The sequence below is a fragment of the Pseudomonas sp. B15(2017) genome (assembly GCF_002113215.1).
Lineage (GTDB): Bacteria > Pseudomonadota > Gammaproteobacteria > Pseudomonadales > Pseudomonadaceae > Aquipseudomonas.
Genome location: NZ_NEJZ01000002.1, coordinates 57672 through 288357 on the forward strand (window position 1 = coordinate 57672; position 230686 = coordinate 288357).

A 230686-nucleotide genomic window follows, 5' to 3' on the forward strand; every position below is an offset into this window, starting at 1 on the left:
CCTCGATGTGTTGCGCGAGTTGTATCCGCAGACCTTGCTGGACGAATCGGTGAAACTGGCCCGGCGCTGCACGTTCGATTTGAGCCAATTGCGTTATCAGTATCCGAAAGAGCTGGTGCCCGATGGACACTCGGGTCGTTCCTGGCTGCGACAGTTGACTAAACAGGGCATCGCCTGGCGCTGGGAAAACGGCGCGCCCTTCAAGGTGCTGAGGCAGATCAACAAGGAACTGAAGCTGATCGCCGAACTCGGCTACGAAAGCTACTTCCTCACCGTGCACGACGTGGTGCGCTTCGCCCGCAAGCAGAAAATCCTTTGCCAGGGCCGGGGTTCGGCGGCCAACTCGGCGGTGTGTTTTGCCTTGGGCATCACCGAGATCGATCCGGATCGCACCACGCTGCTGTTCGAGCGTTTCATGTCGAGAGAGCGCAACGAGCCGCCGGACATCGACGTGGATTTCGAGCACGAACGCCGGGAAGAAGTCCTGCAATACGTGTTTCGTCGTTATGGTCGCCGTCGTGCGGCGCTGACGGCGGTGGTCAGCACTTACCACGCCAGCGGCGCGATCCGCGATGTGGCCAAGGCGCTGGGCTTGCCGCCGGACCAGATCAATGCGCTGGCCGACTGCTGCGGCCACTGGAGCGATGAAACGCCGCCCGTGGAACGCTTGCGCGAAGGCGGTTTCGACCCCGAAAGTCCGCTGCTGCACCGGGTGCTGAGCCTGACCGGGCAACTGATCGGCTTCCCCCGACACCTGTCGCAGCACCCCGGTGGTTTCGTGATTTCCGAGCAACCGCTGGACACGCTGGTGCCGGTGGAAAACGCCGCCATGGCCGACCGCACGATCATTCAGTGGGACAAGGACGACCTCGATGCGGTCGGGCTGCTCAAGGTGGATATCCTCGCCCTTGGCATGCTCAGTGCGATTCGTCGCTGTTTCGATCTGCTGCGCCGTCATCGTCATAAGGATCTGAGCCTGGCGACCATCCCGGCTGACGACCGCCCGACCTACGACATGATCAGCCGCGCCGACACCATCGGCGTGTTCCAGATCGAGTCCCGGGCGCAGATGTCGATGCTGCCGCGTCTGCGCCCGCAGAACTTCTACGATCTGGTGATCGAAGTGGCCATTGTCCGGCCGGGGCCGATCCAGGGCGGGATGGTCCATCCGTATCTGCGTCGCCGGAACAAGGAAGAAGAGGAGACCTATCCGTCACCGGAGCTGGAAGTGGTGCTCAAACGCACCCTCGGCGTGCCGCTGTTTCAGGAACAGGTGATGCAGATCGCGATTGTCGCCGCCGATTACAGCCCCGGCGAGGCCGACCAGTTGCGCCGCTCCATGGCGGCGTGGAAACGCCACGGCGGGCTGGAACCGCACAAGGAACGGCTGGCCGCCGGCATGAAGAAAAACGGCTACAGCCCGGAATTCGCCGCGCAGATCTTCGAACAGATCAAGGGCTTCGGCAGTTACGGCTTTCCCGAGTCCCACGCCGCCAGTTTTGCCTTGCTGACCTATGCCAGCTGCTGGCTCAAGTGCCACGAACCGGCGGCGTTCGCCTGTGCGCTGATCAACAGCTGGCCGATGGGTTTCTACAGCCCGGATCAGATTCTTCAGGACGCGCGCCGGCATCATTTGCAGATCCGCCCGGTGGACGTGCGCGCCAGTGACTGGGATTGCAGCCTGGAGCCGATTGCCGGCGAGCAACCGGCGATTCGCATGGGTTTGCGCATGATCAAGGGCTTTCGCGAAGAGGATGCGCGGAACATTGAAAGCGCTCGGGCGAGGGGCGCGTTTGCCGATGTCGCCGATCTGGGCGAGCGCGCCGGGCTCGACAGTCGCGCTCAGGCGCTGCTGGCGGATGCCGGCGCGCTGCGCGGCCTGGCCGGTCATCGCCATCGGGCACGATGGGAAGTGGCCGGGGTGCAGAAACAGCTTGGACTGTTTGCCGGGTTGCCGAGTCAGGAGGAGCCGGATGTGCTGCTGCCGACGCCGAGTGTCAGCGAAGACCTGTTCACCGATTACGCCACCCTCGGCACCACGCTGGGGCCGCACCCGTTGACGTTGTTGCGCGACGAGTTGCGGGCGCGGCGCTGCCGCAGCTCCCGGGAGTTGCTGGAGGTCGAGCATGGCCGGCCGGTCAGCGTGGCGGGGCTGGTGACCGGTCGCCAGAGGCCGGGCACCGCCAGTGGCGTGACGTTCGTGACCCTGGAGGACGAGTTCGGCAACGTCAACGTGGTGGTCTGGCGCGATCTGGCCGAGCGCCAGCGTCAGGTGCTGGTGGGCTCGCAATTGCTCAAGGTCGATGGCCGCTGGGAACGGGAAGGCGAGGTGCGGCATCTGATCGCCGGACGCTTGAGCGATCTCAGTCCGTTGCTCAACGGGATTCGGGTGCAAAGCCGCGATTTCCACTGACGGCAACTGGTTGATTAGTGATCGTTCCCACGCTCCGCGTGGGAATGCCGCCATGGACGCTCCGCGTCCACTGTGACGCAGAGCGTCACGGTATGCATTCCCACGCGGACGGTTCGACGCCTCGACGTGGGAACGATCGGTCGCTGACGGCAGCTGATCGCTTCAAAAGCCAATTTGCTGACGTCAAAAAAACCTGTCCTCACTGATGGCACTTTGGCATAATGCCGCCCCTTTCCCGATCCCCCACGACTTCGCCGTGCCGGGACACATCGATTTTCAGAAGGAATGCACAGTGAGAATGATCTCCCGGATGTTGGTCTCGGGCATTGCGATTGCCGTTCTCGGCACCCTGGCCGGCTCGCTCGCCGGTTGCGCCACCGAAAGCTCCCGCGCACTGCCGGTGGCCAAGGTGGAAAGCGCCGCTCAGGCCTGGTCCGGCGTGCGGATCCCGATGGCCGTGGGCAAGTTCGACAACCGTTCGAGCTACATGCGCGGAATCTTCTCCGACGGCGTCGACCGTCTCGGCGGCCAGGCCAAGACCATCCTGATCACCCACTTGCAGCAGACCAACCGTTTCTCCGTGCTCGACCGCGACAACATGGGCGAAATCCAGCAGGAGGCGGCGATCAAGGGCCAGGCCCAGCGTCTGAAAGGCGCCGATTACGTCGTGACCGGTGACGTCACCGAGTTCGGCCGCAAAGAGACCGGCGATCATCAACTGTTCGGCATTCTCGGCCGTGGCAAGACCCAGGTTGCCTACGCCAAGGTCAACCTGAACATCGTCAACATCAGCACCTCCGAAGTGGTGTATTCGACCCAGGGCGCCGGCGAATACGCCTTGTCCAACCGCGAAATCATCGGCTTCGGCGGCACCGCTGCCTACGACTCCACCCTCAACGGCAAAGTCCTCGATCTGGCCATGCGCGAGGCGATCAATCGCCTGGTCGATGGCATGAACGCCGGCGCCTGGAAACCGGGCAACTGATAGACGCCCATCGCAAGGAGCAACACACCATGAATCTGTCCCTGTCCCGGTCGCTGATGGCCCTGGCTGCCGGCGCGCTGCTGGCTGGTTGCAGCAGCCCGCAAACCCTGTACCAGTGGGAAGGCTACCAGCCACAAGTCTACGAATACTTCAAAAGCGAAACGCCGAAAGAGGCCCAGGCCGAAGCGCTGGAAGCCGATCTGCAAAAGATCCGCGCCAGTGGCAAGCCGGTACCGCCGGGTTACCACGCACACCTTGGTCTGCTGTACCTGAGCATGGGCAAGGACGATCAGATGGTGCAGCAATTGCGCACCGAGAAGACCCTGTTCCCCGAGTCCGGCACGTACATGGACTTTCTGCTTAAAAACGCCAAGACCGGAGATGCGCAATGATCTCGCGTGCCTTGAAAGGGCTGGCCGCAGGCCTGGCGCTGACCGTTCTGGGTGGCTGCGTTGCACCTAAAACCGTGGACTACTCGGCGTACAAGCAAGCGCGGCCGAAATCCATTCTGGTGCTGCCGCCGCTGAACACCTCGCCGGACGTCAAGGCGTCCTACAGCCTGTTGTCGCAAGTGACTTTTCCGCTGGCCGAGGCCGGTTACTACGTGCTGCCGATCACGTTGGTTGACGAGACGTTCCGCCAGAACGGCCTGACTACGCCGGATGACATCCATGCGGCACCGGCCAACAAGCTGCAGGAAATCTTCGGTGCCGACGCGGCGCTGTACATCACCGTCAGCGAGTACGGCACGCGTTACATGGTGATCAGCAGCGAAACTGCCGTCACCGCGAGCGCCAAGCTGGTGGACCTGAAAACCGGCGTCACCCTGTGGACCGGTGCGGCCCGGGCGTCGAGCGAAGAGGGCGGCAACAACAGCGGTGGCGGCCTGATCGGCGCGCTGATCACCGCGGCGGTGAAGCAGATCATCAACAGTTCCACCGATGCCGGCTACCCGATTGCCGGTGTGGCCAGCAATCGACTGCTGTCGGCCGGACATCCGGCGGGCCTGCTGTACGGGCCACGGTCGCCGAAGTACGGCACTGACTGATCGACCTGTTTCGCACTGATCGTTCCCACGCTCTGCGTGGGAATGCCGCCATGGACGCTCCGCGTCCACTGTGACGCAGAGCGTCACGGTATGCATTCCCACGCGGACGGTTCGACGCCTCGACGTGGGAACGATCAGCACCTCGGTGGGCCGCTGTTTTATTTGGCAGGCCAAAACCGCTCGCCACCTCCCGGTGCCTCCGTCCACGCTTGCAACGAGCGGGTCGGCAAATCGAAGTAATCCCGGGTCCGCGCATAACCATGGCCGCCCATGCGTCCGATCGCATCCAGCCCCAATTGATCGATGTACAGGGTTTTCGGGTCGATCAACTCGTCGCGCACATGCGCCATCAACACCTCGCCAAAAATGATCTCCCGCGACTGGCCGATGTTCAGCGCCATCATCCGCCGACATTCCAGCGCCACCGGTGCTTCGCCGATTCGCGGGCATTTGACCGAGGTGCCGGGAATTGCCGTCAGGCCCGCTGCGGTCAACTCATCGAAGCCCGGCGCGAACGGCACGGCACAGACGTTCATGGCTTCCACCAATGCGTCGCTGACGATGTTGACGGTGAATTCCTGATTCATCTGGATATTGCGCGTGGTGTCCTTGGGGCTCTGGTCGCCATAGTTCTCCACGCCGAGCGCGAGTATGGGCGGATCCGCCGACAGCGCATTGAAGAAGCTGAACGGCGCCGCATTGACCCGGCCTTCGCCGTCGATGGTGGTGACCAGTGCGATCGGGCGCGGCACCACGCTGCCGATCAGAATCTTGTACTTTTCCCGTGGGCTCAGTTGGCTGAAATCGAAGCTGTGCATGGCAGTGTTCTCTAAAGAAGTGGATCGATGGCGCTCAACGGCGCTTCGGCGCTGTAGTCGTCGGCGAACGGAATGGCCGGCTGGAACAGGGTTTTCCAGTCCGGTCGGCCAAAGGCCCGGTCGCTGTGGCTGCGCATCAGTTTTTCGTATTGGCGCTGGGCCTGACGTTGCAGCGTGGGGTAGTCGACGCCGTTGACCTGACCGTCGTGCATCACGCAGCGACCGTCGATGAAACTGGCGATGCAGTCGTCGCCGCGTCCGGCCAGCAGCAGGTTTTTCAGTGGATCGAATAACGGGCCCAGGTGCAGTCCGCGCAGGTTGAACACGGTGATATCCGCCTTGGCGCCGGGTGCCAGGCGACCGAGGTCATCACGGCCCAAGGCCTTGGCACCGCCGAGGGTGGCGGCGTTGTACAGATCGAGGCTGCTGGTCAGCGTGGGCCCGCCCTCCATCAACCGGGCGATGTTCAGTCCGTGGCGCATGTTTGCCAGCAAATCCGCTGGCCAGGTGTCGGTGCCAAGGGCGAAGTTGATGCCCTTGGCGCGATAACGGCCGAACGAGTTCAGTGCCTCGCCGTCACGGGCGAACACCAGCGGGCAGTGCACCAGACTCGCGCCGCCGTCGATGACCCGTTGCAGATCGTCATCGCCCGAGGTGTAGATGCCGTGGGGTAACAGACTGCGCGGAGTGAGCAGGTCGAGTTGCTGCAACCAGCCTAGCGGCGTGGTGCCGCGCAACTGTTCGACCATCGCCACTTCGCCAGGCGCCTGACAACAATGCAGACGCATCGGTGCATTCAGCTCGCGGCTCAATGCAGACGTACGTTGCAGCAGTGCCGGGGTGCAGGTCTGGATGCGATCCGGCAGCAACGTACCGCGAATCAACCCCGCATGCGCACCATCGAAATCCTTGAAGAACCGTTCGGCCGCGTCCAGCCCGGCCAGCCCCCGAGCCTCATCCCAGTGGTGGGCGAGGCTGCCGTCGGCACGCCAGTAACTCATGCCGCTCATGTAGCAGGGGCCGAGGTACGTGCGCAGCCCCAGTTCGCCCGCCACGTCGGCGACAGCGGCGAACTCGTCGTAGGTCTCCGCCCATTCGCGGTAGTACATCGAGGTGATTGGCATCGCCGTGGTGATGCCGTTGCGGATCAACTGGGTAAAGGCGTAGCGGTATTTGAAGACTTCTTCTTCCGGGTTGAACGACTCACGCGGGCCGCTCGCCAGGTACTCCGCCGACCACATGCGGCCCATCGCGCGTTCGTCGCCGTTGTCCAGGGTCAGTACCGTGGAATCGAGATCGCCGAGGGCATCCAGATCAATGAAACCGGGCCCGATCAGCGCATTGCCGTAATCGATCCACTGATCCAACGGCTCTTGATAACCGCGCCCGACAAATTCGATGCGCGAGCCGGCAAATACCACTTCGCCGTCACGCCACAGCACATGCTGCGTGCCGTCGAAACCGACCACGCAAGCGGCCTTGAGGCCGATCCGTTTCACAGACGGCTGCCCAGCAAGCGACCGCCGCTGGCGATCAGTTCGCCGCCGCGATACACCTGACGCACCGGCCGCGCGACGACAGCCTCGCCAAGTGTTTCGACCGGCATCAGCAGAAAGTCCGCAGGCTTGCCGATGGCGAAGCCGTAACCCTCGATCCCCAATGCGCGCGCCCCGTTCACCGTTGCCGCGTCGAATGCCGCCGCCAGTTCATCGTCCTTGCCCAGGTCGAAACGGAACGCCAGCAGCATCGCTCGTTCGAGCATGTCGCCATTGCCCATCGGCGACCAAGCATCGCGGATGCCGTCGGAGCCGAGGCACACGTTGACCCCGGTTTCACGCAGTGCCAGAAACGGTGGCACTGCGCAGTCCGCCGGTGCCGAACTCATCAGCGAAATGCCAAGGGCAGCAAGGCGTTCGGCGACGGGTCTGACCTGGCTCCACGGCAGCATGCCGAGGCAATAGGCGTGGCTGATCATCACCCGCTTTTGCAGGTTGAAGCGCTCGGTGTAATCGGCGATCCGGGCGATCTGCCACAGGCCCAGTTCGCCTTTGTCGTGCAGGTGAATGTCGACGCCACGCTGAAAGTCGCGGGCCAGGTTGAACACGAAGTCCAGTTGTGCAATCGGGTCGTTGTCGATGCCGCAGGGGTCGAGTCCGCCGACGTTTTCCACGCCCAGGGCCATGGCTTCGCGCATCAGTTCGGCGGTGCCGGGGCGGCTGATCAGGCCGGTTTGCGGGAAGACCACCAGTTGCAGGTCGATCAGGTCGTTGTAGGTTTCGCGCAGTTGTTGCATGGCCTCGACGTGACGCAGGCCGAATTCCGGGTCGATGTCTACGTGGCAACGCATCGTCAGCGAACCCCGGGCGATGCAGTTTTCCAACAGCGCACCGGCCCGTTCGGCAATCGGCGCTTTCACTTCGCGCAACACGCGGCGTTCGTTGCTGATGTAATCCTTGAGCGTCGGGCCCGCGCTGTTCGGGCGCCAGGGCTGGCCGTACAGGGTCTTGTCGAGGTGGACGTGGCTTTCCACCAGCGGGGCGGTCAGGAGCTGGTTCTGGCCGTCGATATCGGTGGCGGCCAGTGGAGCATTGGAGGCCGGGCGGCGTTGGGTGAACTTGCCGTTTTCGATCAGCAGGTCTTCGGCGGGGGCGCCGTAGGGGCGGATGTTTCTGAGCCAGCGGGGACGGGACATTGCATACCTCTGTTTCTATGTTGTCTGGGCGGGCCTCATCGCTGGCAAGCCAGCTCCCACATTGGAACTGTGAGCGCCACCGATCCTTGTGGGAGCGAGCTTGCTCGCGATGGCCGCAACTGGGTCTTGAGTCAGGCGATCAGCCTTTGAGCTTCGACCAGATCCGATCCTGCAGCTCCCGCGCCTTGTTGCTGCATTCCTTCTCCGGCCGCAGCCGCGAGGCGTATTCCTCGGGCATGTTGATCGCGTCCATGACCTTCCATTTCGCATCCAGCAACTGATCGCTCTGAATCCCGTTGGCATAGGCAATCGCGTTGGACACGGCCGCCGCGTTCTCGGGCTTCATCATCCAGTCGATAAAGATCTTCGCGTTGCCCGGATGCGGCGCGCTTTTAGGTACGGCGAAGTTGTCCTGGAACATCGCCAGGCCTTCTTTCGGGTACACGTATTTGATCGTGCTCTTTTGCAAGGTGGCGCGGGCGGTCGAGCCGTTCCAGTTCTGCATCATGATCACTTCGCCCGAGGCCATGCGGTCGACGGTGTTGTCGGAGCTGTACATCTTCAAAAACGGTTTCTGCTTTTGCAGCAGTTCAAGGATGCGCTTGGCGTCCTGCGGGTTTTCCGTGCATTCGTCGACGTTCAGGTAATGGCTGGCGGCATTGATCACGCTGCTGGAGGTGTCGAGGGCGGCGAGTTGGCCTTGCAGTTCCTTGCGCGGTTCGAAGAACTCTTTCCACGAGTCGTCGAGCTTGCCGCCCGGCACCCGGGCGCTGTCATAGGAAAAACCGGTGGTGCCCCACAGATACGGCGCCGAATATTTGCGGCCCGGATCGAAGCTCGGATCGCGGAACGGCCCTTTGACGTACTGGAAGTTGTTCAGGGTCGGAGCGTCGATTTCCAGCAGCAGATCCTGTTTGATCAGCGTCTGCATGATCGACTGCGACGGCACGATCACGTCATACGCCGCGCCGCCGGCCTGCAACTTGGCGAGCAGGGTTTCGTTGCTGTCGTAGCCGTCCATGGTGACTTTGATCCCGGTCTCCTTTTCGAACTTGGCCAGCAGGTCCACCGGGTAGTAATCGGTCCAGTTGTAGAAGAACAACTCCTTGGGCTCGGCGGCGTGGGCGCTGAACGCGGTGAAACAACTCAGGGCCAGACCGGATACTGCCAGACGCATGTTTTTCAATTTCATGAGAGCGCTCCAGGTTTATTGTTGTTTGCCACGTTGGCCAAGCCAGAAGGCCAGCACCACGAGCACGATGGAAATCACCAGCATCAGGGTCGAGATCGCGTTGATCTCCGGCGTTACGCCGGCCTTGATCGCCGAGAAGATGTACACCGGCAACGTGGTCGAACCGGGCCCGGCGACGAAGAAGGTCATGATGAAATCGTCGAGGCTGACCACGAATGCCAGCACCGAACCGGACAACACCGCCGGCCACAGCAGCGGCAGGGTCACGCGGCGGAACACCTGCCACGGATTGGCGTACAGGTCGTTGGCGGCTTCCAGCAGGCTCTTGTCCAGATCGTTGAGCCGTGCGCGGATCGGCAGGTAGGCGAACGGAATGCAGAAGCCGATGTGCGCGACGATCACGGTCATCAGCCCGAGCTTGATCCCCAGTGCCATGAACAGCAGCAGGGTGGCCACGGCAGTGACGATCTCCGGCAGGATCAGCGGCAGGTTGATCCCGCCCTCGACCATTTTCTGCCCGTAGAACGGCCGATAAGTCGCCAGCGCCGCCAGCAGTGCAATCGCCGTCGCGCACACCGTGGCGATGGTCGCGACGATGATCGAATTCAGCGCCGCGGTCTGGATCGACGGGTTGGCCAGGATCCGCCCGTACCAGGCGAACGAGAACTCGGTCCACACCGTTGCCGAGCGGTTGGCGTTGAAGCTGTAGACGATCAACACCAGGATCGGCACGTACAGATAGGCGAGGATCAGCAGGCTGATTTCCCGGGTCGCCGGGAGTTTTTTCAGGTGCAGAGAGATCATGCTTTCGCTCCCCGGTTCAGGGTTTTCGCCGCGCTGCGGCTGTAGAGGGCGTAGAGCACCAGGGACAACAGCAGAATCCCCAGCAACAGGAACGACAGCGAACTGCCCAGCGGCCAGTTGCGCGCGGTGCCGAATTGCTGCTGGATCAGGTTGCCGATCATCAGGGTCTTGCCCCCGCCGAGAATCGCCGGGGTGATGAAGGCGCCGAGGCTCGGCACGAACACCAGCAACGCGCCGGCAATCACGCCGGGCATCGACAGCGGCAGGATGATCCGGCGCAGTGCGTGCCAGCGGTTGGCGCCCAGGTCATAAGCGGCTTCCACCAGACGCCAGTCGAGTTTTTCCAGGGTCGAGTAGATCGGCAGGATCATGAACGGCAGGAAGCTGTAGACCAGACCGACGCTGACCGCGAAGTCGTTGTAGAGCAGGGTGATGCCGCCGGCACTCGGGAACAGCGCGTTAAGGCTCTGGGCGACCCAGCCCTGTTCGCGCAGGATGATCAGCCACGCGTAGTTGCGGATCAGCAGGTTGGTCCAGAACGGAATGGTGATGAGCAACACCATCAGGTTGCGTCGGCGCGGGGTCAGGCTCGACATCCACAACGCCACCGGAAACCCGAGCAGAAAGCACAACACGGTGGTGCCGCCGGCCTGGAACACCGAGCGCAACAGTGCCTGGGCGTAGACCCAGTTCAGTTCCAGCTCGCCGTCGAAACCTTCCTGGAAAAACAGCTGCACGTAACTCTGCAACTGCCATTGCGCCTGCCAGTCGACGCCGCCGTAGGTGTTGCGCGGCAGCAGGCTGATGTAACCCATGATCCCCAGCGGAATGGCGATCAGGGCGAGCAGGGTCAACACCACCGGGCTGAGCAACAGCGCGCGGTTGAGGGAGGGGGAAGTGCTGCTGACGCTCATCTCAGGCCTCCATCAACAGGCAGGCCTGGGGTGGCAGATGCACCGCCACGGGCTCACCGACTGTGCGACAGGCGCTCAAACCTTCGTTGTTTTCCCGCAGCATGACTTTGATGTCGTTGTTCAAACGGCACTGGTACAGCGTCGCGGTGCCGACATACAGCACGGCTTCGATCACCCCGCGCAAATGATGCGGCTGGTCCGCCGCGACCAGTTGCGAGCGCTCGGGCCGAAACGCCAGTTGTACGCTGCTGCCATTGACGCCTTGCGGCGGGCAGGGAATTTCCACCGGCATGCCGCTGGGCACGAAGAGGTTCTGGTTGTGCTCGCCACGCTTGAGCTGGCCGGGGAGGAAATTGATGTCGCCGATGAACTGGGCGACGAAGCGGTGCTGCGGGCGCTCGTAGATGTCGGTCGGGGTGCCGATCTGCAGGATCTTGCCGGCGGACATCACCGCGATCCGGTCGGACAGGGTCAGGGCTTCTTCCTGATCGTGGGTGACGAAGATGAAGGTGATGCCGGCTTCCTGCTGCACGCGCTTGAGTTCGACCTGCATCTCCTTTCGCAGCTTCAGATCCAGCGCCGACAGCGGCTCGTCGAGCAACAGCACTTTGGGCTTCGGCGCCAGGGCCCGGGCCAGAGCCACGCGCTGCTGCTGGCCGCCGGACAGTTCCGCCGGTTTGCGCCCGGCCAGGTGCTCCATCTGCACCAGCGCGAGCATTTCGTCGACCCGTCCTGGAATGGTCTTGCGATCAAGACCCTGCATCTCGAGGCCGAAGGCGATATTCTGCGCGACACTCATGTGCGGAAACAGCGCGTAACTCTGGAATACCGTGTTGACCCGACGCTTGAACGGCGGCAGGTGATTGACCGTTTCGCCCGCCAGACGGATCTCGCCGTCGCTGACGTGTTCGAAACCGGCGATGGTGCGCAGCAGGGTGGTCTTGCCGCAGCCCGAGGGGCCGAGGAGGGTGAAGAACTCGTTGTCGGCGATGTTCACCGACACGTTGTCGAGGGCTGGCGCCAGGCCAGGATCATCAGAATACCGCTTGGATACGTTACGCACTTCAATGGCTATTGGCTGACCCATAATGGTGCAATCCTCTAATTATTGTATGCAATATCTGAATGCAATTTAGAAATACCCGGATTAATCTGCTGGCGCAACCCCCCATTTCCCCGACTGAGTCGTTCGTCGGGCAGCGTTGCCAGCATTGAAGGAGTTTTCAAATGACCGAGAAAAAAACGGAAACCACGGTCGACCGCGTCTACCAAGGGGTTTACGAGGCGATCAGCAAGCGTTCGCTGCGTCCGGGGATGAAGCTGGGCGAGGCGTCGCTGGCGGAGTTGTTCAATGTCAGCCGCACGTCGGTTCGAGCCGCGCTCAAGCAACTGGAGGCCGACGGATTGGTCACCACCGAGCCCAATAAAGGTGCGTCGGTGTCGCTGCCCAGCGATGAAGAGATCCGTTCGCTGTTTGAAACCCGGCGCTTGATCGAGATCGGCATCGTCACTGAACTGTGCCGGCGCAAGGACACTGCCGCGATGCAGGACCTGCGCGATCACTTGCTGCTGGAAGACGAGGCTCACGCAGCCGGCGACCACGAGCGGCTGATTCACCTGCTCGGCGAGTTCCACATCAAGCTGGCCCGCAGCCTGAACAACCCGGTGTTGCTCGACTGGTTCCAGAAGCTGATTTCCCGCGCCTCGCTGTATGCCGCCGCGCTGGACGACGACAGCCACGAGGCCTGTCGCGACGACGAACATCTGCGGCTGATCGAGTACATCGAGGCCGGCAATCAGAACGCCGCCATTGAGCTGACCTGTATGCACCTGGACGGCATCCAGAAGGCCATCCTCGATGTCGCTGCAAAGATGAAGACCGGCTACCATCCGCTCAAACACCTGATCGAAGTCTGAACGTCGAGCAGGGGTGAAATCGGCTATACCTCTAATGAAACCATCGCTGCCCAGCGCGCTCGAAATAGACGGGCGCGACGCTTGACCGCGCAGCGATTGAACCGGACCCACCACAAGGCGTTAAAGCAGCCGATGCAGTTTTTATCCGATAGCCATGGGTGTGACGGCTGGCAAGGCGAGATGGCCGGGCGAATCCGTGAGTTCGACTGGAGCGGCACGGATCTTGGCCCGCTCGAAACCTGGCCGGCCAGCCTGTGCAGCACGGTCCAGTTGATGCTGGCCTCGCCGCTGCCGATGGTCATGCTCTGGGGCCATGCCGGTTACATGATCTACAACGATGCCTATTCCCGATTCGCCGGCGGACGGCATCCGTACCTGCTTGGATCACCGGTGGAACTGGGTTGGCCGGAGGTCGCCGATTTCAATCGGCATGTGGTCGACACCTGCCTGGCGGGCGGCACCCTGGAGTACCGCAACAAGGTACTGGTGTTGTTGCGCGATGGCGTGCCCGAGGACGTCTGGCTCGACCTTTATTACAGCCCGGTGGCCAACGATGCCGGCGTGCCTTCGGGTGTCATGGCGATGGTGGTGGAAACCACTGAACTGGTGTTGTCCGAGCGTCTGCGCCAGGCCGCTGAAGATGCCTATCGTGCCGATAACGAGCGGGTGCGACTGGCCCTCAATGCCGGCGCATTGATCGGCTCCTTTGTCTGGGACGTAAAAAACAATGTGCTGTCGGCCGACGAGCGTTTTGCCCGGACATTTTCCTTCCCGCCGGATCAAGACCTCACCAACCTGCCGCAGCACATTGCTGAAGCGCACATTCATCCCGATGACCGTCCCTGGGTGCAGGAGTGCATCGAAAATTCGGTACGCACCGGCGAACCCTACAACGCCGAGTACCGCGTAATACGCGCCGATGGCAGCTTTCTATGGGTGTTGGCCAGTGGCTGCTGCGAGTTCGACGAACAAGGCCGGCCGTTCCGTTTTCCCGGCGTGCTGATCGATATTCACGAACGCAAGATCGCCGAAGAATCCCTGCTCAAGTTCACCCGCAATCTCGAGCAGCGTGTGGCAAATGAAGTCGAAGCGCGCCTCGCCGCCGAAGAGCGACTGCGACAGTCACAGAAACTCGAAGCCATCGGCGGCCTCACCGGCGGCGTGGCCCATGACTTCAACAATCTGCTGCAAGTGATTGCCGGCAACCTGCACCTGCTGGCTCGCCACGAACCGAACAACGCCAACGTGCAGCGTCGGGTCAGCGCCTCGCTGGCGGCAGTCGAGCGCGGTGCCAAGCTGTCCTCGCAACTGCTCGCGTTCGCCCGTCGTCAGCCACTGTCGCCGGCGGTGTGCAATCCCCGGCAGATCTTTGAAGGCGTCGGTGAGTTGCTGCAACGGGCGTTGGGCGAAATCATTCAGATCGACGTGCAGTTGCCGGACGAACCGTGGCACATCAACGTCGATCGCAATCAACTGGAAAACGCCATTCTCAATCTGGCGATCAATGCCCGCGACGCCATGAAGGGCGAGGGCACAATTGTGCTCGGCGCCGCCAACCTCTCGCTGGATCAGGCGTTCTGTTCGGGCAAGGGCATCGTGCCGGGGGATTTCGTCCGGGTCTCGGTCAGTGACAGCGGCGTCGGCATTGCGCCGCACATGCTCGAGCAGGTGTTCGAACCGTTTTTCACCACCAAGGCCGACGGCCAGGGCACCGGTCTCGGCTTGAGCATGGTGTTCGGTTTCGTCAAACAGAGCGGCGGCCATGTCGAGATCGACAGCCAGGTGGGCCAGGGTACGCGAGTGCAGTTGTACTTTCCGCGCAGCGTGCGACCGGTAGATCATGCGGCGCCCAGCGTGGAGAAACGCCTCACGGGTGGCAACGAGACGATCCTGGTGGTCGAGGACAACGAAGCGGTACGCAACTCCGCCGTCGAGCTGTTGCGTGAAGAAGGCTACCGCGTGCTTATCGCCGGCAATGGCGATGCGGCCATGCAGATGCTGATGGAAGGCGCTCGGGTCGACCTGATCTTCACCGACGTGGTCATGCCCGGCCTGATCAAGAGCTCCGATCTGGCGGCGTGGGCCAAGGTGCAGATGCCACCGGTGGCGGTGCTGTTCACCTCGGGCCACACCCGCGACATTATTTCGCGCAATCACCAGCTCAGCCCCGATACCCATCTGCTCGGCAAGCCTTACGGCCCCGAAGCGCTGTTGCAGATGATCCGAACCGTGCTCAGTGCCTGAGCTTCGAATCCCTTGATCAAGGCTGGCCAATGACCTCCAAGCGCAGCTCCAATTCCGCCGCCGGCATGGTTCGCGTGCGCGGCGCCCGTGAACACAACCTGAAGAACGTTGATGTCGATATTCCCCGTGATGCGTTGGTGGTGTTTACCGGCGTGTCGGGTTCGGGCAAGTCGTCGCTGGCGTTTTCGACGCTGTATGCCGAAGCACAGCGGCGCTATTTCGAATCGGTGGCGCCCTATGCGCGCAGGCTGATCGATCAGGTCGGCGTGCCGGACGTCGATTCCATCGAAGGCCTGCCGCCGGCCGTGGCCCTGCAGCAACAACGCGGCACGCCGAGTACGCGCTCGTCAGTGGGCAGCGTGACCACGCTGTCGAGCCTGATCCGCATGCTTTACTCGCGCGCCGGCAGCTACCCGCCGGATCAGCCGATGTTGTATGCCGAGGATTTTTCACCGAACACGCCACAAGGCGCGTGCCCCGAGTGCCATGGACTGGGGCGGGTTTACGAGGTGACCGAGGCGCTGATGGTGCCCGATCCGGAACTGACCATTCGCCAGCGCGCCGTGGCCGCCTGGCCGCTGGCCTGGCAGGGACAGAACCTGCGCGACATCCTGGTGACCATGGGCATCGACGTCGATATTCCATGGCGCAAACTGCCGAAAAAGCAGCGCGACTGGATCCTTTTCACCGAGGAAACACCGACGGTTCCGGTGTACGCCGGGCTGACACCGGAAGAAACCCGCGTCGCCCTCCAGCGCAAGATGGAGCCCAGTTATCAAGGCACCTTCACCGGCGCACGGCGCTACATCCTGCACACCTTCACTCATTCCCAAAGCGCGTTGATGAAGAAGCGCGTGTCGCAATTCATGCTCGGCAGCCTGTGCCCGTTGTGCGATGGCAAGCGCCTCAAGCGAGAGGCGCTGTCGGTGACGTTTGCCGGGTATGACATCGGCGAGTTGTCGCGGATGCCACTGTTGCAAGTCGCCGAAGTCTTGAAGCCGGTGGCGGATGCGAGCTGGCTGGAGCACGCCGATGAAACCGGTGAAACCCTGACTCACCGCCAGACCCGCGAAGCCCGCCAGCAGCGCGTGGCCCATGGCGCCAGCGGCCACGCCAACGCGCCGGACGTGCGCCATACGCCGAACCTGTCGCTGGAGAAGCGCCTGGCCGCGCAGCGCATTGCCGAGGACTTGCTGGACCGGGTCAGCACCCTGACCGATCTCGGCCTCGGTTATCTGGCCCTGGAGCGCAGCACGCCGACCCTGTCGTCCGGCGAGTTGCAACGTCTGCGGCTGGCTACCCAACTGGGTTCGCAATTGTTCGGTGTGATCTACGTGCTCGACGAACCGTCCGCCGGCCTGCACCCGGCTGACGGCGAGGCGCTGTTCGAGGCTTTGCAGCGTCTGAAGGCCGACGGCAACAGTGTGTTTGTGGTCGAACACGATCTGGACACCATGCGCCGGGCCGACTGGCTGATCGATGTCGGCCCGGCAGCGGGCGAAAAGGGCGGGCAGATTCTCTACAGCGGCCCGCCACCGGGGCTGGCGGCGGTCGAACACTCGCAGACCCGCGCCTACCTGTTTGCCGAACAGCAACGGCCGACCCGCACCGCGCGCAAACCGTCGGGCTGGCTGAAGCTCGACGGCGTCACCCGCAACAACCTGAATAACCTCAGCGCCGAATTTCCGCTGGGCTGTTTCACCTCGGTCACCGGTGTCTCCGGTTCCGGCAAGTCGAGCCTGGTCAGTCAAGCGCTGCTGGAACTGGTCGGCGCGCAACTCGGGCGCAGTGTCAGTGACGCCGAGCCGGAAGAACTCAATCTGGAAGATGAGACCCCGACTGCCAGCACCGGCCAGGTCAGCGCCGGGATGGAGTCGATCAGGCGTCTGGTGCAGGTCGATCAGAAACCCATCGGTCGTACTCCGCGTTCGAATCTGGCGACCTACACCGGGTTGTTCGACAACGTACGCAAGTTGTTCGCCGCGACCGATGAGGCGAAAGCGGCGGGATACGACGCCGGGCAGTTTTCCTTCAACGTCGCCAAGGGGCGCTGCCCGACCTGTGAAGGCGAGGGGTTTGTCAGTGTCGAATTGCTGTTCATGCCCAGCGTTTATGCGCCGTGCCCGACTTGTCATGGCGCGCGTTACAACCCCGAGACCCTGGCCATCCTCTGGCAGGGATTGAGCATCGCGCAGGTATTGCAGCTGACGGTGGACGAGGCGGTGACGGTGTTTGCCGAGCAACCGGCAATCCGCCGTTCGCTGGAGGTGCTGCGCGATATCGGCCTCGGTTACTTGCGCCTCGGGCAACCGGCGACCGAGCTGTCCGGCGGCGAAGCCCAGCGGATCAAACTGGCCACGGAGCTGCAGCGCAATCAGCGCGGCGCGACGTTGTACGTGCTGGATGAACCCACCACCGGTTTGCACCCTCGGGATGTCGACCGCTTGCTCGAGCAGCTGGATACGCTGGTGACGGCGGGGCATACGGTGATCGTGGTCGAGCATGAAATGCGCGTGGTGGCGCAGAGCGACTGGGTGATCGACATCGGACCGGGAGCGGGGGATCAGGGCGGCAAGATCGTCGTGGCCGGGACGCCGCAGAAAGTGGCGGCGAGCAAGAAGAGCCGGACTGCGCCGTTTCTTGCCCGGGCCTTGAGCCGATAACGGCGTCGCCTGGGCCGGCCTCATCGCGGGCAAGCCCGCTCCCACAGAGTCTGATGTGTTCACGAATGTGTGTACGGCAATAAGACTGTGGAAGCGGGCTTGCCCGCGATGGCGGCGTATCAGGCGCCGTCGAGCGTGCGGCGCACCTTGTCCAGCAATTCACTGATGTGGAACGGTTTGACCAACATCTCCATGCCAGCCCCGAGGAACACCTGGCGGTTGATCGCCGTTTCCGCGTAACCGGTCATGAACAGGATCGGCAACCCTTCGCGCCAGCCCCGGGCAACGTCCGCCAGTTCGCGGCCGCTCATGCGCGGCAGGCCGACGTCGGTCAGCAGCAGATTGATCGATGGATCGTTCTGCAAGCACTCCAGCGCGGTTTCGATATCGCCGGCCTGGGTGCAGCGGTAACCGGCGTCCTCCAGTACCTCGGTGACGAACAGTCGCACGCCCGGCATGTCTTCGACGATCAGCACGTGTTCGCCGCTGCCTCTGGCATCAATCGTCGGGATGGGCACATCGACGGCGGTCGGGTCGTTGCTGGCTGGCAACATGATCGTCACTTCTGTGCCGCGCCGCGCCACACTGCGGATGTGCGCATCGCCGCCTGACTGGCGGGCGAAACCGTAGATCGTCGACAGTCCCAGCCCGGTGCCCTGGCCCAGCGGTTTGGTGGTGAAAAACGGCTCGAATACCTTGTCGATCAAACTGTGCTCGATACCGGTGCCGTCATCGCGCACCGACAGCGCTACGTAGGAACCGTCGGTGAGGTTCGGATCACCGTGGGAGTACGCCGCGTAGGTGCTGACCCAGATATTGCCGCCCTGAGGCAACGCGTCCCGGGCATTGATCACCAGGTTGAGCACCGCGCTTTCCAGCTGGATCGGGTCAACCAGTGCAATCGCCGGTTTGGTGGTCAGCTCCAGCTTGAGGGCGATGCGTTCACCGATGGTGCGCACCAGTAATTCTTCGAGCGAACGAACGTGCTCGTTGATGTCCACCGGCCGAGTGTCGAGCGGCTGTTGCCGGGCGAAGGCCAGCAAACGATGGGTGAGCGAGGCCGCACTCATGGCCGAGTTCAGGGCCGCTTCGGCGTAGAACCGGACCTTGTCCGGACGGGCATCGGCGACGCGTTTCTGGATCAGCTCAAGACTGGTGATGATCCCGGTCAGCAGGTTATTGAAGTCATGGGCGATGCCGCCGGTGAGTTTGCCCAGCGCATCCATCTTCTGCACTTGCAGCAGTTGCGATTCGGCGCGTACCCGGTCGGCGACTTCCTTGGCCAGTTGCGTGGTAGTGTCGTCCAACTGAGCCAGGTGCGAGCGTTCGCGATGACGGTGCTCGGTGACGTCTTCGACGAACACCAGGCTCAGCTTCGGGGTGCGATAGGGTGAAATCTGCCACTCGGTCTCGCGGATCTCGCCCTGCACGCGCATATTCAGCGTGCCTTTCCAGCGCTCGCCGTCCACCAGACGCAGGCGCAACTCGCGAAGGATCGCACCTTGATCGTCAGCGAAACACTCGTTGAGTGCCTCGGAGTCGAGGTTGTCCTGGATCAGTTGGGAGAAGGCGTGATTGCACTCGTGGACCTTGAGCTCGGCATCGAGTACCGCAATCGGAGCCGAGACATTGACGAAAATCTCGCGAAAACGCGCCTCGCTTTCACGCAACGCACTCTCCGTGTCGCGTACTCGCAGCAGGGTGCGCAACGTTGCCAGCAGCACATCGGGATCGACCGGGTGAATCAGATAGGCATCGGCTCCGGCGTCGAGGCCGGTGATGATGTCGCCGGTCTGGATCGACGCGGCCGACACATGGATCACCGGGAGCAGGGCAGTGCGAGAGTCGGAGCGCAGTTCACGGACGATGTCGAAACCGCTCATGTCCGGCAGGTTGACGTCGAGAATCAGCGCATCGAGCGGTTCACTGGCGATCAACGCCAGACCTTCGCCGCCGGTGCCGGCTTCGAGCACTTCGTAACCGTGGCGCTCCAGGCGCCGGCGCAAGGCATAGCGAGTGGCGACGTTGTCATCGACGATCAACAGACGGATGTCATGTTTCATCGACGTTCTCCTGGGCGATCGCCAACGGAATGATCACGAAAAAGCTTGAGCCCACGCCCGGTGTACTCTCGACACCGACCTCACCACCGAGCAATTCGGCGAAGCGCTTGCACAGGGACAAGCCGAGCCCGGTGCCGCGCAGGCGCTTTTGCAGCGGTGAGTCGACCTGTGAAAAATCTTCGAACAAGGTGCCGTGCAATTCAGGGGCGATACCGATGCCGGTGTCGCTGACCGCGAATCGCACTTTGTCCTGGCCTTCGAGGCGCGCCGAGATCCGGACTTCGCCACGGGTGGTGAACTTCAGCGAGTTGGAAATGAAGTTGCGCAGGATTTGCGCCAGCTTCTTGTCATCCGTGAAGAGTCGCGGCAGTCCGACGGGTTCTTCGAAAATCAGGTCCACCGCCGTGGCGTCGACAATCGGCCGGAACATTCCCCGCAGGGCGGCGAACAGATCGAACATGTCGAACCACGCCGGAGAAATGTTGATGCGTCCGGCCTCGATCTTGGCCAAATCGAGCAGGTCATCGACCATGTCGCTGAGTTCCCGGGCGGCGCTGCTGACAAACGCCACCTGCTTGTGTTGCTCCGGGCTGAGTGGGCCGTCGAGTTCGTCGGCCAACAGGCTGTTGATGCTCAGAATCGAACCCAGCGGGGTGCGGAACTCGTGGCTCATGTACGACAGGAAGCGGCTTTTCAGGTCGGAGGCCTGACGCAGTTGTTCGGCCTGGGTATCGAGTTCGGCGTACAGGGCGAGCACGCCCTGATTGGTTTCGTCGAGTTCGTCACGCAGTGCCGCCGTTTCGCTCTGCAACCGGGCGATCAACGCGGCCTGTTCGGCGCTGTTCAAGGTCGGCGACTCAGCCATGGGCGGCCTCCAGGGCAATGACCAGCACCGTTACATCGTCGCGCCCGCGACAGAAGTCGCGGTGCAGGACGGTGGCTATCACGGCAGGATGACGATGCACCAGGCCGGGATAGTCTTGTAGATTCCAACGGGACTGCAAGCCATCGCTGTACATGATCAATAGATGTCCGTTCACGTGAGCATAGTCAAAGGGCTGGGCTTTTCGGTACTGGCCGCCGACGATTCCGGGGTGCGAGGCCAGTCCGCGGGACTTGTCGGCCGTCACCAGGCTGGCACCGATGTTGCCGACACCGGCATAGGTCAGGCTGGCGCGCTGGCCATGGAACTGCGCAAACGCCACCGCGCCGCCACGGGTGCCGATCATTTCCCGGTGCAGGTCCTCCATCAGCGGCACCGGGGAGCCGAAGGGGTTCAGGGCGAAGGCTTTTTCTCCGGCGCGGCCGGCGCGCTCGGCGTCTTCGCCATGGCCCAGGCCGTCGATGATCAGGGCGCTGATATCCGGCCCGTTGAACGCCAGATGCCACACATCTCCACATGCCGGGTCGTTGTGCAGTGAATGCTGACTGACGCCGAAGCGCAGATCCGGCTGCCGATCACTGCGTGGATACAGCCGTGCCAGCAATACGGCGCCCCGAGCGTCGGCATACACATCAAACACTTCGGTCTGGCGCGACACCGCGCCGAGGCCGATCCCCTGAGTGCCGCCCGTGGAAAAACCATCGGCCATGCACGCATCGAGATCGAAGCCACCGGCGCGGTCGACCGCGAGCATTTCGAGGCCGAAACCATCGACGCGCTTCAACACGCGCAGGTGCAATTCACCGTGTGTCGCATGCTTGAGCACGTTGCTCGCCAGTTCAGTGGCCACCAGCGCAACACGTCCGGCATCGCGCTCATCAAAACCATGCTGCTCGGCGAGTTGCTGCGCCGTGCGCCGGGCATGGCCGATCTGGCTGCTGTCTTCAAGGAGCAGCACTCGGGTCAGACTCCCGCTGAAATTCATGTCCATCGGGTGATTGTTATCCGGGTGCCTTTACCGGGCGCGGTGTCCAGTTCGAATTCGTCGACCAGTCGCTTGGCTCCGGTCAACCCCAGGCCGAGGCCGCTGCCGGACGTCCAGCCGTCGGTCATCGCCAGTTTGATGTCGGCAATGCCCGGGCCTTCATCGCGAAAAGTCAGACGCAGGCCGACCTTGTGGTTGTCGTCGAGGATCTGCCAGTCCATGTCGCCGCCACCGCCGTAGACCATGGTGTTGCGCGCCAGCTCGCTGACCGCGGTCACCAGTTTGGTCAGGTCGATCAGGCGCATGCCGCATTCGGTGGCCAGTTTGCGTGCCTGTTGCCGGGCCAGCACCACGTCCTGCTCGATGTGAATCGGTTGGGTACCGCTGCTGCGAACGGTCATTGCTGGCGTACTCGTTCCTGCAACAGTTTCATTCCGCGCTCGACGTTCAGCGCGGTGCTGACGCCTGGCAGGTTCAGGCCGAGCTCGACCAGGGTGATCGCCACCGCCGGTTGCATGCCGACCAGCATGGTTTCGGCGTCCATGATTTTCGACAGGCCGGAAATGGTGCCGATCATCCGGCCGATGAACGAATCGACCATGTCCAGCGCCGAGATATCGATCAGCACCCCACGGGCCGAGGTTTTGCTGATGCGCTCGGACAAGTCGTCCTGCAGGGTGAGGGCGAGTTGGTCATGCATGTCGACCTGGATGGTCACCAGCAGGAAGTCGCCCATCTGAAGAATCGGGATACGTTCCATTGATCAAACCGTCTTGGTGAGGGTGGTACCCAGACGGGTCAGCGCCAGTTTCAAGGCATCGGCCAGATTGGCTTTGGTCACCACGCCTTGCAGGTCGAGGCCCAGGTGGACGATGGTCTGGGCGATCTGCGGACGCACGCCGCTGATGATGCAATCGGCGCCCATCAGGCGGATCGCAGTGACGGTTTTCAGCAGGTGCTGGGCCACAAGGGTGTCGACGGTCGGCACGCCAGTGATGTCGATGATGGCGATTTCCGAACCGGTGTCGACGATGCGTTGCAGCAGCGACTCCATCACGACCTGGGTGCGTTGCGAGTCGAGGGTGCCGATCATCGGCAGCGCGAGCACGCCTTCCCACAGCTTGACCACCGGGGTGGACAGCTCCAGCAGTTCTTCCTGTTGACGCTTGATTACCGCTTCACGGGATTTCTGGAAGGTGCGGATGGTGTGCAGGCCGAAGGCGTCGAGCAGTTCGGAGATTTCCCAGAGCTGTTCGGCGAGCAGCGCCGGCTGTTCACGGTAATGGCTTTGCAGCAAAGCGAATAGCGGACCTTTGAGGGCGAAGATGAAACTGGCGGTCTGTTGTGAATCCTGACCGAGCAGGGCACGACTGTGAGACAGCTTTTCGAGGAACTGGCGGGTAGCCTCCCAGCCCGGTGCGGCGATGTTGGTGGCGTTGTCGTTTTCCAGTCCGCTGACCACCAGTTGCAGGAACTCGCTGGTCTGCTGCTGCACGTCGAGTTCCTTGAGATTGCGGGTGGCGCCGCTGTCTTGCAGCCCTTTGATCCATTCGCCCAGCAGTTGTGCCTGTTTGTTTTTCATCGCATCAAGTGTGCTGTTCTGCAGTGCTGCCATGTAGATGTTGCTCCATTGCGAATTGGGGGCCGGTTCTTCGATAAATGACCGGCGCGAAGTGAATGACCTTGGCCATTCGAAATAGTTGTTCGTACCCGCGAGGATATTTTAGATCTGCCGCATGGAACGCACCGGTAACTCTAGTCGGCGTGACGGCGAATGCTGGCATTTTGCGCGCAACAAGACCTCAACGCAAAGAGGCCGCGTCCAATGGAGGCGGCCTCTTTGCATTTATGGCGGTTACTTGCTGGGGTGTTTGGCCTGCAGCTCTTTGGCGGCCGCCAGGTGTTTCTCCAGACCCGGCAACATTTTCTGCGCAAAGGCCTTGAGTTCAGTGGCGCCTTTGACCTTGTCGTCAGTCACGGTGTTGGCTTGTTTCTTGAAAAGCTCGATGGTTTCTTCGTGGGCCTTGACCTGATTGTTGGCGTACGCCGCATCGAAGGATTCATCGCGCATGTCCAGGATCTTTTCCTTGGCCTGCTTGACCAGCGTCGTAGTGTCTGGCACTTCAATGTCGTTGGCCTTGGCAATCGTCGCCAGCTCATCGTTGGCCTTGCCATGGTCGGTGATCATCATGTTGGCGAAGGCCTTGATGTCGGCCGACTGGCTTTTTTCCAGCGCCAGGCGGCTGGTTTCGATTTCAGCGATGCCACCGGCCGCGGCGTTATCGACGAAGTCGTTATCGGTGGCGGCGAAGGCCGAGCCCATGCCGGTGCTCAAAGCCACGGCCAGAAAAAGATGACGCAGTTTGAATCCGTCCATTGGTATTACTCCACGCAGGTTTTTGTGAGCGTTATTCAATGGAGGGAAATCGCCGACAAAAGGTTTTATCGCATTTGCGAAAGGGCGACGAACGGGCACCGCTGGTCTGACAGGAGGTCGACAGAACCGGTCAACCGAGGCCATTCTGATACCTGGCCAGCGCAATCGAACGCGTTGGCTGCCGATCAATTGACGGAGGTGTTCCATGCCGGTGACCCATGATTTGTTACAGGACTTGAAACTGACAAAGGAAGAGATCCAGCAACGACGCACCGCGGATCCACATCTGGATGCACTGATCAACAAGTATTTCCTGGCGGACGCCGAAGTCGTCAAGGCCGAGACGGCGACCTCGGATGCACCCAGCGACGACACCCTGAAGAAACTCAAAGAGAAGCGCTTGCAGGTCAAAGACAGGATCGTCGAGCAATTACAGGTTCGATCCTGACCGTCAGTCGCGCCACCGGCCCTCGGTGGTGAAACGACTGGAACAACAGCCCCGACGGGCACCTCGAATGTTAAGAGTCTTCACATAGCGACTCTCAGCGAGGTGCCTTATGAAAGATCCAAAATTTCCTAGTGAAGAGCAGGGCGCATTCGACCCGGTTCCCACGCATCCCGAGCCCAATAGTCCGGCGCACACCGTCCGTAATCCTGAAGAGGAACGCAAGAGCGAGGAAATGCCGGAGGATGAAGATCCGGACAAGTTCGATCGATCCAGTAACTGACCGGCTGCCATCGCCTCACTTCAAGGCTGCCTCGAGAGGCAATCGCGCCATGTGCGTGGCATTCAGCGAGCCGAAATACAACCACTCGCCATACTCGCGCACCGTGGTGATCGGCGAGTAATTGCCGGCGCTGGCGTCCTGCAGATTGGCGATCACCTTGCCGTTCAGATCCAGCCCCAGGACAAACCCGCGTTTTTCCACCGGCTTGGGCAGCACAGTCATCGCCCGCACGATCATCTTGCGCACTAACGGGTGTTCAGCCGTGCGATCCAGCAGCGGATTGCGCGGCGTGTACAGCGCCACCCAGAAACGATCGCGGCCATTGAATGCGAGGTTGTCCGGCAGCCCCGGCAGGTTGTCGATGAACAGGTCGTGGGTGCCGGCCTTGGGCCCGGTCAGCCAATAGCGGCTGATGCGGTAGGCGCCGGTTTCGTTGACCAGCACATAGGCGTCATCCGGGCCGAGGGTCACGCCATTGGCGAACTCCAGTCTGTCGAGCAGCACGACAGTCTTGCCGGTCTGGAAGTCGTAACGCAGCAGGCGTCCGTCGCCGCCATGCTCGATGATCGCTTCGCCATCGTGGCCGTAGCCCCAACGACTCGAAGCATCACTGAAATAGGCGTAATGCCCGGACTTGTCGATGGCCACGTCATCGGTAAACCCGAACGGCAGGCCATTGGCTTCGGTGGTCAGCGCCACGAGCTGGCCCTGCGCGTCGAGCGACAGCAAACCCTTGACCCCGTCAGCGATCACCAGCAAACCGTTGGGATGCCGCGCCAGCCCCAGCGGCCGTCCGCCGGTATCCGCCAGCACCTTGCGCTGCTGGCCGTCGAGGCTGGTGCGCAGCAGGCGACCGTCGTGCAGGCCGGTAATCAGAAAGTTGTTTTCCAGCAACAGCGCTTCCGGGCCTTCGATGTCGCTCGGGCCGACTTGCGCTGCGCCCTTGAGCCGCTGGTTGTCAGCGTATTGGCCTTCGGTCAGCGAGGGGGCCGGTTGCGGCGTCCAGGCCACGGGCTCGACCTTGGTCGGCAGCAACAGCAGAAAGGCCAGAACCGCGACAAACAGCAGCAACACCAGATAACGCCATCTCACACGTGGGCTCCCGCAAGAGACAGGTGTCGGGTCGCCATATCACGCAGGGCGAGCATCGAAGCCGCCGATTCGCGATCGATGCGACGCTTGAGCAGCAGGTGGTTGGCAATGCGCAGGCCGATGCCTTCGAACTGATAATCCAGGGTGCGCACGAACCGCGTGGCATCGTTGTGCGCCGAGCATTCATAGGTCAGCAGCAACGACAGCCCCTGATCACCCTGGGCCCGGGCACACCAGCGCCGACCGGGCAGGTACTCGGTGACTTCCCAGCGTAAATGCCCCTCGCGCCCGCCGGCATGGATGTCCTCGTCGAATCGCGCACCGGCATGCAGCGCACCGCTGGGGCCGTCGATCTTCAGCGAAGACGGGTGCCACTCCGGCCAGCGACTGACGGTGGCGGCGTAGGCGAGGACGGCGATCGGGTCGCCGGCGATGTCGACTGTGTGCTGCATGCGGGTCATGGGCATTCTCGAATCGGTCAGAGGGGCGATTTCCGGCTCCCAGTAGAGGGTGCCGAACAAGTAATCCATCAGCGGAAAAACGATATTGAAATTGCGTTCCTGCATGCGTTCGCGACGGTGATGCAGTTCGTGCAGGCGGCGCATCTGGCGGATCCACGGCAGGCGGGTCAACGGGTTCTGCGGCGGCAGATGCTCGCAGGCGTGAAACACTTCATAGGTCAGGTACCCGAGCACCATGCAGCCGCCGAACAGACCGGCGATGTTGCTGTTGACCTGCGCGAACAGCCACCACAGGGGCAGGGTGATCGCCAGCGTGTGCAGCACGATCAGCCAGGCTGGGAACAGAATCACCCGCCAGTCGCGGGCGCCGTCGTAGGTCATGTGGCCGGGGGTGAAGAAGCTGTGATGATCGCCGGTATGCCGGGCGTAGAACATCCGCGCAAAGCTCTTTTTGTGATGGCCGAGGTGGCGGTGCACCATGTACACGCCGAAATTGAAGAACAGCAGGGTCAGCGGCACGGTCAGCCATTCCAGCGGCTGCACCTGGTGCACGCTGCTCCAGAACGCGCCGATGGCCAGCACGCCGAACAGCAGCACGAACGCGCCGTGCAGCCACGGGTTGTAGCGGGGATGGATCGCCGCACGGTAGCGGCTGCGAAATGCCTCGGTGGTCTGCCTCACTGCGGTCACCTGCGGATATTTTTGTTATCCCGGCAGATTAGCCGATCCCGCCGTTTGTGCAGGGGCAACCTTCAGGTCACAAGTGCCATGCTCCGGTACATAGCGACCGTCAGCTCAACGGGTTCCAGCGCTGCGACCAGTCGTCATCGGCCCTGATTACTTCGCGCAGCAGATCGAATGCCTGTTGCAGGATCGCCGAGTCGCGGTCGCGGGAGTAGACGAGGTAGGTCGGATAGCCGAATTCCGGGGCCTTGGTCACTGGCTCCAGTGCACCGCTTTCCAGATAAGTGCGCACCACCCGGGTGCGGAAATAGCCGCTGCCGCCGTTCTCCAGAATGTACTGCAGGGCCAGCGGGCCGAGGTTGAAGCTCAGGGCGGCCTTGGCCTTTTCCGGCAGCGCCGCGTCGTGCTGGCGGCGGAAGTCCGGGCCCCAATCGATGTAAACGTAGGGAGCAGGGCGGCCGGGCGTGGTCACCAGAATCAGTTTCTCTTCCAGCACCTGCTCGACCTGCAGCCCCGGCCAGTATTCCGGTTGATAGACCAGTGCCGCATCGAGCACCCCGAGTTCGAGCTGACGCAGCAGGTTTTCGCCGTCGCGAATATCCATGCGCAAGGCGTGGCCGGGGATTTTCTCCCGCAGTTCTGCGGCCCAACTGAGCATCAGCGGGTTGCACAGACTGACCTCGCCACCGATGTGCAATACGTTGTGATAACCCTCGGGCAAGGGCAGGTCGCGGCGCGCCGCTTCCCAGGTCTGCACCAGTTGATTGGCATAGACCACGAAGGCCTCGCCGTTGGCGGTCAGCCGCGCACCGGCGCGGTTGCGCACGAACAGCGTGCTGCCCAGCTGGCTTTCGAGTTTCTGGACCCGGGCGGTGATTGCCGTTTGGGTGACGAACAGCTTTTCAGCCGCCGCGGCGAGGCTGCCGTGGCGGACGATTTCCAGAAAGGTGCGGGCGAGGTCGATGTCCATGGGCGGGCCGGTGGTTGAGGTGCGCGCATTGTAAGGCAAAAGCGCCCTCAACCTGACCCTCCCGAAACGCCGGACCGGCCCGAGGGAGAGGGCCAGGGTGAGGGAAAAAGCAGACGCCGCGGACTAACCGGCCAACTCAGCCTCCCGCACTCGAGCCCAATCCTCCACCAACCGCGCCGGCGTGCAGCAGGTCTTGCGCTTATACACAAAATTCCGGCACTTCTCGGCGAACTGATTGCGGTTGTACAGCATGTCTTCCTGCATCTCTTGCAGCTCCGCTTCGCGACACTGACGAATCAACACGTGATCGACCCGCAACTTGCGTTCCCGCACCGCTGCATAAGTCGGATCACTCAGCACACTGTTGGCCCGTTGCAGCAACCACAAACCAAACTCGTCCGGGCAGCGCGGGCCGATTTCCTGAACCATGCCCAGTTGCAGCGCCTGCGCAGCGCTGACAGGCAGACAGGCCTGGGTCAGTTGTTCGGCCATCGCCGGGCCGACGGCGCGGGGCAGGCTGTAAGTCCAGTATTCCGAGCCATACAGTCCCATGCTCTTGTAATGCGGATTGAGCACGATGTCGGCGCGGGCAAACACGATGTCAGCCGCCAGTGCCAGCATCACACCACCGGCGCCAGCATTGCCGGTGACCCCGCTGACCACCAGTTGCCGCGCGTTGAGCAATTCTTCGCAGACATCATCGATGGCCTGGATATTGGCCCAGGCTTCGGCGCCCGGATCCTCGGCGGCCTGAATCACATTCAAATGCACGCCGTTGGAAAAACTGCCGCGTCCGCCCTTGATCAACAACACCTGAGTGTCGCGGGATTTGGCCCAGCGCAGTGCCTCGACCATGCGCCGGCATTGCTCGGTGCTCATGGCGCCGTTGTAGAACTCCAGCGTCAGTTCGCCGACCTGCCCGGACTCGCGATAACGGATGGGTTGATAGGCTTCGTCGCTGAACGGCGCGTTGGCGACCGACCAGTCCAGCACCGGCACGTTCGCCAGTTTTCCGGCCAACACGTGCCGCGCCGGACGCTTGAAGGTTTCTTCACCCGGTTGCGGTTTGCGTCGCAGCGAGCCGATCCACAGGCTGTGATCACCAGCCGCCACCAATACCGCGTCGTCGTGCACGGCGAGAATCTCGCCGGGAATGCCAGTGCGCTGATCGAGATGCGCGTCGTAGACGTAATACTGACCGCCGGCGAGACTGGCGAGCACGCCAGGCTGGCCGTCCGCCGCGTCAATGCAGCGTTTGATGTAACGCGAACAGTCGTGCCAGCTGAAGGTGCGGTCGTCCTGTTTCATGTTCGGTTGCAGGCAGCCGCGAACCTTGGGATCGGTGTAATCCAGGGGCACCGGGACGAAGCCGTCGATGAATTTCTCCACCACTTCGCGGATGCAACGGATCGCCGCGTCGCTGACCCGGCCGTTGTACAGCTCGGATTTGCGCAGGCCCGCCGGCAGGTTGAATTCGCAGGTGGCCCAGACCGGGCCGGCGTCCATTTCCTCTACTGCTTGCAAAGCGGTCACGCCCCAGGATGGCAACTCGCGCATGATCGCCCAGTCCAGTGCGCTGGCACCGCGATCGCCGACGATGCCGGGGTGAATGATGACCACCGGACGCTGGGTGTTGCTCCACAGCGCGTGAGGGACACGGTCTTTGAGGAACGGGCAGATCACCAGATCAGCGCCGCTGTTTTCGATCTGCTCGCACACGGCGGTTTCGTCGGTGAACAGCACCACGCTGGGTGAATGCCCGGCCTGACGCAGTTCCAGCCAGGCACGCTGAGTCAGGCCGTTGAACGCCGATGACAGAAGAATGATGTTGAGTGATCGCATGATTGCTCTTCCTTGAAAAGGTCAGCCGCAGGCTCCCGGTGAGCCGTCCGTGGCTAATCGATGGAGGCGCAAGGTTAGAGACTGGCGTGGCGGGCGCCACTGATCGAGATCAACGTTGTGTCAGCCAATGTTGCAGTGGCGACGATCTGCCTTGTCCTAAATGGTTTGCTGATACTTGTTTTCTGTTACTTCAAATGCCTCAGGTGCTGTTGCACAGTCGCACCCTGATCACCGCCGGAAGATCCCGGCGTTGTTCATCAGCCATGACTTGGCGGTGCTGCGGGCACTGAGTTGGCGGCGTCGTTTGCCGGTTTGAGTGCCTGAAACGACAAATCCCGCCACAGGGGCGGGATTTGTTTGCAGACGGGCTGCGGTCTTAAGCCGGGAACAGCTCGGACAGTTTCATCGACAGCATCATGTCGCCTTCAACGCGCAGCTTGCCGCCCATGAAAGCCTGCATGCCGTCGGTTTCGCCGCTGACGATACCTTTGAGGGTTTCGCTGTCCAGCACCAGCGTGCAGTTGGCGTTCGGGTTTTCGCCTTCCTGGATGTCGCAGGTGCCATCTTTGACGATCAGGGCGTATTGCTTGTCTTCGTCAGTGATGTTGAAACCGAAGACCAGATCCAGACCGGCAGCGGCGGCTGGGTTGAACTTGGCTTGCATTGCTTTTACGGCATCAGCTACGGAGGTCATGGTTCGATCCTTTTTGGTTGATTGCAGCAGGGTCACAGTAATCCGGACTCAGCGAAACGTGATGAGTTCCGGTGCCTTCAGCAGTTGCAGGTGTGCATGACTGTTGAAGGAAGCCAGAGCCACCTCGCGACCGCGGAACTTCAGCTGGTTGAGCGAGGTGTTGACGATTTGCCAATTCAGTTCAAAGGCCTGTCGTGCAGGCATTTGAGTGATGAGATGGAGCAGGGCGGTGATCGTGCCACCGGAGGTGAACACGGCAATTTTCTGGGTGTTGTCGGCCTGTTCGAGAATCCGCTGCAGCCCGGCCTGTACCCGCTCTACGAACGCCAGCCAGCTTTCCAGGCCCGGTGTGTCGTAGGTGCCGGCGAGCCAGCGTTCGATGATCAGGGCGAAGATGCGCTGGAACTCGCCACGGTTTTGCGCGGCGTTGCGCAGGATCTCCAGGGCTTCAGGCTCTTCGGGCAGCATGGCCGGGAGCAGGGCGCGGATCACGGCGTCGGCGTCGAATTCGTTGAAAGCCGAATCGATTTCCAGAACCGGAACCGGCAAACCGACGGCGGCGAACTGTTCCAGCGCGCTGTTGGCCGTGTGTTGCTGGCGGCGCAGATCGCCTGACAGGCAGCGGTCGAAGCTGATTCCGAGTTCGGCGAGGTGACGGCCGAGGATTTCTGCCTGGCGTACACCGGTCGGCGACAGGACGTCATAGTCGTCTGCACCGAAGGAGGCCTGGCCATGTCGAATCAAGTAGATGCTGCCCACGTCCGCGTCATCCCGGTACGTTGAAGGTTGTGGCGAGGTTATGGGGATGGCGGTGAGCTGTCAATGAAAAAACATACGCTTGTTTGAAATGCCCGTTCCAGCCTTGTTGCCAGAGGTTTCACGGCTGGCCGACGGGCCGGTGCATGGGTATGCTGGAGCCCATTCCCGCGCAGGTTTCACGACCGCGCATCGTTTGAAGGAGTCACTGTGGAGTTTTTGACTGAATACGCCAGTTTCCTGGCCAAGACCGTGACGCTGGTCATCGCCATTCTGGTGGTGCTGGCGAGTTTTGCTGCATTGCGCAGCAAGGGTCGGCGTAAATCCGCGGGCCAGTTGCAGGTCAGCAAGCTCAACGATTTCTATAAAGGCCTTCGTGAGCGGCTGGAGCAGACCCTGCTCGACAAGGATCAGCTCAAGGCCTTGCGCAAGGGCCAGGCCAAAACCGAGAAGAAACAGAAGAAGAAACCCGACGCCAAGCCTCGGGTGTTCGTGCTGGATTTCGACGGCGACATCAAGGCCTCGGCCACCGAAAGTCTGCGTCACGAAATCACCGCGCTGCTGACGCTGGCTACACCGAAGGACGAAGTGGTCCTGCGTCTGGAAAGCGGCGGCGGCATGGTCCACAGCTACGGTCTGGCGTCGTCGCAACTGGCGCGCATCCGTGAAGCCGGCGTGCCGTTGACCGTGTGCATCGACAAGGTCGCGGCCAGCGGTGGTTACATGATGGCCTGCATCGGCGAGAAGATCATCAGCGCGCCGTTCGCGATTCTCGGCTCCATCGGTGTGGTGGCGCAGTTGCCCAACGTCAATCGCCTGCTGAAAAAGCATGACATCGATTTCGAAGTGCTGACCGCCGGGGAATACAAACGCACCCTGACCGTGTTCGGCGAAAACACCGAGAAGGGCCGGGAGAAATTCCAGGAAGACCTGGACATCACCCACCAGCTGTTCAAGAACTTCGTCGCCCGTTATCGCCCGCAACTGGCCATTGACGAGGTCGCCACCGGTGAAGTCTGGCTCGGTATCGCGGCGCTGGACAAGCAACTGGTGGACGAACTCAAGACCAGCGACGAATACCTGGCCGAGCGTGCCAAACAGTCCGAGGTCTATCACCTGCACTATGCCGAGCGTAAAAGCCTGCAGGAACGTATCGGCATGGCGGCCAGCGGTTCGGTGGATCGCGTGTTGCTGAGCTGGTGGAGCCGTCTGACTCAGCAACGCTTCTGGTAAAGACTTCACACGCTCGTGAGCTGTCAGGCTCGCGGGCGTGCTGCATTTTCAGCGGAAGAAAGTGCGGTACATAGTTATTTTATAGTTGCCTATTGTTGTTGTTTTGCCGGTTGATTCATCAATTAATTGCGCTGTATTGAAAGAAGCTGAAACTTTACTCTGAGCGCTCTTCTCAGAAATAAAGTTGCTAAACATGGATGTTAAAAAAAGTAATTCGAATACACCTGTCATGACGCCCGCTCAACAGGGCGTTTTTTTTGACCTGTATAAAAAGCAGATCCCGAACTGGTTGCTTGAGTCTTCGGAAACTGCTCGAAACGATCTCTATGAAAGTTTCAAGAAAAGTTTCAAATCCCGTCACGCCGCGCGGGAAAAATTGCGCGCACTGAAATCCCCTCAGAGTTTTTGCACGCCACTGCTGGCCAAGGCCATGGCCGAGAAACTGGGCGAACCCTTTGAGGTCGAAGGGGCGATATTTCAGCATGTCCGCTCTGCGTCGAGCCTCTTGGGGCTGCATAGAAAACTGGTGCTGCCCATCAATCGCGATTTGTTGACCGCGGCTTGCGAGAATTTCGAATTGTCGGAAACCCTGGCCAGCACGTATCACGAGAGTTCCTTGCTGTACATCCCGGAGCGGATAACCGGACGGAACAATAAGGTATTGTCGATACAGCCTCACGAATTTGCCAGGCTTTGCCGGTATCTGGATCTGGGCAAGCAATACCAGAAACATATTGAGGGGTTCTTCGGCAGCGACAGTCAAATCGCAAGTTTGCAGGAGTCCGCTATTGCATATTCCAGGGATCAGTTTGATGTCGAACGGCACATCGCTTATATGCGCGGGCATATCAGTTCCGATGTTCACCAGATGCTTGGATCGGTGAGGAACTCGAATCCTGCAATCAAGCTGGGCAAGAACACCCTGGGTTATCAAAGCCTTGAAATTCTCGGAGTACAGCTCAAAGGCCCGATGTTCATCGGTCCGGTCAGCGAACATGCGGATGACGATTACCGTTGTGTCATCTATATGCCTGGCGATCCCGATCATCCTCTCAAGGAGTACCCCAGTTTCCAGAAGTTCGAGCTCGAGTTGAGCGGGCGTTTACGCAACTCGCAGTTTCGCAGTTTTTTCATGCGCTTCATCCCGATGAAGGATCGCTCGGTTTTCCTCACGGGACTCGACGTACGTCTGTTGAAAGCCCGACCGAACCAGTTCCCCGTTTCCACGACCTTTCTTCCGCTGAATGGGATCGATCTCCAGGGGGACGCAAGAGATAACCTGTTTCTCGCGATGTTCCAGCACCGCGCGGAGCAGGTTCGGGCCGATACTCGCCTGCTGGTAGTGCCGACGGATGATGAAGATGAGAAAACCCGCCTTGCCAGGCAGGACTCCTATAAAGCCATCGGGCTGAATACGCTGTTGTTCTTTGCGTCCTTCGTGCCGGTTCTCGGTGAGGTCATTTGTGCCGTCGCCGGGATCCAGTTGCTCGGTCAGATCTACGAAGGCATCGACAGTTGGGCCCACGGTGACCAGGAACATGCCACCGATTGTCTGTTCGATACGCTTGAAAACCTGATCCTCATGGCGGGTTTTGCCGCAGGCGGTCTTGCTGTCGGCAAAGCCTACAAAGTCGTGCGTTCGTCGAGTTTCATCCAGGGACTTCGGCGCGTTCAGGTTGGCCCAATGTCTTATCGCCTGTGGAATCCGGACATGAAGGCTTACCGTCAGCGCGAGTCATTGCCGCGCAGTTTTGCTGCGGATGCGCAAGGGCTGGTATGGCGTGCAGACAACCGCTATTTGCCGCTGGGTCCCGACGCGTATGCGGTGCGTCCGGTGACCGGCACCAGTTTGTGGGAGGTCCATGACCCGCAGTTGCCCGGGCGTTATTCACCGTTGCTTGAGACCAATGGAGCTGGCGCCTGGCGTCATGACTCCGAGCTGCCCCATGATTGGAGTTCGTTGACCCTGTTCCGTCGTCTGGGTTTTCGCGAGGACAGGATTTCGGACATCCGTGCCCTGCAAGTCATTGCGGCCAGCGGAGTCAGCCAGGCGGCCATGCGCAAGTTATTTGTCCAACGCAGCAAGCCAATGGCGATGCTCACAGACTCGGTCAGACGGTTTCGTGCAGATTCCGACGTCAGTGAGTTCATGGCGCAAATTGACACGCCCGCGTCTGCTTCATTGGCGGATGCCGATCTGCAACTTTATTCGCTGACAGCGGCAGGTCGCTGGCCACGGGATATGGGCATCCTTGTGAAGGACATTACTGGAAACGAAGTGGCCCGCTATGGCGCAGACAAGACTGAACGCCAGGTGAGCATCAGTGAGGATGCACTGCGCAACGGTCAGTTTTATACGCCTCTTCTGGCGGCACTCAACGACAGTGAGCGCACACACTTGCTGGGTTCGGCCACTGTGGAGTCGAAAAACCAGATAGCGTTATTGGGTAAACATATTGCCGGACTGGCGCCGCGGATGCGCATGGCGATGTTGGAGCGGTTGTTCCGGCGAACCGATGTCTGCGAGCTTTCCGCAGGCGAGACGATCATCAAGGCGTTTCCAGGGCTTTCAGCCAGTGTTGCCGACGAACTGGTGCAACATGCCGATGCGCGTGAGTGGGCGCAGCTTGAATCCGACACCGTACCGTTGCGTCTGGCCGAGGAAGCCAGGCGCTATCAGCAGGTACAGCGACTGAACCGCGCGTACGAGGGGTTATACCTGGACGCCGCCAGCGGGCGCGATGCAGACATGCTGGTACTCGATACCCTGAGCCACTTGCCGGGCTGGCCTGATGATGTATTTGTCGAAATTCTGGATTGGGGAGTGTACGCCGATCAGCGGGCCGTCATTGGCCCGAGCGATGCCCCACACAAAGTGCTTGTCGAAGCCTATGCCGAGCGCTATCAGGTCCAGGATCCGCGTAACAATAGCGTGTCCAGTCATCCGGCACGCACCCGGGCGAATTTTTTCCAGGCGCTGTGGGAAAGCCTTCCAACCCACAGTCGCAAGGCCATCGGCGTTGACGCGCAAGTTGACGGCACGGGCTTGCGACAGAAAATCACTGCATTGGCGCTGCAGCGGCGCGAAGCCTTCGCCAGGGTGCTGGAAATTGCACCGGTGCGATCGAGTTATCGTTCACCCATGGGGCTGGCAGATCCCCGGATCGAACAGGTCACTGTCGAGCAATCGGCACCTTCAAGCCATTCTTCTCCTGGCATTTCCCCCGCGCCCGCGCTCGTGCGTCGGGCGCAGGAGTTGTACCCGAGCCAATCAACCGCACAGATCAAACGTTTCGTGACCTCACTGGGCACCGATGAAGTACTGGCCATCAGATCGCTTGAGCGGTTGCACGAGCAATTCCGAACGATGGTGGAAACCCTGGAGCGCTGGACTCATCGCAATACGTACTATCAGGATGAAGAAGGGCCCAGGCTCAAGGTGCCAGTCCACAGCAAAGCCCGGGCAATGCAAGCCATTTTGCGCGCGTGGCGCAAGGAAACCCGCGACGCGTCGCATCCGGGGCATCCGACCTACAGTCTGACGCTCGATCCGGTGCCGTTAGGGGAAATGCCGACCCTTATCGGTGACTTTGCCCACATCACCGCGCTGGAAATGAGCGGCGTGGGCGCCAGTGCAGGTTTGAACAGGTTTCTGCACAACTTTCCCGGATTGCGGGTGCTGAATCTTTCGGGGAACGGACTGACACGCATCCCTCTCGCGATCGGGGACATGCCGGGGCTGACGGGGCTGGACTTGAGCAACAACCGCATCCGGCTTACCGGGCAGACGATTGTGGAGCTGGCCAGCAAGCAGCACCTGCGTACGCTGGATATGGGTTTCAACCCGCTCCTGGGGCGCACTCCGGATATCAGGGCGCTGCGCAATCTGCGCCACCTGAACCTGCGCAACACCGGCATTAGCGAATGGCCCGCTACCGATGCGCTTGCGCATCTGGAAACACTCGATCTGCGCAATAACCAGATCGTCGATATCCCGCCATCAGTGTTCAACTCTCGCGCTGTACTGAACCGGGGTACCGCCATCGACGGCAATCCGCTGTCGACAGAGAGTTTGCAAGCCATCGCGGCGTACCAGCAGTCACAAGGTATCAGTCTGGGCGTTAGCACCACCGAGTACGCCCGCGCCGCGCGGTTGGCCGGAGGTCGGGAAGGGACCGCGTGGGTAAATGGCTTGCCGACGGTGGAGGTTGAGCGGGCGAAGCAAGTACTGTTGTCACTGTCGGCTGATCCGGACTCTCGGGATTTTTTTGAAGTGCTCATGCAACTGCGTGAAACCTCCGATTTTGCCCGAACCCGCGAACAGCTGGGCCAGCGTGTGTGGAATGTGCTGGAGGCTGCCTGCGAGGACGACTCGTTGCGTCGTGCGCTGTTTCGCATGGCCCGCGCAGGCTGGCTCAGTGCGCCCAACGTTGCTGGACTGTTCAGCGATCTGGAAGTCAGAGTTCTGTGTTATCGGGCAGCGGCAGCGGCCCGCACCGGCACGCAGACTCTGGAAGGCGATCTGGTTCGCCTGTTGCGCGGGCTGTTTCGTCTGCAGCAGGTGGAAAAACAGGCGTTGATCGATAGTGCGCGGCGTTCCCGCGCAGGCACCTTCACCCAGCGTCAGGCGCTGGACATCAGCCTTGTTTACCGGGTACGACTGGCGCAGCGCCTGGCGTTGCCTGCACAACCCACGGAGCTGAATATGCCACTGGATGTCGAGGTGACCGATGCGCAGATCGATCACGCGTATCTGGAGGTCGTCAGGGCCGAGCAGACGACGCAACTCTCTGAGTGGGTCAACAGCCAGGAATTCTGGACCGAGTATTTGCTAGCGACGCGTCAGGATGCATTTACCGGTGTGTTCGATCGCAGCGCTCAAGCGTTTGCGCGACTGGAAGCGCAAGTCGGACTGTCTCGTGAAGCCGCCACTCAACAAATGACGACGATTTTAGACAACTTCAGAAATGAAAGCCTGGAGCTGCGTAAACAGTTGACTATTGCGGCGCTGGCGAGGCATCCGGGTCTGAGCTTGCCGGTCACGCCGGAATCGAACGAATTGGTAAAAACGCAGGAATAAGCAGCAATACCCGAGCCCGCGATTGCAGGCTCGGGTACACGGTCAACGGCGACGGAACAGCGGCAGCGGTTCGTCAGTGGCGGCCTGATAGGTCACCGAGAAGTCCTTGAGGCTTTCAAGGGCGTCGTACGGGTCTTTGTCCGCACGCAGGGCGAAGGCATCGAAACCGCAACGGCGCATATAGAACAGCTGATCGCGCAGCACGTCGCCGATGGCCCGCAGCTCGCCTTTGAAACCGTAACGGTCACGCAGCAGGCGGGCGTTGGAGTAGTTGCGACCGTCGGTGAAGGCCGGGAAGTTCAGGGCAATCACCTGGAACTCGTTCACGTCGTCACCGATTTCCTCGGCTTCTTCGTCGGCATCCAGCCACACACCCAGACCGCCGTCGCGGGCCTTGAGCATGCGGGCGTGCTCACGCCACAGCTGCAGCGGGACGATCAGGTCGTCGCAGTTGCTGATTTCGTCGATGTTGAAATCCTTGGGCAGCAGGTGCCAGGTCTCGTCGACGACCTCGTTGTTCTTAATGATTCGCTGCATAGACGCGTTCCTTGAAGAGGTCGATGCCAATACGCTGGTAGGTGTCGATGAAACGCTCGTCTTCGGTGCGTTGTTCCACGTACACGTCGATCAGTTTGGAGATCACGTCCGGCATGTCTTCCTGAGCGAAAGACGGGCCGAGGATCTTGCCCAGGCTGGCGTCACGGCTGGCGCTGCCGCCGAGCGAGACCTGGTAGAACTCTTCACCTTTCTTGTCCACGCCCAGAATGCCGATGTGGCCGACATGGTGGTGACCGCAGGCGTTCATGCAACCGGAGATGTTCAGGTCCAGTTCACCGATGTCGAACAGGTAGTCCAGGTCGTCGAAACGGCGCTGGATCGATTCGGCAATCGGGATCGACTTGGCGTTGGCCAGAGAGCAGAAATCGCCGCCAGGGCAGCAGATGATGTCGGTCAGCAAGCCGATGTTCGGCGTGGCGAAGCCGCTTTCACGCAGCTCGCCCCACAGGGTGAACAGCTGGCTCTGCTCGACATCGGCCAGAATGATGTTCTGCTCGTGGGAGGTGCGCAATTGGCCAAAGCTGTAACGGTCGGCCAGGTCGGCGACGGCGTCGAGCTGCTTGTCGGTGATGTCGCCCGGTGCAACGCCGGTCGGCTTCAGGGACAGGGTCACGGCCACGTAGCCCGGCTTCTTGTGCGCCAGGGTGTTGCGGGCGCGCCAGCGGGCGAAGCCCGGATGCTCCTTGTCGAGGGCGGCCAGTTCGGCGTCCTGACTGCTCAGCGCCTTGTAGTCCGGGTCGACGAAGTGTTTGGCGACGCGATGAACTTCGGCTTCGGTCAGAGTGGTCTGGCCGCCGCGCAGGTGTTCCATTTCGGCATCGACTTTCTGGGCGAAGACTTCCGGAGTCAGCGCCTTGACGAGGATCTTGATCCGCGCCTTGTATTTGTTGTCACGACGGCCGTAGCGGTTGTAGACCCGCAGGATCGCGTCGAGATAGCTCAACAGGTCCTGCCATGGCAGGAACTCGTTGATGAACGCGCCTACGACCGGAGTACGACCCAGACCGCCGCCCACCAGCACGCGGAAACCGAGTTCGCCAGCCGCGTTGTGCACTGGCTCAAGGCCGATGTCGTGGACTTCGATGGCCGCACGGTCGGAGGTCGAACCGTTGACGGCGATCTTGAATTTGCGCGGCAGGTAGGCGAATTCCGGATGGAAGGTCGTCCATTGACGAACGATTTCGCACCACGGACGCGGGTCGATCAATTCGTCGGCCGCAACACCGGCGAACTGGTCGGTGGTGACGTTGCGCAGGCAGTTGCCGCTGGTCTGGATCGCGTGCATCTGCACGGTGGCCAGCTCGGCGAGGATGTCCGGGATGTCTTCGACCGCCGGCCAGTTGAACTGCACGTTCTGGCGCGTACTGATGTGGGCGTAGCCCTTGTCATAGTCGCGGGCGATTTTGGCCATCATGCGCATCTGACGCGAAGTCAGCTGGCCGTAAGGCACCGCCACGCGCAACATCGGCGCGAAACGCTGGATATACAGGCCATTTTGCAGGCGCAGGGGGCGGAATTCTTCTTCGCTCAGCTCACCTGCCAGATAGCGTCGGGTCTGATCACGGAACTGCTTGACGCGGTCCTCGATGATCCGCTGATCGTACTCGTCGTATACGTACATATAAGTCCTGTTCTCAGGCTTGGGCCACTCGGAAAACGCTGCGTTTTCGCTTGCTGGAGTCCGATGGTTCCTCTGCAATTCTGCGCGCACGGCCGCGCACTCCTTGACGGAGCCGGGGCAATATACCCGTTTGCAGTTATGCGCAAAAGTGATGTTTGAGTATATGGAAAGAACCAAATCGCCTAACGAGAATTACTGTCAACTAACCCACATTTGTCGTGCGGTCAATCATCGTCTTAACTGTGGTCGAGTCTTTCTGCAATCACCGACAAAACCGACAAGAGGCGATGCAATGAGCAACCCAACCAAGGCAAGGAAAAGCGATAGCAGCGTCGATGCATGGGCCATTCTGTTCCTGATCATTCTGGTCGTTGGAACAGCGGTGTTCTGGGTCAGCCATCAGTAAAACGACTCGTCCGGGCCCCGCTTGCGACGATTGTCGGACAAAAGGCGGGATCAAGCGCCAAAGGCCAGGCGATCAATGGCTATAATGCGCGGCCATTTTTCCCTGGGCCCGGATGTTTCATGTTCAAGTTTCTCCACATCAGCCTGCTCCTGTTCGGCGCGGTTTTCGCTACCTGCGCGCGTGCGGAGTCGGTGCTGTTCCTGAATCCGGGCTCGACCCAGGAAACGTTCTGGCTCAGCTACTCGCAGTTCATGCAGGCCGCTGCCCGGAATCTGGGTGTGGACTTGCGCATTCTCTACGCCCAGCGCAATCCCGAACTGACCCTGGCCCAGGCGCGCCTGGCCCTGCAAGGGCCAGATCGCCCGGACTATCTGGTGTTCGTCAACGAACAGTACGTGGCGCCGCAGATCCTGCGCATGGCCAATGGCAGCGGCGTGAAGCTCTTTATTGTCAACTCGGCGCTCACGCCCAGCCAGAAGGCGCTGATGGCAGATCGTGCTGATCATATCGGCAGCCTGGTGCCCAACGATGAAGAGGGCGGCTATCTGATGATGAAGGAGCTGATTCGCTTGCATCCACCCGTGGCGCCCGGTGAAAGCATTGATCTGCTGGCCTTTTCCGGTCTGAAAATCACGCCTTCGGCGCAACTGCGCGAAAAGGGCATGCAGCGGGCGCTGGCCGAGCACCCTCAGGTGCGTTTGCGACAACTGGTCTACGGTGGCTGGACGCAGCAACGGGCCTACGAGCAGGCCAGACAGTTGCTGGTCCGCTATCCCGACGTTTCGTTAGTGTGGGCGGCCAACGATGAAATGGCCTTCGGTGCGATGCGCGCCGTTTCCGAGGCCGGCAAAGTACCGGGCAAGGACGTATTGTTCAGCGCGGTCAATACCTCGGCCAAAGCTTTGCAGGCGTTAGTGGATGGGCGCTTGAGCGCTTTGCTCGGCGGCCATTTCACTCTGGGCGGCTGGGCGCTTGTCGAGTTGCACGATCACGCGCAAGGCGTCGATCTGAATCAATATGGCGGTCGTGACCGGCAGATTCCTTTGTTGCAACTGATCGACAGGGATCATGCCCGCCGAATTCTTGCCATGGGCGCCTCGCCAGACTATGGCGTGCACTTTCGCAAACTGTCGGCGAAGGGTCGTCCGGTTTCGTATCGCTATCCGTTCAACCTGCAGACCCTGATGCACTGACGCAGATCAGACGCCCGCCAGATGCACCACCAGTTGCACGATGCCGAACAGCGTCAGGGCGAACACCGCCGTGAACGCGATGCCCAGGAAGATGAAGTGGCTGGGCTTTCCATGGGTGAAGTCCCTTGCCCGGTTCTTGCCGCTCTGCACCCCGAACGCCGCTGCCATGACGCTGTGCAGCATCTGCCAGAAGGTCGGTGGCTTGTTGTCGACTGGATCGTCCATACATCCCTCGTCTTAAAGTGTGCCTATTGAGCATAGTCAATCGGCTGGCTGCGCGAGAAACCATTGGAAACCCCTCGCTGGCGCCGACATAACTATCTACCACGGCTGGCCGCCTTCGAAATGGTGTGCTGATGCTTCACTTTCACAGGAGAAGCGTTATGTCATCGATCCCGGCTACCGGAATGAAGCCAGCCGCCTCACAGAGCATCCACGGTGCCTTTCTCGAACAGGCCATTCCCGATTGGTTGACGGACGCCACCGCGCAGCGCCGCGCAGAACTCAAAAGCGCCCGTGCGACGCTGCCGCCTGGCTATCGGCAAGCCACCCGGGCGCAGCGTCGAGCCCTGAATGACGGATTTACCGCCAGCTTTGTCGCCCAGTCCCGGCTGGACAGACAACTGTCATCCCTGCAGGACATCGACACGTTTGCCGAGCCTCTGCTGATTGAAGCGTTACGAGACGAGTTCGGCATCGAAATGGATGTCAAAACGATCTATCTGCGTCTGAACAAAGCTGTCGAGGCCGGTATTTTCTCGATTGAAGTGGGGGTTTATGAAGTCTCCACGCTTTCGTTACTGCAGGCGGCCCTGCATAACTTCGAAGACTCGGAATGCGAACCGGGGGCCTTTCACCGTTCTTCCGGTTTTCTGGTCGAACGGAGGAAACCCGGAGAGTTGCTGCCCCTGACAACGCCGATGACCGTCACTCGATTCACGGCTTTATGCCGTTCGCTGGATATCGGTGCGAAGTATCAGGCCTATCTCAAGGACTTTTTTGATTCCAAAGATGCGCAGGCCGCAACGGCACTGCGTGAGACATTCATCGGCGCTGCCAAAGCCGATCTGCACGCTGCTGCGCAGTACGCGTTGTCCTGTGGGGACATCGAACCCGAGGATTACACGATGATCCTGTCGGTCATCGATGGAGACCTTCATCCGCGTCTGGGCCGCAAGAACGTCTGGTTTCACGATCTGAGCCTGATGAAGCATCGAATGACAGGCTGCGTCTGTTTTTCGATCAGTGAAGACGAGCGTTATACCGATGATCTACTGCTCTACATTCCCCATGACCCTTATCACCCGTTGAAGCGTTATACCCGCAGACAAATGGAGGCGATGTTCAAACGAAGATTCACTGAACGCGACGGCTTGTCGTCTGAAGATACGGTGCCGACGGCCTATCAGCGGTTTTTCAGTCGTTTCGTGGCGTATGCCGATCGTGGGGACTATTTCAGCCGTTTCTTGCACGACTCATCGTCCACGGCTCATTTTTCCGCTGATGCCATCGCACTCCTCAATCCTTTCGGGGGCCTCTGGCGCATTCATAACAGGCCTCCCGCCGTGGAGACAAAGTCCCCCGAGGATGACCCTTTTCTGGCCCCCACCGTGATTCCACGGGAGGGCGATAATCCCACCTCTGAAAATGTCGATCTGTGGAACTATCTCTTTGAACGGCACCGTGAGCGGACCATTGCCGATGCCCGCAGTCACGCTGTGCCCACGGCAGATGTCGACGAAAAGGTACGCAGCAGGAAACTCGCGACATTACTGAACATCGGCATGCTGGTGTTGACCACCGCAGCGGGTTTTGTACCGGTGCTGGGTGAGATCATGACGGCGGTGATGGTTGGCCAGTTGCTGGAGGAATCCATTGAAGGCGTCATCGAGTGGAGCGAAGGCGATCGCAGGGCCGCCAAGGCGCACCTGATCGATGTTGCGGAGAACCTGGCTCTGTTCGGTTTGCTCGCTGGCGCCGGTAAAGTCCAGTCCCGCCTCAAGCCGGCCACGGCTGCGCCGGTCATAGAAAAACTGCGGCCAGTCACATTGGCTGACGGTCAAACACGGTTGTGGAACCCGGATCTGACGGTCTATGAAAGCCCTGTTGAACAGCTTCCCCAGGGCGGGCCTAATGCTCAGGGCCAATTCATTGCACAGGAACGAGCCTGGATCCGGTTGCAGGGCCGGGTCTACGAAAAGAACTGGGACAGGGCATCCCTGCGCTGGCGTATCAGGCATCCCCGTGATCCTGATGCCTATCAGCCGATACTGAGCCACAACGGTGCCGGCGCCTGGCGATCCACGCTGGAGCGCCCGTTGTCCTGGGATCGCTTGACACTTTTGCGCCGGATCGGTCACAGCACCGAAATGCTGACCGACGAACAATTGCTGGCCATCGCCGACATTGGCGCAGTCAGTGACGACAGCTTGCGCAGAATGCACGTGGACAACCTGCCGCCACCGCCTGAACTGGCCGATGCGTTGCAACTGTTCGACGCGCAACGTCAAACCGCCACACCGGATGCACGGCTCCTCAAACTGCAACGGGTATGTCCGGGGCTCGGTGAAAACGCTGGCCGGGAAGTTCTTGCCCATGCAGACGCGGAATCACTGGCGGCTTTGCAAACGTCGACTTCAGTGCCGCGCCGCCTGCTGGAGGAGGCACGCTGGTACGCCGGACAGGGAAGGGCGGCCCGAACCTATGCCGGCCTGCATCAAGAGCATCCCTCCATCGACAGCTGCCGGCTGGCCTTGCGATTACTCGAAAAGTTGCCGGGCTGGCCGGACGATGTGCGGCTTGAACTTCGTGATTCACACATTCACGGGCCGTTGCTGGAGGCGATTGGCGGCGAGTCGGTCACGAACCGGGTGTACGTGGTCAAGCAAGGGCCGCTGTTTCAGGCATTCAGTGACCATGGATGGACGCAGAACGGCCAGCTCGATACCTTTTTTCCCTCGCTCATGCGCGCCTTGCCACAGGAAGCCAGTCAAGGTCTGGGGCTGTCTGGAAGTGAAAGCAGCGCTCGCTTGCAACGGGCAATCATCGACCATGCAACGGCGCATCCTGAGCAGGTTCGTACGGCCGTGGCCCCCTCAAGTCCGAGCAACCGTACGTACCAACCTCCGATACGCCTCAAGAATCGTCGATTTGGGTATCTCGCCAGTGGCGAGGGCGCGCTGGGGCGCCCGGGGATCAACACTTCACTCGCGGTGCAAGTGCTGGAACTCTATCCGAATCTGGATTTCAGACAGGCCAACGGAGTTGTGCTGCGAGCGATGCGAGAGGGGCAAAGTGATGTTCAGATCATGCAGTGGCTCAACGAGCGTGCTCAGGAATGGGAACGCCTTGAATCGACCCTCGATCACTGGGCGGCCCCCGGCCCCGGCCTTGAAGAACGTTTGAGAGCCGCGCATGACTTGAAACGCTGCTGGCGTGAAGCCCCCTTGGCTGCGAGCAATCGCGGCTACGACCAATTTGTCTGGGTCTGCGATGATCCGCTGCCGTCGCTGTCGGCGAGCTTTCCCCACGTCAAATTCCTGCTTGTGCAATCGCGTCGGTCGGAAACAGGTCAGATCCGCAATTTCCTCCGCGCTTTTCCCGAGGTTCGATATCTCGACCTCAGTGACTGTGCGCTGACAACCAACCCGATCCCGACGGATATCCGCGCCAGACTGGTCGAACTCGACCTGTCCGGCAATCCGATTTACAGGTTGGATATGTCGAGCATGCCGAACTTGAAGGCGCTGAGCCTTGAAGGCACGCAGTTGCAGCAGTGGCCACGGGGCGCCGAGGACCTTCAGGCGTTGCGCTGGCTGGATTTGCGAAACACCCGCGTTACCTCGCTGCCACCGCAGGCTCTGGCCCGTGATGACCTGCTGATCAACATGCTTCTGACGGGTGCTCCCCTTGGGCCAGACACACAAATTCAGCTGCAGGCGGCCCGGTCCCGGGTCGAGTCGACGCTGGGGCTGCCGGAGGGAGCGCTGGCGAGATTTGCCGCTGAACCCCTGCCCGACAGGAGCGCGCAACCCATGGAGACCGGATCCCTTGTGGCATCGCGGTTGTTGCAGTTGCCACCGGCGCCGCCTGCCGAAGAAAGTCTTTCTTCCTTCATCAGCCGCTTGCAGCGGGTGATTCCCGGTCTGTCGGAGGAGGACGCGATTGACGTGGTCGAATACCTGCGCTTCGGGGCTACTGACGCGCAAGTCAATGCTCGTATCAATGACTGGAACCAACGGTTCGAAGCGCTGACGCGCGAGCTCAATGGCTGGATCTTCGTGCGACGCAGTGTCGACATGCGTTTCAGGCAGCCGCGGATTTCCTCGAAAGGCCGGGCGCAGGCGGCGCACAGAATCATGGAGTGCTGGCAAATGGGCCTGTTTGGCGAGGCCGGCGTAACCGACTATGTGCTGGATCTGGAGGGTATTCCCGGAGTGGGGGCGTTGCCCGACCTGCCGGAAGCCTTTCCTCATGTAAAGGGTCTGAGCCTCAGGGGGCTGGAGCTGAGCGAGCAGGGGCTGCAAGGGTTTCTCACGTCATTCAATCAAGTGGAAACCCTGGATCTGGCCGCCAACGCGCTGCGAGACCTGCCGCAAGCCATTGGCGATATGGAGCGACTGGAGCAACTGGATTTGTCCGCCAATCGGTTGCATGACGCTCATGCAGCCGAGCAATTATTAGGTTCGCTGAACCATCTCAAGCGCTTGCGCCTGAACCTCAACCATTTCAGAGCCTTCAGTGCAGCGTCTCTTGAGGGGTTGGAACTGCTGGAGTTGAACCACAACCGGATCCGCTACTTCAACGAAGCGATCCCGCCCTGGCTCGAAGCGCTGCATTTGAGCGGTAACGACCTGAGGGAATGGCCGGCACAAGTTTTACAGGCCGAACACTTGCGCACACTGAGATTGTTGGGCAATTCGATCAGGGATGTTCCAGAGCAGCTCTTTGACGGCAATCATGACGAGCTGCTGCTCGACACCCGTTTATCCGGAAACTATCGCTCACTGTCGACTGCCAGTCTGCAACGGATCCGTGACTATTTTGATCGTACGGGCTACCAGTCGGCACTGGGCATTACCCGGGAGACGCTTGAACAGTGGATGGCAGACACGGACTGGGAGGAACCCGGTGGTTCCTCCTCTTCCGGAGGGGCTGATCAGCACTGATTGTTCAGTTGTCGTAACCCAGGTTCGGCGCCAGCCAGCGCTCGGTCAGGCTCAGTTCCTGGCCCTTGCGCGAGGTGTAGCTCTGGACCTGATCCTTGTCGATCTTGCCCACGGCGAAGTACTGCGCCTGCGGATGCGCAAAGTACCAGCCGCTGACCGCTGCCGCCGGGAACATCGCGTAGTGCTCGGTGAGGAACACGCCGCTGCGGCCGGCGCGCATTTCCTGCGCCTCGGGGTCGAGCAGGGCGAACAGCGTGGCTTTTTCGGTGTGATCCGGGCACGCCGGGTAGCCCGGTGCAGGACGAATGCCTGAGTACTGTTCTTTGATCAGCGCCTCGTTGTCGAGGGCTTCATCCTTGGCGTAACCCCAATGCTCCTTACGCACCTGCTGGTGCAGCCATTCGGCGCAGGCCTCGGCCAGACGGTCGGCAAGTGCCTTGACCATGATCGAGTTGTAATCGTCGCCAGCGTCCTGATATGCCTTGGCCACTTCTTCGGCGCCGATCCCGGCGGTGGTGATGAAACCACCGACATAGTCGGTCACCTCGCTGTCCTTCGGCGCGACGAAGTCGGCCAGCGAGAAGTTCGGCTTGCCGTCGGTCTTGATGATCTGCTGACGCAGGTGATGCAGGCGGGCCATGGGCTTGCCGTCATCGCCGTACAGCTCGATATCGTCGTCATGCACCTGATTGGCCGGCCAGAAGCCGAATACCGCACGAGCGCTGATCAGCTTTTCGTCGATCAGCTTGGTGAGCATCTCGCGGGCGTCCTTGTACAGCGAGGTCGCCGCTTCGCCGACCACTTCGTCTTCGAGGATGCGCGGGAATTTGCCGGCCAGGTCCCAGGAGATGAAGAACGGCGTCCAGTCGATGTATTCGACCAGTACGTTGAGGTCGATGTTGTCCAGCACGCGGGTGCCGGTGAAGGTCGGTTTGACCGGGGTGTACGTGGCCCAGTCGAACTGCGGCTTCTTGGCGATCGCGGCCGCGTAGCTCAGGCGCTCGGTGCGGGCACTGCGGTTGGCGGTGCGCTCGCGGACGTCGATGTACTCTTCGCGGGTCTTCTCGACGAAACCGGCTTTCAGTTCCTTGGACAGCAACTGCGTCGCCACGCCCACGGCGCGGGAGGCGTCGGTCACGTAGACCACCGCGTCATTGCTGTACTTGGGCTCGATCTTCACCGCCGTGTGCGCCTTGGAAGTGGTCGCGCCGCCGATCATCAGCGGCAGGTGGAAGTCCTGACGCTGCATCTCGCGGGCCACGTGAACCATTTCGTCCAGCGACGGGGTGATCAGGCCGGACAGGCCGATGATGTCGCATTTTTCTTCGCGGGCTACCTGCAGGATCTTCTCGGCCGGCACCATCACGCCGAGGTCGACAATGTCATAGCCGTTGCAACCCAGCACCACGCCGACGATGTTCTTGCCGATGTCGTGCACGTCGCCTTTTACCGTGGCCATCAGGATCTTGCCCTTGGCTTCCGGCTTGTCGCCTTTTTCCAGCTCGATGAACGGGATCAAGTGGGCCACGGCCTGTTTCATCACGCGGGCGGACTTCACCACCTGCGGCAGGAACATTTTGCCGGCGCCGAACAGGTCGCCGACGATGTTCATGCCCGCCATCAACGGGCCCTCGATCACTTCGATCGGGCGGGCGAAGGACTGGCGGGACTCTTCGGTGTCTTCAACGATGTGGGTGGTGATGCCTTTGACCAGCGCATGCTCCAGACGCTTGTTGACGTCCCAGCCGCGCCATTCTTCGGTTTCGGCTTCCTTGACGCTGCCGTCGCCCTTGTACTTGTCGGCGATGGCGAGGAGGGCATCGGTGCCTTCAGGCGTGCGGTTGAGGATCACGTCTTCGACGGCGTCGCGCAGTTCCTGCGGGATCTGATCGTAGATCTCCAGCTGACCGGCGTTGACGATGCCCATGGTCAGGCCGGCGCGGATCGCGTACAGCAGGAACACCGAGTGAATCGCCTCGCGCACCGGGTTGTTGCCGCGGAACGAGAACGACACGTTGGACACGCCGCCGGAGCTCAGGGCATACGGAAGTTCGTCACGGATGTAGGCACAGGCGTTGATGAAATCCACAGCGTAGTTGTTGTGTTCTTCGATGCCGGTGGCCACGGCGAAGATGTTCGGGTCGAAGATGATGTCTTCCGGCGGGAAGCCGACTTCGTTGACCAGAATGTCGTAGGAACGTTTGCAGATTTCTTTCTTGCGCGCTTCGGTGTCGGCCTGGCCGGCTTCGTCGAACGCCATCACGACAACTGCCGCGCCGTAGCGTTTGCACAGCTTGGCGTGGTGGATGAACTGCTCGACGCCTTCTTTCATGCTGATCGAGTTGACGATGCCCTTGCCTTGAATGCATTTGAGGCCGGCTTCGATCACGTCCCATTTCGAGGAGTCGATCATGATCGGTACGCGGGAGATGTCCGGTTCGCCGGCAATCAGATTGAGGAAGGTCACCATGGCCTTCTTCGAATCGAGCATCCCTTCGTCCATGTTGATGTCGATCACCTGGGCGCCGGCCTCGACCTGCTGCAGGGCGACTTCCAGGGCTTCGGTGTAGTTGTCCTCACGGATCAGACGGGCGAATTTCGCGGAACCGGTGATGTTGGTCCGCTCGCCGACGTTGACGAACAGCGAGCTGCGATCGATCGTGAACGGTTCCAGACCCGACAGGCGGCATGCCTTGGGAATGTCCGGAATCTGCCGTGGCGCGTAGCCGGCGACGGCTTTGGCGATGGCTTCGATGTGGCCCGGTGTGGTGCCGCAGCAACCGCCGACGATGTTGAGGAAACCGCTTTGGGCGAATTCTTCGATGACCTTGGCAGTGTCCGCCGGCAGCTCGTCGTACTCGCCGAATTCGTTCGGCAGGCCGGCGTTCGGGTGGGCGGATACGTGGGTGCTGGCCTTGTCCGACAGCTCTTCCAGGTACGGACGCAGCTCGCGGGCGCCGAGGGCGCAGTTCAGGCCCACCGAAATCGGTTTGGCGTGGGCCACGGAGTTCCAGAACGCTTCGGTGGTCTGGCCCGACAGGGTACGGCCGGAGGCATCGGTGATGGTCCCGGAAATCATGATCGGCAACTCGAAGCCCAGTTCTTCGAACACGCCTTGCACGGCGAAGATCGCAGCCTTGGCGTTCAGGGTGTCGAAGATGGTTTCGATCAGGATCAGGTCGGCGCCGCCCTCGATCAGACCTTTGGTGGCTTCGGTGTAGTTCTCCACCAACTCATCGAAGGTGACGTTGCGATAGCCCGGGTTGTTGACGTCCGGTGACAGTGAGCAGGTGCGACTGGTAGGACCGAGCACGCCGGCGACGAAACGCGGCTTGTCTGGCGTCTCGAGGGTTTTCGCATCGGCGACCTTGCGCGCCAGCCGGGCGCCTTCTACGTTGAGTTCGTAGACCAGTTCTTCCATGCCGTAGTCGGCCATGGAAATCCGGGTGGCGTTGAAGGTGTTGGTTTCGAGGATGTCGGCGCCGGCATCCAGGTAGGCTTTTTCGATGCCACCGATCACGTCCGGGCGGGTCAGTACCAACAGGTCGTTGTTGCCCTTGACGTCACTCGGCCAGTCGGCGAAGCGTTTGCCGCGATAATCCTGTTCTTCGAGCTTGTAGCTCTGGATCATCGTGCCCATGCCGCCGTCGAGAATCAGGATGCGCTCTTTGAGAGCTTGCTTGAGAGCTTGAAGGCGAACGCTGCGATCGGACATTGGGACTACTCGGAAAAAGACCATGACGAAGGGCCGGGATCATAACAAACCTGTGCGGTTTTAGAGCATGTGGCGCTTTTGCATGAATATCGCTCATGTTGGTACGGTCGTCATAACGGTAGAATCGCGGCGTTTTTCTTCTGGATCAGGATCAGGGACATGTCGTACCGCGTCATCAGCATTGCATTGCTGTTTTTAAGCTTTGGCGCGGCGGCGCAAAGTCCTGCCGTTTCTCCCGCTATTTCTTACACTCGCGATATCCAGCCGATCTTCACCGAGAAGTGCGTGGCCTGCCATGCGTGCTACGACTCCGCCTGCCAGCTCAATCTGGGCAGCGGCGAGGGCGCTGCCCGTGGTGCGAGCAAGATGCCGGTCTATGATGGCGAACGCACCCAGGCGGCACCGACCACGCGGCTGTTCTATGACGCCTTTGGCAAACGTGCCTGGCAGCAGAAAGATTTCTATTCCGTACTCGATGCTCAAGGCAGTCAGGCCGCGCTGATGGCGCGCATGCTGGAGCTGGGGCACAAAACGCCGCTGACGCCCAACGCCAGACTGCCGGAAGACATCGTGCTGGGGCTCAATCGCGAGAACCTGTGCGCGATGCCCGCCGAGTTCGACGGTTATGCCAGCGCCCATCCGAAAGAGGGCATGCCGCTGGCGGTGACCGGCCTGACCGATCAGCAATATCAGACGTTGCAACGTTGGTTGGCGTCCGGTGCGCCGATCGATGAGCAAGGCCTGGCGCCGAGCGCCAAAGAGGCGTTGCAGATCGTTCAGTGGGAAAACCTGCTCAACCAGCCCGGCGCGCGGGAAAGCCTGGTCGGGCGCTGGCTGTTCGAGCACTGGTTCCTGGCGCATATCTATTTCAAGGACGGCGAGCCGGGGCATTACTTCCAGTGGGTGCGTTCGCGCACACCGACGGGGAAGCCAATCGATCTGATTGCCACGCGTCGCCCGAACGACGATCCGGGGACCCAGGTTTATTACCGTCTGTGGCCGGTGCAGGGCGTGATCGTGCACAAGACCCACATCACTTATCCGCTGAGCGCGGCGAAGATGGCGCGGGTCAAAAGCCTGTTCTACAACGGCCACTGGCAGGTCAATGCCTTGCCGGGCTACGGACCGCAGAGCCGGGCCAACCCGTTCGCGACCTTTGAGGCGATTCCGGCGCAGGCGCGCTATCAGTTCATGCTCGATAACGCCGAATACTTCGTGCGTACATTCATTCGCGGGCCGGTATGCCGCGGGCAGATCGCAACCGACGTGATCCGCGACAACTTCTGGGCGCTGTTCCAGGCGCCGGAACACGACCTGTACATCACCGACCCGAACTATCGCGGCCAGGCCACGCCGTTGCTGGCCATGCCGGGGCAGAACGACGATGTCGGCAGCGTGCTGAGCCTGTGGCACAACTACCGCAACAAGCGAAACAAATACGAAGCCCTGCGCCGTGACAGCTACGCCGACCTGCCGGCACCGAGCTGGTCGACCCTGTGGGCCGGCAACGACAACGCCTTGCTCAGCATCTTCCGTCACTTCGACAGCGCCTCGGTGACCAAGGGCCTGATCGGCGAAGTGCCGCAGACGATGTGGCTGTTCGACTATCCGCTGCTGGAGCGCACCTATTACCAGTTGGCGGTGAATTTCGATGTGTTCGGCAACGTCTCCCATCAGGCGCAAACCCGCTTGTATTTCGACCTGATCCGCAACGGCGCCGAGCAGAACTTCCTGCGTCTGATGCCTGCCGATTCTCGCGAGGGCTACCTCGACGATTGGTACCAGAGCAGCGGCCAGTTCAAGATGTGGCTCGATTACGAAGCCATCGATGACGACAAGCCGACCGCGCTGAAGCTCGACGAGAAAGACCCGAAACACGATTTCGCCATGCAATTGCTGGCGCGCTATGGCGACCTCAACGCGCATCCGGATCCGATCAACCGCTGCGCAGACGCCTATTGCTCGCGTCCGAACATCGACCCGGCCCTGCAAAACGCCGAACAGGCGCTGAGCCGCCTGACTTCACGCCCGGCGGCTGGCTTGAAAGTGATCGATCAATTGCCGGAAGCGACCATGCTTCGGGTTGAAACCCGCAGCGGCAAACGCGAGGTCTACAGCCTTATGCGCAACCGCGCCCACAGCAACGTGGCGTTCCTGCTCGGTGAATCGCTGCGCTATCAACCGGGGCTGGACACGCTGACGATCTATCCGGGTGTGCTCAGCAGCTACCCGAACTTCATGTTCAACATCCCGGCTGATCAGGTGCCGGCATTTGTCGACGCCATGGAAAGTGCAAAGGATGCGGCGCAGTTCGAGAAAATCGTCGAACGCTGGGGCATCCGCCGCAGCCATCCGCAGTTCTGGTTCTATTTCCACGACTTGAGCCAGTACATCCACGAGACCGAGCCGGTGGAAGAGGGCGTGCTGGATATGAACCGGTACGAGAATCTTTGATCGTTTGAACGATGGCGGTTGTCCCAATCCTGTGATGTACGGAATCGGGAGCGCCATCGATGTTGATTTCAGTGCAGGCCCTGCGCGGGCTGGCCGCGTGGGCAGTGGTCTGCCATCACTTCATGCAGATTTTCTTCGACTTCAAGGCGCGCGGGCCGATAGGGCAGCTGTTCATCGACAAGGGCGCGGTGGGCGTCGATATCTTTTTCGTGATCAGCGGGCTGGTGATTTTCCTGTCCACCGAAGGCAAGGCGTTGCCGCCGACGCGGTTTCTGCTGTATCGACTGTTTCGGATTGTGCCGGCGTATTGGCTCTACACCGTCCTGATGGCGTTGCTGGTGGTGTTCGCCCGGCCATTGCTGCCGGATCAGACAGTGGACTGGAGCCATTTGCTGTTGTCGCTGCTGTTTATCCCGACCGAAAACCCCGGTGGCTACGGGATCTACCCGACCCTGAACGTCGGCTGGACCCTGAATTACGAAATGCTGTTCTACGTGTTGTTCGCCTGGGCGCTGTTGTTCCGGCTGCAAGTGCGCTTGCTGGTGGTCGCGGCGCTGCTGTTTGCGGTGTGCCAGGCCTGGACCGGGTTTGGCTGGGTCAGCGAGTTTTATCGCTCGGACATCGTTTATGAGTTCCTGCTGGGGATCGGCGTCGGCATGCTTTACCGCCGCGGCTGGATCGGGCCGGCGCTCTGGCTGCCGTTACTGGGGATCGGCGCGGCGTTGCTGGCGATCTATCACCTGCCACCGGAACCCCGATTGCTCAACTGGGGCGTGCCCAGTGCTGTGCTGGTCATGGCCAGCATTGCGCTGGAGCGACATGTCGAGCGCAACAGGTTGCTCAAATTGCTGGGCGACTGTTCGTACTCGGTGTACCTGATGCACGTGCTGGTGCTGTCGGCCGGCGGGTATCTGGCCCGGCGCTATGGGATCAACCCGTATTTGATGTTTGGCGCCTGCGCACTGGCCATTGCTATCGGTTCGTGGCTGAGCTACGAATGGGTGGAAAAGCGCAGTTATCAGTGGCTTAAAGCTCGGATCGACGGCGAACGTGGCGCTTAGCCGATTTGCGAACTATTCCTACGTAAATACTAGGACTTTGTGCCGCGCGCCGATTGGCGTAAACTCCGCCTCAAGCCTGCGAGGAGTCTCCATGACCGCTATTACCATTACCGACGCCGCCCATGATTACCTGGCCGATCTGCTCTCCAAGCAGAACACTCCGGGCATCGGCATCCGCGTTTTCATCACCCAGCCTGGCACCCAATACGCCGAAACGTGTATTGCCTACTGCAAGCCGGGCGAAGAAAAACCTGAAGACACGGCGCTGGGGCTGAAAAGCTTCACTGCTTACATTGACTCGTTCAGCGAAGCGTTTCTCGATGATGCCGTCGTCGACTACGCCACCGACCGCATGGGCGGCCAGCTGACCATCAAGGCGCCAAACGCCAAAGTCCCGATGGTCAACGCCGACAGCCCGATCAACGAGCGCATCAACTACTACCTGCAAACCGAAATCAACCCGGGGCTGGCGAGCCACGGCGGTCAGGTCAGCCTGATCGATGTGGTTGAAGACGGCATTGCCGTATTGCAGTTCGGCGGCGGTTGCCAAGGCTGCGGCCAGGCGGACGTGACCCTGAAGGAAGGCATCGAGCGCACCTTGCTCGAGCGCATTCCGGAGCTCAAGGGCGTTCGCGACGTGACCGACCACACGCAGAAAGAAAACGCCTACTACTAAGGCGTTCGCTGCGGCATGAAAAACGGCGCCCCGTGAGCGCCGTTTTTTTTGCGTGAAATTTGATCGTTCCCACGCTCTGCGTTGGAATGCAGCCCGGGACGCTCCGCGTCGCATTCATGGTCGATAAAGGTGCGCATGCCCCGCGCGATACAGCGATGACTCACCAAAGTGATCGCTACCCAAAACCCGCCCAACCAGAATCAACGCCGTACGCCGAAACCCCTTCGCCGCCACCTTCGCGACAATGTCCTCCAGCGTCCCCACCACCCAATCCTGATCCGGCCACGTCGCCCGGTGAATCACCGCGATCGGGCAGTCCGCGCCGTAATGCGGGAGCAACTCAGCCAGAATCTTCTCCAGATGATTGACCCCCAGATGAATCGCCATGGTCGCCCCGTGCTGCGCCAGATTGCCGAGTTCTTCACCGGCGGGCATCGCTGTCTTGTCCGCGTAACGGGTCAGAATCACGCTTTGTGAGATGTCCGGCAGGGTCAGTTCAGCGCCCAGCAGCGCGGCGCACGCAGCCGTGGCAGTCACGCCGGGAATGATCTCGAAAGGAATATCCAGCTCGCGCAAATAACGGATCTGCTCGCCAATGGCGCCATACAGACTCGGATCGCCCGAATGTACCCGCGCGACGTCCTGGCCCCTGGCGTGGGCGGTCTTGATCAGGTCGATGATCTGTTCCAGGTGCAGCTCGGCGCTGTTGATCACGGTTTCAGCGCAATGCCCGTCCAGCACCGCCGTCGGTACCAGCGAACCTGCGTAGATGATCACCGGGCAACCGCGGATCAGCCGCTGGCCTTTGACGGTGATCAATTCCGGGTCGCCGGGGCCGGCGCCGATGAAATAAACGGTCATCGCTGGATCCTGTAGAAAAGGGCAGTGCAGTGCTTCACAAGCCCTTCAGATGAAGAATGCTCATGATCGAAAGCAGGAATTATCGGGAATTTACGCAGCGCCGGCCAATGCCAGAGTTGCCTGCGCGTACTTTTGCCGGGAAATCAGCAGTTTTGCCGGGCCACTGATCAACTGTTCGGCGAGTGCCAGGGCGGCACTTTCCGCCACGCCGTAGCAACCGGTGCGTTCGAAGGCGATTTGTGAATGATGACTCAAGCGTTGCTGATAACAGGCCAGCTCTTCGCTGCTGAAATACAGCAACGGCAGCGCCAGTTGTGCGGCGAGTTCCTGCAGGCCGGGTTCATCGCGCTTGAGGTCGATGCTGGCCAGCGCCCTGACCTTCTCAAGATCAATTCGATGCGCCTGTAGCGCCTGATCAAGCAATGCGCGCAGCGTGCTGGCCGGGCAGCCGCGCTGGCAGCCCAGGCCGACCACGAAGGTCGGCGCTGCGCTGTCATCGGTCATGCGTGGTACTGGCCTTCGCTTTTGCGGCGGAACAACCAGGCGCTGATCAGGCCCAGGGCCAGCCAGAACGCGACGTTGGTCAACTGCGAAGCGATTTTGAACTGCGCTTCCAGAGCTTCCGGCGCGAGCATCGAATGCACTTGCGGTTGTGGCGCGCCGATCACATGCGGCACGGCAAGGATCGCTACGCCGAGGATCTTCATCAGCCAGTTGCGGCTGAACGCGATCAAGGCCAGACCGACAGCGGTGGAGGCGGCAGTGCCGATCCACCACATCTGACGCGAGGCCAGGTCGGCAGCGGCGGTGCCCGGCAGCTCCGGCGGCAGACCCATGGTCGGGGCGAGCACGAAGGTCGCGTAACCGGCCAGGCCCCAGAGCAGACCTTGGGAAGTTTTGGTCGGCGCCCGCAGGGTGTACAAACCCGCCAGCATCAGGGCAAAGCCCACGGCAACCACCAGATTGCCGCCGGTTGTGGACAGCACGCGCTGCCAGCCGTCTTCCGGCTCCCAGGCTTCGGCATCGTGGGTGTGGGCGGCGGTGCCGGCGGCGTGTTCGTGAACCTCGACCACCGGTTCGGCTTTCTCGAAGGTTTCGGCCTGCAGAATCAGTGGCGAAACCCAGAAGCTTTGCAGCAACGTCAGGAGCAGGGCGGCCAGAAGGCCGGTGAAACCTGCGGTCTGCGCAATACGCTTGATCATGTTGTCAGGTCTCAGTGGCACGGGAACGCGGCGCTGTGACGGGTATCGTGGGCGGCGTTGTGTACCGCTTCGATGTGCGAGAAACCGGCGAAATACACGAGGCACGCACCCAGGATCGACGCGCAGACGGCGGCGGTCAGGCGTTGGCTCAGGGTAGTGGTGCTGGAGATCTTGTCCGAATTGCTGCCGGTGCTGCTGATGATCGACATGGCGCTTCCCTCTGGAGTGTCAGCGGGTGAACCGAGCGCATGAAAATCCCTGCGAGTCAGGCACGCAGAGGTTCGAACAGCGCCCGCCCACCGCGGGTTTGTTATGTTCAGTAACGCAGGATGCGCACTGTGTGTTGCGGGCCGGTCTCCGGGCTCACGAGGGGCTGGCGTCAGGCCGACCTGCAAGCGTCACCTTCCCATGCCATCGGCACAGTGGATCTGACGCTTCGCTCGCTTACCGTTGCGGGGGCAGCACCGGACTGACATGGCTTTAGAGTAAAGCACATGATTCACCGGTTTCCCGTTTCACCCTGTGAAGGGCACCCGTAACAAGTTGTGTAGGAGACCATGGGCGGGGGATTCGCGTCAATCGACGGCGCTAAAGCGTCGCGAGTGCCACGTACACCGCCAAGGCGATCAGAAACGCGTAATAGGACTTGATTGGCGTCAGGCTCAGCAGCCAGGCCAGCGTTACCGGCACAATCCACTGCATTGCAGCGGCGTGCTGCTTGGTCAGTGGAAGGAGTGACCCCGCCAGCAGGCTGACCAGCATCGCCACCGACGTGTACTTGCCGAGGCGACCGATGAAGCTGCGGGCACCGCCGGACAGCCGCTCGACATCGACCGCCAACGGCAGCAGCCGGCAAATCGCGGACACCAGCGCGCAGATCAGCACATACAACCAGAAAGTACTAGGTTCGGTCATAGACATAACTCGTCAGGACTGTGACTGCCAGGACCAGCAGCAGGCTCACTTCGCCCAGCCAAAGCAAGCTGGCGGCGGTGGCCAGGCCGGCGATCCACTGCGCGTGGAAGCTGTGACGCTCGCGGGCCATCTTGCCAAGCGAGGCGCTGATGAAGACGGCGATCACCACGCTGACGTGATCCATCACGGCGTTGTCGGCCAGGCTCGCAAAGCAATAGCCGGCGATGGTGCCGAGCAGGGCGGCGGCATACAGCAAAAAGCACACGGTGTTGGCGTACGCTCGACTGATCGGCTGCTGTTCCTTGCGGATCGACATAAGCGTGAATGCAGCATTGGCCATCACCGCCAGCGCCGGAACGAACGCCTTGATCGGCCCTTCAAGGCTGGATTTCAGGCTCAGCGTGAAAACCAGAAAGCGCAGGTTGATGCTCAGCGCAGAGACCAGCACACCAAAGGCGTTCAGCAGATGCGCGGGTGTTTCCAGCAGCGTCAGTTGCAATGGCGAGGCCATCACCGTGCCGCTGAACACCACCATGGCCGGCAAGTCCAGGCCATGGCGGCGCCCGAGCATGCCGATCAGGGTGAAAGTCAGCAACAGCGAGAACACGAACGGCAGCGCATCGCGAATGCCGGTCGCAATCTCGTTGTGCGACACCGTTTTTGCCAGCGCGGTATCAACCGGCATGGGTGCTTTGCCGCGTGCCGGCGAGCAGTTCCTCGACCCCTTTCTTGTAGGCCAGGGCCTTCTCCAGGTAGTACTCGGTGGAGAAGCGCGGAATGAACTCTTCCACCACCGCGACCCCGCGATAGCCGTTGACCGCGAAACGATTGAGCACATCGCTCAGGCGCAGGTTGCCTTCGCCGATCGGCAGATGCTGGTGGTGCGTATCGTTGAGATCGGCAATGTGCAGGTGCCGAGTGATCGGCGCCAGACCGGCGATGGCTTCGAACAGGCTTTCGCCATACGGCAGCAGCGAACACAGGTGCGTCACGTCGATGGTCACGAAGCATCCGGTTTCCTGGTGGAAGCGCAGGTGTTCCTCGACCGTGAATACCGGAAATTTCGGTCGCTGTCCGCCCATGTTTTCCAGGCACAGGGCAATGCCATCGGTGTTGCAGCGTGTGCTGACCTGATTGATCGCGTCGATCAGGTTGTCCAGCAACACGCCGTTTTCCAGCTGATCCTTATAGCCGGGGTGGAAGGTGACGCTGGTGGCACCCGCCTCACGGGAAAAATCCACGGCGGCGCTCAGGCAGTCGACCGCCTGGGCGCGTTCGGCCAGATCCGGGGAGCACAGGTTGTACTGGCGTCCCCACCAGCCGGCATGCACGGTCAGGGTGATGCCATTGTGCTCAGTGAAACGGCGGATCTGCCGGGCCAGATTGACACGTTCCTCGGCGCTGAGTGACCAGAAGACCTGTTCGGCGTCTTCGCCGATTTCGAACTCCACGGCCTTGAAATGTCGGGCCAGATCGGTGATTGAGCCGAAGATATCCGCCGGGTTGTCGTAGACATTGGTGGAGAAGGAGATCAGCGGAAAATCCTGGCTGATCGGGCCATCGATACGGTACAGCGTTTCATTCGTGGTCATTGCGCCTGTCCTTGGGTAGTGAACCGTGGGTGGGAAATCGCAGCGTTGAAGGCTGCCTGGTCGTCCGCGTCGCTACAGCCCAGCAGCACGTAGCCGTGACGGTCTGCAGAACGGCGGATGGGCCGGCCGAACTTGTCATGGTTGAGGATCGCGCGCAGCGCAAACGGCTGTTGCAGCAGACGCCCCTGCAGCGGTTTCGGGTCGGTGGTGTGGTCCGCTTCAATGTAGCGAATCGCCATTTTCACGTAGGGTTTCTCGATTTCCGGCAGTGCAGAGCCCGTCATTGCGGCGATGGTGCTGGCCGCCAGATGCACGCCGGTGGTTTTCCAGACCATTTCCCATATCTGGTCGCCGCCGAAGCGAGTCTGGGTCTCGATGAAGTGCAGGCGTGAACCGTCGAGCTTGATCTCGGTGTGAGCCGGGCCCCAGCGGTTGCCCATGCGTTCGAGCAGCCACAGCACGGCTTCTTCGATTTGCACGCGGCTGTCATCATCGAGCCCGGCGGGAAAGTCGTGGCCGGTTTCGACATACCCCGGCGCACCGCTGGTGTGTTTGCGGGTGATGCCGAGAATCTGGTGCCGGCCATCCAGACTCAAGGATTCGACACTGTATTCCTCGCCGGTGGCGAAGGCCTCGATCAGATTGCGGCCCTCAAGCGGCAGTTGCGCGACATCCTCTGGCCGGTCGATGGCGTAGACGCCTTGGCTGCCGGAGCCGTTGACGGGTTTGACAATGGCCGGGCCGTGACGGAGCACGAAGGCACGAACCTCCTCGCGACTGTTGACGGCGGCGGCCGGCAATTCGTAGCGGCTGCCTTGCAACAATTGACGAAACAGCAGCTTGTCGCGGCTGACTTCGACACTGCCCAGGCTGTTGTGGGCGATGCCCAGTTGTTCGCCCAGCCGGGATGCCGGCAACAGGCCCAGTTCCGAAAATGACACCACGGCATCGAACGGGTGCTGACGGTGCAGTCGCTCGATGGTTTCGCTGTAAGCGTCCAGTTCTGCGATGTCCGGCGTCAGTACCGGTGTTGCGTGCTTGCGCTGATAGTCAGACAGGTCACCAGGCTGTTGGACGAGGGTAAAGCGAAACTGCCTTTGTGTATCCCAGTCCATTCCCGAATCGCGGCCGCCGATGAGCAGAATGTGACGGATGCTCGTCGCGCCGGGGACTTCGCCGTAGACATCGATGTCGGCGACGGCCAGCAAGGATTCGCGCAGGCTGGCGGTATCGGGTTGCTTGAACTCGATGTACAGGTAGTTCTGGAAACCGTTGCTGACCGGTCCGATGGCATCGCCCGGGTTGACATAGGCATACCGGCGCTGGAATCCCGCAAGGCGTTCGATGCGCTCGGCGTGGTGCAGCCCGTCATAGAACCGGTCGGTGCGGGCGAACGGTGTGGCAATGCCGAACGCAACGGGGGGGCGGCCGGAAAGAGGCTGCATTTCAGCGGACAGTGTCCGGTGGTAGCAGACGTCCAGGTGCAAGCCCCAGGCTTGGCGAATCACGTGAATCCGGCTGCCGCCGGGGCGCGCGCCGACTTCGAGAATCTTCGGTCCGCTGGCGGTGAGAATGAACTCGACATGGGCAAACGTGCCTCTGAGTCCCAGTGCGTTGACGGCGTCATGGGCCAGTCGGTGGCAGCGTTCTTTCAGGCCGGCATCGGGTTCCAGCAGCGATGGCGTGTAGCGGGCGAAATGGTGGAAGTCACCACGCCCGATATCGACACCGGCAATCACGTCGACAATCGGAAAACTGTGGATCGAACCATCCGCAGCGATTGCGCAGTCGATGGAGTGGTTGGAGCCCTGGAGGAACTCCTCCAACAGCAACTGCTCGGTTTCGCGGCTTTTACCGGCCACATAACGCTGCAGCGCCGGCCATTCGTGGCGAGCATAGTCGAGCAGATCGTGGTGAGTGTGGATGCAACGAACGAACAGGCTGCTGTAGAGGTTCGCGGGTTTCAGAATAAACGGGTAGGGCAGTTCATCGGAGTGTGCCAGCAGGTCGTCGATTCGTACTTCGCGGGACGGCACGTGCAGGTCAGGGTTGTCCGACTGCTGGAAGTGTTGGCGCTGCAACGCCTTGTCCAGCGTGTTTTCCACGTTGCGATGCAAGTGAGCCAGTGCTGGCAGCGCCGCGCACAGGCGGGCTGTGACAGCAACATAGCCTTCGCGGAAATTCAGCACGCTGGTGAACCCGTGTTCATCGAGCAGACGTTGCGTCAATCCGATCAGATCCGCCGTCAGCCCTCTGGAAAAATCGTACTGTGCCACTGGCGAAATTCTTGTCGCGTCAGCGATCTTGCTGGTTTTACGGCTGTCGGCGATCAACAGCGGAGTAATGCCCTCGGCAATCAGGCCTTCGTACTCACCTTCGCGGATGTTGCCTATGATCAGGCAGGCGCTTGCTTTCATCGGCAAACCTCCGGGTCGAAGCTGTAATGGATTCGGTTCAGGCGCTGGCAAATGTGCGACAGACGGATCCGATCCACGCCGTTCGCACCGCCGCTCAAGACATTGCGGATTATGTGGGCCAAGGCATCCAGGTCCTCGCTGCTGATCCCCAGGCGAGTGATTTCCTGAAGGCCGAAGCGCAGGCAATCGCGTCCATGGACTTGTTTGTTGTTGACCCGGATGCCCAGTTCATTGAGTTCCTGCGCCGCTTGCCGCGCCAGGGGGCCTTCAAGCAAGAGCAAGTGCGTGTCGGTGGGGTGTAGCGTCCAGCCCGGCAAGCCTTTCAGGGCATCATGTAGTTGGCGGGTGTTGGCGCACATGCGCTGGGCATAGGCCTGTCCGTAGTGCCGGGTTTCCACCAGGGTGATGAATAATTGCAGCAGGCCGGGCAGGTTGGGGGAAGAGACCAGACCGCTGCTGAGCGTCTGTTCGATTCGCCAGGCCAGGTCGGCGCTTCGGCAGACGATCAGTGCCCGGTGCGGGCCTGCCAGGGATTTGTGGGTATTGCCTTGAAGAATATCCGCGCCTTCGTCAAGCGGGTTGGGAAAGGCCTGTCCGGCGATCAGGCCCAGGGTGTGCGACGCATCGTAAATAATCAGTGTCCGCTCCAACCCGCGGCGGTTCAGCAACGTACGCAATGGCTCGATTGCGATTGCCCGAGTGGTCAGGCCGTGATCGAACAGCACGGCTGCCGGCGCTGTACCGAGTGCCTGAAGTGTCTGATCGACAGCTTCGAGATCGATCTGTCCGTCCGCCGTCAGCGTGAAAAATGCGCTGCGCCTGCCGATTTTCTGCACCAGTGGCCCGGTCGCAAAATGCCCGCCGCTTTCCGGCGCAAGCGACAGAATGGCATCGCCCGGCTCGGTCAGCGCGCTCAGCACGCTCAACGTACAGTGCACGCCGGACAGCACCCGGTACTCGACGAATGGAGCGTTGAACATCGCCTGCACAGCCTGGGTCGCCAGCGTCTTCAAGGCTTCGACTTCCGGGAAGTGCTCAACGTGCATGCCATTGAATTGGGCGGCATAGCGTTGACCGTCGATGGCTTGCGCGTTGAATAAATAACGCTCGTAAAAACGGTTCTGTCCGAGCGTGCGCGCCGTCTCGGACAATATGTTTTCGTTGGCGGTCAACGACAACGTTGAAACTCGTCGAGCACAGGCTTGTTGGAATTGCTCAATAATAAAGTCATGTGCGCCGGGTGGGCTGGCTGAAAGTGCATGCGTCAAAGAGTTCATTAGTAGTCCGCCAGGTCGAAATCGATTATCAACATGTCGCGGCTGCCGCGATTCGAATTAATGCTTGATGTTTGCAGTGGGGAAACTTCGTGCAGAAGTATTCGGTCATTCAATACGGCTGTTTCCATGTAATCCGTCAAAGTTGCCTTGAATACACAGTCGCCACTTTCATTGAATATCCGACTTTCACCGCCGATGACGTCCTGGCGTTGAATCAGATGTTGAAAGACAAAATCGTGTCCATCGCGATGGCGGCCCTCGGGTGTGGCGAGGCCGGCATTACGCCGGTCGCAAAGGATGCGGAACTGGTGACAGGTCACCAGCCAGTCGCGCGGGCCAACTGCCAGATCCATCAGCGCCAGGTCAGCAGCGAGCACGGTTTGCAGGACCGGAGACTCGATAAACGTTGACTCGCTGCGGCTGTAGGTGCGCTGGACGCCGCCCAGCAGCGGGTTGTGAGCCTGGGCTTGAAAGAAATGGCAGTCTTGCAGCGGTGTCCACTGGCGCTCACGTTGGCGATATTCGAACTTGCAGATGCGCCGTTGGCGTATGCCGTTCTCCACGCTCAGGTAGGTATCGGGGTGCAAATGCTCCCAGGTCGCGTTGAACGCCTGAGACACATCGTGCCCCAACAACCCGACCTGGATCGCCGGATATTGATAACTGTGCGCGTAGTGGCAATTACGCAGTAGTTGGGACAGTTCCTGCAATACGGTGCCATCAGATTGCCGCAATGCATTGTCGGCGCTCATATTGCAGGCGCGTAAGCAGGATGGGCAGGAATAAAAATCGTTGAATACTGATAGTAATCAGGCATGCAAGAATTCCTTTCTTGTAGAGTGCAGCGTCCTTTTGAATCTTCATGTTTCATATCTTGTTTTAATTTATCAATTCGGTTTTTGTAAAGATATGTAATTTGAGAGTTCGAGCGCTCTATTTCAAGGTCGAGCGTCGTGATGGGATAGTTGGTGGCTAGATGATATGTAAGAGATAACCTACAACTAACTTTTTAACTGAGAACTGTTTTCGATCAATATATTAAAGAACGATGTCCATATAACGAAATTGCCGCAGACGTTGACCCGCCTTGCGCGCATGCGTAGCCTTGCGCTTTCGAGGTTCTTCGGCCCACGCCGAAGCTAAGAAGGGAACGCGGTCCAAGCCGCGGCTGCCCCCGCAACTGTGAACGGTGCTGTTCGCTGCCACGCCACTGCCAACTCAATCCAGAGCCAGCGGGAAGGCGCAGCGAATACCGGGCCAAGGCCCGAACACCGTCAGCCAGGAGACCTGCCTCGTCACAGATTCTCACTTTCAACCGGGCGGGGTGATCCGGTGGCGAACTCTCCAGGCACGCACCCGCGCTGCCGGTCTCGTCCCGTATGCCCGCCACCTTGCCAAAGGGCATCCGATGAAAACACTGGCCAAACTTCCCGTCACCATCGTCACTGGCTTCCTCGGCTCGGGCAAAACCACCTTGCTGCGACACATGCTCGACAACGCCCAGGGCCGTCGCATCGCGGTGATCGTCAACGAGTTTGGCGAGTTGGGCATCGACGGTGAAATCCTCAAGCAATGCACCATCGGCTGCACCGAAGAAGAAGCCACCGGCCGCGTCTACGAACTGGCCAACGGCTGCCTGTGCTGCACGGTTCAGGAAGAGTTCTTCCCGGTGATGCGTGAACTGGTGGCCCGTCGCGGCGATCTCGACCACATCCTGATCGAAACATCGGGTCTGGCCCTGCCAAAGCCGCTGGTACAAGCCTTCCAGTGGCCGGAAATCCGCAGCGCCTGCACCGTGGACGCGGTGATCACCGTGGTCGACAGCCCGGCCGTGGCCGCCGGGACCTTCGCCGCATTTCCGGATCAGGTCGACGCCCAGCGCAAACTCGATCCGAACCTGGATCACGAATCCCCGCTGCACGAACTGTTCGCCGATCAACTGGCCAGCGCCGACCTCGTCATCCTCAACAAGGCCGACCAGACCAGCCCTGAAGACCTCGCGCGCGTACGTCTGGAAGTCGCCGAAGAACTGCCGCCAGCAGTAAAAATCATTGAAGCCAGCAATGGCCGTCTGCCGCTGGACGTGCTGATCGGTCTGGGCGCCGGTTCCGAAGAACACATCGACAGCCGCCACAGCCACCACGATCACCACCACGGTGAAGGCGATGACGATCACGATGACCACGATCACGACGCCTTCGACTCGATCTCCATCGAACTGCCGCAAGCCGACGAAAGCCTGCTGCTCGATGCGCTGACGCAACTGGTGGTCCAGCACGGCATCCTGCGGGTCAAAGGTTTCGCGGCCATCCCGAACAAGCCGATGCGTCTGCTGATCCAGGGCGTGGGCACGCGTTTTGACAAGCACTTCGACCGCCAGTGGAGCGCCGATGAAGCGCGTATCACCCGTCTGGTATTGATCGGTCAGGAACTGGACGCTGCCCAGCTCGAAGCGCAACTGCGCGCCGCGCTCAGCGTTTAAACCATGCACCTGCTCAGGACTCAGCCCGGCGGTTTCGTGTCGGATGACAACATTGCCGACCTTGGACAAACCCCCGCCGAGCTGGTGATCCTGTGCAGCGGCGATTCCAGCCTCGCGCTGCTCGCCGAAGCGGCGCAGCAACTGCCCGAGGATTACCCGAGCGTACGCCTGGCCAACCCGATGCAGGTGCAGAACCATGCGTCGGTTGACCTGTACGTCGATGAAGTGCTGCGCCACGCCAAGGTGATTCTGATCTCGCTGCACGGCGGCATCGCTTATTGGCGTTATGGCGTCGAGCGGCTGGTGGAATTGTCCGAGCGTGGCGTGCAGGTGATTCTGGTGCCGGGCGATGACCGGCCCGATCCGGAACTCAGCGACCTGAGCACCGTCGGTGCCGAAGATCGTGACCGACTCTGGCAATTCTTGCGTCAGGGCGGCATGGGCAATGCGCTGGACTTCTTCCGCTGTCTGGCCAACCGCTGGCTGGCGCGGGATTACGTGTGGGGCGAGCCGCAGACGCTGCCGCGCACGGGGATTTACCACCCGAACAAAAACACTGCCGCACTGAGTGACTGGCAAGCCGATTGGCGGCCCGGTCATCCGGTAGCGGCGGTGCTGTTTTATCGCTCGCATTTGCAAGCGGCGAACACGGCGTTTATCGACGTGTTCTGCCAACGGCTCCAGGCGGCCGGACTCAATCCGCTGCCGATCGCCGTGGCCAGTCTGAAAGAACCCGGCTGCCTCTCGGTGGTCGAGGACTGGCTGGATGAGGTTGACGCTTCGGTGATCCTGAACACCACCGGTTTCGCTCAGTCCAGTCCCGAAGCGCCGCATCTGCGGCCATTCCGTCGAAACATTCCGGTGATCCAGGCGATCTGCGCCCAGGACAATGAACCCGGTTGGCGCGAGAGCGAGCAGGGCCTTGGACCGCGGGACCTGGCGATGCACATTGCCTTGCCGGAGCTCGACGGCCGGATCATCAGTCGGCCGATCAGCTTCAAGGACCTGGCGTGGCGCAGCGAGCGCAGTCAGTCCGATGTGGTGTGTTATCGGGCGCAGCCCGAGCGCATGGATTTTGTGGCCGAACTGGCGCGCCGCTGGGTTGAACTGGCGCGGGTGCCGAACGCTGAAAAACGCATCGCCCTGATCCTCGCCAACTACCCGACCCGGGACGGGCGCATCGGCAACGGCGTCGGCCTCGACACGCCGGCCGCCGCGCTGAATATCCTGCGCGCGTTGCAGGTCGAGGGTTATCCGCTGCCGGCTGAACTGCCGGAAAGCGGCACTGAACTGATCCGGCAATTGCTCGGCGGCGTCAGTAATGACCTTGACACCCTCGATCAGCGTCCATGCCAGCAAAGCCTGGCGATGAACGATTATCTGGCGATGTTCAATGCGCTGCCTGAAGCCAATCGCGCGGCGGTGCTGGAGCGTTGGGGTTCGCCGCAGAACGATCCGATGTGCCGCGACGGGCGGATGATGATCGCCGGCCTGCGTTTTGGCCTGACCTTCGTCGGCATTCAGCCGGCGCGGGGGTATCAGGTCGATCCGAGCGCGGTGTATCACGACCCGGATCTGGTGCCGCCGCACGCGTACCTCGCGTTCTATTTCTGGCTGCGCCAGACCTACGGCGCCCACGGCGTGATTCACGTCGGCAAGCACGGCAATCTCGAATGGCTGCCCGGCAAAGGCGTCGGCCTGTCGGAGAACTGCTGGCCGGACGCGCTGCTCGGGCCGCTGCCGAACATCTATCCGTTTATCGTCAACGATCCGGGCGAAGGCGCCCAGGCCAAACGTCGCACCCAGGCGGTGATCATCGACCATTTGATGCCGCCGCTGACCCGCGCTGAAACCTACGGTCCGTTGCGCAATCTGGAGCTGTTGGCCGACGAGTATTACGAAGCCCAACTGCTTGACCCGCGCCGCGCCCGTGAGTTGCAGCGCGACATTCTGCAACTGGTGCGCGACACGCAGATTGACCGCGAACTGCAACTCGACGAAGCCCTCGACAGCGATACCGATGCGGCGATCTGGCTGCCGCGTCTGGATACGTATCTGTGTGACTTGAAGGAATCGCAGATCCGCGATGGGCTGCACATTTTTGGCGAGTCGCCGACCGGACGTTTGCGTATCGATACCTTGCTCGCGCTGCTGCGGATTCCGCGTGGCGATGGCAAAGGGGCGCAATCGAGTCTGTTGCGGGCGTTGGCCAAGGCGTTTCAGTTGGGGTTTGATCCGCTGGATTGCGCACTTGCCGAACCCTGGACTGGCCCGCGTCCGATGGAGCTGCAATCGCTGAGCGATGAAGTCTGGCGCACGGCGGGGGATACCCGCGAACGCCTTGAGCTGTTCGCAACGGAGTTGATCACGCACGCTGTGAGCGATTCCTGTGGGAGCGAGCTTGCTCGCGAAGGCGTCTTGTCTGCCAACACTTCTGGGACTGACACACCGCAATCGCGAGCAAGCTCGCTCCCACAGGGTCCTCACTGGTCTGAAGTCGGCGTAATCATCGACCATCTTCGTGAAGTCGTTGCCCCGCGCCTCGATGCCTGCGGCCCGGCCGAAATGCATGGCTTGCTTGATGCCCTGAGCGGCCGTTTCGTCCCGGCCGGCCCGAGTGGTGCGCCGAGTCGCGGTCGTCTTGATGTGCTGCCGACGGGGCGCAATTTCTATTCGGTGGACGTGCGCAACCTGCCGACCACCACTGCGTGGCGAATCGGTTTCCAGTCGGCAACCCTGATTCTCGAACGACACCTGCAGGACCACGGCGACCACCTGCGCCAACTCGGCCTGTCGGTCTGGGGTACCGCCACCATGCGCACCGGCGGCGATGACATCGCCCAGGCCATGGCGCTGATGGGCGTGCGACCGGTTTGGGCCACCGGCAGTCAGCGAGTCGATGATTTCGAGATTCTGCCGCTGAGCCTGCTCGACCGGCCTCGGGTCGATGTCACGCTGCGGGTCTCCGGATTTTTCCGCGACGCGTTCGCCAACCTGATCCGTCTGTTCGACGCCGCCGTTCAAGCCGTGGCGGAACTGGACGAACCGGACGATCTCAACCCGTTGGCCGCCAAAGTGCGTGCCGAGCGCGAGGCGTTGCGGCAATCGGGTCTGGATGAGGACGCTGCGCGTCGTCAGGCTGGCTGGCGGATTTTCGGTGCCAAACCCGGTGCTTATGGCGCGGGTGTGCAGGGCGCCATCGATGGTCGCCTCTGGCAAACCCGCGAGGATCTGGCTGAGGTCTACCTTAGCTGGGGCGCCTACGCTTACGGCGGTTCTGACGAAGGCACCGCCGCCCGCGAACGGTTCGTCCAGCGTCTGAGCCAGGTACAGGCCGTGCTGCAAAACCAGGACAACCGCGAGCATGACCTGCTCGATTCCAACGACTATTACCAGTTTCAGGGCGGCATGCTCGCTGCCGTGGAAAGCCTGCGCGGTGAAGCGGCGGCCAGTTATCACGGCGATCACAGTCAGCCGGATCTGCCGAAGATTCGCACCCTGAAAGAAGAGCTGAACCGGGTGATCCGTTCCCGGGCGGCGAATCCGAAATGGATCGACGGGGTCAAGCGCCACGGCTATAAAGGCGCGTTCGAACTGGCGGCGACGGTCGATAATCTTTTTGCCTTCGACGCCACCACGCAGTTGATCGAGGATCACCAGTACGCCTTGCTGGCCGATGCGTATTTGCTGGACCCGGCGACCCGCGAGTTCGTGCGCGAGCATAATCCCCACGCCTTGCGCGACATGACCGAGCGCATGCTCGAAGCACAACAGCGCGGGATGTGGCAGGAGCCGGGCGCCTACAAAGAGGCCCTGGAAAACCTGCTGCTGGATATAGAAGAAGAGAGCTGAGACTGAACATGACCGACACCCCGCATTTCCCGCTCTGCGCCGTGGTCGGCGCCGATGACCTGAAACTGGCGCTGTACCTGACGGCCATCGATCCAAAGATCGGCGGCGTGCTGATTGAAGGCCCGCGCGGCATGGCAAAGTCCACGCTCGCCCGGGGTCTGGCGGATCTGTTGGCCAGTGGTCAGTTTGTCACCTTGCCGTTGGGCGCCACCGAAGAGCGACTGGTCGGCACGCTGGATCTGGACGCGGCATTGAGCGATGGTCGTGCGCAGTTTTCTCCCGGCGTGTTGGCCAAGGCCGATGGCGGTGTGTTGTATGTCGATGAAGTGAATCTGCTGCCGGACCATTTGGTGGATCTGCTGCTTGATGTCGCCGCCAGCGGCACCAACCTGATCGAGCGTGATGGCATTTCCCATCGGCATTCGGCGAAGTTTGTGTTGATCGGCACGATGAACCCCGAAGAGGGTGAGTTGCGTCCGCAATTGCTGGACCGCTTCGGTCTGAACGTTGCGCTGAGTGGCCACACTGCGCCGAACGAGCGGGCTCAGATCATTCGTCGTCGACTGGATTTCGATAGCGATCCGCAAGCGTTTTGTTCGCAGTGGGAGGCTGAGCAGCAGGTTCTGCGTCAGCGCTGCGAGAACGCCCGCAACGTTTTACCGGCTATTGCGCTGGATGACGCGGCGCTGGCGCAGATCACCGAGCGCTGCTTCGCCGCAGGCGTCGACGGTTTGCGCGCCGATCTGGTCTGGTTGCGTGCCGCGCGGGCGCATGCGGCGTGGCGCGGTGCGGACGCCATCGCCGAGCAGGACATTGACGCGGTGGCCGAGTTCGCCCTGCGCCATCGTCGCCGCGAACAGTCTTCGACCAGCTCGCAGCCACCGGCGCAATCGCCGTCCGGCACTAACGCCGAACCGAGCGAAGGGCAGGGCCAGTGGGGAGAAATGCCGGCGCCGGCACTGGCTACCGGCGCACGCCGCGAAGTACCTATCTGGCCAAAAAAGCGCTAGGCATTCGCCCCCGATCTGACGCGGGGGCGAATGCCAGACCCCGGGCCGGACGGCTCGATAACGGCCGACAAGGCAAGCGGCACGCGGCTCGCAGCGGCTCGGTGAACTGGCCCGGAACCTTGCTCAATGGCCGCCCGAAAGTCCGCGCGGACCTGCTGTTTCAACTGCGTACCCGCACGCCCCATGAACTGTGGCTGGTGGTCGTCGATGCCTCCGCTTCGACCCGTCGCCATCAGGCATTGAGCGATGCCAAGGGCTTGCTCGCGCAACTGTTCGACGACGCTTATCGGCAGCGCGCGCGTCTTGCGTTGCTGACCGCAAGCGGCGCGGCGCCGAAATGGCAGGTGCAAGGACTGAAGGCCTCCAGCGGATTGCGCGCATGGCTCGATGGGTTGGGCGCGGGAGGCGGCACGCCGCTGTTGGCGGCGCTGACGGAAGCCGGGCATTGGCTTGCGGTGCGGCGCAAGCGTTTTCCCGCCGAACAACAACGGTTGCTGGTGATCACCGATGGCCGGGTGAAAGACTGTCCGCAAATGCCAGCGCTGGTGTGTCCCGGCCTGTTGATCGATATCGAGCGCGGGCCGATCCGGCTGGGCCGTGCAAGGCAATTGGCGACAGCGCTGGACGCCGATTACCGGCATATCGACGAGTTGTTGTCGGTCTGAGAGCTATGCTGCAGTGGGGCCCAATCACAAGGAGTGAACCATGCGCGTACTGGTCGCCAATCCGCAGGACGATTTTCGCGTCAAGGCCTACGCCGGAACCAATGGCGTGCTGCTCGCCATGGACCTCGCCGAATCCCGCCGCAAAGGCCTGCTGGGATTTGCCATCGAAAAGCAGCAGGGCGCCAAACCGTGGCTGTTTCTGCTCAATAGCCTGACCTTTCCCGACAAGGCCCATACCTTCCCGCAGTTTCACGCCACGCCCAGCGACAAGGCACCGCTACAGAAATTTCGCTGGGCCGATTACGCAGTCAATCCGGGCATGACGATCCACTATCGCGTACACCTGGCGTATGGCTCGCCGGATGCACCGCAACTGGGCGAAGCGCTGGAACTGACGATTCGTTCCGACGACGGTCACCCCGCGAATCAGAGCGTGATCTTCAACCGCGCCGTGGCTGCGAGCCAGGCGTTTCAGCGCAAATTCCCCGAACTCGACGCCTTGATCAGCGCCAACAAAAAACTGCCCATCGAAGCCTGGCCCGATGCGGCGCGTCAGTGGCTGGAGAACGGTCTGCTCGGACGCCTGCAAGGGTTTATCGAACGTGCAACGGACGGTCAATGGGCGCTGGATATCGCGATCTACGAGTATCAGTTGCAAGCCATCATCGACACGGTGAACGCGGCGTTCGATCGGGGTGTTCAGGTGCGGGTGCTGTATCACGCCCGGCCCGATGATGAAGACACGACGATCAACGAAGCGAGCCTTGCGAAACTGCCGGCGACCAGCAAACGCGGGCGGGTCACTCACAACATTTTCCACAACAAGTTCATCGTCCTCAGCCGCCTCGAAGGAGGCAGCGAGCGCCACCCGCAAGCGGTGCTGTGCGGCAGCACCAACTTCACCGCCAACGGCGTATACCGCCAGGCCAACGTGGTGCATGTGCTGGACGATTCGACGGTCAGCGCGAGTTACCTGAAAACCTTCGAGCAGATCTGGGCCGAGCCGGCGGACGTCGGCGTCACCCGCGACTGGATCACTCAACACAACCCGATGAATCCGGCACAGCCCTTGTTTGCCGGGTTCTCCCCGCGCACCGGCGGTGCGGATTTGCGGGAGTTCGTCGACATCATCGAGGGGGCGAAGAAAGACCTGCTGTTCGTTACCGCCTTCGCCTTGCCCGACGCGATTCTCAACGCATTGCTCGGCCAGCCCCACGACGACATCCTGCGGTACGGCCTGCAAAACACGGTCAGCCGCATCACCGGGTTTCACGCCGACCGAACCGCCGAATTTGCCGCCACCGCATTGCTCAACACCGGGCTGGAAGGCTGGCTGCGGGAAAACATGAAAGGCCAGAAAGGCAACCTGCTGGTGCACACCAAAGCGGTGGTCATCGACTTCACCAGCGACAGCCCGACCATCATCAGCGGCAGCCACAACCTCAGTACCTCGGCCAGCAACGGCAATGACGAGAACTACCTGATCATTCGCGGCGACACCGATCTGGCGGATCGCTATGGCCTGGAACTGCTGCGGTTCTACGAGCATTACCGTTTTCGCTACTTCGCGAAAAAACTGGCGTTGAAACAGGTGCAGCCGTTGGCGGCGGATGACCGCTGGACCAACGACTACTACGTCGAGGATGACCTGCGTCAGTTGTCGCGCCTGCGGTTTGCCGGGCGTTAGACGTCCATCGCCTGTCGATACTGGCGGGTCCGGCGGCTGAGGTACAACCGGTCGCGGATCAGCGCCCAGAGTGCCGACACCTGGGGCTTGGGCTGGCGGCCACGGCTCAGACGGGACATCTGGAAGCGAACCACGGCCATGTTCGCCAGTGCGGCCAGCGGTTTGCGTTTCCAGCGGATCGGTGGCAGTTGCGGCTCGCTGTTACGGCCTTCCCGCCAGTGTTTGACCAGGTTTGGCTCGATGGCCAGCGCAGTGGCGATGCCGGCCATGTCGATGCCGCTGTCGAGCACTTGTTCGACCACGGGCAGGCGGCGGATACCGCCGGTGACCATCACCGGCATGCGCGCGACGCTGGCCAGTTCGGTGGCCATTTCCAGAAAGAATGCCTCGCGGGCGAGGGTGCGTCCGTCACGCGCTTCACCTTGCATTGCCGGGGCTTCGTAGCTGCCGCCGGACAGTTCCAGCAGGTCAATCGGCTGCTCGTTGAGCCATTCGATCACCTGACGTGCGTCGTCGGTGTCGAAGCCGCCGCGCTGGAAGTCCGCCGAATTGAGTTTCACGGCCACGCAGAATTGCGGCGAAACTGCCTGGCGGATGGCCTCGATCACCGACAGCAGCAGGCGCGCGCGGTTTTCCAGCGAACCACCCCAGCGATCGGTGCGGCGGTTGGTCAGCGGCGAGAGAAACTGACTGAGCAGATAGCCGTGCGCAGCGTGGATCTGCACCCCGGTGAAACCGGCTTTTTCGGCAAGGGCGGCACTTTTTGCGAAACGTTGAATGACTTCTTCGATATCGTCCTCGGTCATTGGCCTGGGCTCGGCGAACAGTTTCGAGAATGAGCCCATTTCCAGTGCCACCGCCGATGGCGCCAGCGCTTGCTGGCCCATATTGGCAAAGGTCTGACGACCGGGATGATTGAGTTGGACCCAGACCTGCGCGCCGCCGCTGCGGGCGATTTCGGCCCATTGGCGGAAGCGCTCCAGATGCCGCTCGTCTTCAAGCACGACGCCACCGGGCCCGGTCATGGCGCGGCGGTCGATCATCACATTGCCGGTCAACAGCAAACCGGCGCCGCCGTCGGCCCAGGCTTGATACAAACGGAACAATTCGCGGGACGGTGCCTGGTTTCGGTCCGCGAGGTTTTCTTCCATCGCGGCTTTGGCAATACGGTTGCCGACGGTCTGGCCGTTGGGCAGATTCAAAATCTGGAAGGGTGACATTGCTTGACTCCTCAACAGTGATGGAGCGAGGCTAAGATTAAAGTTAACTTTAATGTCAAGCAGGCAAATCGAGGCTGAAATGAAAATCGGTGAATTGGCGCAGCAGAGTGGCTTGAGCGCTTCAAGTATTCGTTTTTATGAGGCTCAGGGCCTGATTCCCAAAGTGGAGCGCCAGGGCAATGGTTATCGGCGCTACCCGCCACAAGTACTGCAAACCCTGAATATCATCCGCAGCGCCCAGCAGGCCGGGTTTTCCCTGGAAGAGCTCAAGCAGCTGTTGCCGGCCGCCGGTACCGGTGAGTTCAAACACGATGAGCTGGTGGCGGGTCTGACGCGCAAGGTCGAGCAGATCGAAGTCATGCAGCAGCATCTGGCTCAGAGCAAGGCGCGGCTGCTGGAGGTGATCGAGAACATTCAATCCAAGCCTGAAGGCATGAGCTGCGGTGCCAATGCGGACCGGGTGTTGTCGACGCTTTACCCGTAAAAGCCCGGAGACAGGTGCGGCGTACAGATTTTGAAATGATTTCCAGCTGTAGGAAAAGTTATCTGAGCCTGTACGCTTCAAGGCCTTTTTTCATTCAGGATTTGCATGAACACCCTCTCGGAGCCTCCCAGTTCTATTCCAGAAACCCCGTTCCCCTCGCGCTGTCGCGCGGTCTTGACGCACTCGCAACATCCGGTCTTCCGACTACCGACTATCGTTGTTGGCGCAGCCTTCGAGCTTTCGCGCCGCACTTTGCCGTGCCCGGCAGCCTGAAATCACTGAAGAGAGATAGAGACAGAATATGGAATGGTTAGCGGATCCCACGGCATGGCTGGGCTTGTTGACACTGATCGTGCTGGAACTGGTACTGGGTATCGACAACCTGGTGTTCATCGCAATCCTGGCGGACAAACTGCCGCCCCATCAGCGCGATCGTGCGCGGATCATTGGCTTGAGTCTGGCGTTGATCATGCGTCTGGGTCTGCTGGCGAGTATTTCCTGGCTGGTCACCCTCACACAGCCGTTGTTCGAGGTGTTCGACAAGAGCTTTTCCGGTCGTGACCTGATCATGCTGTTCGGTGGTGTGTTCCTGTTGTTCAAGGCAACCATGGAGTTGCACGAACGACTGGAAGGCCACGTCGGCGAGCGTTCGACTAATACCGCTTATGCGCTGTTCTGGCCGATCGTGGCGCAGATTGTCGTGCTGGACGCGGTGTTCTCTTTGGACGCGGTGATCACGGCGGTGGGCATGGTCGATGAACTGGCGGTGATGATGATCGCGGTGGTCGTGTCCATCGGTGTGATGATCGTTGCCAGCAAGCCGCTGACCCGCTTCGTCAACGCCCATCCGACGGTGATCATGCTGTGTCTGGGCTTCCTGATGATGATCGGTTTCGCGCTGACCGCCGAAGGCCTGGGCTTCCACATTCCGAAAGGTTATCTGTACGCCGCGATTGGTTTCTCGATCCTGATCGAAATCTTCAACCAGATCGCCCGCGCCCGTCGCAAGCGCTCGATGCAGGGTTTGCGCCCGATGCGTGAGCGCACGGCCCATGCGGTGATGCGTCTGTTGGGCGGTCGCAAACTGGCAGTGGAAGAGGTCGGCGAGGAAATTTCCGACTTGCTGGACAACGGTGAAGCGCCGAGCGCGGAGCTGTTCGACCGTCGCGAACGGGTGATGATCAGCGGTGTGCTGCAACTGGCTGAACGGCCGATTCGCGCTCTGATGACGGTGCGCGCCGATGTCGATCACATTGATCTGGCCGACGATGCCGAGGCTATTCGCACGCGACTGATGCATTCGTCCTACTCGCGCTTGCCGCTGATTCGTAACGGCGCGGTGGATGAGCCGCTGGGCTTCGTGCACAAGAAGGAACTGCTCAAGGAATACCTGGCCGGCAATGAGCCCAACCTTGAACACCTGGCGCGCAAGACCGTCAATCTGCTGGACAGTTATTCGATCCTCAACGCACTGGAGCAAATGCGTGCGGCCTCGACCCACATTGCCTTTGTGGTGAATGAGTTCGGTGACTTTGTGGGTGTGTTGACCATGACCGACATTCTTGAGTCGATCGCCGGCGAGCTGCCGGACGCCAGCGAAATCGCCGGCCCGGACGTGGTCGAAGAGCAGGGCGGGTTCATCGTCAATGGTGCGCTGAACCTGACCCGCATCCGTGAACACACCGGTTTTCGCGCCGAGCCGACCGAGGATTACCAGACCCTGGCCGGGCTGGTGATGAGCCTGCTGGATCGCTTGCCGATGAAGGGCGATCGACTGGAGCATGATGGCTGGGGCATGACCGTAATGGCGGTCGAAGAGCGTCGCGTGACACGGGTGTTGCTGGTGCGTGAGGCCTGACGGCCTCACTGATGAAAGGTGTAGCGGTCCTTGCCGGTATGCTTTGACTCGTACAACGCTTCGTCGGCCTTGATCAGCGCCTGGTTGAGGGTGTCCCCGTCCGCAACCCGGGCCACCCCGATGCTGATGGTCACCGGGTGCCGGGTGGTTTGCTCACGCACCACCCGGCATAACTCACCGGCCAATGCCTCGACGTCCTCGCGGCGAACGCCCGCCAGATAAATCGCAAATTCCTCGCCACCCAGTCGCGCGTACTCGAACGGTGCCATTACCGCTTTGATGTCTGCCGCGATCCGCTTGAGCACTTCATCGCCGATGTCGTGGCCGTACACATCATTCACTTTCTTGAAGTTGTCGATGTCGATCATCGCCAGGTAATGGTCATGCTCGCGCGGTACGGCTTGCAGGGTTTTTCCGACGCTGGTCATGAATGAGCGGCGGTTGGGGATTTCGGTGAGCGTGTCGTTGTAGGCCTGATCCAGCAACAGCTTGGACATGATGTAGTTGTAGAGCTTGGCCTCGCGCAGCTTCAGAAATGTATAGATCGTCAACGCACAGAGAAAAACGCTGTAGGCGATGGTCATCACACCTTTGAGCTCGAGCAGGTCGATGCCGGTGTTCATGAAAGGATTGAGCATCAGCCAGGTGACGACCTGTGCAGCGAAGAAAGACCATCGGCTGAGTGGGAGCACGGAGGCACTGTAAAGCGTGGTGGCGGCAGCGAGTACCAGCCAGATGCCGTGAAACGTCGGCGGCAAGCCGTCGATCACCATTCGGATCCCGAGCGTGATGATCACCACGAATGTCAGGTTCAGCCAGTCGAAATGTCGGGCCTTGCGGGTGAACATCAACACCACCGCAAGAATCGCAAAGGCTGCGATGAACACCATCGAACGCCAGGTGAATCCCTGATTGCCGATGAAGCTGACGATCAGGTCGAAGGCCAGCCAGATGCCAATGCTCGCCAGGTAGATCAACAGGCAGAACGAATGCAGCCGCTCGAATTCATGCTGGATGAACTCCTCCCACACTTCGGCGGGTGCGGTCTTCTTCAGGACTTCGTCTTCAATGGTTTTGTACATTGCTGCCCGGATGCTTGCGTTGGTTATCGAGGATGACCGAACCCCACGGTCGATAGCGCAGGGAAAACACCGCGTTCTGATGGCAACCGGTCGAGGTCGCATCCGGGGTGGCCGGTTCGGCACGGAAGGGCTCGCCCTCGCGGCTGACCTGCCGGAAGGCTTCGCGCACGATACCCACGGAGCAGGGCAGTGCGCTGACGTAACCTTTACGCACCAGCGGTGACAAACGGCCGGTACCCGCGCCGTCCTGCCACCAGACGTGCGCCCCGGCTGCCGTCAATTCGCCCAGCCATTGACCGTTGACCGCCGGGGCCAGCTTGCCGGCACTGAAAGCGCTGACATGCAGCGGCGCGTCCAGTTTCGCGGCGAAGTCCTTCAATTGGCGCTGAAGCGTGGCCCGCCGATCTGCCGCCAGGAAGTGCAGGTCGTCCAGCTCCAGCGGCAGATACCAGCCGCTGACCGGCAGCTTCCAATCCTGGCGCAGCTTCTGCTGCCGGGCCAGTGACTGACCCAGTTGTGCCTGCCAGTAGGCGCCGAGACCGGCGCTGTCCAGTTCATCAATGCGCGTGTAGAAGGCCGGGTCCATCGCCAGGCCGAGCACCAGTTGCAGACCTTGCCGCTGAGCGAGTTTCAGGCTGTTGGCAAGCCAGCCATTGGCGCCGCCGAAGTCCGAGTCGCCATAGGCCGTCCACTGCACGATCACGGTTCGCGTGCCTTGTTTCGCGGTGTCTTGCCAGACTTTCTGCCACTGCGCCTGCGTCAGACCGGCATCGACATTCAGCGGCTGATAGAACACTCGCTCATCGGCCGTGGCGACGGTGGCACTCATCAGCAGCCACAAACACAACATCCATCGAGCCATCAGAAATTCCACTCCACGCCCAGCAGCACACCGTTGCCACCTTCATACAGATTGCCGCCCAGCGACTGTTGATATTCGGTGCGAACCGTCAGTTTCGAACGGTAGGCGTTGTAGCGATCCTCGTCGTACCACCATTGCCAGCGCAGGCCGACACCGGTTCGCAGGTCCTGGCGCCAGTCGTTGCTCGGGTCCTGGCTGGCAAACTCGAGAAAGCCATAAGGCATGATCGTCTGGGCTCCGCTGAACGGCAGTTTCCAGGCGTGACCTTGCTGGAAGCGCGACAGCCATTGGTGATCGCCAGCCTTGGTCCACCAGGCTGCATCCAGGTAGAGAAAGCGCTCGTCCCAGTCGTTTTCGTCGACCCGCCAGTCGTTGCGGTACTTGCCCTGATCGAGGAAGGAGGCGGTGGCGCGCAGCAGGTAGTCGGTGGTGGTGTGACCGTCCTTGCGATGATCGTTGACCTGATCGAACAGTTTTTCCGGCACCAGCATCTGGCCGAGGCTCAGGTTGTGACTGTCGTCATCGTTGAACTGGCTCTGCTTGTAGATCTCGCCGTAGAAGTTGATGTTCTGTGTGCCCCACGGTTTGTAGCGCAGGCCGACACCGGCGGCGAGGGACTCGGCGTATCTGGAGCGACCTTGTCCGCCCAGCAGCACGCGACCGTACACCGACAGCGTGCTGCCGGCGCGGCTTGGTTCTTCGCCCAGGGCGTGGTCCCACATCGCCAGTTGCACATTCTGCGAATCCGAGCGACGTCGTGAGCCTTTGCTGTCGTCCGGGCGCACGAAGTCGTTGGTCGAGATTCCGGCCGGCGACCAGGTGCTGGCAATCGTACGGCTGTCACGCCGCGACAGGGTTTCATGGGCGCGGCGCTGGCGGTAACGCCGGGCCTCCATGCTGCCGTCTTCATCATCGGCCGCCACCGGGTTCTGCTCCAGATCGATCACCCGGCGCAGTTCCTCGCGCGCGGAGGCGCTGTCTTCCACTTCGTCGTAGCGCCAGGCCAGGGTTTCCCCGAGGCGGTAATCCTCGGGGAAGTCACGGGTGGCCTGTTGCAGATACGGAATCGCCGTGGCGCGTTCTTCGCGGGTTTCGGCACCGGCCAGACGCATGCCGTAGTCGGCGCGATAACGCGGGTTGTTCGGCTCGCGGCGTACCGCTTCGGCCAGCCATGCAGTGCTTTGCGGCAAGTCTCCGGCTTTTTGCGCGGTGACCGACGCGGCGTAGAAATGCCCGGCATCCGGGGACTGCTGCAGGGCCTGACGCTGACGTTGCAGTGCCTGGGCGTGATCGCCCCGCGCGTCGGCGATGGCTGCGCCGAGTGCCCATTCATTGGCGCCGCGAGTGGTGCTCTGTTGCCAGTAGGCTTCTGCGGTCTGGCTGTCGCCGACGTTCAGCGCGCTGCGACTGGCCGTCAGACGCGCGTTGTCGCTGAGTTCGACGGTCGGAAAGCTGCGCCAGATGGCCAGTGCGCCAGCAGAATCACCGGCCGCTTCCAGGGCATAGGCCAGCGGCAGGCGACTGCCGCGATCACCGAGCTTTTCAGCCTGCTGGTAATAGACGACGGCTTCACCCGGGCGATCAGGCATGGCGCAGCGACCGAGCGCGCGGTAATCGCCAGCTGCCTGTGGGTGGCTGCCGATGGCTTGCTGCACGATGTCGCATTGGCCGGTCTCCGCGAGTTGCGCGAGCATTTGGCCGCGCGTCGCGCCGTCCACTCGGTTGAGCAGGAGCGCCATACGCCGCTGTTGCTCCGCTGTCGTGGAGGGCGCTGCGGCATACAAGCCGGCCAGACGCTCCAACGCCGTTGCCGGCAGACGCCCGCCATGACGATCGAACGCGGATTCCAGCAATTGCTGGGCATGCGCGCGATCACCCGCTTTCACCGCCAGATAGGTGGCTTGATTCAGCGAGGAAAGATTGCCGGTTTGCCGGTAATGCAGTTCCCACAGAGTTTGCGCTTCGATCATTCGCCCCATGCGTTGCGTCAATTCTGCACGGCGCTTGACGATTTCGGGTGTCTGCTTCTGTCCGGCCAGCCAGGCGTTGACCTCAGTGCTGCGACCTTGCTCCTGCCAGATGTCGAGCACCTGCGTTTGCCGACGGCTGTCCCAAGGCTCCGGCAGACGGGTGCTTTGCAACAGGTCGGTGGCTTGCAGGCGCTGGGCGAGTATCAGCCAGGTCTGTGGATCGTCTGTCGGTGTACAACTGCGCAGTTGCTTGAGTGCCGCTTCCGGATCCTGACGCGACAGCCATTCGGCGGTTTCCAGGCAGGGCCGCTGCAGATCGTTGCTCAGGCGCTGCACGGTAGGCACGTCTTCGGTCTTGCGCGCCAGCTCCCACAGGCGCTGGCGCTGCGCCGGATCGGCGAGGTCGCTGGCGGGCAGGGACTGCATCCAGCGTTGGGCCTGTTGCTCGTGGCCCATGGCGATGGCGCGGTCGACCATCGCCAGTCGAACGTTACGCGCGGCCTCGGGACTCGGCGCCTGTTGCAGCAGTTGTTGCAGCGGCTTTTCATCGAGGCGTTGCACGTAAGCGTTAGCCAGCCGTTGCCAGCCTTCGCCGTCCAGTTGTTTGCGTGCGGCCAGCGGCGCCAGTTGGTCGATGGTGCCGCTCCAGTCGCGCAACTGCTCCGACCAGTTGGCGCGGGCCAGGCGCAAGATGTTGTCGTCACCCTTGGGCGCCAGTTGTGCCAGCCAGTCGTGGGCCTTGGCTGCGCCGCCGAACTTGGCCAGGCTCAGGCTGTAGGCCTGCCAGAGACGTACACGGTCATTCAGGTTGCTGGTGGCCATCCAGCTTTCTACTTGCGTGCTGGTGGGCGGATCCTGTTCGATCCAGGTCAGGCGCAGGTCGAGCAGGGCGTTGCTGTCGTCCGGCAATGCTTGCAGCGCCTCCTTGTACCGGCGTTGCCTGGCCAGGGACTCCACCAGCAGTGCCCGGGCCTCGTCGTTCTTGGGGACCTTTTCCAGCAAGTGGCGCATCAGTCGTTCGACTTCTTTCCAGTTGCCCTTTTTCGCCTCGCGATAGCTGCGGTCCATGTAGGGATAACTGCGGAACTGTTCGAAGTCGCTCAGCGGCGCTGCCTGCAGCGGACAGGCGGTGCTCAGGCCCAGCAACAGGCTGCCCATCAGCAAGGTTTGACGATGCACAGGCTTCATGCGACCTCCCGGACAATGCGGTAGGCGGCTTGCTGTTCACTGGCCTGATCGGCCAGGGCCTGTTCCAGCACTTCCTGGGTGATCATGCCCCGGGAAATCAAATGCTCGCCGAGGGACGTCTTCTCGGCGTCGAAGTCGATCAGCGCCTGATTGAACAAAGTGGGCGGCACCATGCCGCGCACCTGCAACAGATTGCCCAACAGCACCTGATGGCGGCTGACTCTTTCCAGCAGGGTTTCATCGTCCTGATGGCGCTCAAGCACTTCGAGCATATGACGCACTTCCTCATTCTGGCGGGGGCTGGCGTACCAGTAACGAATCCCCAATGTGACGCGGCCCTGAGGTGCGAGACGGCTGCGCACCGGGCGTTTCAATTGCCGGCTGATAGCGCCGAGCGAGACCTGACTGACCGGGCCTTCGGAGGCCAGAATCAGCGTGTCGCCTTCTTCTGCCACCGGCAGAACTCCGTAGTGGGAGGCGACCCGGCGCGGCACCGTATCGATCAAGCGTTTATCGAGCTTGAACGGATTGAGTGGTGCCCATTCCAGATCCAGCTGCTCGGCCAGTGTCTCGACCAGTTGAGTGCTGTCGATGTACTCACGCAGCAACAGTTCGCGGCCCAGTCGACGGCGCACGGGGCTGGTGATCGCTGCATCCAGTTGTTCCTCGGTAAGCAGGCCTTTTTCCACCAGCCGATGGCCCAGCGGAGTGCGCTGCGCCTGGGTGAGCGCCGGGAATTCGTGGGTGGTCTTGTCCCAGGCCACGCGCCGTGAATCGCCCATTTCCATGACCTGACGCAGGGCACGCAGGTTGGCGAAAAAGTTGACGAAGTTGCTCCACATCATGCGCGGCGCCGACAGCAGACCTTCAACCAGTCCGTAGTAACGAGTGACAAACCAGCCACGCTGGAACAGGCGATTGAGCAGCATCAGGCCGTTGAGCCACAGCAGCACCGAGAGCAGCGAGCTGTCGGCAAGGATCGAGGGGTAGCGCCACGAGTCCGGGGAAATGATCGTCACCGCCCACATCGCCAGCAGCACCAGGAACAGCAGGTTCACCAGAAAGCTCAGCAGGTACGCGATCAGCCCGCGACGATCGCGCCACAGAAAGTAATTGAGCAGACCCTTGCGGCTCCAGCCGAGGTTCTTGGTGCCCTGGAATACGATGCCGACAATCCACCGGGACTTCTGCCGGATTGCGTGTTGCAAGTCGCGGGGAAAGTGTTCCCGGACGCAGATCACCTGAGAGAACTCGCGGTTCATGCCGAACACCCAGGGTTGCTCCAGCGCCAGTTTCGGATCGCTGACCGAATAGCGGGCGAAGATGCATTTCATGCCTTTCTGCTTGAGGCGGAAGCCGATGTCGTAGTCCTCGGTGAGACTCTGCACATCGAAGGCAATGCCGTCGCCGTCTTCCAGCAGGGCGCTGATGGCTTTACGGCTGAAGCAGGTGCCGACACCGGCGCTGGGCACCTGACCGGTGAGGGCTTCGCGGACGATGACGTCCTTGCCGTGGTTTTCCGCGAACTCATCGACGTAATGCCCGGCGGTGAAGCCTTTCCATTCCGGCGCGTAGGGATAGACCGGAATCTGGATCAGGTCCTTGTTGGGCAACAGGTAGTTGAAGAGGCGCAATTCCATCGGCGAAATCACGTCTTCGGCGTCGTGCAGGATGAACCCGGCGAACTGGATTTTCGCCTCGCTCTCGAAACGCAGGATCGCGTCGATGATGTTGTTCAGGCAGTCGGCCTTGCTGGTCGGGCCGGGGCGGGCGCAGACCACTTTATGCACGTTGGGGTAGTGCTGGCAGACCGCATCGACGTCTGCCTGGGTTTCGGCGTCGTTGGGGTAGGTGCCGACGAAAATCTGATAATTCTCGTAGTCGATGGTCGAGGCGGCCAGACGCGCCATTTCGCCGACCACGCCGACTTCGTTCCACGCTGGCACCATGATTGCCAGCGGTTTCTCGGGAATCGAATACAGGCGTTCCTCGTCGGCGCGCTTGAATTTCTCGTAGATCCGCCAGCGCCGGATGAACTTGCGGCCCCAGTACACAAGGTCGATGAACAGGTCATCGAGGCCGAGGATGAACATCAGCAGGGCGAGGGCAATCGCCACATATTTGAGACCGAACAGCACATACGCGAAGAAATCGACCCAACCCAGACTCATACCCCGTTACCCGCCGCCGAGCGTGCGCTCAGCCAAGCGTGGAGGCGGGTGGCGATCAGTTCGCTGGCGTGACCGTCGCCATAGGGGAAGTGCACGCGGCTCATGCGCGCATAGGTGTCCGGATCGTCCAGCAATTGTCGGGCTTGCTTGACGATGCGTGCCGCGTCGGTACCCACCAGCAGCATGGTGCCGCTCTCGAGCACGGAAGGTCGTTCGGTGACGTCGCGCAGCACCAGCAGCGGTTTACCGATGGCCGGAGCTTCTTCCTGCACGCCGCCGGAGTCGGTCAGGATGAAATGTGCGCGGCCCATGAGCCAGACGAAGTTCGGATAGTCCTGCGGTGGTACCAGGTAGATGTTCGGTTTGTCGTCCAGCATGCCGTACACCACTTCCTGCACCAGCGGGTTGAGGTGTACCGGATAGACAAATTGCACGTCCGGGTATTGCTCGGCCAGCTCAGCCAACGCCTGGCAGATATTGCGGAAACCGTCGCCGAGATTTTCCCGTCGATGGCTGGTGACCAGAATCATCCGGCGCTGATCGTCCAGCGCCGCCAGTGGCGAACCGGCAGGCGGATGCCAATCGATTTCCTGCTGGTGCTTGCGCATCCATAGCAAGGCATCGATCACGGTGTTGCCGGTGATTTCAATGTTGTCTTCGGGTACGCCTTCGCGCAGCAGATTGGCGGCGGACTTGGAGGTCGGCGGGAAGTGCAGGTCGGTAATCACGCCGGTCAGGCGTCGATTCGCTTCCTCGGGCCAGGGCGCGCGCAGGTTGCCGGTACGCAGGCCTGCCTCGACGTGACCGATTGGCAATTGACGATTGAAGGCGGCGAGGGCGGCGATGAAGCTGGTGGTGGTGTCGCCGTGCACCAGCACGATGTCCGGTTTGACCCGCTCGTAAGCCTGATCGAGTTGGGCGAGCAGATGTTGCGACAGACCGTTCAGGGTCTGGCCCTGGGTCATGACTTGCAGGTCTTCGTCGACCGTCAGTTCGAACGCATCCAGTACCTGAGTGAGCATCTCGCGATGCTGGCCGGTGGAGCAGATGTTGAGTGTGATGTCGGGCCACTGACGCAGAACCCGGGCCAGCGGGGCCATTTTGATGGCCTCCGGGCGAGTACCGAAAACCATCATGACTTTAAAGGACATTGACCCCTCCTTGGACGAAGCAAGGCTGCGACCAAAGGGCCAGCAGCACTCTTCACTTTCTGAGAAATAAAGAAAAGCAGCCGGATTGGAGCTTGTCCAATCCGGCCTCGGGACTCGTTGTTACAGATCAATTGGAACGAGAGTGCCATTGCCTGATGGCTTTTGGGTGGCACTTTCAGGAAAAGTTCCATCGTCTTGCGCGGGGGATGGTGCAGAGGGTGCTGAGGGTGTGGCGCAGCCACTTCAGGTTATGGGCCGGTTTGCGCGCAGTGGCGCAGGTTCTGGATTTGCCCAGGTGTTGGGTGAAGTCTTGCAGCAGGGATTCTTCCGTACCGATGCCTTTCAGTTTTTTGACCAGAACGCCTTCCTTATAGAACAACACTGTCGGGGTTCCCGTGACATCCGGATGCCGGCACGACTGTGCAGTATCGAGCATGAAGATATCCATCCAGGGTCGGAAAGGTTTGGCGATATCGAGGAACACTGGACCTGCGAAAACGCAGGCGCCGCAGTGCTCGTTGAAGAAATACAGGACGACAAGGCGCCTGGCTTTCAAGACCTTCCGGTACGTCGGCGGCAACGCTGAATATCGAGTCGGCGTCGTCATTGGAGCCTCCTTTATTCAATGTGTTGGACAGCACGACGTTAGGGGCGCTGTGGCCATTGCTGCAACTGTCAGAGTTGACAGGTGCAGCGCGCTCCCTATCGTGCATCGCGCACCAGGATGTGGCCCGGATACCCGCCATGTGTGACGCAAAGTAGCGAAATGTGGAGTCGCGTTTGGTTACTCCGTTTCCCGGGTAATCGCCATCTCGTTGATTCAAAACAAATTTCAATCCATTGCAGATTCCCCGCGAATCCTGTGGCACACTTTCTGCTGTCTGTTCCGTAGTAACAAACCGTGTTCCGGTATAGCGGAATAAACAACTTCCTGGAGTGCTTGCCATGCATCGCCGACCTTCCTTGTTCAAAGCGTGTGTTTTTGTTCTTGCGGCTTCGTCCGCTGTCATGGGTATGGCCCAGGCGGCCGACAGCAAGCTCGACAGCGTCCTGGCCCGTGGAAAACTGATTGTGGGTACCGGCAGCACCAATGCGCCGTGGCACTTCCAGGGCGCGGACGGCAAATTGCAGGGCTTTGATATCGACATCGCCCGGATGGTGGCCAAAGGTCTGTTCAATGACCCGAGCAAGGTCGAGTTCGTGGTGCAGTCGTCCGACGCGCGGATTCCCAACCTGCTGACCGACAAGGTCGACATGAGCTGCCAGTTCATCACCGTTACCGCCAGCCGTGCGCAGCAAGTGGCGTTCACCTTGCCGTACTACCGCGAAGGCGTCGGCCTGCTGCTGCCGAACAACAGCAAGTACAAGGAAATCGAAGACCTGCAGGCCGCGGGTGACAGCGTGACCGTGGCGGTGCTGCAAAACGTGTACGCCGAAGAGCTGGTGCACCAGGCACTGCCCAAGGCCAAGGTCGATCAGTACGACAGCGTTGATCTGATGTATCAGGCGGTGAATTCCGGTCGCGCCGATGCGGCGGCCACCGACCAGTCTTCGGTCAAATACCTGATGGTGCAGAACCCTGGCCGCTACCGCAGCCCGACTTACGCCTGGAGCCCGCAGACTTATGCCTGCGCCGTCAAACGTGGCGATCAGGATTGGCTGAACTTCGTCAACACCACCCTGCATGAAGCCATGACCGGCGTTGAGTTCCCGACCTACGCCGCGTCGTTCAAGCAATGGTTCGGCGTGGATCTGCCATCGCCCGCCATCGGTTTCCCTGTCGAATTCAAATGATCCCGTGAGAGTGGGGCGCCCTGACGCGCCCCGCTCAAGGTACTGCCGACCATGAACTATCAGTTGAACTTTGCCGCCGTGTGGCGCGATTTCGACACCTTGCTGGCGGGGCTCGGTCTGGGCCTTGAACTGGCGCTGGTGTCGATCGCCATCGGCTGCGTGATCGGCCTGCTGATGGCGTTTGCCTTGCTGTCCAGGCATCGCGCCTTGCGGGTGCTCGCATCGGTGTATGTGACGGTGATCCGTAACACGCCGATTCTGGTGTTGATTCTGTTGATCTACTTTGCGTTGCCGAGTCTGGGGATCCGGCTGGACAAGATCCCTTCGTTCATCATCACCCTGTCGCTGTATGCCGGGGCGTACCTGACCGAAGTGTTCCGCGGCGGCTTGTTGAGCATTCCCAAGGGCCAGCGTGAAGCGGGGCTGGCGATTGGTCTGGGCGAGTGGCAGGTGAAGGCCTACGTCACCGTGCCGGTGATGTTGCGCAACGTGCTGCCGGCCCTGTCGAACAACTTCATTTCGCTGTTCAAGGACACCTCGCTGGCCGCCGCGATCGCGGTGCCGGAGCTGACCTACTACGCGCGCAAGATCAACGTCGAAAGCTACCGGGTGATTGAAACCTGGCTGGTGACCACGGCGTTGTATGTCGCGGCCTGTTACCTCATTGCCATGCTGCTGCGTTACCTCGAGCAGCGTCTGGCAATCCGCCGATAGGAGGCTGCGATGTACGAATCCCCCAGTTGGTTGCATGAGTTGTGGGTTGCCCGCGAAGCCTTGTGGCAAGGCTTTCTGACCAGCGTGCAGGTATCGGCGCTGGCGATTCTGTTCGGCACGGTCATCGGTGTGTTTGCCGGGCTGGTGCTGACTTACGGCAAGTTCTGGATGCGCGCGCCATTTCGCTTGTATGTCGACCTGATTCGCGGCACGCCGGTGTTCGTGCTGGTGCTGGCGTGCTTCTACATGGCACCGGCGCTCGGCTGGCAGATCAGCGCGTTTCAAGCCGGCGCACTCGGATTGACGCTGTTTTGCGGCTCGCACGTCGCGGAGATCGTGCGCGGTGCGTTGCAAGCGTTGCCGCGCGGGCAGATGGAAGCCGGCAAGGCCATCGGCCTGACGTTCTATCAGTCCCTCGGTTATGTGCTGTTGCCGCAGGCGCTGCGGCAGATCCTGCCGACCTGGGTCAACTCGTCCACGGAAATCGTCAAGGCCTCGACCTTGCTGTCGGTGATCGGCGTGGCCGAACTGCTGCTCAGCACCCAGCAGATCATCGCCCGGACGTTCATGACCCTGGAGTTTTACCTGTTCGCCGGTTTTCTGTTCTTCGTCATCAACTACGGCATCGAATTACTCGGCCGGCACATTGAAAAGCGGGTGGCCCTGCCATGACTCAAGCTCAAGTTTCCAACGTCCAGAACGGTCAGCCTCTGCTGGACATCCGTGGTCTGCACAAACAATACGGCGCAGTCGAAGTGCTCAAGGGTGTCGACCTGAGCATGCAGCGCGGCAACGTCGTGACCCTGATCGGCTCCAGTGGCTCGGGCAAGACCACGCTGCTGCGCTGCGTGAACATGCTCGAGGAATTCCAGGGCGGGCAGATCCTGCTCGACGGCGAATCCATCGGTTATGACGAACTCAACGGCAAACGCGTGCGTCACCCGGAAAAAGTCATCGCTCGCCATCGCGCGATGACCGGCATGGCATTCCAGCAATTCAACCTGTTCCCGCACCTCACCGCGTTGCAGAACGTCACGCTCGGCCTGCTGAAAGTCAAAAAGATGCACAAGGACGAAGCCGTGGCCCTGGCCGAAAAATGGCTGGAGCGGGTCGGCCTGCTGGAGCGGCGCAATCACTTTCCCGGCCAGTTGTCCGGCGGTCAGCAGCAGCGCGTGGCGATTGCCCGGGCGATTGCGATGAACCCGAGCCTGATGCTGTTCGACGAAGTCACCTCGGCCCTCGACCCGGAACTGGTCGGCGAAGTGCTGAACGTGATCAAAGGTCTGGCCGAGGACGGCATGACCATGTTGCTGGTGACCCACGAAATGCGTTTTGCATTCGAGGTCTCGGACAAGATCGTTTTCATGAATCAGGGGCGCATCGAAGAGCAGGGACCTCCCAAGGAACTGTTCGAGCGCCCTCAATCGCCGCGGTTGGCGGAATTTCTCAAAAGCACGCGGTTCTGACTTTTCACGTTTTCAATCAGGAGAAACATCCATGAGCATTACTCGTTACGGCACCGGCAGCACCGCCGCTGGCGGCCAGCCTCGTCCATTCGCCCGCGCCGTTGAAGCCGATGGCTGGCTGCACGTTTCCGGGCAGGTGCCGGCGGTGGATGGCGAGATCATTGTCGGTGGCATCGTCGAGCAGACGCACCAGACCATGAAGAACCTGATCGCGATTCTCGAAGAGGCCGGTTATGGCCTGGAAGATGTGGTACGCGCCGGCGTGTGGCTGGACGATCCGCGGGATTTCACCAGTTTCAACAAGGTCTTCGGCGAGTACTTCAAGCCTGAACACGCTCCGGCCCGGGCCTGTGTGCAGGCGAGCATGATGGTCGACTGCAAGGTCGAGATCGACTGCATCGCGTACAAGAAAAAGGCCTGAGCGTCGACCGCTCCCGCGCAGAGCGTGGGAGCGGTCTTTCGCGATAAACTCCCGGCACTTTGAATGGGAACTACTGAAATGACCGAAGACACCATCAAGCGCCGGGCACGCGGTCTGGACCGGGCGTTCGATATCCTCGATTTCCTCAAGGAGATCGGCCAGCCACTGCGCCCGAACGACATCGCCAACGGCATCGGCAGCCCGAAATCCACGGTCTACGAACTGGTGGCCTCGTTGCTCGAGCGGCGGATTCTGGAGCCGGTGGGCAAGGACGGTCACGTCTATCTCGGTCGTCAGCTGTATTTCCTCGGCCAGGCGCACTTGCGGCATTTCGACCTCAGTCGCGAGGCCGATCACGCCTTGCAGGAGATCGTCAGCCAGACCCGGGAAACCGCGCAGATGTGCCTGCTCAACGGGCGCAAATACACGGTGGCGCTGATGAAGGAGGGTGAGCGGCATTTCCGCATTTCTTCCGATATCGGCGAGAACGCGCCGATCCCGTGGACCGCGTCCGGGCGTCTGCTGCTGGCGCACTTGAGCGACCAGCAGATCAGCGACCTGATCGACCCCGACGATTTCATTTTGCCCGATGGCGAACGCCTGCCGATGGAGACGTTTCTGGCGGAAATCCGTCAGGCCGGCATCGACGGTTTCTTCTCCTTCGACAGTGTCGCCGACACCTTTACCCATTGCTTCGCCGCCCCGGTCAAAGACCCTCAAGGCGTTGCCATCTGCACCCTGTGCATCGTCGCCCCGCGTGCCGATGCCAAGACCCATTACAACGACTATCGCCGGGTCTTGATCGAGAGCGCCAACAGCCTCGCCCGGCGAATCAACGAATAACCGCGCCTGCCTGCGGGCGCGACTGTGAGGAGTTCGACCATGACGACTGCCAACAACACTGCTGCCGTGGAAAAGGGCGATGCCGCCCTCGGCGCGCAACTGGTGCGTGACATCAGCTTGCCGGCGCTGGTGCTGCACCGCGAAGCGTTGGAGCACAACATCCGCTGGATGCAGAAATTCGTCAGCGACAGCGGCGCCGAACTCGCGCCCCACGGCAAGACCAGCATGACCCCGGCGCTGTTTCGTCGTCAGCTCGACGCCGGCGCCTGGGGTATCACCCTGGCCAGCGCCACCCAGACCCGCGCCGCTTACGCCCACGGCGTGCGCCGGGTGCTGATGGCCAACCAACTGGTCGGCACGCCGAACATGGCGTTGATTGCCGACCTGCTGGCGGCCGATTCGGGCTTCGATTTCTATTGCATGGTCGATCACCCGGACAACGTTGCCGATCTGGGCGCCTATTTCGCGTCACGCGGCGTACGCCTGAACGTGATGATCGAGTACGGCGTGGTCGGTGGCCGCTGCGGTTGCCGAAGCGAGCAGGAAGTCATCGAACTGGCCAAGGCCATCGGCGCGCAGTCGGCGCTGGCCCTGACCGGCATTGAAGGTTACGAGGGCGTGATCCATGGTGATCACGCCGTCAGCGGCATCCGTGAATTCGCCGCCTCGCTCGTGCGTCTGGCGGTGCAGTTGCAGGACAGCGGGGCGTTTGCCATCGCCAAACCGATCATCACTGCATCGGGTTCGGCCTGGTACGACCTGATCGCCGAATCGTTCGAAGCGCAGAACGCTGGCGGGCGTTTCCTCAGCGTGTTGCGTCCCGGCAGTTACGTGGCTCACGACCACGGTATCTATAAGGAAGCCCAGTGCTGCGTGCTCGACCGTCGCAGCGACCTGCACGAAGGCCTGCGCCCGGCGCTGGAAGTCTGGGCCCACGTGCAGTCGCTGCCGGAGCCGGGTTTTGCGGTGATTGCTCTGGGCAAGCGTGACGTGGCATTCGATGCCGGCATGCCGGTGCCTCTTTTGCGTTACAAGGCCGGTGTGCTGCCGGCGGAGGGCGACGATGTCGGCGCCTGCAAGGTGACGGCGGTAATGGATCAGCACGCGTTCATGACCGTGGCGCCGGGCGTTGAGTTGCGCGTCGGCGACATCATTTCCTTCGGCACTTCGCACCCGTGCCTGACCTTCGACAAATGGCGCGTGGGGCTGCTGGTGGACGAGCAGCTGGCGGTGATCGAAACCATGGCAACCTGCTTCTGATGAATACGCTCAGTCCATTGGGGCCGAACACCCCGCGTATCGCCCTGATCGGCGAATGCATGATCGAACTCCAGCAACGTGCCGATGGCAGCCTGCAACAGAGCTTTGGCGGTGACACGCTGAATACCGCGGTCTATCTGTCCCGCGCCATGGGTGACAAGGCGCAGGTCGACTACGTCACGGCGCTGGGTGATGACAGCTTCAGTGACGCGATGTGCCGCAGTTGGGCCGACGAAGGCATTGGTCTGGATCTCGTCCAGCGTCTACCCGGTCGCCTGCCCGGTTTGTATTGCATCCAGACCGATGCTGCCGGGGAGCGGCGCTTTCTGTATTGGCGAAACGAGGCCGCCGTTCGCGACTGCTTTACCACGCCGGCGGCCACGCCGATTCTGGCGGCGCTGCCGGATTACGACGTGCTGTATTTCAGCGGCATCACGCTGGCGGTACTCGGTGCGCGGGGGCGGGAGAAACTGATCGAGACCTTGATCGAAGCCCGCCAGCGTGACGCGCGAATCGTCTTCGACAACAACTACCGTCCACGCCTGTGGGCCTCGGTGGAGGAGGCGCGGGCGGCCTATCGCAGCGTGTTGCCTCATGTCGATCTGGCGTTGCTGACGGTGGACGACGAGCAGGCGCTGTTCCATTTCGAAGACTGTGACGCGGTGTTTGAAGCGTACGCGCAGATCGGCACGCCGGAAGTGGTGCTCAAGCGCGGCGCCGAAGCCTGTCTGATCCGTTGTGACGGGGAAGCGTTTGAAGTCCCGGCGCAGAAGGTCGAGAAGGTGGTGGACACCACGGCGGCAGGGGATTCGTTCAGTGCGGCGTATCTGGCCAGTCGCTTGCTTGGAGGGAGCCCGACGGAAGCGGCGCAGGCCGGCCATCTGCTAGCGAGCCGGGTTATTCAAGTACCCGGAGCTCTGATTCCGAAGTAATCGGTGAATGGCCGATTGCTGCGCAATCGGATCGCGAGCAAGCTCGCTCCCACAGTGTTTGGTGTCGTTCACAGATACTTGGTGGGAGCGAGCTTGCTCCTGAAGTCAATCACTCAGTCGCGGAAAAACACCTGCACCAGGTGATACCCGAACTTGCTCTTGATCGGCCCGTGCACGGTGCGCAGCGGTTTCTTGAAGATCACCGCATCGATCGCACCGACCATCTGACCCGGCCGCACTTCACCCAGATCGCCGCCACGCTTGCCGGACGGGCAGGTCGAAAATTTCTTCGCCAGCACATCGAAAGCTTCACCGTTGGCGATGCGTTGTTTGAGTTTTTCAGCCTCTTCGGCGGTCTTCACCAGAATGTGGCGGGCTTGGGCTTTCATCGTGCAATACCTGTAGCGGGGTGACGGCGGGGCGCGGATTATGCCTCAAGTCACGGGGTTTGGCTGAACATCGCGCGGATCTTGCCGGCCAGCTGTTCGATGGAAAACGGCTTGGCGACCATGTCCATGCCGTCCTCGAGAAAACCCTGACGCTCGGCGGCTTTCTGCGCGTAACCGGTCATGAACAACACTTTGAGCCCCGGTCGATGCTGGCGAGCGATCTCCGCCATTTGCCGGCCGTTCATGCCCGGCAGGCCGACGTCGGTCACCAGCAGGTCCACCCGCAGGTCCGATTCGAGTAGCGGCAAGGCACCCTTGGCGTCTTCGGCCTCATGGGCGTGATAACCCAGCTCCTTGAGCAGGTCCAAGACCAGCATGCGCACCGCCGGATCGTCCTCGACCACCACCACGGTTTCGCCGGTGGCGACAGCAGGGGCCTCGGTGACCGTTTCGATCACCGGCCGCTCCGATTCCAGTGCATGCAAACGCGGCAGGTACAGGCGCACGCAGGTGCCCTGGCCCGGCAGGCTGTCAAGGCTGACGTGCCCGCCGGATTGCTGGGCGAAGCCATAAATCATCGACAACCCGAGCCCGGTGCCCTGGCCGATCGGCTTGGTGGTGAAGAACGGATCGAAGGCTTTCGAGCGCACCGACGGCGTCATGCCGGTGCCGTTGTCGCTCACCGCGAGCATCAGGTAGTCGCCGGCCTTGACCGGTTCGAGTGTGGTGATGTCGTTGCCGTCGAGGTAAACGTTGGCCGTTTCGATCAGCAGCTCGCCGCCGTCGGGCATGGCATCACGGGCGTTGATCACCAGGTTGAGCAGGGCGTTTTCCAGTTGACTGACGTCAGTGCTGACGGACCAGACATGGTCGGCCAGGCGCAACTTGAGCTCGATCGGATCGCCCTTGGTGCGGCGGATCAGGTCTTCAAGTGAATGGACCAGCTCGTTGACGTCGATAGTCTTGCGATCCAGCGACTGACGCCGGGAGAACGCCAGCAGACGGTGGGTCAGCGCCGCCGCGCGGTTGGCCGAGGACACTGCCGCATCGGTGAAACGGCTGATTTCATCGGTGCGGCCGCTGGCGATATAGCGTTGCATCAGGTCGAGGCTGCCGATGATTCCGGTCAGCATGTTGTTGAAGTCATGGGCGATGCCGCCGGTGAGCTGGCCCACCGCTTCCATTTTCTGCGCGTGGCGCAGGGCGTCTTCGGCACGCTCGCGTTCGAACATTTCATTCTGCAAACGCTGGTTGGCCTGGGCCAGTTGTTCGGTGCGCGCACTCACGCGTTCCTCAAGGGTTTCGTTGAGGTTGCGCAGGGCTTCTTCGGTTTTGTTACGTTCGGTCTCGTCGATCACGAAGATGTAGAAGCCGTTCACCGCGCCGTCCGCGCCGTGGCGTGGCAGGTAATTCATCAAGGCATGCCGCTGACTGCCGTCGCGGTGTGGCGTATACAGACTGAACGAGCAGGGTTGGCCGGCGAGCGCTTCGGCAATGTACGGCGCCCGCAGGAAATAGGCCTCTTCGCCGATCACTTCGCGGATCGTGCGGCCATACAGCTCTTGCGGCGTGAGCCCGTACCAGTCCAGGTACGCGGCGTTGTTCAGGCGAAAGCGTTGTTCGTGGTCGACGTAGCTGATCAGAATCGGCATGGCGTTAATGATCAGTTGCAGCTCGGTCTGGCTTTGACGCAGTGCCTGTTCGGTGTGTTTGCGTTCGGTCAAATCCAGCGCGGCGCCCAGAAAACGCATCGGCCGGCCATGATGATCCTTGTAGCAGCGCCCGCGGGCGAACACCCAGCGCAGCTCGCCATTGGCTTGCAGCAGTCGATACTCCTCGGCGTATTCGGTGCCGTGGGTGATGCAATGCTTGATGCTGCGGGCGATCAACGCGCGGTCTTCGGGGTGCACGCCGTGCAGGTATTCACTGATCGGCAATTGTCCGGCCAGCGCTGGGTCGACCCCGTGCAACTGGGCGAAATGCGCGTCGGCAATGAAGCGGTCTTCGCCGATATCCCAATCCCAGGTGCCGACCGCATCGGTGGCCGCCAGCGCCAGTTGCAGGCGCTCTTCGCTTTCGCGCTGGGCCTTGAGGCTGTCTTCGGAGCGCTGCTGCAGTTCCAGGGCGATGCGCCGGCGTTCGTTGGTTTCAATGGCGGTGACCAGGATCCCGGCCACTTGCGCGCTTTCGTCGCGGATCGGGCTGTAGGTCAGATCCAGCCAGAAGTCGGAATCCTTGCCGTCCCGTTGCAGGGTAAAGCGTCGTTCGCTGTAGGTTCGCACCTGGCCTTGTAGGACGGCGCTGTAAATCGGGTCGGTAAAGTCCCGAAGTTCCGGCCATATCTGGTGCGCCGGCTGTCCGAAAGCGTGCGGATGTTTGCTCCCGGCGAGCAGCGCAAAGCCGTTGTTGTAGATCTGGGTCAGTTGCGGGCCCCACAACAGCAGCATCGGCATCGGCGAGTGAATCACGATGTCCACCGCGGTGCGCAGGCTTTGTGGCCAGGTGTCGGCGCTGCCCAGCGGGCTGCGACTCCAGTCGGTGCGGGCAATCAATGCCTGGGCGTCGTTGGTGTTTGGTACAGCGTTCATCACATCAATCCTGAACATCGGTTGGTGAGGCGGCGTCTACTATCCTAGTGCGGTAGACGCTGTAAGACCCGTCGCGTCACGACGCACGGTCTTGTGTTCATTGAAAGCTTCGCAGGTGCTTTAGGCCATGGAAATCGATGCATTGCTCAAACAACTGGCGAGCCGCCACGGTTCGGATCTGTTCCTGTCCACGGGCGCACCGCCCAGTGCGCGGTTCGACGGGGTGTTGACGCCGTTGAGCGAGCAGCCCTTCAAACCCGGTGAGGTGGCCACTGTCGCCGCTTCCCTGATGGACGCTGAACAACGTCGGGAGTTCGACCGGGATCTGGAAATGAACCTGGCGATTTCCCGCACCGGCATCGGTCGCTTTCGGGTGAATATCTTCAAGCAACGCAACGACGTGTCAATCGTGATCCGTAACGTCAAACTCGATATTCCGCGATTCGAAGACTTGAAACTGCCGTCGGTATTGCTCGAATCGGTGATGCTCAAGCAAGGGCTGATCCTGTTCGTCGGCGCCACCGACTCGGGTAAATCCACGTCGCTGGCGGCGCTGATCGATCATCGCAATCGCCACAGTAGCGGTCACATCATCACCATTGAAGACCCGGTGGAATACATCCATCGCCATAAGAAGTCGATCATCAACCAGCGCGAAGTCGGAGTCGACACGCGCAGCTTTCACGCTGCGCTGAAAAACACCCTGCGCCAGGCCCCCGACGTGGTGCTGATCGGCGAAATCCGTGACCGCGAGACCATGGAGCATGCGCTGGCTTTCGCCGAAACCGGGCACCTTGTGTTGTCGACATTGCATGCCAACAACGCCAATCAGGCGCTGGACCGGATCATCAATTTCTTCCCCGAAGAACGCCGGCCACAATTGCTGCATGCCTTGGGCAATCATCTCAAGGCGTTCGTTTCCCAGCGTCTGGTCCGAACCCGGGACGGTCAGCGCCGGGCCGCTGCCGAGGTGATGCTCGGTACGCCGACGATTGCTGACCTGATCCGGCGCAATGACTTTGGCGAGCTGAAAACCATCATGGAGAAATCGGCCGAACTGGGCATGCAGACCTTTGACGGTGCACTGTTTGCGCTGGTGGCAGAAGGGGTGATCGATGAAGACGAGGCCCTGAAAAACGCAGATTCGGTCAACAACCTGCGCCTGCGTCTGAAGCTCCACGCCGACACCATGTCGTCCCCACCGCCATCGACTGGCGAGTGGGGGCTGATGGACTGACAGGCGTCAGTCGCGAAGTTCGACCCGATTGCGAAACTGTTCAAGTGCTTGCGGGTTGGCCAGCGCGTCGGTGTTTTTCACCGGTTCACCGTGCACCACATTACGCACGGCCAGCTCCACCACCTTGCCGCTGATGGTGCGCGGAATGTCGGTGACCGCGACGATCTTCGCCGGTACATGGCGCGGTGTGGTGTTGGCGCGGATCACCTGGCGGATCTGCTGTTGCAGCGCCTCATCCAGCGTTACGCCTTCCTTGAGGCGCACGAACAGCACTACTCGCACGTCATCCTGCCATTGTTGGCCAATGGCGACACTGTCCAATACCTCCGGAACCTTCTCCACCTGACGGTAGATTTCAGCGGTACCGATGCGCACGCCGCCGGGATTGAGCACGGCGTCGGAGCGGCCGTGAATCAGCATCCCGCCGTGGGGCAATTGTTCGGCGTAGTCACCCTGGGCCCAGACGCCGGGGAACTGGCTGAAATAGGATTTGCGCAACTTTTCGCCGTCGGGATCGTTCCAGAGTCCGACGGGCATCGCCGGGAATGGTCGAGTGCACACCAACTCACCTTTTTCACCAATCACCGGCTGCCCGGCGTCGTTCCACACTTCGACGGCCATGGCCAGACTCTTGCCCATGATCTCGCCCTGGCGCACTGCCGACATCGGGTTGCCGTTGACGAAGCAGGACACGATGTCCGTGCCGCCGGACATCGAGGACAGGCAGACGTCGGGTTTGAAATCGCGATAGACGAAGTCGTAACTCTGCGGTGACAGCGCGGAACCGGTACAGAGCAGGGTTTTCAGGTGGCTCAAGTCGTAGCTTTCACGGGGCTTGATGCCGCTGTTTTCCAGGGTCGCGAGAAATTTCGGGCTGGTGCCGAACACGCTGACCTGCTCGTCGTCCAGCAGCTCCAGCATTCGCTCGTTGTCCGGATAAAACGGTGAGCCGTCATACAGCACCACCGCGCTGCCGACCGCCAGCGCCGACACCAGCCAGTTCCACATCATCCAGCCGCAAGTGGTGTAGTAGAACAAGCGGTCGCCGGGGCCCAGATCGACATGCAGCCCGTGTTCCTTGGCGTGTTGCAGCAACACGCCGCCGGTGCTGTGAACGATGCATTTAGGTACGCCGGTGGTGCCGCTCGAATAGAGCACGTACAGCGGATGGTCGAACGGCACCGGGACGAAGTGCGGTTCATCGCCCGGTTCGTAGAAGTCGTCCCACAGCGTGACGTTGGCGGGTGTCCGGTAATCCGTGGCCTGCGCCTGAGGTCGTGCGTAAGGCACGATGATCAGCTGTTGCAAGGACGGCAACTGCTCGAGGATTTCGTTGACCTTGACGGTCTGGTCGATCGCTTTGCCGGCGTAGCGGTAACCGGCACAGGTGATCAACACTTTCGGTTCGATCTGGCCGAAGCGATCAATCACCCCGTGGGTGCCGAAGTCCGGTGAGGAACAGGACCAGATTGCGCCGAGACTGGTGGTCGCGAGCATTGCCACCAGGGTTTGCCAGGTGTTGGGCATGCAGGCCGCGACCCGGTCGCCGACCACGACGCCGGCCGCTTGCAGGCTGGCCTGGAACCCGGCGACGTGTTTGGCCAGGTCGGCCCAGGTCAGCAATTCTCGCTGACCGTTTTCCCCGATGGCGATCACGGCGATTGCATCGTCGCGTCGGCTCAGCAGGTGTTCGGCGAAGTTCAGGGTGGCGCCGGGAAACCACTGGGCACCCGGCATTTTCAGGCCGTCACGCAGAACGGCGTCGGGCTGGGTATGAAAACGGATATCGAAGAAATCGACGATCGCCTGCCAGAACGCTTCGCGCTGGTCGATGGACCATTGGTGCAGGGCCGGGTAGTCGTCGAGGTGCACGTGGTGACGCTGGATGATGAAGCGCCGAAAGCCGTCCATGCGGGACCGGGCAATACGTTTGGCATCGGGCTGCCAGAGAATGTCGGACATGGTTTGCCTCTTATTGTTTGTCAGAAAGCTCCCACCGCAACGTGGGAGCGATCAGTTGCAAGCTTACTGCGCGAGCCACCCGCCATCGATATTCCACGCCGCGCCACGCACTTGGCTACCGGCTTCGCTGCACAGAAACAGCACCAGTTCACCCAGATGTGCAGGGGTGACGAACTCCAGCGACGGCTGCTTCTCGGCCAGCAAGTCGTGTTGCGCCTGCTGTGGGTCGACACCCTTGGCTGCGCGATCATCGATCTGCTTCTGCACCAGTGGCGTCAGCACCCAGCCCGGGCAGATGGCGTTACAGGTGACGTTGCTGGCGGCGGTTTCCAGGCCGACCACCTTGGTCAGGCCGATCACGCCATGTTTGGCTGCCACGTACGCGGCTTTGCCGGTGGAACCGACCAGACCGTGCACCGAGGCGATGTTGACGATCCGGCCCCAACCCTTGGCGCGCATGCCCGGCAAACTCAGGCGGGTGCTGTGAAACACTGACGACAGGTTGATCGCGATGATCGAATCCCAGCGCTCCACAGGAAACTCTTCAACCGCCGCAACGTGCTGGATGCCGGCGTTATTGACCAGAATATCCACGCCGCCGAATTCGCGTTCGGCGTAGGCGATCATGTCGGCGATCTGCGCCGGGTCGCTGACGTCCGCCGGGTGATGGCCGACTTTGCCGCCGAACTGTTCGACTTCGGCAATCACCTTTGAAGCATCGCCAAAGCCGTTGAGGATCAGGTTGGCGCCAGCCTTGGCCAGCGTCAGGGCGATGCCCAGCCCGATGCCGCTGGTGGAGCCGGTAACCAGTGCGGTCTTGCCAGAAAGAGTCGTCATCAATACCTCACACAATGCCAGTGGCGTAGAAAGTGCCGATCACCACGAAAACCGCCAGGGTCTTGATCAGCGTAATACAGAAAATGTCCTTGTAGGCCTCACGGTGAGTCAGGCCGGTGACGGCGAGCAGGGTGATCACCGCGCCGTTGTGCGGCAGGGTGTCCATGCCGCCGCTGGCCATTGCGGCCACCCGGTGCAGCACCTCCAGCGGAATATTGGCGGCGTGGGCGGCGCTGATGAATTGTTCGGACATCGCGGCCAGCGCGATGCTCATGCCGCCCGAAGCGGAGCCGGTGATACCCGCCAGCAAGGTCACGGTGATCGCTTCGTTGACCAGTGGATTGGGAATGCTCTTGAGCCAGTCGGCCAGCACCAGAAACCCCGGCAACGAAGCGATGACAGCGCCGAAACCGTATTCCGACGCGGTATTCATCGCCGCCAGCAGCGCACCGCTGACCGCGCTTTTGCTGCCCTCGGCGAGCTTGCTTTTGATGGCTTTAAAACCGAATGCCAGCACCATCAGGATGCCCACCAGCAAAGCCGCTTGCACCGCCCAGATCGCCGTCAGTTTGGCGATTTCGGTGGTGACCGGCGCGGCCATGCCCGGCAGCGCGAGGCTGTGGGTTTTGCCGTACCACTGTGGAATCCACTGGGTGAACAGCAGATTCATGATGCCCACCGCCAGCAGCGGCGAAAGAGCAATCCAGGGGTTCGGCAGTTTGAGGTCTTCGGCGGTTTCCGGTTCGTTGCGCAGTTCGGTGCCGTAGCCTTCACCCGCACGGTGAGCTTTGTTGCGTTGGCGCTGCAAGAACAGCATGCCGGCGCAGAACACGAAAATCGTGCCGATCACGCCCAGCCACGGCGCCGCCCACGCGGTGGTGTTGAAGAAGGTGCTGGGGATGATGTTCTGGATCTGCGGCGTGCCGGGCAGGGCGTCCATGGTGAACGAGAACGCGCCGAGGGCGATGGTCGCCGGGATCAGGCGTTTGGGGATATTGCTCTGGCGAAACATTTCCGCCGCGAACGGGTAAACCGCGAACACCACCACGAACAGCGAAACGCCGCCGTAGGTGAGCAGGGCACAGACCAGCACGATCACCAGCATCGCCTGGCGGGTGCCGAGCAAGCGAATCGCTGCTGCGACAATCGAGCGGGAGAAACCCGACAGCTCGATCAGCTTGCCGAACACGGCGCCGAGCAGGAACACGGGAAAGTAGAGTTTGATGAAGCCGACCATTTTCTCCATGAACACCCCGGTGAAAGCTGGGGCGACTGCGGAAGGGTCGGTGAGCAGTACGGCGCCGAGGGCGGCGATCGGGGCAAAGAGGATAACGCTGTAGCCACGGTAGGCCGCAAGCATCAGCAGCGCCAGGGCTGCCAAGGCGATGATCACACTCATGGTGTGCTCCTTCGATTGTTATTTTTGTGGGTGAAACGGGTGTGGGAAGGGCTATAGCGAGATCTGTGCCAGATGGTTAAGTTGTTGAAATAAAAGGAATTAAGTTGATGTTTGGTGGTGGTTTTCGAGGTTTTGTCTCTGTTTTGAGACTTCTATGGCTGTGAGGACGCTTTCGCGGGCAAGCCCGCTCCCACATGGATACCCATATCTCCTGTGGGAGCGAGCTTGCTCGCGAAGCTTTTGATCTTGTCCCGTTACGGAGATTTATGTCTCTCTATTGAGACTCTGCAATGCCCAGCGCAATCATCTTCTTGTAAAGCGTCGAGCGTCCAAGCCCGAGCCTCTCAGCCGCCTCGATCACCTTGCCCCCGCATTGCGCGAGGGTGGACTGAATCAACTGCCGGTCAAACCGCTCACGGGCCTGACTGAAGGTCTCGCTGGTTAGCGGCTCTGACAGAGGCGCCAGCGTCCGTTCAACCGGTGTAAACGTGCCAATCGCCGCACGAATGTCATCCGCCGTCAGCATCAAGTCATCACTGAGCAACGCCGCTCGTTCCAGCACATTGCGCAGCTCGCGGATATTCCCCGGCCAGGCATGCTGACCCAGCAGCTCCAGCGCTTCGCGATTCAGCTCGTGTTGACTGCGCAGCTCTTCAAGAATCGCTTCACTGAGCGCCGGCAGATCGTCCAGCCGTTCGCGCAGTGGGGGCACCTGAATCGGCAGCACGTTGAGCCGGTAGTACAAGTCCGCTCGGAACTCGCCGCGCTTGATCGCCGCTTCCAGGTCTGTCGACGTTGCCGCAATCACTCGCACATCGCTTTGGATCACGTCGTTGGAGCCGACAGGTTCGAACTCCTTTTCCTGCAGCACCCGCAGCAATTTGCTTTGCAGCGGCAGAGGCATGTCGCCGATCTCGTCGAGAAACAGCGTCCCGCCCTGAGCAATCTGCAACTTGCCGGTGCGGCCCTTGCGGTCGGCACCGGTGAAGGCGCCGGGAGCCGTTCCGAAGAACTCGGCCTCGAGCAGCGCCTCGGGAATCGCTGCGCTGTTGATGCTGACGAAGGCTTTGTGCGCACGAGGCGAGGCGCCGTGGATCGCTTGAGCCAGCAACTCCTTGCCGCTGCCGGTCTCGCCCAGCAACAGAACCGGCGACTCGGCACTGGCGCTGCGACGGGCACGGCGCTTGACCTCGAGGCTGGCAGCGCTGGTGCCGATGAAATGGGCAAAGTTGTATTTGGTCTGCCGGGCACGCAGCAGCGAGCGGGTCGAGGCCAGTTCTTCCTGCATGCTCAGGTAGCGCTTGAGCATCGGCGAGAGGGTGCGCAATTCGTCAAACAGGGCAAAACCGATGGCGCCGATCACCGCGCCGGCGTCGTCGTGGATCGGCAGGCGCATCACCACCAGCGGTTCTTTCGGGGTGTCCTGCATGTCCAGCAGGATTGGCCGCCCGGTGCGCACCACTTCGCGCAGCAGGCTGCCGGGGATTACGCTTTCGCAGGGTTTGCCGATGGCGCCGGCCGCAGAGTCGAGACCAAAACGTCGGGCGTAGCGCTCGTTCATCCAGACGATGTTCGCGTCGCGGTCGACAATCACCGTGCCTTCACTGGACTGCTCGATGATCTCGAACAACGAACGGATGGCCAGCGTGCGAACCCGTTGGTAATCCTTGAGGCTTTCGGTGGTGTTCATGGCGGCGTCCATTGGCGGAAGTCAGGTGGCGCGATTATGCCTATCCCGGATGCGCTGCGGCCAACAGCTCTTTGGTGTACGGGTGCTGCGGTGAGTCGAATACGTCATGGCTGGCGCCACTTTCGACTACCTTGCCGTCCTTGATCACGATCATGTCGTGGGCGAGGGCGCGTACCACTGCAAGATCGTGGCTGATGAACAGGTACGTCAGGCCGTGTTTTTCCTGAAGCTGGCGGAGCAGGGCGACCACCTGTTTCTGCACGGTGCGATCCAGCGCCGAAGTCGGCTCGTCGAGCAGGATCAATGCAGGCTTCAATACCAGCGCCCGGGCAATGGCAATGCGCTGACGCTGGCCGCCGGAAAACTCATGGGGGTAGCGATGACGGCTTTCGGGATCGAGCCCGACCTCCTTGAGCACGCGGATCACCTGGTCGTCGCACTCGTCGGCGGTGGACTGGCAATGCACTTCCAGCCCTTCGCTGATGATCTGCGCTACCGACATGCGCGGGCTGAGGCTGCCGAACGGATCCTGAAACACCACCTGCATCTGCCGGCGCCATGGCCGCATCTGCTTCTGGTCGAGACCGTCAAGTGCCGTGCCCTGGAAGCGAATACTGCCCTTGGAGTCGAGCAGGCGCAGGATCGCCTGGCCGAGAGTCGATTTGCCCGAGCCGGATTCGCCGACGATGCCCAAAGTCTTGCCGCGCTGGATGTTCAGGCTGATGCCGTCCACCGCGCGCAGGTATTGCTTGCGCCGGAACAGTCCGCCGCCCACCGTAAAGTCGACTCGCAGATCATCGACTTCCAGCACGTTTTCACGTTCGTCCCGGGGCAGCGCCTCGCCCTCCGGTTCAGCGTTGAGCAACACGCAGCTGTAAGGGTGTTGCGGTGCGGTGAACAGGGTTTCGCACGGCGCCTGCTCGACGATTTCGCCGGCCTTCATCACGCATACCCGCTGGGCAATGCTGCGCACCAGATTGAGGTCATGGCTGATCAGCAGCAGCGACATGCCCAGACGCCGTTGCAGGGATTTGAGCAGCAACAGGATCTTGCGCTGTACGGTCACATCGAGGGCGGTGGTCGGCTCGTCGGCGATCAGCAATTCGGGTTCGCAGGCCAGGGCCATCGCAATCATGACTCGCTGGCGCTGGCCGCCGGACAACTGATGCGGATAAGCCTTCAGTCGCTCTTTCGGCTTCTGGATGCCCACCAGTTCGAGCAGTTCGAGGATCCGCGCCTGAGCTTCCTTGCCGCCGAGGCCACGGTGCAGCAACAGGGTTTCGCCGATCTGCTTTTCAATCGTGTGCAACGGATTGAGCGAGGTCATCGGCTCCTGGAAAATCATGGCGATGCGGTTGCCGCGCAGATCGCGCAGGGTCTTGGGGTCGGCGCCGACCAGTTCCTGGCCACGATAGCGGATGCTGCCGGTAGTCCGGGCATCGCATTCCGGGAGCAGTTGCAGAATCGAATGGGCGGTCACCGACTTGCCCGAGCCCGACTCGCCGACCAGTGCCAGGCACTCGCCGGGGCGAATGTCCAGGCACAGGTTGCGCACCACGGTCTGGCCATGGAAGGCGACGCTGAGGTCACGGATTTCGATCAGGTTGTCAGTCATATCAAAGGTCCGTTCATGAGCGCGGGTCAAAGGCATCGCGCAGCGCTTCGCCGATGAATACCAACAGAGAAAGAATCAGCGCCAGGGTGAAGAACGCGGTCAATCCGAGCCACGGCGCTTGCAGGTTCTGCTTGCCCTGACCGATCAACTCGCCCAGTGACGCGCTGCCGGCGGGCATGCCGAAGCCGAGGAAATCCAGCGCGGTCAGGGTGGAAATCGCCCCGGTCAGAATGAAAGGCAGGTAGCTCAGGGTCGCGTTCATCGCGTTGGGCAGGATGTGCCGGACAATCACTTTGCGATCACTCAAACCCAGGGCCCGCGCAGCCTTGACGTACTCGAGGTTGCGCCCGCGCAGAAACTCGGCGCGTACCACGTCCACCAGCGCCAGCCAGGAAAACAGCGCCATGATCCCCAGCAGCCACCAGAAGTTGGGCTCGACGAATCCCGAGAGAATGATCAGCAGGTAAAGCACCGGCAATCCCGACCAGACTTCCAGCAAACGCTGGCCGAGCAGATCGACCCAGCCCCCGTAATAACCCTGCAGGGCACCGGCCGCGATGCCGATCAGGGCGCTGACGAAAGTCAGCATCAGGGCGAACAGGATCGACACCCGCGCGCCGAAGATCACCCGAGCCAGTACGTCGCGCGCCTGATCGTCGGTGCCCAGCCAGTTGACCGAAGTCGGCGGGCTCGGTGCCGGTTTGTTGAGGTCGTAGTTCGGGGTGTCGTCACTGAACGGAATCGGCGGAAACAGCAGCCAGCCACCGTCCTTGCGGATCAGCTTCTGCACGTAATCGCTGCGGTAGTCGGCCTGGAACGGCAGTTGTCCGCCGAACTCCTGTTCGGTATGGCGCTTGAACACCGGGAAGTACCATTGGCCCTGATAACTGACGATCAGCGGCTTGTCGTTGGCGATCAATTCACCACCGAGACTGATCACGAACAGACCAATGAACAACCACAGCGACCACCAGCCCCGGCGGTTTTTCTTGAAGCGTTCGAAGCGGCGACGGCCCAGAGGCGAGAGCTTGAACATCAGGCATTCCTCGCGGCGAAGTCGATGCGCGGGTCGACCAGCGTGTAGCACAGGTCGCCGATCAGTTTTATCAGGAGGCCGAACAGGGTGAAGATGAACAGCGAACCGAACACCACCGGGTAGTCACGGGACACGGCGGCTTCGTAACTCATGCGCCCGAGGCCGTCGAGGGAGAAGATCACTTCGATCAGCAACGAACCGGCAAAGAACACGCTGATGAACGCCTGGGGAATGCCCGACACCACCAGCAGCATCGCGTTGCGGAACACGTGTCCATAGAGCACCCGGTTTTCGCTCAGGCCTTTGGCGCGCGCGGTGACCACGTATTGGCGGGTGATCTCATTGAGGAACGAGTTCTTGGTGAGGATGGTCAGGGTGGCAAAGCCACCGATCACCAGCGCCGTGACAGGCAATACAAGGTGCCAGAAGTAGTCGGCGAGCTTGCCCAGCGTCGACAGGGATTCGAAGTTGTCGGACACCAGACCGCGCACCGGGAACCAGTTCAGCGAAGTGCCGCCAGCGAACACCACGATCAGGAACATCGCGAACAGGAATGCCGGCATGGCGTAGCCGATGATGATTGCCGTGCTGCTCCAGATATCGAAATGACTGCCGTGGTGCACGGCTTTGCGGATGCCCAACGGGATCGACACCAGATAGGTGATCAGGGTGGCCCATAGTCCGAGGGAAATGGTCACCGGCATTTTCTGCAGGATCAGGTCGGTGACCGTTGCGCCACGGAAGAAACTCTTGCCGAAATCCAGCTGCGCATAGTTCTTGAGCATCAGCCACAGGCGCTCGTGGGCCGGTTTGTCGAAGCCGTACTGCTTTTCGATGTCCTTGATCAGTTGCGGATCAAGGCCGCGACTGGCGCGGGACGTGCCGCTCATGGTTTCGCTCGCACCGCCGCCGACGCTGGCGCCGCCGATGCCTTGCAAGTGGGCGATGGCCTGTTCCACCGGGCCACCCGGCGCAGCCTGGATGATTACGAAGTTGACCAGCAGAATGATCACCAGCGTCGGAATGATCAGCAGCAGGCGCCGCAGTATGTAAGCCCACATCAGTGCGGCCCTCCGGGTCTGCCACGGCTGATTTTCTCGGCCGTCATCTGCTGGTTGGTCAGCGGTGTACTGCTGATTTCCCACCAGCTCTCGATCGCTTCGTCATTGCTCGCCTGCACGGTGGGAATGCCGAAACGGTTCCACCACACGGTCGACGTGCCCGGCGGGTAATAGTTGGGAATCCAGTAGTAGTTCCATTGCAGCACCCGGTCCAGCGCATGGGCATAACGCAACATGTCGGCCTGGGTCGAGGCGCGAATCAGGCCGTTGATCAAGGTGTCGACCGCCGGGTTCTTCAGCACCATGTAATTGTTGGCGCCCGGGTCGTTGGCCGACGCCGAACCGAAGTAGTTCAACAGTTCGCCGCCGGGGGAGGTGGTGACCGGGTAACCGGTGACGATCATGTCGTAGTCGCGGCTCATCAGGCGGTTGACGTATTGCGAGGAATCGATGCGACGGATGTCGAGGTTGATGCCGATCTGCTTCAGCGTGCGCTTGTATGGCAGCAGCAGGCGATCCATGCCGTTCTGGCTGACCAGGAAGGTGAAGCTCAAGGGTTCGCCACGGTCGTTGACCAACTGGTCGCCATCAGGTTTCCAGCCGGCCTGCTCCAGCAGCTCCAGCGCTTGCAGCTGTTTGTCGCGGATAAGGCCGCTGCCATCGGTCTTCGGCGCTTCGAAGACCTGGGTGAACACTTCGTCGGGAATCTGTCCGCGCAAGGGTTCGAGAATCTTCAGCTCGGCGGCATCCGGCAGCTTGCGGGCGGCCAGTTCGGTGTTGGAGAAGTAACTCTGCTGGCGGATGTACATGTTGCGCATCATCTGCCGGTTGCTCCACTCGAAATCCCAGAGCATGGCCAGTGCCTGGCGAACGCGGCGATCCTGAAACATCGGCTTTTGCAGATTGAACACAAAGCCCTGGGCCGACTGCGGCGCCTCGGTGGCCAGATGCGCCTTTTGCAGGCGACCGTCGCTCAGGGCCGGGCTGTCATAGCCGATGGAATAGCCAGTGGCGGAGAATTCACGGTTGTAGTCGTAGGCGCCACCACGCAAGACCTGGCGGGCGACGTCGGTGTCGCCGAAGTACTCGATGCTGAAGTGATCGAAGTTGTAGAGGCCACGGCTGACCGGCAGGTCCTTGCCCCACCAGTCGGGATTGCGTTCAAAGGTGATGCTGCGCCCGGAGTCGACCTTGCCGACTCGATACGGGCCGCTGCCCAGCGGCGGTTCATAGCCGCCACCGCCGGCAAAATCACGGGTTTTCCACCAATGTTCGGGAAATACCGGCAGGGTCGCGATGTCCAGCGGAAGGGTGCGGTTCTCGTTGCTCCTGAAATCGAAGCGCACGGTGAGTGGCGCTTCGATTTCGACGCCTTTGACGTCGGCGAACTGGGTGCGATAACGCAGGCTGCCCTGGGTCATCAGCAAGTCATAGGTGTAGCGAACGTCTTCGGCGGTGATCGGCTTGCCATCGGCAAAGCGGGCCTTGGGATTGATGAAGAAGCGCAGGGACAGGCCGTCATCCGAGCGTTCCATTTTTTGCGCCACCAGACCGTATACGGTGTAAGGCTCGTCGAGCGAGCGCTGGGCCAGCGGGGAGTACAGCAGGCCGTCGATCTGGCTGACGCCGATGCCCTTGTCGATATACGGCAGGACATGGTCGAAGTGGCCGATCTCGATGGCCGAGCGGCGCATCGTTCCGCCCTTGGGCGCCCGGGCGTTGGTGTAATCGAAGTGACTGAAGCCGGGCGGGTACTTTGCCGGTTCGCCATAAACGGTCATCGCATGCTGCGGTGCGGCGTCCACACCGGTGATCCCCAGCAGCAGGGTCACGGCAGTGAACATCAATGTCGGGAAAGCCAGTCGCATTGTCAGCCTTAAAGCCGGGTAATCGATAAGCGCAATTTGTACGCGAGCGGCGCGTCGTTCGCCAGCGGTGTGGTGTAATCGAAACAAAACGGCCCGCCATCAGGCGGGCCGTTGCGCAGCAGGTCGGGCTGAAATCAGTCCTGACGGCTGGTCACTTCCAGCAGGTGGTAGCCGAACTGGGTCTTCACCGGGCCTTGCACGACGTTGATCGGCGCGCTGAATACCACGGTGTCGAATTCCTTGACCATCTGGCCAGGACCGAACGAACCCAGGTCGCCGCCCTGACGGCTGGATGGGCAGGTGGAATTGGCCTTGGCCACTTCGGCGAAGTCGGCGCCACCTTCGATCTGGGCCTTGAGTTCGTTGCACTTGGCTTCGCTGGAAACCAGGATGTGGCGGGCAGTGGCTTTAGCCATGGGGAAACACTCCAATCAAATCAGTAAAGGGGGGAGCCTACCGGATTCAGTGGCCGATTTCTCGGCAAAGTTCCATTCGCTCGTCTGATACCGGCCGCTATAGATTAGCCGCTTGCAGGCGCAAGGCGTGTTCGACATAGAGTTGGATCGGGTCACTCTCCGTGTTGCCCTGGCCGATGCCCCGACGCAGGCTGCGCAGATGGTCGAGCGGATAATCGGAACCGATCACGGTGCCGAGGTGGGAGCTGAAACGCCCGACAAATCCGTCGTTCTGCGCGGGCTCTGTAATGAAATATTCCGACAGGGCCAGGCAGATGCCCTGCACCGGGTCGAGGGGCTGCACAGTCAGCTTCGGCGCAACGCCACTCCACGAATAATAGTGAACGCCATCGACTCGCTCGGCGCCCTGGCCACCCCAGGTTTCGGGAAGGCCCTGCGGGTATTTGTCATTGAATTGGCCGACTCCTTCTGTCGTCAGTGCATTGAGTGCTGCCAGTGCATGGTGAGGCAGTTTTTTGTGTCCGCTGAGCAAAGAAAGAAAGTCGGAAAACAACGTCGCAACATTCTGCGCCACGGTCTCCGGCAGACGTCCGGGGATCAGTGCCTGGCGCAGCAAGTCGGCCAGCTCCGAACCGTGGTTGGGCCCGCTGACCGAGGTCACGGAAGCGACCTTGTGTGGCGCAAGCGCTGCAGCGTATCGAGCAGACAACGCGCCCTGGCTGTGACCGATCAGGTTGACTTTTGTCGCGCCAGTACCTCGGAGCACAGCGTCGATCTGCGAGAGCAATTGCTCGCCTCGCACTTCGTTGTCATGAACGGCCGATAAGTGCGGCACAAATACCTGAACGCCAGCGGCCTTGAGTGCCTGTTTGACGTCATGGAACAGTTCGAAAGAGCCAATGCGCTCGAATCCGAACAGACCATGCACCAACAGTACGGGATAGAGAGTTGTGGCGTTTCGTTGCATTTTTCGTCCTTGATCGCAGAGATTCATCGATGTTGTCTGCGTGTCACTCTAAAACAGTCGTTGCGCAGGCGATGCCTGAATACTCTTTCTAGTGCGGTGGAAACTGGATCAGAGTTCGTATGAATTTTCACTTTTGAATGAGATCCGGTTCTGAATATTTGGAGGGTTCCCGGCTTGTCGAGCGCGCTTTTCCAATTTTTGCCTACTTGCTTCAGTGCAGTTCACCCTGTCTCGCCGGGTGTCGGGCTGACATCGGGTGATCAATCAAGCGCGTTAAATGCAGGCTCGCGAGCAGGTCTTGATTTCCAGAGAAGGGAGCAGCGAGTGAACAGGACGAATCCCGCGAATCCAGGGAGGGCACGTCGATGTTGAACATGGGCTCGCCCTCCGGGTTCATCACACACCGGAGGGCGGCTTGATTGTCAGGCTTGTTGTCGAATGCGTTGTGCGGCCCCGAGCAACAGACGTTCTGTTGCATCGAATCCAAGACAGCCGTCGGTCACCGAAACGCCATAGCGAAGCGATTCACTGAGTGCCTGACATCCCTCGAACAGATGCGACTCGAGCATCATGCCGATCAATGAGCGGTTACCTTGCAGTCGCTGTTCCAGCACATCGTTGAACACGCCCGGCTGGCGGAGCGGGTCCTTGCCGCTGTTGGCATGGCTGCAATCGACCATGATCCGGCTCGGAATTTTCAGGCGGTTCAACTCGGTGTTGATGATGGCAACGCTTTCGCGGTCGTAATTCGGCCCTTTGTGACCACCACGCAGCACCAGGTGGGTGTCCGGATTGCCCGAGGTCTGGATGATCGCCGGGTGACCCTGGCTGTCTACACCAAAATGGCGATGGGCATGGGCTGCCGAACGCATCGCATCAACGGCGACGGCCACGCCACCGTCAGTCCCGTTTTTGAAACCGACAGGCATGCTCAGCCCGCTGGCCATTTCCCGGTGGATCTGCGATTCAGTCGTGCGAGCGCCAATGGCAACCCAGCTCAGCAGGTCATCGAAGTACCCGGCCGCCATGGGCTGCAGCAACTCGGTGGCAATCGGCAGTCCCAGGCGGAGCATTTCCAGCATCAGTTCGCGCGACAGCGTGAGGCCTGTGGCCATGTCGTCGCTGCCATTGAGATGAGGGTCGTAGGCCAGGCCTTTCCAGCCAACGGTGGTGCGAGGTTTTTCGACGTAGGCACGCATCACGAGCAGCATGTCATCACGGACTTCTTCGGCCAGGCGCGAAAGTTTGCTGGCGTATTCAAGCGCGGACTCGGGGTCGTGGATCGAGCAGGGGCCGACGATTACCAGCAGGCGTGGATCACGGCCATCGAGAATCGCGCGGACCGCCTGGCGGTGGGCGACGACTTGCTGGTTCAGCGCATTGCTCAGGGGCAATTGCTGTTTGAGTTGCAGCGAACTCGGCAGACGCAGGGTCAATGCTTCGTTGGCAGGGTTCAGGGTGGACAGTGGCAGAGCAGAAACGGACGAGTTCATATTCAGTCTTCCTGGGCGGACGGCGGGTATTTCCCGCTCACTCGGCCCTACTGGGGTGTTCGACAATTGGCCGGATTGGCTACGTGTGTTGGCTTGCCACCTGTGGGTGACCGATCGGAGGCGGCAGGCTGTCCCGAGCGGAGGCTGGTAAATCGCCAGGCGGTAAAACTGTCGTAACGGTAATAAGTGGCGTAGTTCATTGGTTGAATCCTCAAAGTGTCTGATGTGTCGCTGAGAAAGTTCGGGCCTGAAAAAACAAAACCCCCGGTCGGGAGGCCGACCGGGGGTTGAGAAATCTCTGGTAGGCGACCCGTTCAAATGGGCGCCGTGTGGGTATCAGGCGCGCCAGTGGCTAAACCAATACCCAAAATAAAAGCTTGCAGGAGCGCAGGCGCCGTTCACCCGGGCAGCCGCAACCGAGCGCGAGGCGCTGGCGGTACGAAGCTGTGAGAGGGTGTTGAGCATGAACTGTCTCCAAAGAATGCGCCGAGCTTACTAGAGGCTGCTGCGCGTCAGCAATCAGAAATTGCTATCGCAGGCACCCGAGGGACTCTATGGGTTGAGCGCCCGCCAGTGTATGACACACTCTGCTTCTGAACGTGTGCTCAAGAAAGGGTCATGAACTTGAAGAAGATCGAGGTCGGAATGAGTGTCGAGTTACGCCAGGCTACACCCGCCGACCTGTCGTTTGCGCGAGAACTGACTTGCCGAAACATGCTCCGCTACTACATTCACTATGACTTGCTGTGGCAGGACGAGGCGTTCGATGTCGCTTGGGCCGGGCGCGAAAACTGGTTGATCCTGCGTGACGGTGAACGGGTGGGATATTTCAGCCTGAGTCGTGATGCTCGGGCTGTGTATATCCGCGAATTGCAGATCGTCGAAAGCGCTCAAGGCCAGGGCGCGGGTTCCTGGGCGATCGATCAGGTTGTTGCGATGGCTCGACTGGAGCGACGCCCGGCGTTGCGCCTGACGGTGTTCAAAAACAACCCGGCGCAAAATCTGTATCTAAGAAAAGGAATGTTTGTGCAGGGCGAGGACGAGTGTTTCCTGCGGATGCAGCTCGATTTCAGTACACCTGTGCTCTGAAACCCACGGCTGGCAAGCCCTCGATGAAGACTTGAAACTTTTTATATGTCGCTTGCCGCTAGGTCTGCCCGGCACTTTTTGCTAAGGTGTCCGGCATCCCAATAAGACCATATCGCGAGGTGTCTGCTTGATTAGGGTGCTAGTGGTCGACGACCATGATCTCGTTCGTACAGGCATTACACGAATGCTGGCCGATATCGATGGCTTGCAGGTGGTAGGCCAGGCCGAGTCCGGGGAAGAATCCCTCATCAAGGCCCGTGAGTTGAAGCCTGACGTGGTGCTGATGGACGTCAAGATGCCGGGCATCGGCGGTCTCGAAGCCACACGCAAACTGTTGCGAAGTCATCCCGACATCAAAGTGGTCGCGGTCACCGTTTGTGAGGAAGATCCGTTTCCTACGCGGTTGTTGCAGGCCGGTGCGGCGGGGTATCTGACCAAGGGCGCCGGATTGCCGGAAATGGTTCAGGCCATTCGCCTGGTGTTTGCCGGGCAGCGCTATATCAGCCCTCAGATTGCCCAGCAATTGGCGATCAAATCCTTTCAGCCGACCAATGATTCACCGTTCGACGCGTTGTCGGAACGGGAAATCCAGATTGCGCTGATGATTGTCGGTTGTCAGAAGGTTCAGATCATTTCCGACAAATTGTGTTTGTCGCCGAAAACCGTGAACACTTACCGCTACCGCATTTTCGAGAAGCTCTCGATCAGCAGCGATGTCGAACTGACGCTGTTGGCGGTTCGACACGGCATGGTTGATGCCAGCCTTTGACCATGACTGAAGCATTCGATTCGGGCGCCTTTCTAGCAACCGTCAGCGGGCGCCCCGGCGTGTATCGCATGTTCGACAGCGATGCGCGTCTGTTGTACGTCGGTAAGGCGAAGAACCTCAAAAAGCGTCTGGCCAGCTACTTTCGCAAGACAGGCCTGGCGCCGAAAACCGCGGCCCTGGTCGGGCGTATCGCCCAGGTCGAAACCACCATCACGTCCAACGAGACAGAGGCGTTGCTGCTTGAGCAAACCCTGATCAAGGAGTGGCGGCCGCCGTACAACATTCTGTTGCGCGACGATAAATCCTACCCCTATGTCTTTCTGTCTGACGGGCAATTCCCGCGCCTGAGCATTCATCGCGGGGCCAAGAAGGCCAAGGGCAAATATTTCGGCCCTTATCCGAGCGCCGGGGCGATTCGCGAGAGCCTCAGCCTGTTGCAGAAGACGTTCTTCGTGCGTCAGTGCGAGGACAGTTATTACAAGAACCGGACCCGGCCATGCCTGCAATACCAGATCAAGCGTTGCAAGGCGCCCTGTGTCGGCTTGGTCGAGCCTGAGGTTTACGCCGAGGATGTGCGTCACTCGGTGATGTTTCTCGAAGGACGCAGCCATGCGTTGACCAATGAGCTGTCGACGGCGATGGAAGAGGCTGCAATCAACCTCGAGTTCGAACGCGCCGCCGAACTGCGCGACCAGATCGCCTTGCTGCGTCGGGTGCAAGATCAGCAGAGCATGGAAGGCGGCACGGGCGATATCGATGTGATCGCCGCGTTCGTCAACCCGGGCGGTGCCTGCGTCCACCTGATCAGCGTGCGGGGAGGGCGGGTACTTGGCAGCAAGAATTTCTTCCCCCAGGTCGGGATCGAAGAGGACGTGGCAGAGGTCATGGCCGCGTTCCTCGGGCAATACTTCATCAGCAGCCCGGAACGCGACTTGCCGAGCGAGTTGATCGTCAACGTCGTGCACGAAGATTTTCCTGCGCTGATCGAGGCCATTCAGGCGTTGCGCGGGCGTGAGTTGAGCATCAGTCATCGGGTTCGCGGCACCCGGGCGCGCTGGCAGCAACTGGCCGTGACCAATGCCGAACAGGCACTCGGCGCCAGGCTGGCAAACCGTCAACACGTTGCCGCACGTTTCGAAGCGCTGGCAGAAGTGTTGAATCTCGATGAGCCGCCGCAACGGCTTGAGTGCTACGACATCAGCCACTCCAGCGGTGAAGCGACGGTGGCCTCCTGCGTGGTATTTGGCCCGGAAGGGGCGATCAAGTCCGATTACCGCCGCTACAACATCGAAGGCGTGACCGCAGGCGACGATTACGCCGCCATGCATCAGGCTCTGACCCGACGCTTCAGCAAGCTGAAGGAAGGCGAGGGCAAGTTGCCGGACATCCTGCTGGTGGACGGCGGCAAGGGACAGCTGTCGATGGCGCGTGATGTGCTCAACGAACTGGCTGTTCCGGATTTGATCTTGCTGGGGGTCGCAAAGGGTGCAACACGCAAGGCGGGATTCGAGACTTTGTATCTGAATGATGCTGCAAACGAGTTCACCTTGCGGGGTGATTCGCCGGCACTGCATCTGATTCAGCAGATCCGTGACGAAGCCCACCGCTTTGCAATCACTGGCCACCGTGCACGGCGCGGCAAGACCCGCCGCACCTCCACGCTGGAAGGCGTTGCGGGCGTCGGGCCGACCCGGCGTCGGGACTTGTTGAAACATTTTGGTGGATTGCAGGAGCTGTCTCGTGCAAGCATCGAAGAGATCGCCAAAGCACCGGGGATCAGCAAAAAGCTAGCAGAGTCGATTTATGCAAACCTGCATAGTGAGTAGAATGCCCATTCACCTCGTAGCCAGTTGTGCCGATGAATATCCCTAATCTGATTACCGTTCTCCGCGTCCTGCTCATCCCGATCTTCATTCTGTTGTTCTACCTGCCTTACCAATGGAGCTATCTGGCCTCAAGTTCGGTATTCGCTTTCGCGGCGGCAACGGATTGGCTCGACGGCTATCTCGCGCGACGCCTGGAGCAAAGCACGCCGTTTGGTGCGTTTCTGGATCCTGTCGCTGACAAACTGATGGTTGCTGTTGCCTTGGTGTTGCTGGTGCAAGAGCATGGCAACCTATGGCTCACTCTACCGGCCGCTGTCATCATCGGTCGCGAGATCGTTGTCTCGGCGCTGCGTGAGTGGATGGCCGAACTCGGTGCCCGGGCCCATGTAGCCGTATCGAATCTGGGCAAGTGGAAAACTGCTGCGCAGATGCTCGCACTGGTGATCCTCCTGGCAAACCCCAAGGATTTCAGTTTCTGGGTTTTCATCGGTTATGCGTTGCTGATGGTCTCGGCAGGTCTGACCTTGTGGTCGATGGTTCAATACCTTCGGGCTGCCTGGCCACATCTGAAGACCGATGTTGAAAAGAAATAAAACTTTTTTGAATCAAAGGGTTGACGGGGCATCTGGAATCTATAGAATGCGCCACACCAAGCGGGAATAGCTCAGTTGGTAGAGCACGACCTTGCCAAGGTCGGGGTCGCGAGTTCGAGTCTCGTTTCCCGCTCCAAGTTTGTACAGCGTTTGTTGTTGCGCTACTGACAGCAAATGTTTTGAGGCCGAGTAGCAAAATGGTTATGCAGCGGATTGCAAATCCGCCTACGCCGGTTCGATTCCGACCTCGGCCTCCACTATAAACAAGCTCCGTAGATCCATGATTTACGGAGCTTTTTTATTTGCGTTGCACTGAAAGATTTAGTCTTTGAAACGACAACTGCAAACTTGCTTCACCGGGAAGTGATGTATATATTTCCCCCTCTGTCACCGATGCACAGTTCCTGTCAGGACTGTGAATCGTCATCAGAATAAAGCAACACCGCGCTACCGCCCGAATGGCGAAACTGGTAGACGCATGGGACTTAAAATCCCCCGCTCGTAAGGGCGTGCCGGTTCGATTCCGGCTTCGGGCACCATCTTCTGTTTCACTGGCTTTCGCTGAGTACCGCAAAGTCCAAGCAATAGGCCGCCAAGTGCGGCCTTTTTGTTGCGCAGAGTTTCGCAATCTTTCGCTGCGTTCCGCACATTTTTAGTACATCATCCAGCACTTCCCCAGTTCGACTGACGTGGTGATGTACTAATGCCTCTGACTGATACCGCTGTGCGCCAGGCCAAGGCGGCCGAGAAAGAATATTCCATGACGGATGCCAGCGGCCTGTCGCTGTTCGTCGCTACCAACGGCACTAAGTCCTGGCACTTCCGCTTTTCTTGGCACGGCAAGCAGCCGCGCATGTCGCTGGGCACGTACCCGGAAATCACCCTGAAGGAAGCCCGCGAGCAGCGCGATCAGGCTCGGGCACTGGTTGCCAAGGGCATTGATCCCCGATTGCAGCGCCGCAAAGAGAGACGCGCCGCCGCCGATTCGTCGGTCAAGACCTTCGAAGTGGTGGCGAACGAGTGGTACGCCTTCAAGTTGCCGCGTTGGGCGAAGTCCAAGAGGGGCGCCGCGAATCAGGCCCAGTTGTACCTGGACAAGGATTTGGTGCCGTCACTGGGAAAAATCCCCATCGCAGAGGTGACACGCTCGGAAGTGCTGGCCACCCTGCGCATTATCGAGAGGCGCGGTGCGCTGAACGTTGCGCGCAAGTGCCGCACTTGGCTGAACGAAATATTCCGCTTCGGAATCGCCTCGGGCTATCTGGAAATTAACCCGGCGTCTGACCTCGACATCGTGGCCGCCAAGGAGCCGCCGGAAAAGCACAACCCAATGCTTCGCCAGCATGAGCTGAAAGCGTTCCTGACTGCGCTGCGTGAGGCTGACCTCAAGGACTACACGCGCAGCGCAGTCAGGTTGCTGTTGCTCACCGGCGTGCGTACAGGCGAGCTTCGCGGCGCGACGATCGATCAATTCGACTTCGACGGGGCGCTGTGGACGATCCCAGCCGGCGTTGTGAAACAGTTGCAGAAGGTGATCAGGGCAAAAGGGGGGGATTTTGTACCGCCGTATCTGGTGCCGCTGTCGCGGCAGGCGGTCGAGGAAGCGCGCAAGGTGCACCAGATGACTGGCCGTTACAAGCTGCTGATCGCTGGTCGGCATGAACCGACAAAGCCAATCAGCGACGGCACAGTCAACATGGCGCTCAGACGCATGGGATATGAAGGCAGACTGACCGGGCACGGGATCCGTGCCACGATTTCAACGGCCTTGAACGAGATGGGTTACAACGAGGATTGGATCGAGGCGCAGCTTTCGCATGCGGGTTCAAGCAAGGTCAGAAAGACCTACAACCACGCGGAATACGTGGAACAGCGGCGGGGGATGATGCAGGACTGGGCCGATTACTTGGATGCGCTGGAGTCTGAGGGCTGACGTCGGGCGGCGGCAAGCTGCTCGCTGTTCCATTGCAGAACCTCTGACTTGACCCAGGCCACAGATCGAGCGCCGAGCTGCACCTGTTTCGGGAACAGACCTTGGGCCGCCATCGTGTAGATCTTGGTGGTGCCGAAGCCCACCAGCTTTTTGACTTCCGGCAGGCGGATGAACTCGACCGGTTCTTCGTGGTGTTCATTGCGTGCGGTATTCATCGTTGCTCTCTCCCGGTTCCGTCGCATTTGTTGCAGATGGTTGAAGATGCCTCTTCGATGCCTGTGCAGATGGTGCCAGCACCGAAGCACTCCAGGCAGGTGTCGAAAGGATCGCTTGCCTTTGCAGGCTGCACCAATTTGATTTCACCCGGTGCCAACGTCGGATCCTCAACGATCGTAAATCCGAGCGCTTCGGCCCGGCGCCGCGCCTTATTCCCATTGCCGGGGCTGAAATCTGGAATGTGGCAGTCACAGCGAGTGCTGCATGACTGGGGGAATTGGCATTGAGCCTTGGTGGCAATATCGTCGCTCCGCTGATCCGCCACGTTCAAGCGCTGTTGCAAGGCATCGCGCTCGGCCTCGACCCGCTCGAAGTCTGCAACTAGCACAACGCCGATCCGCCCGAGCGCAACGCCTTCAACCAGCCCTGTCTCGCCAATGTGGTAACGCTTCACTTCAGTCATCACAAAGCCCTCAGCAAAAGAGTTGTGCCAGTGCCAGCAGGCACACGGCGTATTCAAGGATTTGATACACGGTCAATCTCCCGCTCGCGCAGCTCGGCCTCAGCGATCTGGCGGGCCTTGCTGCATTTGTCGTGGTTGCCATGGGCGCGGGACTTTCCGCACTGATCGCAGATGGTTACGAGGTCGAGCGGCTTCATCGGCCGCCCGCGGATGGTTGTCTTGCGGCGGAGGGCGGTCATGGCTCACCTCCAGTAAGTCACGCCGTCATCGCACAGCCATGCGGTTTTCCCGAGGGTGGCAGTGGTGACGATCGCTGAGGGGCCGGTGGCCGTGGAGCCGTAGCCGAGATTGAGATTTCCGGTTGCTTCGCCGACCTTCTTGCACGCGCCGGAGTGGACGTAAGCGTCCAACTGCCGTTCGTGTTCAACGGCAGACAGAAGCATCAGCAGGAAGCCGAGCACGACTAGGGCGAACAGTAGCGGGGCGCTGAATAGAATCGGGCGTCCTTTCATGGCGACTCCTTCAGCAACTGATTGCCGATCTTGGTAATTGCCGCGCGGATACGTGCTCCATTGCGCTGGATGTCGCGGCGTTCATCCATCAGGCGTGCAGTTGCCATGTATCCGCAATCCTCCTCTTCGTGATCCTTGTCCGGCTCGCACTGCTGGATGGCGTGCACCCAACCGTGCCAGACGATCACCTGCCCCATCGCCAGGTCATGAACGTCGGGGTCGCTCCAGTAGCGGTCGCGGTATGGCTTCAGGTCGAAGTAGGCCCCATCAGCGTCGTTCTGCACCTGCTTGATGGCCTTGCCATTTTCAAACAGCTTCGTACGGTAGGAGGCATAAGCAACGGCAAGTTCTGTCAGTCGTTCGGCGGGCGTCTTCATCACGCCCCCTTCAACACATCAATGACGATCTTCACGCCGCTGGCCACGCTGTCCGGCTGCTGCTGGGCGTAGCGGGTCAGGTCGGCAATGGCCTTTGTCCGGACCGGCTCCCGGCGAATTGCAGCGCCGAGGCCCTGCACGAAGTCGAGGGCGAACCGCTTGCCCTCCAGTTCCATGACGCGGTTGATGGGGCCGGTGATCACCAGTTCGGGCAGCGGCTCACCGGGTTTGATCGGTGTGACATTGACCGGCTTGGGCCTCGCGGCCTTCATCTGCATGTCACGGGCCATTTGCTGGAACTGGGCGCGCTCCAGCGCTTTGAGAGCGATTGAGTTCATGGTGAACCTCGATACTTTATTTCCGGGGAGGGCTATGATGTTGTTGGCGTTTTTAATCGTCGGTAAATCAAGGAGATTTAGATGCGAAAGGCAATTGGTCTATTAGCTATATTATTTTTTGTCGGTGGTTCAATTTTGGCTTGGAATCTGTTGCAAGCAGAAAAGCTAAAGGGGCCGGAGTTTGTAACCTTAATTATTGCGCTGGCCGTAATTGCATTGGTTGTTGTATTGGCGGGAAAAGTTAAAGAGTTTTCTGTTGCGGGTAATATGATCAAGCTGAAAGACGAGAACAAAGCTGAGGAAAATCTACAGGAGTTGAAGAAGGCTCAAATAGAATCGATTCGGCTCAATCTGAGGTCAAGGGCCTTCGAAAAAGAGGCACAGTACGGCGTTCCTGGAGACCTATGCGTTGAGCAAGATCTTTGGGATGTTTATGCGCAGGCCAAAAGCTTGAAATGCTTGCCATTTATAAAAGATGAGCTGTTGCGAGTTGTACGGTCTGCAAAAAACAAAATTCATTACACGCTCTTAACAAAGAGTCATGGAAATAGCATTGTGCCTATCGAGCCGTATGACTTGATTGAGCTCACTACTGAATTTATGAGTGAGGGCGCACTTCTGGAAATATCTAAAAAACAAAACGATCTGAATCCTGGTAGTGGCGATTTAGAGGAAGTTAAAGCGTTTGTGCGTGCGAGAATTGAAGAGTATGAAAAGTTATCTCTTCTTGAGAGAGAATTGATGGCTGTTAAATCAGATGCGCCTGATGCAGAAAGTCGAAGCACTTTGTACTCCCAGCTATCTGAGTGGTGGCGATCTAACTAACACTCCGAAAAGAGGATGCTATGCTGGCGTCAGTTTTTTATTGTTTTCGAGGTGTATATGAAACGAGTTGGATTTGCGCTTTTTGGATTATTGCTGGCTTTCGTCGCTATTGCAGGAATAACTTACCTTCTCTATGGATCAAAAATAACGTCACAAGAGTTTGTTGTGCTTGTTATATCGTTCAGCGTTATGGCGTTAGTCGTTTGTTTTGCTCCAGAAGTGCAGGAAATTTCGATTGCTGGGAATGTTCTTAAACTTCGAGAAATAAAGTCCGAGGCTGAAAAGTCCATCGAGCAGTTGCGTAAAGCACAAGCTCAATTTTTCCGTTTTATGCTGCGCACAGGCGTTATTTATTCAGGGGTATACAGCCCGCTTGGGTCACCAGAAAGATTTATAAGTAATGATTTCTGGGAACTGCTTGAGGAGTGCAGAGAAACCGGATGCCTAAAGGCCGTGCGGGATGATTTGCTCAAGGCAATCGATGGTAGCCTTGTCCGAATGTCCTCAGGAATCGGAGCGATTAGGGATGATGGCTTGCAACTCGACTTAAGGCATGACATGAGCGATTGGGAAATCAGGATGGCTATCGGCGAGCCTGATATGGATGTGGTAAACAGAACTTGGAATACCGAAAAAATTGATCGTAAAATGTTTGATAGGTTTATTAATGTAATTGTTAAGGAATATTTGAAATTAGCCACAGTAAGGAACGAAATATCCAGGTTGTGATCGTTTTAATCGATCTTTATGTGAAGTGATAAGCCGCTCAAAGAGCGGCTTTTTTTTATGCCACCTGGGTAGGCGGGTTCATGGCGAAGTAGATGCGGGCGCAGGCCTCGGTGTCAGGTCGAGCTCGGTGGCCACCTACCAGTTCCTCACCGGTGAAGTGGCGGAGGGCCTCAGCCACGGTCGGCTGCTTGTACTGGCGACCGAACCCGGCGGCGATCATCTTGGCGGTTGGCGGACACTTCACGATGTTCTTGCTGCTCTGGCAGGTGCAGTAGCCCGGAGTGGTTTTGAAGGCTTCGGCAGCATCCTTTCCGCGATAGCGCGACAGGGCGATGCGCATGATCCGGTCGTCGAACTGGATGTTGTGGGCGATCCGAAGGCCGGCGCGTTCGTGAATCGCCATGAAGCCGTCCAGCGCTTCGGACTCAGGGATACCCATGTCCATCGCCATTTCGGTGGTGATGCCGTGGATCACCGCGACTTCGTTGGGGATAACCCAACCGTCTGGGCGCACCATGGCTTCGAAGGAGTCGACCAGCGCGCCGTTGGCGTCGTAGGCCAGAATGCAGATGTCAACTAGGTGGGGCTGGCGAGGGTCGTCGCTCGGCTCCTTGAACAGCGGCAGGCCGGTGGTTTCAGTGTCATACGGGGTGAGAAGATTCATGTGGCTTTTCTCCAGGCGAAAAGAAGGCGCCCGTAGGCGCCTGTGGTGTATCGAGGGTATGGGTTAAACGACTTGATACAGCGTGGCGACGACCTTGTAGCTGTGCTCGAGCGCTGATTCGCCCTCGGCTTCAACCGCTACAACCTGATCGTCGAGCAGGCGCAGCAGCAGGGACGACACCTTGTCGCTGTCGATCGCGAGACGGCTTTGCACCCAGTGAGCCTTGAAGGGCTTGGTCTGGGCCTTGAGCACGATCAGTTGCTTGGCGTCGTCGTAGGTGAAGTCGCCGAACTCCTTGAACGAGGCGTCAACACCACCACCAACGTCTCCGCCTTTGATTTCGAAGACGTTGCCGCCATCAACCGCTACGGCAGCGCCAGACTCGACCATTGCGTTGAGCATCAGGGCCGCTCGCTCGTTGGTAATGCTCAGCGTCCCGGCAATTGCCGCCGCGCCGAGTCGACCGTAGGCAATCAACTGTTCCACGGCTTCGGTATAGAGCGGGTCTTTGCTGCCGGTTTGATCGTCGGCGTCGGCAAGGCTGATTTTCTCTTCGCCGCGAGGGTTCAGCATCACTTCGCGGGCGCCGGTGTGATCCATCGGGCTCACCACGCCAAGGTTCTCCATCTTGTTCATCAGCTCTGCGGCACGGTTGTAGCCGATTTTCAACTTGCGCTGCACTGCCGAGATTGTTGCTCTGCGACTCTCCAGGACAAACGCAACGGCCTGGCTGTACAGGCCATCTTCAACTTCCCCGGTAGTGTGTTCGAATCCATCCGGTTCATCAGGCCCAGTCGCCTTACCTTCGAACAGGTTGCCGGTCATTTCGCTGACATGCAGCGGCAAATCTGGCTGGTCGCGGTCGGGCCGGATGAAATCCAGGCCTTCGTTGTAGTCGTCGGGTGCCATCACCAGCAGGCAGATGTGGCCGGCACTGTCGATTAAGTCATGGCGATTCGGGTTCTTGGCGTCGACGATGGACGTCAGGGTCAACTGCTTGGAGTTGAACTTGACCTCTTTCATGATCAGCTCAATGGTCGTGGCGCCGCGCGAAGCGATGATGCCGATAGCGTTATGCGCGGCCTTTTCAGCGGCTTCGGTCAGTCGCTCGATGACCTCCTGTTGCTGGCCCTCGTTCAGCTTGCTGTACGGCGAGTGCAGATTCTTCAGCTCGAACAACCCGGCCTCAACCAGGTCATGCACCAGCAGTTCGTGCGCCAGGTCGGACGGCTCGATGCCCGCCAGCTTGGCGCGCTCGATGATTGCTTTGTGTTCCATCTTCATGGGTAACCCTCAGTGCTTGGCGATGCGCTCAAGCTTCGACTGTTGAGCTGGGCTCAGGTTGGTGTGGGCGCCGTACCGCTTGAAGCTGGCACGGATGTTCTCGACGAATTCCAGTTCCCAGGCTCCACTGGCATGCAGCTCAGCGGAGGCGAGGATTCCGGCGAACTCCTCGACACTGTCGTAGATGTCGAGAACGGACTGGGCAGCCATGTCACGCAGCTGCCCGGGTGTTCTGCACGGCCTGAATGTGATTGATCAGGGCGGCGCAGATGCGACCAAAGTCGACTTCGCGGTACAGCGAGGCGCCGCGCTCCTTGGCCACAACTTCAAAGCCCAGCGAACTCAGGAAGGCCGCTGACACCGTGAAGCCAAGGCGGTCGCTCAGATCACCCAGCTTGAGGCGCTGGCCATCGTCGACAACCTGCGTCGGCGTTTCGACAGCCTTGATCGGCGTGCTCGTGACCGGCGCCGACTCGACGACTGGCGTCACTGCCTGCTGCTGCACGACCGGTTCAACAACCTGCTGTTGCTGTTGAGTTGCGAGCTGCGCCTTTTCTTCCTCTTGGCGCTTCAGCTCGGCCTGCTGCTGGTCATGCTCGTTGATGCGCACTTTGATCAGCGCCACCAGGTCATCGTTGGCCTTCATCACCAGTTCCTGTGCATCGTGGAACAGGAAACCGTGCTTGATCGCCAGTTCGTTGAGGCTCTTCAGGTTGGCGCGGATCAGATCAGCGATGCGGCTGGCTTCGATCTTGGCGCGGGCCAGCTCGGCGTCAGCGGCTTCCTTCAGGCTGGCAATGGTGCGTTTGCCCTTGATGGCGCCCGCGAAGTCCGCCGGCACCTTCGGCATGCGGATTTTGCTGTTCAGCGTGACGTTGATCTGGTCAATGTGATCCTGCAAGGCCTTCGCCGAGCTCATAACGATCTCAGTGCGAATATCGTCCTTGCGGGAGTCGATGCTCTTTTTCAGATTCAGTCGAACCCGTCTGGCTTCGGCTGCGATATCGTCGATTGCCTTGAACAGCGCGTCGATGCTCTCGGTCTGGCTCAGGGCGTGTTCTTTCGCTGCCTTGAGCCGATCCTCGACATCGCTGCACCATTTGACGGTGGTTTCAGCGTCAGCGAAATGCTGGTCGGTGGTCAGATCAGTGTTGATGCCGGTGAACACCGCCAGAGCGTGGGACTTGAAGGCATCCAGGTTGCTGGCGGTGACCATGCCTGTGACTTCGATGCGCAGGGCAGGGAGCTGGTCTGGCGCGGCGCCGATGACTTCGACCGCCTTTTCCTGCGGGGTGAAACTGCCCAGTTCTTCCTCGAACTGTTTCCAGCCTTCAATCAGCAGCTCGGCGCGCCTAGGCACAGGCCGGTATTCCATATGCACGAAGTTTTCCGGCGTGCCGTCAGAGCAAACAAAAATCACGCGCTCTGCGCCGCTCACCAGCAACTGCTGCTCAAGCTGCCAGTAGTAGTGGGGCTCAAGGCTCTGCGCTTTCACCTGAGCGACTACCTTGGCGTTCCACAGCTTGTGCTCGAACAGCGTGTCGCCGAGCATCGTTGCGCCATCCATGGACGCCAGCAGGTTGCCGCTGGTGCCTACGATTGGGTACAGCTCTTCGCCGATCATTTCCTCGACGATGGGTCGGGCCAGCTCTTCCGTGGCATGACCGCGATCGAACACGGCCTGCTGAGCAGGCCCGACCTCGTCCACGATCCCGGTTTTCTTCACCGTCAGCAGATCGGTGCGGGTTTGATACTTCGATTCGCCCATCATTGCCGGCGCTTCGGAAGCGGTGAAGTAGCTGGCGCGAAGGGCATGCCACTCAGGCGAACCCTGCTGGACGTTATGCACTTTCATTGGTGGCTTCTCCTTCGATTGGCGTCAGCGCGTGGATGCGCTCGATCTGCTCGGCGGTGAGGGTGTACTTGCTGGTTAGGTTGGCCAGCAGGTGTTCGGGGCTGGTGCGGTTCTGCGCGATCATGCCGCGCCACTTGTCCGCGTTTTCCTCGAGCTTGCTGTCCGGGTACGGCGGCAATTGCTTTGGCTCGTCGGTTCTGCGTGGCGGGTTGAGGTCACGCATCGGCTGGTTGGTTTCTTCCAGCTCGTCCGGGCTGTACACGCCGAGAATCACGTCGGGGCAGTACAGGCGGGACCACCGTTTTGTGGCCAGGTACGCCAGTTGCTGGCGTGGATCATCAGCCCAGAGCGTGCTGTTGCGAGTGCGCGCCTGAGCCAGAAGCAACTCCAGCACGCGGGGTTCAGCTTCGCCGCGGAACGTCGCCCAGACACGGACGCCCAGGCCTTCCTCGTCGGCCATCTTCCAGCCTGGAACCCGGTATTCGCCTTTGTCACCCTTGCGAATCTCGAATTTGCCGATGACCTTTTCCCAGTCGCCGTACCACTCGTAGTGCAAGCGATCCACGACCGGCGCGCAGGTGGTGATGACCGCGTTTACAAGCTGGGCTTCATAACCAAGAACGCCGTTCACAAGGTGGGTTTTCTGCGCCACAGCGAAGGGGTTCATCTTCCACTGCATCGACTGCATCACCACGGCGAGGCAGTCAGCGGAGTTGCCGTTGAAGTGTTTCGGAAGGGTTGCACGACCCAGCGCCATGACGTCTGCCAGGCGCATCATCTTGTCGAGGCTGTCGCCGTCCAAAACCAAGGCGCTAGTGCTGGTCGCGGCATGAGGAAGGACGTGCATGTTTTGTTCGTGCGCCACAGGCGCCAAGGTTGTCGGCTGGCTCATTTGTTTACCTTCCGCGATTCGACGTATTCGGCTTCAGTGGCGACCGAGACAAAGCGGCGATCCTCGATCTTTTTCTTTGGGTCTTCGTGTTGCTTGACCTGGGCCTGATAGAACCGGTCGCGATCCCACACGCGGTGGGCGTTGATGACTGGGTCATGCTTTCCGGTTGGATCCACCAGTCGGATGTACATGTCTTGAGCTTTCATGGGGATTACCTATTGAGTGATCAGGCCGCCGATTGCCGGGGCCAGGAATACGATGGAGAGGAAAAGCAGCCCGACGATGGTCGAGGCCCTGCGGATCGCGCGGCGCCGAGAGCGCTGGGTAGTGGTCATGGTGCTGACTGTTTGCGGTAGCCGGCGTCGTAGAGAGCCTGCAACCCGTCCTTCCGGTGACCCTCAAAATTCGACGAGAACACCGCGTCCATTTCTTCGATCGCCGCTTCGCGCTCTTGCTGAGCGATCTGCTCGGGCGTGCGGATCGGGCGGAACTCGTCTACCCAGGCCGGGCTGGTCGTCTCCAGTGCGAAAACCAGCACCTCGCCCGGTGAAAGCGGAAATGCACCGTGCACGACCTTGGCACGATGCCAGGCGTAATCATCGTGCATGTTCCGGCGCATCATGGCTTCAATCTCAGCCCCAACTGGCGGCAGGCCTTTACCATCCCAAGGGGCGGGTGCTGCGCTGAGTAGCGCCACTGCTTCATCCCAAGCCTTCAAAGCATCTTGCTGGCTGCACCACGGCGAGCGGGCCAGAATTTCCCGAGCCTTCGCTTCATTGTTCAAATTCATGACACCCTCGCAATCAACATGCCGCGCCGCACTTCAATGCGCAGCGGCCGGGGCAGATCGGCGACCAAGAAAAAGCCCTGATTTCTCAGGGCTTCGGTCAGTTGTTTGGCAGTTCGGCAGATGATCGTCACGGAACTGACCTCCGAATGTCGGTGAGAAAGGCCTCGGCCTGTGCCTGGTAGATGCGATCCAAGCGAGTCACGTAGTGCTGGTGCTCGCCGATATCGATCGCGCCGAGCGCGTGGGCCATTTCGATGGCCATGCTCGTCTCGGCATGCAGTTGCGCCGACGAGTCGCCGGCACGCAGCAGGGCAAACCGTGAATCGATCATGCCCAGTGCAATGTCATGTTTGCGGCTCATGCTGCCCACCGTGACCGGCGTTGGTTGGAGTCAATCTCAACCCACAGCGCCGTCTCGATCTGTTTGTCGAGCTGGTTGGCAATCACCGGCAACTGGTGCGCAGGCACATCCATCCGCATACCGTCATCGTCGTAGCAGATGCCCGACAGAACCTTGAACTCCAGTTCGCAGCTGCCGTAAAAGTCCCAATCGCTGTTCCAAGCGCTGAAGCAGGGCGGGATGCTCTCGCAATGGGTCACCTCCACTTGGAGGACAAACCCTTCAACAATCACTTCGTGTTCCATGGTGGTTGCCTCCGTGGTGGCGGTGGTTATTGGTCTGCATCGGGGTGTGATCTTGTGGTCAGTCGCTTAGTAGGGCTGTTCAGGCTGCGCATTCCACGACGTTTGCCTGCTCCCGGAATCGCCACCGGGACTCTCGTTGGCCTTTTTATCTGCTGGAGCAACCCAGCAAGCACCCAAGGGTCGAGCCGTAGACTGAAGATCACACCCCGATGCAGCCTGCTTTCGCAGGCGCTTCGGTATTTCCTTCTCTCCAGCCGCGACCCTGTCCGCTGGAAAACTGATTTTGGTGCTTTGCGCTGCACACCCGGGACAGTTGCCATCCCTCTGGATCGTTAAGGCCGATCCATCGCTTGCCTGGTCTGGTGCCACTAAAGAGCGTTGGCTTTCGCCGCGTTTCGCCGGATGCGACCGGCAATTGAGTGAAATCTACAAGTGTTTCTTGGATTGCTGCAAGTGTTTCTTGTAAATATTTACAATGAAAATGGCGCATGGATTTGTAATCCGCCCGTTTTTTGATGGTTTTACAAAGATTTAGGCAATAAAAAACCCGGACTTGCCGGGTTTTTCATCATTCGGTGATGGGAGACTCTGAATCGTCGTACCCTGATCTGACTCTATCGGCAATCGCGTGAAGGGCGGCTGATTCCTCGGAAGTCAGTTTCCCCTCGGCACATCCCATGGTGATGAAAAACAGGTCGGCCATTTCGTGAGCGCTTTGAATCTTGGCGAACCACTCTCCTTCAACCATGTGGCGAAGAAAAGTTTGTTTCATTGTGTCCTCTGCCTGCTTGAGAGCTTGGGAGGCCATCAGATAGTCACCGACGCTTTTTAGAGTGACGTTGTACTCTTCATCGGTGCTCGTCTTTCTTGCTACTTCGGCACGTACGCGAGCGGCGAATGACTCCGTAATGCTCTCGGACATGTCCTGCTTGAACAACGGTGCTTTGCCCATCATCAGCCATTCAGCGGACTTTCCTAACGCTTTGGCTAGATTTTGGAGCCGCGCGCCTTTTGGATGAGCCTTACCAGACTCCCAGCTTTGTACGGCTTGAGGAGTGACAGATAGGATGCGCGCAAGCTCGGACTGATTGAGGTTCAGTTCCTTCCTGGCAGCGGCTATTCGGGATGCAATAGTATTCATGGGCTGAAAATACAGCTCAGTGTTACAAGTTTCATTGCAAATATTACTTGTAGAAAATCCTTCCAATTTGTAGTCTTCCTGCAAATTACCTGAAGAGGTTGCTATGAGTGATAACCCCCCAACCCGAGCGGCCAAAGCCGTAGGGGGCCAGTCTTCGCTGGCCAGAGCACTGAAAATCAAACCCCAAGCCGTTCAGCACTGGTGTGCGACTGGGAAGATTCCTGCTGAGCGTGTGCTTTCGGTGGAGGCCGCCAGCGGTATTTCAAGGCATGAACTGAGGCCGGATCTTTACCCGTCCAACGGTTCGCAGTCGGCGGCCTGACCATGTCGACGAGCCCATTGAACCAAGAGCAGACCGTAAGGGCCCGCAAGAACTATTCGGTTCTCATGCAGCACCTTGCATCTGTCGGCAACGCGCCCGTAGCGCTTGCAGTCGGTTGCGACGAGGCGACTATCAGCCGCATGAAGCCGGAGAAGTTCGAGCAGTTCTGCCAGATCCTGGCTGTGCTCGGGCTCAAGGTCGTCCCTATGGCGATGCAGTGTTTCGACAAGCGAGACATTGAGACCCTTCTGCACCAGGCCAAGCGGTACATGGAGCTGATCCAGAACGTTGACCAGTTGCAGGAGGAGTAGCTGTGGACTGGTTCCGGCTGTATGGCGAGTTCGCCACCGACCCCAAAGTGCAAATGATGAGCGAGGCGATGCAGCGCAGACTGGTCATGCTGTTCTGCCTCGAATGCAGTAACGGTATTGAAACGTTTCATGTAACGGAACGTGAAACATCAATAGCGTTTGCGATGCGCGTTACAGAAGAAATTCTCGCTGAAACCAAGGCCGTATTTTTGGCCAAAGGATTCATTAATGACGACTGGACTTTGGCGAACTGGGAAAAGCGCCAATACGTCTCTGACTCAAGCACAGCAAGGGTTAAGGCCCATCGCGAGAAGAAGAAAAAGGAGGCTGCTGAACGTGAAACACGTATGAAACGTTCCAGTAACGCCCCAGAACAGAACAGAACAGATACAGAACAGAAAGAAACACCACCACCTAACGCGCACGACGCTTTCGACTCGCGAACCAAATTCGCCATGTCCGAGGACTGGCAGCCGAACGAGAAATCGTTTCCCGCCGCCATGACCCTGAACGGACTCGCAGGCCAGGTCTTCGATCAAGACCAGTTTCTCGAATTCAAATCCTTCTGGATCGCATCCCCCGACGACCACCGCACCCAGGCGAAGTGGGAGCACGCGCTTGTCCAGCACCTGAAGCGCGGCATGCGCAACGACCAAGCAAGCGGGAGAACTACCGATGGACGACTCAACAACGCCAGTATCCGACCTGCTCGCCAAGGCTCACTCTCAGCTCCGGACAGAGTCAGAGCAGCCATTGCAGAGCGAGACGCCCGAGAAGCTGCCGCGCGCGCTGATGGACAAGCTGTGGATCAAAATGACGGAGATGTACGGCCATCGCTGGACGGCGAATTTCGGAGTATTGGCTGACCCTGATCATTCCTGGGCAAGCGTGCTCAAGGGCTTGAACGGAACCCAGATCGCCAACGGCTTGAACGCACTGGTCGAAAAGCCGGACGAGTTCGACTGGCCACCGCCGGCGAACGTCTTTCGCGCCATGTGCCTGCAGGTGCCTGGCATGCCTAGCACCAAGGACGCGTGGGTTGAAGCATTGATCGGCGTGTACAGCCACGAAGCCGTCCGAGTAGCTGCCGATGCGACCAGTACGTTTGACCTGCGAGCTGCCAAACAAGGCGACAAAGCCCTGTTCCAGCGCTTCGAACGGAACTACGCCATCGTCATGCGCCGCGCCCAGACCGGCCAGCCGCTGGAGGGGCGGATTGCCAAGGGCATTGGCAGCGACAGCATGCGTCCGGCCATACAGGTCCAGCTCGAGCACAGCCGCAAGGAAGTCGACCACATCGTCGATGTCCTCGAAATCCCCAAAGACCCAAAGGCCTGCCGCGCCATGCTGCTGGCCAAGCTCAACATCCGGAGAGATGGCCATGTGTGAACAGGATCCCGTCAAATTCATCGTTCCGGGCGAAGCCGTGGGCAAGGGCAGGCCACGAGTTACCACCATCGGCGGCCACGCTCGCATGTTCACGCCGACCAAGACCGCAAACTACGAAACACTGATCGCGCTGGCAGCTCAGCAAGCCATGGACGGGCGCGAACTGATCAGCGGGCCCGTGATGGTTGAGCTGCGGATATTCGTCTCCGTTGCCGCGTCATGGTCGAAGAAGAAAACCGCAGAGGCACTGCGCGGCGAAGTCATGCCGACCAAGAAACCAGACGCCGACAACGTCCTGAAAGCGATCTGCGACGGTATCAACGGCATCGTGTTCCGCGACGATGTCCAGGTGGTCAACGTGTCCATGTCCAAACGCTTCGGCGAAACACCGGGCGTCATCGTCAAGGTCATTCCGCTGGAGGGGAGAGCATCGTGAAGAAACCAACCATGCAATGGGCCTGCCGCGAGTTGGCAGAAGGCTGGGTGATGATTGGCGTCGACGTCGACCTGTCGGCACCAGGGCAGCCCGAGTCGCTGCTCGGCTACCGAAGGGCGGTTCATCCGTTCCACTTCGACGAGAGCGACGACCCGGTTATGAGTTTTCAGTCTGTTATCGCTGAAATGACTTACCGGATGTACAGGGGACTTGAGATCGAGGCGGACGCGCAACTTCACCCTGCCTCGCGCGCGCGCACGTTTGGGGCCTGACCATGCTTGCCCTGGCCGAACAGCGGGTTGACTGGTTCACGGTCATCACCGTGCTGTCACGCACCGGCTACTCCCCGCAGTCGGTGGCAGACGCCATCGGCGTGGCGCGTACCACGCTGCTGGGCTGGAAGCAGGGCGCCGAACCTCGTTACACCGAGGGGGAGCGCCTTGTGGCGTTCTGGTGCCAGATCACCGGGAACGACCGTACAAGGCTGCCCATGGTCGCTGTTGGCGACTGGTGGGCTTATCACGCGAAATAGTCGGGAACCCGACACCTCACCTCTCAGATGCTTGCCCTCTCTGATCACAGCTATCACTGAGGGCGGCATCCATGTCCACCACCGCATCCCGCGTTATCCCTGACTACGAGTTCGACCGCGCCGTCGAGGTTTCGGCCGTCATTGGTCGTCTGGTCGTCAGCAACGCGAGCTCGAACCGTGCCGACGTCACCAAGTCCGTGAACGACCTGGTGCTGGAGCTGGCCAAGTACGCGACCGAGCTGCTGGCTGTGCCAAAGGCTGAAGAGCCTGTGGTGGAGTCGCCAGTGACTGATCCAGAGCCGACCACCACCGAGTAACCACCACGGCCACGGCCGTGCGCCGGGCCTTCGCTCCCACAGGAGGCACTACCATGCCAGCACCAGACGATCTGACTGCAAAGACCCCAGGCGAACCGCTCGGCAGCATCACGCCGCTTGCATCCGCCGTGACCGGTGCAGCGGGCGGCACCACTGACACCAACGAATCCAAAGCCGCGCAGGCGCAGCCACCGCTTTATGTGGTCAAGCACATCGCCGGCGGCCGCTGGCGCGTCGTGACCAACGACGATGAGGCCAAGCCCGTTGGTGACTTCGTGGGCGACAAGGTCACCGTGCAGGCCGAGCTGCATCGCCTGCTCGACGGTGGCGAACCGCTCACGCTGGATCCTGAGCGGCTGGCAGACAAGACCGCACTGTCCGAAGCCAAGCCAGCGGCCGCCAGCGATATCGACGCCTCCACCCTCAAGCAAGCAGTGATGACGCCTGACGGATGGCTGTGCCCTGAGCCACCAGTGAAGGGGTAAACCATGGGCAGCAAGCCGAAGAAACCACAGGTCGTTGCCGCGCCAGATCCGCAGGTTGAAGCGCAGAAGGCCGCTGACCTGGCGCAGCAGAAGGCCAACACCGAAACCGCCGCACGTAAGGTGCGCAAGCAGCAGAGCACGCTGCTCTCCACTGGTGGCGCGCGAGGCATTCCCCGACCTGGGGCAACGTCCTCGTCATCGCCTGCCACCGCGTCCGTTCTCGAAACAGGCAAGAGCACCCTCGGATCATGACCCCCGACCAGATCGCCAAAACGTTGAGCACCCTGAAGTCTCTCCGCTCGCCGCATGAGTCGGTCTGGCGTGATTGCTTCGATCACAGCTACCCCATCCGGGGTAGCGGCTTTTGCACCGAGCAGATCACGGCCATGGAAGCGCAGATGCGCAAGGCCCGTCTCATCGATGGCACCACCACAGACGCGGCGCGAATCCTGTCGTCTGGGATCATGTCGGGCCTGACGCCGGCGAACTCGTTGTGGTTCGGCATGGACGTCGGGCAGGAAACCGACGAGGAACGCCGGTGGCTCGACGACTCGGCCGACATCCTCTGGCAGAACATTCACGCATCCAACTTCGACGCGGCCGCCTTTGAGGGGCTGATTGACGTTGTGTGCGCTGGGTGGTTTGCGCTGTACATCGATCAGGATATGCAGAAGGGTGGTTTCACCTTCGACCTTTGGCCAATCGCGAGCGTGTACGCCTCGGCCTCCAAGGCCGGCGGCAAGATCGACACCGTGTATCGCACGTACAAGCTCACGGCTGAGCAGGCGGTGAACGAGTTCGGCGAAGAGAACCTGAGCGAGACCACTCGCAAGCTGGCCAAGGACAAGCCGCAGGAGTTGGTCGAGTTCGTCCACGCGATCTACCCGCGCAGCACGTACATGGTTGGCGCCCGCCTGGCGAAGAACATGCCTGTGGCTTCGTGCAAGGTCGAGGTGGCGGCGAAGAAGCTGGTCAGCGAGTCCGGCTACCACGAAATGCCTGTGGTCGTTCCGCGCTGGATGATGATCCCTGACAGCGTGTATGCGGTCGGCCCGGTGTTCGACGCGCTGCCTGATGCGCGCACCCTCAACGAGCTGTGCCGCATGGACTTGGCAGCCGGTGACCTGGCCATCGCTGGCATGTGGATCGCCGAGGACGACGGGGTTCTCAACCCGCGCACGGTCAAGGTGGGGCCGCGCAAGATCATCGTTGCGAACTCAGTGGAAAGCATGAAGCCGTTGCAAAGTGGTTCGAACTTCCAGTACGCGGAAACGAAGATCGCCCGCTTGCAAGGCTCCATCCGCAAGATCCTGATGGCCGATCAGCTCCAGGCACAGGACGGCCCAGCGATGACAGCCACCGAAGTGCATGTGCGGGTCAACCTGATCCGTCAGTTGCTTGGCCCGGTCTATGGGCGTCTGCAAACCGAGTACCTGCAACCGATGATCGAGCGGTGCTTTGGCATTGCCTACCGCGCTGGCGTGCTCGGCACCGCGCCTGAATCGTTGGCGGGCCGTAACTTCACCGTGCGTTACCTGTCGCCGCTGGCCCGCTCGCAGAAGCTTGAGGAAGTCACTGCGATCGATCAGTTCGTTGGTGGCGCCATTGCTGTTGCCAAGGAAACGCAAGATCCATCGGTGTTGGACAACATCGACATGGACGCAGCGCAGCGCTTCAAGGGCGAGGCGCTGGGCGTTCCGTCTTCCGTCATCCGCAGCGAGGCTGACCGCGACAAGTTGCGCAAGGATCGCGCCGAACAACTCCAGGCACAGCAAGAGCAGGCACAGCAGCAGGCCATGCAGCAGCAGGTTGCTGACGCCACGCTCAAACAACAGGGAGCTGCAGCATGACCGTTGAACAAATCGACGACATGTTCAAGCGCGTGTTCGAGGATCACCACGAAGGCCGGCTGGTGCTGGATATTCTGATTCAGCGCTTTGCCCGCAACGCCTGCACCGTTGGCGGTATCGACGCGGTGCTCAAGACCTACATGCAAGCCGGGAACCGCGAGGTTCTCGATCACATATTGTTGCGGATCAACCGCGCCAACGGCGTGCAAGAAGACGCCAACGACCACAACGAGCAAGGGGAATAACGATGAACTGGTTTATCCATGGCCGACTGGGTCACTTCTTCATGGCTGAGGCAGGCGAGGGCGGTGATGGTGCTGCCGCTGCACCTCCAGCAGCACCGGCGGCCACGCCACCTGCTACGCCTCCCGCCACCAGCGTGCTGGGCAATGCGGCAACCACCGACTTCATTCCCGAGAAGTACCGCACCACCAAAGAGGATGGCAGCATTGATCTGGAAGCATCGTCGCGCAAGGTTGCCGAGGCCTACAAACATCTTGAGACCCGCATGGGTTCTGGTGACGTGCCGCCCAAAACCGCCGAGGAATACGCGGTCAAGTTGGAAGGCGTCGAGGGTTTCGACTGGGAAGAATTCAAGAAGGACGAAGGCACCCAGTCGTTTCTGAAGGGCGCTCACGCTAAGGGCCTGACGAATGATCAGGTGCAGTACGTGATCGGAGAATACATGAAGGCCGCGCCGGGCCTCGTCGAAGGTGGCGTACTGCTCACTGCGCAGGATTGCACCGCTGCACTCAAGGCCGTGTGGACTGATGAACAGACCATGACCAGCAACGTGCGTGCGTCCTTCCGTGCTGCTGAGGCATTCGCCAGCGAGGCAGGCAAGCCGGGCAACTTCGAATCGCTGATGGCCAAGTACGGCAATGACCCTGACTTCATCGCCTTCACCGCCAACATCGGCAAAGAGCTGAAGGAAGATAGCGCCATCAATGGCGGCAACATCGTCAGCGATCAGGACTTCGCTGCCAAGGCGGCAGAACTGCGCGAGCAACTGCAAAAGCTCGACGTGCACGACCCGAAGCGCGCACCTCTCAAGGCCCAGCTCGACGCGATGTACGACTCGAAATACAACAAGCCTCAATCCCGCCTTGGCTGATTCCAGCCGCAAATAGTCGGGAAACCGACACCCTCCATGCACAAACATCGCAGGCATCCCAGCAATGGGCCGGCCTGCGGTGGCACGCAGATACCCGGTAAGCCCCGAGGCGCAGCAAAGCCGATGCACGCCAGGAACCCCGGCCCGCGAAGCGGACACCCGGCAGGCAACCCATTATCTGCATTGGAGTGCATCGTATGTCCCAGCAAATCACCGAGGCGTTTGTCCAGCAGTTCGCTGACAACTTCCGCCATCTGGCTCAGCAAATGAAATCCCGGTTCGAGCCGTGCGTAACGATCGAGCCGAACATCGTGGGCATGTCCAAGTCCGTTAACCGCATGGGCCAGCGTACTGCCAAGCGCCGTACCCAGCGCCACGCTGACACCCCGATCAACGAGCAACCACACAGCACGCGCTTTGTGGATCTGTTCGACTGGGACGATGGCGACATGATCGACGACCAGGACAAGATCCGCATGCTGGTCGATCCGACTTCCGACTACGTCAAGGCAATGGTTGCTTCGCTCAACCGCGCCAAGGATGACGTGGTTATCGCCTCGATGGGCGGCAACTCCCGATCCACCACCGGCAACATCATCCTGCCTACCGCACAGAAAATTGCGGTTGGCGGCACCGGCCTGACCAAAGCCAAGATCATCCAGGCGCGCAAGCTGTTCCGTCGCAACGAGGCGGACAACCACAACGGCGAAGAGCTGTACATCAGCTACACCGCTCAAGCCGCTGCCGACATTCTCGCCGACGCCACCTTGACCAGCGCTGATTATCTGGCTGGCAAGTTCCTCGAAGACGGTGACGTTGAAGGCAAGTGGATGGGCTTCAACTGGATTCCCTCCGAGCGCACTCCGTTCGACGGCGCTACTCGCAAGCTGTACGCGTGGGCTAAATCCGGCGTAACGCTGGGCAAGGGTGCCGATATCACCACGAAAGTGGGTGAGGATCCGGGCAAGGGCTTCAACGTCCGTATCTACGCCAAGATGTCCATCGGCGCGGTGCGGGTCGAAGAAGAGAAGGTCGTCGAAATCTCGGTAACCGAAGCCCCATAAGGGGCTAAGGCCTTCTCTCTACCCATTCAGGAGCAACCATCATGGCTGTAGTTACCACCAAATCCGTCGCCGTTACCAACGCCGACGCACTGCCGCAAACGCTGTCGCCGCAAAGGATCGACGGCGGTCGTTTGCGCGAACGCCTTGGTTTTGTCGAGGCAACCGCAACCGATTCCATTGCATCCGTGTACCGCCTGGTGCGCATCAACTCCGGTGACCGTATTTCCCGGGTTCTGCTGTCTTGCGATGCGATCACCACCGCAGTTGGCGATATCGGCATCTACGACGTCACCGCCGTCAACGCTGGTGCCGCCGTAGACGTGGACTTCTTCGCCTCGGCGCAAGCGCTTACCGCTGCGCTGGTCAACGTGGATGTGACCCATGAAGCGGATGCTGCTGATGCCGGGGCCGGCTTCGGTCTGGCCGACGTCGAGAAACCCCTGTGGCAGGCCTTGGGTCTGGCTGCTGACCCGGGCAAGCAGTACGACGTGGCCGTAACCCTGACCGCTGCAGCAACTGGTGCGGGCACCATCGGCCTGAAACTTCAGTACGTCGACGGCAACTGATCATTCGCGGCGCCAAGGATGGCAATTAACTCAACCGGGGCCGCGTGCCCCGGTCTTTTTATCTGGAGGTTTTGACGATGGCCACGGCAACCGGTGTGTCGATCTGCTCCAACGCGCTGTTGATGCTCGGCTCGCAGACCATCAATGACTTCGACGACCAGCTCAATCTGGATCGGGCCAAGCTTTGCGCCAACCTGTACCCAAGCACGCGCGACCACATGCTGCGCCTGCATCCTTGGAACTGCGCGGTAAAGCGCATTGTTCTGTCCCCTGATGCAATCCCCCCGGCCTTTGGCTACAGCCAGCAATTCCAGCTCCCGGCTGATTTCCTCCGTGTGCTGGAGGTCGGCGAGGCTGGTTTGCAGATCGATTATCTGGTGGAAGGCCAGACCATCCAGGCCGACGCCACCGTGCTGGAGCTGCGCTACATCTTCCGCAACGATGTAGAAAGCACATGGGATGCGGCGCTGGTTGAGCTGGTAACGCTGGCGATGGCCGCTGCATTGGCCTACCCGGTGACTCAGTCGGCCGCTATGCGCGATTCGATCCGCCAGGAACTGGAGATGGCCAAGAAGGTGGCCCGCGCCGTTGACGGTCAGGAGGATCCACCGCAGACCCTCGGCGACGAGCGCCTGCTCGCTGCTCGCTTTGGAGCCTACCGATAATGCCCCGCGTAACTGCAATTCAGACCAACTTCACCGCCGGCGAGCTGTCCCCGCGCATGCTTGGCCGTGTCGATATCGCCAGGTACCAGAACGGCGCCGAGAGGGTAGAGAACGCTTGGCCGCTGATCCACGGCGGCGCTATTCGTCGTGACGGCATGCTGTACGTGGGAACAACCAAATACCCAGGCATGGGCGTTCGGCTGATCCCGTACATCTTCAATCGCAGCCAGGCCTACATGTGCGAGTTTGGCGAGTACTACGTGCGAATCTACTTCTCGAACGGGGTCTACACCGGCGTCGAACTGCAAAGCCCATACACCTCGGCAATGCTGCCGTCGACCGATTATGTGCAGGGCGCCGACACGATGTTCCTGTTTAACCAGGCCGTCCCGGTATATCGACTGCGCCGGAATAGTGATTTTGAATGGACGCTCGCGCCGGCGCCGTTCGTGACCCAGCCCTTCGACGAGAAGGGTTTTTTCGTCAACTCTCCGATGAACATCAATGACCGGACGGTGGGCGGCGGACGAATCGTCACCGCGGCTGCCGTATTCATGGCCTCGGATGTAGGGCGTGAGATATGGGCGGGCGGTGGTGTAGCTAAGATCACCGGGTTCACCAGCACCACGGTGGTGACGGTTGATGTTCTTACAGAGTTCTCGCTGAACAACTTCCCGAACTGGGCGCTGAAAGGATCACCACAGACAACCAACACGCCAAGCGTCAAAGACCCTGTGGGGGCTAGCACAACCCTGACACTGACGGTTGCAGGCTGGCGTCCTGAGGACGTCGGAAAATTCGTAAAGATCAACGGTGGCCTAGTCGAAATTACGTCTTACACCAGCTCGACAGTCGTGAACGGCATCATTCGATCGGCAATGACGGCTGTAGTCGCATCGCCTGCGAATGCGTGGAGCCTGGAATCGTCGGTGTGGAACCTGCTCGACGGGTATCCTGGCACTGGCACGCTGCACGAGCAGCGGCTTGTCATGGCGGGTTCCCCCAGCTATCCGCAAACCATCTGGGAATCGCGCACCGGTGAGTACCTGAACTTTGAGCTGGGCACGAAAGATGACGATGCCATGGCGTTCACGGTGTCGAGCGACCAGATCAACCCGATCACCCATCTCGCCCAGATCAAGGCCTTGATCGCTCTGACCTATGGCGGCGAGTTCAGCCTGACAGGGGGCGTCGAGAAGCCAATCACCCCCACGAACATCCAGGTCAAAAACCAATCCGTGTACGGCTGCAACAACGTCAAGCCTGTTCGCATCGGCAACGAGCTGTATTTCATGCAGCGTTCTAACCGCAAGCTGCGGGCCTTGGCCTACAAGTTCGACTCCGATGCCTACGGCGCTCCGGACATGTCGGTGCTGTCTGAACACATCACAGAGAGCGGCATTATGGACATGGCCTACCAGCAGGAGCCGGAGTCGATCCTGTATCTGGTTCGGGCTGACGGCGTGCTGGCCACGCTCACAATTGACCGCGACCAGGATGTCGTCGGCTGGGCGCGCCAGATCACCGATGGCAAGTTCCAATCCATTGCGTCCATCCCCACCGACGATGGAGAACAGGTCTGGGCCGTTGTTCGGCGCACGGTCGGCGGGAAGCTGGTGCAGTACCTGGAGCGGTTTGTAAGCGGCGTCCAGGTGGATAGCGGAATCATCGCCAGCAATGCCGGCGGCGCCACTGACTGGGGTGCTCTCGATCACTTGGAAGGTCGGGTGGTCGATGTGGTGGCTGATGGTGTGGTGATGCAGCCGCAGACCGTGCTGAATGGAAAAATCAGCCTGCCGCGCAAGGCGTTCACCGTTCAGATCGGACTGAAGTACGTCACAACCATCAAGACGCTGACTCCTGAAATCGGAACTCCCACCGGCAGCGCGCAGGGCAACAGCATGCGCATCGGCGAAATCACTCTGCGATTCCTCAAGACCATTGGTTGCAAGATCAACGGTCAGACCGTGGCTTTCCGCAACCTTGGCGCCCAGGTGCTCGACAAGCCGCCACCACTGTTCACCGGCGATCACCGCATGGAAAACCTTGGGTGGGATCGCGGCCAGGCCCAGTTGCTGATCGTGCAGGACCAGCCGCTGCCGTTCCACCTGCTTTGCGTCATCAAAAAAATAACCGTCAACGATTGAGGTTCCCATGATCCGGCCTGCCAAACATTCGGATGTGCCCCGGCTCGTTGAGCTGGCGATCCTGCTGCACTCGACCAGCGACTATTCAACTATGGCGTTCTGTCCAGAGAAGACAGGCGCTTTCTTTCACGAACTTATCAATGGCCAAGGTGTGATCTTTGTGGCCGAGGTCGACGATGTCGTAGTGGGCGGTATGGCTGGCGGCGTCATTGATCAATGGTTCAGCCATGACCTCATTGCCTACGATTACTCGCTGTTCGTTGAACCATCCAAGCGCAACGGAGTGCTTGCTGTGCGGCTCATTCAGACCTTCAAGGAATGGGCACGGATCAAGGGCGCCAAGCAAATTCACATGGGTATCGGCACGGGCGTCAATGTTGAAAGCACGACCCGGCTTTATGAATCGCAAGGGCTGCGCAAGATCGGCCCGTTATTGATGATGGAGATTTGACCATGGCAGTCGGTGCAGCAGCATATGCGGCCTATGCCGCCTTGGCAGCAGCTACGGTTTACTCGGTGTACACCACCCAGCAATCCGGCAAGCAGGCCAGTCTTAACGCCGAAGCGCAGAGCGATCAGTCGAAGCTGGATGCTGATACAGCAGCCAGCGCCGCTGTGGTGCAGGCAGAGCGCATCCGCAAGCTCGCACGCATTCAGGCCAGTGAGGCGAATGCCGCCCTTGCAGGCTCTGGCGTTGAGGTGGGTGAGGGCACGGCCGTCAACATCAATGAGGAGATCATCGGCAACGCCGAGGAAGATGCCGCGCTGACCATCTTCAACGGAAAGAATCAGCAGTCCCGTCTGTACAACGACGCCGCGAACTACAGCCTTGCCGGGTCACAGGCGCGCTCGAACGCCAACTCACAGTCGATCGGCACCGTGCTGTCAGCCGGTGCTCAGGCCGGCATGTCGTGGAAGGCATCGGCTGCGGGAACTAACGCGACGACACCGAAGGTTGGGGGTAACGCCTGATGGCACAGATTCCGCTTGGAAGCTTCGGACAGGGCCGTGTGCAGCAGGAGGTTGCGCAGAACCGCGTCATGCCGATCGATACGCGCGCTCAGGATCGCGCGGCGCAGGAGGTCGCCGGCACCGTGCAGAACACGGCGCTGGGCGTTCTCGACCAGATCAACAAGGAAGACAAGGCGCTGTCGCGGGTGAAAGCCAGCAACGCGCTGATCGATCGTGAGTCGCAGATCAAGACTATCGCCACTGACCTTGATGAGCAGATGCGCACCGGCAAGCTGTCCTATGACAAGTCGGAAGAGGCGTACAACACTGCAGTGTCCAAGCTGCCACCGCTGGAAACTCCCGGGCTTGATGAAGCTCAGCAGGGCGAGATAGGCAACTCGCTCAAGCGTATGCAGTTGGGCGGTCTTGATCGCGTGCGCGAAGCCTCGGCAAAGGGACGCATCCAGTCGGCCCAGTCCGATCTGGTGGCACGTATGGACATGTTGGGCAAGGACGCTGCAATGCCCGGGGCGGACGTCTCACAGATCAACGCCCGCATGGACGCCGAGGATATCGACGTTGCCGGGCGCCTGGCGTTTGGTGAAGCGTGGGCCAGCAAGAAGCAGGAATTCAAGGACAACAACTGGTCGACCCACGCAACCCAGCGCGTGATCGAGGCGCGGGAAAGCCTTGGCAGCCTCCAAAAGGTCGAGCACGACCTCACCGCAGCGGATGGCTTCTACGCGCAGAAGCTGGATCCGGAGAAGCGCAACCAGTTGCTCAACACCGTGAGCGGCCGAATCTTCCAGGTGAAGGAGCACCAGCAGCGCCAGGCCGAGATGCGCGAGATGAAGGCCGAGCGCGTGCTTAATCAGATGGATCGGCAGGCGGCTACCGGCATTCCTCCTACGCCGGCAGATCAGCAGCGCTGGAAATCTGCACTGTCCGGCACGTCCATGGCTGGTGAGTACAGCACTCGAATCGGTGAGATGAACGTAGTGCAGGGCCTGCTGCGGCAGCCTTTGGCGGTTCAACAGCAGTACATCGAGCGCAAGCGCTTCGAGATGGCCAAGAACGGCGCCAGCGTCACCGAGCAAGCAAACGTCAGTCGCCTACAAACCGCCGTCGACAACAACATCAAGCTGCTGCGCGAAAACCCGCTCACCTTCAACGCCATGCGCACCGGCGTTGACGTTGAGCCGTTGGACGTTTCGGGCATCGCCACGCCGGAAGGGAAGGTAAAGCTCGGTGAGCAGATCGCCAACCGCTTCGACGTGGTCAACTCCGTGCGCAAGGCCTACGGTCCAGAGGTGGCGCGTAGTCCGTGGAAGCCGGAAGAGCAGCAGATGCTGGCGTCGGTACTCGCGCAGGCAGACGACGGCACCAAGTTGCAACTGTTCGGCGCCATCGCTGCTGCATCACCTTCCGGCTCCGACTATGCCGCTGCCATCAAGCCGCTTGCCGCCGATCAACCGATCACCGTGCTGGCCGGCATGGCTCAGTTCCGCGAGCTGAAAGGCGTGGACGGCACCAATGTTCCCCAGACCCTGCTGGCCGGGGACAAGGTGCTGAAGGACAAGTCCACCCCCATGCCCAAGGATTCCTACTTCCGCACGGCGTTCGATGAACATGCAGGCGTTGCCCTTGCACCTGGTACGCCGCAGCGCGAGCAGGCTTATCTGGCGTTCAAGTCCCTGTATGCAGGCACCGCCGCAGCAAAAGGCCTGCAATATGAGGATGGTGACGACCTCGACAGCAAGACCGCGCAGGCGGCGTTCGATATGGCGACTGGCGGCGTAACCGAGCGCGGCGGGGCCAAGGTCATCAAGCCCTACAACATGCCGGACAGGGATTTCGACAATGCCGTCGATGTCCAGTTGCAGGGACTTTCCGAGCGCACCAAGTTCCCGGTTGGCCAGCTCGAAGACATGCCGCTGTCACCGGTACCGGGCAAGGAGGGGTCTTACTACCTGCTCAACGCGGGTCGTGTGCAGATCGACCCAACGACCAAAGAACCGATGGTGGTGAAAATCAAATGAGCTGGCTAGACGGGATGGTCGAAGAGAGCGAAGCCGCGAGCCAGGATCAACGCTTGGGGCGGACTGAGGATAAGCCTGCGCCGGGTGTTTTCACTGGCGCCTATGACGCACTGGGCCAAGGCCTGGTGCGTGGCGGCATCGAAGCCGTGAACACCGCCAAGTCTCTGGTGGTGCAGGCGGCTGGTGCTGATCAAACGATGAATCTGGGACTGAGCGGAATGGTGCTGGATGGCCAGGACGCCGAGCAGCAGATAGACCAGATCACCACCGACACCGAGCGCCGGGCCAATGAGATCGGCAAGGACACAGCTCAGGCTGTGGAGTTGCTGCGCCCAGACCCCACAGAGGTTGGCATCGTTGGGCAGATCCTTGGCGAGGCTGCCGCTGTTCTCCCGCGTACGGTTGTCGGTGCGGTGACTGCTGGCCCTTTGGGAGCTGCGGTTGCTGCTGGCGCCCCTGCCGGTTACGCCGGTAAGCAGGAAGCCACGGCCGAGGGCATCGACGAGGCGACCGCCTACGGCAAAGGCGCTATCGACGCGCTGACCATTGGCGTCGGTGCGGTGCTGCCGGCTGCACGCTTCGTCAAGCCGCTGCTCGGTGATGCCGCAATAGCTGTGGGCGCGAACGTTGGATTGGGTATTGCGGGGCGCAGCGCTACCGCCGCTTTGCTTGAGAACGGCGGCTACCACTTGCAGGCGGCTCAGTATCAGGCGCTCGACAGCACCGCTATTGCCACTGATGCGATTCTCGGCGCGGCATTCTTCGGCATTGGTCGCGCAGGCCTTCGCCGCCCGACCACTACGCAGGTCGACGCCGCGCTGTCCGAACGCACGTTTCAGCACGCCGATATCGACACTGCACCAGGCGCGGCGATCAACCCGCAATCTGCCGTTGCGCACCAGGACGCAATCCGTACCGCCATCGCTCAACTGAGCCGGGGTGAAAAGGTAGTGCTGCCTGAGAGCATCCACTCAGCCGAGTTCATGCGTGAAGCGGACGCCGCCCCGGTGATGGCGCCAAGCCGCGATGTTGCGCTGGCCACCGCCCGACAGGATCTGGAGCCAGCATTGCGCACTGAGCTGGAGCAGGAAGCCGCCGGCATTCTGCCAAACGTGAAGGACGTGAAAACCGAGCTGTCCTCCGTGGCCCGCAGCATTGAGGGGCTGGAAGACACCTTCCGCGCTCGAGCAAAAGACTTCCAGCAGCAAGGCCAGGGCCGCAAGCGTGCCGAACAGTCAGCACGCCAAGCGATCGAGGCTGAGCGTATGGCACTGACCGATCGTCAATCTGCGCTGACTGACAGCCTGACCGGCAACCGTTCCGCTGAACTGGCGCGGGGCGATCTGGCGGCCATGGATCGTGGCGAGGTTCCGGCGCGCTTTCAGGATCGAGTGAAGGGCAGGGCTGATGCCATCGTGCAGGGCTTCAACAAGACGCCGCTCGCCGCCGGCGTGATAGAGGCCAACACCAAGTTGACCATGGCCCAGACGGCACAGCAGGAAATCCGCCGTATCCTTGACGATATCGAACGCGCCGAACCGACGTTACAGGCCAAGCCGCTTGATATTCCCGCCTCAAAAAATGTTGGAAAACCGGAAACGTCGGCGCAGGCCGATGCATCAAAACCCACCAAAAGCGGATCGGAACCCGCGAAACCTGCATCAGAAAGCCCTGAAACTGAATCACCAGCGGGCAAACCTGCATCAGATCCAGAGTTGCAGGTTGCCGACGAGATCCTGAGCCGCATGGATGACATGCGACTGTCCACTGGCGCGATGGACGCCGACGGCAACCCGATCACCGTTTCTGCGCGGGAGCTGCTGGCGCAGGCCGATGCCGATATCGCCCGCGCGCAGGAGGAATCCAAAGGCTTCGCCGCTGCTGCTGCTTGCTTCTTGCAGCGAGGTATTGATTGAATGCTGGAAATTGAGGAAGGAACTCTGGAGTGAAAGCATTCAATTTCCCAAGACCGATAAACCGGATCGGATTCGTCGTCTTTTGCATCGGCCTGCTGATGCTCACTGTTTCATATCTCTCTACCGCCGATTTCAGATACGACAGTGTGAGGTTCGCCAGTTATTACAAGCTTATGGAGAGCAACGCTCGCGAATGGTGGCAGCATGTTTTCAGGATGGGCATTCCGGTAGCTTTCGTCGGTGCCTGGGTCGCGTGGTTTTTTGATCCTACGCTTGGACGCGTAGCGCGCTGGATTAGATCCGGCAATTGGAGAGATTCTAAATAGTCGGGAAACCGTCTACCCCCCGCCCATAGGCTTGCCTCCATTCCCACAGGAGGCAGGCCATGCGCGCCGAATGCATTCAAGCCGTCACCCAGGCCATCGGCCGATCCCTCACCCAACCAGAAATCCAAGGCATCGAGGACAGGTTGCGCCGCAACATGCGTCAGCTCGCCCAGACCGACCCCGCTTGGCAATCCAAAACTGCCGTTGACCGTCTCAACGAGGCCGCAACCAAGGCCGCGAAGGAGCTGGTAGACGAGCAGCAGCTCAAGAAAAAGCGCGTGGCCCTGACGATCATGGCTCACGACCGCATCGACAGTTACATGAAGCGATTCCCGGATCAGCCGCTCGAAGGCCTTGACCGGTTGCTGGCGTTCTCCAGTGACGGCAAGAGCGGGATCTTGTCCATTGAGTCTGCCACTCGCGCGATCCGCGACGACTCGCTCAGCCGCATGCTGGACGTCATCGACGTCACTAAAGGCAAGTTCATGGGGCTGTTTCAGAACGAGGCCGGCAACCTGGCACTGGTGCGCGAGCTGCACGGCGAAGATTCAGGCGTGCCAGAGGCAAAGGTTGCAGCCAAGCAGTTCAAGGACGTCACTGAGCAACTGCGTCAGCGCTTCAACCGCGCCGGCGGCGACGTTGGCTTTCTGGATGATTGGGCCATGCCGCGCGATCACTCGCAGGTCAAAGTCGCGAAGGACCAGGCCAAGTGGGTTGGCGACCATATCCAGTGGGCGAACCGTGCCAAGTACATGAAGGAAGACGGCTCGCCAATGAACGACGCGGAGCTGACCGACTTTCTCAACCATGCATGGCAGACGCTTGCCACCGGCGGCGTCAACAAGCTGGAACCGGGCAACGTCGCCGGCAACGGCATGCGCGCCAACCGTGGGAGCGAATCGCGCCAGATCCATTACAAGGACGCCGAGTCGTTCATTGCCGCCCAGAAGGCCTACGGCGAGCGCAACCTGCTCGAGCTGCTGATCGGGCATATCGACCGCGCGGCCCGAGATATCTCGCTTGTGGAAAACCTCGGCCCGAACCCGAACAACCAGTTGCGCTACTTCCTCGACGAAGGCCAGAAGGTGACGGACATGGCCGATCCTAAGAAGTCCGAAAAGACCGCGAAGCAGCGCCGTAAGATCGAACACCTTTACGAAGAGGTTGCCGGTACCCGCGAGCCGCCGGCGTCACCCGCGCTTGCCAATGGCTTCGATACCTACCGGGCGCTCAACGTGGCCAGCCGCTTGGGTTCTGCCGTGCTGACCTCCATCACTGACCAGGGCACGCTGGGGCTGACCGCCTCAATGAACGGCATGCCGGTGATGAAGGTGTTCGCCAATGAGATTCGTATGCTCAATCCAGCCAGCGCCGGGGATCGTCGAGCCGCACAGCGCGCTGGCCTTGGCCTGAATCAGTTGATCGGCAGCCTGAACCGGTGGGGCGCTGATGGTCTGGGTACAACTGAACAGATATCTGGCCGCGTCTCGAAGTTCTCACAGACCGCCGCCAGCAAGGTCATGCAGGCCTCGGGCTTGAACGCATTGACCGCCGGCACGCAGCGCGCATTCGGCGCCACGATGATGGACACCATCGGCGATATGTCCCGCCGTCACCCAACCATTGCGGCGCTGGATCCCGCTGACAGCAAACGCCTGCTCGGGCAGGGTGTTACAGAGACTGACTGGTCCGTGTGGCGCCTGGCGCAGCCAGAGGACTGGCGCGGCGTCGGCGACACAGTGCTGACGGCGAACAGCATCTACCGCATTCCTAACGCCGATCTGGTGCCACTGGCACAGCAACTCAGCACAACCCCGCAGCGATTGAAGGATCAGGCCGCCACCAAGCTGCTGGGCACCGTGCTGGATGAAACCAACATGGCAATCATTGAGCCGGGCGCGCGCGAGAAGGCACTCATGCACGGAGGCGTTGAACGCGGCACCTGGAAGGGAGAGCTACAGCGGTCGTTCTGGCAGTTCAAAAGCTTCTCGATCGCCATGATGATGCGCCACATCCGGCGCGGCATGGCACAAGAAGGATGGGGAAAGGCCGGTTACATCGGCACGCTGGTCGCGTCGACCACTGTGCTCGGCGGTATGGCTATTCAGCTCGGTGAGATCGCTGCCGGCAGGGATCCCAAGGACATCACCGACGACGAAAAGCTCGGTGTGCCCGGCCTACGGTTCGGCATTGCCTCTTTCCTCAAGGGCGGCGCGCTTGGCCTTTACGGAGACTTCCTGTTTTCCGACACCTCCCAGGGTGGGCAGTCGTTCATCGGCGCCATTGGCGGCCCGATTGCTGGCGATATCGAAGCCTTGTCGAAACTCAAGGGGAACGCTGCTGACGGCAAGGGCAGTCAGGTCGGCGGCAATCTCGTTCGCTTCGCCAAGTCACACACGCCAGCAGCAAACCTCTGGTACACCCGCGCCGCGACTGACCACCTGATATTCAACCAACTGCAGGATTACTTTTCGCCCGGGTACCTGCGCCGGATGAAGCAGCGCGCCCGCAAGGAGTTCAAGCAGTCGTACTGGTGGGAACCGGGCGACACCACACCAGATCGCGCCCCGAACCTTGGCGCCGCTGTAGGAGTGAAATGATGCGTGACGACCAGATCACCCGCTTACAGGCACTCAGCGAAAGGCTGGGCGAAGTCGTTATCAACGAAGTCGACCCGCACAACTGGCCCGGCGATGGGAAGACACCGGCCGAGCTGACACAGGAGGAACGCGGCAACCGGTATTGGTGCAAGAAGAACGCCGCCGCCACGATGACCCTGCTGCTCAAGGTCGTAAACATCGCCGGCGTGATGAATCGGCAGAAGCCTGCACCGGATGCTGGGCACTCCATCGATGAGCTGGATGGCGAGCTGGCCGCCGCCGAGCGTGAGGCACAGGCCATCATCGAGCGGATGCAGAAGGCCGGGAATGTCCACTGACAAGGAAAAGAAAGTCAGCCTGCTGGTCTTCTTCCTGATATGGGCAAAGCGGATGCGGTGGCAGGTCCCGGACATTCACGTCCGGGCGTTGATCTGGCTGGAGGCCAAAGAGTCTCTGGCCGTTTTGCGTTGCTTCCGGGGCTTCGGCAAGTCCACGTTGCTGGCGATCTACAACGCTTGGCTCTACTACAAGGATCCAACCTACCGAATCCTGCACCAATCCGAATCCGACCCCACGGCCTACAAGACGAGCCGTGACACACAGAACGTCATTCGCAATCACCCGCTGACCCGCCACCTGTTACCGCCCAATCAGGGCACGGTTGAGCAGTGGTGGGTTGAGGGCGCTGCCGACTTCCGTAACGCCAGCATGTTCGCCAAGGGCATCTTGTCGAACGTAACGTCTGCGCGTGCTGATGAATGCCAGAACGATGACGTTGAGGTGCCGCGCAACATCCAGACCCCAGAGGCACGGGAGAAACTGCGCTACCGCCTCGGCGAGCAGACGCACATCCTGGTGCCCGGTGGCAGCAAGCTGTACATCGGCACTCCGCACACGCATGACAGCCTGTACGACGAACTCGAAAGCATGGGCGCCGATTGCCTGACCATCCGGATGTTTGCCCAGGAACATCGGATTGACGACGCCAAGCTCAACGCCTACGACGTGCCATTTGTGCCCGACGTGGTGTTTTCCGGCATCGGCAAGCACGCTCGCGTACTGGTGGCCGGCAAGGACTATCAGGTCACCAAGACCGGGATCGCCTTCTTCGTGCCGCCCGGCACATTGGTGGACTGCTACGCCGGCAGCGCCTGGCCTGAACGCTTCGACATGGCCACGCTGGAGACTCGGCGCCGTGAAACCCGCACCATCAACGAATGGGATTCGCAGTACCAGCTCCACTCAAAGCCTGTCACGGAAGTGCGCCTAGACCCGGCGCGGATCATCCCGTACGACACGGAAATCACCATGCGGCACGCCAACGGCGCCGTCGGCATGTTCCTCGGCTCTACGCAAATCGTCGGCGCGGTGGCCTATTGGGATTGCTCGCTGGGCAAGGTGAAGTCTGACGCCTCGGCGTTCTCCCTGATTCTCACGGACACGCCGGGCCAGCTTTACTGGCACGTCGCGGAGGAAATGACGGGCGAGCTCGCCGAGTTCGATGCCAGAAACAGGATCATTGGTGGCCAGGTGCACCAGGTGCGCGAACTGGTCATCAAGTACCAGATCCCGCGCGTCATCGTAGAAACCAACGGCCCGGGCGGCTTCGTGCCAAACATCCTCAAGCAGGCGCTCAAGGGCACCGGGTGCGGGGTAGGGGAGGAATACTCGAGCGCGAACAAGCAGAAACGGATTCTCGATGGTTTCGAATCACCACTCTCCGCCCGATTCCTATGGGCGCACATGCGCGTACTGAAAGGCCCGGTGTGGGATCAGATGCGCGACTTCAACCCGGCACTGACCAATCAAGACGATGACTTTATCGACTCCGGCGCCGGCGCAATCACCGCCACGCCAGTGCGTATCGGTCGAATAGTCGGGAAACCGACAGAGGTGCAGCGTGACGATTGGCGCCCAGACGCGGGCGTGCACGAAGTGCAGGTTGAATACTGAGCCCGCCACCACCAAGGGGCGCAGTATGTCAGTTCAAGAAGGTCCAGATTTCAAGCGGTACGCCGCGAACGGGACGTCACTCACCTTCGCCATTCCGTTTCTGTTGCTCAGCGCCTCTGACCTTGTGGTAACCCTCGACGGGTACGTGCTGACTACTGGCTTCGTCCTGGCCAATGTGGGCGGCGTCAACGCTTCCGCAACGTTCAGCACTGCGCCGATTGGCGATCTGTTGTTTCAATCCAAGATCAGTTTCCAGCGCCTTGTCGATTACCAGGACAACGGCGACCTGCTGTCGCCGACCCTGAACCGTGACTTTGACCGTCTGTGGTTGGCGCTCAAGGGCATCCGACGCGATTCGGGCCGCGCCATCACGGTCAGTCTGTTGGAGCCTGAAGGTGTTCCGCCTCTCCCGCCAGCGAGCGCGCGCATCAATCAGATGATGGGCTTCGACTCTGTTGGCAATCCTGTTGTGGTGGCGCCGGCAAGCGGCTCGGCAAACGAACTGGGCATCCTGTTGCAGGACACCATTGATCCGTTCAACGGTGACTACAAAATCGGCGTGCGACAGGCCACACCCAACGCCGTCGGCATCTCCCAGCACGCAGTCAACTTGCAAACCGTATCCTTGCAGATGTACGGGGCGAAGGACGACTGGAACGGCACCACCGGCACCAACTGCGCCACGGCAATTGCCAACATCGTCGCCGACTTCCCCAATGGCTGCCGCATCCGCGCCCCGAGGACAGTTGGCGGCAGCGGCATCTACTACATCAACGGATCTGCCGGCTCTGCTGATATGTCGAAGTACGTCCTCGACACCGATCCTGACGTATCTTTCTGGCACGTTGGCACGAACACCCACTTGATCGGCCCAGGCCTGCGCACCACTCGCTCCGTATCAATCTACCGCGCGACCCTCGGTTACACGTACTACCTCAGCGCAACGCCTTACGGCGATGTTGCGGGCAAGCCTTATGTTCTGTCGGCTGCCGATGGTGAGGCGCCAATCGTAGAGCGGATCATCACTTCGGCCACGAACACCATGCAGTTCAAGGCGGTGAGCTTTTCGACTGGAGCGCTGACGGACGCTGCGGCATCCACGGATGGCAACTTCGCCAACTTTGGGAATATCTCGGGAACCGGCTTTACCGTTGGCTCTGTAGCGATTCGCCCTGGGCAGGAGGTTCACGCTCAAATCACGCTCCCGAGCAACTTCGGTAAGGTTTGCGCCTACGTTGAAACCGAGGGTGGGTGGGTCATTTTCGCCCAAGACGCAATCACCGGCGGGGTGATCACTCGCTACGTCTTCCTTGAAGGTTTCGCCATCCAGTCAACGAACATCGGCTCGCCTTTTTCGGATGCTCCGGCGTACAACCTTGCAGTTGCCACGCTCGGGATCAAGGTGCATGGCGTTCGGTCATTCTCCGTCCTTTTAAACCACGTAGAGGTGGCGAGGATGGATGAGCAGAATCTGACGTCCGACATCCTTCGCGCTGGTTGGGGCGCCGGACAGGTGAGCAACACGAACCCGGCTTACATCTCCCATCCATCGCGAATCCGCAACAACCGTACATATGGCATGCGCCCGCTGAAGGTCGTGATTGCTGGCGACTCGACGTCGGACAAGGTCAACCCTTTCTCAATGGTCAACCATATGCGCCGTACGGCATCAGGCGTTGGCGGGATTCAGTTCAAGCTGATCCGCAACCAGGCAATTGCTGGGCAAACCGCGCTCCAGCAGCGCGACATCATCAACGCGACCGACTACCAAGCTCTTGGCGGCTTCGATTACATGCTGGTCGACGTCGGCATCAACGATATCGGCGGCGGCTCCACGGCTACCGACTTCATCACCGCCATTGTCGACATCATCAACCGCTGCGCGACGTTCAACATCATCCCGCTGATCGGCATCCCTGCGATGTTCTACGATCAGGCGTCGGCCGCTCCTTACGGACAGACAGGGCAGGGAACCGCCAACGCTGACCGAGGCGCACCTTACCGACTTCCACTGCTGCGCAAGCTGGCAGAGCTGAACGTACAGGCCGTGATACTGCCGATTCAGGACATGGGCGCAATTCTTCCGAGCAGCCTTGCCAATCCAGACTTGAACCCTGTCGTGCAGGACAACGTGCACCAGTCGAACTGGGGCGGTGAACTGAAGGGGATGGCATGGGCTAAGGCCTTGATTGGCTACATGTACGCCCGTGTACGCAAGGACATTGCCTACCGCACTATCAAGGCGTCATGGATTCCCGCAGCGATCCAGGCTACCTACGGGAATCTCGTCAAGCCAGCCTTCGGCATCAATGGCGACACCTTCTACATGGGTAACGCCTTGAACATGCCCGCCGGCGTGTCGAGCACCCCAGGGCCCGAGGTTCCGCCCTTCGGCACCAAAGTCATTCAATTGCCTGCGACGTATGGGCCGCCGAATCAGCGCTTTATCTGGCTGCCTGCCGGCGTGACGAATGGCAACTGGACGCTGCAAGTCCTGATGCGCTTTGACCAGGACGGAGCCATTTACACGCAGCGTTCTACACCGACTGCCGTGTACGTGGATTTCTCTTCTGTCTCTTGGCCACTCCCGAATTGATCCACTACCAACAACATCAACTGCCTGGAAGGGTGACCAATTGAACAATGTAGAGCGGCGCCCCGAGGGCGGAAGAAATCAAGGCGACCGGATCGGCGCACTTGAGCAGGACATGAAGGTGGTGCGGCATCGCCTGGATACCTGGGATCGACGGCACGAAAACTCACCGGAGCGCCTGACGAAGCTGGAACAGCAGTTTGAGCACCAGTCGGACAAGCTCGATGATCTGGAAACGGGGATCGAGAACATCAATAAAGCCATAGGCCGTATGGGAACCAAAATCACCTACGGCCTCGGCGCAGCCGCTGCAATTATGGTCATGTTCGACAAGATCTGGCCGATTATTTCCAAGGGGTTGGGGTCATGAAACCGGTGTCTACGTGGCGTAAATGGTGGAAGAAATACAGCACCTGGCTGGCGTTATCGCTGCCGGCGCTGACCGTGGCTCGCGAGGCGCTGCCCAACCTGCAAGAGCTGATCCCGCTGCCTCAGTACAAGCTGATCGCCGGGGTACTGGGGTTTGTCATCGTTGTGGCCGTGAACATCAAACAGAACTCTGTGTCGGGGGTGAACGATGAATCGGGCAAGGCTCAGTAAGCAGCTCGGCGTCGATGAAGGGCGCAAGCGTCGGATCTACCGGGACACCGTCGGCAAGTTGACTGTAGGCGTCGGGCGCAACATCGAGGATCGCGGTCTGCGTGACGATGAAATCGACCTGATGCTCTCGAACGATATCGACGAGGCCCTAGGCACGGCCCGAGCGCTGTTGCCCAACTTCGACAAACTCGACGAGGTGCGTCAAGAGGTGGTGGTGAACATGGCGTTCAACCTTGGCATGACGCGGCTGGGCGGCTTCCGTAAGTTCCTGGCTGCGCTCAACGCCTTCAACTACGCCCGTGCTGCTGACGAAATGGAAAGCTCGGCGTGGTTCAAGCAGGTCGGTGATCGGGCCAAGCGGTTGGTATACGCCATGCGCGAGGGGAAATTCCAATGAGCCTTGCAGCCATCATCTCGCTGATTGCCGGCTTCGTCCTGCTGCTGGTAGGTGGTGTGGCAGGCCGGGCCTCTGGCAAAGCTGCCGGGCGCAAGGAAGGCGCCGAGGCTGCGAAGGTCGAGCAAACATCAATTCAGAACGAAGCGGCGGCCCAGTCCGCTATGGAGCGCACCCGTGTTGAAACTGAAATCAATGCTGGCACTGACGATGATCTTGATGCTCGGCTGCAAAAGCACGACCGGCCTGGTTGATACCGCGTGCACTTGGGTGAAGCCCATCACCACCACTGCGACAGAGCGCAAGGTGATGACCCGGGAGACAAAGGTGCAGATCGCAGCCCACAATGACCTGTACGATAGCCATTGTGCCGCGCCGAAGTGAGGGCCAGCGCACCACAAAAAGTACAGTAGTTAGCACATTGGCTATGATGGCTGCCTGTAAGCCACTGAAAACATTGGATGTTATGCGTCAAATTAGGTTCCGGCTTCGGGCACCATCTTAAATCAAGGGTTTGCGGGCGAATGCTGATGCAAACCCTTGTTTGTTTCCGGTCCGCAATTTCGACAGTGGTCCGCAATTCACTTCGTGGGCATGACTCTTTTGCCCTTGCGATTTCGAATGTACTGCTCGGTCATCACGACAGTGGTATGCCCAGGTTGATCCTTGGCCTGCATGATATCGCCACTCGATTCCGCCTTGTCGGTGCCAGCCTTGGCGCGCAGATCGCGCATTTGGAACTCGGCCTTTTCAACTCCAGCGGCCTCCCGGGCCACATCAAACCGCCTCCGCAACATTGCCTCCGTCATCGGAGTGCCATCCTCTGTCACGATCAGCCGCGTCGAGTGGACCTTGTGCCCAGCTTGACGGGCCATGATTCGATCAATCAAAACCTTCAGCTCGCCAATGACCTCGATTCGCCGTTTGGCCTTCGTTTTTCCAATCAGCTCGTCGCGAATGGACGATTCGCCGCTACTAACAAATGGTATTGAGCTGTCGATGATACCTGCGAAAATCTGGACTGGACTAAAGCTCCGACACAGTCCGCTCATCATGGCGATAATGGCACCTGCATCGCGTCCTTCGCGTTAATGATTGCAGACGAATTCGTTCAAACTTCGCAGGGAAATCCATTACTTCAAAAGCTATACCATTGAAGGGAGTCAAGCACTGTAGGAGAGCTGCTGGGAGCTTTGTGTCGCCCAGCCGACGGCGACTCAGGCGCTGTCGGCTAGGAGCCGGTTCACTCCTTGATACCACGTAAACGCAAGGCGCGGCGGCGCATGATTTCAATCGCCACCAACAACATCACTGACCCCAGAATCAGTAACGTAGCGGCGGCCAAGATGGTCGGGCTGATCTGCTCTCGCATCCCTGACCACATTTGCCGAGGGATTGTGCGTTGCTCGATGCCTCCGAGAAATTGCACCACCACTGCTTCGTCGAACGAGGTAACCATGGCGAAGAGGCCTCCGGAAATGATTCCGGGGCGAATTAGCGGGAAAGTGATTCGCAGGAAGGTATAGGAGGACGATGCACCCAGGCTCGAAGCGGCCCGTGTCAACGAGTGATCGAAGCTCACCAGGGTCGCAGTCACCGTGATGATCACAAACGGTGTGCCAAGTACCGCGTGGGCGAGAATGATCCCAAGATGGTTATGCGCCAGGCCCAAGGTGCTGTAGAAGAAGTACATACCTGCCGAGGAAATGATCACCGGGACAATCATCGGTGAAATCAGAGTGCCCATCAGCAGTGCTTTGCACGGCAGGTTTGAGCGACTGAGCCCCAGTGCCGCCAAGGTGCCAAGCAGCGTAGCGATCACCGTCGAACTCGCGGCGATGATCAGGCTGTTTTTGAATGACAGTAGCCACATTGGATCTTCCAGCAACTCGTGGTACCAGCGACTGGAAAACGCTGCCGGATCGAGCTTGAGCATACCGCTGGTGAAGCTGAAATAAGGCTCGACGTTGAAAGACAGTGGAATAACTACCAGCACCGGCAAGATCAAAAACAGCAGCACCAACAGACCGAAGCCGCGAACGCCGTAGAACCAGGTGCGCCCCAGCGGGCCGGTATAACTTGGAAGGCTCATTTTCGGTTACCCCAGTTTCATGTTGCTGATGCCGACCACACGGTCGTACAGCCAATAGAGAAATAGCACGATCAACAGCAAGATGCTGCCGATGGCCGCGGCCAGGCCCCAGTTGAGTGAGGTTTGCATGTGGTACGCGATGAAGTTGCTGATGACCTGGCCGGTACGCCCGCCCACCAACGCTGGCGTGATGTAGTAACCAATGGCGAGGATGAACACCAGAATCCCGCCAGCGCTCAGGCCCGGCAGAGAAAGCGGAAAATAGATGCGTACAAAGGTTCGCAACGAGCTGGCACCCATAGAGTGCGCAGCACGGATGTAGGTCTGATCGATGCTCTTCATCACGCTGTACATCGGCAGCACCATGAACGGCAGCAGGATGTGCGTCATGGCGATGACCGTGCCCCACATGTTGAACATCAGATCCAGCGGCTGGGCAATCAGGCCGAGCTTGAGCAGGGTGCTGTTGAGCACGCCGCTCGATTGCAGGATCACCATCCAGGCTGTAGTGCGTACCAGCAACGACGTCCAGAAGGGCAGCAGTACCAGAATCATCAGGACATTACTGACTTTGGCCGGCAGCGTGGCCAGCATGTATGCCAGCGGGTAGCCCAGCAACATGCATAGCAACGTGATGCCGACGGTCATGGTCAGGGTCTTCAACAGAATGCTGACGTATATCCGCCGGCTCTCGGGTTGACGTACCACGTTGCCCTGATCGTCGTATTGCAAGTCCAGGGCGGCCAGATAGTGGATGCCCGAATACGCAGGCGCCATGGATTTGAGTTGTGCCCAAGTGCCGAGTTGCCCCCATCGACTGTCTATGCTCACCATTCCCGCTGCATAGTTTCCGCTGGCAGGTCTGGACTTGCCCAGCTCTCGCGCGGTTTTGCTGAACAGGCTTTGGAAGCCACTTTTGACCCGGTTGAGATCAGAGCCCACTCGGTCTAGCTGCTGACTATGATCCAGGCTGACTATTTCTTCAGCCAGTGTCGCGTAAACCTGTTCATTCGGCACGGCCTTACCGTCCCAGTCACCCAGCGCCTGGCTGGTTAGCGGCATGTAAGTCGATAGCGTTCCATTTTCTACACTGCGCATCAGCATGGTTCCGATGGGCAGCAGAAAGAACACCGTGATGAAGGCCAGCAAAGGGAGAACCAGCAGCAGGGAACGAACCTTATTGACCCGTTCTGCTCTTTGTAAACGGACGCGCAGGCTCGGTTGCGCATGGTCATCAAGGACTTGCCCGCTCAGCGGCCGGGCGGCATATGAACTGCTCATGGTGGACTCCAGTGAAGAGTGATTGGCAGGCGTCATGGCTCAAGCATCCAGCGCGCGACAGTCGTCGACAGCCCAGCCCAACATGATTTGCTCACCGACACTGGGACAACTTCGTCCAGCGGCATTGACAACCTTGACGATGAATTCCGAGTGCCCGGCCAATTCCAGGCGGGCGCGTAAGTGGTCGCCGTGGTAGATGACCTCGAGAACGCGAGCGGGCACACGGTTCTCACACTCCCACTGAGCCGGGTTCATCAACACGCGCTCGGGGCGAATCGAGAGGGTAGTAGGTGAGCCCACTCCCGAGACTTTTACCGCACGGGCCTTGAGCAAGTGCTCGCCAACACGCACGGTGCAGTATCCATTCTCGATCGCCGTGACCTGGCCGTGCAGGCGGTTGTTCTCACCAATAAAGCTCGAGACAAATGCGGTTTCCGGTTTTTCGTAGAGATCTGACGGATTGGCCAATTGCTGCACGATGCCGTCGTTGAAGACCGCGATGCGATCAGACATGGTCAGGGCTTCACTCTGAACGTGGGTGACGTACACCACGGTGATACCCAGTTGCTTGGACAGGCGCTTGATCTCGTACTGCATCTGTTCGCGAAGCTGTTTATCCAGCGCGCCCAGTGGCTCATCCATCAGCACCAGTCTGGGCTCGAAAATCAGCGCACGGGCCAGTGCCACGCGTTGCTTTTGCCCCCCGGAAAGCTGCGCCGGCATGCGGTTGCTCAACTTGCCCAGGGCAACCATGTCCAGGGCTTGGGTCACACGCTGTTGAATCTCGCTGCGACTGAAGTTACGCACCTTGAGCGGAAAGGCCAGGTTCTCGGCAATGGTCAGGTGCGGAAACAAGGCATAGTTCTGGAACACCATACCGATGCCGCGTTTCTGCGGCGCAATGTCGTTGACAGGCTTGGCGTCGATGCAGATTTCCCCGTGGGTAACGGTTTCAAACCCGGCAAGCATCATCAGGCATGTGGTCTTGCCCGAGCCGGAAGGTCCCAGCATTGTGACGAACTCGCCTTGCTGAATATCCAGGTTGAAGTTCTTCACTACGAGCGACTCGCCGTCGTAACTTTTTTGAACATTGCGGAAACTGACAAACGATTGTGAATCCATGGGGCACCTATTGTTCTTGTTCGAATTGCGCTGGAATAACGCCGCGCTTCGCTCCGCGCTGAAGTAACGGCGTCACGTGTCCCTGAGTTTTGATGGCAGCGGCCTCCCGTAGCCGCTGAAAAGACTTATCTGGCCAGCCAGGCGTTGAAGCGTTCGTTCAACTCATCGGCGTGGTCACCCCACCATTCGGAGTTCACTTGCAAGGCGTTCGCGAAGTTTGCGGGGCTGGTAGGCAAGTCAGCCTGGACTTCCGGGCTGAGCATCTTTTGCGAGGAATAGCGCGTAGGGCCGTAGGGGATGTAATTGGCTTGATCGGCGAGTACCGAGCTTTGTGTCGCAAACTTGAGGAAGTCGAAAGCGAGGGTTTTATTGGTATTTCCTGCCGGTAAAACCCAGGCCTCCATGTCATAGACCTGACCGTCCCAGACGATCTTGAATGGCTGGTGTTCTTTCTTGCTGGCAATCACGATGCGCCCGCTGTAGGCGGAGGTCATGCTGACCTGGCCATCGGCTAACAGCTGTGGCGGTTGCGCTCCAGCCTCCCACCAGACGACCTGATCCTTGATGGTGTCGAGTTTGGCGAAGGCGCGATCAAGGCCTTGCTCTGTTTCAAGTGTTGCATAGACTTGGTCACGGGGAACGCCGTCGGCCATCAAGGCCCATTCCAGATTGACTTGCGGGGCCTTGCGCAATGATCGCTTGCCAGGAAAACGCTTGATGTCGAAGAAGTCTTTCAGTGTCTTGGGTTGCTCGCCCGTAAAGGCGTTGCTGTTGTAGGCCATCACGGTGGACCAGACGTAGCTGGCAACGCCGCAATCGCTTAACGCGCCGGGAATGAAATCTTTTTCGGCTGGCGTGCCGTCGGGGGCGGGAGCGAGGGACTTTGGGTCGATTTTTTCCAGCAAACCGGTATTGCAGGCGCGTAATACGTTGAGCAACTCGGCATCTACCACGTCCCAGGAGACTTTCTTGCTGTCGACCTGGGTCTTGATCTGCGCGATGCCACCGGAGTAATCCTCGGAAATGACCTGGGTACCGGTCGCGGCCGTAAATGGTTTATGGGCGGCTTGAATCTGCGCATTGGTCAGGTTGCCGCCATATGACACCACTGTAAGGCTTGTGTTGGCCAAAGCACTGGCGCAGATCAGGGGACAAAGCAAAAGCAAAGGGAAGCTGTTCATACGTGATACCCGTTTTTTATTGTTGTGGGTAACCGTTGCGGGGCGATACGCACGCTGTCGGCGCAAAGCCTCAGTAACGATCAGGGCTTCACTGTCTGAAAAAACACGGAAGGGGAAAAGCAATAAAAAAAAGGCCAATGGGGCGAATTTATTTATGCGTGAGCGGTGGAAGGTTATCCCTGGGACCGCTCGAGGGCTCCAGTTGATTGCACCGTGTTCCGGTCGGCCACAGTCAACTGGAAACGCCGCAGGGTTATCAGATCCGGCGTTCGGCCTGGGCCTCTTCGGTCAGCCATTCGGCAAACGCAGCCGCTTGAGGATTGACAATCTTGTGTGGTGAGTAGACCAGGTAAAACGCCTCTGAAGTTTCAAACCGCGCAGCCAATGGTGCGATCAATTGACCCGACGCCAAGTGCTGTTCGACCAACGTTGAGCGGGCCAGTGCTACCCCTTGGCCCAGCTCGGCCATTTTCAGGGCCGAGATCAGCGTGTCGAACTGCATGCCTTGTGAATAATCCACATGATCGGCCTTGGCCTTTTTCAGCCAGTAACCCCAACCTTCTTCATAGCCCAGAACGTGCAGCAGTTGGTGATGGCCCAGGTCGGCAGGGGAGTTCAGCGGTTTTTCAGGGCACGGCAACTCGGGCGCGCACACGGGGAACAGTTTGTCCCACGTCAGGCGCTCGCTCTTGAGCCCCGGCCATTTGCCGCTGCCGTAACGAATCTCCAGATCTGCTTCGAGATCGGTTTCGCCCATCCAGATATTGCTCGTGATTCGCAGGTTGATCTGGGGGTGTAACTGGCGAAAGCGAGCGAGCCTGGGTGCCAGCCAGTGGGTGAAATAAACCAGGCTGAAGCGGATGGTCAGCACTTTACGATGGCCTTGGCCGAATATCTCATCGGTCGCCGCTGCCAGTCTTTCCACCGAGTCATGTACCGCCGGCAAAAACGCCAGTCCCGGTTCGGTCAGCTCCAATCCCCGGGGCAAACGCTTGAACAGCGCAGCACCGAGTTGCGATTCGAGAGCCTTGATCTGTTGGCTGATAGCAGCCTGGGTCAGGTTCAGCTCCAATGCGGCATCGGTAAAGCTGAGGTGACGCGCCGCAGCCTCGAAGGCGCGCAACCAGTTAAGTGGAGGCAATCGTTTTTTCATGGTGCCGAACTCGATGGCGTGCACGCCTGTTGTTGTAATCCCTGCCTTTTGGCAAGGCCGGATGCTATGGATTCGGGATCATCGGAGCATAAACCCATAAATCCTGCTTGCAATACATAAAAAAAATGACCCCTCAGGGCTTTTTTTTATTGCTTTCGCCGACACCGACTTTTCACGAAAGTATTCGTCAAGTCGTTCTTCGGCAGTCGGCCACAGCAAGGGCTGCGCCACGTTGCTGACGACCTCAAACATCAAGAAATGGCCTGCCCGCAACTGCTGGCAGGTCAATAAAAATAAAGGGTGAATCATGGCACAGCGCAGTCAACTGCCTCTTTGTGGCGTTAACGTCATCGACTTCGGTCAATACATTGCCGGCCCGGCCGTTGCGATGATCCTCGCGGATCTCGGAGCGACGGTCATTCACATCGACCCACCCGGTGGGCCGCTTTGGGATAGCCCGGCCAATGCCGTGCTCAATCGCAACAAGCTCTGCGTCAGTCTTGACCTGAAGTCGCCTGAAGGCCTTCAGCGGGCACGGCAGATGATCGCCAAGGCTGACATCCTGATCGAGAACTTCCGTCCAGGCGTCATGACTCGCCTGGGCCTCGATTTTTCCGAGCTACGTACCGAGCGCCCAAGCCTGATCACAATTTCCATTCCAGGCTTTGCCAGCAACGATGAGCTACGTCGGCAGTGGCGCGCCACTGAAGCAATCATCGCTTCGGCCTCCGGTGTTTTCACTGACATGGGGCAGAACCGTGTATTGATGGGATTCAATCCGAGCTTCTCGCCGCTGCCACTGGCCTCGGCGTACGGCACTATGCTGGCCGCGTCCTCGGTGATGCTGGCATTGCAGGCTCGCCAACGCACCGGTCTGGGGGACGAAATAGAAGTACCGCTGGCGGCAGCGGTGATGGAAGGACTGTCGTATAACTCGATCAAGATCGACGATTATCCGCTGCGCTACAAAACCCTGCGCGAAAAGGAAATCGAGCGCCGACGTGCGCAAGGTTTACCGATGAACCTTAGCTACGACGAGTTGCAGGAGTACCTCGACCCGTTCTACCGCACGTACGAATGCGCCGATGGCCGAAAGTTCTATGCGGTCTGCCCGTCGCACCGGTCTCACGCCAAACGCTGCCTGCAAGCCATGGGGTTGCTGGATGAGATGATCGCTGCCGGCTTGCCCAAGGTGGATGACCCGTACCTGCCGTTCTCGCAGTGGGAAGGCGATGCCTCGCTTGGGGTTTATCCGCTCCCGGCCAATTGGGCCAAGCGCATCTCCGAGCGCATGAAAGAAGTGTTTCTGACAAAGACCTCGGCGCAGTGGGAAGTGATTTTCGGGGAAGGGCAGTTCCCCGGCACGCCACACCGTTCGACCCGGGAGTGGCTGCACGACGAGCACGCCAATACCGCAGGGCTCGTGGTCGATGTGATCGACCACAAATACGGAGTAATGAAGCAGCCGGGACCAATGGCCTGGCTTGAAGACAGTGCGGCTCTGATGCTCGCCCCCGTATCGCGCCGCGATGTCAGCATTGACGAGGCTTTGGCAACGCTGGACGAAACGCCGCGTGATGTCCTGCCGGCAGTGTCGGATTCCGCGCCGAAGGGCTGGCTGGACGGTGTACGGATTCTTGATCTGACCAACGTCATCGCCGGTCCACATTCCACTTCCTATCTGGGACGCTTCGGCGCTGAGGTGATCAAACTTGATCCGACCACGCCAAACTATGATCCGTGGAATACGGTGGTCTTCGGCCTGTCGTCGGCGCGCGGCAAACAAAGCATTCTGGTCGACCTCAACCAGCAGGAAGGACGCGAGGTATTCGACAAGCTGGTACAGACCGTCGACGTGATCGTAATGAATGCGCCTGATCGTCAACTTGCGCCGCTGGGGCTGGATGAGGCCAGCCTCAAGGCAATCAACCCAGGAGTGATCTTCTGTCAGCTCGATTGCTTCGGTGGCCCACGCCGCGGGCCGCGTACCGACTACCTGGGCTACGACGATCTGATTCAGGCCACAACCGGCATCATGTTGCGCTTCGGCGGCGGGATGGAAACGCCAGAAGAGCATGCGCACGTCGGCACGATCGATGTCATGTGCGGATTCGCTGCGGCGTTGGGTGTGGCGGCGGCGCTTTACCAGAAAACTCGTACCGGTCAGGTCAGTCGCGCACGTACATCGCTGGCGGCGCTTGGCAACCTGGTACAGGTTCCGTTCTGTTATGACTACGTGGGACGTGCGCCATTCGATGAGCCATCGGGACGTGACGTGATGGGATACCACGAATTGTCGCGCTTCTATCACACCGCTGACGGCTGGTTGTACCTCGATACTGACTTGACCGAACTTGAGCGACTGGACTCGGTTGACGGGCTGAGGGGTATTGCTCAAGCGCAGGATCGTGCGGCATTCCTGACCCTGGCGCTGGCCCAGGCACCCGGTGAAACCTGGCAGCAACGCCTGCAAGCGGTGAATCTGGCTGCCGCCGTTCCGGACAATATTGATCAGCTACGCCAGCGATACAGTCGTGCTGCGGATGGTCTGCCGGGCACCGGGAACGGCAGTTACTCATTCAGTGTGTATGCGGATCATCCAAGCGGTCATCGCATTACGCAGCTGGATCCGTTTGCAATTCGCCCACGGCACGCACCGATTCGTGCATTGCCACCGGCTGAAAAGTTTGGTGCCTCGACCCGCGCCGTCATGCGCGAGATGGGCTTTAGCGAGCCACAGATCGAGGCACTGATGGATAAAAAGGTGATCAACGACAGCTGGAGCCAGGAATACCTGCCGAGCTGACCTGCACCCACCCACCGAACCTTCTTACAAGAACCGATAACAGGGACGGCCGTTGCCGGGCCGCCCCCTGCCTGTATCAAACTTCTGGAGGCATCATGTCCAACCAAATCGTCCTGCCACGTATCCTGCAAGTCGGCGCCAAGGCCAGTCAGGCCATTCCGGATGTATTGGCCAGTCTGGGTTGCAGTCGCCCGCTGATCATCACCGACAAGATGATGGTGCAGTTGGGTTACGCACAAAATATTCAGGATGTACTCGCGGCCAAAGACATCACCGCCGATGTGTTTGCCGACACAGTTCCGGAACCGACCATCGCCTCGATTCAAGCAGGTCTTGAGCATACCCGGAGCGGCAGCTATGACAGCATCATTGCCCTGGGTGGCGGCAGTCCGATCGATAGCGCCAAGGCCATCAGCATTCTTGCCAAATTTGGCGGCCAGATGCGCGATTACAAATTCCCGCGTCAGGTGAATGAGCAGGGACTGCCCATCATTGCAGTGCCTACCACGGCAGGCACCGGCTCTGAAGTCACACGATTCACAATAATCACCGATGAAACGACCGACGAGAAAATGCTTTGCGTAGGCATTGGCTTCATGCCGGCCGCAGCACTCGTCGACTACACCCTCACTATGAGTCTTCCCGCCCGCGTAACCGCTGACACCGGACTGGATGCACTGACCCACGCCATCGAGGCTTACGTCAGTCTCAAGGCCAATCTCTATAGCGACAGCCAGGCACTGGCAGCCATGAGCCTGATCGGTCCCAACCTGCGTCGGGTTTATCGCGATGGCCAGGATGCCGAGGCTCGGGAAGCGCTGATGCTCGGCTCGACACTGGCTGGTGTCGCATTCTCAGCCGCGTCGGTGGCACTGGTGCATGGCATGAGCCGGCCGATTGGCGCGTTCTTCCATGTTCCCCATGGTCTGTCCAACGCCATGTTGCTGCCGACTATTACCGAGTACTCGATCCCCGGTGCCCCACGTCGTTATGCCGACTGCGCTCGGGCCATGGGCGTCGCCACTGCGCGAGACTCCGATGAAGAGGCCAACGCCAAGTTGCTGGCGAATTTGCGCTCGCTCAATGACGAGCTGCAAGTGCCGACGCTGGAAGGCTTCGGTGTCAGCCGCGGCAAGTTTTTCGAAATGATGCCGCTGATGGTCAAGCAGGCACTGGCGTCCGGCTCTCCTGGTAATAACCCACGGGTTCCTACTGCTGACGAAATGGTCGAGCTGTATCGCAACCTTTGGTAAGCCGGCGCACATATCCGCGGCTAGACCGCACACTTCAATAATAAGGAACGCATATATGAACACCGTAGGCCATTTGATCAACGGCGAAGTTATCCTCGATAACGGCCGTAACCAAGCCGTTTTCAACCCGGCAACAGGCGAAGCGACCAAGCAGGTTCTGCTCGCTTCGAAATCGACTGTTGAAGAAGCGATCACCGCTGCTGAGGCGGCATTCCCCGAGTGGCGTAACACGCCCCCGATCAAGCGGGCCCGGGTGATGTTTCGTTTCAAGGAATTGCTGGAGCAAAACGCTGATCGCATCTGCCAGATGATTGGTGAAGAGCACGGTAAAATTCTTCACGACGCCATGGGCGAGCTGCAGCGCGGCATCGAAAACGTTGAATACGCCTGCGGTGTGCCCGAGTTGCTTAAAGGCGAACACAGCAAGAATGTCGGTCCCAATATCGATTCGTGGAGTGAGTTCCAGCCGTTGGGTGTGGTCGCTGGTATCACGCCATTCAACTTCCCGGCGATGGTTCCATTGTGGATGTTTCCGATGGCTGTTGCCTGCGGCAACTGCTTCATCCTCAAACCGTCCGAGCGTGATCCAAGCTCGACACTGTACATCGCCCAATTACTGCAGGAAGCCGGTCTGCCAAAGGGCGTGATGAGTGTGGTCAACGGTGACAAGGAAGCCGTTGACACCCTGCTGCATGACCCGCGCGTGCAAGCGGTGAGCTTCGTCGGTTCGACGCCGATCGCCGAGTACATCTATCGCACCGCCGCCGCCAACGGCAAACGCTGCCAGGCATTGGGCGGGGCGAAAAACCACGCCATCGTCATGCCGGATGCCGACCTCGACAACGCCGTCAACCAGCTGGTGGGCGCGGCCTTCGGTTCGTCCGGCGAGCGTTGCATGGCGCTGTCGGTAGCGGTCACTGTCGGTGATGCAACGGCTGATGCGCTGATTGAGAAAATGCGCGCAGCTATGGCCAAACTCAAGGTCGGCCAGTATCAGGACAAGACCAACGATTTTGGCCCGTTGATCACCCGTGAGCATCAGCAGAAGGTTGTTGGCTATATCAACAGTGCCCAGGAGGAAGGGGCAGAGGTGGTGGTTGATGGTCGCGACATCCAGGTTCCGGCCTGTGAAGGCGGGTTCTTTGTTGGCGGCACGTTGATTGATCACGTCAAACCGGGCATGCGCTGCTATGAGGATGAAATCTTTGGCCCGGTGTTGCTGGTCGTCCGTGCCCAGAGCATGCAGGAAGCCATGAAGCTGATCGACGATCACGAGTACGGCAACGGCACCTGCATTTTCACCCGGGATGGCGAGGCTGCGCGTTATTTCTCCGACAACATAAAAGTCGGCATGGTCGGGGTTAATGTGCCGCTACCGGTGCCAGTCGCCTACCACAGCTTTGGCGGCTGGAAGCGATCGCTGTTCGGCGATTTGCATGCCTACGGGCCTGATGCCGTGCGTTTTTACAGCAAGCGCAAAACGGTGACTCAGCGCTGGCCGTCGTCGGGCATTCGTGAAGGCGCCGAATTCTCGATGCCTACCATGAAGTAACACCGGTGATGCGTACCGGGCACGGTCTCGCGCCGGCAGCCCGGTACCTGGGTGTCAAACCTCCAAATATCATAATAAAAGGCTACCTGGATGTTGATGTCGTCACCTCCTCGGCGCGTGCTCTCGGCACACGCCACAGAAAAAGACCTGCCCCTTATCGTTATCAGCCTCGTGGTTATTACGGCGGCTGTCGGCGCGCTGACCGCATCGCCCGAGCATTCCAAAATGCTGGCCGAGCAATGGTTCGATACGACCACGCGCTGGTTCGGCTCTTGGGTGCAAATGCTCGGCTTCGCTTCGGTCGTCATTGCCTTTGCGTTGGCGTTCAGCAAATACGGGCATATTCGCCTCGGCACAGGCGCGCCGCAGTACACCAACACAGGCTGGGTATTCATGTTCATTTGCGCGGGCCTGGGTTCTGCCACGATGTACTGGGCATTTATGGAGTGGGGCTACTACTACCTAACCCCGGGGCTGAATATCGCCCCCGCTAGCAAGCAAGCACTCGAATTCAGCATTGCCTACTCATTTTTTCATTGGGGCATCACACCTTGGGCCATGTATGCCATTGCCTCGCTGGCAATGGCATACCATTTTCATGTCCGACGAAATGAAGGTCTCAGCCTGTCGAGCGTGATGCAGGCGATCACAGGCCTCAAGGCGAAGGGGCCGGCGGGGCGGGCGATCGATCTGATCTTCCTACTGGCAACTTTCGGTGGCCTGGTGCTGACCATTACACTGACAACCTCCACGGTATCCCGTGGGCTGGCTGACCTTCTGGGCTTGACCGATGGCTTTATGCTCAAGGCCGGTCTGGTCATATTAGTGACGCTTGTTTTCTCCCTGACTTCTTTCGTGGGAATCGCCAGCGGCATGCAGCGTCTGGCAAAAGTTGCCTGTGCGCTGACGCTGCTGTTCGGATTAATCGTTTTGATACTGGGGCCCACTCAGTTTGCCGTGAGTAACATCACCAATGGAATCGGCTTGATGCTGCAACACTTTGTGCAGATGAGCCTTGCTACCGACCCCACTGGCAATGGTGATTTTCCGCGCGGCTGGACCGCGTTCTATTGGCTCTATTGGACGACCTACACACCGGGCGTAGCGATCTTCGTTACCCGCGTATCACGCGGGCGAACTGTACGGGAAGTGATACTGGCGATGATTCTGGGCGGATGCGCTGGTTGCTGGTTTTTCTTCGGCAGTCTGGAAAGTTTCGCCATTCATCAGTTCATCACCGGACTGATCGACTCGCCGGCCATTCTCAGCAGCGGTGGGGGGGAGGCGGGGGTTTCGATGCTGCTCATCAGCTTGCCTTGGGGCAAGTTGATGGCGGCGCTGTACTTCCTGCTGATGCTGGTATTTTTGGCCTCACACCTGGATGCCGTCTCCTTCACCGTGGCTGCCACCAGTACGCGTAACTTGCGCGAGGGCGATGATCCTGCACCTGGGCTTCGAGTGTTCTGGTGCGTCATGTTGGCGGCACTGCCCACCGCCATGCTGTACATCAATGCACCGCTGACCACGCTCAAGACCGCCGTGACCCTTGCTGCCATTCCTTTCATTCTGGTGTTGGTGGTGATGATGCTCGGGCTGTTCCGGTGGTTGCGTCAGGATTACGGCAACCTGACGTCGGCACAAATCGAGTCGCAGTCCCGAGAGTGGCTTTCGAGTCAGCCTGCAGCGGACAGTGTACGTATATCTAACGCCATGAGCGGGTATCGGGTGACTGAAACAGGCACGGCCTGATCGGTCATGCCAACTGGCGGTCGGCCGCTCCACACAGATTATTCATAAGGGCAGTGGGGATGACCCGGCTGATGACAGAAGGAAGCACCATCGTGGTCAATACAATGCGCTCCAGCGCCAGGGTGATTATTGGCAGTGCGCTGATTCTGGCGCTGTCGTTGGGTATTCGACATGGATTTGGCCTGTTTCTGGCGCCGATGAGCCTGCAGTTCGGTTGGGGGCGTGAGATATTTGCCTTCGCGATTGCCTTCCAGAATCTGTTGTGGGGGCTGGCCCAACCATTCGCAGGAGGGCTGGCCGATCGTTACGGTGCGGGCAAAGTCGTGTTCACCGGCGGCGTGCTCTACGCTGTGGGTTTGTTGTGCATGAGCTTTGCAGATTCACCGTCGAGCCTGATGCTCAGTGCGGGCGTACTGGTGGGCATTGGTTTGTCTGGCACGACGTTTTCGGTGATTCTGGGCGTAGTCGGCCGGGCGTTACCGCCGGAAAAACGCAGTATGGGCATGGGCCTGGCCAGCGCTGCCGGCTCGTTCGGTCAGTTCATCATGTTGCCTGGCTCATTGGGAATGATCGAGGGGCTGGGCTGGTCCAAGGCATTGCTGATGCTGGGTGTACTGGTCGCCTTGATCTTGCCTTTGGTCAGTATGCTCAACGACAAACCGCTCCCTGTCGTCGGCGTCCAGCAAACTCTGCGTGAAGCCTTGCATGAAGCTTGTACCCACTCGGGATTCTGGCTGCTGGCATTCGGTTTTTTCGTCTGTGGTTTTCAAGTGGTGTTCATCGGCGTGCACCTTCCGGCGTTTCTACTGGATCAACATTTACCAGCCACGACCAGCACAACGGTGCTGGCGCTTATCGGCCTGTTCAATATTGCCGGCACCTATGTCGCCGGCTGGATAGGAGGGCGATACTCCAAGCCGCGCCTGCTGACTGTGCTGTACTTGTTGCGTGCGCTGGTGATTGGCGTTTTTCTTGTAGTGCCGGTCACGGCTTTCACGGCTTATCTGTTTGGCATTGCCATGGGGGTGCTGTGGCTCTCGACGGTTCCATTGACCAACGGCACGGTTGCGACGATTTTTGGCGTGCGAAATTTGTCGATGCTCGGCGGTATTGTTTATCTCTGCCACCAACTTGGTGCCTTTCTGGGGGGGGTGGTTGGGGGGCGTAGTCTATGACCGCACTGGCAATTACGATCTGGTGTGGGAAATTGCCATTGGGTTGAGCCTGATCGCCGCAATCGTCAATTGGCCAATCCGCGAGCGACCACTATCTCGCCTCGATATCACAATGGCTAAGGCATGAGAAAAGGAGTGCTGGCAACCCTGCTATGCGCAGGGGGCTTGTCGCTGGCAGGCGGTTGGATCGGCTGGATGCGCGTCGGTTTGCAAGCATTACAGATCGGGCCGGGCGCTTGCGGGTAGCGGTGCCCTATTGCGGATCGACAATAAAATTTGTCAAGAGATGGGCTCAAGACCGCATGACCGGACGCTGCGCAGCTGTTGCCATGTGTGGCGTGTTCCCCACCGCGCAGTGCCCTATGCATCGTTGCAAGAATGGCGACTGGTTGTTACTCAGCCGTTGACATTTACTATGAGGCGGCCGCGTATTTTTCCGTCAAGTAAATCCTCCGAAGCCACCAACGCCTGTTCCAGACCAATTTCCCGGGTGATCAGGGCAAGGTTGTTCAAATCCAATTCTTTCGCAAGTCGCTCCCACGCCTCGATACGTCTAGATTTGGGTTGGGTCACGCTGTTGATGCCCAACAGATTGACGCCTCTCAAGATGAATGGTGCAACTGAAGAGGGAAAGTCCATCCCCTGCGCCAATCCGCATGCCGCAACGCTCCCCTCGGCTTTGGTTGCGGCGCAGACATTGGCCAGTGTATGACTGCCTACCGAGTCGATTGCGGCTGCCCAGCGCTCTTTGACCAGAGGGCGTCCCGGAACCGAAAGTTCGCCTCGGTCGATGATCGTATCAGCCCCCAATGCTCGCAAATAATCGGCTTCTTGGGGCCGTCCGGTCGACGCTATGACGGTATATCCCCGCCGTGCAAGAAGGGTGATTGCAAAGCTTCCGACCCCACCATTTGCCCCAGTGACCAGAATCGGCCCTTGATTCGCAGTGAGACCATTTCGCTCAAGCGCCATGATGCAAAGCATGGCGGTATATCCTGCGGTTCCGACTGCCATTGTTTGGCGTTCATTGAGCCCTTCAGGCAGCGGTATGAGCCAGTCACCGTTGACTTTGGCCATCTGGGAAAGTCCGCCAAAATGACTTTCGCCTACGCCCCAGCCATTGAGCAGGACACGATCGCCTGGTTTATAGGCCGAATGAGAGCTGGCTTTTACAGTGCCCGCAAAATCGATACCGGGCACCATCGGGAATTGTCGAACGACCGGGCTTTTACCGGTTATCGCGAGCGCGTCCTTGAAATTCAACGTGCTATAAGCGACCTGTACCAAGACATCCCCATCCGGTAACTGGGCTTCGTCGAGATCGGCCAATCGGGATTGATAATGTTCACCGCGTTTTTCGGCAACAATCGCTCTAAACATTTTGAATCTCCTTACTTTAGACTGATCGTCTTTAAAAGGGCGGAAGCTTCACCGAGTGATGCCGGCGAGAAATCCTGAGAAGAAAATATCCAGCGGGGAAACATTCCCGACGAGTTTGGCGCGCAGCACTGCGCCCTCCCAGCCAATCCAAAAAAAGGCAGCAATGGATCTGCAGTCGGCTTGCTGCGATAGCTCGCCAGCGGCGACTGCCTTTTCCAGACAGGCTGCTACAAGAGCCTGCCAATCGTTCAACACAGCGTCGACCCGCACTCGAAAACCATCGGGCAGAGCAAATACTTCCTGGCCGAGGTTGCCTACCAGACAGCCTCGGCGAAACTCATGTCTGGACATCCCAGACTTGGCATCCTCAACAAAGTTTGCCAAGCGTTGCAGGGGAGGGAAGTCGGGGTTTAGCAGATGGCGCTCTAGTTTGCGTGCAAAGAAATTTGCATAAACCTCAAGTACCTCCATGCCAAAGGCTTCCTTGCTGTCAAAGTAGTGATAGAACGAGCCTTTAGGCACCTGAGCAGATTTTAGAATGCTGTCGATACCGGTACTGGCAAGGCCTCGTTCAGTAAGCATTTCCACCCCGCGGCGAAGCAAGATTTCGCGGGTATCATCATGCTCTCGGGCAACTTTTGGAGGACGTCCTCTGCGGACTGGAGATTTGGTGTCGGTCATGCAGGTACTTTAGACCGATCGTCTTTAATGTCAACTCTCAATCTCAGAATAGAGTGCATAATCACAAGCTGAGGTCAGCATGCCGTTAACTACGCTCCTGCGCTGTGACGATCTTGTCGCCACTGGCAATTACTACCGCGAAACTCTCGGTTTCACCGTGAGTGACTCCGCTGCGTCAACAATCACTGTGCGATTGGATGACTGCAGTCTCATCTTTACTGAACAGGATATTTGGGGAGTACCAGTCGGGTACTCGGGTACGCTCTACTTGGCGATATCGAATGTAGATAGTTATTACGAGTCAGTGATCAACAACGCCAATATCGCTTGGGCACTTCAAGATACTGACTATGGTTCAAGGGAGTTTGGACTGCGCGACTGCAATGGCTACTACCTCGCGTTCACACAAAAATCGGTAGTCTGAATCGCGGTCAGCCTAGCAGGTTATTAAAGTTCCAGACCTGGCCGACACCAGACATTCACGGACGTCTGCTGTTGGCCGAAAGCGGTAGCCTGGTACGGCAGGTTTCGGCTAGAAGCGCACTCGACAGTTAGCCGCTGATGTCTCTACGCTGATCGATCTGGTGAAAGCACACCACTAAAAGGAGCAGTCATGTTGGTAGTTGCCATTGATCGAGATAGCGTTCATGCGGGAGATGATCTGGAAAGTCATGCAATATCGATCACACTCGATCAATCAGCAACACTGCGCACCTTGATCGAAGTGATACAAGATTTGGACTACCTACCTCTTATCAGTGGAGGCAAGGCCACTTGGGTTGTTTATTCATCTGGCAAACCATTAGGTGTTTTAGCCCAGCAATGGCCAGAACCTAAATGGGTCGTGCGCCCCGAGAGCATCGTGGATCAATATTTCGGCAATATCGAGCCTCGCCTACTTTTCAGATATTGGTGTCAGGCAGATCCAGATGAGGTCTTTTCGGATGCCCAGGCCGGAAACGAACTGCCATCACGATTTTAGGATAGGCAGGAGGCATTGCTTCAGATCAATGCGGTTCAGATTACTGCTGTGGGTCGATAGCTGCCTCCTTGAACGACTGCTTCTGGCCGAAAACGGTCCTTTCTGATTTGGCCGAAGGGGGGACGATAAAAAGGCGGCGGAACATTATCAAACCACCGTGGGCCGCAACTCCTGCGCCAGTTCAATCAGTGCGCGCAATCGCGCCGGCACGAAGCGATGGCCCGAGTAGTAGAGCCTCAACCCGCCAAACGACGGGCACCATGGCATCAACACCGGCACGAGGGCGCCGCTCGCCAGTTCTTCTTGGATGAACCACTCGGAAATGAAGCCAATGCCAAGGCCCAACACCACGGCCTGTTTGATGGCCAGCAACTCGTTGGAGGCGAAGCGCACCGGCAGATCCATCTGCAGCTTTTGGCCATCGCGCTCCAATTCCCACTGGTAGAGGCCACCATGGGCCATGCGCATGCAGATGCTCTGGTGGGTGAGCAGATCTCGCGGATGCTCGGGCACGCCGTGGCGTTCGAGGTACTCGGGCGTTGCTACCACGAGCATCCGGATGTCACCTGACAGTGGCACGGCAATCATGTCTTGCGGCACAGATTCCGCCAGGCGGATCCCGGCGTCGAAGCCACCGGCGATGATGTCGACCATGCTTGATTCGCTGACGATGTCGATGCGCACTTCGGGATAGCGCTGAGCGTACTGCTTCAATAGCGGATCCAATAGCAGGTAGGCCGCGCCATGCGGTGCATTGATGCGCAATGTGCCGCTGGGTTCATCGGGGCCGAGGCTGGCTTCTTCGCCGGCACTTTTGATCTGCGCCAACGCAGGTGCGATGCGTGCCACATAGCGTTGCCCGATGTCGGTGAGGGCCACGCTGCGCGTGGAGCGATTGAACAGGCGAACTTTCAGTCGTGCTTCCAGGCCGGCCACCGCACTGCTCACGGCGGTAGTGGACATGCCCAATTCCTGTGCTGCGCCGCGAAAACTGCTGCGGCGCGCCACGGCCAGAACCACTTCCAGCTCGGTCATTCCTGTTCTGTGCATGGATTGTCCTGAATATGCGGATGCTTCATAAGCCAAAGGGTGGCTTATCGGAATAATGAACCCTTCTTAGACTTCATCACAGAGGCTCGATTCAGGCGAGTCGTTTTTGAGCGAGGAGTCGCCATGCAACTCATTGAACATATCTACATCGACGGCGAGTTCGTCATTCCGCACGGTCAGGAATGGTTCGACCTTCATAACCCGAGCACCGAGGAAGTCATCGGTCAGGTTCGGCTGGGCGATGCATTGGACGCACAGCGTGCGATCGCAGCCGCCAAGGTTGCGTTTCCGGCGTGGTCTCGTACCAGTCGGGAGGAGCGCATTGCGGCACTGCAACGCATGCACCGGGCCATGGCGGCAAGGGAGGAGGAACTGCTGGAAGCCATCCTCGTGGAATACGGCGCGCCTGCGGTTCGCGGGCGCTGGATGGCGACTTATCCGGCCGATGTGATTGCGCAAGCAATCGATGCACTGGAGGCGTTCGATTTCGAGGAACAGGTCGGCGTGGCCAGGGTCATTCTGACGCCCGTGGGCGTGACCGGCCTGATTACGCCCTGGAACAGCAATGCGGGCTTCATCTGCAACAAGCTGGCCACCGCGCTGGCGACAGGCTGCACCGCTGTCATCAAGCCCAGCGAAATGAGCGCGTTGCAGACGCAGGTCGTGGTCAGGGCGTTGCACGAAGCGGGGCTGCCACCGGGTGTATTCAATGTCGTCAACGGACGGGGCGATGTGGTTGGCGAGGAGATCGCCCGTCATCCCGACGTTGCCAAGATCTCGTTCACGGGTTCGTCCGCTGTCGGTCAGCATCTGGTAAGAACCGGTGCCGACACCATGAAGCGCGTGACGCTCGAATTGGGCGGCAAGTCCCCCACCGTGGTGCTTGACGATGCTGATTTCCAGGCGGTCATGCCGTTGGTGCTGCAAGCCGGATTTCTCAACAGCGGCCAGGCTTGCATCGCGGGCACTCGCATCCTCGTGCCGCGCAGCCGGCTGGCAGAGTTCGAGCGAATTGCGAAGGAGGGTGTCTCACAGATTCAATCGGGCGATCCACGCAACGCCGACACCGACATCGGTCCGATGGTGAGCCAGAAACAATGGGAGCGGGTGCAGCGCTACATCCGTACCGGCCACGAAGAAGGCGCGAGGTTGCTGGCGGGTGGCGAAGGTCGCCCGGAAGGCTTGCATGCCGGATGGTTCGTGAAGCCCACGATCTTCACTGATGCCACCAACCGGATGCGCATCGCGCGTGAGGAAATTTTCGGCCCCGTGCTGACGATCATCCCCTACGAGGATGATGCCGATGCGATCAGCATTGCCAACGATACGGACTATGGGCTGAGCGCCCTGGTGCTGGGAAAAAGCTCCGAACGTTGTATGAACGTCGCCCGTCAGATCGATTCGGGACGCGTGCTCATCAACACCCTGGCCCACGAACCGCGTGCCCCTTTCGGTGGATTCAAGCATTCAGGCCTTGGGCGCGAAATGGGCAGGTGGGGGATGAGCGCGTATTTGGAGCCAAAGACGTTGATCGGCTATGACCCATTGAAATGACTGGGTCAGGTCCCTGTCTTGCAGTCCTGGAATGGCGAGCCGCGCGCCGGGGCTGCATTGCGCTGTTCTTTGCGGGCATCCTTGTATGCGTCGGTATTGCGGCAGCTGCGGCACTTCACTCGATTGAGTTCGCTGCTCGAGGAGAGGTTGTTGCCCTTGTGCCCACAGGCCAGATGCCCGTTTACTTTGAAATGAATGACCATGAGACGTCTCCTTGGTGACGTGTAAAGGGTTTGACCTTACACACCTCCAAGACGTTCTTTCATGCAGCAGGTGAACCGATGTCCTACCTGAAGCGTGGCAACGGCCGGTCGATCGGTTTGAGCGATGACAGGGTGCTGCGAATCAGCGGGGTATCCTTTTCGATATCGTTCAACCGGTCGCGGATGCGCAGGGCGGTAGGGTGTCCGCCTTGATGGTCGACCCAGTCGGCGATCTCTTTGCAGGCTGCCGCGAGACGCGCCTCCCTGGCCTCGAGCAAGGTAAGGAGAGTGGTGATGGACTCTTTTTCGGACATGGAACACCTCCGTTCATTAATCCGCTCGGTGGCAGCAAAAAGCTCGCGAGGGCGAGCTTTCTGCCGTTGGGGCGCTGCTCCTTCAGCTGATTTTGAGTATAGACCCGTAAATGACCGCTATCGGCCCGAAGACTCGGGTGCGGTCACTCGCGAGCTGGCGGCGTTGAGCCGATGACATTCCTTGCGGGCGTCCTCTTCCCGATCGTAGCCATCGCCGATGAAACCGCCGGTTCGCGTGTCGCAGATGCGATACCAGCCTTGGGCTTCGGCGGGCTCATGGAGGGTTTCTCCTGCGCGCCGACCGTGGATGACGATCTTGTTGCAGCGCTTCACGACGAATATGTCTTCCATGGCGTCACCGCAGCTGATTCGTACCAGATCAACTATAGAAGCCCTGACCGATCGTGCAAAAAATAGGCAAGTCAGTTCGTCGGTTGCAGTTGCCAGCCTGATCGGTGCCAGCGCAGACAGTGGGTCGGATTCAACGCCTCAAGGAAGTGCTGATCGTGGGAAACGGCGACAATGGCGCCCGGAAATGTCTGCAACGCTCGTTCGAATGCTTCCACCGATTGCAGATCCAGATGGTTGGTCGGTTCATCCAGCAGCAACAGCTGCGCAGGATCCGCTCGCCACAAGGCCAGCGCCAATGCCGCTTTCAGACGCTCGCCACCGCTCAATGCTGCACAGAGACCCGTGGCGCGGCTCGCATCCAGTTGCAAGTGCGCGAGATAGCTGCGCAGAGTGCCCTCAGTGAGCGCGGCTCCCTGCATCATCAGTTGCTCGGTGATAGAGCGCTGATCGTCCAGTTGCGCCAATTGCTGATCCAGGAACGCGAAGGGCACGTGGGTTGTGGCAGTACCATCGACAGGTGTCAGTTCCCCGGCGAGCACTTTCAACAGCGTTGATTTGCCACAGCCGTTTGGCCCGCTGACAGCGATGCGCATCGGGCCATGGATCGCAAGATTCAGCGCATCGTTCGGCAACCATGGCAGCCGAGCGTCAATCAGCGTGCAGATCTGTCGGTTGTTCGGCACGGCGCTGCCGGGCAGATTGATCAGCACACTGTCCTCAGGCTGCACCTTTGCGTAAGCCTCGCGCACCTGGGCGTCGAGTTCTGACTTGCGGGCCTTATGACCCTGACGGACATGCCCCATGATTTCCCGTGCCGCGCCCTTGATCGCCACGTATTCGAAACTGGCAATGTTGGCGGTTTCGGCGTTGCGACGGGAGTTGGCGGCGTGGCGCTGTACCGTGTCGTGTTCGCGCCGTAATCGAACCCGCTCGCGCTGGCGTTCGCTTCTGGCGTGGTCGAGACGTGCCTGCGCAGCCGCCTGATGAATTCGCTGATGTTCGCGGAACGCCGAATAATTACCACCGAATTCAACGGCGCCCGACGCGCTCAGCTCGACGATCCGCTGCATCCGGTCGAGCAGTTGCCGATCATGGCTGACGACGATCAAACCGGTGTGCCAGCGCTCAAGCGAGTTCATCAGCCATTGGCGTCCGGATGTATCCAGGTGGTTGGTCGGCTCATCCAGAACCAGCAGCGGAGCCTGACTCAAAAAAGCGCCAATCAGGGCAATCCGCGCTTGCTGGCCGCCGCTGAGGTTGCCGGTCTTGTCGGTGAAGGCGACTTCGCTCAGTCCTGAGTCATCGAGCAAGCGGCGCAACCGCTCTGCCAGATCCCATTGTTCGCCAATAAGTTCGAAATCCTCGACTGATCCGCAGCCCTGGTTCATTCGCTCCAGAGCCCGAAGAATCGCGGCGCAGCCGGTGGACTCGGCGACTGTCTGGCCGTGTGTCGCGACAACGTTTTGCGCCACATAGGTTGTCGCCACGGCGCGCGTCACGCTGCCGCTGGTGGGTTGCCAATGTCCTGCGATCAGGCGCGCGAGTACGCTTTTGCCAACGCCGTTGCGCCCAACGATGGCGGTCGGGGTGTGATCGAATTTCAGATTGAGTGCAGTGAAAATCGTCTCGCCATTGGCGAACTGAAAACCCAGTTGATTCAGGGAGACGAGAGCAGGCGTACGCGAGACGTGAGTCATCGGCACCTCCAAAAAATGTTGTGAACACTGACAAGCGCCATGACCGGCGTGTCGCGATTACATTTTTGAAGGCTTAGTTGTTCACTTCTGCGATCGTCCTGAGGAGGTAAGAGGGCGTAGCCTAGTCGAGATGGGCGCAGGCTTCAAGGCGCGCCTGCTTGCTCGGCCATGCGCTCGAGGAACAGCGCCAACGCAACTTCCTCCTTGCGCAGGCCTTTGCGGATGCGCGGTTTCGGCAACTCGGCCAGGGCCCCGAGCATGAAATGTTCGACCACTGCCGGGTGGATATAGCACTTGCGACAAACTGCCGGCGTGTTGCCCAGTTGGCGGGCGACTCCCTTCACCATCTCGACCACATGCCGCTTGGCCTCGGTCTCGGACTCCCATTGCAGTTCCCGCAGGACCGCCAGAGCGAGGGCGCTGCCGGCCCAGGTCCGATAATCCTTGGCGGTAAAATCCGCACCGGTCAGGGTTTGCAGGTAGGTGTTGACATCAGAGGAACTGACGGTGTGCCGCTCGCCGTTTTCATCCAGATACTGGAACAGGTTCTGTCCCGGAATTTCCAGGCAGCGCTTGATGATGCGAGCCAGTCGCCGGTCCTTCACCGTGATCTGGTGTTCTATACCGCTCTTGCCGCGAAACTGAAACAGGATCGCACTGCCGTTGACCTCGACATGCCGGCTGCGCAGGGTCGTCAGGCCGTAGGAGCGATTGTCCCGGGCGTATTGCGTGTTGCCGACGCGGATCAGCGTGGCGTCGAGCAGCGTGATGACCGTGGCCATGACTTTGTCGCGGCTGAAACCCGGCGCTGCCAGCAGCTTCTCCAGCTGTTTACGCAGTTTGGGCAGCGCCAGACCGAACTCGCGCAGGCGTGAATACTTATCCGCGTCGCGTACTTCGCGCCAGCGCGGGTGATAGCGATATTGCTTGCGTCCACGAGCGTCGCGGCCGGTGGCTTGCAAATGGCCGCGCGGGTCGGCGCAAATCCACACGTCGGTGTAGGCCGGTGGAACGGCCAGCGCGTTGATGCGTTTGATTTCGTCAGGATCGGTGATGCGCTGGCCTTCGGGATCGAAGTAGGCGAATTTTCCGCGCAACTTTTTGCGGGAGATACCGGGCTGCGTGTCATCAACGTAATGCAGATCAGAAGGCAACACTTCGGTGAGCACAGTATCGGGCATGGCGGACTTCCTTCGCGGCAAATCAGGCTGTTAAAGCCATTGACCGCGCGCCATGACGGTCGTGCCCGCGGATTTAAGCCAGTACCGCGACAGCCTTGATCTGTGCCCACAATGACTGGCCCGGATGCACGCCAAGCTGGTCCCGAGAATACCGAGTGATGCGCGCCAGCAACGGTGTTCCCCCGGCATCGAGGCGGATGAGCACGTGCGCAGCGTTATCGGCTGGTTGCTCGCTGACGACTGTGACCGGCAGGCGATTGAGGATGCTGCTGAATTCGCTGTTTTGCAGGGTCAGGCTGATGTCCCGCGCGTGAACCTTGCATCGCAGTCTTTGGCCCTTCGCCAACGGCGCGTGGGTCACGCGAATGTTCAGGGGCGAGTCCGGTAGTTGCAGGGTGAGCAATTGATAGTCGGCATCGTACCCGCTGACCTGGCCTTCGATGATCACGCCGGCGTCGTTGTCCATGGCCAGGGGCAGGTCGAGCCGTGCCAGGGTTTCGCCAATCGGGCCGCTGGCCAGCGCTCTGCCGTCGCTGAGCAGCACCAGATGGTCGGCGAGCCTGGCCACTTCGTCCTGCGCGTGGCTGACATACAGCACGGGGATTTCCAGTTCGTCGTGCAGGCGTTGCAGGTAAGGCAGGATCTCACTTTTGCGCTGACTGTCGAGGGCTGCCAAAGGCTCATCCATCAGTAGCAGTCGGGGGCTGGTCAACAATGCGCGGGCGATGCCGACACGCTGGCGCTCACCGCCGGACAAGTGTTGCGGGTGGCGATCGAGCAAGTGGCCGATCCCCAGCAGTTCGGTGGCTTGGGTCAAGTCGACCCGGCGCTGTGCCCTGGCAATGCGCTTGAGGCCGAACTGCAGATTGGCCAGTACCGACAGATGCGGAAACAGGCTCGCTTCCTGAAACACATAACCGAGCGTGCGTTTGTGCGGCGGCACGAAAATGCCTTTTTCGCTGTCCTGCCAGACTTCGTCATTGATGCGGATAAAGGCGTGCGGCGCACGCTCAAGCCCGGCGATGCAGCGCAGACAAGTGGTCTTGCCCGAACCGGACTGACCGAACAGCGCTGTCACACCGCGACCGGGCATCTGCAGGTCAACATCGAGGCTGAAGCCTGACCAGGCCAGTTTCAGACGTGCATCAATCATCGATCAGCTCCAGCCCGCGCGGGTCTTGCGGCTGGAATACAGCGCCAGCAACACCAGAAACGAAAACACCAGCATCGCCCCGGCCAGCCAGTGCGCCTGGGCGTACTCCATGGCTTCGACGTGGTCGTAGATTTGTACGGAAACCACCCGGGTCTTGTCGGGAATATTCCCGCCGATCATCAGCACCACGCCGAATTCACCAACGGTGTGGGCGAAGCCAAGGATCGCTGCAGTGATGAAGCCGGGACGCGCCAGCGGCAGGATCACGCTGAAGAAGGTGTCCCAGGGATTGGCGCGTAATGTCGCGGCTACTTCCAGTGGGCGAGTGCCGATCGCGGAGAAGGCGTTTTGCAATGGCTGCACCACGAACGGCATGGAATACAGCACCGAACCGATCACCAGTCCAGTGAAGCTGAAGGTCAAGGTGCCGAGCCCCAGCCATTGGGTGAAATGGCCAATGAAGCCATTGGGGCCGAGGGCCAGCAGCAGATAGAAACCGATGACCGTCGGTGGCAGTACCAATGGAAGGGCGACAATCGCGCCGACTGGGCCGCGCAGCCAGGAACGGCTGCGCGACAACCACAAGGCAATCGGAGTGCCGACGACCAGCAAGATTGCGGTGGTCAGGGACGCCAGCTTCAGGGTCAGCCATATCGCCGCGAAATCGGCACTCGTCAGCGACATTTACAGCTGATAACCGTAGGACTTGATGACCGCAGCGGCTTTCGGGCCCTTGAGGTAATCAACCAGCGCCTTGGCAGCGGCGTTGTCTTTGCCTTTGTTCAGGATCACCGCGTCTTGCTTGATCGGGTCGTGCATGTTCGCTGGAACGATCCACGCCGAGCCGCTGCTGACCTTGCCGTCCTTGTAGATCTGCGACAGGGCAACGAAGCCCAGTTCGGCGTTGCCGGTGGACACGAACTGGTAAGCCTGGGTGATGTTCTGGCCTTCAACGATCTTGGCTTTGGTGGCCTCAGTCAGATTCAGTTTTTCCAGCACCTGAGTGGCGGCCAGACCATAAGGGGCGGCTTTCGGGTTGGCGATGGACAGGTGCTGATATTCGTTTTTCTTCAGGACGTCGCCTTTGGCATCGACGTAACCTTCCTTGGCCGACCACAGTGCCAGGGTGCCGATGGCGTAGGTGAAGCGCGAACCCTTGACGGTGTCGCCTTCTTTCTCGAGTTTTTCAGGGGTGGTGTCATCGGCCGAGAGGAACACGTCGAACGGCGCGCCGTTTTTGATCTGGGTGTAGAACTGGCCCGTGGCGCCATAGGCAGCGACCAGTTTGTGTCCGGTGTCTTTTTCGAAATCGGTGGCAATCGCCTGGATCGGTGCGGTGAAGTTGGCCGCGACGGCGACTTGCACTTCGTCGGCCTGGGCGGCGCCGATGGCGAATACCGCGAACAGGACAGGGGCAAAGCGGGTGGCACGATTGATCATGTAACGGCTCCGTGAATGGCAAGTGCAGTGGGCAGTTGTTATTGGAGGGATAGACTGCGCCGTACGATGGGGTGCAACGCTATATAGCGAAATATATAGCGAAATGCCGCCAAACGGGAAGCACTGCTTTTAAACCGAGTGAGGGCGTCACGCTCCTCACTCGCTCGGGTAGATCACCGCGTCAATTTTGCCAGCGCGCCTTCAGCCAGTTGCCGGGTCAGTTCAGCGGTGCCAAGGTCTTTGCCGAGCGTGAACGCCTGACCGGCCCACAGGTTACTGAATTCGGCTTCGCCTTTTGCGCGCAGCGGCATCAAGGCACCGCCAGCCAGCGGAAAGGCAGGGGCCTTGTCCGACATCGGGCCCAGTTCGCGCATCACTCGATTGAGAATCCCCCGTGCCGGACGCCCGGTAAACAGATTGGTTACCGCCGTCTCGCTTTCCTTGGCGGTGCGCAAGGCCTTGTGGTGCGAAGCACTGACTTTCGCTTCCGGGGTAAACAGATACGCCGTGCCGACCTGAACCGCCGAAGCGCCGAGCATGAACGCTGCTGCCACGCCGCGTGCATCGGCAATTGCACCGGCAGCAATCACCGGCACACTCACCGCATCGACCACTTGCGGCACCAGCGCAAACGTACCGACCTGACTGCTCAGGTCAGCGCTGAGGAACATCCCGCGATGACCTCCGGCCTCGTAACCCATGGCGATGATCGCGTCGCAACCGTTCTGCTCCAGCCAGATTGCTTCGTCGACGGTGGTTGCCGACGAGAGGATTTTCGCGCCGGTGGCCTTGACCCGATCCAGCAAGGCTTTTTCCGGCAGGCCGAAATGGAAGCTCACCACTTCAGGGCGAAATTCTTCCAGCACCTCGCAGGCGGCCGCATCGAAGGGCGCACGGTTGGACACCGGCGTCGGCGCATCGAAATCGACACCCAGTTCGCGATAGTAGGGCTCCAGCAGATTTTTCCACTCTCGCGCCTTTTGCTCATCGGCGGCCGGCGGTTGATGGCAGAAGAAGTTGACGTTGAACGGCTTGTTCGTGCCTTGGCGAATGGTCTTCAGCTCTTCGCGCAGTTGCTCGATGGTCAGCATCGCAGCCGGCATCGAACCGAGGCCACCGGCGTTGCACGCTGCGATGACCATCGAAGAATTGGTGGCACCGGCCATGGGTCCCTGGATGATCGGCAGTTCGATGCCGAAAAGGTCAAGAATGCGGGTATCAGGCCATTGGCTCATGGGATAGCTTCTCCGACGACAAAACAGGGCAGGGACGGTAGCAGCCGGTTTTTTAACGCAAAGCCACTCCCAAGACCAGCACAGATTTGTAGCTTGAACAGCCGGCGCTGGCTGTGCGTTCGGGTCCGATTGGCTAAAGGTCGAGTGGGGCAAAATGTTGCAGTGTGCTATTCCAATCCCTCGACATCCTGATTTCCACCCGTGAGAGGCAGTCATGTTCACAGGCATTTTGATCGACAAAGACGACAGCGGTTATCGCGCCAACCTGCAAGAGATTGATGACGAGCAGTTGCCTGCGGGCGATGTGACGGTTCGTGTCGCGTACAGCACGCTGAATTTCAAGGACGGCCTGGCGATCACCGGTAGCAGCCCGGTGGTGCGCAAGTTCCCGATGGTTCCGGGGATTGATCTGGCGGGCGTCATCGATTCAGTCGGCAGCCACACGCTTGCCAATGCCTGCGCCAGTACCCGGGCCGAAGGCACCGTGGCCGCATGCGGTCTGGCTCAGGGCATGGATTTCCCGGCGTCTGTGGCGCCGTTCATTTTGCGTGGCGTGACGCTGGCCGGGATCAACAGCGTGACCCAGCCCAAGGCTCGCCGCATCGAGGCCTGGAATCGTCTGGCGAAGGATCTGGATTTTGCGCTGTTGCCACTGATCAGCCATGAAATCGGTCTCGGCGAAGCTCTTGAGGCGGCTCCGAAGTTGCTCGCGGGTCAGTTGCGCGGACGGGTTGTGGTCGACGTCAATCGCTGAGACCTCAGCGCCATCGCGGCCCGCCCGGAGCATTCGATGTCACCGCCGGGATTGCGGTGACCGGGCCGTCAGCAGACGTCGAGACGAACCGGATCGAAAGCGGAAAATTTGCCACCGACTTCGAGGCCTGTCGGGCCCCGAATCGGTGGCGATTTACATCGCTGCGTTAAACCTGCGTTTCGCGCAGCAACAGCTCTCGCTTGCGTTCCACGCCCCAGCGGTAGCCGCTGAGGTTGCCGTCGCTGCGCACCACGCGGTGGCACGGAATGGCCACCGCGAGGCTGTTGGCGCCGCAAGCCTGGGCCACTGCGCGCACGGCTTTTGGCGAGCCGATACGCAAGGCGATGTCCGCGTAGCTGGCGGTGCTGCCGACCGGAATTTCGCGCAGCGCCTGCCACACACGTTCCTGAAACACCGTGCCGCGCACATCCAGCGGCAAATCCAGGCCGATGGCAGGCGCCTCTATAAAGCCGACGACGCGAGCGATCAGTTGTTCGAACTCGGCATCGGCACCGATCAGGTTGGCCCGGCGAAACTGGTCCTGCAGGTCGCACACCAGTTGGTGCGGATCGTCCCCCAGCAGAATCGCGCAGATTCCGCGCGCGCTCTGCGCCACCAGAATGGCGCCGAGCGAGCACTGGCCGACGGCGAAGCGGATGTCGTTGTTCTGCCCGGCTGCGCGGAAGTCGCCGGGTTTCATGCCCAGTACCTGATCGGCGGCCTCGTAGAAACGGCTGTTGGAATTGAAACCGGCGTCATACAACGCCTCGGTCACCGAGCCGCCGTCCGCCAGACGCTGACGGACCCGGCGCGAGCGATGTGCGGCGGCGTAGCCTTTTGGGGTCAGACCCGTTGCGGCCTTGAAGACGCGATGAAAGTGGAAGGCGCTCAGGCCAGCGGTTTCGGCGAGATCGTTGAGTGCCGGCAGGCTGTCCGACGCTTCGATCTGGCGACAGGCTGCCGCGACGGTGGCGGCATGCTGAGCAGCGACTTCGGTCTGATCCTTGCTCGCCCGTTTGCTGGGACGATAGCCCGCGGCCTCGGCTTCTCCGGCGGTGTCGAAGAACTCGACGTTCTGCGGTTTCGGCAAGCGCGCCAGGCTGCTGGGGCGGCAATAGATGCCGGTGGTTTTCACGGCATAGACAAACTGGCCGTCTGCCCGAGGGTCGCGTGCCACGACAGCGGCCCACCTTGGATCGTCTTCAGTGTTCAGCGAGGTGGAAAGCGTTTTCATGATGGAGAGTCCGTTGACCTGTTGAATGTCAGGTTAACCAGTGCCACCGGCCGGAACACTCCGACCCTTGCGGTCAAACTTTGCAGGATTATCCAGCGGTACGAAACGTCAGGTTGAAACGCTGCTCGCCCAGGCGCGGATGCCGACCGGGCTTGATCGGCAGGATCCCGTGGTAGCGCAGCCGGTCTACACCACCCCAGATCACCATGTCGCCGTGCAGCAGCGAGATTTTCTGGCTCCTGTCGCCGCGTGCGAAACCGCCGAACAGGAACGTTGCGGGTAGGCCCAAAGACAGCGAAACGATCGGCGCTTCGTAGGTTTTTTCGTCTTTGTCCTGATGCAGCGACATCTTTGCGCCTGGGACATAACGATTGATCAGGCAGGAGTCCGGAACGAAGTCGGCAAATCCGGCGCTTTTCGCTGCCGTCAGGGCCAGCTCGCGAAACACTTCGGGCATGGCCGGCCAGGGCTGATGGCTCACGGGATCTTCGGATGAATAGCGGTAGCCGCTGCGATCGGTGATCCAGCCCACTGCTCCGCAACTGCTGGTGGCCACCGACATGCTGAAGCCCCCGGGCGTCATCATGTGGCGCAGCGGGGCGCGAGCGATGATCGATTCCAGGGCCGGCAACAACTGCTCGATTTGTGGAAGGGCAAAGCCGCGCAGCACCCAGGATTGTTCACCGATCTGTTCGGTGCGCCGGGGCTGTTCGGATTCTGTGTCGGCGAACAGGTCGAAGGTGGTTTGCATGATCGTCAGGTCGCGTCGTGGAAAATGATGCCCAGAGTATGCCGTGTTCCGCTGTGCAATCGGCTGACGCCGTGGCGCATGCTTACTCGATAGTCGCCGCGCGTGCCTTTGACCGGGCGCTGGTTGACGGCAAAGATCAGCGCGTCGCCTTTTCTCAGGTCCATCACCAGCGGGCGCGACTGCATTCTCGGGCGCTGTTCAGTCAAAACGAACTCGCCGCCTGTGAAATCTTTGCCAGGTTCTGACAGAAGAATCGCCACTTGCAGCGGAAAGACATGTTCACCGTACAGATCCTGATGCAGACAGTTGTAGTCCTGCGGGCCGTATTGCAGCAAGAGCGGGGTAGGCCGCAATTGACCGGCGGCGTGGCAGCGATGGAGAAATTCGCTGTGCTGTTCTGGAAAGCGTTCAGGCAGCCCCATTCGCTCATGCCAGCGGTTGGCCAAAGGTACAAGTCGCGGGTAGAGCGCGCTGCGCAGGCGTTCGACCACGGGCGGAAGCGGATAGCGCAGGTATTTGTATTCCCCGCGCCCGAAACCGTGGCGGGCCATGATGACTTGGGATCGAAACGGTTCACTTTGTGGGTAAAGCGCACTCAATCGATCACAGGTGTCCGGGCGCAGCAGCGTACGGACGACCGCGCAACCGTCCTGGTCCAGTTGCTGCTCCAGGGCGATCCAGTCGAGCGCATCGAGCGGAGAGACGGATGAGCGTGACATGCTGATTCCTTGGCTTGCATTCAGGTCTCAGTGTGGGCCGTCCACCCGCTCGGAACACTCCGCCGCTTGCGGTCGAATTGTCATCCGGGTTTTACAGGGCCTTGCTGACGCTGATGTCGCTGATCACATCGTCACTCTGGCCGTGCAAGGCATCCAGTGCTGCCTTGGCTTCTTCCGGCGTGCCCTTTTCCAGTTGGGCGAACTCGAAACGGCGTTCACCGTTGAGTTTGTACTTGATCACGTATTTGGTCGTTTGGGCCACGTTGATGCTTACCTGTCTGCGTTGGCGGAGTCGCTCAGCTGAGTTTGGAGCTCGAGCGGCGAATGATCTTGATCGAGTGCGTCAGGGTCGGCTTGCGGGTCACGCTGATCGCACGGCGGTTGACGGTGTCGATGGTGATGTTCCAGAAGCCGGTGCTCGGCGCGGTAATACGGGCCGGGAACGTGTCGAAAGCACCACCGTGATAGGTGTGACGGCCGCCATTCTTGAAGCTGCGAAAGTTGGCGTCGTTCATCAAGCGGATATTGCAGGTTTGCGAGCATTGAATGACGACGATGTCGTCTTCGTTGAGGTGCTCGCGCTGGTGAATGAATTTCATGGGCGCCTCCAGAAGGGCTTTTTCTACAAAATCAAAACGATAGCATTGTCGATTGGCGCAGTTTATCAGCCCGGACAGGTTATTATCCGGCCGTCGGGCGCCGCTTTGACAATTAAAAACAGATATTCACGATTCGATGTGGATTAAATGCAATGGGCCTTGGAGAAAAACGGCATTCGTGCTGTCGGAGGGTCTTTATCGGAGGTTTTGTATGAAGTGGGGTGTGGTGATTCTGCCGTTGGCATTGGCAATGGGTGGTTGCGCAAGTGTTTCGGAAATCAATGAAACACTGCCGACCATGAACGTCATTTCCGGTAAGAAGCCCCATGAGTATGCTGAATGCCTGGCCGAGAAGCTGTCCGGCAGCCGGGGCGCCCTGCAGGTCGAGCGGCACAAGGACGAAGTCCGGGTCATCGTTCCGGGCAAGCTGGGATCAGGTCCCGCCGCAGTGTTTGATATCGAGGATCGCTCCGGTGGCAGCAGCATCAAGCTGCATGAACGGATGTCCAATGTGCCGCTGCGTCCATGGGATGTGCGCAAAGCCGCCACTGCCTGTATTTCCGGCTGATAGACTGTCAGCCGTCAGCATTGATGCCGTCACAGCGTTGCTGTGGCGGCATTGTCATTTCTGGAGAGGTGAATGAAGAGAGAGCAGGTGCGGGAGCGACACAAGGAAGGGCTCATTGCGGCTACCCATGTGATCCAGAACCCGGCAAATCCGGGAGAGTGGATCGTGTTCTTCAAGAAAAGCGCCGGTCGCAGTTATTTTCTGGTGGACGATAACGACGAAGTCGAATCCTTCAACCGACTCGATGACCTGATCGAGGTCGTGCGCGGACTGGGGATCAAATTCGCCGAAATTCACATGTAAGGCTACTTACATACCACTACTACGCTACGGGTTTTGTAGTTGCCGACATCGACGCCCAGCGTCTTGTCGTCTTCCTTGGGCGCCGGTGTGCCTTCAGTCCCGACAATGCGATAGCCGGTTCCGGCGCATGATGCATCAGCCTTTTCGTAACAGCTGGCCCAGGAATTGGCTTCGCCGGAGCAGTCGATGCTCAAACCCTGTTCGCCGTTGTTCAGGTAGGTGGTCTGCGATGTGGCGCAGCCGGCCAGGGCCGCGAGCGCAATCAGGGGTAGAAAACTGATGAAGGGGCGGTTGATCATGGCAATGTCGTCTTCGAGGAGGAGGGGGCTAGACGCTATGACAGCGCCGGCATGAAAAGGTTATAGCGATTGGCCAGTTCTTTGCGCACAGCCCAAAAAAAGCCCTGCGCGAAGGCAGGGCCGAGATTCGTGGTTGCCGATCAGTCTTGGTCCTTGCCGCGACGCTTCGGTGCAGGAGGCGTGTAATCAAGCACCGCGGCCACTTCTATCGCCATCGCTTCAGTGGGCAACGGACCGGACACATCTTCGCCGTTGGCGGCGGTGATATGCCACTGGCCATCTTTCGCCTTGGCGACGCTGTACCCATTGATGATTTTTGCTGCGGACATCTCACTGCCTCGTTGGCTGTTTCAAAGGCGTCATGATAACGGTAAATCGGCGACTGGCGCAGGTCGATGAGGTATTCCTGGATCTTTGGACTACGCTGATTTCGCAGCCTTTGTGTGCGGATTGAACTATCCGCGAGAATATTTCTCTATGTTGACATCGGTTAGCCAGTGCGGGGCATTGTAAGGTGCACGCCGCCTGATTAGACTGCGCCGAAACTCGTACACACAGCCCTTTCAAGGACTTATATGATCAAGAAATGCTTGTTCCCAGCAGCCGGTTACGGTACTCGCTTCCTCCCAGCGACGAAGGCCATGCCCAAAGAAATGCTGCCGGTGGTAAACAAGCCACTGATCCAGTACGGCGTCGAAGAAGCTCTGGATGCTGGCCTGAACGAAATCTCCATCGTGACCGGTCGTGGCAAGCGCGCCCTGGAAGACCACTTCGACATCAGCTATGAACTGGAAAACCAGATCAAAGGCACCGACAAGGAAAAATACCTGGTCGGTATCCGCAAGCTGCTGAACGAGTGCTCGTTCTCCTACACTCGTCAGACCGAAATGAAAGGCCTGGGCCACGCGATCCTGACCGGTCGTCCGCTGATCGGTGACGAACCGTTCGCTGTGGTGCTGGCAGACGACCTGTGTGTCAACCTCGAAGGCGACGGCGTACTGACCCAGATGGTCAAGCTGTACAAACAGTTCCGCTGCTCGATCATTGCCATCCAGGAAGTCGATCCGCAGGAAACCAGCAAGTACGGTGTGATCGCTGGCGAAATGATCCGCGACGACATCTACCGCGTACACAGCATGGTCGAGAAGCCAAAGCCGGAAGACGCACCGTCGAACCTGGCGATCATCGGCCGCTATATCCTGACCCCGGACATTTTCGACCTGATCGAACAGACCGAGCCAGGCAAGGGCGGGGAAATCCAGATCACCGACGCCCTGATGAAACAAGCCCAGAACGGCTGCGTGATGGCCTACAAGTTCAAGGGCAAGCGTTTCGACTGCGGTGGTGCTGAAGGCTACATCGAAGCAACCAACTTCTGCTTCGAGAATTTCTACAAGACTGGCAAGGCGTACTGATAGCGCCTGACTGTCTGAAGGTACGTCACACGGTCTGAATCGTGTGATGCTAAAAACAAACGCCCCGACATGTTCGGGGCGTTTGCGTTTGTGGGGAGAAATAGCGCATCTCGATTCAATTCAGGATGCAATGTGAAACAAATGTTCGATTGTCAGCCTGCATGTTCGCTGCTGAACTGACTCGTCTTCGCCAGGGAGGTGCGGAGGACCGCGTTTCATGATCGTCGAAGGACAGTTGTGAAATTTATTCTCCAGCAATAAGGAGTGTTGCTTGTGGCGTTAAAGAATATGGCTGCAACACGAAGATCAAGTGGCAGACGCTGGTCAGGGCTGGCGGTGCTCATGTTGCCAGTGCTGCTGGTGACCGTTGATAACACCGTATTGGGTTTCGCGTTACCCAAAATCGCCGAAGCCTTGCGTCCGACGGCCAGCCAGCAGCTGTGGATGATTGATGCCTATTCGTTGGTTCTCGCAGGACTGCTGGTTTCGATGGGTAGCCTGGGTGATCGGGTGGGGCACCGTAAGTTGCTGCTTATCGGCTCGTTCGGGTTTGTGGTGGTCTCGGTGCTGACCGCATATTCCGCAACATCGATGCAGCTGATTATCGGGCGGGCTTGTATGGGGATTTTCGGTGCGATGTTGATGCCCTCCACGCTGGCATTGATACGTTCGGTGTTTGAGGATCGAGAAGAGCGCAGAGTGGCAGTAGCGATCTGGGCAACGACGCTGACTGTCGGCTCGGCACTAGGGCCTTTGGTGGGAGGGGTGTTGCTGCAGTTCTTTGATTGGGGCGCGATTTTTCTGTTGGCGGTACCCGTCCTGATTCCATTGTTAGTACTGGGGCCGCTGTTGCTCCCTGAATCAGAGCGTGATGTGTCGGGTCCGCTGGACCCGATCAGCATCCTTCAGTCGATGGTCGCACTGGGTTGTATCGTTTACAGCATCAAGCATGGCGCCAGTGAGGGCATTGACGGTGTTGTGTTTGGCACCTTTCTGGTAGGTGCACTGGCAGGCTGGATATTCGTACGTCGCCAGTTGCGTCTTCCTGTACCCCTGATGGACATGACCCTGTTCAGCAATGGCGCCTTCAGCGGATCAGTCCTTATCAATTTGATGAGTCTTGCGTTTCTTGTCGGCTTCGTTTTCTTCACGACTCAGTTTTTGCAGATTGTTCTGCAAATGGCGCCCTTGAGTGCGAGCCTTGCATTGGTGCCGGGGCAAATCATGGCGATTATGGTTGGAGTGGCAGTCGTCCCAGTCGCGCAGCGCATGCCGGTGCATGTACTGATACCGATTCTGGTGGCTTTCACCGGTGCGGCCTTTTTGCTGGTGGCCAGCATGGGCAGCAGTCTTGCGGTATTGGTAGTGGCGTTCGCGTTGCTCAACATCGGAGTGGGGGGCGATCGCTACGGTTTCCAATGATGTGATTTTGTCGGCAGCGCCCCCGGCGAAGGCAGGGGCGGCATCCGCCATCAGTGAAACAGCCTATGAAGTTGGCGTGGTGCTGGGTACTACTCTGATTGGCGGCCTGGTGACGGCTCACTACCGAGCAGACCTGCAGCTTCCAGCGTTTTTGAGCGATGTTCAGACGATGCTGGCAAGTGAAACGCTGGCTGGCGCTCATCATGTGGCGGCGGGGTTGGCGGGGGATCAAGCGCAACAGTTGATGCAGCAGGCGGGAAGTGCATTTGCGGGCGGAATTGCATTGGCATCGTGGCTCGCTTTCGGCCTGGCGCTCGTAGCGATTCTGATCGCCTGGCATACGTTGCGGCTGCCAAAAATTCAACCGGCAGAAAGCCATTAATCAAATGCTAACGGTAGAACCTCCCGGTATTGCCCGTCCCCTTGCAGTAGAGACTTGCTCAATAAGCATCTGCGGGTATGCTGATCGCCTGCCGAGGAGATAGAAATGGCCTACGATTTTGACCTTTATGTGATTGGCGCCGGTTCCGGCGGTGTGCGCGCTGCGCGTTTTGCGGCAGGTTTCGGCGCAAAAGTAGCGGTGGCCGAGAGCCGTTATCTGGGCGGTACCTGCGTCAATGTTGGTTGCGTACCGAAAAAACTGTTGGTGTACGGCGCCCACTTTGCCGAAGACTTCGAACAGTCCTCTGGTTTCGGCTGGCAACTGGGCGAGGCGGATTTTGACTGGGCCACGCTGATTGCCAACAAGGATCGCGAAATCAATCGCCTGAACGGCATTTATCGCAATCTGCTGGTCAACAGCGGCGTGACCCTGCATGAGGCTCACGCGAAAATCGTTGGCCCGCACGAAGTCGAGGTCAACGGCGAGCGCTACACCGCGAAGAATATTCTGATCGCCACCGGTGGCTGGCCGCAAATCCCCGAGATTCCGGGGCATGAGCATGCGATCAGCTCGAACCAGGCGTTCTTCCTCAAAGAGCTGCCCAAGCGTGTACTGGTCGTCGGTGGCGGTTACATCGCCGTCGAATTCGCCGGAATCTTCCATGGTCTGGGCGCCAATACGACGTTGCTGTATCGCGGAGATCTGTTCCTGCGCGGTTTCGACGGTTCGGTTCGTAAGCACTTGAAGGAAGAACTCACCAAGCGTGGCCTGGATCTGCAATTCAATGCCGACATTGCCCGTATCGACAAGCAATCAGATGGCAGCCTGAAAGCAACCCTCAAGGATGGTCGCGTGCTGGAAGCCGATTGTGTGTTCTATGCCACCGGCCGACGTCCGATGCTGGACAACCTGGGGCTGGAAAATACCGATGTGCAGCTCGACGACAAAGGCTTCATTAAGGTCGATGAGCAGTTTCAAACCACCGAGCCTTCAATCCTGGCGCTGGGCGATGTCATCGGTCGTGTTCAGTTGACGCCGGTGGCGCTGGCTGAGGGCATGGCAGTGGCGCGGCGTCTGTTCAAGCCTGAGCAATACCGTCCGGTGGATTACAAGATGATCCCGACGGCAGTGTTCAGTCTGCCGAACATCGGCACCGTCGGTCTGACTGAAGAGGAGGCGCGGGAGGCGGGTCACGACGTGGTGATCTACGAAAGCCGCTTCCGGCCGATGAAGCTGACCCTGACGGACTGCCAGGAGCGCACGCTGATGAAGCTGGTGGTCGATGGCAAGTCTGACAAGGTGTTGGGCTGTCACATGGTCGGCCCGGATGCTGGCGAGATCGTGCAGGGGCTGGCAATCGCTTTGAAGGCTGGCGCAACCAAGCGTGACTTCGACGACACCATCGGAGTGCATCCGACGGCGGCCGAAGAGTTTGTCACAATGCGTACGCCGGTCGGCGCTTAAATCTTTTTCGGTTGGGCTGCGTCTGGCGCTGCCTCAGCGGTAGTAGCCAGGCGCAGGCTGTCTTGCGCCTTGGTTAATTCTTTTTCCAATGACTGATTGAGCTGCGACTGCTCGTCGACGTTCTGCTTGAGCGTCTGACTTTCCAGCAGGGCCACGCGCAGACGTTCCTGGAGGAGGGTGCGTTCACTGTCGACGCGGGACGCTTGCTCCAGCAATTGATCCTGACGCTGATTACTGTGCTTGAGCTGATCCTGCAACAGGCTCAGTTCGCGCACGGTGCCGCGATTTTCGGTCAGCAGGCGTTCGTTGTCGCGGTGCAGCTGGGTGATTTCGTCCTGACGTACGAGGGCGCTTTGCTGCGCCTGGCGCAACTCCATCTGCAACTGCTGCACCTGCGTCTCGTGACGGCTTTGCTCCTGCTCACGCTGCTCCTTGATGGCGTTGCGGTAGTGTTCAAGCGCATCGCGGGCGTGCAGGTGCTTCTCTTCCAGCGAGCGGATCTGCTCGTCCTTGTCCTGCAAGCGCAATTCAAAATCGGCCAGCGCCTGATTCAGTCCGGCGTTGCGGGTCTGCTCGGTCTGCAGCATCGAGCGGGTATCGCTCAGGGCTTCGGATTCCTTTGCCAGCGCGGCAGTCTGAATGTCGTGCTTCTTCTCCAGCTGCGCATGATCCTGACGAAGCTGATTCAGCTCGTTTTCCAGTGCCTGACGCTGATGCTCGTACTGCTCGCGTGCCTGATCAATCGGCTCCTGCGCCTGTTCTTTCAGGCGCTGGGCGAGGCGTGTGACGAGGGCGAGGAGTTCGTCATCGACAGGTTCTGCCGACGGATCGGCCGGTTCGCTGCCGTCATCCAGTTCCTTCAGGTAGCGATGAATTGTGGTTTTGGAACCCGTATTGCCCAGCTCGATGCGTACTGCGTCGATGCTGGGGTGTTCGCCACGGGCGAGAATCGCTGCGCGCGCGATCTGGACTACTGCTTTATTGACGCCGCCACGGGCCATATCTGCTCCTACCATTTCGTACTGTGGTACATGCCACTAAAGCACACAGTGTACCACGTTGAAATTAAAGTGAAATAAGCACCGATAAACGGACGGGATATACTGGTATTACCCCATGTGAAACCCATAAAATCGATTTCCGATCAAACCTTCAGTACGCAACGAGAAAATCAGCCCATGAGCGATATCGATCGCTACCTGCAAGCCGCCACCCGTGACAACACCCGCCGCAGTTATCGCGCGGCCATCGAGCATTTCGAGTCCGTGTGGGGCGGGTTTCTGCCAGCGACAGCGGACAGCATCGCCCGGTATCTGGTGGCACATGCTGGCGTGCTGTCGGTCAATACGCTCAAGTTGCGTCTGTCGGCGCTGGCGCAGTGGCACAACAGTCAGGGCTTCGCTGATCCGACCAAGTCCCCGGTGGTGCGCAAAGTATTCAAGGGCATTCGTGCCCTGCATCCCGCCCAGGAGAAGCAGGCCGAGCCGTTGCAATTGCGAGATCTGGAACAGACTGTCGCCTGGCTTGAGCAGGAAATGAGGGAGGCGCGGGAAAAACAGGATCGACCAGTGCTGTTACGGGCCTGCCGCGATCGGGCATTGATCCTGCTGGGCTTCTGGCGCGGCTTTCGCAGCGATGAGCTGTGTCGGATGCAGATCGAGCATGTGCAGGCGCACGCTGGCAGCGGCATCACTTTGTACCTGCCGCGCAGCAAGGGTGATCGGGAAAACATCGGGCAAACCTATCAGGCCCCGGCGCTGTTGAAGTTGTGCCCTGTGCAGGCATATATCGAATGGATAAGCGAGGCTGCGCTCGTACGCGGCCCGGTGTTTCGCGCCGTGGACCGGTGGGGCAATCTGAGTGAGGAGGGCTTGCACGCCAACAGTGTGATTCCGTTGCTGCGTCAGGCTCTGGAGCGCGCCGGAATTTCCGCTGAGCGCTACACGAGTCACTCTCTGCGACGAGGTTTTGCAACGTGGGCCCATCAAAGCGGCTGGGATCTCAAGTCACTGATGAGTTACGTCGGCTGGAAGGATATGAAGTCCGCCATGCGCTATGTTGAAGCGAGCCCTTTTCACGGGATGGCCCGGATTACGGATAAGCCGCTGTCGCCGTAGATATCGTTTTCTTCTATTAATATCCTCAGCTAATAGCGAAAACAAATCAGCAGCATCAGGTTTGCCAATGAGCCATCCGTCGAGTGACTGGGTAGGATTCACCCATCGAATTCACAACCCTGACGGAGAGTCATCAATGCCTATCATCAACAGCCAAGTAAAACCGTTCAAAGCTACCGCGTTCAAAAACGGCGACTTCGTACAAGTCTCGGACGCTGACCTGAAAGGCAAATGGTCCGTAGTGTTCTTCTACCCGGCCGACTTCACTTTCGTTTGCCCAACCGAACTCGAAGACCTGGCTGACAACTACGCCGCCTTCCAGAAACTGGGCGTAGAGATCTACAGCGTTTCGACCGACACCCACTTTGCCCACGCTGCCTGGCACAACACTTCGCCAGCTATCGGCAAAATCGAATACACCATGATCGGCGACCCGACCCATGTCATTTCCCGCAACTTCGACGTGCTGATCGAAGAAGCTGGTCTGGCGGATCGTGGCACCTTCGTGATCAACCCTGAAGGCCAAATCAAAATCGTTGAACTGAACGATGGCGGCGTTGGCCGCGACGCTTCCGAGCTGCTGCGCAAAATCAAGGCTGCTCAGTACGTTGCTGCTCACCCAGGCGAAGTTTGCCCGGCCAAGTGGAAAGAAGGCGAGGCCACTCTGGCTCCGTCCCTGGACCTGGTCGGCAAGATCTAAGTCTGTGACACACGCAATACAGGGCGGAACTCCGCACCTACTCAAGTAAGCTGCACCGCCCAATAGAAAAGCCCGGGCGAGATTCGCTCGGGCTTTTTTTCGCCTCAAATAAAGTCAGGAGATCGCCCGTATGTTGGACGCCAATCTTAAAGCCCAGTTGAAATCGTACCTGGAACGGGTCACCCAGCCGATCGAGATCGTTGCCTCACTCGACGACGGTGCGAAATCCCGTGAAATGCTTGACCTGCTGAAAGACGTTGCCAGTCTTTCGCATCAGATTACCTTGATCGACAGCGGTGACGATGCACGCAAACCGTCCTTCTCGATCAATCGCCCCGGTGCCGACATCAGCCTGCGTTTCGCCGGCATACCGATGGGCCATGAATTCACTTCGCTGGTGCTGGCCCTGCTGCAAGTCGGCGGACACCCTTCGAAGGCCAGTGTCGAAGTGATCGAACAGATCCGCTCGCTCAAGGGTGAGTTCAACTTCGAGACTTACTTCTCGCTGTCCTGCCAGAACTGCCCGGATGTCGTTCAGGCGCTGAACCTGATGGCCGTGCTGAACCCGAACATCCGCCACGTCGCCATCGACGGCGCGCTGTTCCAGGACGAAGTCAACGATCGCAAGATCATGGCTGTACCAAGCATTTACCTGAACGGCGAAAACTTCGGCCAGGGCCGTATGGGCCTGGAAGAAATCCTCGCCAAACTCGACACCGGCGCCATCGAGCGTCAGGCCGAGAAAATCAGCGCCAAGCAAGCCTTTGATGTGCTGGTGGTCGGCGGTGGGCCGGCCGGCGCTTCGGCGGCGATTTATGCCGCACGTAAAGGTATTCGCACCGGTGTTGCAGCCGAGCGCTTCGGCGGTCAGGTACTGGACACCATGGCCATCGAAAACTTCATTTCCGTTCAGGAAACCGAAGGCCCGAAACTGGCGACCGCGCTGGAAGAACACGTCAAGCAGTACGACGTCGACATCATGAACCTGCAACGCGCCGACAAGTTGATCCCGGGCAAGAATGGCGAGCTGCATGAAGTCCGCTTCGCCAGTGGCGCGACCCTTAAGGCCAAGAGCGTGATTCTGGCGACCGGCGCGCGGTGGCGCGAAATGAACGTGCCGGGCGAGCAGGAATACCGCAACAAGGGTGTAGCGTATTGCCCGCATTGCGACGGCCCGCTGTTCAAAGGCAAGCGTGTGGCGGTGATTGGCGGCGGTAACTCCGGTGTTGAGGCAGCGATCGATCTGGCCGGTATCGTGTCACACGTAACTTTGCTGGAGTTCGACGTTCAGTTGCGCGCCGACGCCGTATTGCAACGCAAGCTGCACAGCCTGCCTAACGTCACCGTGATCACCAGTGCGCTGACCACCGAGGTCACCGGCGATGGCCAGAAGGTCAACGGCCTGCGCTACAAGGATCGCAATACCGAAGAGCTGCACACCGTCGAACTGGAAGGGATTTTCGTGCAGATTGGTCTGCTGCCCAACACTGATTGGCTCAAGGGCACCATCGAGTTGTCGCCGCGCGGCGAGATCATCGTCGACAACCGCGGTGAAACCTCGATCCCCGGCATCTTTGCCGCCGGTGACGTAACCACCGTGCCGTACAAGCAGATCGTGATTGCGGTGGGCGAGGGCGCCAAGGCTTCGCTTAGCGCTTTCGATCACCTGATCCGCACTTCGGCTCCGGCATAAATCCCGGGCCTGAAAAAGAAAAACCCCATCAGTGATGATGGGGTTTTTCTTTGCGGGGTGCTCTCTACCCAGAATCAGCTTTACAGCGGCGCTGGCTGGATGATTTCGACCCAATAACCATCCGGATCCTTGATGAACGCCAGGCTCTTCATGCGGCCATCGGTCAGGCGCTTCTGGAAATCGCAGCCCAGCTCTTCAAAGCGTACGCAAGCGGCAACGATATCCGGTACCGAAATGCAGATGTGGCCGAAACCGCGCGGGTCGGTGTTGCCATTGTGGTAGGCGAAGTCGGCGTCGTTCTCGGTGCCGTGGTTGTGGGTCAGCTCAAGAATGCCGGGAATCGACTTCATCCACTCAGTGCGCGCAGCGGCGTCGGCCGGGATCTGCGATTTGTCGACCAGCGCGAGGAAGTACAGGCTGAATTCCGCTTCCGGGAAGTCACGCTTTTCTACCAGCGAGAAACCCAGTACGCGGGTGTAGAAATCCAGCGATTTGGTGATGTCTTTGACGCGCAGCATGGTGTGGTTGAACACGAAGTTGCGGGTTGCGCTGTCTGGGGTGGCGGTGACGCCAGGGAAGGTGTTCAGTTCTTGCAGGCTCATGGGCCCTCCGTAACAAATTGGGGCGAGTGAATGGGCGCAATGATACGCATGCCTGGCAGCATCGCCAAACCGAAAGCGTGGGCTTGCCCTGCGAGCGGGCGTGGCTCAGACTTTACGGCTCAATCCGCGAGTGCCTCTGGTAATGATCCGACCGTTCAAATCGCTGTTCGTTTTCCTGGGTTTTTCCCTGCTGGCGCTACCGGCCTTTGCCGAGGCGCCGAGCATCACCTGGCCCGCCGGCTGGGAAGTCGAGGCGTTGCCTGAAACATCCCCGGACGTCTCCCGTCAGCGCGGGGTGAAGACTGACGCCGATGGCAATCAGGTGATGGTGATGGAGTTGACGATGACCCGTGTGGAAAGTGGTCATCAGGTCAACTTGCAGGGCGTGTTGCTGGAGATGCGCAAGTCGGTGCAGAAAGACTTTTTCCAGAGCGGTTATCAGAGTGTCTGCAACAAGGTTCACGCGACTACGCTGGGCTCGCTTGCGGCACTTGAGACCACTTGTACCGTGACTGAAAACGGCCGTCACGTGCTGTCGCAAACATTGGTTGCAGCGGTGGAGGCGAATAAAGCTTACGTACTTTCGTATGCCGGGCAGGCAGAGGTTTATAAGGCCAGCGGCGATGACATAGTGGCGGCACGAAACAGCTTGAAATTCTAATCGCCTGTTCGTGGTCAGCGTGATGTTAGATACCCGAACTGATTAAACATAAAGTTATTGCCGGGAAATGAGGCAACATTCGGAAGCATAGTTTCAGTGCGGAACGGGTTTGAGACTTAACTTTTCTGCCAGAAAAGTCGTTGTATTTGTTAAATATTGTCCAAAAAAAAGCCCTGCATATGCAGGGCTTTCATGTTTGCGAGGGATTAACTGCGCAACCAGGAATCAACGGTGGCTGCACCGTATTGCTCCTTCCAGGCCTTCAGGCCGCGGTGGTTGCCGCCCTTGGTCTCGATCAGCTCGCCGGTGTGCGGGTTCTGATAGACCTTGACCACGCGAGCGCGGCGGGTTTTAGGTGCGGCGGTCGATTGCAGACCGGATTTCGCCGGGTTCGGATCGAGAATGGCGATGATGTCTTTCAGGCCTTTGCCGTAGGTTTTCATCAGCCCCTGGAGCTTTTCTTCGAATTCGATTTCTTTCTTGAGCCCGGCATCGTTCTTCAGCGATTCCAGCTGCTTGAGCTGTTCCTGAAGGGCTTTTTCAGCTGCACGAAATTCAGCGAGTCTGGACAATATCTTTACTCCAATAGTGTGTTTGGCTGAAACCAACCGCAAACAAAGCTATAAGCCAAGAGCCTTGAAGCGACTCGGTGATAATGGCTCACCTGCCAATCTTGCAACAGGTAAGAAAAATTGTAGTAGTTAATGCGGCAAGAGTAAATCCTGACTTTTTCTTCATGTAACAACAACGCTGTTTTGTATCAATTTGGTGCGAGCTGTCGGCGAGTCAGGATTTATGCTGCCAAGTTAATGATGAGTTAATGCATCGATGAAGTCTGCAGCTGGCATCGGTTTGCCGAACAGGTAGCCCTGCAGAAAGTTGACATGGTGGGCGGCCAGATAATCACACTGGGCTTGTGTCTCTACACCTTCGGCCACGATGCCCAGATCCAGTTTGGTGGAAAGCTCGATGATGCTGTCCAGAATGTGCCGGGAGAGGGCATCTTTATCGATCATCGCGACAAATGTCTGGTCGATCTTGAGGAAGTCGACATTGAACGTTCTCAAGTAGCCAAGGCTTGAATGACCGGTGCCAAAGTCATCAATCGCGATCTTTACACCCATCGCACGCAGTTGCTCGAACAGCTGGTGGGTGATCTCGGACGGCTCAATCAGCTCGCGTTCCGTCAGCTCCAGGACCAGGCTGATGCTGCCCGGCTGGAAAGCTGACAAAAATTCACGGCAATCCTCAACCAGCTCCAGATCCTGGCAGTGGCTGGCGGTGATGTTTATGCCAATGTGGAACGGCGCGGTAAAGGTCGATGAAAGCGGCCCCAACAGGACAGCGGTCTGCTGCATCAAGGCGCGGGTCATTGGCACGATAAGCCCGGAGTGTTCGGCAAACGGGATGAACAGGTCCGGACGTACCAGCCCCTCCTTGGGATGGTTCCAGCGCATCAGCACTTCCGTGCCCGACCACTGTTTACTGTCGCCATGCACCACCGGCTGAAAGTAGGGAATAAACTCTCCCGCCTCCAGAGCTCGCAGCATTTCATGGCTGGGCGATGTGGAGCGCTTCTGCAAGATGTAGCCGATCGCTGCCGATACCGCACCGAAGAACATCAGCAGGCTGAACAGCGGCGGGTATTCATCTTTCATGTAGCGCCAGGTTTCGCCTTCCGGAAACGCGGCGGTGACCGAGAATGCATAGTGCGGCGAGTGCAAGGTACTTTGCGCCACCGGCAACGCGGGCAGTGCGCCTTGATGCACTTTGCCGTCGGCCGAGAGCCAGTTGTTGCCGACTTGCAGTAACAACAATGTGTGCCGGCCGATCAGACGCAGGATGTTGCTCAGGTGATAGCCGTCCAGCGTGGTCAGTGCGCCTGCGCGCCCTTCGCTCAGACGATATACCAGCAACGCAGTATCGGGCGTGACCGGGTTGCCGTTCATGAGCCACAACTTGCCCTGGGTGTAGTCGCCCGGATTGACGACTTCCTTGAAGTCGCCAAACAGCGAACTGCAATAGAGATTGTCGTCCCATACCAGATTGGTCGAGCGCACAAACGGGCGTCGGGTGACTTGTTCGCGCAAGGCCAGTTTTACAGTCTCGCAGGTCTGGCCGGCCAGCGGCAGCAACTCCCGGGCGGCGAGGGCGGTATTGTCGAGCATCAGTTCGAACTGCCGCAGGGCTTCATCGGCGGTGTGTTGCGAACTCTGCTGAAGGGCGCGCCCGGCCTGCATATAAAGAATCACGCTGCCGAGTACGATCGGCAGCAGGCCACACAGCAACGTCACGATAATCCGGGTGCTGCGCTTGCGGCGGGGCCTGACGGTCAGTGGCATGGGCGCATCCTGTCGCAATGGAGTGGGGCACTTGATGGCAGGCGAAGCGTGCGCGCAACTCCCGTGATCTGAGCCCATGATAGATGGTCAATGACACCTGCGCTGCTCAACGGTAATCCAGCCGTGTTGCCAATTGAATGAATGCCAGTGTGGCGGGTGACGCCTGGCGCTGATCCAGCACCGCCAGGCCCACCTGCCGGTTGACTGCGGGGGACAGCGGTCGCTTGACATAGCGTGGGGCGGAATCGAAAGGCAACGAACCTTCGGCCACCACGGTCATGGCATCGCCTCGTCCGACCGTGTCGAGAGTGCTGAGCAGTTGCGAGCAGCGATAGCGGATGTTCGGGCTCAACCGCGCGGTGTTGAACAGGCGCGAAACCAGCTCCGATGAACCGGCCTCGGTCAGCACGAACGGGTCGTTGCAAAGGTCTTTGAGGCTTACTGATTCACGCGCCGCCAACGGGTGACCGGGCGGGAGCAGGGCGACCATCCGATCTTCAATCAGGGCAAACGTGTCGAAGCGCTCTTCTGGCAGCACTACAAAACCGATGTCGATCCGCCGCTCCTCCAGCCACTGGATGACTTGCCGATCCGGGCCTTCATCAATGTGCACTTCGATCCCCGGATGCGCCTCGCGATAGCGCTGAAGAATCTTCGGTAGCAACTTGATCGAGGACGTCGGCCCGAAAGAACCAATGCGCAAGGTGCCGCGTTTCATGCCGCGCGCATCCGCGGCCTCCTGACGCAACGTATTGGCCAGCCCGAGCATCGCCCGCGCGCGCAGCAGTAATTGCTCGCCGATGTCGCTCAGTTCAACTTGCGACTGATGCCGGCGCAGCAGTTCGACGCCCAGTTCCTGTTCCAGCGATTTCAAGGCGTGGGACACCGCCGACTGGGAAATTCCCAAACGATGGGCAGCGAGAGTGAAGCCGCGCAGTTCGGCCACCATCGAGAAGATTTCGAGTTGGGTCAGGGTCATGAGTAAAGACTCATTTTACGATGATGAGGAATCGATCGAATGATACGTCATCCGCCAGTCTCATCATTGGGAACGTTATGAGTTGTCATGAACCTGTTCGTCCGGCCGCTTCGGACATGCCCGTCTATTTGAACCTGGCCCTGGTCACCATGATCTGGGGCGGAACGTGGGTGGCCGGGCGTTTTCTGGCCGGTAGCCTGAGTCCGGTGTTTGCTGCCAGCTTGCGGTTTTTGCTGGCCAGCGTGGCATTGCTCGGGTTTCTGCGACTGGCGCGGATTGCGCTGGCGCGGCCCACGCCCAGGCAATGGCTGCAACTGGCGCTGCTGGGTTTTTTCGGGATTTTCTTCTACAACCTGTGCTTCTTTTACGGGCTGCAATACATCAACGCTTCTCGTGCCTCGTTGATCGTGGCGCTGAACCCGGCGGTCATTGGTCTCGCGTCCTGGTTGCTGTTCAGGGAGCGGCTGAGCCGGTTGAAAGTGACCGGAATTGCGATCTGCATCAGCGGGGCGGCTGTGGTGATCGTCAGTCGCAACCCGCAGCTGTTGAGCGAAACGCCGGACGCGTGGATTGGCGATCTGCTGATCCTCGGCTGCGTTTTGAGCTGGGGCGTCTATTCGCTGTTCTCACGCAGCCTCAATCACAGCATCGGCCCGGTGCAGACCGTGACCTTTTCGATTTTACTGGGCACCCTGATGTTGTGGGCGCTGGCCCTGAGCCGGGGCGAAGTGGACGTTGCGGCCCTGGCCGCGCTTGGCCCGCGTCAATGGCTGAGCCTGGTCTATCTGGGCGTACTCGGTTCTGCGCTGGCCTACATCGGTTACTACGATGGCATCCGTAAAATCGGCGCCACACGCTCCGGCGTGTTCATTGCTCTCAATCCGCTGACCGCCGTGCTGGCCGGTGCAATCGTGCTGGGTGAACAGCTGACGCTGGCCATGTGCCTGGGCGGTGTGCTGATTCTGGCGGGTATCTGGCTGTGCAACAAATCCCTTGCACCGACCCGAAAAAAGCGGATTTTATAGAGAGGGCAGACAACCCTATTTACGCTGTGTAGAATCGGGTTACGCATACAATAATAATCGTCTTCTGGCAGCAGAAGCATCGCCCGCAAGAGCCTTGGGTCGACAATGAAGATATTCGGGTTTCAACTGATCTACGGTGACTTCCTCGCCCGCAGTGTGCGTGGCATCTCCTGTGCGCCACCCACCGGCCTCAGCATTACTGACAAATAACTCTGGTTAATTGATAAGAATGATGAGGCGCCAACCATGGCAGATTTATACGAAAACCCAATGGGCCTGATGGGCTTCGAGTTCATCGAGTTCGCAGCGCCGACGCCTGGCACTCTGGAGCCGATCTTCGAGATCATGGGCTTCACCAAGGTCGCGACCCACCGTTCCAAGAACGTGCACCTGTATCGCCAGGGCGCGATCAATCTGATCCTCAACAACGAACCGCACAGCGTCGCCTCGTACTTCGCGGCCGAGCACGGCCCGTCGGTGTGCGGCATGGCGTTCCGGGTCAAGGATTCGCAGAAAGCCTACAAACGCGCACTGGAACTCGGCGCTCAGCCGATCCACATCGAAACCGGCCCGATGGAACTGAACCTGCCGGCGATCAAAGGCATCGGCGGCGCGCCGCTGTACCTGATCGACCGTTTCGGCGAAGGCAGCTCAATCTATGACATCGACTTCGTGTTCCTCGAAGGCGTTGACCGCAACCCGGTCGGTGCCGGCCTGAAGATCATCGATCACCTGACCCACAACGTGTATCGCGGTCGCATGGCCTACTGGGCGAACTTCTACGAGAAGCTGTTCAACTTCCGCGAGATCCGTTACTTCGACATCAAGGGCGAATACACCGGCCTGACTTCGAAAGCGATGACCGCGCCGGACGGCATGATCCGCATCCCGCTCAACGAAGAATCGTCGAAGGGCGCCGGGCAGATCGAAGAGTTCCTGATGCAGTTCAACGGCGAAGGCATCCAGCACGTGGCGTTCCTCACCGACGACCTGGTCAAGACCTGGGATCAGTTGAAGAAAATCGGCATGCGCTTCATGACCGCGCCGCCGGACACCTACTACGAAATGCTCGAAGGCCGCCTGCCGAACCACGGCGAACCGGTGGATCAGTTGCAATCGCGCGGCATCCTGCTCGATGGCGCATCAGACAAGGACGACAAGCGTCTGCTGCTGCAGATCTTCTCGGAAACCCTGATGGGCCCGGTGTTCTTCGAATTCATCCAGCGCAAGGGCGATGATGGTTTCGGCGAAGGTAACTTCAAGGCACTGTTCGAATCGATCGAGCGTGACCAGGTGCGTCGCGGTGTACTCGCTACCGAGTAACCCGTATCAGATGTAAAAAAGCCCGGCCTGCAATTGCAGGCCGGGCTTTTTATTGCTCGTCTTACGGGCGCCGCTGGCGCATCAGATGCTTGAACCCTTCAAATACCAGCACCACCACAGCCAGCCAGATCGGAATGTAAGTCAACCATTCGCCGGGTTTGATGCTCTCGCCCAGCAGCAGCGCCACACCCAGCAGCAACACCGGTTCAACGTAACTCAACAAGCCGAACAGGCTGAACGGCAAAAGGCGACTGGCAATGATGTACACCACCAGCGCCGATGCACTGATCAGGCCGAGCAGCGGAATCAGCCACGTCAGCGCCGGGTACTGATCGAACACGCCGAAACCCTGTTCGCCGCCGCGCACAAACCAGTACGCCACCGGCAGCATCAAAGTCATGTCGACCCACAGGCCGCCGAGGTTGTCGGTCTTGAGGTATTTGCGCAGCACGAAGTACAACGGGTAACCGACGACCACCACCAGCGTCGCCCAGGAAAATCCGCCCACCTGATACAGCTCGTTCAACACGCCGAGGCTGGCAAAGAACACCGCGACTTTTTGCAGGTACGACAGGCTCTCGCCATAAGCGATGCGCCCGGTCAGCACCATGGCCAGCGGCAGGAGGAAGTAGCCCAGTGACACATCGAGGCTGTAACCATTGAGCGGCGCCCACATGAACAGCCACAACTGCACGCCCAGCAACGCAGACGACAGGATCAACCCGCCGGTCAGCTTCGGCAGCGCAGGGATCCGGCGCAGCAGGTCCAGCACCCGCCGCCATTCGCCGGACAACAACATGAACAGGGTCATGCAGGGCACGGTCAGCAGCATCCGCCAACCGAAGATTTCCACGCCGCTCAACGGGGTGAGCAGCGAGGTGTAGTAATACATGACGGCAAACAGCGTCGAGGCTGTTACCGAGAGAGCGATACCTTTAGACAAACTGTCCTCGCGGGGTAATGGTCAAACGGGGTGCGCAGGATACGTGGTTTTTGTGCTGAATATTGGGCAGATGCTCAATATTTGCCACACATGAAACAGCCCATAGACATTCGCCTGCTCGCGAAGCTTTCAACCTTGCCGCGGAGCCCGTCCGGAGGCAGAAATCATCACTGCCCAACTTGCAAGGGATTACCAAAGTTCATGAGATACATCTCGCCAAACTTGTAAGAGGCGTAATCGGTGATGTGCCCAATGTCACGATAGACCGGAAAACCGTCGACCGTGCTCATGCACGCATCACCTGTGCATTGCACGGTTTTCGGGTCAATGACGATTAACCCGGGGTATTCAGCCTTCAGTTCATTAAAAAGTGTTTCCAGCGCTGGTTCTTTGCTACCGGACCATGGCATAGCAGCGCAGAGGCTGCCTTGCTCGACGCTGCCCATCAGCCCACGCAACTTGACCTGGCGCAGCAGGCACGCGTTGATACCAGGTGGCATGGGCAGCGTGTTCTCCAGAAACACCGGGATAGCGCCTGATGCGACGATAATATCCAGGGCTTCCCGGATTGCTACGCCAAAGCGTTGTCGGGACAGTTCCAGGCTGTGAGGATCATCGCGTTTGGTGACGATGTCACCGTTCAAATAAGCCTCCCAGAACTGGCCCACAATCACATACTTGAAATGCTTGTTCGCAATCATCTCGTAATAGCGTTGAGCGGCGTCGTGGCATTTTTCAAACAACGCGTTCTTGTATTTTTTCTCGTCGTACTGGTAGATCCCGGGCAATGCCAGGCACGCCGGGTAAGCCTGTGCGAGTACAGCAAGATTGGCATCCCTGGCCAGCGTTTCAACAAAACCCCAGTAGTGATTCGAAAACGAATCGCCCATCAGAAATACTTGTGGCGCCGTGTGATCGGCGCCGAATATGCAGCCTGGATCGGCACCATCGCTGACACCAAGACATCCTTCCCGAGCAACTGGCACAGAGGCTTTCAAATCGTTGAGCATGTTGCTGTAGCCCTGATTGAAGCGGCCCGGCCAGCCCTCGTGCCTGACACTGGCAGAGTGCAGCAGCGACAGGCCGATAGCGGGCAAAATCATCAGTACCACGAGCGTTTTGCCAAAGCCAAATCGTGCCTTGCGGAACTTGTTTTCAATCAGCACATAAGAGAGCCAGGCCGTGATGAAAGTGCAAACGAAGTAAATGATCGTCATCGACGGGGTTAGCGCGATTCCCATGTAATTCATCACCGCCAGGATCGGCCAGTGCCATAGATACAAGGAGTACGAGAGTGTGCCGATAAACACTATGGGTCTGGCCGCGAGCAGCTTGGCGAAAATGCTTGCATCACCAATCCCCTGGTACAGCAAAGCTGCAGTAGCGAGACATACGGCAATGGCATGGTATTGCGGGAATCCCGGCAAGATATCGTCCCGGGTAGCGCAATAGATGATCGTGACCAGCGAAAGTGCACAGACCACAGAGGCGCTCAGGCGATTGAGCCGGAACTTGTCCGTACTGAAGATGACCGCACAAGAGCCGATCATCAATTCGAAAATCCGCGCAGCGAAGAAATAGTAGTTTTTCTCAGGAGTGGCGTAAGACAGGTACAGCGCGAGCACCATTGCCGCCACGGTCAGGCCGAGCACCGCCGCTTTGAAAATAACTTTCGGCAGATAGCGGTTGAGCAGCCAGATGCCCGGGGGGAGTATCAGATACCACTGCCATTCGATGGCCAGAGACCAGGTGTGCAACAGCGGCAGGCTTGCTGCATCCGGTGTGGCGTAACCCGTGGTCACTTTGGAAAAGTACTGGTTGGAGATGATTAACGAGGTGTACTTTTCGCTTTTTAAAAAATCGACGTAATCATCGGGCAAATACAGTAGCGTCGTGAGCGTCAATGTGACGATCAATAACGCAATAACGGCCGGTTGTAGTCGCCAGATCCGGCGCGTGTAGAACCCCGAGAAAGTGAACGTGCCGTTGTGCAGCGACTTCATGATGATAGCGGTGGTCAAATAACCCGAAATCACGAAGAAGATATCGACGCCGATGAAACCGGACGGGAAAAGCGCCAGTTCGCCGTGGAAGATCAACACCAGTAGAACAGCGATGGCGCGGAGTCCATCAATGTCGGCCCGGTACGCAAGTGAGGGGCGGCGATCGCCGAAAGTTGCGGGCTCCATAGCGCAAGTGAGGGCGCGCAGATCTTTATCGCCCGTTAATTTGAACAGCAGCCCGCGCAGTGGCTTTCTGAGGAGCTCGGCGGAGCGATTGGACATGTGCTGATCCCTTGCAAATTCCGAACGATCAATCAGATTCCGTTTGATCGCGCTTGATTCAATAAAAAACAGCCGATTGTATCGGCTGTTCAAGGTTTAGGGAAAATCCTAAGCCTTATGGGGTTTACGCCCAGACACAAAATGGCTCACATCGTTGAACCCCGGCGTAGAAGCATGCCCCGGCGTCACCAGCGAATCGATAAATGCCTCATCCTCCGCCGTAATCTTCACCGCCTGCGCCTTGGTGTACGCATCCCACTGTTCTTCAGTGCGCGGCCCGACAATCGCCGACGTTACCGCGCCGTTGTTCAGCACCCAGGCAATCGCAAACTCGACAATCCCGACCCCACGCTCTTTTGTGTATTGCTGAATCTGCTGGGCAATGCGCAACGATTCCACGCGCCATTCGGTTTCCAGAATGCGCTTGTCCTGGCGGCCGGCGCGGCTGTTGGCGTCCGGGGTCACGTCTGGTGCGTACTTGCCGCTGAGCACGCCACGGGCCAGCGGGCTGTAAGGCACCACGCCGAGACCATAGGTTTGGGCTGCGGTGATCTGCTCGGTTTCGGCCTGGCGGTTGACGATGTTGTACAGCGGTTGGCTGATCACCGGGCGATCAACACCGAGTTTGTCCGCCACGCGAATCACCTCGGCAATCCGCCAGCCGCGATAATTCGACAGGCCCCAATAACGTATCTTGCCCTGGCGAATCAGATCGCCAATCGCCGAGATCGTCACTTCCAGCGGGGTGTTGTGGTCTTCGCGGTGCAGGTAATAGATGTCGAGGTAGTCGGTGCCGAGCCGGGTCAGGCTGGCCTCCAGACCATTGAAGATGTGCTTGCGGCTCAAGCCGCTGCGGTTCGGCACGCCATCCACGGGGCCGAAACCGACCTTGGTCGCCAGCACCCATTCATGACGATGACGGGCGATGGCTTCGCCGACGATTTCTTCCGAGCGACCGTTGGTGTAGACGTCGGCGGTGTCGATGAAGTTGATGCCCTGATCCCAGGCCTTGTCGATGATACGCAGCGAGTCCTCCGCGCTGGTCTGCTCGCCGAACATCATCGTGCCGAGGGTGAGGGTGGACACCTGCAACCCCGAGTGACCCAGTGTGCGATAGCTCATGCCGAAATCCTTTTGTCGGTGGGAAAGCTCCCATCAAATACCAGAAGCATCCGACGCGGCAAAGTGAATTTGTCCAGCAGCGGCCCCGAAGTTTCTGGCGCACTGCCGACCGTTCATCGCCACTGTCAGATCTGACAGTAGGCAATTTTCCTGTGAATAGCGCCTGATCTGCTCTGACGGTGCGAGCAAAAAATGCCGACACATTTTGTGAAATCAGGAGCGTTCTCATGGCCACTGAACCGATTGATCAAGGGTTGACTGCGGGTGACGAAATCAATCTCTACGCGCCTCGGTTGCCCGACGGCAAGGAAAATGTGGCGGGTGCGGATTATGGTCTTGCCATTCGTTTTTATGAGGAGAAACCTCTGGGGGCAACGGTGATTGTTCCAGCCTTGCTGGGCCAGGAGCCCAACATGACGGTGTTCCTGAATCTGAACGGTGTGGACAAAATCACCAGTGAACAGACCGAGTCCGCTACGTCTGCGACCACGCTGTACATTGCCCACAATCTGCTGCTTCCCGATCTGCCGAATACCCTGAACTACACGGCCCGGCGCCTTGACAGTAGCGAGGAGACTTATGAACCGCCCATTACCATCAAATACAACGAGATTCGTCCAGGCATCGAAGACAAGATCAAAGGGGATGAAGGGCATTCCGAGCTTCGACTCACCCTGCCGCAAGACGTGATTGACGACGGCATCGATGCCGACCGCGCGGCGCAGGGGGTGCAGGCGTATTGCATGTACCCTTATTGCCGCGCATTCGACAAAATCTCGCTGCGCTGCAACGGCCATGTTCTTACTCATGTGGTCCATCCGGATGAGGCCCCCTCCACACCGACCACTGAGCCGACCATCATCGGGGTGTGGCTCGATAAAGCTTTTTTCGAAGCCGCTGGCGACAATCCGCAAGCCGCGTTTGACTTTACGGTCGAGGACGAACTCACCAACGGAGCGGACCCGACCTCGCCCTGGTCGAAGCCGATCCGCCTGGTGATTGACCTGAAGGGCGCCAGAATGGCCGCCCCCGACATTGCCGAGGACCCGGACGACCCCGACGATGAGCCGGACACTATTGATTGGAACAAGCTCGGCACTCGGGATCTGACCATTCAGGTTCATGTTTTTGCACCACGCTGGGAAAGCGGAGATACCTTGAGGGTGAAGTACTTCGCGACACCCAGTAGCGGAAGCGTGGTTGAACACGTGGTAGACGCTGAGGTGACAAGGCTTCCGTTTACCCATCGGTTGATGATCGACAATGCCAAGGTGATTGCCGACAGTACGGTCAAGGTTCTTTACGAACGTATTCGTGGAAATGAAGTTAATGCAATTTCAAAAATTGCACGGGCACGGGTCATTCAGAAGCCCGTGATTATTTCGATGAAGAACTCGTTCAACGTGGAACTGGAACATCGCGGGACTGTTTCTGACAATAAGGTCATGTTGTCAGGGGCTGCGCTGACGGGTGTTGTGTTGCAAGTTCTTGATGGCGGTACGGTGAGGGAAGAAGTCAAAGTCGGAACGAATTACAAGTGGGAAAGCAAGTTCATATCAATAGCGGAAGGGTCACACCGTTTTACTGTGAAGGAAAAAAACGGGAATCAGTTTGAGTCCGAACCCTGGGAGATTGAGCGGTTGGGTTTCAACATTGATCGGACACAGATGAAACTGAGCGGGTTTTCGGTGAAGGTCGATGGGTGGCCGAAAACAGGGGAGGATTCGATTGGCAATACCGGCGTTCGGGTTCCAACCGGTGGTGTTCCGCCGTATGACTATGCATCGTCTGATCCACTGACGGCTCCCGTGACGGCACAGGGCAAAGTGGTGGGGTTGAAAAGTGGCGTGGCAACTATCTATGTCACCGATCAGGAAGGCAGTACTTTGTCTTATCTTGTTGCGGTAACTAATAAATTCAAGCTGCAAATAAGCACTGAGAAGTTACGCGCAGATGACGCGATTGTCTGGATGAACTTGTTAGGAGGATTTACGACTTATAACTATACTTTTGTTGCCGATGTTCGTCGTGTTTATATTCCGCTCATTCCAGAGATTGTCAATGCATGCAGCCAAAATGGGCGTTTCTATAATTACTTGAGAACGGATTTATCTATTTTCGGAAGCACGGGGCTTAGTACTCTTACATCGTGGTGCTTGATACCTATCTAATTTGATCCACTGCTCCTGATCGGGCGCTTGGTTTCGGATGTCATCGGCTGAGCGCTCGGCAACGCACCCGCAAAAACGCCTGCAACACCTTCACCCGTTCCGACACCTGCACCCGATGCGGGCACAGCAGATTGAACGGCACGTTCTCGCCGTGCCAGTCATCGAACAGCGTCACCAGCCGCCCAGCGCGCACGTCTTCGGCCACGTCGAGCCAGGCTTTGTAGGCGATGCCGTGCCCGGCGAGCGCCCAGCGGCGGGCGACTTCGCCGTCGTCGCTGAGGTAGTCGCCGCGTACTTCGACCTCGACCGTTTCGTCGTCGCGATGGAAGCGCCAGGTGTTATAAGGCCGGCCGTTGCGCAGGTAGAGCAGGGCGCTGTGCTCACTCAATTCGGCAGGATTTTGCGGTGTGCCGTGGCGCTCCAGATACGCGGGGCTGGCGCAGGCCACGCGCCGATGCTCAGGCAGGATTGGCAACGCCACCAGCGTCGAATCACTTGGCACGCCAAAGCGCAGCGCCACGTCCACCGTCTCGCGAAACAGATCCGCATGCCGGTCGTTGAGCAGCAATTGCAGCTGAATGTGCGGGTGCTCGCGCTTGAAGTCGTCCAGCCACGGCAGCAACACATTGCGCCCGAAGTCCGACGGCGCCGCCAGTTGCAGCACGCCGCTCAGGCCTTCGGTCTGCTGCTTCAGCGCCTGCTCGCCCTCGGCCAGCGTGGCCAGCGCCAGACGCACGCTTTCCAGATAGCGCCGGCCTTCTTCGGTCAGGCGCATGCTGCGGGTGGAGCGGGCGAACAGGCGGATGCCGAGGCGGGTTTCCAGGCGTTTTAATGCGATGCTGGCGGCGGCGGGAGTCAGCTCCAGTGCCCGGGCGGCGGCGGAAATGCTGCCGGAGTCGGCGGTGCGAACGAAGATTTCCAGGTCGAGGATCGAGCTCATTAGTAAAAATCCGTTGAAGATCCTTGGCGTTTTGCGGGATTTTTTCGGGATTGGCAAGCGCAGATACTTGAATTCTGAATAACCGCAGGAGACAGACATGACGTGGACATTTGATCATCTGGCCTTCAACACCGCTGACGGGCAGGCGCTGCAGGACGCTTTTGGCGGGTTATTGGGATTGGTGCCGGGGCGCCGGCCGCCCTTTCCGTTTCCCGGGCGGTGGTTGTATCAGGACGGGGAGGCGTTGGTGCATGTGATCGAGCAGCCGGCGCAGGATGAGGCGACGTTGAGTCATATTGCGTTTCGTACGGATGAAGACGCGGCGGTGGTTTTGAGGCGGGTGCAGGGGAGTGGGTTGCCGTATCAGGTGGCGCAGGTGCCGGAGGACGGGATGTGGCAGATTTTTGTGCAGATGCCCGGGGGCTTGGTGCTGGAACTGGATGCAAATACCAGTGTGTGACACTCGTTCCCACGCGGAGCGTGGGAACGATCTGGAGTGAGTGTTTAATCGTGGCGTTTAAAGGACACGTTCAGACATGCACCGCAGGCTACACAACCTTGCGCCGTTGCCTACAACTGCGCCAGAATCCGCCGGCTTGTGCGCTTATAGGCCGGGTTTTATCGTTATCTCGTCGCTGAAAAACAGCGATGGGGTTTGGTAGCCCGGTTCTGACTTGTTGCGCAACTCACCGTATTCGGACGCTTATCCGTCCGTGCTTTTATGGTGGCCATGCGCGGGGCGCTTTCGAGCGCGCCGGTTCTCCAAGTCACCGGTCTACCAACCCGTGCATGGCCACCACCTCTTCGTTTGGTAGCGAAGTTTGATGGCTCCATTTTTCTGATTTGGAGATTCAAACGTGATCAAACCAACACCCAACCCACCCGAAGCCGACACCACCTCGCCCTACGAAACCCTCGATTCCAAGAAATTCCACGAAGCTGCCGAACGCGCCCTCGATCACTACCTCAATCCGCTGCTCCCCAGAAAGCCGCTGCTCAAACCCAACACTCGCTACCTCATCGCCCCCGGCATCGACAGCGAAGAACTGCTGGCCGACGCCTCTGAAACCCTGACCTGCGCCAAAACCATGGCCACTGACTTCGCCGGGCTGGTGGACGGCTCGCAGCGACATGTGCTGTTGGGCATTGCGCAACTGATCATGCTGAGTGAACTGGCGGTGAATCGGGCGCTGGATAATCTGGAACTGAAGGCTGAAGCGCCGCTGTAGCCAGATCCTTAGCCTGATCGTTCCCACGTCGAGGCGTCGAACCGTCCGCGTGGGAATGCAGCCCGGGACGCTCCGCGTCCCTTCCAGAGCTGGAACGCGGAGCGTCCCTTGAGGCGTTCCCACGCGGAGCGTGGGAACGATCTAAATGAAAAACGGCCCGTAATGGGCCGTTTCTGTATTTCGACTAAGGCTTAAGCCCGCAACGTCCGCGTCATCCGCAACGCCAGCAAACTCCCGCCAACAATCACACCCGCCAGCAGATACAGCGCCGCATCGGTCGACCCGGTGCTGTCCTTGACCCAACCCACCAGATAAGGACTGAGGAATCCAGCCATCTGCCCCATGGAGTTGATCAACGCCAGACCACCCGCTGCAGCCCCCGCGCTCAACATCGCTGTCGGCACCGGCCAGAACATCGGCAGACCGGTCAGCGCGCCCATGGTCGCAATGGTCAGACCTAGGATCGCAATCGGCGGGTTGGCCGCGAAGTTCACCGCGATCAGCAGGCCGATCGCACCCATCAGCATCGGCACCACCAAGTGCCAGCGACGTTCTTTGCGCAAGTCCGCCGAGCGACCGACCACCAGCATGAACACCGCCGCCAGCAGATACGGAATCGCGCTCAACCAGCCGATCACCAGGTTGTCGCTGAAACCGAGGTTCTTGATGATCGACGGCAGCCAGAAGTTGATCGCGTACACGCCGCTCTGAATGCAGAAGTAGATCAGGCCGAAGGCCCAGATCGCCGGGTTCTTGAACACCGCGATCAGCGAATCGGAGGTGGTTTTCGGTTTGTTCGCCAGGTCTTCGGCCTGATCCGCTTCCAGCACCGAACGCTCGTGCGGGGTCAGCCATTTGGCAGCGGCGAAGTTGTCGCTCAACAGGAAGTAGGCGAGTGCGCCGAGGATTACAGTCGGAATGCCTTGCAGCAGGAACATCCACTGCCAGCCGGCCAGACCGCCCTGGCCCGCAGCGAAGTGATTGAGGATCCAGCCGGAAAACGGGCTGCCGAGCAGGCCGGACACCGGGATCGCCGACATGAACAACGCCATGATCCGGCCACGGCGGAAGGTCGGGAACCACTGCGAGAGATACAGCACAACGCCCGGGAAGAACCCGGCTTCGGCGGCGCCAGTGAACAGGCGCAGGGTGTAGAACTGGGTCGGCGTGGTGACGAACAGCAGGCAGGTCGACAGCGTGCCCCAGGTGATCATCATCAGCGCGATCCAGCGCCGTGGGCCGAACTTGGTCAGCGCCAGGTTGCTCGGTACGCCGCACAGCACGTAGCCGATGAAGAAGATCCCGGCACCGAGGCCGTACACGGTTTCGCTGAATTTCAGCGCGTCGAGCATCTGCAGTTTGGCGAATCCAACGTTGACCCGGTCGAGGTAGTTGAACAGGTAGCAGATGAAGATGAAGGGGATCAAACGCAGGGTGATGCGTTTGTAGACGGCATTTTTATCGTCAGCGATGGTCTGGGCGGCAGCGGCGCTCTGCGACATGGCGGCTCTCTCTTTATTATGATTTTTTGCGATGCAAAGGGTAACGTTGATCGCCCTGAGAGTCTCGGCCACCTTTGGCCGGATTGTCTTTGTGCCTGAGCACAGGGTTTGCCGGCAGACCCTGTGCGGGTGAACAACCGTCCGCGCCTGTTTTCAAGGATTTTCCCCTTATGTTCGAACTCGATCACGACCTCGCCCAGGACATCGTCGACCGGGCAATGGCCATTTTGCCCTACAACGTCAACGTCATGGACAGCCAGGGGCTGATCCTCGGCAGCGGCGAACCGGAGCGGATCAACACCCGCCACGAAGGCGCGCAACTGGTGCTGGCCAACGGGCGGGTGGTGGAGATCGACGCGCAGACCGCCGTGCATCTGAAAGGCGTGCAGCCGGGGATCAATCTGCCGTTGCTGCTCGATCAGCGGTTGATCGGTGTACTCGGCATTACCGGCGAGCCAGAGCAACTGCGCACTTACGCCGAGCTCGTGCGCATGACCGCCGAAATGCTGGTCGGCCAGCGCAACCAGCAATCCGAACAGCAATGGCGACGGCAACGTTGCGATGACTTGCTTGCGTTGTTGCTGAGCGAGGCGGGGGATTCGCCAAGGCTGGTCGACGAGGCCCAGCAACTCGGGCTCAAACCGCAACTGACGCGGGTGCCGTATCTGTTTGAGCTGGGACTTGAACACGGGTCTGGACAAACCGTCGAGGCACTGAGTGCCTGGCTGATGTCGCGCTATCCCGACAGTTGGTGCGTAAGTTCGGCCAAGTCGTCGCTGCTGTGGTGCCGGCCGGCGAGTCAGAACGTCGAGCATGATCGCCTGCTGGAAAAACTCGATGGCCTGGGCTGGAACATCCTGCGCATCGCCGTCGGCGGGCAGGCCGATGGGTTGGCCGGGTTGCGCCGTTGCTATCGGCGGGTCGGCGATTTGCTCGCCTATGGCCGAGAAGTATTGCCGCACTCAAGACTGCTGACCCTCAATCGCTACCGCTTGCCGGTGATGCTCTGGCGCCATCGCAACGATGATGCGCTGGATGAACTGCTCAAACCGTTGCGCAAGGTCATCGCCAAGGACAGCAACGGCCAGTTGCTCGCGACCCTGCGCAGCTGGTGCGATCACGACGGCCAGAGTCAGGCCTGCGCCGATGCGCTGGGGATTCACCGCAACAGCCTGCGTTACCGGATGGAGCGGATTGCCGAGTTGAGCGGGGTCGATCCATTGAAGCTCGATGGCATGTTGGCGCTGTATCTCGGGGTTCAATTGCTGCCGCAGACCGACGATTTGTCGAAATGAACAATAAACGCCCGCGCCACTTGTGCAGCGGACAGGCGTCAACGTTCCAAGCGACTGGCAGCATGAGGGGCATTGGAACTGGAGAATTCGCATGAAAATCGTCATCGCCCCCGATTCGTTCAAGGACAGCCTGAGTGCCCAAGGCGTTGCAGAAGCCATCGCGCTGGGCGTGGCGCAGGTCTGGCCGCAGGCGACGCTGGTCAAATGCCCGATGGCCGACGGTGGCGAAGGGACGGTGGAGTCGATTCTCGACGCCTGCGAGGGCGAGTTGCGCCGCACCCGTGTACGCGGCCCATTGGGCGCGGCGGTCGAAGCCGCATGGGGCTGGCTGCCGCACAACCACACCGCAATCATCGAAATGGCCGAAGCCAGCGGCCTGCAACTGGTGCCGCCGGGTCAACGCGATGCGTGCATCAGCAGCACGTTCGGCACCGGAGAATTGATCCGTGCGGCGCTCGATGCCGGCGCACAACGGGTGATTCTGGCCATCGGCGGCAGTGCCACCAACGACGGCGGCGCCGGTGCGATGCAGGCGCTGGGCGTGAAACTGCTGGATGCTCAAGGGCAATCGCTGGTGCCGGGTGGTCTGACGCTGGCGCAACTCGCACGACTGGATCTCAGCGAACTTGACCCGCGTCTGGCACAGGTGCGCTTCGACATCGCCGCCGACGTCAACAATCCGCTGTGCGGCCCTCATGGCGCCTCGGCGATTTTCGGTCCGCAGAAAGGCGCGTCACCGGCGCAAGTGCAGCAACTCGATCAGGCCCTCGGTCATTTCGCCGAACTCTGCGCGCAAGCGCTGGGCAAGGATGTTCGGGACGAGCCGGGTAGCGGTGCGGCGGGTGGGCTGGGTTTTGCCGCCAAGGCTTTCCTCGGCGCACGGTTCCAGGCCGGGGTTGAAGTGGTCGCGGAACTGGTCGGGCTGGCGGATGCAGTAAAAGGTGCGGATCTGGTGATCACCGGAGAAGGGCGCTTCGATGCCCAGACCCTGCGCGGCAAAACCCCGTTTGGCGTTGCACGGGTCGCCAAGCAACACGGCGTGCCGGTCATTGTCATCGCAGGCACGTTGGGTGAGGGCTATCAGGCACTCTACGAGCACGGCATCGACGCAGCTTTCGCCGTCACCAGCGGCCCGATGACACTTGAACAAGCCTGCGCCGAAGCGCCGCGCCTGTTGCACGAACGCGCGACAGACATTGCGCGCGTCTGGTGCATGGCAACCCCGGACTGACCTGTCACTCATCATCTAAAACGACGGGTGTTTCACCGCTGAAACACCTGCAACACTTTGAAAAATATTTCATCTTTACCCGCAAACTTCCTCAAGCCTGGCCGATAAAGAAATCAGGCGCACAACACTTCCAAAAACAGTGACGCCGGACTGAAGCCCGCCCCCATGGGCCAGTGATCACGGCATGGACGCTCGTAGTTTCAATCATCCGAGAGTCCTCCTATGTCCTTGCGTAATCTGAATATCGCGCCCCGTGCTTTCCTCGGTTTTGCCTTTATTGCTCTGCTTGTGATCGTGCTCGGCGTGTTCGCCGTCAATCGCATGTCGATCATCCGTCAGGCGTCCCTGGAGATGGAGTCGACACAGTTGCCCAGCGTCACTCAACTCGCCGTAGTGACGGAAAACGTCCTGCGACTGCGCATTCTCTCGTTCCGCATTCTGGTCAACCGCGACCCTGCCGGCTTGCAGGAAGCCCAGACCCGCATCGGCGTGCTGGTGGACAAGGTACGTACCGCCCAGGCGAGTTACGCGGCACTGCCGGCCGGTTCGGAAGAACGCGCGCTGTATCAGACATTCGCGACGACCCTCGACAATTACCTGCAAGCCCAAAACCAGATGATCGACTTGTCGCGCCAGGACAAGGTCGATGAGATGCGTACCCTGATCAACACGAAGATCAAGGACGGCACCGACAAAATGGGCGAACAGCTCAACCAACTGATTGCGATCAACTCGGCCGACGCGAAAACAGCGTCGTCCCAGGCCGGTGAACAGTACAGCGGCGCGATCACCGGGATCATTGTGGTGGCCGTGATTGCCGCGTTGCTGACCGTAGTGCTGGCCTGGCTGCTGACCCGCAGCATCGTCACCCCGCTGAACCGCGCCGTCGCTGCCGCCCAAACCATCGCCGACGGCAACCTGACCAAACCCATCGAAGTCGACGGCAAGGACGAACCGGCGCGCCTGCTTGAAGCCCTGGCCGCGATGCAGACCAACTTGCGCAAGACCATCGAACAGATTGCCGGCTCCGCCACGCAACTCGGCGCCGCTGCCGAAGAACTCAGCGCCGTGACCGAAGAAGCGTCCCGTGGCCTGCAACAGCAGAACAACGAAATCGAACAGGCTGCCACCGCCGTCAACGAAATGACCGCTGCGGTGGAAGAGGTGGCCCGCAACGCGGTGTCGACCTCCGAAGCGTCGAACCAGTCGACTCACGCCGCCCGCGAAGGTCGTGATCAGGTGGTGAATACCGTCGACGCGATCCAGACCATGACCCACGACGTGCAGAACACCGCACAGATGATCGAAGGCCTGGCAGCTCAGGGCCGCGACATCGGCAAGGTGCTGGACGTGATCCGCGCTATCGCTGAACAGACCAACCTGCTGGCACTCAACGCCGCCATTGAAGCGGCCCGTGCCGGTGAAGCCGGGCGCGGTTTCGCCGTGGTCGCGGACGAGGTTCGTGCCCTGGCTCATCGCACCGCGCAATCGACCCAGGAAATCGAAAAAATGGTCGCCGGCATCCAGAACGGCACGGGCGAAGCGGTCGAGTCGATGCAGCAAAGCAACCAGCGCACCCAGACGACGCTGGAAATGGCCCGTGCCGCCGGCGTTGCGCTGGAACAGATCACGCAATCGATTCACCAGATCAACGAGCGCAATCTGGTGATCGCCAGCGCTTCGGAAGAGCAGGCACAGGTGTCCCGCGAGGTTGACCGCAACCTGGTGAATATCCGCGATCTGGCTACGCAATCAGCCGCCGGCGCTAACCAGACCAGCGCCGCGACCCACGAACTGTCACGTCTGGCGGTGGATTTGAATGCGATGGTGGCGCGGTTTGTGATTTGACCTAGGGTGAAGGCTGGAGACCGCGCAATCAGGAGACGTACATGCGCTATTCAGCCTTGACCCAACGAATCGCCGGGGAGGGAGCAGCGGCCTGGCGGATTCACGACCGAGCGCTGGAGCTGCGCGCCGAAGGGGTCGATGTGTTGCTGCTGTCGGTGGGTGATCCGGATTTCGACACACCCTTGCCGATCATCCACGGCGCCATTGACAGCCTGCTGGCGGGCGATACCCATTATTCCGAAGTGCGCGGCCGGCTGGCGCTGCGCAAACGGATTGCCGAACGCCATCGGCGAAAAAGTGGCCAGGACGTGGACGCTGATCATGTGATTGTGCTGCCCGGCGCGCAATGCGCCGTGTATTCGGTGGCGCAATGTCTGCTGGATCCGGGCGATGAAATCATCGTCGCCGAGCCGATGTACGTGACTTATGAAGGGGTATTCGGTGCTTGCGGCGCAATCGTGGTGCCGGTGCCGGTTCGTCCGGAAAACGGTTTTCGTGTCGACCCGGCAGATGTCGCAGCGCGGATCACCCCGAAGACTCGGGCCATGTTGCTCAACAGCCCCAACAATCCTTCCGGCGCCAGTCTGTCGTTGCTGATCTGGCAGGAGCTGGCAGCGCTGTGCATCCGTCATGACCTGTGGCTGATCAGCGATGAGGTCTACAGCGAATTGTTATACGAAGGCCAGCACGTCAGCCCGGCGAGCCTGCCGGGCATGGCCGAGCGCACCGCCACCATAAACAGCCTGTCGAAATCCCATGCCATGACCGGTTGGCGGATCGGCTGGATGATCGGGCCAAAGCCGTTGGCCGAGCATCTGGTGAACCTGTCGTTGAGCATGCTGTTCGGTCTGCCGGATTTTGTGCAGAAAGCAGCGCAGATCGCGCTGGAGAAGGATCTGCCGGAAGTGACGCAGATGCGCGAGGAATACCGGTTGCGCCGGGATCTGGTGTGCGAACGCTTGCACGACTGTCCGGGGTTGTACCCGATCAAACCGGATGGCGGGATGTTCGTGATGGTCGACGTGCGCCAGACCGGGCTCGGCGCGCAGGGTTTTGCCGAGCGGCTGCTGGAAGGGTATGGCGTTTCGGTGCTGGCGGGGGAGGCGTTCGGGCCGAGTGCGGCGGGGCATATTCGCATCGGGTTGGTGGTGGATCGGGTGAAGCTGGCGGATGCGTGTTCGCGGATCGCCTTGTGCGCTGCGCAGCTTTTGCAACTGCGAAGTGCCTGACCTCGATCGTTCCCACGCGCAAGCAACTACACCGATCGTTCCCATGCTCCGCGTGGGAATGCCTCAAGGGACGCTCCGCGTTCCAGCTCTGGAAGGACGCGGAGCGTCCCGGGCTGCATTCCCACGCAGAGCGTGGGAACGATCAACGTGGGGGATTGACCAGGTTGGCGGGCCTGTCACCCGCCAACGCCGCCAACAGGTTCTCCACCGCACACCGCGCCATTGCCTCGCGCGTTTCATGAGTTGCCGAGCCCATGTGCGGCGTCGCTACCACGTTGTTCAACTGCAACAACGGCGAATCATGATTCAACGGCTCGCGTTCGAACACATCGAGCCCCGCCGCGCGAATCCGGTTATGTCGCAAGGTGTCGATCATCGCGGCTTCGTCCACCACCTTGCCCCGCGAGATGTTGATGAAGATGCTTTCGGGGCGCATCAGCGCAAACTGTTCGGCGCCGATCAAACCTTCAGTCTGCGCGGTCAACGGCAACGTCAGACAAATGAAATCCGCTTGTCGCAGCAACTCCTCCAGACTGCGGTACTGCGCATCGAAACGTTCTTCGACCGCCGGTTTGCGCGACTGACTGTGATAGATCACCGGCATCCCGAACCCGAAATGCCCACGCTGCGCCAGCGCTTCGCCGATCCGCCCCATGCCGATAATGCCCAACGTCTTGCCATGCACGTCGGTGCCGAAATGCGCCGGGCCGATGCTGCGATGCCAGTGCCCGCCGCGCACCATGTTCGCCAGTTCAACCACGCGCCGGGCCGTGGCCAATATCAGGGCGAATCCGGTGTCGGCGGTGGTTTCGGTGAGCACGTCCGGGGTGTTGGTCAGCAGGATTTTGCGCCGGGTCAGGTAGTCGATGTCGTAGTTGTCGACGCCCACCGACACGCTGGAAATCGCTTCGAGCTTCGGCGCCAGATCGAGCAGCGCCGCGTCCAGTTTCAGGCTGGCGCCGAGCAAGCCGTGGGCGCCCGGCAGGGCGTCGCGCAGTTTCATCAGGCCAGTGGCGTCGAGGCTGTCAATCAGCGTTACATCAACCTGCTCTTGCAGACGCGCCATCAGCGCCGGCGACAGTTTCTTGTACAACACAACCTGCTTTTTCATCGCAGTCATCTCTCTATCAATTCAGGAATGGGCCGGCAGCGGACGCGGTGCGCCGCGCTTGGCCGTCACCCGGTCGCTGGCGCCGGGCTTGAGAAAAATCGTCAGCACTACCGAGAGCATCAGCGCGCCGCTCATCAGCAGATACGAAGCGCCGGGCGAACCGGTGGAGCTGTTCAGGTAACCGACCAGATACGAGCCGCCGAACGAACCGAGGGCGCCCATGCTGTTGATCAGCGCCATGGCGCCACCGGCTACGTTGGCCGGAAGGATCTCCGGGACGATGGCGAAGAACGGCCCGTAAGGCGCGTACATGCAGGCGCCGGCAATCACCAGCAGCGTGTACGACCACCAGAAATGCTCGGCGCCCAAAGCGTAGGAGCCGTAGAACGCCACCGAGGCAATCAGCAATGGCGGCCAGACGAAGCGTTTACGCTTTTGCAGTTTGTCCGAGCCCCACGACACCAGCAGCATGCCGATCACTGCCGCCAGATAAGGCAACGCCGACAGCCAGCCGGCCTCGATCATGTCCATCTGCGCGCCGGCCTTGAGGATCGATGGCAGCCACAGCACGAAGCCGTAGACGCCGATGCTCCAGCAGAAAAACTGCAGCGCCAGAATGATCACCTTCGGCGAACGGAAGGCTTCGGCGTAGTTCTTCACCGCTTTGATTCCGACTTGTTCGGCGGCGAGAGCGCTTTCCAGATCGTGCTTTTCCTGGTCGTTGAGCCACTTGGCCTGGGCCGGGCGATCGTCGGCGAGTTTCCACCAGATGAACGCCCAGAGCACCGCCGGCAAGCCTTCGATGATGAACATCCAGCGCCAGCTGAAGTGCTGCACCAGATAGCCCGAAACCACCGACATCCAGAGCATCGTCACCGGGTTGCCGAGGATCAGGAAGGTGTTGGCCCGCGAACGTTCGGCACGGGTGAACCAGTGGCAGAGATAGACCAGCATCGCCGGCATCACTGCCGCTTCGACCACGCCGAGCATGAAGCGGATGACGATCAGCCAATACGCGTTGGAGACCACACCGGTCAGCGTGGCGAGCCCGCCCCAGAGAATCAGGCTGACGAAAATCAGCTTCTTCACGCTGTGCTTTTGCGCGTAGATCGCGCCGGGCACCTGGAAGAAAAAGTACCCGAGGAAGAACAGCGCGCCGAGCAGCGAGGACAGGCCCGGCGTGATCATGAGGTCTTCAGCCATTCCGGAGGCGGCGGCGAAGCCGTAATTGGCCCGATCCAGGTACGCCAGGCTGTAGGTGATGAACACGATCGGCATGATGTACCACCAGCGGCGGGTGGCGAGGGTTGCGGTTTTCATGGTCTTGCTCCTGAGCTTGTTGTTTTTGTCGCAGCAGGTTCAATGGTTTATTGCATGCTCGTTCCCACGCTCCGCGTGGGAATGCCTACGGGGACGCTCCGCGTCCCATGTGACGCAGAGCGTCACGGGCTGCATTCCCACGCGGGAGCGTGGGAACGATCAGCAGGGAGTTCGGATCGGGTCGGCAAACCCTCCATGTCGCCACGGCTCTGCACCGCGCGACTGCCAATCCAGTTGGCACGTCTGACCGCTTCGGGAAAGCTCTGATGCTCCAGCAGGGCGCTGATCATCCCGACCGCAAATCCGTCTCCGGCGCCGACCGTGTCGACCACAGTTTCGACCGGCACACCGGCGACAAACCCCTGATCCAGATGCGTGCGGTAATACGCACCCTGCGGCCCGAGCTTGATCGCCACGGCTTCGGCACCCTGATAGAGGTAAAACGCAGCAATATCCGCCGGGTCTTCAAACCCGGTCAGCAAGCGACCTTCACTCAACCCCGGCAACACCCAGTGGGCGAGGGCGGCGAGGCGGTTGATCTCGGTGATCATCTCCCGCTCGCTGGCCCACAGGCTCGGGCGCAGGTTCGGGTCGAACGACACACTGCGCCCGGTGTTGCGCATGCGGGTCATCAATTCACGGGACATTTCCCGGGCCGATGCCGAAAGCGCCGGCGGAATGCCGGTAGCGTGCAGATGCCGGGCGCCGAGCAGCGTCGGAGTGATGGACAGTGGCGACAGATGACTGGCCGCCGAGCCCCGACGGAAGTACTCGACCGTCGGATCGCTGCCGTCATCGTTGCGCGACTTGAGCTGGAAACCGGTCGGGTGCGCGTTGTCGACTTCCACATGGCTGCAATCCAGTCCTTCGCGAACCAGGGTCTCGACGACAAATCGTCCCAGCGAATCGGCACCGACCCGGCTCAGCCACGCAACGTTGAAACCCAGCCGGGACAACCCGATGGCCACGTTGCTGTCGGCTCCGGCAATCCGCCTGTGGAACTGATCGACGAATGCCAGATCACCGCTCTGTTCGGCGACAAACATGGCCATGGTTTCGCCGAACGACAGAATATCGATCTCAGACATGAGCAGGCTCCAGGCGGGATTGGCCGAGGCGGGCAAGGGCAGCGATGTGTTCGGTGGTGAGTTGCACCAGGTCCTCGCCCTGCAACGGGTATTCGGCGGCGCGCATGACCCCTTGGGCCATGTGCCGCAGCAGTTGTTCCCACAGATGCAGGTCGGTGGCGGCCGGCGGAACCGCAACCAGTTTGCCGTCGGCACGGCGGGCCACGGCTTTGCAATGCACATAACCGACGTGGCGGCCCAGCAGTCGTGCAGCGCTGTTGGCGGACTGGTCTTGCCACTGCCAGTTGCCGATATCGAAAGTCATTTTGATGGGCAGGCTGTGTTGTTCGACGGCGGCGAAGAAACGCTGGAACGGCTCGATGCGACCACCGTGCAGGGTCTGATCGTTCTCCACCAGCAGTTTCACCGGGCTTTGCGAGAGGATTTGCGCGAGGGTCTGCAGATCGTTGTTGTCGGTGAAAAAGCCAAGGGAAACTTTCAGCCACTTCGAACCGAATGCTTCGGCATTGTGCAACGCGGTGATGAGTTCGGGATTGGGCCGCGACTGACCGGCGAGCCACAGTTCGGTGGGCGAGGAGTAGATGCTTTGCAGGCCATGAGCTTGCGTGGCGGCGGCGAGTTGCCCGGGGACTTCGTTGGTCAGCAGCTCTTCGCGCCATTCGATGCGATTGGCGCCGGCGCTGGCCAGCACTTCGATGAATGAAGCCTGACCACGCTGGCGAACAAGGTCGGCGCCGTAGCTGGACAAACTGATGGAAACGGCAGGTTTATTCATTGTTATCTACCTCTGAAACCGGTTTCATTTTTGTTCAAAAAAAATCATCAAATGGTGCAGTGCTCTTTCGGGCCCCTTCGCGGGCAAGTCGAGTCGTCGCACCGCCGCTCCCACAGATATCGCGTCATACAGTTCTCAAGTTCACCCGAACACCTGTGGGAGCTGGCTTGCCAGCGACAGGGCCTGATCAGTCAGCCGATTTCCTTTGGGTGGAACCGCGCTCAATGAGCACCGGCGCAAAATCCAGTGTCCGCGCCGCCTCGATATCCCCACGCAACCGCTTGAGCAAACACTCAAACGCCCGCGCACCAATGTCCTCTGTAGGCTGGGCGAGTGCGGTAATCCCGCTGCCCACCAACGGATACCAATCCAGATCATCCAGCGCGATCAACCCGACATCCTCGAACAACCGGCAGCCAACCCCGCGCAAGGCCAGTGTGCACGCCAGCGCCGCCACGCCATTGGCGCAGAACAGGGCTTTCGGGCCCGAATCGGGCGTGTTCAAAAAGGTTTGAAGATCGTTCGCAAGGCTCGAGCCTGTTTCCAGCACTGCGCCATGCATGTCTTCGCGCTGGCCAATCTGCTGCTGAAAACTGCTGACCCGCTCTATCCGCGAACTGGTGCCGTCATAGGGCTCAGTCACCAGCAGCACGTCGCGGTAGCCGCGCTGCTGAAGATGTTCCAGCGCCATTTCGATGGCTTGCGGGTTGTTCAACCCGACCATGTCGCTGTCGAGCCCGTCTACCTTGCGATCCACCAGCACCAGCGGCATTTCCCGCTTCAGCTCATCCAGTTCATCCCGGTGATGGCCCAGGGTGTTCACGATCAACCCTTCGATGTTGTACGAGCGCAGCAGCGCCAGGTGCTGGCGTTCCTGCTCGTCATCGCGATCGGTGTTGCACACCACCAGGCTGTAACCGTGTCGGCGGCAGGCAGTTTCCACCCCGTGCATCACGGCAATCGAATAAGGGTTGCGGATATCGGCCACCAGCATGCCGATCAGGCGGGTGCGGCCGCGCTTCAAACCACGGGCCATTTGATTGGGACGGTAGCCGAGTTCGGCAATCGCCTGCTCGATGCGCTGGGCAATGGCATCGGAGAGCAGGGCGCGGTCATCGCCGATAAAGCGCGAGACGCTGGCCTTGGACACGCCAGCGTGTTCGGCGACGTCGAGCATGGTCACGCGGCTGCGCTGGGCGGCGGAGAAGTCGTTCACGGTTTGTAACCTTGTTATTGGATTTGTCAGGTCGGATCACTGTATCTGGATCTGAAACCGGTTTCAGGAAACACCAGAAGAGAATCGATCGTCAAGTGAATGATCGGGAGAAATTCGTAAGTCGCCGACAAATGGCGTTTCGCAGGGAGCCGCTGACGTCAGCCAAACAAGCCGGCGGCGATGTTGATCGAGAACCCCAGAATCGCCGTATTGAACACAAACCCGATCAATGACTGCGCCAGCACGATCTTGCGGATCTCCCGCGTAGCCACACCGACATCCGCCGTCTGCACCGCCACGCCGATGGTGAACGAGAAGTACAAAAAGTCCCAGTAATTGGGTGTGGTCAGGCCCTCGGCAAATCGCAGCGCCGGCTCCTTGCCGTCCCAGGTGTAAAACAGCCGGGCATAGTGAACGCAGAAAATCACCCCGATCAGCAGCCATGAGCCGATGACCGTCAATGCGGTAAAACCGTAATGCAGAAGTTTGCGGGTGGTTTCCAGATCCTTGCTGCCAGCAAGCTCGACGGTAATGGCCGCCAGGCTGGTCAAAGCGGCAATGCAGACGACGAACAGCACCAACCCGGCATTTTCATCCTCGACTTCGGCGATGCGTCTGACGTCCGGCGCTTTGGCGCGGATGGTCAGCCAAAGCATCAGGATCAGGTACGTCCAGACTCCGGCGTTCCAGCCGATGAGGATTTTGCTGATAACGGAGTCGGCCGGGGCCAGCAGGCCTGCGGCAAGGCCGAGCAAGGCGGCAGCGGAGAGGCGAGGGTGGGTGCGGGCGAGAAAGCGCATGGGGACTCGATGGGCCAGGGTGGTTCAGACACCTTAGCCCAGCGCGGCGACCTCTGGCCACCGCGCCGGGAGCGCTCGATTACTCAGGCTTGGTGAACCGGCGCACAAGCTTGATCACGACAACGAAGAACACCGGCACAAAGATTACCGCCAACGTCGCGGTAATCATCCCGCCAATCACCCCGGTACCAATCGCCTGCTGACTCGCCGAACTCGCGCCCGTGGCAATCGCCAACGGCACCACGCCGAGAATGAACGCCAGCGAGGTCATGACAATCGGCCGCAACCGCAGACGTGCCGCTTGCAGCGTGGCGTCAATCAGGTCATGACCTTCGTCATACAGGCTTTTGGCGAACTCGATGATCAGGATCGCGTTCTTCGCCGACAGACCGATGATGGTGATCAGCCCGACCTTGAAGAACACATCGTTGGGCATCCCGCGCAAGGTCACCGCCAGCACTGCGCCGAGCACACCGAGCGGCACCACCAGCAGCACGGAAGTCGGAATCGACCAGCTCTCGTACAACGCCGCCAGGCACAGGAACACGATCAGCAACGACAACCCGAGCAGGATCGGCGCCTGACTGCCGGACAAACGCTCCTGCAGCGACAGACCGGTCCATTCCTGACCCATGCCTTTCGGCCCTTGCGCTACCAGTCGTTCGATCTCCGCCATGGCCTCGCCGGTACTGTGGCCGGGTTTCGGCTCACCGGAAATCGAGATTGCCGGGTAGCCGTTGTAGCGGGTCAGCTGCGCCGGGCCTTGGGTCCATGTTGCTCGGACAAATGCCGACAGCGGCACCATTTTCCCGGCGTCGTTGCGCACGTGCATTTTCAGCAGATCATCGACCTGACTGCGGCGATCGCCTTCAGCCTGTACGACAACGCGTTGCATCCGCCCCTGATTGGGGAAGTCATTGACGTACGAAGAACCGATGGCAGTGGACAGCACGTTGCCGACGTCGGCGAACGAAATGCCCAGCGCGTTGGCCTGTTTGCGGTCCACTTCCAGTTGCACTTGCGGCGCTTCGGCCAGGGCGCTTTCACGCACGTTCATCAGGATCGGGCTTTTCTCGGCGGCTTCCAGCAGTTGGGTGCGTGCCTCCATCAAGGTTGCGTGGCCGAGGCCGCCGCGATCCTGCAGGCGAAATTCGAAGCCGCTGGAAGTGCCGAGGCCGTCCACCGGCGGCGGCAGCACCGAAAACGCCATCGCGTCCTTGATCTGACTCAGGGCGGTGTTGGCGCGGTCGGCAATCGAACTGGCCGAATCATCGCTACCACGCTGTGACCAGTCCTTGAGCGTAGTGAAGGCCAGTGCGGCGTTCTGCCCGCTGCCGGAGAAGCTGAAACCGAGAATCACCACGCTGTCACTGATGCCCGGTTCGCCATTGTTGTGCGCTTCGAGCTGCTCGGCGACCTGCACGGTACGATTCTTGGTCGCGCCCGGCGGCAGCTGAATGTCGGTGATGGTGTAACCCTGATCCTCGACCGGCAGGAACGAGGAGGGCAGACGCGCAAAGCACAGGCCCAGCCCCACCAGCAGCACAACGTAAATCAGCAGGTAACGCCCGGTGCGTTTCAGCGCGTAGCCGACCCAGCCCTGATAGCGATCGGTCAGTTGCTCGAAGCGGCAATTGAACCAGCCGAAGAACCCGGTCTTCTCGTGATGTTCGCCCTTGGCGATCGGCTTGAGCAGCGTTGCGCACAGTGCCGGGGTCAAGGTCAGGGCAAGGAACGCCGAGAACAGAATCGAAGTGGCCATCGACAGCGAGAACTGCCGGTAAATCACGCCCACCGAACCCTGCATGAACGCCATCGGAATGAACACCGCCACCAGCACCAGCGTGATACCGATGATCGCGCCGGTAATCTGCCGCATCGCCTTGCGCGTCGCCTCTTTGGGCGACAGGCCTTCGGTGGCCATGATCCGTTCGACGTTCTCCACCACGACGATGGCGTCGTCCACCAGAATGCCGATGGCCAGCACCATGCCGAACATGGTCAGCACGTTGATCGAGAAGCCCAGCGCGAGCATGGTCGCGAAGGTGCCCATCAGCGCCACCGGCACCACCAGCGTCGGGATCAGGGTGTAGCGGATGTTCTGCAGGAACAGGAACATCACCGCAAACACCAGCAACATCGCCTCGCCGAGGGTGTAAACCACTTTGGTGATCGAGACCTTCACGAATGGCGAGGTGTCGTAGGGAATCTTGTATTCCACGCCCGCGGGGAAGTAGCGCGACAGTTCATCCATCTTCGCCCGGATCAAGGTCGCAGTGCTGAGGGCGTTGGCGCCCGGCGACAGTTGCACGCCGACGGCGGTGGACGGCTTGCCGTTCAGGCGGGTGCCGAACTGGTATTCCTGGCTGCCGATCTCGACCCGCGCCACATCCTTGATGCGTACGGTGGAACCATCCGGATTGGCCTTGAGCACGATGTCGGCGAACTCTTCCGGCGTCGACAGTTGGCCCTTGACCAGAATCGTCGCGGTGATCTCCTGAGTGCTCGGGTTCGGCAGGTCGCCGATGCTGCCCGCCGAGACCTGGGCGTTCTGCGCGACGATGGCGGCGTTGACGTCAGCCGGCGTCAGGTTGAAACCGATCAGCTTCTGCGGATCGACCCAGATCCGCATCGCCCGCTCGGCACCATACAGCTGGGCCTTGCCGACGCCGTCGATGCGCTTGATCTCGTTCATCACGTTGCGCGCCAGATAATCGCTGAGCGCCACGTCATCGAGCTTGCCGTCGCTGGAAGTCAGGGTGATCAGCAGCAGAAAACCGGCGGAGACTTTCTCCACCTGCAAACCTTGCTGATTGACCGCTTGCGGCAGGCGCGACTCGACCACTTTCAGGCGGTTCTGCACATCGACCTGCGCCAGTTCCGGGTTGGTGCCCGGCTGGAACGTGGCCTTGATGGTGGCGCTGCCGAGACTGCTCTGCGATTCGAAATACAGCAGGTGATCGGCGCCGTTGAGCTCTTCCTCGATCAGGCTGACCACGCTTTCGTCGACCGTCTGCGCCGAGGCGCCCGGGTACACGGCATAGATTTCGATCTGCGGCGGCGCGACGTCGGGGTATTGCGCCACCGGCAATTGCGGGATGGCCAGCGCACCGGCCAACAGGATGAACAACGCGACGACCCAGGCGAACACCGGGCGGTCGATAAAGAACTGCGGCATAGAAGAGCGTCCTGCTTACTGACCAGAGGTCTGGGCAAGTGGAAGAGGGGTGTCGTCGATCTGCACCACTTCGCCCGGGCGGGCGTGTTGCAGGCCTTCGATGACAATGCGGTCGCCGGCCTTCAGGCCACCGGTGACGATCCAGCGGTCGTTCTGTACGGCGCCCAGTTGCACCGGTTGCAGGGCGACGCGCTTCTGATCGTCGACGGTCAGTACCTGCGCCACACCGGCGCTGTCACGCTGCACCGCGCGTTGCGGCACGGTCAATCCGTGCTCAATCACGCCTTGTTCCAGACGCACGCGAACATAGCTGCCGGGCAACAGGTCCAGGTCGGGGTTTGGAAACTCGCTGCGCAGAATAATCTGCCCGGTGCCCGGATCGACGGTGATGTCGCTGAACAGCAACTTGCCCGGCAGCGGATAGAGGCTGCCGTCGTCCTGAATCAACGTGGCCTTGACCTGATCCTGGCCGACCTGCTGCAACTGGCCGGAACGGAAGGCCCGGCGCAGCTCATTCAGTTCGCGGGTCGACTGGGTGAGGTCGGCGTGGATCGGGTTCAGTTGCTGGATCAGCGCCATGGGCGTGGTTTCGTTCTGGCCGACCAGCGCGCCTTCGGTCACCAAGGCACGACCGACGCGCCCGGAAATCGGCGCGGTAACGGTGGCGTAGCCCAGATTCAGCTTCGCGCGCTCGACGGCCGCCTTGTTGGCCGCAACGTCGGCAGCGGTTTGCCGGGCATTGGCACGGGCGTTGTCGTAGTCCTGAGCGCTGATGGCCTTGTCGTCGATCAACCGGGCGTAGCGCTGTTCCTGCAGTTTTGCCTGGAACGCGTTGGCCTCGGCCTTGCGCAGGGCCGCTTCGGCGCTATCGAGGTCAGCCTTGAACGGTGCCGGATCAATGCGGAACAACACGTCGCCCTTTTTAACGTCGCTGCCTTCGCGGAAGGTGCGTTGCAGCACGACGCCAGCCACCCGGGCACGGACTTCGGCGATGCGTGGTGCGGCAATCCGCCCGCTGAGTTCGCTGCTGATCGACAGGGGGCGCGCCTCAAGGGTTTCGATCCGCACGGTGGCCGGCGGTGCCTGTTCCTCGGCGTTCGAGGATTTATCACAGGCACTCAGCGTCAGCGCCAATGCGATCAGGCCGAGCCCGGCCAGCAGATTCTTCGACATGTACAACCCCCAATATTGATCTGCGCATCCTACGGACAGTCGCCGAGGGTAGCGGTGAAGCTTTGTAGGTGCTGTGTGAAATTGTGTAAGGGTTTTGCTCAGGGACGAGTGAGGGCGTATATCCTTTACGCCTTGAATTATTTCGTGACTGTTAAGCCGCTTTCGCGAGCAAGCTCGCTCCCACAGGTTTTGTGAACGACACAAATTCAATGTGGGAGCGAGCTTGCTCGCGAAGAGGTCCTGACAAACACCACTGCAATATCTGGATCATCAATGCCCAACATCCTCCTGGTCGAAGACGACACCGCCCTCGCCGAACTGATCTCCAGCTATCTCGAGCGCAACGGCTATTCCGTCAGCGTGATCGGCCGTGGCGACCATGTGCGCGAACGAGCGCGGCTCAATCCTCCGGACCTGGTGATCCTCGACCTGATGCTGCCGGGCCTGGATGGCTTGCAGGTCTGTCGCTTGTTGCGCGCCGACTCGGCAACGCTGCCGATCCTGATGCTCACCGCTCGTGACGACAGCCACGATCAGGTGCTGGGCCTGGAAATGGGCGCCGACGATTACGTGACCAAACCCTGCGAGCCGCGCGTCCTGCTGGCGCGGGTCCGTACTTTGTTGCGTCGAAGCAGCCTCGGCGAACCGATGACCGCCAACGACCGGATTCTGATGGGCAATCTGTGCATTGACCTGTCGGAGCGCACCGTGACCTGGCGCGAGCAACCGGTCGAGCTGTCCAGCGGCGAGTACAACCTGTTGGTGGTGCTGGCCCGTCATGCCGGCGAAGTGCTGAGTCGTGACCAGATCCTGCAACGCCTGCGCGGCATCGAGTTCAACGGCACCGATCGTTCGGTGGACGTGGCGATTTCCAAGCTGCGACGCAAGTTCGACGACCATGCCGGCGAGGCGCGCAAGATCAAGACCGTGTGGGGCAAGGGTTATCTGTTCAGCCGTTCCGAGTGGGAATGCTGATTCGATGTTCAGAATCCTGTTTCGCCTCTACCTGGTAACGATCGTTTCCTACAGTGCGGCGATCTATCTGGTGCCGGATCTGGTAGTGATGGCGTTCAGGGACCGCTTCGTGACTTACAACCTCGACTATTCCCGGGGCCTGCAGTCGCTGATCACCAAGCAGTTTCGCGCTGCGCCGCAGGATCAGTGGCCCGCGGTTGCGGCGTCGATGGACAAGGATTTCCAGCCGCTGCACATCGTCCTCGCCCGTATCGATCACGCCGACTTCACCCCGATTGAACAAGAGCGCCTGCGTCGCGGGGAAAACGTTGTGCGCATCGGTGACTGGGGCTGGCGGACGCTGGCGGTCACGCCGCTGAACGACGAAATGGCGGTGCAGATGGTGGTGCCGCCGGATCCGATGGACGTGAACCTGTTGTACTGGAGCATCAACGTACTGATCGGCGCGAGTCTGCTGGCGTGCCTGTTGCTCTGGTTTCGCCCGCACTGGCGCGATCTGGAACGTCTCAAGGGTACGGCCGAACGCTTCGGCAAGGGCCATTTGAGCGAACGTACGCAGATTGGCCCGAATTCGAACATCGGCAGTCTGGCCCACGTGTTCGACACCATGGCCGGCGACATCGAAAACCTGCTCAACCAGCAGCGGGATCTGCTCAACGCGGTGTCCCACGAACTGCGCACGCCGCTGACCCGCTTGGACTTCGGCTTGGCGCTGGCGCTGTCCGATGACTTGCCGCAAGCCAGCCGCGAACGCCTGCAAGGGTTGGTCGCGCACATTCGTGAACTGGATGAATTGGTGCTGGAGCTGCTGTCCTACAGCCGCCTGCAGAATCCGGCTAAGTTGCCGGAACAGGTCGAAGTATCGCTGGACGAATTCATCGACAGCATTCTGGGCAGCGTCGACGAAGAGCTGGAATCCCCGGAAATCGTCATCGATGTGCTGCTGCACAATCAGCTGGAACGCTTCTCTCTCGACCCGCGCCTGACGGCCCGGGCGATTCAGAACCTGCTGCGCAACGCCATGCGCTACTGCGAAAAACGCATTCAGATTGGCGTGCAGGTGTGCCCGAAGGGGTGCGAGATCTGGGTGGATGACGACGGGATCGGCATTCCGGAAGACGAGCGGGAGCGGATTTTCGAGCCGTTCTATCGCCTGGATCGCAGCCGCGATCGGGCGACCGGCGGCTTTGGCCTGGGGCTGGCGATCAGCCGTCGGGCGCTCGAGGCGCAGGGCGGTACGCTGACGGTGGAAGGCTCGCCGTTGGGCGGGGCGCGGTTCAGGCTCTGGCTGCCAACCCCGACCTGATGATCGCTGAGTTCCCACCCAGAGCGCTGATCGTTCCCACGCTCTGCGTGGGAATGCCGCCTAGGACGCTCCGCGTCCTTTGTGACGCAGAGCGTCACCGTATGCATTCCCACGCGGAGCGTGGGAACGATCAGCAAGTCGGTCAAAGCAGTTCAGTCGACTGGATCAATCCGACCC

The 230686-nt window shown here is 59.9% G+C and carries 212 protein-coding genes, 3 tRNA genes, 4 pseudogenes and 2 riboswitches (2 of these 221 only partly in view); of the genes and pseudogenes, 102 read left to right on the forward strand and 117 right to left on the reverse strand.

Going from position 1 to position 230686, the window contains the following annotated elements; genetic code table 11:
- The 4 genes from CAF73_RS03015 to CAF73_RS03030 all read left to right on the forward strand — a co-directional run.
- A protein-coding gene (locus tag CAF73_RS03015; RefSeq protein ID WP_218191819.1) for an error-prone DNA polymerase crosses the window boundary here: on the forward strand, positions 1-2413 show its 3' portion. It extends 686 nt beyond the left edge of the window; 2413 of the gene's 3099 nt are visible here — the last part of the coding sequence; the start codon falls outside the window, past its left edge; its stop codon occupies positions 2411-2413.
- 298 nt (positions 2414-2711) lie between these two features.
- Positions 2712-3398, forward strand: a complete 687-nt coding sequence (locus CAF73_RS03020; RefSeq protein ID WP_176247708.1) for a CsgG/HfaB family protein — start codon at positions 2712-2714, stop codon at positions 3396-3398.
- Positions 3399-3427: 29 nt separating this feature from the next.
- Positions 3428-3790 (forward strand): DUF4810 domain-containing protein, encoded by a 363-nt coding sequence (locus CAF73_RS03025; protein WP_085695897.1) that lies wholly within the window; start codon positions 3428-3430, stop codon positions 3788-3790.
- On the forward strand, positions 3787-4446 hold the full coding sequence (locus CAF73_RS03030) for a DUF799 domain-containing protein (protein WP_085695898.1): 660 nt from the start codon (positions 3787-3789) through the stop codon (positions 4444-4446). Before CAF73_RS03025 ends, CAF73_RS03030 begins: the two co-directional genes overlap by 4 nt.
- A 158-nt stretch (positions 4447-4604) precedes the next feature.
- Here the strand turns inward: CAF73_RS03030 and CAF73_RS03035 are convergent, their stop codons facing one another.
- The 7 genes from CAF73_RS03035 to CAF73_RS03065 form a co-directional block, all read right to left on the reverse strand.
- Positions 4605-5264, reverse strand: coding sequence for a flavin reductase family protein (locus tag CAF73_RS03035; protein WP_085701874.1), 660 nt, complete (start codon positions 5262-5264; stop codon positions 4605-4607).
- Positions 5265-5275: 11 nt separating this feature from the next.
- On the reverse strand, positions 5276-6763 hold the full coding sequence (locus CAF73_RS03040) for an amidohydrolase family protein (protein WP_085701875.1): 1488 nt from the start codon (positions 6761-6763) through the stop codon (positions 5276-5278).
- Positions 6760-7956: an amidohydrolase family protein gene (locus CAF73_RS03045; protein WP_085701876.1), complete on the reverse strand. Its 1197-nt coding sequence runs from the start codon at positions 7954-7956 to the stop codon at positions 6760-6762. The genes CAF73_RS03040 and CAF73_RS03045 overlap by 4 nt, the downstream gene beginning before the upstream one ends.
- A gap of 139 nt (positions 7957-8095) precedes the next feature.
- Positions 8096-9148, reverse strand: a complete 1053-nt coding sequence (locus CAF73_RS03050) for an extracellular solute-binding protein (RefSeq protein WP_085695902.1) — start codon at positions 9146-9148, stop codon at positions 8096-8098.
- A gap of 15 nt (positions 9149-9163) precedes the next feature.
- Positions 9164-9952, reverse strand: coding sequence for an ABC transporter permease (locus CAF73_RS03055; RefSeq protein WP_085695903.1), 789 nt, complete (start codon positions 9950-9952; stop codon positions 9164-9166).
- A complete protein-coding gene (locus tag CAF73_RS03060; protein ID WP_085701877.1) occupies positions 9949-10866 on the reverse strand; it encodes an ABC transporter permease in 918 nt (305 codons plus the stop codon). The genes CAF73_RS03055 and CAF73_RS03060 overlap by 4 nt, the downstream gene beginning before the upstream one ends.
- 1 nt (position 10867) lies before the next feature.
- A complete protein-coding gene (locus CAF73_RS03065; RefSeq protein WP_085701878.1) occupies positions 10868-11953 on the reverse strand; it encodes an ABC transporter ATP-binding protein in 1086 nt (361 codons plus the stop codon).
- Positions 11954-12093: 140 nt separating this feature from the next.
- Here CAF73_RS03065 and CAF73_RS03070 point away from each other — a divergent pair, with 140 nt between their 5' ends.
- From CAF73_RS03070 to CAF73_RS03080, 3 genes are all read left to right on the forward strand, one after another.
- Positions 12094-12783: a GntR family transcriptional regulator gene (locus tag CAF73_RS03070; protein ID WP_085701879.1), complete on the forward strand. Its 690-nt coding sequence runs from the start codon at positions 12094-12096 to the stop codon at positions 12781-12783.
- Between the two features lie 132 nt (positions 12784-12915).
- Positions 12916-15027, forward strand: a complete 2112-nt coding sequence (locus CAF73_RS03075; RefSeq protein ID WP_085701880.1) for a PAS domain-containing hybrid sensor histidine kinase/response regulator — start codon at positions 12916-12918, stop codon at positions 15025-15027.
- 29 nt (positions 15028-15056) lie between these two features.
- Complete coding sequence (locus CAF73_RS03080) at positions 15057-17690, forward strand: excinuclease ABC subunit UvrA (RefSeq protein ID WP_085701881.1); 2634 nt, start codon at positions 15057-15059, stop codon at positions 17688-17690.
- A gap of 119 nt (positions 17691-17809) precedes the next feature.
- Here CAF73_RS03080 and CAF73_RS03085 read toward each other — a convergent pair whose 3' ends face one another.
- The 7 genes from CAF73_RS03085 to CAF73_RS03115 all read right to left on the reverse strand — a co-directional run bounded on the left by CAF73_RS03085 (position 17810) and on the right by CAF73_RS03115 (position 23998).
- The gene (locus tag CAF73_RS03085) at positions 17810-19753 is read right to left on the reverse strand and encodes a response regulator (protein ID WP_085701882.1); all 1944 of its coding nucleotides are present in this window, start codon (positions 19751-19753) and stop codon (positions 17810-17812) included.
- Complete coding sequence (locus tag CAF73_RS03090) at positions 19743-20618, reverse strand: sensor histidine kinase KdpD (protein WP_085695910.1); 876 nt, start codon at positions 20616-20618, stop codon at positions 19743-19745. The genes CAF73_RS03085 and CAF73_RS03090 overlap by 11 nt, the downstream gene beginning before the upstream one ends.
- Positions 20611-21621 (reverse strand): ATP-binding protein, encoded by a 1011-nt coding sequence (locus CAF73_RS03095; protein WP_085702183.1) that lies wholly within the window; start codon positions 21619-21621, stop codon positions 20611-20613. The genes CAF73_RS03090 and CAF73_RS03095 overlap by 8 nt, the downstream gene beginning before the upstream one ends.
- Positions 21618-22022, reverse strand: a complete 405-nt coding sequence (locus CAF73_RS03100) for an anti-sigma regulatory factor (RefSeq protein WP_085695911.1) — start codon at positions 22020-22022, stop codon at positions 21618-21620. The genes CAF73_RS03095 and CAF73_RS03100 overlap by 4 nt, the downstream gene beginning before the upstream one ends.
- A complete protein-coding gene (locus tag CAF73_RS03105) occupies positions 22019-22381 on the reverse strand; it encodes an STAS domain-containing protein (protein WP_007959463.1) in 363 nt (120 codons plus the stop codon). The genes CAF73_RS03100 and CAF73_RS03105 overlap by 4 nt, the downstream gene beginning before the upstream one ends.
- A 3-nt stretch (positions 22382-22384) precedes the next feature.
- Positions 22385-23236, reverse strand: coding sequence for an STAS domain-containing protein (locus tag CAF73_RS03110; protein ID WP_085701883.1), 852 nt, complete (start codon positions 23234-23236; stop codon positions 22385-22387).
- A 240-nt stretch (positions 23237-23476) separates the two neighbouring features.
- Positions 23477-23998, reverse strand: coding sequence for a DUF4142 domain-containing protein (locus tag CAF73_RS03115; protein WP_085695913.1), 522 nt, complete (start codon positions 23996-23998; stop codon positions 23477-23479).
- 205 nt (positions 23999-24203) lie between these two features.
- Here CAF73_RS03115 and CAF73_RS03120 point away from each other — a divergent pair, with 205 nt between their 5' ends.
- Together CAF73_RS03120 and CAF73_RS30105 are read left to right on the forward strand one after the other, a co-directional pair.
- On the forward strand, positions 24204-24446 hold the full coding sequence (locus CAF73_RS03120) for a DUF465 domain-containing protein (RefSeq protein WP_085695914.1): 243 nt from the start codon (positions 24204-24206) through the stop codon (positions 24444-24446).
- 109 nt (positions 24447-24555) lie between these two features.
- Positions 24556-24726, forward strand: a complete 171-nt coding sequence (locus CAF73_RS30105; protein WP_170929673.1) for a hypothetical protein — start codon at positions 24556-24558, stop codon at positions 24724-24726.
- Positions 24727-24741: 15 nt separating this feature from the next.
- Here CAF73_RS30105 and CAF73_RS03125 read toward each other — a convergent pair whose 3' ends face one another.
- The 6 genes from CAF73_RS03125 to CAF73_RS03150 all read right to left on the reverse strand — a co-directional run bounded on the left by CAF73_RS03125 (position 24742) and on the right by CAF73_RS03150 (position 31228).
- Complete coding sequence (locus CAF73_RS03125) at positions 24742-25818, reverse strand: SMP-30/gluconolactonase/LRE family protein (RefSeq protein ID WP_085701884.1); 1077 nt, start codon at positions 25816-25818, stop codon at positions 24742-24744.
- Entirely contained in the window at positions 25815-26960 is a 1146-nt protein-coding gene (locus CAF73_RS03130; protein WP_085701885.1) for a sterol desaturase family protein, read from the reverse strand. The genes CAF73_RS03125 and CAF73_RS03130 overlap by 4 nt, the downstream gene beginning before the upstream one ends.
- A gap of 109 nt (positions 26961-27069) precedes the next feature.
- Positions 27070-27933, reverse strand: coding sequence for a LysR family transcriptional regulator (locus CAF73_RS03135; protein WP_085610473.1), 864 nt, complete (start codon positions 27931-27933; stop codon positions 27070-27072).
- A 123-nt stretch (positions 27934-28056) separates the two neighbouring features.
- Positions 28057-29775: a hydrogenase maturation protein gene (locus CAF73_RS03140; protein WP_085701886.1), complete on the reverse strand. Its 1719-nt coding sequence runs from the start codon at positions 29773-29775 to the stop codon at positions 28057-28059.
- A 376-nt stretch (positions 29776-30151) separates the two neighbouring features.
- Complete coding sequence (locus tag CAF73_RS03145) at positions 30152-30469, reverse strand: SCP2 sterol-binding domain-containing protein (RefSeq protein ID WP_085695918.1); 318 nt, start codon at positions 30467-30469, stop codon at positions 30152-30154.
- A gap of 48 nt (positions 30470-30517) precedes the next feature.
- On the reverse strand, positions 30518-31228 hold the full coding sequence (locus CAF73_RS03150; protein WP_085695919.1) for a histidine phosphatase family protein: 711 nt from the start codon (positions 31226-31228) through the stop codon (positions 30518-30520).
- A gap of 207 nt (positions 31229-31435) precedes the next feature.
- Between CAF73_RS03150 and sohB the strand changes: the two genes are divergently transcribed.
- Both sohB and CAF73_RS03160 read left to right on the forward strand, forming a co-directional pair.
- A complete protein-coding gene (sohB, locus tag CAF73_RS03155; protein WP_085695920.1) occupies positions 31436-32458 on the forward strand; it encodes a protease SohB in 1023 nt (340 codons plus the stop codon).
- Between the two features lie 193 nt (positions 32459-32651).
- Positions 32652-37538 (forward strand): dermonecrotic toxin domain-containing protein, encoded by a 4887-nt coding sequence (locus tag CAF73_RS03160; RefSeq protein WP_085701887.1) that lies wholly within the window; start codon positions 32652-32654, stop codon positions 37536-37538.
- A 42-nt stretch (positions 37539-37580) separates the two neighbouring features.
- On the opposite strand, the gene CAF73_RS03165 is transcribed toward CAF73_RS03160, so the two are convergent.
- Together CAF73_RS03165 and CAF73_RS03170 are read right to left on the reverse strand one after the other, a co-directional pair.
- On the reverse strand, positions 37581-38075 hold the full coding sequence (locus CAF73_RS03165; protein WP_007959510.1) for a DUF934 domain-containing protein: 495 nt from the start codon (positions 38073-38075) through the stop codon (positions 37581-37583).
- A complete protein-coding gene (locus CAF73_RS03170) occupies positions 38059-39717 on the reverse strand; it encodes a nitrite/sulfite reductase (RefSeq protein WP_085701888.1) in 1659 nt (552 codons plus the stop codon). Before CAF73_RS03170 ends, CAF73_RS03165 begins: the two co-directional genes overlap by 17 nt.
- Positions 39718-40242: 525 nt before the next feature.
- Between CAF73_RS03170 and CAF73_RS03175 the strand changes: the two genes are divergently transcribed.
- Positions 40243-41316, forward strand: coding sequence for an ABC transporter substrate-binding protein (locus CAF73_RS03175; RefSeq protein WP_085701889.1), 1074 nt, complete (start codon positions 40243-40245; stop codon positions 41314-41316).
- Positions 41317-41322: 6 nt separating this feature from the next.
- Here the strand turns inward: CAF73_RS03175 and CAF73_RS03180 are convergent, their stop codons facing one another.
- Entirely contained in the window at positions 41323-41541 is a 219-nt protein-coding gene (locus tag CAF73_RS03180) for a DUF2970 domain-containing protein (RefSeq protein WP_007959515.1), read from the reverse strand.
- Between the two features lie 158 nt (positions 41542-41699).
- On the opposite strand from CAF73_RS03180, the gene CAF73_RS03185 reads away from it, so the two are divergent.
- On the forward strand, positions 41700-46484 hold the full coding sequence (locus CAF73_RS03185) for a dermonecrotic toxin domain-containing protein (protein ID WP_139834799.1): 4785 nt from the start codon (positions 41700-41702) through the stop codon (positions 46482-46484).
- A gap of 4 nt (positions 46485-46488) precedes the next feature.
- Here CAF73_RS03185 and metH read toward each other — a convergent pair whose 3' ends face one another.
- Positions 46489-50199, reverse strand: a complete 3711-nt coding sequence (metH, locus tag CAF73_RS03190) for a methionine synthase (RefSeq protein WP_085695925.1) — start codon at positions 50197-50199, stop codon at positions 46489-46491.
- Positions 50200-50358: 159 nt separating this feature from the next.
- Here metH and CAF73_RS03195 point away from each other — a divergent pair, with 159 nt between their 5' ends.
- From CAF73_RS03195 to nfuA, 3 genes are all read left to right on the forward strand, one after another.
- Entirely contained in the window at positions 50359-52653 is a 2295-nt protein-coding gene (locus tag CAF73_RS03195; RefSeq protein WP_085701891.1) for a fatty acid cis/trans isomerase, read from the forward strand.
- A gap of 59 nt (positions 52654-52712) precedes the next feature.
- Positions 52713-53714, forward strand: coding sequence for an acyltransferase (locus tag CAF73_RS03200; RefSeq protein WP_085701892.1), 1002 nt, complete (start codon positions 52713-52715; stop codon positions 53712-53714).
- A 91-nt stretch (positions 53715-53805) separates the two neighbouring features.
- Positions 53806-54390: a Fe-S biogenesis protein NfuA gene (gene nfuA / locus CAF73_RS03205; protein ID WP_007959519.1), complete on the forward strand. Its 585-nt coding sequence runs from the start codon at positions 53806-53808 to the stop codon at positions 54388-54390.
- A gap of 114 nt (positions 54391-54504) precedes the next feature.
- Here the strand turns inward: nfuA and cobM are convergent, their stop codons facing one another.
- From cobM to CAF73_RS03255, 10 genes are all read right to left on the reverse strand, one after another.
- Positions 54505-55251 (reverse strand): precorrin-4 C(11)-methyltransferase, encoded by a 747-nt coding sequence (gene cobM, locus CAF73_RS03210; protein ID WP_085701893.1) that lies wholly within the window; start codon positions 55249-55251, stop codon positions 54505-54507.
- Between the two features lie 90 nt (positions 55252-55341).
- Positions 55342-55755, reverse strand: coding sequence for a cobalamin biosynthesis protein (locus tag CAF73_RS03215; protein ID WP_085701894.1), 414 nt, complete (start codon positions 55753-55755; stop codon positions 55342-55344).
- On the reverse strand, positions 55752-56453 hold the full coding sequence (locus tag CAF73_RS03220; RefSeq protein WP_085701895.1) for a CbtA family protein: 702 nt from the start codon (positions 56451-56453) through the stop codon (positions 55752-55754). The genes CAF73_RS03215 and CAF73_RS03220 overlap by 4 nt, the downstream gene beginning before the upstream one ends.
- A gap of 11 nt (positions 56454-56464) precedes the next feature.
- Entirely contained in the window at positions 56465-56662 is a 198-nt protein-coding gene (locus CAF73_RS03225) for a CbtB domain-containing protein (protein ID WP_007959524.1), read from the reverse strand.
- A gap of 121 nt (positions 56663-56783) precedes the next feature.
- Positions 56784-57005: riboswitch (cobalamin riboswitch) on the reverse strand.
- A 36-nt stretch (positions 57006-57041) separates the two neighbouring features.
- Positions 57042-57368, reverse strand: a complete 327-nt coding sequence (locus CAF73_RS03230; RefSeq protein WP_085695931.1) for a hypothetical protein — start codon at positions 57366-57368, stop codon at positions 57042-57044.
- Positions 57355-58053, reverse strand: a complete 699-nt coding sequence (locus CAF73_RS03235; protein WP_176247702.1) for an AzlC family ABC transporter permease — start codon at positions 58051-58053, stop codon at positions 57355-57357. The genes CAF73_RS03230 and CAF73_RS03235 overlap by 14 nt, the downstream gene beginning before the upstream one ends.
- On the reverse strand, positions 58043-58960 hold the full coding sequence (locus CAF73_RS03240; protein WP_085695933.1) for a sugar phosphate isomerase/epimerase family protein: 918 nt from the start codon (positions 58958-58960) through the stop codon (positions 58043-58045). The genes CAF73_RS03235 and CAF73_RS03240 overlap by 11 nt, the downstream gene beginning before the upstream one ends.
- Complete coding sequence (locus CAF73_RS03245) at positions 58957-61377, reverse strand: acetyl-CoA carboxylase biotin carboxylase subunit family protein (protein WP_085701897.1); 2421 nt, start codon at positions 61375-61377, stop codon at positions 58957-58959. The genes CAF73_RS03240 and CAF73_RS03245 overlap by 4 nt, the downstream gene beginning before the upstream one ends.
- Entirely contained in the window at positions 61374-62654 is a 1281-nt protein-coding gene (locus CAF73_RS03250) for a hypothetical protein (RefSeq protein WP_085701898.1), read from the reverse strand. The genes CAF73_RS03245 and CAF73_RS03250 overlap by 4 nt, the downstream gene beginning before the upstream one ends.
- Positions 62654-63406: a 2OG-Fe dioxygenase family protein gene (locus CAF73_RS03255; protein ID WP_085701899.1), complete on the reverse strand. Its 753-nt coding sequence runs from the start codon at positions 63404-63406 to the stop codon at positions 62654-62656. Before CAF73_RS03255 ends, CAF73_RS03250 begins: the two co-directional genes overlap by 1 nt.
- Before the next feature lie 347 nt (positions 63407-63753).
- Positions 63754-63964: riboswitch (cobalamin riboswitch) on the forward strand.
- A 98-nt stretch (positions 63965-64062) separates the two neighbouring features.
- On the opposite strand from CAF73_RS03255, the gene cobW reads away from it, so the two are divergent.
- From cobW to CAF73_RS03280, 5 genes are read left to right on the forward strand one after another with little or no spacing between them, the layout of a single operon-like run.
- Positions 64063-65136, forward strand: coding sequence for a cobalamin biosynthesis protein CobW (gene cobW / locus CAF73_RS03260; protein ID WP_085701900.1), 1074 nt, complete (start codon positions 64063-64065; stop codon positions 65134-65136).
- 3 nt (positions 65137-65139) lie between these two features.
- Positions 65140-68988, forward strand: coding sequence for a cobaltochelatase subunit CobN (cobN, locus tag CAF73_RS03265; protein ID WP_085701901.1), 3849 nt, complete (start codon positions 65140-65142; stop codon positions 68986-68988).
- Positions 68989-68996: 8 nt separating this feature from the next.
- Positions 68997-69998 carry an ATP-binding protein gene (locus CAF73_RS03270; RefSeq protein ID WP_085701902.1) on the forward strand — a complete coding sequence of 334 codons (1002 nt, stop codon included), beginning with the start codon at positions 68997-68999 and terminating at the stop codon, positions 69996-69998.
- Entirely contained in the window at positions 69980-70663 is a 684-nt protein-coding gene (locus CAF73_RS03275; RefSeq protein WP_139834815.1) for a VWA domain-containing protein, read from the forward strand. The genes CAF73_RS03270 and CAF73_RS03275 overlap by 19 nt, the downstream gene beginning before the upstream one ends.
- Positions 70664-70703: 40 nt before the next feature.
- On the forward strand, positions 70704-72350 hold the full coding sequence (locus CAF73_RS03280) for a phospholipase D-like domain-containing protein (RefSeq protein WP_085701904.1): 1647 nt from the start codon (positions 70704-70706) through the stop codon (positions 72348-72350).
- Here the strand turns inward: CAF73_RS03280 and CAF73_RS03285 are convergent.
- Positions 72347-73570: an NADH:flavin oxidoreductase/NADH oxidase family protein gene (locus CAF73_RS03285; RefSeq protein WP_085701905.1), complete on the reverse strand. Its 1224-nt coding sequence runs from the start codon at positions 73568-73570 to the stop codon at positions 72347-72349. The genes CAF73_RS03280 and CAF73_RS03285 overlap by 4 nt on opposite strands.
- A gap of 79 nt (positions 73571-73649) precedes the next feature.
- Between CAF73_RS03285 and CAF73_RS03290 the strand changes: the two genes are divergently transcribed.
- Together CAF73_RS03290 and CAF73_RS03295 are read left to right on the forward strand one after the other, a co-directional pair.
- Positions 73650-74054, forward strand: coding sequence for a MerR family transcriptional regulator (locus CAF73_RS03290; protein WP_085695943.1), 405 nt, complete (start codon positions 73650-73652; stop codon positions 74052-74054).
- 301 nt (positions 74055-74355) lie between these two features.
- Positions 74356-75912 (forward strand): TerC family protein, encoded by a 1557-nt coding sequence (locus tag CAF73_RS03295; RefSeq protein WP_085695944.1) that lies wholly within the window; start codon positions 74356-74358, stop codon positions 75910-75912.
- Between the two features lie 5 nt (positions 75913-75917).
- Here CAF73_RS03295 and CAF73_RS03300 read toward each other — a convergent pair whose 3' ends face one another.
- From CAF73_RS03300 to CAF73_RS03325, 6 genes are all read right to left on the reverse strand, one after another.
- Positions 75918-76994 carry a diguanylate cyclase gene (locus tag CAF73_RS03300; protein ID WP_085701906.1) on the reverse strand — a complete coding sequence of 359 codons (1077 nt, stop codon included), beginning with the start codon at positions 76992-76994 and terminating at the stop codon, positions 75918-75920.
- Positions 76978-77856: a DUF4434 family protein gene (locus CAF73_RS03305; RefSeq protein ID WP_085701907.1), complete on the reverse strand. Its 879-nt coding sequence runs from the start codon at positions 77854-77856 to the stop codon at positions 76978-76980. Before CAF73_RS03305 ends, CAF73_RS03300 begins: the two co-directional genes overlap by 17 nt.
- Positions 77856-81014, reverse strand: coding sequence for a phage receptor (locus CAF73_RS03310; protein WP_085701908.1), 3159 nt, complete (start codon positions 81012-81014; stop codon positions 77856-77858). The genes CAF73_RS03305 and CAF73_RS03310 overlap by 1 nt, the downstream gene beginning before the upstream one ends.
- Positions 81011-83185 (reverse strand): cyclic di-3',5'-guanylate-activated glycosyltransferase NrfB, encoded by a 2175-nt coding sequence (gene nrfB, locus CAF73_RS03315; protein ID WP_085701909.1) that lies wholly within the window; start codon positions 83183-83185, stop codon positions 81011-81013. The genes CAF73_RS03310 and nrfB overlap by 4 nt, the downstream gene beginning before the upstream one ends.
- Positions 83182-84336, reverse strand: a complete 1155-nt coding sequence (gene wecB / locus CAF73_RS03320; RefSeq protein ID WP_085701910.1) for a non-hydrolyzing UDP-N-acetylglucosamine 2-epimerase — start codon at positions 84334-84336, stop codon at positions 83182-83184. Before wecB ends, nrfB begins: the two co-directional genes overlap by 4 nt.
- Positions 84337-84511: 175 nt before the next feature.
- Entirely contained in the window at positions 84512-84943 is a 432-nt protein-coding gene (locus tag CAF73_RS03325) for a co-chaperone YbbN (RefSeq protein ID WP_085701911.1), read from the reverse strand.
- A 338-nt stretch (positions 84944-85281) separates the two neighbouring features.
- Here CAF73_RS03325 and CAF73_RS03330 point away from each other — a divergent pair, with 338 nt between their 5' ends.
- The 8 genes from CAF73_RS03330 (at position 85282) to CAF73_RS03365 (ending at position 91766) form a co-directional block, all read left to right on the forward strand.
- Positions 85282-86130, forward strand: a complete 849-nt coding sequence (locus CAF73_RS03330; RefSeq protein WP_085695951.1) for a transporter substrate-binding domain-containing protein — start codon at positions 85282-85284, stop codon at positions 86128-86130.
- A gap of 51 nt (positions 86131-86181) precedes the next feature.
- Positions 86182-86844 carry an amino acid ABC transporter permease gene (locus CAF73_RS03335; RefSeq protein WP_007960243.1) on the forward strand — a complete coding sequence of 221 codons (663 nt, stop codon included), beginning with the start codon at positions 86182-86184 and terminating at the stop codon, positions 86842-86844.
- Between the two features lie 9 nt (positions 86845-86853).
- Positions 86854-87516, forward strand: coding sequence for an amino acid ABC transporter permease (locus CAF73_RS03340; protein ID WP_085701912.1), 663 nt, complete (start codon positions 86854-86856; stop codon positions 87514-87516).
- On the forward strand, positions 87513-88310 hold the full coding sequence (locus tag CAF73_RS03345) for an amino acid ABC transporter ATP-binding protein (RefSeq protein WP_011334480.1): 798 nt from the start codon (positions 87513-87515) through the stop codon (positions 88308-88310). The genes CAF73_RS03340 and CAF73_RS03345 overlap by 4 nt, the downstream gene beginning before the upstream one ends.
- 31 nt (positions 88311-88341) lie before the next feature.
- On the forward strand, positions 88342-88731 hold the full coding sequence (locus tag CAF73_RS03350; RefSeq protein WP_039768794.1) for a RidA family protein: 390 nt from the start codon (positions 88342-88344) through the stop codon (positions 88729-88731).
- Positions 88732-88809: 78 nt separating this feature from the next.
- Positions 88810-89574 carry an IclR family transcriptional regulator gene (locus CAF73_RS03355; RefSeq protein ID WP_085695953.1) on the forward strand — a complete coding sequence of 255 codons (765 nt, stop codon included), beginning with the start codon at positions 88810-88812 and terminating at the stop codon, positions 89572-89574.
- A gap of 39 nt (positions 89575-89613) precedes the next feature.
- On the forward strand, positions 89614-90834 hold the full coding sequence (locus CAF73_RS03360) for an amino acid deaminase (RefSeq protein ID WP_085701913.1): 1221 nt from the start codon (positions 89614-89616) through the stop codon (positions 90832-90834).
- On the forward strand, positions 90834-91766 hold the full coding sequence (locus CAF73_RS03365) for a sugar kinase (RefSeq protein ID WP_085701914.1): 933 nt from the start codon (positions 90834-90836) through the stop codon (positions 91764-91766). Before CAF73_RS03360 ends, CAF73_RS03365 begins: the two co-directional genes overlap by 1 nt.
- Positions 91767-91879: 113 nt before the next feature.
- On the opposite strand, the gene CAF73_RS03370 is transcribed toward CAF73_RS03365, so the two are convergent.
- Both CAF73_RS03370 and CAF73_RS03375 read right to left on the reverse strand, forming a co-directional pair.
- Positions 91880-92155: a peptidylprolyl isomerase gene (locus tag CAF73_RS03370; RefSeq protein ID WP_085695956.1), complete on the reverse strand. Its 276-nt coding sequence runs from the start codon at positions 92153-92155 to the stop codon at positions 91880-91882.
- A 50-nt stretch (positions 92156-92205) separates the two neighbouring features.
- Positions 92206-94743 (reverse strand): PAS domain-containing protein, encoded by a 2538-nt coding sequence (locus CAF73_RS03375; RefSeq protein ID WP_085701915.1) that lies wholly within the window; start codon positions 94741-94743, stop codon positions 92206-92208.
- A 127-nt stretch (positions 94744-94870) separates the two neighbouring features.
- On the opposite strand from CAF73_RS03375, the gene CAF73_RS03380 reads away from it, so the two are divergent.
- Complete coding sequence (locus tag CAF73_RS03380) at positions 94871-95980, forward strand: PilT/PilU family type 4a pilus ATPase (RefSeq protein ID WP_085701916.1); 1110 nt, start codon at positions 94871-94873, stop codon at positions 95978-95980.
- A gap of 6 nt (positions 95981-95986) precedes the next feature.
- Here the strand turns inward: CAF73_RS03380 and CAF73_RS03385 are convergent, their stop codons facing one another.
- The 12 genes from CAF73_RS03385 to CAF73_RS03435 form a co-directional block, all read right to left on the reverse strand.
- Entirely contained in the window at positions 95987-97942 is a 1956-nt protein-coding gene (locus CAF73_RS03385; RefSeq protein ID WP_085701917.1) for an acetoacetate--CoA ligase, read from the reverse strand.
- Between the two features lie 63 nt (positions 97943-98005).
- Positions 98006-98779 carry a 3-hydroxybutyrate dehydrogenase gene (gene hbdH, locus CAF73_RS03390; RefSeq protein WP_007952053.1) on the reverse strand — a complete coding sequence of 258 codons (774 nt, stop codon included), beginning with the start codon at positions 98777-98779 and terminating at the stop codon, positions 98006-98008.
- 7 nt (positions 98780-98786) lie between these two features.
- Positions 98787-100178, reverse strand: coding sequence for a GntP family permease (locus CAF73_RS03395; protein WP_085701918.1), 1392 nt, complete (start codon positions 100176-100178; stop codon positions 98787-98789).
- A 274-nt stretch (positions 100179-100452) separates the two neighbouring features.
- Positions 100453-101868, reverse strand: coding sequence for a sigma-54-dependent Fis family transcriptional regulator (locus CAF73_RS03400; protein ID WP_085701919.1), 1416 nt, complete (start codon positions 101866-101868; stop codon positions 100453-100455).
- A 40-nt stretch (positions 101869-101908) separates the two neighbouring features.
- Positions 101909-103483 carry an ABC transporter ATP-binding protein gene (locus CAF73_RS03405; RefSeq protein ID WP_085695962.1) on the reverse strand — a complete coding sequence of 525 codons (1575 nt, stop codon included), beginning with the start codon at positions 103481-103483 and terminating at the stop codon, positions 101909-101911.
- 13 nt (positions 103484-103496) lie between these two features.
- Positions 103497-104519, reverse strand: coding sequence for an ABC transporter permease (locus tag CAF73_RS03410; RefSeq protein WP_085683860.1), 1023 nt, complete (start codon positions 104517-104519; stop codon positions 103497-103499).
- Positions 104519-105580: a microcin C ABC transporter permease YejB gene (locus CAF73_RS03415; RefSeq protein WP_085701920.1), complete on the reverse strand. Its 1062-nt coding sequence runs from the start codon at positions 105578-105580 to the stop codon at positions 104519-104521. Before CAF73_RS03415 ends, CAF73_RS03410 begins: the two co-directional genes overlap by 1 nt.
- Positions 105580-107448: an extracellular solute-binding protein gene (locus tag CAF73_RS03420; RefSeq protein WP_085701921.1), complete on the reverse strand. Its 1869-nt coding sequence runs from the start codon at positions 107446-107448 to the stop codon at positions 105580-105582. The genes CAF73_RS03415 and CAF73_RS03420 overlap by 1 nt, the downstream gene beginning before the upstream one ends.
- A 134-nt stretch (positions 107449-107582) precedes the next feature.
- The gene (locus CAF73_RS03425) at positions 107583-107864 is read right to left on the reverse strand and encodes a peptidylprolyl isomerase (protein WP_007952068.1); all 282 of its coding nucleotides are present in this window, start codon (positions 107862-107864) and stop codon (positions 107583-107585) included.
- A 97-nt stretch (positions 107865-107961) separates the two neighbouring features.
- Positions 107962-108831 (reverse strand): triacylglycerol lipase, encoded by an 870-nt coding sequence (locus tag CAF73_RS03430; RefSeq protein WP_085701922.1) that lies wholly within the window; start codon positions 108829-108831, stop codon positions 107962-107964.
- 211 nt (positions 108832-109042) lie between these two features.
- On the reverse strand, positions 109043-109207 hold the full coding sequence (locus tag CAF73_RS30110) for a hypothetical protein (protein WP_176247703.1): 165 nt from the start codon (positions 109205-109207) through the stop codon (positions 109043-109045).
- A gap of 46 nt (positions 109208-109253) precedes the next feature.
- Positions 109254-110324, reverse strand: coding sequence for a 3-deoxy-7-phosphoheptulonate synthase (locus CAF73_RS03435; RefSeq protein WP_085701923.1), 1071 nt, complete (start codon positions 110322-110324; stop codon positions 109254-109256).
- Between the two features lie 645 nt (positions 110325-110969).
- Between CAF73_RS03435 and CAF73_RS03440 the strand changes: the two genes are divergently transcribed.
- From CAF73_RS03440 to CAF73_RS03475, 8 genes are all read left to right on the forward strand, one after another.
- On the forward strand, positions 110970-111413 hold the full coding sequence (locus tag CAF73_RS03440) for a GNAT family N-acetyltransferase (RefSeq protein WP_085696436.1): 444 nt from the start codon (positions 110970-110972) through the stop codon (positions 111411-111413).
- A 127-nt stretch (positions 111414-111540) separates the two neighbouring features.
- Positions 111541-112182 carry a UvrY/SirA/GacA family response regulator transcription factor gene (uvrY, locus tag CAF73_RS03445; protein ID WP_032829778.1) on the forward strand — a complete coding sequence of 214 codons (642 nt, stop codon included), beginning with the start codon at positions 111541-111543 and terminating at the stop codon, positions 112180-112182.
- A 2-nt stretch (positions 112183-112184) separates the two neighbouring features.
- Positions 112185-114008, forward strand: a complete 1824-nt coding sequence (gene uvrC, locus CAF73_RS03450) for an excinuclease ABC subunit UvrC (protein ID WP_085701924.1) — start codon at positions 112185-112187, stop codon at positions 114006-114008.
- 32 nt (positions 114009-114040) lie between these two features.
- The gene (pgsA, locus tag CAF73_RS03455) at positions 114041-114601 is read left to right on the forward strand and encodes a CDP-diacylglycerol--glycerol-3-phosphate 3-phosphatidyltransferase (protein ID WP_085695967.1); all 561 of its coding nucleotides are present in this window, start codon (positions 114041-114043) and stop codon (positions 114599-114601) included.
- A 60-nt stretch (positions 114602-114661) separates the two neighbouring features.
- A tRNA-Gly gene (locus CAF73_RS03460) sits at positions 114662-114737 on the forward strand.
- 47 nt (positions 114738-114784) lie between these two features.
- A tRNA-Cys gene (locus CAF73_RS03465) sits at positions 114785-114858 on the forward strand.
- A 195-nt stretch (positions 114859-115053) separates the two neighbouring features.
- Positions 115054-115140 (forward strand) — tRNA-Leu (locus CAF73_RS03470).
- 164 nt (positions 115141-115304) lie between these two features.
- Positions 115305-116534 (forward strand): integrase arm-type DNA-binding domain-containing protein, encoded by a 1230-nt coding sequence (locus CAF73_RS03475; protein ID WP_085701925.1) that lies wholly within the window; start codon positions 115305-115307, stop codon positions 116532-116534.
- On the opposite strand, the gene CAF73_RS03480 is transcribed toward CAF73_RS03475, so the two are convergent.
- From CAF73_RS03480 to CAF73_RS03505, 6 genes are read right to left on the reverse strand one after another with little or no spacing between them, the layout of a single operon-like run.
- Complete coding sequence (locus tag CAF73_RS03480; protein WP_085701926.1) at positions 116504-116749, reverse strand: AlpA family transcriptional regulator; 246 nt, start codon at positions 116747-116749, stop codon at positions 116504-116506. The genes CAF73_RS03475 and CAF73_RS03480 overlap by 31 nt on opposite strands.
- Positions 116746-117213 (reverse strand): hypothetical protein, encoded by a 468-nt coding sequence (locus CAF73_RS03485; RefSeq protein ID WP_085701927.1) that lies wholly within the window; start codon positions 117211-117213, stop codon positions 116746-116748. Before CAF73_RS03485 ends, CAF73_RS03480 begins: the two co-directional genes overlap by 4 nt.
- Positions 117214-117266: 53 nt before the next feature.
- Entirely contained in the window at positions 117267-117452 is a 186-nt protein-coding gene (locus tag CAF73_RS03490; RefSeq protein ID WP_085701928.1) for a hypothetical protein, read from the reverse strand.
- A 3-nt stretch (positions 117453-117455) separates the two neighbouring features.
- Positions 117456-117725 carry a hypothetical protein gene (locus CAF73_RS03495; RefSeq protein ID WP_085701929.1) on the reverse strand — a complete coding sequence of 90 codons (270 nt, stop codon included), beginning with the start codon at positions 117723-117725 and terminating at the stop codon, positions 117456-117458.
- Entirely contained in the window at positions 117722-118102 is a 381-nt protein-coding gene (locus CAF73_RS03500; RefSeq protein ID WP_085701930.1) for a hypothetical protein, read from the reverse strand. The genes CAF73_RS03495 and CAF73_RS03500 overlap by 4 nt, the downstream gene beginning before the upstream one ends.
- Complete coding sequence (locus tag CAF73_RS03505; RefSeq protein WP_256574597.1) at positions 118102-118440, reverse strand: hypothetical protein; 339 nt, start codon at positions 118438-118440, stop codon at positions 118102-118104. Before CAF73_RS03505 ends, CAF73_RS03500 begins: the two co-directional genes overlap by 1 nt.
- An 81-nt stretch (positions 118441-118521) precedes the next feature.
- On the opposite strand from CAF73_RS03505, the gene CAF73_RS03510 reads away from it, so the two are divergent.
- Positions 118522-119265 (forward strand): hypothetical protein, encoded by a 744-nt coding sequence (locus CAF73_RS03510; protein ID WP_085701931.1) that lies wholly within the window; start codon positions 118522-118524, stop codon positions 119263-119265.
- A gap of 57 nt (positions 119266-119322) precedes the next feature.
- Positions 119323-119994 carry a hypothetical protein gene (locus CAF73_RS03515; protein ID WP_139834800.1) on the forward strand — a complete coding sequence of 224 codons (672 nt, stop codon included), beginning with the start codon at positions 119323-119325 and terminating at the stop codon, positions 119992-119994.
- A 55-nt stretch (positions 119995-120049) separates the two neighbouring features.
- On the opposite strand, the gene CAF73_RS03520 is transcribed toward CAF73_RS03515, so the two are convergent.
- The 12 genes from CAF73_RS03520 to CAF73_RS03565 all read right to left on the reverse strand — a co-directional run bounded on the left by CAF73_RS03520 (position 120050) and on the right by CAF73_RS03565 (position 127331).
- Positions 120050-120658 carry a 3'-5' exonuclease gene (locus CAF73_RS03520; protein WP_085701933.1) on the reverse strand — a complete coding sequence of 203 codons (609 nt, stop codon included), beginning with the start codon at positions 120656-120658 and terminating at the stop codon, positions 120050-120052.
- Between the two features lie 63 nt (positions 120659-120721).
- A complete protein-coding gene (locus CAF73_RS30655) occupies positions 120722-121942 on the reverse strand; it encodes a DNA translocase FtsK (RefSeq protein WP_085701934.1) in 1221 nt (406 codons plus the stop codon).
- 9 nt (positions 121943-121951) lie between these two features.
- Entirely contained in the window at positions 121952-122152 is a 201-nt protein-coding gene (locus CAF73_RS03530) for a hypothetical protein (protein ID WP_085701935.1), read from the reverse strand.
- A gap of 1 nt (position 122153) precedes the next feature.
- The gene (locus CAF73_RS03535) at positions 122154-123797 is read right to left on the reverse strand and encodes a YqaJ viral recombinase family protein (protein WP_085701936.1); all 1644 of its coding nucleotides are present in this window, start codon (positions 123795-123797) and stop codon (positions 122154-122156) included.
- A complete protein-coding gene (locus CAF73_RS03540) occupies positions 123784-124689 on the reverse strand; it encodes a RecT family recombinase (protein ID WP_085701937.1) in 906 nt (301 codons plus the stop codon). Before CAF73_RS03540 ends, CAF73_RS03535 begins: the two co-directional genes overlap by 14 nt.
- Entirely contained in the window at positions 124686-124895 is a 210-nt protein-coding gene (locus tag CAF73_RS03545; protein ID WP_085701938.1) for a hypothetical protein, read from the reverse strand. The genes CAF73_RS03540 and CAF73_RS03545 overlap by 4 nt, the downstream gene beginning before the upstream one ends.
- A gap of 125 nt (positions 124896-125020) precedes the next feature.
- On the reverse strand, positions 125021-125479 hold the full coding sequence (locus CAF73_RS03550) for a hypothetical protein (RefSeq protein WP_085701939.1): 459 nt from the start codon (positions 125477-125479) through the stop codon (positions 125021-125023).
- Entirely contained in the window at positions 125476-125610 is a 135-nt protein-coding gene (locus CAF73_RS30380) for a hypothetical protein (RefSeq protein ID WP_256574599.1), read from the reverse strand. The genes CAF73_RS03550 and CAF73_RS30380 overlap by 4 nt, the downstream gene beginning before the upstream one ends.
- Positions 125607-125840, reverse strand: coding sequence for a hypothetical protein (locus tag CAF73_RS03555; RefSeq protein WP_085701940.1), 234 nt, complete (start codon positions 125838-125840; stop codon positions 125607-125609). The genes CAF73_RS30380 and CAF73_RS03555 overlap by 4 nt, the downstream gene beginning before the upstream one ends.
- Positions 125837-126124, reverse strand: a complete 288-nt coding sequence (locus CAF73_RS03560; protein ID WP_085701941.1) for a hypothetical protein — start codon at positions 126122-126124, stop codon at positions 125837-125839. Before CAF73_RS03560 ends, CAF73_RS03555 begins: the two co-directional genes overlap by 4 nt.
- A 199-nt stretch (positions 126125-126323) precedes the next feature.
- Positions 126324-126614, reverse strand: coding sequence for a hypothetical protein (locus tag CAF73_RS29590; RefSeq protein ID WP_139834801.1), 291 nt, complete (start codon positions 126612-126614; stop codon positions 126324-126326).
- 78 nt (positions 126615-126692) lie between these two features.
- Positions 126693-127331 (reverse strand): helix-turn-helix domain-containing protein, encoded by a 639-nt coding sequence (locus CAF73_RS03565; RefSeq protein WP_139834802.1) that lies wholly within the window; start codon positions 127329-127331, stop codon positions 126693-126695.
- A 37-nt stretch (positions 127332-127368) separates the two neighbouring features.
- Here CAF73_RS03565 and CAF73_RS03570 point away from each other — a divergent pair, with 37 nt between their 5' ends.
- The 30 genes from CAF73_RS03570 to CAF73_RS03710 all read left to right on the forward strand — a co-directional run bounded on the left by CAF73_RS03570 (position 127369) and on the right by CAF73_RS03710 (position 152089).
- On the forward strand, positions 127369-127587 hold the full coding sequence (locus tag CAF73_RS03570) for a YdaS family helix-turn-helix protein (RefSeq protein ID WP_085701943.1): 219 nt from the start codon (positions 127369-127371) through the stop codon (positions 127585-127587).
- Between the two features lie 2 nt (positions 127588-127589).
- Positions 127590-127898, forward strand: coding sequence for a CII family transcriptional regulator (locus CAF73_RS03575; RefSeq protein WP_047299716.1), 309 nt, complete (start codon positions 127590-127592; stop codon positions 127896-127898).
- Between the two features lie 2 nt (positions 127899-127900).
- Positions 127901-128764 carry a DnaT-like ssDNA-binding domain-containing protein gene (locus tag CAF73_RS30385; protein WP_256574600.1) on the forward strand — a complete coding sequence of 288 codons (864 nt, stop codon included), beginning with the start codon at positions 127901-127903 and terminating at the stop codon, positions 128762-128764.
- Complete coding sequence (locus CAF73_RS03580; protein ID WP_256574601.1) at positions 128757-129287, forward strand: hypothetical protein; 531 nt, start codon at positions 128757-128759, stop codon at positions 129285-129287. The genes CAF73_RS30385 and CAF73_RS03580 overlap by 8 nt, the downstream gene beginning before the upstream one ends.
- Positions 129280-129723 carry a RusA family crossover junction endodeoxyribonuclease gene (locus CAF73_RS03585; RefSeq protein WP_085701945.1) on the forward strand — a complete coding sequence of 148 codons (444 nt, stop codon included), beginning with the start codon at positions 129280-129282 and terminating at the stop codon, positions 129721-129723. Before CAF73_RS03580 ends, CAF73_RS03585 begins: the two co-directional genes overlap by 8 nt.
- Entirely contained in the window at positions 129720-129995 is a 276-nt protein-coding gene (locus tag CAF73_RS03590; RefSeq protein ID WP_139834803.1) for a hypothetical protein, read from the forward strand. Before CAF73_RS03585 ends, CAF73_RS03590 begins: the two co-directional genes overlap by 4 nt.
- 2 nt (positions 129996-129997) lie before the next feature.
- Complete coding sequence (locus tag CAF73_RS03595) at positions 129998-130255, forward strand: hypothetical protein (protein ID WP_085701947.1); 258 nt, start codon at positions 129998-130000, stop codon at positions 130253-130255.
- 71 nt (positions 130256-130326) lie between these two features.
- Positions 130327-130572 carry a hypothetical protein gene (locus CAF73_RS03600; RefSeq protein WP_085701948.1) on the forward strand — a complete coding sequence of 82 codons (246 nt, stop codon included), beginning with the start codon at positions 130327-130329 and terminating at the stop codon, positions 130570-130572.
- A gap of 53 nt (positions 130573-130625) precedes the next feature.
- On the forward strand, positions 130626-131057 hold the full coding sequence (locus CAF73_RS03605) for a hypothetical protein (protein ID WP_085701949.1): 432 nt from the start codon (positions 130626-130628) through the stop codon (positions 131055-131057).
- A gap of 3 nt (positions 131058-131060) precedes the next feature.
- Positions 131061-131309 carry a hypothetical protein gene (locus CAF73_RS03610; RefSeq protein WP_085701950.1) on the forward strand — a complete coding sequence of 83 codons (249 nt, stop codon included), beginning with the start codon at positions 131061-131063 and terminating at the stop codon, positions 131307-131309.
- Positions 131306-132907: a portal protein gene (locus CAF73_RS03615; protein WP_176247704.1), complete on the forward strand. Its 1602-nt coding sequence runs from the start codon at positions 131306-131308 to the stop codon at positions 132905-132907. The genes CAF73_RS03610 and CAF73_RS03615 overlap by 4 nt, the downstream gene beginning before the upstream one ends.
- Positions 132904-133152, forward strand: a complete 249-nt coding sequence (locus tag CAF73_RS03620) for a hypothetical protein (protein WP_085701952.1) — start codon at positions 132904-132906, stop codon at positions 133150-133152. The genes CAF73_RS03615 and CAF73_RS03620 overlap by 4 nt, the downstream gene beginning before the upstream one ends.
- A gap of 2 nt (positions 133153-133154) precedes the next feature.
- Positions 133155-134021: a hypothetical protein gene (locus tag CAF73_RS03625; protein WP_085701953.1), complete on the forward strand. Its 867-nt coding sequence runs from the start codon at positions 133155-133157 to the stop codon at positions 134019-134021.
- Positions 134022-134218: 197 nt separating this feature from the next.
- Positions 134219-135085, forward strand: coding sequence for a phage capsid protein (locus CAF73_RS03630; protein WP_256574602.1), 867 nt, complete (start codon positions 134219-134221; stop codon positions 135083-135085).
- A gap of 41 nt (positions 135086-135126) precedes the next feature.
- Complete coding sequence (locus CAF73_RS03635; protein WP_085701955.1) at positions 135127-135651, forward strand: hypothetical protein; 525 nt, start codon at positions 135127-135129, stop codon at positions 135649-135651.
- A 77-nt stretch (positions 135652-135728) separates the two neighbouring features.
- Positions 135729-136316, forward strand: a complete 588-nt coding sequence (locus CAF73_RS03640; protein WP_085701956.1) for a hypothetical protein — start codon at positions 135729-135731, stop codon at positions 136314-136316.
- Positions 136316-138463 carry a hypothetical protein gene (locus tag CAF73_RS03645; RefSeq protein WP_085701957.1) on the forward strand — a complete coding sequence of 716 codons (2148 nt, stop codon included), beginning with the start codon at positions 136316-136318 and terminating at the stop codon, positions 138461-138463. The genes CAF73_RS03640 and CAF73_RS03645 overlap by 1 nt, the downstream gene beginning before the upstream one ends.
- Positions 138464-138470: 7 nt before the next feature.
- Positions 138471-138914, forward strand: a complete 444-nt coding sequence (locus CAF73_RS03650) for a GNAT family N-acetyltransferase (RefSeq protein ID WP_085701958.1) — start codon at positions 138471-138473, stop codon at positions 138912-138914.
- 2 nt (positions 138915-138916) lie between these two features.
- A complete protein-coding gene (locus tag CAF73_RS03655) occupies positions 138917-139435 on the forward strand; it encodes a hypothetical protein (RefSeq protein ID WP_085701959.1) in 519 nt (172 codons plus the stop codon).
- Positions 139435-141453: a hypothetical protein gene (locus tag CAF73_RS03660; RefSeq protein ID WP_085701960.1), complete on the forward strand. Its 2019-nt coding sequence runs from the start codon at positions 139435-139437 to the stop codon at positions 141451-141453. Before CAF73_RS03655 ends, CAF73_RS03660 begins: the two co-directional genes overlap by 1 nt.
- Positions 141450-143369 (forward strand): hypothetical protein, encoded by a 1920-nt coding sequence (locus CAF73_RS03665; RefSeq protein ID WP_139834804.1) that lies wholly within the window; start codon positions 141450-141452, stop codon positions 143367-143369. Before CAF73_RS03660 ends, CAF73_RS03665 begins: the two co-directional genes overlap by 4 nt.
- A gap of 29 nt (positions 143370-143398) precedes the next feature.
- Entirely contained in the window at positions 143399-143695 is a 297-nt protein-coding gene (locus CAF73_RS03670) for a hypothetical protein (protein ID WP_085701962.1), read from the forward strand.
- A 59-nt stretch (positions 143696-143754) separates the two neighbouring features.
- Positions 143755-146295, forward strand: coding sequence for a hypothetical protein (locus CAF73_RS03675; protein ID WP_085701963.1), 2541 nt, complete (start codon positions 143755-143757; stop codon positions 146293-146295).
- The gene (locus CAF73_RS03680; protein ID WP_085701964.1) at positions 146295-146633 is read left to right on the forward strand and encodes a hypothetical protein; all 339 of its coding nucleotides are present in this window, start codon (positions 146295-146297) and stop codon (positions 146631-146633) included. Before CAF73_RS03675 ends, CAF73_RS03680 begins: the two co-directional genes overlap by 1 nt.
- Complete coding sequence (gene terL, locus CAF73_RS03685; RefSeq protein ID WP_085701965.1) at positions 146623-148248, forward strand: phage terminase large subunit; 1626 nt, start codon at positions 146623-146625, stop codon at positions 148246-148248. Before CAF73_RS03680 ends, terL begins: the two co-directional genes overlap by 11 nt.
- A 25-nt stretch (positions 148249-148273) precedes the next feature.
- Complete coding sequence (locus CAF73_RS03690; RefSeq protein ID WP_085701966.1) at positions 148274-150844, forward strand: hypothetical protein; 2571 nt, start codon at positions 148274-148276, stop codon at positions 150842-150844.
- Between the two features lie 40 nt (positions 150845-150884).
- Entirely contained in the window at positions 150885-151211 is a 327-nt protein-coding gene (locus CAF73_RS03695; RefSeq protein WP_085701967.1) for a hypothetical protein, read from the forward strand.
- Complete coding sequence (locus CAF73_RS03700; protein WP_085701968.1) at positions 151208-151441, forward strand: hypothetical protein; 234 nt, start codon at positions 151208-151210, stop codon at positions 151439-151441. Before CAF73_RS03695 ends, CAF73_RS03700 begins: the two co-directional genes overlap by 4 nt.
- Positions 151419-151838 (forward strand): glycoside hydrolase family protein, encoded by a 420-nt coding sequence (locus CAF73_RS03705; RefSeq protein ID WP_085701969.1) that lies wholly within the window; start codon positions 151419-151421, stop codon positions 151836-151838. The genes CAF73_RS03700 and CAF73_RS03705 overlap by 23 nt, the downstream gene beginning before the upstream one ends.
- A complete protein-coding gene (locus CAF73_RS03710) occupies positions 151835-152089 on the forward strand; it encodes a hypothetical protein (RefSeq protein ID WP_218191822.1) in 255 nt (84 codons plus the stop codon). The genes CAF73_RS03705 and CAF73_RS03710 overlap by 4 nt, the downstream gene beginning before the upstream one ends.
- A gap of 327 nt (positions 152090-152416) precedes the next feature.
- Here CAF73_RS03710 and CAF73_RS03720 read toward each other — a convergent pair.
- From CAF73_RS03720 to gcvA, 6 genes and pseudogenes are all read right to left on the reverse strand, one after another.
- Positions 152417-152803 (reverse strand): annotated as a pseudogene (locus tag CAF73_RS03720) (tyrosine-type recombinase/integrase); the annotation flags it as partial.
- A gap of 275 nt (positions 152804-153078) precedes the next feature.
- Positions 153079-153927, reverse strand: a complete 849-nt coding sequence (locus tag CAF73_RS03725; protein WP_085701970.1) for an ABC transporter permease — start codon at positions 153925-153927, stop codon at positions 153079-153081.
- A gap of 6 nt (positions 153928-153933) precedes the next feature.
- On the reverse strand, positions 153934-155208 hold the full coding sequence (locus CAF73_RS03730) for an ABC transporter permease (protein WP_085695989.1): 1275 nt from the start codon (positions 155206-155208) through the stop codon (positions 153934-153936).
- Positions 155209-155247: 39 nt separating this feature from the next.
- The gene (locus CAF73_RS03735) at positions 155248-156330 is read right to left on the reverse strand and encodes an ABC transporter ATP-binding protein (RefSeq protein WP_085701971.1); all 1083 of its coding nucleotides are present in this window, start codon (positions 156328-156330) and stop codon (positions 155248-155250) included.
- A 125-nt stretch (positions 156331-156455) separates the two neighbouring features.
- On the reverse strand, positions 156456-157649 hold the full coding sequence (locus CAF73_RS03740) for an ABC transporter substrate-binding protein (RefSeq protein WP_256574605.1): 1194 nt from the start codon (positions 157647-157649) through the stop codon (positions 156456-156458).
- Between the two features lie 118 nt (positions 157650-157767).
- Positions 157768-158664 (reverse strand): transcriptional regulator GcvA, encoded by an 897-nt coding sequence (gene gcvA, locus CAF73_RS03745; protein ID WP_085695992.1) that lies wholly within the window; start codon positions 158662-158664, stop codon positions 157768-157770.
- A 307-nt stretch (positions 158665-158971) separates the two neighbouring features.
- Here gcvA and CAF73_RS03755 point away from each other — a divergent pair, with 307 nt between their 5' ends.
- The 5 genes and pseudogenes from CAF73_RS03755 (at position 158972) to CAF73_RS03775 (ending at position 167326) form a co-directional block, all read left to right on the forward strand.
- Complete coding sequence (locus CAF73_RS03755; protein WP_085701974.1) at positions 158972-161470, forward strand: CoA transferase; 2499 nt, start codon at positions 158972-158974, stop codon at positions 161468-161470.
- Between the two features lie 95 nt (positions 161471-161565).
- Positions 161566-162723, forward strand: coding sequence for an iron-containing alcohol dehydrogenase (locus CAF73_RS03760; RefSeq protein ID WP_085701975.1), 1158 nt, complete (start codon positions 161566-161568; stop codon positions 162721-162723).
- A gap of 55 nt (positions 162724-162778) precedes the next feature.
- Positions 162779-164275, forward strand: a complete 1497-nt coding sequence (locus CAF73_RS03765; protein ID WP_085701976.1) for a CoA-acylating methylmalonate-semialdehyde dehydrogenase — start codon at positions 162779-162781, stop codon at positions 164273-164275.
- Positions 164276-164365: 90 nt separating this feature from the next.
- Positions 164366-166024 (forward strand): BCCT family transporter, encoded by a 1659-nt coding sequence (locus CAF73_RS03770; RefSeq protein ID WP_139834805.1) that lies wholly within the window; start codon positions 164366-164368, stop codon positions 166022-166024.
- A 104-nt stretch (positions 166025-166128) separates the two neighbouring features.
- Positions 166129-167326, forward strand: a pseudogene (locus CAF73_RS03775) (MFS transporter).
- Between the two features lie 269 nt (positions 167327-167595).
- Here the strand turns inward: CAF73_RS03775 and CAF73_RS03780 are convergent.
- Positions 167596-168579, reverse strand: a complete 984-nt coding sequence (locus CAF73_RS03780) for an MDR family oxidoreductase (RefSeq protein WP_085701977.1) — start codon at positions 168577-168579, stop codon at positions 167596-167598.
- Between the two features lie 48 nt (positions 168580-168627).
- Entirely contained in the window at positions 168628-169260 is a 633-nt protein-coding gene (locus tag CAF73_RS03785; protein ID WP_085695998.1) for a TetR/AcrR family transcriptional regulator, read from the reverse strand.
- Between the two features lie 613 nt (positions 169261-169873).
- Here CAF73_RS03785 and CAF73_RS03795 point away from each other — a divergent pair.
- Positions 169874-170242 (forward strand): hypothetical protein, encoded by a 369-nt coding sequence (locus CAF73_RS03795; RefSeq protein WP_085701979.1) that lies wholly within the window; start codon positions 169874-169876, stop codon positions 170240-170242.
- Between the two features lie 147 nt (positions 170243-170389).
- Here CAF73_RS03795 and CAF73_RS03800 read toward each other — a convergent pair whose 3' ends face one another.
- The gene (locus tag CAF73_RS03800; RefSeq protein WP_166673454.1) at positions 170390-171292 is read right to left on the reverse strand and encodes a LysR family transcriptional regulator; all 903 of its coding nucleotides are present in this window, start codon (positions 171290-171292) and stop codon (positions 170390-170392) included.
- A gap of 123 nt (positions 171293-171415) precedes the next feature.
- On the opposite strand from CAF73_RS03800, the gene CAF73_RS03805 reads away from it, so the two are divergent.
- On the forward strand, positions 171416-172846 hold the full coding sequence (locus CAF73_RS03805; protein ID WP_085701981.1) for an aldehyde dehydrogenase family protein: 1431 nt from the start codon (positions 171416-171418) through the stop codon (positions 172844-172846).
- 22 nt (positions 172847-172868) lie between these two features.
- Here the strand turns inward: CAF73_RS03805 and CAF73_RS30120 are convergent.
- From CAF73_RS30120 to CAF73_RS03845, 9 genes and pseudogenes are all read right to left on the reverse strand, one after another.
- Positions 172869-173049: pseudogene (locus tag CAF73_RS30120) on the reverse strand (hypothetical protein); the annotation flags it as partial.
- A gap of 83 nt (positions 173050-173132) precedes the next feature.
- Positions 173133-173363 (reverse strand): hypothetical protein, encoded by a 231-nt coding sequence (locus CAF73_RS03810; RefSeq protein ID WP_085696003.1) that lies wholly within the window; start codon positions 173361-173363, stop codon positions 173133-173135.
- 117 nt (positions 173364-173480) lie between these two features.
- Positions 173481-173714 (reverse strand): hypothetical protein, encoded by a 234-nt coding sequence (locus CAF73_RS03815; protein WP_085701982.1) that lies wholly within the window; start codon positions 173712-173714, stop codon positions 173481-173483.
- Between the two features lie 71 nt (positions 173715-173785).
- Complete coding sequence (locus tag CAF73_RS03820) at positions 173786-175411, reverse strand: ABC-F family ATP-binding cassette domain-containing protein (RefSeq protein ID WP_085701983.1); 1626 nt, start codon at positions 175409-175411, stop codon at positions 173786-173788.
- 143 nt (positions 175412-175554) lie between these two features.
- Entirely contained in the window at positions 175555-176592 is a 1038-nt protein-coding gene (locus CAF73_RS03825; RefSeq protein ID WP_085701984.1) for a DNA topoisomerase IB, read from the reverse strand.
- A 73-nt stretch (positions 176593-176665) separates the two neighbouring features.
- On the reverse strand, positions 176666-177745 hold the full coding sequence (modC, locus tag CAF73_RS03830; protein WP_085701985.1) for a molybdenum ABC transporter ATP-binding protein: 1080 nt from the start codon (positions 177743-177745) through the stop codon (positions 176666-176668).
- Between the two features lie 3 nt (positions 177746-177748).
- A complete protein-coding gene (modB, locus tag CAF73_RS03835) occupies positions 177749-178429 on the reverse strand; it encodes a molybdate ABC transporter permease subunit (protein ID WP_085701986.1) in 681 nt (226 codons plus the stop codon).
- Positions 178430-179185: a molybdate ABC transporter substrate-binding protein gene (gene modA / locus CAF73_RS03840; RefSeq protein ID WP_085701987.1), complete on the reverse strand. Its 756-nt coding sequence runs from the start codon at positions 179183-179185 to the stop codon at positions 178430-178432.
- 173 nt (positions 179186-179358) lie between these two features.
- Positions 179359-180420, reverse strand: coding sequence for a nitronate monooxygenase family protein (locus CAF73_RS03845; RefSeq protein ID WP_085696009.1), 1062 nt, complete (start codon positions 180418-180420; stop codon positions 179359-179361).
- A gap of 214 nt (positions 180421-180634) precedes the next feature.
- On the opposite strand from CAF73_RS03845, the gene CAF73_RS03850 reads away from it, so the two are divergent.
- Positions 180635-181174 carry an alcohol dehydrogenase catalytic domain-containing protein gene (locus CAF73_RS03850; protein ID WP_085701988.1) on the forward strand — a complete coding sequence of 180 codons (540 nt, stop codon included), beginning with the start codon at positions 180635-180637 and terminating at the stop codon, positions 181172-181174.
- A 166-nt stretch (positions 181175-181340) separates the two neighbouring features.
- Here the strand turns inward: CAF73_RS03850 and ada are convergent, their stop codons facing one another.
- The 5 genes from ada to CAF73_RS03870 form a co-directional block, all read right to left on the reverse strand.
- The gene (gene ada / locus CAF73_RS03855; protein ID WP_085701989.1) at positions 181341-182408 is read right to left on the reverse strand and encodes a bifunctional DNA-binding transcriptional regulator/O6-methylguanine-DNA methyltransferase Ada; all 1068 of its coding nucleotides are present in this window, start codon (positions 182406-182408) and stop codon (positions 181341-181343) included.
- An 88-nt stretch (positions 182409-182496) separates the two neighbouring features.
- Positions 182497-183159, reverse strand: a complete 663-nt coding sequence (alkB, locus tag CAF73_RS03860) for a DNA oxidative demethylase AlkB (protein ID WP_085701990.1) — start codon at positions 183157-183159, stop codon at positions 182497-182499.
- A 5-nt stretch (positions 183160-183164) separates the two neighbouring features.
- Complete coding sequence (locus CAF73_RS03865; protein ID WP_085696013.1) at positions 183165-183878, reverse strand: 2OG-Fe(II) oxygenase; 714 nt, start codon at positions 183876-183878, stop codon at positions 183165-183167.
- 91 nt (positions 183879-183969) lie between these two features.
- Entirely contained in the window at positions 183970-184140 is a 171-nt protein-coding gene (locus tag CAF73_RS30125; protein ID WP_170929678.1) for a hypothetical protein, read from the reverse strand.
- Between the two features lie 34 nt (positions 184141-184174).
- A complete protein-coding gene (locus tag CAF73_RS03870; protein ID WP_007958929.1) occupies positions 184175-184477 on the reverse strand; it encodes a DUF1883 domain-containing protein in 303 nt (100 codons plus the stop codon).
- Positions 184478-184688: 211 nt separating this feature from the next.
- Here CAF73_RS03870 and CAF73_RS03875 point away from each other — a divergent pair, with 211 nt between their 5' ends.
- Positions 184689-185045: a hypothetical protein gene (locus tag CAF73_RS03875; RefSeq protein WP_085701991.1), complete on the forward strand. Its 357-nt coding sequence runs from the start codon at positions 184689-184691 to the stop codon at positions 185043-185045.
- Positions 185046-185117: 72 nt separating this feature from the next.
- Complete coding sequence (locus tag CAF73_RS03880) at positions 185118-185348, forward strand: hypothetical protein (RefSeq protein WP_011334337.1); 231 nt, start codon at positions 185118-185120, stop codon at positions 185346-185348.
- 2 nt (positions 185349-185350) lie between these two features.
- Here CAF73_RS03880 and CAF73_RS03885 read toward each other — a convergent pair whose 3' ends face one another.
- Both CAF73_RS03885 and CAF73_RS03890 read right to left on the reverse strand, forming a co-directional pair.
- Complete coding sequence (locus CAF73_RS03885; RefSeq protein ID WP_085696015.1) at positions 185351-185647, reverse strand: hypothetical protein; 297 nt, start codon at positions 185645-185647, stop codon at positions 185351-185353.
- Between the two features lie 140 nt (positions 185648-185787).
- Positions 185788-185976 carry a hypothetical protein gene (locus CAF73_RS03890; RefSeq protein WP_085696016.1) on the reverse strand — a complete coding sequence of 63 codons (189 nt, stop codon included), beginning with the start codon at positions 185974-185976 and terminating at the stop codon, positions 185788-185790.
- A gap of 246 nt (positions 185977-186222) precedes the next feature.
- On the opposite strand from CAF73_RS03890, the gene galU reads away from it, so the two are divergent.
- The 4 genes from galU to gorA all read left to right on the forward strand — a co-directional run bounded on the left by galU (position 186223) and on the right by gorA (position 190330).
- Positions 186223-187062, forward strand: coding sequence for a UTP--glucose-1-phosphate uridylyltransferase GalU (gene galU, locus CAF73_RS03895; protein ID WP_085701992.1), 840 nt, complete (start codon positions 186223-186225; stop codon positions 187060-187062).
- A gap of 273 nt (positions 187063-187335) precedes the next feature.
- On the forward strand, positions 187336-188484 hold the full coding sequence (locus CAF73_RS03900) for an MFS transporter (protein WP_256574608.1): 1149 nt from the start codon (positions 187336-187338) through the stop codon (positions 188482-188484).
- A 7-nt stretch (positions 188485-188491) separates the two neighbouring features.
- Positions 188492-188866: a hypothetical protein gene (locus CAF73_RS30390; RefSeq protein ID WP_256574609.1), complete on the forward strand. Its 375-nt coding sequence runs from the start codon at positions 188492-188494 to the stop codon at positions 188864-188866.
- A gap of 105 nt (positions 188867-188971) precedes the next feature.
- On the forward strand, positions 188972-190330 hold the full coding sequence (gene gorA, locus CAF73_RS03905) for a glutathione-disulfide reductase (protein WP_085696017.1): 1359 nt from the start codon (positions 188972-188974) through the stop codon (positions 190328-190330).
- On the opposite strand, the gene CAF73_RS03910 is transcribed toward gorA, so the two are convergent.
- Positions 190327-191331 carry a DNA-binding protein gene (locus tag CAF73_RS03910; RefSeq protein WP_085701993.1) on the reverse strand — a complete coding sequence of 335 codons (1005 nt, stop codon included), beginning with the start codon at positions 191329-191331 and terminating at the stop codon, positions 190327-190329. The two genes, gorA and CAF73_RS03910, sit on opposite strands and share 4 nt — an antisense overlap.
- A gap of 177 nt (positions 191332-191508) precedes the next feature.
- Between CAF73_RS03910 and CAF73_RS03915 the strand changes: the two genes are divergently transcribed.
- The 3 genes from CAF73_RS03915 (at position 191509) to ahpF (ending at position 194840) form a co-directional block, all read left to right on the forward strand.
- Complete coding sequence (locus CAF73_RS03915; protein ID WP_085701994.1) at positions 191509-192447, forward strand: site-specific integrase; 939 nt, start codon at positions 191509-191511, stop codon at positions 192445-192447.
- A 136-nt stretch (positions 192448-192583) separates the two neighbouring features.
- Positions 192584-193147: an alkyl hydroperoxide reductase subunit C gene (gene ahpC / locus CAF73_RS03920; protein ID WP_003224621.1), complete on the forward strand. Its 564-nt coding sequence runs from the start codon at positions 192584-192586 to the stop codon at positions 193145-193147.
- 130 nt (positions 193148-193277) lie between these two features.
- Complete coding sequence (gene ahpF, locus CAF73_RS03925; protein WP_085696020.1) at positions 193278-194840, forward strand: alkyl hydroperoxide reductase subunit F; 1563 nt, start codon at positions 193278-193280, stop codon at positions 194838-194840.
- An 80-nt stretch (positions 194841-194920) separates the two neighbouring features.
- On the opposite strand, the gene gloA is transcribed toward ahpF, so the two are convergent.
- Entirely contained in the window at positions 194921-195442 is a 522-nt protein-coding gene (gene gloA, locus CAF73_RS03930) for a lactoylglutathione lyase (protein WP_085696021.1), read from the reverse strand.
- A gap of 142 nt (positions 195443-195584) precedes the next feature.
- Between gloA and CAF73_RS03935 the strand changes: the two genes are divergently transcribed.
- On the forward strand, positions 195585-196103 hold the full coding sequence (locus CAF73_RS03935; protein WP_085696022.1) for a DUF4946 domain-containing protein: 519 nt from the start codon (positions 195585-195587) through the stop codon (positions 196101-196103).
- A gap of 206 nt (positions 196104-196309) precedes the next feature.
- On the opposite strand, the gene CAF73_RS03940 is transcribed toward CAF73_RS03935, so the two are convergent.
- The 3 genes from CAF73_RS03940 to CAF73_RS03950 all read right to left on the reverse strand — a co-directional run bounded on the left by CAF73_RS03940 (position 196310) and on the right by CAF73_RS03950 (position 199424).
- Positions 196310-196675, reverse strand: coding sequence for a histone-like nucleoid-structuring protein, MvaT/MvaU family (locus CAF73_RS03940; protein WP_085696023.1), 366 nt, complete (start codon positions 196673-196675; stop codon positions 196310-196312).
- Between the two features lie 234 nt (positions 196676-196909).
- Positions 196910-198445 carry an EAL domain-containing protein gene (locus tag CAF73_RS03945; protein ID WP_085701995.1) on the reverse strand — a complete coding sequence of 512 codons (1536 nt, stop codon included), beginning with the start codon at positions 198443-198445 and terminating at the stop codon, positions 196910-196912.
- Positions 198446-198551: 106 nt separating this feature from the next.
- Positions 198552-199424 carry a LysR family transcriptional regulator gene (locus CAF73_RS03950; RefSeq protein WP_085701996.1) on the reverse strand — a complete coding sequence of 291 codons (873 nt, stop codon included), beginning with the start codon at positions 199422-199424 and terminating at the stop codon, positions 198552-198554.
- A gap of 77 nt (positions 199425-199501) precedes the next feature.
- Here CAF73_RS03950 and CAF73_RS03955 point away from each other — a divergent pair, with 77 nt between their 5' ends.
- Together CAF73_RS03955 and hppD are read left to right on the forward strand one after the other, a co-directional pair.
- Positions 199502-200449, forward strand: a complete 948-nt coding sequence (locus CAF73_RS03955; protein ID WP_085701997.1) for a DMT family transporter — start codon at positions 199502-199504, stop codon at positions 200447-200449.
- Between the two features lie 246 nt (positions 200450-200695).
- Positions 200696-201772: a 4-hydroxyphenylpyruvate dioxygenase gene (gene hppD, locus CAF73_RS03960; RefSeq protein ID WP_085686995.1), complete on the forward strand. Its 1077-nt coding sequence runs from the start codon at positions 200696-200698 to the stop codon at positions 201770-201772.
- A 61-nt stretch (positions 201773-201833) separates the two neighbouring features.
- Here the strand turns inward: hppD and rarD are convergent, their stop codons facing one another.
- The 3 genes from rarD to CAF73_RS03975 form a co-directional block, all read right to left on the reverse strand.
- Positions 201834-202715 (reverse strand): EamA family transporter RarD, encoded by an 882-nt coding sequence (gene rarD / locus CAF73_RS03965; protein ID WP_085696028.1) that lies wholly within the window; start codon positions 202713-202715, stop codon positions 201834-201836.
- A 167-nt stretch (positions 202716-202882) separates the two neighbouring features.
- Entirely contained in the window at positions 202883-205000 is a 2118-nt protein-coding gene (locus CAF73_RS03970) for an acyltransferase family protein (RefSeq protein ID WP_085701998.1), read from the reverse strand.
- A gap of 108 nt (positions 205001-205108) precedes the next feature.
- A complete protein-coding gene (locus CAF73_RS03975; protein WP_085696030.1) occupies positions 205109-206122 on the reverse strand; it encodes an aldo/keto reductase in 1014 nt (337 codons plus the stop codon).
- Positions 206123-206349: 227 nt separating this feature from the next.
- Between CAF73_RS03975 and CAF73_RS03980 the strand changes: the two genes are divergently transcribed.
- Positions 206350-208293: a hypothetical protein gene (locus CAF73_RS03980; protein WP_085701999.1), complete on the forward strand. Its 1944-nt coding sequence runs from the start codon at positions 206350-206352 to the stop codon at positions 208291-208293.
- Positions 208294-208333: 40 nt separating this feature from the next.
- Here the strand turns inward: CAF73_RS03980 and CAF73_RS03985 are convergent, their stop codons facing one another.
- The gene (locus CAF73_RS03985; protein ID WP_085702000.1) at positions 208334-209233 is read right to left on the reverse strand and encodes a LysR family transcriptional regulator; all 900 of its coding nucleotides are present in this window, start codon (positions 209231-209233) and stop codon (positions 208334-208336) included.
- A gap of 97 nt (positions 209234-209330) precedes the next feature.
- On the opposite strand from CAF73_RS03985, the gene CAF73_RS03990 reads away from it, so the two are divergent.
- Entirely contained in the window at positions 209331-209693 is a 363-nt protein-coding gene (locus CAF73_RS03990; protein ID WP_085702001.1) for a hypothetical protein, read from the forward strand.
- 397 nt (positions 209694-210090) lie between these two features.
- Entirely contained in the window at positions 210091-210462 is a 372-nt protein-coding gene (locus tag CAF73_RS03995) for a DUF6124 family protein (protein ID WP_085702002.1), read from the forward strand.
- Positions 210463-210653: 191 nt separating this feature from the next.
- Here CAF73_RS03995 and CAF73_RS04000 read toward each other — a convergent pair whose 3' ends face one another.
- Positions 210654-211964: an MFS transporter gene (locus tag CAF73_RS04000; RefSeq protein ID WP_085702003.1), complete on the reverse strand. Its 1311-nt coding sequence runs from the start codon at positions 211962-211964 to the stop codon at positions 210654-210656.
- 170 nt (positions 211965-212134) lie between these two features.
- On the opposite strand from CAF73_RS04000, the gene CAF73_RS04005 reads away from it, so the two are divergent.
- The 5 genes and pseudogenes from CAF73_RS04005 to CAF73_RS04020 all read left to right on the forward strand — a co-directional run bounded on the left by CAF73_RS04005 (position 212135) and on the right by CAF73_RS04020 (position 217567).
- Positions 212135-213259 (forward strand): sugar diacid recognition domain-containing protein, encoded by a 1125-nt coding sequence (locus CAF73_RS04005; protein WP_085702004.1) that lies wholly within the window; start codon positions 212135-212137, stop codon positions 213257-213259.
- A gap of 91 nt (positions 213260-213350) precedes the next feature.
- Entirely contained in the window at positions 213351-214490 is a 1140-nt protein-coding gene (locus tag CAF73_RS04010) for a glycerate kinase (protein WP_085702005.1), read from the forward strand.
- A 222-nt stretch (positions 214491-214712) separates the two neighbouring features.
- A pseudogene (locus CAF73_RS30745) lies at positions 214713-215480 on the forward strand (MCP four helix bundle domain-containing protein); the annotation flags it as partial.
- Complete coding sequence (locus CAF73_RS30750) at positions 215475-216338, forward strand: methyl-accepting chemotaxis protein (protein ID WP_371918960.1); 864 nt, start codon at positions 215475-215477, stop codon at positions 216336-216338. The pseudogene CAF73_RS30745 and the gene CAF73_RS30750, both read left to right, overlap by 6 nt.
- A 41-nt stretch (positions 216339-216379) precedes the next feature.
- Positions 216380-217567 (forward strand): pyridoxal phosphate-dependent aminotransferase, encoded by a 1188-nt coding sequence (locus CAF73_RS04020; RefSeq protein WP_085702007.1) that lies wholly within the window; start codon positions 216380-216382, stop codon positions 217565-217567.
- 142 nt (positions 217568-217709) lie between these two features.
- Here CAF73_RS04020 and CAF73_RS04025 read toward each other — a convergent pair whose 3' ends face one another.
- The 8 genes from CAF73_RS04025 to CAF73_RS04060 form a co-directional block, all read right to left on the reverse strand.
- Positions 217710-218678, reverse strand: coding sequence for a D-glycerate dehydrogenase (locus CAF73_RS04025; RefSeq protein WP_085702189.1), 969 nt, complete (start codon positions 218676-218678; stop codon positions 217710-217712).
- A 21-nt stretch (positions 218679-218699) separates the two neighbouring features.
- Positions 218700-219998 (reverse strand): MFS transporter, encoded by a 1299-nt coding sequence (locus tag CAF73_RS04030; protein WP_085702008.1) that lies wholly within the window; start codon positions 219996-219998, stop codon positions 218700-218702.
- Positions 219999-220120: 122 nt separating this feature from the next.
- A complete protein-coding gene (locus CAF73_RS04035; RefSeq protein ID WP_085702009.1) occupies positions 220121-221086 on the reverse strand; it encodes a sugar kinase in 966 nt (321 codons plus the stop codon).
- Positions 221079-221861, reverse strand: coding sequence for a sugar phosphate isomerase/epimerase (locus CAF73_RS04040; protein ID WP_085696043.1), 783 nt, complete (start codon positions 221859-221861; stop codon positions 221079-221081). Before CAF73_RS04040 ends, CAF73_RS04035 begins: the two co-directional genes overlap by 8 nt.
- A gap of 187 nt (positions 221862-222048) precedes the next feature.
- Positions 222049-223077, reverse strand: coding sequence for a LacI family DNA-binding transcriptional regulator (locus tag CAF73_RS04045; RefSeq protein WP_085702010.1), 1029 nt, complete (start codon positions 223075-223077; stop codon positions 222049-222051).
- 158 nt (positions 223078-223235) lie between these two features.
- Positions 223236-223877, reverse strand: coding sequence for a DUF1345 domain-containing protein (locus CAF73_RS04050; protein WP_085696045.1), 642 nt, complete (start codon positions 223875-223877; stop codon positions 223236-223238).
- A 79-nt stretch (positions 223878-223956) separates the two neighbouring features.
- A complete protein-coding gene (locus tag CAF73_RS04055) occupies positions 223957-227055 on the reverse strand; it encodes an efflux RND transporter permease subunit (protein WP_085702011.1) in 3099 nt (1032 codons plus the stop codon).
- Between the two features lie 15 nt (positions 227056-227070).
- Positions 227071-228228: an efflux RND transporter periplasmic adaptor subunit gene (locus tag CAF73_RS04060; protein ID WP_085702012.1), complete on the reverse strand. Its 1158-nt coding sequence runs from the start codon at positions 228226-228228 to the stop codon at positions 227071-227073.
- Between the two features lie 273 nt (positions 228229-228501).
- On the opposite strand from CAF73_RS04060, the gene CAF73_RS04065 reads away from it, so the two are divergent.
- Positions 228502-229203 carry a response regulator transcription factor gene (locus CAF73_RS04065; protein ID WP_007960391.1) on the forward strand — a complete coding sequence of 234 codons (702 nt, stop codon included), beginning with the start codon at positions 228502-228504 and terminating at the stop codon, positions 229201-229203.
- A 4-nt stretch (positions 229204-229207) separates the two neighbouring features.
- Complete coding sequence (locus CAF73_RS04070) at positions 229208-230509, forward strand: ATP-binding protein (protein ID WP_085702013.1); 1302 nt, start codon at positions 229208-229210, stop codon at positions 230507-230509.
- 142 nt (positions 230510-230651) lie between these two features.
- Here the strand turns inward: CAF73_RS04070 and pncA are convergent, their stop codons facing one another.
- Positions 230652-230686 carry the 3' portion of a bifunctional nicotinamidase/pyrazinamidase gene (pncA, locus tag CAF73_RS04075; RefSeq protein ID WP_085702014.1) on the reverse strand. The gene runs 592 nt beyond the window's last position, so 35 of the gene's 627 nt are visible here — the last part of the coding sequence; its start codon lies beyond the right edge, outside the window; it ends in the stop codon at positions 230652-230654.

Bases quoted from the DNA above. Each gene is read 5' to 3' on its own strand.
- CAF73_RS03795 (WP_085701979.1), top strand. From the start codon at position 169,874: ATGTTGGTAGTTGCCATTGATCGAGATAGCGTTCATGCGGGAGATGAT.
- CAF73_RS03160 (WP_085701887.1), top strand. From the start codon at position 32,652: ATGGATGTTAAAAAAAGTAATTCGAATACACCTGTCATGACGCCCGCT.
- CAF73_RS03885 (WP_085696015.1), bottom strand. From the start codon at position 185,647: ATGATCAACCGCCCCTTCATCAGTTTTCTACCCCTGATTGCGCTCGCG.
- CAF73_RS03340 (WP_085701912.1), top strand. From the start codon at position 86,854: ATGTACGAATCCCCCAGTTGGTTGCATGAGTTGTGGGTTGCCCGCGAA.
- CAF73_RS03280 (WP_085701904.1), top strand. From the start codon at position 70,704: ATGCGCGTACTGGTCGCCAATCCGCAGGACGATTTTCGCGTCAAGGCC.
- CAF73_RS03230 (WP_085695931.1), bottom strand. From the start codon at position 57,368: ATGACCGAACCTAGTACTTTCTGGTTGTATGTGCTGATCTGCGCGCTG.
- CAF73_RS03375 (WP_085701915.1), bottom strand. From the start codon at position 94,743: ATGAACGCTGTACCAAACACCAACGACGCCCAGGCATTGATTGCCCGC.
- CAF73_RS03185 (WP_139834799.1), top strand. From the start codon at position 41,700: ATGTCATCGATCCCGGCTACCGGAATGAAGCCAGCCGCCTCACAGAGC.
- CAF73_RS03650 (WP_085701958.1), top strand. From the start codon at position 138,471: ATGATCCGGCCTGCCAAACATTCGGATGTGCCCCGGCTCGTTGAGCTG.
- CAF73_RS03690 (WP_085701966.1), top strand. From the start codon at position 148,274: ATGTCAGTTCAAGAAGGTCCAGATTTCAAGCGGTACGCCGCGAACGGG.
- CAF73_RS03345 (WP_011334480.1), top strand. From the start codon at position 87,513: ATGACTCAAGCTCAAGTTTCCAACGTCCAGAACGGTCAGCCTCTGCTG.
- CAF73_RS03095 (WP_085702183.1), bottom strand. From the start codon at position 21,621: ATGAATTTCAGCGGGAGTCTGACCCGAGTGCTGCTCCTTGAAGACAGC.
- CAF73_RS03085 (WP_085701882.1), bottom strand. From the start codon at position 19,753: ATGAAACATGACATCCGTCTGTTGATCGTCGATGACAACGTCGCCACT.
- CAF73_RS03490 (WP_085701928.1), bottom strand. From the start codon at position 117,452: ATGACCGCCCTCCGCCGCAAGACAACCATCCGCGGGCGGCCGATGAAG.
- CAF73_RS03730 (WP_085695989.1), bottom strand. From the start codon at position 155,208: ATGAGCAGTTCATATGCCGCCCGGCCGCTGAGCGGGCAAGTCCTTGAT.
- CAF73_RS03355 (WP_085695953.1), top strand. From the start codon at position 88,810: ATGACCGAAGACACCATCAAGCGCCGGGCACGCGGTCTGGACCGGGCG.
- cobW (WP_085701900.1), top strand. From the start codon at position 64,063: ATGAAAACACTGGCCAAACTTCCCGTCACCATCGTCACTGGCTTCCTC.
- CAF73_RS03625 (WP_085701953.1), top strand. From the start codon at position 133,155: ATGAACTGGTTTATCCATGGCCGACTGGGTCACTTCTTCATGGCTGAG.
- CAF73_RS04040 (WP_085696043.1), bottom strand. From the start codon at position 221,861: ATGAATAAACCTGCCGTTTCCATCAGTTTGTCCAGCTACGGCGCCGAC.
- CAF73_RS04000 (WP_085702003.1), bottom strand. From the start codon at position 211,964: ATGTCGCAGAGCGCCGCTGCCGCCCAGACCATCGCTGACGATAAAAAT.
- CAF73_RS03910 (WP_085701993.1), bottom strand. From the start codon at position 191,331: ATGGCCCGTGGCGGCGTCAATAAAGCAGTAGTCCAGATCGCGCGCGCA.
- CAF73_RS03105 (WP_007959463.1), bottom strand. From the start codon at position 22,381: ATGGAACGTATCCCGATTCTTCAGATGGGCGACTTCCTGCTGGTGACC.
- CAF73_RS03500 (WP_085701930.1), bottom strand. From the start codon at position 118,102: ATGAAGACGCCCGCCGAACGACTGACAGAACTTGCCGTTGCTTATGCC.
- CAF73_RS03880 (WP_011334337.1), top strand. From the start codon at position 185,118: ATGAAGAGAGAGCAGGTGCGGGAGCGACACAAGGAAGGGCTCATTGCG.
- CAF73_RS03805 (WP_085701981.1), top strand. From the start codon at position 171,416: ATGCAACTCATTGAACATATCTACATCGACGGCGAGTTCGTCATTCCG.
- CAF73_RS03415 (WP_085701920.1), bottom strand. From the start codon at position 105,580: ATGTGGGCTTACATACTGCGGCGCCTGCTGCTGATCATTCCGACGCTG.
- CAF73_RS03630 (WP_256574602.1), top strand. From the start codon at position 134,219: ATGTCCCAGCAAATCACCGAGGCGTTTGTCCAGCAGTTCGCTGACAAC.
- CAF73_RS03725 (WP_085701970.1), bottom strand. From the start codon at position 153,927: ATGAGCCTTCCAAGTTATACCGGCCCGCTGGGGCGCACCTGGTTCTAC.
- CAF73_RS03405 (WP_085695962.1), bottom strand. From the start codon at position 103,483: ATGACTGACAACCTGATCGAAATCCGTGACCTCAGCGTCGCCTTCCAT.
- CAF73_RS04055 (WP_085702011.1), bottom strand. From the start codon at position 227,055: ATGCCGCAGTTCTTTATCGACCGCCCGGTGTTCGCCTGGGTCGTCGCG.
- CAF73_RS03680 (WP_085701964.1), top strand. From the start codon at position 146,295: ATGCGTGACGACCAGATCACCCGCTTACAGGCACTCAGCGAAAGGCTG.
- CAF73_RS03990 (WP_085702001.1), top strand. From the start codon at position 209,331: ATGACGTGGACATTTGATCATCTGGCCTTCAACACCGCTGACGGGCAG.
- CAF73_RS03540 (WP_085701937.1), bottom strand. From the start codon at position 124,689: ATGAGCCAGCCGACAACCTTGGCGCCTGTGGCGCACGAACAAAACATG.
- CAF73_RS04030 (WP_085702008.1), bottom strand. From the start codon at position 219,998: ATGAAAACCGCAACCCTCGCCACCCGCCGCTGGTGGTACATCATGCCG.
- CAF73_RS03220 (WP_085701895.1), bottom strand. From the start codon at position 56,453: ATGATCAAGCGTATTGCGCAGACCGCAGGTTTCACCGGCCTTCTGGCC.
- CAF73_RS03935 (WP_085696022.1), top strand. From the start codon at position 195,585: ATGATCCGACCGTTCAAATCGCTGTTCGTTTTCCTGGGTTTTTCCCTG.
- CAF73_RS03595 (WP_085701947.1), top strand. From the start codon at position 129,998: ATGCTTGCCCTGGCCGAACAGCGGGTTGACTGGTTCACGGTCATCACC.
- CAF73_RS30655 (WP_085701934.1), bottom strand. From the start codon at position 121,942: ATGAAGATGGAACACAAAGCAATCATCGAGCGCGCCAAGCTGGCGGGC.
- CAF73_RS03480 (WP_085701926.1), bottom strand. From the start codon at position 116,749: ATGAATACCGCACGCAATGAACACCACGAAGAACCGGTCGAGTTCATC.
- CAF73_RS03875 (WP_085701991.1), top strand. From the start codon at position 184,689: ATGAAGTGGGGTGTGGTGATTCTGCCGTTGGCATTGGCAATGGGTGGT.
- CAF73_RS03865 (WP_085696013.1), bottom strand. From the start codon at position 183,878: ATGTCACGCTCATCCGTCTCTCCGCTCGATGCGCTCGACTGGATCGCC.
- CAF73_RS04060 (WP_085702012.1), bottom strand. From the start codon at position 228,228: ATGTCGAAGAATCTGCTGGCCGGGCTCGGCCTGATCGCATTGGCGCTG.
- terL (WP_085701965.1), top strand. From the start codon at position 146,623: ATGTCCACTGACAAGGAAAAGAAAGTCAGCCTGCTGGTCTTCTTCCTG.
- cobM (WP_085701893.1), bottom strand. From the start codon at position 55,251: ATGACCGTTTATTTCATCGGCGCCGGCCCCGGCGACCCGGAATTGATC.
- CAF73_RS03135 (WP_085610473.1), bottom strand. From the start codon at position 27,933: ATGGACATCGACCTCGCCCGCACCTTTCTGGAAATCGTCCGCCACGGC.
- CAF73_RS04065 (WP_007960391.1), top strand. From the start codon at position 228,502: ATGCCCAACATCCTCCTGGTCGAAGACGACACCGCCCTCGCCGAACTG.
- CAF73_RS03300 (WP_085701906.1), bottom strand. From the start codon at position 76,994: ATGTACAAAACCATTGAAGACGAAGTCCTGAAGAAGACCGCACCCGCC.
- CAF73_RS03825 (WP_085701984.1), bottom strand. From the start codon at position 176,592: ATGCCCGATACTGTGCTCACCGAAGTGTTGCCTTCTGATCTGCATTAC.
- CAF73_RS03550 (WP_085701939.1), bottom strand. From the start codon at position 125,479: ATGAATTTGAACAATGAAGCGAAGGCTCGGGAAATTCTGGCCCGCTCG.
- CAF73_RS03640 (WP_085701956.1), top strand. From the start codon at position 135,729: ATGGCCACGGCAACCGGTGTGTCGATCTGCTCCAACGCGCTGTTGATG.
- CAF73_RS03070 (WP_085701879.1), top strand. From the start codon at position 12,094: ATGACCGAGAAAAAAACGGAAACCACGGTCGACCGCGTCTACCAAGGG.
- CAF73_RS03045 (WP_085701876.1), bottom strand. From the start codon at position 7,956: ATGTCCCGTCCCCGCTGGCTCAGAAACATCCGCCCCTACGGCGCCCCC.
- CAF73_RS03350 (WP_039768794.1), top strand. From the start codon at position 88,342: ATGAGCATTACTCGTTACGGCACCGGCAGCACCGCCGCTGGCGGCCAG.
- CAF73_RS03575 (WP_047299716.1), top strand. From the start codon at position 127,590: ATGTCGACGAGCCCATTGAACCAAGAGCAGACCGTAAGGGCCCGCAAG.
- CAF73_RS03240 (WP_085695933.1), bottom strand. From the start codon at position 58,960: ATGACCACGAATGAAACGCTGTACCGTATCGATGGCCCGATCAGCCAG.
- CAF73_RS03485 (WP_085701927.1), bottom strand. From the start codon at position 117,213: ATGACTGAAGTGAAGCGTTACCACATTGGCGAGACAGGGCTGGTTGAA.
- CAF73_RS03605 (WP_085701949.1), top strand. From the start codon at position 130,626: ATGCCAGCACCAGACGATCTGACTGCAAAGACCCCAGGCGAACCGCTC.
- CAF73_RS03510 (WP_085701931.1), top strand. From the start codon at position 118,522: ATGCGAAAGGCAATTGGTCTATTAGCTATATTATTTTTTGTCGGTGGT.
- CAF73_RS03175 (WP_085701889.1), top strand. From the start codon at position 40,243: ATGTTCAAGTTTCTCCACATCAGCCTGCTCCTGTTCGGCGCGGTTTTC.
- wecB (WP_085701910.1), bottom strand. From the start codon at position 84,336: ATGTCCTTTAAAGTCATGATGGTTTTCGGTACTCGCCCGGAGGCCATC.
- gorA (WP_085696017.1), top strand. From the start codon at position 188,972: ATGGCCTACGATTTTGACCTTTATGTGATTGGCGCCGGTTCCGGCGGT.
- CAF73_RS04025 (WP_085702189.1), bottom strand. From the start codon at position 218,678: ATGAAAAAGCAGGTTGTGTTGTACAAGAAACTGTCGCCGGCGCTGATG.
- uvrC (WP_085701924.1), top strand. From the start codon at position 112,185: ATGACTGAAGCATTCGATTCGGGCGCCTTTCTAGCAACCGTCAGCGGG.
- CAF73_RS03810 (WP_085696003.1), bottom strand. From the start codon at position 173,363: ATGTCCGAAAAAGAGTCCATCACCACTCTCCTTACCTTGCTCGAGGCC.
- CAF73_RS03305 (WP_085701907.1), bottom strand. From the start codon at position 77,856: ATGGCTCGATGGATGTTGTGTTTGTGGCTGCTGATGAGTGCCACCGTC.
- CAF73_RS03370 (WP_085695956.1), bottom strand. From the start codon at position 92,155: ATGAAAGCCCAAGCCCGCCACATTCTGGTGAAGACCGCCGAAGAGGCT.
- CAF73_RS03985 (WP_085702000.1), bottom strand. From the start codon at position 209,233: ATGAGCTCGATCCTCGACCTGGAAATCTTCGTTCGCACCGCCGACTCC.
- pgsA (WP_085695967.1), top strand. From the start codon at position 114,041: ATGAATATCCCTAATCTGATTACCGTTCTCCGCGTCCTGCTCATCCCG.
- modB (WP_085701986.1), bottom strand. From the start codon at position 178,429: ATGTCGCTGACGAGTGCCGATTTCGCGGCGATATGGCTGACCCTGAAG.
- CAF73_RS03330 (WP_085695951.1), top strand. From the start codon at position 85,282: ATGCATCGCCGACCTTCCTTGTTCAAAGCGTGTGTTTTTGTTCTTGCG.
- CAF73_RS03915 (WP_085701994.1), top strand. From the start codon at position 191,509: ATGAGCGATATCGATCGCTACCTGCAAGCCGCCACCCGTGACAACACC.
- CAF73_RS03555 (WP_085701940.1), bottom strand. From the start codon at position 125,840: ATGAGCCGCAAACATGACATTGCACTGGGCATGATCGATTCACGGTTT.
- gloA (WP_085696021.1), bottom strand. From the start codon at position 195,442: ATGAGCCTGCAAGAACTGAACACCTTCCCTGGCGTCACCGCCACCCCA.
- CAF73_RS03380 (WP_085701916.1), top strand. From the start codon at position 94,871: ATGGAAATCGATGCATTGCTCAAACAACTGGCGAGCCGCCACGGTTCG.
- CAF73_RS03520 (WP_085701933.1), bottom strand. From the start codon at position 120,658: ATGAATCTTCTCACCCCGTATGACACTGAAACCACCGGCCTGCCGCTG.
- CAF73_RS03655 (WP_085701959.1), top strand. From the start codon at position 138,917: ATGGCAGTCGGTGCAGCAGCATATGCGGCCTATGCCGCCTTGGCAGCA.
- CAF73_RS03235 (WP_176247702.1), bottom strand. From the start codon at position 58,053: ATGCCGGTTGATACCGCGCTGGCAAAAACGGTGTCGCACAACGAGATT.
- CAF73_RS03435 (WP_085701923.1), bottom strand. From the start codon at position 110,324: ATGAACTCGTCCGTTTCTGCTCTGCCACTGTCCACCCTGAACCCTGCC.
- CAF73_RS03255 (WP_085701899.1), bottom strand. From the start codon at position 63,406: ATGAGCGCCGACAATGCATTGCGGCAATCTGATGGCACCGTATTGCAG.
- CAF73_RS03505 (WP_256574597.1), bottom strand. From the start codon at position 118,440: ATGAACTCAATCGCTCTCAAAGCGCTGGAGCGCGCCCAGTTCCAGCAA.
- CAF73_RS03360 (WP_085701913.1), top strand. From the start codon at position 89,614: ATGACGACTGCCAACAACACTGCTGCCGTGGAAAAGGGCGATGCCGCC.
- CAF73_RS04035 (WP_085702009.1), bottom strand. From the start codon at position 221,086: ATGTCTGAGATCGATATTCTGTCGTTCGGCGAAACCATGGCCATGTTT.
- CAF73_RS03975 (WP_085696030.1), bottom strand. From the start codon at position 206,122: ATGAGCTATCGCACACTGGGTCACTCGGGGTTGCAGGTGTCCACCCTC.
- CAF73_RS03675 (WP_085701963.1), top strand. From the start codon at position 143,755: ATGCGCGCCGAATGCATTCAAGCCGTCACCCAGGCCATCGGCCGATCC.
- CAF73_RS03560 (WP_085701941.1), bottom strand. From the start codon at position 126,124: ATGGAACACGAAGTGATTGTTGAAGGGTTTGTCCTCCAAGTGGAGGTG.
- CAF73_RS03770 (WP_139834805.1), top strand. From the start codon at position 164,366: ATGTTGATGTCGTCACCTCCTCGGCGCGTGCTCTCGGCACACGCCACA.
- modA (WP_085701987.1), bottom strand. From the start codon at position 179,185: ATGATCAATCGTGCCACCCGCTTTGCCCCTGTCCTGTTCGCGGTATTC.
- CAF73_RS03050 (WP_085695902.1), bottom strand. From the start codon at position 9,148: ATGAAATTGAAAAACATGCGTCTGGCAGTATCCGGTCTGGCCCTGAGT.
- CAF73_RS03705 (WP_085701969.1), top strand. From the start codon at position 151,419: ATGAATCGGGCAAGGCTCAGTAAGCAGCTCGGCGTCGATGAAGGGCGC.
- CAF73_RS03180 (WP_007959515.1), bottom strand. From the start codon at position 41,541: ATGGACGATCCAGTCGACAACAAGCCACCGACCTTCTGGCAGATGCTG.
- CAF73_RS03060 (WP_085701877.1), bottom strand. From the start codon at position 10,866: ATGAGCGTCAGCAGCACTTCCCCCTCCCTCAACCGCGCGCTGTTGCTC.
- CAF73_RS03945 (WP_085701995.1), bottom strand. From the start codon at position 198,445: ATGCCACTGACCGTCAGGCCCCGCCGCAAGCGCAGCACCCGGATTATC.
- galU (WP_085701992.1), top strand. From the start codon at position 186,223: ATGATCAAGAAATGCTTGTTCCCAGCAGCCGGTTACGGTACTCGCTTC.
- CAF73_RS03890 (WP_085696016.1), bottom strand. From the start codon at position 185,976: ATGTCCGCAGCAAAAATCATCAATGGGTACAGCGTCGCCAAGGCGAAA.
- CAF73_RS03290 (WP_085695943.1), top strand. From the start codon at position 73,650: ATGAAAATCGGTGAATTGGCGCAGCAGAGTGGCTTGAGCGCTTCAAGT.
- CAF73_RS03430 (WP_085701922.1), bottom strand. From the start codon at position 108,831: ATGCAACGAAACGCCACAACTCTCTATCCCGTACTGTTGGTGCATGGT.
- CAF73_RS03820 (WP_085701983.1), bottom strand. From the start codon at position 175,411: ATGACTCACGTCTCGCGTACGCCTGCTCTCGTCTCCCTGAATCAACTG.
- nrfB (WP_085701909.1), bottom strand. From the start codon at position 83,185: ATGAGTCTGGGTTGGGTCGATTTCTTCGCGTATGTGCTGTTCGGTCTC.
- CAF73_RS03970 (WP_085701998.1), bottom strand. From the start codon at position 205,000: ATGTCCAATCGCTCCGCCGAGCTCCTCAGAAAGCCACTGCGCGGGCTG.
- CAF73_RS03225 (WP_007959524.1), bottom strand. From the start codon at position 56,662: ATGTCGATCATCAGCAGCACCGGCAGCAATTCGGACAAGATCTCCAGC.
- CAF73_RS03700 (WP_085701968.1), top strand. From the start codon at position 151,208: ATGAAACCGGTGTCTACGTGGCGTAAATGGTGGAAGAAATACAGCACC.
- CAF73_RS03270 (WP_085701902.1), top strand. From the start codon at position 68,997: ATGACCGACACCCCGCATTTCCCGCTCTGCGCCGTGGTCGGCGCCGAT.
- CAF73_RS03815 (WP_085701982.1), bottom strand. From the start codon at position 173,714: ATGGAAGACATATTCGTCGTGAAGCGCTGCAACAAGATCGTCATCCAC.
- CAF73_RS03335 (WP_007960243.1), top strand. From the start codon at position 86,182: ATGAACTATCAGTTGAACTTTGCCGCCGTGTGGCGCGATTTCGACACC.
- CAF73_RS03535 (WP_085701936.1), bottom strand. From the start codon at position 123,797: ATGAAAGTGCATAACGTCCAGCAGGGTTCGCCTGAGTGGCATGCCCTT.
- CAF73_RS03140 (WP_085701886.1), bottom strand. From the start codon at position 29,775: ATGCGATCACTCAACATCATTCTTCTGTCATCGGCGTTCAACGGCCTG.
- CAF73_RS03515 (WP_139834800.1), top strand. From the start codon at position 119,323: ATGAAACGAGTTGGATTTGCGCTTTTTGGATTATTGCTGGCTTTCGTC.
- CAF73_RS03025 (WP_085695897.1), top strand. From the start codon at position 3,428: ATGAATCTGTCCCTGTCCCGGTCGCTGATGGCCCTGGCTGCCGGCGCG.
- CAF73_RS03115 (WP_085695913.1), bottom strand. From the start codon at position 23,998: ATGGACGGATTCAAACTGCGTCATCTTTTTCTGGCCGTGGCTTTGAGC.
- CAF73_RS03780 (WP_085701977.1), bottom strand. From the start codon at position 168,579: ATGTTTAGAGCGATTGTTGCCGAAAAACGCGGTGAACATTATCAATCC.
- CAF73_RS03620 (WP_085701952.1), top strand. From the start codon at position 132,904: ATGACCGTTGAACAAATCGACGACATGTTCAAGCGCGTGTTCGAGGAT.
- CAF73_RS03615 (WP_176247704.1), top strand. From the start codon at position 131,306: ATGACCCCCGACCAGATCGCCAAAACGTTGAGCACCCTGAAGTCTCTC.
- CAF73_RS03080 (WP_085701881.1), top strand. From the start codon at position 15,057: ATGACCTCCAAGCGCAGCTCCAATTCCGCCGCCGGCATGGTTCGCGTG.
- CAF73_RS03440 (WP_085696436.1), top strand. From the start codon at position 110,970: ATGAGTGTCGAGTTACGCCAGGCTACACCCGCCGACCTGTCGTTTGCG.
- alkB (WP_085701990.1), bottom strand. From the start codon at position 183,159: ATGCAAACCACCTTCGACCTGTTCGCCGACACAGAATCCGAACAGCCC.
- CAF73_RS03645 (WP_085701957.1), top strand. From the start codon at position 136,316: ATGCCCCGCGTAACTGCAATTCAGACCAACTTCACCGCCGGCGAGCTG.
- cobN (WP_085701901.1), top strand. From the start codon at position 65,140: ATGCACCTGCTCAGGACTCAGCCCGGCGGTTTCGTGTCGGATGACAAC.
- CAF73_RS03530 (WP_085701935.1), bottom strand. From the start codon at position 122,152: ATGGCTGCCCAGTCCGTTCTCGACATCTACGACAGTGTCGAGGAGTTC.
- CAF73_RS03395 (WP_085701918.1), bottom strand. From the start codon at position 100,178: ATGAGTGTGATCATCGCCTTGGCAGCCCTGGCGCTGCTGATGCTTGCG.
- CAF73_RS03200 (WP_085701892.1), top strand. From the start codon at position 52,713: ATGTTGATTTCAGTGCAGGCCCTGCGCGGGCTGGCCGCGTGGGCAGTG.
- metH (WP_085695925.1), bottom strand. From the start codon at position 50,199: ATGTCCGATCGCAGCGTTCGCCTTCAAGCTCTCAAGCAAGCTCTCAAA.
- CAF73_RS03475 (WP_085701925.1), top strand. From the start codon at position 115,305: ATGCCTCTGACTGATACCGCTGTGCGCCAGGCCAAGGCGGCCGAGAAA.
- CAF73_RS03100 (WP_085695911.1), bottom strand. From the start codon at position 22,022: ATGACCGTTCGCAGCAGCGGTACCCAACCGATTCACATCGAGCAGGAC.
- gcvA (WP_085695992.1), bottom strand. From the start codon at position 158,664: ATGAAAAAACGATTGCCTCCACTTAACTGGTTGCGCGCCTTCGAGGCT.
- CAF73_RS03850 (WP_085701988.1), top strand. From the start codon at position 180,635: ATGTTCACAGGCATTTTGATCGACAAAGACGACAGCGGTTATCGCGCC.
- CAF73_RS03765 (WP_085701976.1), top strand. From the start codon at position 162,779: ATGAACACCGTAGGCCATTTGATCAACGGCGAAGTTATCCTCGATAAC.
- CAF73_RS03600 (WP_085701948.1), top strand. From the start codon at position 130,327: ATGTCCACCACCGCATCCCGCGTTATCCCTGACTACGAGTTCGACCGC.
- CAF73_RS04070 (WP_085702013.1), top strand. From the start codon at position 229,208: ATGTTCAGAATCCTGTTTCGCCTCTACCTGGTAACGATCGTTTCCTAC.
- CAF73_RS03055 (WP_085695903.1), bottom strand. From the start codon at position 9,952: ATGATCTCTCTGCACCTGAAAAAACTCCCGGCGACCCGGGAAATCAGC.
- CAF73_RS03845 (WP_085696009.1), bottom strand. From the start codon at position 180,420: ATGAGCCAATGGCCTGATACCCGCATTCTTGACCTTTTCGGCATCGAA.
- CAF73_RS03635 (WP_085701955.1), top strand. From the start codon at position 135,127: ATGGCTGTAGTTACCACCAAATCCGTCGCCGTTACCAACGCCGACGCA.
- CAF73_RS03610 (WP_085701950.1), top strand. From the start codon at position 131,061: ATGGGCAGCAAGCCGAAGAAACCACAGGTCGTTGCCGCGCCAGATCCG.
- CAF73_RS03245 (WP_085701897.1), bottom strand. From the start codon at position 61,377: ATGAAAGCAAGCGCCTGCCTGATCATAGGCAACATCCGCGAAGGTGAG.
- CAF73_RS03385 (WP_085701917.1), bottom strand. From the start codon at position 97,942: ATGTCCGACATTCTCTGGCAGCCCGATGCCAAACGTATTGCCCGGTCC.
- CAF73_RS03285 (WP_085701905.1), bottom strand. From the start codon at position 73,570: ATGTCACCCTTCCAGATTTTGAATCTGCCCAACGGCCAGACCGTCGGC.
- modC (WP_085701985.1), bottom strand. From the start codon at position 177,745: ATGATTGATGCACGTCTGAAACTGGCCTGGTCAGGCTTCAGCCTCGAT.
- CAF73_RS03955 (WP_085701997.1), top strand. From the start codon at position 199,502: ATGAGTTGTCATGAACCTGTTCGTCCGGCCGCTTCGGACATGCCCGTC.
- CAF73_RS03870 (WP_007958929.1), bottom strand. From the start codon at position 184,477: ATGAAATTCATTCACCAGCGCGAGCACCTCAACGAAGACGACATCGTC.
- CAF73_RS03400 (WP_085701919.1), bottom strand. From the start codon at position 101,868: ATGAACACCACCGAAAGCCTCAAGGATTACCAACGGGTTCGCACGCTG.
- CAF73_RS03760 (WP_085701975.1), top strand. From the start codon at position 161,566: ATGTCCAACCAAATCGTCCTGCCACGTATCCTGCAAGTCGGCGCCAAG.
- CAF73_RS03030 (WP_085695898.1), top strand. From the start codon at position 3,787: ATGATCTCGCGTGCCTTGAAAGGGCTGGCCGCAGGCCTGGCGCTGACC.
- nfuA (WP_007959519.1), top strand. From the start codon at position 53,806: ATGACCGCTATTACCATTACCGACGCCGCCCATGATTACCTGGCCGAT.
- hppD (WP_085686995.1), top strand. From the start codon at position 200,696: ATGGCAGATTTATACGAAAACCCAATGGGCCTGATGGGCTTCGAGTTC.
- CAF73_RS03090 (WP_085695910.1), bottom strand. From the start codon at position 20,618: ATGGCTGAGTCGCCGACCTTGAACAGCGCCGAACAGGCCGCGTTGATC.
- CAF73_RS03545 (WP_085701938.1), bottom strand. From the start codon at position 124,895: ATGAAAGCTCAAGACATGTACATCCGACTGGTGGATCCAACCGGAAAG.
- CAF73_RS03165 (WP_007959510.1), bottom strand. From the start codon at position 38,075: ATGCAGCGAATCATTAAGAACAACGAGGTCGTCGACGAGACCTGGCAC.
- CAF73_RS03410 (WP_085683860.1), bottom strand. From the start codon at position 104,519: ATGTTCAAGCTCTCGCCTCTGGGCCGTCGCCGCTTCGAACGCTTCAAG.
- CAF73_RS29590 (WP_139834801.1), bottom strand. From the start codon at position 126,614: ATGCGCCATTTTCATTGTAAATATTTACAAGAAACACTTGCAGCAATC.
- CAF73_RS03585 (WP_085701945.1), top strand. From the start codon at position 129,280: ATGTGTGAACAGGATCCCGTCAAATTCATCGTTCCGGGCGAAGCCGTG.
- CAF73_RS03120 (WP_085695914.1), top strand. From the start codon at position 24,204: ATGCCGGTGACCCATGATTTGTTACAGGACTTGAAACTGACAAAGGAA.
- CAF73_RS03310 (WP_085701908.1), bottom strand. From the start codon at position 81,014: ATGAAGCCTGTGCATCGTCAAACCTTGCTGATGGGCAGCCTGTTGCTG.
- CAF73_RS03110 (WP_085701883.1), bottom strand. From the start codon at position 23,236: ATGGCAGCACTGCAGAACAGCACACTTGATGCGATGAAAAACAAACAG.
- CAF73_RS04050 (WP_085696045.1), bottom strand. From the start codon at position 223,877: ATGCGCTTTCTCGCCCGCACCCACCCTCGCCTCTCCGCTGCCGCCTTG.
- CAF73_RS30110 (WP_176247703.1), bottom strand. From the start codon at position 109,207: ATGTTCAACATCGACGTGCCCTCCCTGGATTCGCGGGATTCGTCCTGT.
- CAF73_RS03570 (WP_085701943.1), top strand. From the start codon at position 127,369: ATGAGTGATAACCCCCCAACCCGAGCGGCCAAAGCCGTAGGGGGCCAG.
- CAF73_RS30750 (WP_371918960.1), top strand. From the start codon at position 215,475: ATGCAGACCAACTTGCGCAAGACCATCGAACAGATTGCCGGCTCCGCC.
- CAF73_RS03950 (WP_085701996.1), bottom strand. From the start codon at position 199,424: ATGACCCTGACCCAACTCGAAATCTTCTCGATGGTGGCCGAACTGCGC.
- CAF73_RS04010 (WP_085702005.1), top strand. From the start codon at position 213,351: ATGAAAATCGTCATCGCCCCCGATTCGTTCAAGGACAGCCTGAGTGCC.
- CAF73_RS03735 (WP_085701971.1), bottom strand. From the start codon at position 156,330: ATGGATTCACAATCGTTTGTCAGTTTCCGCAATGTTCAAAAAAGTTAC.
- CAF73_RS03250 (WP_085701898.1), bottom strand. From the start codon at position 62,654: ATGAACTCTTTGACGCATGCACTTTCAGCCAGCCCACCCGGCGCACAT.
- CAF73_RS03065 (WP_085701878.1), bottom strand. From the start codon at position 11,953: ATGGGTCAGCCAATAGCCATTGAAGTGCGTAACGTATCCAAGCGGTAT.
- CAF73_RS04005 (WP_085702004.1), top strand. From the start codon at position 212,135: ATGTTCGAACTCGATCACGACCTCGCCCAGGACATCGTCGACCGGGCA.
- hbdH (WP_007952053.1), bottom strand. From the start codon at position 98,779: ATGACGACTCTTTCTGGCAAGACCGCACTGGTTACCGGCTCCACCAGC.
- ahpF (WP_085696020.1), top strand. From the start codon at position 193,278: ATGTTGGACGCCAATCTTAAAGCCCAGTTGAAATCGTACCTGGAACGG.
- CAF73_RS30105 (WP_170929673.1), top strand. From the start codon at position 24,556: ATGAAAGATCCAAAATTTCCTAGTGAAGAGCAGGGCGCATTCGACCCG.
- CAF73_RS03420 (WP_085701921.1), bottom strand. From the start codon at position 107,448: ATGCGACTGGCTTTCCCGACATTGATGTTCACTGCCGTGACCCTGCTG.
- CAF73_RS03075 (WP_085701880.1), top strand. From the start codon at position 12,916: ATGCAGTTTTTATCCGATAGCCATGGGTGTGACGGCTGGCAAGGCGAG.
- CAF73_RS03665 (WP_139834804.1), top strand. From the start codon at position 141,450: ATGAGCTGGCTAGACGGGATGGTCGAAGAGAGCGAAGCCGCGAGCCAG.
- CAF73_RS03295 (WP_085695944.1), top strand. From the start codon at position 74,356: ATGGAATGGTTAGCGGATCCCACGGCATGGCTGGGCTTGTTGACACTG.
- CAF73_RS03215 (WP_085701894.1), bottom strand. From the start codon at position 55,755: ATGACCGATGACAGCGCAGCGCCGACCTTCGTGGTCGGCCTGGGCTGC.
- CAF73_RS03145 (WP_085695918.1), bottom strand. From the start codon at position 30,469: ATGACCTCCGTAGCTGATGCCGTAAAAGCAATGCAAGCCAAGTTCAAC.
- CAF73_RS03195 (WP_085701891.1), top strand. From the start codon at position 50,359: ATGTCGTACCGCGTCATCAGCATTGCATTGCTGTTTTTAAGCTTTGGC.
- CAF73_RS03755 (WP_085701974.1), top strand. From the start codon at position 158,972: ATGGCACAGCGCAGTCAACTGCCTCTTTGTGGCGTTAACGTCATCGAC.
- CAF73_RS03425 (WP_007952068.1), bottom strand. From the start codon at position 107,864: ATGGCTAAAGCCACTGCCCGCCACATCCTGGTTTCCAGCGAAGCCAAG.
- CAF73_RS03710 (WP_218191822.1), top strand. From the start codon at position 151,835: ATGAGCCTTGCAGCCATCATCTCGCTGATTGCCGGCTTCGTCCTGCTG.
- ada (WP_085701989.1), bottom strand. From the start codon at position 182,408: ATGAAAACGCTTTCCACCTCGCTGAACACTGAAGACGATCCAAGGTGG.
- CAF73_RS03785 (WP_085695998.1), bottom strand. From the start codon at position 169,260: ATGACCGACACCAAATCTCCAGTCCGCAGAGGACGTCCTCCAAAAGTT.
- CAF73_RS04020 (WP_085702007.1), top strand. From the start codon at position 216,380: ATGCGCTATTCAGCCTTGACCCAACGAATCGCCGGGGAGGGAGCAGCG.
- CAF73_RS03170 (WP_085701888.1), bottom strand. From the start codon at position 39,717: ATGTACGTATACGACGAGTACGATCAGCGGATCATCGAGGACCGCGTC.
- CAF73_RS03035 (WP_085701874.1), bottom strand. From the start codon at position 5,264: ATGCACAGCTTCGATTTCAGCCAACTGAGCCCACGGGAAAAGTACAAG.
- CAF73_RS03495 (WP_085701929.1), bottom strand. From the start codon at position 117,725: ATGAAAGGACGCCCGATTCTATTCAGCGCCCCGCTACTGTTCGCCCTA.
- CAF73_RS03365 (WP_085701914.1), top strand. From the start codon at position 90,834: ATGAATACGCTCAGTCCATTGGGGCCGAACACCCCGCGTATCGCCCTG.
- CAF73_RS03980 (WP_085701999.1), top strand. From the start codon at position 206,350: ATGGCCACTGAACCGATTGATCAAGGGTTGACTGCGGGTGACGAAATC.
- ahpC (WP_003224621.1), top strand. From the start codon at position 192,584: ATGCCTATCATCAACAGCCAAGTAAAACCGTTCAAAGCTACCGCGTTC.
- CAF73_RS03020 (WP_176247708.1), top strand. From the start codon at position 2,712: ATGATCTCCCGGATGTTGGTCTCGGGCATTGCGATTGCCGTTCTCGGC.
- CAF73_RS03800 (WP_166673454.1), bottom strand. From the start codon at position 171,292: ATGCACAGAACAGGAATGACCGAGCTGGAAGTGGTTCTGGCCGTGGCG.
- CAF73_RS03325 (WP_085701911.1), bottom strand. From the start codon at position 84,943: ATGACGACGCCGACTCGATATTCAGCGTTGCCGCCGACGTACCGGAAG.
- CAF73_RS03660 (WP_085701960.1), top strand. From the start codon at position 139,435: ATGGCACAGATTCCGCTTGGAAGCTTCGGACAGGGCCGTGTGCAGCAG.